General features: G+C 71.1%; 197 protein-coding genes, 1 tRNA gene, 1 rRNA gene and 3 pseudogenes (1 of these 202 running past the window's edge). 114 read left to right on the forward strand and 88 right to left on the reverse strand.

Features of this window, described 5'->3' with window-relative positions:
• The 3 genes and pseudogenes from rrf to ACZ7M3_RS18975 form a co-directional block, all read left to right on the forward strand.
• A 5S ribosomal RNA gene (gene rrf, locus ACZ7M3_RS18965) occupies positions 1–95 on the forward strand; the annotation flags it as partial.
• Positions 96–613: 518 nt separating this feature from the next.
• Positions 614–1,315, forward strand: a pseudogene (locus ACZ7M3_RS18970) (hypothetical protein); the annotation flags it as partial.
• Positions 1,316–1,609: 294 nt separating this feature from the next.
• The gene (locus ACZ7M3_RS18975; RefSeq protein WP_472065214.1) at positions 1,610–2,479 is read left to right on the forward strand and encodes a tetratricopeptide repeat protein; all 870 of its coding nucleotides are present in this window, start codon (positions 1,610–1,612) and stop codon (positions 2,477–2,479) included.
• A 106-nt stretch (positions 2,480–2,585) separates the two neighbouring features.
• On the opposite strand, the gene ACZ7M3_RS18980 is transcribed toward ACZ7M3_RS18975, so the two are convergent.
• The gene (locus ACZ7M3_RS18980) at positions 2,586–3,878 is read right to left on the reverse strand and encodes a DUF1015 domain-containing protein (RefSeq protein ID WP_472064596.1); all 1,293 of its coding nucleotides are present in this window, start codon (positions 3,876–3,878) and stop codon (positions 2,586–2,588) included.
• A 72-nt stretch (positions 3,879–3,950) separates the two neighbouring features.
• Between ACZ7M3_RS18980 and ACZ7M3_RS18985 the strand changes: the two genes are divergently transcribed.
• The 4 genes from ACZ7M3_RS18985 (at position 3,951) to ACZ7M3_RS19000 (ending at position 8,015) form a co-directional block, all read left to right on the forward strand.
• The gene (locus tag ACZ7M3_RS18985; protein WP_472064598.1) at positions 3,951–4,979 is read left to right on the forward strand and encodes an HAD hydrolase-like protein; all 1,029 of its coding nucleotides are present in this window, start codon (positions 3,951–3,953) and stop codon (positions 4,977–4,979) included.
• Between the two features lie 77 nt (positions 4,980–5,056).
• The gene (locus ACZ7M3_RS18990) at positions 5,057–6,100 is read left to right on the forward strand and encodes a FecCD family ABC transporter permease (RefSeq protein WP_472064600.1); all 1,044 of its coding nucleotides are present in this window, start codon (positions 5,057–5,059) and stop codon (positions 6,098–6,100) included.
• Positions 6,097–7,140: a FecCD family ABC transporter permease gene (locus tag ACZ7M3_RS18995; RefSeq protein WP_450427519.1), complete on the forward strand. Its 1,044-nt coding sequence runs from the start codon at positions 6,097–6,099 to the stop codon at positions 7,138–7,140. The genes ACZ7M3_RS18990 and ACZ7M3_RS18995 overlap by 4 nt, the downstream gene beginning before the upstream one ends.
• A complete protein-coding gene (locus ACZ7M3_RS19000) occupies positions 7,137–8,015 on the forward strand; it encodes an ABC transporter ATP-binding protein (protein ID WP_472064602.1) in 879 nt (292 codons plus the stop codon). Before ACZ7M3_RS18995 ends, ACZ7M3_RS19000 begins: the two co-directional genes overlap by 4 nt.
• Here ACZ7M3_RS19000 and ACZ7M3_RS19005 read toward each other — a convergent pair.
• Positions 7,999–8,346: an SCP2 sterol-binding domain-containing protein gene (locus tag ACZ7M3_RS19005; RefSeq protein WP_355489057.1), complete on the reverse strand. Its 348-nt coding sequence runs from the start codon at positions 8,344–8,346 to the stop codon at positions 7,999–8,001. The genes ACZ7M3_RS19000 and ACZ7M3_RS19005 overlap by 17 nt on opposite strands.
• 42 nt (positions 8,347–8,388) lie before the next feature.
• Between ACZ7M3_RS19005 and ACZ7M3_RS19010 the strand changes: the two genes are divergently transcribed.
• The 6 genes from ACZ7M3_RS19010 to ACZ7M3_RS19035 all read left to right on the forward strand — a co-directional run bounded on the left by ACZ7M3_RS19010 (position 8,389) and on the right by ACZ7M3_RS19035 (position 14,648).
• Positions 8,389–8,703 (forward strand): hypothetical protein, encoded by a 315-nt coding sequence (locus ACZ7M3_RS19010; protein ID WP_472064604.1) that lies wholly within the window; start codon positions 8,389–8,391, stop codon positions 8,701–8,703.
• A 55-nt stretch (positions 8,704–8,758) separates the two neighbouring features.
• Entirely contained in the window at positions 8,759–9,574 is an 816-nt protein-coding gene (locus ACZ7M3_RS19015; RefSeq protein ID WP_075027836.1) for a TlyA family RNA methyltransferase, read from the forward strand.
• Positions 9,571–10,476, forward strand: coding sequence for an NAD kinase (locus tag ACZ7M3_RS19020; RefSeq protein ID WP_067364895.1), 906 nt, complete (start codon positions 9,571–9,573; stop codon positions 10,474–10,476). Before ACZ7M3_RS19015 ends, ACZ7M3_RS19020 begins: the two co-directional genes overlap by 4 nt.
• Positions 10,477–10,614: 138 nt before the next feature.
• Positions 10,615–12,333 (forward strand): DNA repair protein RecN, encoded by a 1,719-nt coding sequence (gene recN, locus ACZ7M3_RS19025; protein WP_099925758.1) that lies wholly within the window; start codon positions 10,615–10,617, stop codon positions 12,331–12,333.
• 176 nt (positions 12,334–12,509) lie between these two features.
• On the forward strand, positions 12,510–13,253 hold the full coding sequence (locus tag ACZ7M3_RS19030; protein ID WP_472064606.1) for a hypothetical protein: 744 nt from the start codon (positions 12,510–12,512) through the stop codon (positions 13,251–13,253).
• Between the two features lie 258 nt (positions 13,254–13,511).
• Complete coding sequence (locus ACZ7M3_RS19035) at positions 13,512–14,648, forward strand: glycosyltransferase family 4 protein (protein ID WP_472064608.1); 1,137 nt, start codon at positions 13,512–13,514, stop codon at positions 14,646–14,648.
• Between the two features lie 15 nt (positions 14,649–14,663).
• On the opposite strand, the gene ACZ7M3_RS19040 is transcribed toward ACZ7M3_RS19035, so the two are convergent.
• The 3 genes from ACZ7M3_RS19040 to ACZ7M3_RS19050 all read right to left on the reverse strand — a co-directional run bounded on the left by ACZ7M3_RS19040 (position 14,664) and on the right by ACZ7M3_RS19050 (position 19,680).
• Positions 14,664–16,316: a PucR family transcriptional regulator gene (locus tag ACZ7M3_RS19040; protein ID WP_472064610.1), complete on the reverse strand. Its 1,653-nt coding sequence runs from the start codon at positions 16,314–16,316 to the stop codon at positions 14,664–14,666.
• A gap of 57 nt (positions 16,317–16,373) precedes the next feature.
• Entirely contained in the window at positions 16,374–17,711 is a 1,338-nt protein-coding gene (locus tag ACZ7M3_RS19045; protein WP_472064612.1) for an FAD-binding protein, read from the reverse strand.
• 166 nt (positions 17,712–17,877) lie between these two features.
• Positions 17,878–19,680 carry a glycoside hydrolase family 15 protein gene (locus tag ACZ7M3_RS19050; protein ID WP_168507782.1) on the reverse strand — a complete coding sequence of 601 codons (1,803 nt, stop codon included), beginning with the start codon at positions 19,678–19,680 and terminating at the stop codon, positions 17,878–17,880.
• A 496-nt stretch (positions 19,681–20,176) separates the two neighbouring features.
• On the opposite strand from ACZ7M3_RS19050, the gene ACZ7M3_RS19055 reads away from it, so the two are divergent.
• From ACZ7M3_RS19055 to ACZ7M3_RS19110, 12 genes are all read left to right on the forward strand, one after another.
• Positions 20,177–21,826, forward strand: a complete 1,650-nt coding sequence (locus ACZ7M3_RS19055) for a CTP synthase (protein ID WP_067364904.1) — start codon at positions 20,177–20,179, stop codon at positions 21,824–21,826.
• 86 nt (positions 21,827–21,912) lie between these two features.
• The gene (locus ACZ7M3_RS19060) at positions 21,913–22,539 is read left to right on the forward strand and encodes an NUDIX hydrolase (RefSeq protein ID WP_351303454.1); all 627 of its coding nucleotides are present in this window, start codon (positions 21,913–21,915) and stop codon (positions 22,537–22,539) included.
• Between the two features lie 220 nt (positions 22,540–22,759).
• Entirely contained in the window at positions 22,760–24,868 is a 2,109-nt protein-coding gene (locus ACZ7M3_RS19065; RefSeq protein WP_472064614.1) for a tetratricopeptide repeat protein, read from the forward strand.
• 165 nt (positions 24,869–25,033) lie between these two features.
• Positions 25,034–26,158, forward strand: coding sequence for an alanine dehydrogenase (gene ald, locus ACZ7M3_RS19070; protein WP_472064616.1), 1,125 nt, complete (start codon positions 25,034–25,036; stop codon positions 26,156–26,158).
• 423 nt (positions 26,159–26,581) lie between these two features.
• Positions 26,582–27,709, forward strand: a complete 1,128-nt coding sequence (locus tag ACZ7M3_RS19075) for a ParA family protein (RefSeq protein ID WP_472064618.1) — start codon at positions 26,582–26,584, stop codon at positions 27,707–27,709.
• Positions 27,694–28,260, forward strand: a complete 567-nt coding sequence (locus ACZ7M3_RS19080; protein ID WP_095855449.1) for a hypothetical protein — start codon at positions 27,694–27,696, stop codon at positions 28,258–28,260. Before ACZ7M3_RS19075 ends, ACZ7M3_RS19080 begins: the two co-directional genes overlap by 16 nt.
• Before the next feature lie 18 nt (positions 28,261–28,278).
• Positions 28,279–29,460: a segregation and condensation protein A gene (locus tag ACZ7M3_RS19085; RefSeq protein ID WP_472064620.1), complete on the forward strand. Its 1,182-nt coding sequence runs from the start codon at positions 28,279–28,281 to the stop codon at positions 29,458–29,460.
• Positions 29,457–30,113 carry an SMC-Scp complex subunit ScpB gene (gene scpB / locus ACZ7M3_RS19090; protein ID WP_472064622.1) on the forward strand — a complete coding sequence of 219 codons (657 nt, stop codon included), beginning with the start codon at positions 29,457–29,459 and terminating at the stop codon, positions 30,111–30,113. Before ACZ7M3_RS19085 ends, scpB begins: the two co-directional genes overlap by 4 nt.
• Positions 30,113–31,285: a pseudouridine synthase gene (locus tag ACZ7M3_RS19095; protein ID WP_472064624.1), complete on the forward strand. Its 1,173-nt coding sequence runs from the start codon at positions 30,113–30,115 to the stop codon at positions 31,283–31,285. Before scpB ends, ACZ7M3_RS19095 begins: the two co-directional genes overlap by 1 nt.
• 253 nt (positions 31,286–31,538) lie before the next feature.
• Complete coding sequence (locus ACZ7M3_RS19100) at positions 31,539–32,282, forward strand: NUDIX hydrolase (protein ID WP_472064626.1); 744 nt, start codon at positions 31,539–31,541, stop codon at positions 32,280–32,282.
• Positions 32,279–33,304, forward strand: coding sequence for an ADP-ribosylglycohydrolase family protein (locus ACZ7M3_RS19105; RefSeq protein ID WP_472064628.1), 1,026 nt, complete (start codon positions 32,279–32,281; stop codon positions 33,302–33,304). Before ACZ7M3_RS19100 ends, ACZ7M3_RS19105 begins: the two co-directional genes overlap by 4 nt.
• Before the next feature lie 25 nt (positions 33,305–33,329).
• Positions 33,330–34,115 (forward strand): nucleotidyltransferase domain-containing protein, encoded by a 786-nt coding sequence (locus ACZ7M3_RS19110; RefSeq protein ID WP_472064630.1) that lies wholly within the window; start codon positions 33,330–33,332, stop codon positions 34,113–34,115.
• Here the strand turns inward: ACZ7M3_RS19110 and ACZ7M3_RS19115 are convergent.
• The 4 genes and pseudogenes from ACZ7M3_RS19115 to ACZ7M3_RS19130 all read right to left on the reverse strand — a co-directional run.
• Positions 34,011–34,796: pseudogene (locus ACZ7M3_RS19115) on the reverse strand (nucleotidyltransferase domain-containing protein); the annotation flags it as partial. The gene ACZ7M3_RS19110 and the pseudogene ACZ7M3_RS19115 overlap by 105 nt on opposite strands.
• Before the next feature lie 19 nt (positions 34,797–34,815).
• Positions 34,816–35,247: a Rieske (2Fe-2S) protein gene (locus ACZ7M3_RS19120; RefSeq protein ID WP_472064632.1), complete on the reverse strand. Its 432-nt coding sequence runs from the start codon at positions 35,245–35,247 to the stop codon at positions 34,816–34,818.
• Positions 35,244–35,828, reverse strand: coding sequence for a DUF6529 family protein (locus ACZ7M3_RS19125; protein WP_472064634.1), 585 nt, complete (start codon positions 35,826–35,828; stop codon positions 35,244–35,246). The genes ACZ7M3_RS19120 and ACZ7M3_RS19125 overlap by 4 nt, the downstream gene beginning before the upstream one ends.
• Positions 35,829–35,904: 76 nt before the next feature.
• Entirely contained in the window at positions 35,905–36,573 is a 669-nt protein-coding gene (locus ACZ7M3_RS19130) for a hypothetical protein (RefSeq protein WP_472065217.1), read from the reverse strand.
• Positions 36,574–36,725: 152 nt separating this feature from the next.
• Here ACZ7M3_RS19130 and ACZ7M3_RS19135 point away from each other — a divergent pair, with 152 nt between their 5' ends.
• The 6 genes from ACZ7M3_RS19135 (at position 36,726) to der (ending at position 41,927) form a co-directional block, all read left to right on the forward strand.
• Complete coding sequence (locus ACZ7M3_RS19135; protein ID WP_472065219.1) at positions 36,726–37,229, forward strand: YidB family protein; 504 nt, start codon at positions 36,726–36,728, stop codon at positions 37,227–37,229.
• Positions 37,230–37,385: 156 nt separating this feature from the next.
• Entirely contained in the window at positions 37,386–37,748 is a 363-nt protein-coding gene (aroH, locus tag ACZ7M3_RS19140; protein ID WP_054234458.1) for a chorismate mutase, read from the forward strand.
• Positions 37,745–38,830, forward strand: coding sequence for a prephenate dehydrogenase (locus ACZ7M3_RS19145; protein WP_472064636.1), 1,086 nt, complete (start codon positions 37,745–37,747; stop codon positions 38,828–38,830). Before aroH ends, ACZ7M3_RS19145 begins: the two co-directional genes overlap by 4 nt.
• Positions 38,831–38,998: 168 nt before the next feature.
• Positions 38,999–39,694 carry a (d)CMP kinase gene (cmk, locus tag ACZ7M3_RS19150; RefSeq protein WP_472064638.1) on the forward strand — a complete coding sequence of 232 codons (696 nt, stop codon included), beginning with the start codon at positions 38,999–39,001 and terminating at the stop codon, positions 39,692–39,694.
• Positions 39,652–40,365 (forward strand): lysophospholipid acyltransferase family protein, encoded by a 714-nt coding sequence (locus tag ACZ7M3_RS19155; RefSeq protein WP_472064640.1) that lies wholly within the window; start codon positions 39,652–39,654, stop codon positions 40,363–40,365. The genes cmk and ACZ7M3_RS19155 overlap by 43 nt, the downstream gene beginning before the upstream one ends.
• Before the next feature lie 77 nt (positions 40,366–40,442).
• A complete protein-coding gene (gene der / locus ACZ7M3_RS19160; protein WP_095855461.1) occupies positions 40,443–41,927 on the forward strand; it encodes a ribosome biogenesis GTPase Der in 1,485 nt (494 codons plus the stop codon).
• 63 nt (positions 41,928–41,990) lie between these two features.
• Here the strand turns inward: der and ACZ7M3_RS19165 are convergent, their stop codons facing one another.
• Together ACZ7M3_RS19165 and ACZ7M3_RS19170 are read right to left on the reverse strand one after the other, a co-directional pair.
• The gene (locus ACZ7M3_RS19165) at positions 41,991–42,392 is read right to left on the reverse strand and encodes a hypothetical protein (protein ID WP_472064642.1); all 402 of its coding nucleotides are present in this window, start codon (positions 42,390–42,392) and stop codon (positions 41,991–41,993) included.
• 245 nt (positions 42,393–42,637) lie between these two features.
• Positions 42,638–43,411, reverse strand: a complete 774-nt coding sequence (locus ACZ7M3_RS19170; RefSeq protein ID WP_095855463.1) for a hypothetical protein — start codon at positions 43,409–43,411, stop codon at positions 42,638–42,640.
• A 539-nt stretch (positions 43,412–43,950) separates the two neighbouring features.
• Between ACZ7M3_RS19170 and ACZ7M3_RS19175 the strand changes: the two genes are divergently transcribed.
• Both ACZ7M3_RS19175 and ACZ7M3_RS19180 read left to right on the forward strand, forming a co-directional pair.
• The gene (locus ACZ7M3_RS19175; RefSeq protein WP_393016341.1) at positions 43,951–44,667 is read left to right on the forward strand and encodes a transglycosylase family protein; all 717 of its coding nucleotides are present in this window, start codon (positions 43,951–43,953) and stop codon (positions 44,665–44,667) included.
• Between the two features lie 100 nt (positions 44,668–44,767).
• Positions 44,768–45,223 carry a transglycosylase family protein gene (locus ACZ7M3_RS19180; RefSeq protein ID WP_472064644.1) on the forward strand — a complete coding sequence of 152 codons (456 nt, stop codon included), beginning with the start codon at positions 44,768–44,770 and terminating at the stop codon, positions 45,221–45,223.
• On the opposite strand, the gene ACZ7M3_RS19185 is transcribed toward ACZ7M3_RS19180, so the two are convergent.
• From ACZ7M3_RS19185 to ACZ7M3_RS19195, 3 genes are read right to left on the reverse strand one after another with little or no spacing between them, the layout of a single operon-like run.
• Entirely contained in the window at positions 45,220–45,876 is a 657-nt protein-coding gene (locus ACZ7M3_RS19185; protein ID WP_472064646.1) for an ATP-binding cassette domain-containing protein, read from the reverse strand. The genes ACZ7M3_RS19180 and ACZ7M3_RS19185 overlap by 4 nt on opposite strands.
• The gene (locus ACZ7M3_RS19190; RefSeq protein WP_472064648.1) at positions 45,873–48,608 is read right to left on the reverse strand and encodes an ABC transporter permease subunit; all 2,736 of its coding nucleotides are present in this window, start codon (positions 48,606–48,608) and stop codon (positions 45,873–45,875) included. Before ACZ7M3_RS19190 ends, ACZ7M3_RS19185 begins: the two co-directional genes overlap by 4 nt.
• Entirely contained in the window at positions 48,608–49,102 is a 495-nt protein-coding gene (locus ACZ7M3_RS19195) for a hypothetical protein (protein WP_472064649.1), read from the reverse strand. Before ACZ7M3_RS19195 ends, ACZ7M3_RS19190 begins: the two co-directional genes overlap by 1 nt.
• A 131-nt stretch (positions 49,103–49,233) precedes the next feature.
• Here ACZ7M3_RS19195 and ACZ7M3_RS19200 point away from each other — a divergent pair, with 131 nt between their 5' ends.
• From ACZ7M3_RS19200 to ACZ7M3_RS19215, 4 genes are all read left to right on the forward strand, one after another.
• Complete coding sequence (locus ACZ7M3_RS19200) at positions 49,234–49,776, forward strand: MTB12 C-terminal domain-containing protein (protein WP_095855469.1); 543 nt, start codon at positions 49,234–49,236, stop codon at positions 49,774–49,776.
• 48 nt (positions 49,777–49,824) lie between these two features.
• Positions 49,825–51,087 carry an ABC transporter substrate-binding protein gene (locus ACZ7M3_RS19205; protein WP_472065221.1) on the forward strand — a complete coding sequence of 421 codons (1,263 nt, stop codon included), beginning with the start codon at positions 49,825–49,827 and terminating at the stop codon, positions 51,085–51,087.
• A 137-nt stretch (positions 51,088–51,224) separates the two neighbouring features.
• Positions 51,225–52,052: a hypothetical protein gene (locus tag ACZ7M3_RS19210; protein WP_472065223.1), complete on the forward strand. Its 828-nt coding sequence runs from the start codon at positions 51,225–51,227 to the stop codon at positions 52,050–52,052.
• 67 nt (positions 52,053–52,119) lie between these two features.
• Positions 52,120–53,157 carry a helix-turn-helix transcriptional regulator gene (locus ACZ7M3_RS19215; RefSeq protein ID WP_472064651.1) on the forward strand — a complete coding sequence of 346 codons (1,038 nt, stop codon included), beginning with the start codon at positions 52,120–52,122 and terminating at the stop codon, positions 53,155–53,157.
• Here ACZ7M3_RS19215 and ctaD read toward each other — a convergent pair.
• Positions 53,039–54,733, reverse strand: a complete 1,695-nt coding sequence (gene ctaD / locus ACZ7M3_RS19220) for an aa3-type cytochrome oxidase subunit I (RefSeq protein ID WP_355309147.1) — start codon at positions 54,731–54,733, stop codon at positions 53,039–53,041. The two genes, ACZ7M3_RS19215 and ctaD, sit on opposite strands and share 119 nt — an antisense overlap.
• A gap of 414 nt (positions 54,734–55,147) precedes the next feature.
• Between ctaD and ACZ7M3_RS19225 the strand changes: the two genes are divergently transcribed.
• Complete coding sequence (locus tag ACZ7M3_RS19225) at positions 55,148–55,363, forward strand: I78 family peptidase inhibitor (protein ID WP_351303525.1); 216 nt, start codon at positions 55,148–55,150, stop codon at positions 55,361–55,363.
• 107 nt (positions 55,364–55,470) lie between these two features.
• On the opposite strand, the gene ACZ7M3_RS19230 is transcribed toward ACZ7M3_RS19225, so the two are convergent.
• Positions 55,471–56,499: a phosphatase PAP2 family protein gene (locus tag ACZ7M3_RS19230; RefSeq protein WP_452969565.1), complete on the reverse strand. Its 1,029-nt coding sequence runs from the start codon at positions 56,497–56,499 to the stop codon at positions 55,471–55,473.
• A gap of 239 nt (positions 56,500–56,738) precedes the next feature.
• On the reverse strand, positions 56,739–57,908 hold the full coding sequence (locus ACZ7M3_RS19235) for a glycosyltransferase family 39 protein (RefSeq protein ID WP_472064653.1): 1,170 nt from the start codon (positions 57,906–57,908) through the stop codon (positions 56,739–56,741).
• A gap of 259 nt (positions 57,909–58,167) precedes the next feature.
• Here ACZ7M3_RS19235 and ACZ7M3_RS19240 point away from each other — a divergent pair, with 259 nt between their 5' ends.
• The gene (locus ACZ7M3_RS19240; protein ID WP_351303534.1) at positions 58,168–59,775 is read left to right on the forward strand and encodes an MFS transporter; all 1,608 of its coding nucleotides are present in this window, start codon (positions 58,168–58,170) and stop codon (positions 59,773–59,775) included.
• Between the two features lie 340 nt (positions 59,776–60,115).
• Positions 60,116–61,306 (forward strand): acyl-CoA dehydrogenase family protein, encoded by a 1,191-nt coding sequence (locus ACZ7M3_RS19245; protein ID WP_054234441.1) that lies wholly within the window; start codon positions 60,116–60,118, stop codon positions 61,304–61,306.
• Positions 61,307–61,345: 39 nt separating this feature from the next.
• Here the strand turns inward: ACZ7M3_RS19245 and ACZ7M3_RS19250 are convergent, their stop codons facing one another.
• Complete coding sequence (locus tag ACZ7M3_RS19250) at positions 61,346–61,786, reverse strand: cell division protein SepF (RefSeq protein WP_355309143.1); 441 nt, start codon at positions 61,784–61,786, stop codon at positions 61,346–61,348.
• A 290-nt stretch (positions 61,787–62,076) separates the two neighbouring features.
• Here ACZ7M3_RS19250 and ACZ7M3_RS19255 point away from each other — a divergent pair, with 290 nt between their 5' ends.
• Positions 62,077–63,333 (forward strand): DUF5685 family protein, encoded by a 1,257-nt coding sequence (locus tag ACZ7M3_RS19255; protein ID WP_472064656.1) that lies wholly within the window; start codon positions 62,077–62,079, stop codon positions 63,331–63,333.
• A gap of 127 nt (positions 63,334–63,460) precedes the next feature.
• Here ACZ7M3_RS19255 and ACZ7M3_RS19260 read toward each other — a convergent pair whose 3' ends face one another.
• The gene (locus tag ACZ7M3_RS19260) at positions 63,461–64,414 is read right to left on the reverse strand and encodes an ABC transporter substrate-binding protein (protein ID WP_472064658.1); all 954 of its coding nucleotides are present in this window, start codon (positions 64,412–64,414) and stop codon (positions 63,461–63,463) included.
• A 432-nt stretch (positions 64,415–64,846) separates the two neighbouring features.
• Between ACZ7M3_RS19260 and ACZ7M3_RS19265 the strand changes: the two genes are divergently transcribed.
• The 11 genes from ACZ7M3_RS19265 (at position 64,847) to ACZ7M3_RS19315 (ending at position 79,879) form a co-directional block, all read left to right on the forward strand.
• The gene (locus ACZ7M3_RS19265; protein WP_067364988.1) at positions 64,847–65,704 is read left to right on the forward strand and encodes an amino acid ABC transporter permease; all 858 of its coding nucleotides are present in this window, start codon (positions 64,847–64,849) and stop codon (positions 65,702–65,704) included.
• Complete coding sequence (locus ACZ7M3_RS19270; protein ID WP_472064660.1) at positions 65,701–67,455, forward strand: FAD/NAD(P)-binding protein; 1,755 nt, start codon at positions 65,701–65,703, stop codon at positions 67,453–67,455. The genes ACZ7M3_RS19265 and ACZ7M3_RS19270 overlap by 4 nt, the downstream gene beginning before the upstream one ends.
• A gap of 45 nt (positions 67,456–67,500) precedes the next feature.
• Positions 67,501–68,262 carry an amino acid ABC transporter ATP-binding protein gene (locus ACZ7M3_RS19275; protein ID WP_452969542.1) on the forward strand — a complete coding sequence of 254 codons (762 nt, stop codon included), beginning with the start codon at positions 67,501–67,503 and terminating at the stop codon, positions 68,260–68,262.
• 51 nt (positions 68,263–68,313) lie between these two features.
• The gene (locus ACZ7M3_RS19280) at positions 68,314–69,393 is read left to right on the forward strand and encodes an LLM class flavin-dependent oxidoreductase (RefSeq protein ID WP_472064662.1); all 1,080 of its coding nucleotides are present in this window, start codon (positions 68,314–68,316) and stop codon (positions 69,391–69,393) included.
• Positions 69,390–70,688 (forward strand): NtaA/DmoA family FMN-dependent monooxygenase, encoded by a 1,299-nt coding sequence (locus tag ACZ7M3_RS19285; RefSeq protein ID WP_472064664.1) that lies wholly within the window; start codon positions 69,390–69,392, stop codon positions 70,686–70,688. The genes ACZ7M3_RS19280 and ACZ7M3_RS19285 overlap by 4 nt, the downstream gene beginning before the upstream one ends.
• A gap of 4 nt (positions 70,689–70,692) precedes the next feature.
• Complete coding sequence (locus ACZ7M3_RS19290) at positions 70,693–71,475, forward strand: DUF1684 domain-containing protein (protein ID WP_452969536.1); 783 nt, start codon at positions 70,693–70,695, stop codon at positions 71,473–71,475.
• Between the two features lie 303 nt (positions 71,476–71,778).
• Positions 71,779–72,675 (forward strand): S1 family peptidase, encoded by an 897-nt coding sequence (locus ACZ7M3_RS19295; RefSeq protein ID WP_095855482.1) that lies wholly within the window; start codon positions 71,779–71,781, stop codon positions 72,673–72,675.
• A 186-nt stretch (positions 72,676–72,861) separates the two neighbouring features.
• Positions 72,862–73,803 (forward strand): slipin family protein, encoded by a 942-nt coding sequence (locus ACZ7M3_RS19300; RefSeq protein ID WP_472065225.1) that lies wholly within the window; start codon positions 72,862–72,864, stop codon positions 73,801–73,803.
• Between the two features lie 246 nt (positions 73,804–74,049).
• Entirely contained in the window at positions 74,050–75,132 is a 1,083-nt protein-coding gene (locus ACZ7M3_RS19305) for a S1 family peptidase (protein ID WP_472064666.1), read from the forward strand.
• A gap of 191 nt (positions 75,133–75,323) precedes the next feature.
• The gene (locus ACZ7M3_RS19310; protein ID WP_472064668.1) at positions 75,324–78,908 is read left to right on the forward strand and encodes a DNA polymerase III subunit alpha; all 3,585 of its coding nucleotides are present in this window, start codon (positions 75,324–75,326) and stop codon (positions 78,906–78,908) included.
• Positions 78,905–79,879 (forward strand): DNA polymerase Y family protein, encoded by a 975-nt coding sequence (locus ACZ7M3_RS19315; RefSeq protein WP_472064670.1) that lies wholly within the window; start codon positions 78,905–78,907, stop codon positions 79,877–79,879. Before ACZ7M3_RS19310 ends, ACZ7M3_RS19315 begins: the two co-directional genes overlap by 4 nt.
• A 15-nt stretch (positions 79,880–79,894) precedes the next feature.
• On the opposite strand, the gene ACZ7M3_RS19320 is transcribed toward ACZ7M3_RS19315, so the two are convergent.
• Complete coding sequence (locus tag ACZ7M3_RS19320) at positions 79,895–80,269, reverse strand: cupin domain-containing protein (RefSeq protein WP_472064672.1); 375 nt, start codon at positions 80,267–80,269, stop codon at positions 79,895–79,897.
• 97 nt (positions 80,270–80,366) lie between these two features.
• On the opposite strand from ACZ7M3_RS19320, the gene ACZ7M3_RS19325 reads away from it, so the two are divergent.
• Both ACZ7M3_RS19325 and ACZ7M3_RS19330 read left to right on the forward strand, forming a co-directional pair.
• Positions 80,367–80,813, forward strand: a complete 447-nt coding sequence (locus tag ACZ7M3_RS19325; protein WP_472064674.1) for a MarR family winged helix-turn-helix transcriptional regulator — start codon at positions 80,367–80,369, stop codon at positions 80,811–80,813.
• 170 nt (positions 80,814–80,983) lie between these two features.
• Complete coding sequence (locus ACZ7M3_RS19330; RefSeq protein WP_472064676.1) at positions 80,984–81,841, forward strand: esterase/lipase family protein; 858 nt, start codon at positions 80,984–80,986, stop codon at positions 81,839–81,841.
• Positions 81,842–82,103: 262 nt separating this feature from the next.
• On the opposite strand, the gene ACZ7M3_RS19335 is transcribed toward ACZ7M3_RS19330, so the two are convergent.
• A complete protein-coding gene (locus ACZ7M3_RS19335) occupies positions 82,104–83,177 on the reverse strand; it encodes a lytic polysaccharide monooxygenase auxiliary activity family 9 protein (RefSeq protein WP_472064678.1) in 1,074 nt (357 codons plus the stop codon).
• 170 nt (positions 83,178–83,347) lie between these two features.
• Here ACZ7M3_RS19335 and ACZ7M3_RS19340 point away from each other — a divergent pair, with 170 nt between their 5' ends.
• Positions 83,348–83,809, forward strand: a complete 462-nt coding sequence (locus ACZ7M3_RS19340) for a GNAT family N-acetyltransferase (RefSeq protein ID WP_472064680.1) — start codon at positions 83,348–83,350, stop codon at positions 83,807–83,809.
• Between the two features lie 52 nt (positions 83,810–83,861).
• Here the strand turns inward: ACZ7M3_RS19340 and ACZ7M3_RS19345 are convergent, their stop codons facing one another.
• Positions 83,862–83,996 carry a hypothetical protein gene (locus tag ACZ7M3_RS19345; RefSeq protein WP_472064682.1) on the reverse strand — a complete coding sequence of 45 codons (135 nt, stop codon included), beginning with the start codon at positions 83,994–83,996 and terminating at the stop codon, positions 83,862–83,864.
• A 238-nt stretch (positions 83,997–84,234) separates the two neighbouring features.
• Here ACZ7M3_RS19345 and ACZ7M3_RS19350 point away from each other — a divergent pair, with 238 nt between their 5' ends.
• Complete coding sequence (locus ACZ7M3_RS19350) at positions 84,235–84,831, forward strand: class I SAM-dependent methyltransferase (RefSeq protein ID WP_472064684.1); 597 nt, start codon at positions 84,235–84,237, stop codon at positions 84,829–84,831.
• Positions 84,832–84,880: 49 nt separating this feature from the next.
• Here ACZ7M3_RS19350 and ACZ7M3_RS19355 read toward each other — a convergent pair whose 3' ends face one another.
• A complete protein-coding gene (locus ACZ7M3_RS19355) occupies positions 84,881–85,381 on the reverse strand; it encodes a ribonuclease FAU-1 family protein (RefSeq protein WP_472064686.1) in 501 nt (166 codons plus the stop codon).
• Positions 85,362–86,291, reverse strand: coding sequence for a GNAT family N-acetyltransferase (locus tag ACZ7M3_RS19360; protein ID WP_472064688.1), 930 nt, complete (start codon positions 86,289–86,291; stop codon positions 85,362–85,364). The genes ACZ7M3_RS19355 and ACZ7M3_RS19360 overlap by 20 nt, the downstream gene beginning before the upstream one ends.
• Before the next feature lie 71 nt (positions 86,292–86,362).
• On the opposite strand from ACZ7M3_RS19360, the gene ACZ7M3_RS19365 reads away from it, so the two are divergent.
• Positions 86,363–86,731: a GntR family transcriptional regulator gene (locus ACZ7M3_RS19365; protein ID WP_177324034.1), complete on the forward strand. Its 369-nt coding sequence runs from the start codon at positions 86,363–86,365 to the stop codon at positions 86,729–86,731.
• Here the strand turns inward: ACZ7M3_RS19365 and ACZ7M3_RS19370 are convergent.
• Both ACZ7M3_RS19370 and ACZ7M3_RS19375 read right to left on the reverse strand, forming a co-directional pair.
• Entirely contained in the window at positions 86,728–87,492 is a 765-nt protein-coding gene (locus ACZ7M3_RS19370) for a DUF72 domain-containing protein (protein ID WP_472064690.1), read from the reverse strand. The two genes, ACZ7M3_RS19365 and ACZ7M3_RS19370, sit on opposite strands and share 4 nt — an antisense overlap.
• Before the next feature lie 35 nt (positions 87,493–87,527).
• A complete protein-coding gene (locus ACZ7M3_RS19375) occupies positions 87,528–88,622 on the reverse strand; it encodes a DUF5925 domain-containing protein (protein WP_054231066.1) in 1,095 nt (364 codons plus the stop codon).
• Positions 88,623–88,780: 158 nt separating this feature from the next.
• Between ACZ7M3_RS19375 and ACZ7M3_RS19380 the strand changes: the two genes are divergently transcribed.
• On the forward strand, positions 88,781–90,202 hold the full coding sequence (locus tag ACZ7M3_RS19380; protein WP_472064692.1) for a GH39 family glycosyl hydrolase: 1,422 nt from the start codon (positions 88,781–88,783) through the stop codon (positions 90,200–90,202).
• 52 nt (positions 90,203–90,254) lie between these two features.
• On the opposite strand, the gene ACZ7M3_RS19385 is transcribed toward ACZ7M3_RS19380, so the two are convergent.
• From ACZ7M3_RS19385 to ACZ7M3_RS19405, 5 genes are all read right to left on the reverse strand, one after another.
• Complete coding sequence (locus ACZ7M3_RS19385) at positions 90,255–94,121, reverse strand: lipopolysaccharide biosynthesis protein (RefSeq protein ID WP_472064694.1); 3,867 nt, start codon at positions 94,119–94,121, stop codon at positions 90,255–90,257.
• The gene (locus ACZ7M3_RS19390) at positions 94,114–94,914 is read right to left on the reverse strand and encodes a polysaccharide deacetylase family protein (RefSeq protein WP_472064696.1); all 801 of its coding nucleotides are present in this window, start codon (positions 94,912–94,914) and stop codon (positions 94,114–94,116) included. Before ACZ7M3_RS19390 ends, ACZ7M3_RS19385 begins: the two co-directional genes overlap by 8 nt.
• On the reverse strand, positions 94,911–95,954 hold the full coding sequence (locus ACZ7M3_RS19395; protein ID WP_472064698.1) for a glycosyltransferase family 2 protein: 1,044 nt from the start codon (positions 95,952–95,954) through the stop codon (positions 94,911–94,913). Before ACZ7M3_RS19395 ends, ACZ7M3_RS19390 begins: the two co-directional genes overlap by 4 nt.
• Complete coding sequence (locus ACZ7M3_RS19400; protein ID WP_472064700.1) at positions 95,951–96,769, reverse strand: glycosyltransferase family 2 protein; 819 nt, start codon at positions 96,767–96,769, stop codon at positions 95,951–95,953. The genes ACZ7M3_RS19395 and ACZ7M3_RS19400 overlap by 4 nt, the downstream gene beginning before the upstream one ends.
• 412 nt (positions 96,770–97,181) lie before the next feature.
• Positions 97,182–97,517 (reverse strand): hypothetical protein, encoded by a 336-nt coding sequence (locus tag ACZ7M3_RS19405; protein ID WP_315904397.1) that lies wholly within the window; start codon positions 97,515–97,517, stop codon positions 97,182–97,184.
• 492 nt (positions 97,518–98,009) lie between these two features.
• Here ACZ7M3_RS19405 and ACZ7M3_RS19410 point away from each other — a divergent pair, with 492 nt between their 5' ends.
• Positions 98,010–98,816: an SGNH/GDSL hydrolase family protein gene (locus ACZ7M3_RS19410; RefSeq protein WP_472064702.1), complete on the forward strand. Its 807-nt coding sequence runs from the start codon at positions 98,010–98,012 to the stop codon at positions 98,814–98,816.
• A 7-nt stretch (positions 98,817–98,823) separates the two neighbouring features.
• Here the strand turns inward: ACZ7M3_RS19410 and ACZ7M3_RS19415 are convergent, their stop codons facing one another.
• From ACZ7M3_RS19415 to ACZ7M3_RS19430, 4 genes are all read right to left on the reverse strand, one after another.
• Complete coding sequence (locus ACZ7M3_RS19415; protein WP_472064704.1) at positions 98,824–100,482, reverse strand: serine/threonine-protein kinase; 1,659 nt, start codon at positions 100,480–100,482, stop codon at positions 98,824–98,826.
• An 84-nt stretch (positions 100,483–100,566) separates the two neighbouring features.
• A complete protein-coding gene (locus ACZ7M3_RS19420) occupies positions 100,567–102,399 on the reverse strand; it encodes an urease accessory protein UreH domain-containing protein (RefSeq protein ID WP_472064706.1) in 1,833 nt (610 codons plus the stop codon).
• Positions 102,396–103,979, reverse strand: coding sequence for a tetratricopeptide repeat protein (locus ACZ7M3_RS19425; RefSeq protein ID WP_472064708.1), 1,584 nt, complete (start codon positions 103,977–103,979; stop codon positions 102,396–102,398). The genes ACZ7M3_RS19420 and ACZ7M3_RS19425 overlap by 4 nt, the downstream gene beginning before the upstream one ends.
• Before the next feature lie 139 nt (positions 103,980–104,118).
• Positions 104,119–105,642, reverse strand: a complete 1,524-nt coding sequence (locus ACZ7M3_RS19430) for a DUF4331 domain-containing protein (RefSeq protein ID WP_388532255.1) — start codon at positions 105,640–105,642, stop codon at positions 104,119–104,121.
• Between the two features lie 275 nt (positions 105,643–105,917).
• Between ACZ7M3_RS19430 and ACZ7M3_RS19435 the strand changes: the two genes are divergently transcribed.
• The 3 genes from ACZ7M3_RS19435 to ACZ7M3_RS19445 all read left to right on the forward strand — a co-directional run bounded on the left by ACZ7M3_RS19435 (position 105,918) and on the right by ACZ7M3_RS19445 (position 107,920).
• A complete protein-coding gene (locus ACZ7M3_RS19435) occupies positions 105,918–106,460 on the forward strand; it encodes a sigma-70 family RNA polymerase sigma factor (protein WP_351303632.1) in 543 nt (180 codons plus the stop codon).
• Positions 106,461–106,710: 250 nt separating this feature from the next.
• Entirely contained in the window at positions 106,711–107,535 is an 825-nt protein-coding gene (locus tag ACZ7M3_RS19440) for an anti-sigma factor (RefSeq protein ID WP_472064710.1), read from the forward strand.
• A gap of 115 nt (positions 107,536–107,650) precedes the next feature.
• Complete coding sequence (locus ACZ7M3_RS19445; protein ID WP_095855504.1) at positions 107,651–107,920, forward strand: hypothetical protein; 270 nt, start codon at positions 107,651–107,653, stop codon at positions 107,918–107,920.
• A 248-nt stretch (positions 107,921–108,168) separates the two neighbouring features.
• Here ACZ7M3_RS19445 and ACZ7M3_RS19450 read toward each other — a convergent pair whose 3' ends face one another.
• The gene (locus ACZ7M3_RS19450; RefSeq protein WP_472064712.1) at positions 108,169–108,951 is read right to left on the reverse strand and encodes an ABC transporter permease; all 783 of its coding nucleotides are present in this window, start codon (positions 108,949–108,951) and stop codon (positions 108,169–108,171) included.
• Complete coding sequence (locus tag ACZ7M3_RS19455; RefSeq protein WP_472064714.1) at positions 108,948–109,916, reverse strand: ATP-binding cassette domain-containing protein; 969 nt, start codon at positions 109,914–109,916, stop codon at positions 108,948–108,950. Before ACZ7M3_RS19455 ends, ACZ7M3_RS19450 begins: the two co-directional genes overlap by 4 nt.
• A 64-nt stretch (positions 109,917–109,980) precedes the next feature.
• On the opposite strand from ACZ7M3_RS19455, the gene ACZ7M3_RS19460 reads away from it, so the two are divergent.
• Entirely contained in the window at positions 109,981–110,694 is a 714-nt protein-coding gene (locus ACZ7M3_RS19460) for a TetR/AcrR family transcriptional regulator (protein ID WP_472064716.1), read from the forward strand.
• Positions 110,695–110,721: 27 nt separating this feature from the next.
• On the opposite strand, the gene ACZ7M3_RS19465 is transcribed toward ACZ7M3_RS19460, so the two are convergent.
• From ACZ7M3_RS19465 to hmgA, 3 genes are read right to left on the reverse strand one after another with little or no spacing between them, the layout of a single operon-like run.
• Entirely contained in the window at positions 110,722–111,912 is a 1,191-nt protein-coding gene (locus ACZ7M3_RS19465) for a type ISP restriction/modification enzyme (protein WP_472065227.1), read from the reverse strand.
• 41 nt (positions 111,913–111,953) lie between these two features.
• A complete protein-coding gene (locus ACZ7M3_RS19470) occupies positions 111,954–112,703 on the reverse strand; it encodes a GntR family transcriptional regulator (protein ID WP_054231081.1) in 750 nt (249 codons plus the stop codon).
• Positions 112,704–112,731: 28 nt separating this feature from the next.
• Positions 112,732–114,072: a homogentisate 1,2-dioxygenase gene (gene hmgA, locus ACZ7M3_RS19475; RefSeq protein WP_472064718.1), complete on the reverse strand. Its 1,341-nt coding sequence runs from the start codon at positions 114,070–114,072 to the stop codon at positions 112,732–112,734.
• Positions 114,073–114,273: 201 nt separating this feature from the next.
• Between hmgA and ACZ7M3_RS19480 the strand changes: the two genes are divergently transcribed.
• The 8 genes from ACZ7M3_RS19480 to ACZ7M3_RS19515 all read left to right on the forward strand — a co-directional run bounded on the left by ACZ7M3_RS19480 (position 114,274) and on the right by ACZ7M3_RS19515 (position 125,148).
• A complete protein-coding gene (locus ACZ7M3_RS19480; RefSeq protein WP_472064720.1) occupies positions 114,274–114,921 on the forward strand; it encodes a nuclear transport factor 2 family protein in 648 nt (215 codons plus the stop codon).
• Positions 114,918–115,535, forward strand: a complete 618-nt coding sequence (locus ACZ7M3_RS19485) for a TetR/AcrR family transcriptional regulator (protein ID WP_351303655.1) — start codon at positions 114,918–114,920, stop codon at positions 115,533–115,535. Before ACZ7M3_RS19480 ends, ACZ7M3_RS19485 begins: the two co-directional genes overlap by 4 nt.
• Before the next feature lie 163 nt (positions 115,536–115,698).
• Positions 115,699–117,957 carry a molybdopterin oxidoreductase family protein gene (locus tag ACZ7M3_RS19490; protein WP_472064722.1) on the forward strand — a complete coding sequence of 753 codons (2,259 nt, stop codon included), beginning with the start codon at positions 115,699–115,701 and terminating at the stop codon, positions 117,955–117,957.
• 154 nt (positions 117,958–118,111) lie between these two features.
• Complete coding sequence (locus ACZ7M3_RS19495) at positions 118,112–119,542, forward strand: CitMHS family transporter (RefSeq protein ID WP_472064724.1); 1,431 nt, start codon at positions 118,112–118,114, stop codon at positions 119,540–119,542.
• Between the two features lie 120 nt (positions 119,543–119,662).
• Positions 119,663–120,892, forward strand: a complete 1,230-nt coding sequence (locus tag ACZ7M3_RS19500) for an MFS transporter (protein ID WP_472064726.1) — start codon at positions 119,663–119,665, stop codon at positions 120,890–120,892.
• A 247-nt stretch (positions 120,893–121,139) separates the two neighbouring features.
• Entirely contained in the window at positions 121,140–122,483 is a 1,344-nt protein-coding gene (locus ACZ7M3_RS19505) for an ABC transporter ATP-binding protein (RefSeq protein ID WP_472064728.1), read from the forward strand.
• A 114-nt stretch (positions 122,484–122,597) separates the two neighbouring features.
• Entirely contained in the window at positions 122,598–123,986 is a 1,389-nt protein-coding gene (locus ACZ7M3_RS19510) for an aldehyde dehydrogenase family protein (RefSeq protein WP_472064730.1), read from the forward strand.
• A gap of 79 nt (positions 123,987–124,065) precedes the next feature.
• Complete coding sequence (locus ACZ7M3_RS19515) at positions 124,066–125,148, forward strand: Zn-dependent alcohol dehydrogenase (RefSeq protein ID WP_472064732.1); 1,083 nt, start codon at positions 124,066–124,068, stop codon at positions 125,146–125,148.
• On the opposite strand, the gene ACZ7M3_RS19520 is transcribed toward ACZ7M3_RS19515, so the two are convergent.
• From ACZ7M3_RS19520 to ACZ7M3_RS19530, 3 genes are all read right to left on the reverse strand, one after another.
• Positions 125,145–126,113, reverse strand: a complete 969-nt coding sequence (locus ACZ7M3_RS19520; protein ID WP_472065229.1) for a DMT family transporter — start codon at positions 126,111–126,113, stop codon at positions 125,145–125,147. The genes ACZ7M3_RS19515 and ACZ7M3_RS19520 overlap by 4 nt on opposite strands.
• A 73-nt stretch (positions 126,114–126,186) precedes the next feature.
• Positions 126,187–126,912 (reverse strand): metalloregulator ArsR/SmtB family transcription factor, encoded by a 726-nt coding sequence (locus ACZ7M3_RS19525; protein WP_351303676.1) that lies wholly within the window; start codon positions 126,910–126,912, stop codon positions 126,187–126,189.
• A gap of 703 nt (positions 126,913–127,615) precedes the next feature.
• Positions 127,616–128,257: a TetR/AcrR family transcriptional regulator gene (locus ACZ7M3_RS19530; protein WP_472064734.1), complete on the reverse strand. Its 642-nt coding sequence runs from the start codon at positions 128,255–128,257 to the stop codon at positions 127,616–127,618.
• Positions 128,258–128,341: 84 nt separating this feature from the next.
• Between ACZ7M3_RS19530 and ACZ7M3_RS19535 the strand changes: the two genes are divergently transcribed.
• The 3 genes from ACZ7M3_RS19535 (at position 128,342) to ACZ7M3_RS19545 (ending at position 130,511) form a co-directional block, all read left to right on the forward strand.
• A complete protein-coding gene (locus ACZ7M3_RS19535; RefSeq protein WP_472064736.1) occupies positions 128,342–129,493 on the forward strand; it encodes an acyl-CoA dehydrogenase family protein in 1,152 nt (383 codons plus the stop codon).
• 100 nt (positions 129,494–129,593) lie between these two features.
• Positions 129,594–129,824, forward strand: a complete 231-nt coding sequence (locus ACZ7M3_RS19540; protein ID WP_067365118.1) for a YiaA/YiaB family inner membrane protein — start codon at positions 129,594–129,596, stop codon at positions 129,822–129,824.
• 60 nt (positions 129,825–129,884) lie between these two features.
• The gene (locus ACZ7M3_RS19545) at positions 129,885–130,511 is read left to right on the forward strand and encodes a TetR/AcrR family transcriptional regulator (protein WP_472064737.1); all 627 of its coding nucleotides are present in this window, start codon (positions 129,885–129,887) and stop codon (positions 130,509–130,511) included.
• A gap of 24 nt (positions 130,512–130,535) precedes the next feature.
• Here ACZ7M3_RS19545 and ACZ7M3_RS19550 read toward each other — a convergent pair whose 3' ends face one another.
• Entirely contained in the window at positions 130,536–130,997 is a 462-nt protein-coding gene (locus ACZ7M3_RS19550) for a MaoC family dehydratase (RefSeq protein WP_351427048.1), read from the reverse strand.
• A 128-nt stretch (positions 130,998–131,125) separates the two neighbouring features.
• Between ACZ7M3_RS19550 and soxR the strand changes: the two genes are divergently transcribed.
• Positions 131,126–131,653, forward strand: coding sequence for a redox-sensitive transcriptional activator SoxR (gene soxR / locus ACZ7M3_RS19555; RefSeq protein WP_472064739.1), 528 nt, complete (start codon positions 131,126–131,128; stop codon positions 131,651–131,653).
• A gap of 104 nt (positions 131,654–131,757) precedes the next feature.
• Here soxR and ACZ7M3_RS19560 read toward each other — a convergent pair whose 3' ends face one another.
• Positions 131,758–132,825: an RNA ligase (ATP) gene (locus tag ACZ7M3_RS19560; RefSeq protein ID WP_351303690.1), complete on the reverse strand. Its 1,068-nt coding sequence runs from the start codon at positions 132,823–132,825 to the stop codon at positions 131,758–131,760.
• A 295-nt stretch (positions 132,826–133,120) separates the two neighbouring features.
• Positions 133,121–133,723, reverse strand: coding sequence for a hypothetical protein (locus ACZ7M3_RS19565; RefSeq protein ID WP_472064741.1), 603 nt, complete (start codon positions 133,721–133,723; stop codon positions 133,121–133,123).
• 356 nt (positions 133,724–134,079) lie between these two features.
• On the opposite strand from ACZ7M3_RS19565, the gene ACZ7M3_RS19570 reads away from it, so the two are divergent.
• The gene (locus ACZ7M3_RS19570; RefSeq protein WP_472064743.1) at positions 134,080–136,872 is read left to right on the forward strand and encodes a penicillin acylase family protein; all 2,793 of its coding nucleotides are present in this window, start codon (positions 134,080–134,082) and stop codon (positions 136,870–136,872) included.
• Between the two features lie 33 nt (positions 136,873–136,905).
• On the opposite strand, the gene ACZ7M3_RS19575 is transcribed toward ACZ7M3_RS19570, so the two are convergent.
• Positions 136,906–138,240: a serine-threonine protein kinase gene (locus tag ACZ7M3_RS19575; protein WP_472064745.1), complete on the reverse strand. Its 1,335-nt coding sequence runs from the start codon at positions 138,238–138,240 to the stop codon at positions 136,906–136,908.
• Between the two features lie 110 nt (positions 138,241–138,350).
• Entirely contained in the window at positions 138,351–139,598 is a 1,248-nt protein-coding gene (locus ACZ7M3_RS19580; protein ID WP_472064747.1) for an exo-beta-N-acetylmuramidase NamZ family protein, read from the reverse strand.
• A 252-nt stretch (positions 139,599–139,850) separates the two neighbouring features.
• Between ACZ7M3_RS19580 and ACZ7M3_RS19585 the strand changes: the two genes are divergently transcribed.
• The 3 genes from ACZ7M3_RS19585 to ACZ7M3_RS19595 all read left to right on the forward strand — a co-directional run bounded on the left by ACZ7M3_RS19585 (position 139,851) and on the right by ACZ7M3_RS19595 (position 142,933).
• The gene (locus ACZ7M3_RS19585) at positions 139,851–140,615 is read left to right on the forward strand and encodes an SDR family oxidoreductase (RefSeq protein ID WP_472064749.1); all 765 of its coding nucleotides are present in this window, start codon (positions 139,851–139,853) and stop codon (positions 140,613–140,615) included.
• Positions 140,612–142,273, forward strand: coding sequence for a class I adenylate-forming enzyme family protein (locus ACZ7M3_RS19590; protein WP_472064751.1), 1,662 nt, complete (start codon positions 140,612–140,614; stop codon positions 142,271–142,273). Before ACZ7M3_RS19585 ends, ACZ7M3_RS19590 begins: the two co-directional genes overlap by 4 nt.
• 66 nt (positions 142,274–142,339) lie before the next feature.
• Positions 142,340–142,933 (forward strand): TetR/AcrR family transcriptional regulator, encoded by a 594-nt coding sequence (locus ACZ7M3_RS19595; RefSeq protein ID WP_054231210.1) that lies wholly within the window; start codon positions 142,340–142,342, stop codon positions 142,931–142,933.
• 172 nt (positions 142,934–143,105) lie between these two features.
• On the opposite strand, the gene ACZ7M3_RS19600 is transcribed toward ACZ7M3_RS19595, so the two are convergent.
• The 7 genes from ACZ7M3_RS19600 to ACZ7M3_RS19630 form a co-directional block, all read right to left on the reverse strand.
• Complete coding sequence (locus ACZ7M3_RS19600) at positions 143,106–144,320, reverse strand: acyl-CoA dehydrogenase family protein (protein WP_472064753.1); 1,215 nt, start codon at positions 144,318–144,320, stop codon at positions 143,106–143,108.
• A 6-nt stretch (positions 144,321–144,326) separates the two neighbouring features.
• Complete coding sequence (locus tag ACZ7M3_RS19605) at positions 144,327–145,349, reverse strand: phosphotransferase family protein (protein ID WP_472064755.1); 1,023 nt, start codon at positions 145,347–145,349, stop codon at positions 144,327–144,329.
• A gap of 356 nt (positions 145,350–145,705) precedes the next feature.
• Positions 145,706–146,002, reverse strand: coding sequence for a hypothetical protein (locus ACZ7M3_RS19610; protein ID WP_452976554.1), 297 nt, complete (start codon positions 146,000–146,002; stop codon positions 145,706–145,708).
• Between the two features lie 101 nt (positions 146,003–146,103).
• Complete coding sequence (locus ACZ7M3_RS19615; protein WP_472064757.1) at positions 146,104–146,442, reverse strand: DUF202 domain-containing protein; 339 nt, start codon at positions 146,440–146,442, stop codon at positions 146,104–146,106.
• Positions 146,439–146,831 carry a YidH family protein gene (locus tag ACZ7M3_RS19620; protein ID WP_054231108.1) on the reverse strand — a complete coding sequence of 131 codons (393 nt, stop codon included), beginning with the start codon at positions 146,829–146,831 and terminating at the stop codon, positions 146,439–146,441. Before ACZ7M3_RS19620 ends, ACZ7M3_RS19615 begins: the two co-directional genes overlap by 4 nt.
• Before the next feature lie 31 nt (positions 146,832–146,862).
• A complete protein-coding gene (locus ACZ7M3_RS19625) occupies positions 146,863–147,384 on the reverse strand; it encodes an NUDIX hydrolase (protein ID WP_472064759.1) in 522 nt (173 codons plus the stop codon).
• 78 nt (positions 147,385–147,462) lie between these two features.
• Positions 147,463–148,356: a DMT family transporter gene (locus tag ACZ7M3_RS19630; RefSeq protein WP_075027736.1), complete on the reverse strand. Its 894-nt coding sequence runs from the start codon at positions 148,354–148,356 to the stop codon at positions 147,463–147,465.
• Positions 148,357–148,666: 310 nt separating this feature from the next.
• On the opposite strand from ACZ7M3_RS19630, the gene ACZ7M3_RS19635 reads away from it, so the two are divergent.
• The 5 genes from ACZ7M3_RS19635 (at position 148,667) to ACZ7M3_RS19655 (ending at position 154,755) form a co-directional block, all read left to right on the forward strand.
• Positions 148,667–150,322 (forward strand): FAD-binding dehydrogenase, encoded by a 1,656-nt coding sequence (locus ACZ7M3_RS19635; RefSeq protein WP_095855531.1) that lies wholly within the window; start codon positions 148,667–148,669, stop codon positions 150,320–150,322.
• 359 nt (positions 150,323–150,681) lie between these two features.
• Positions 150,682–151,641, forward strand: coding sequence for a hypothetical protein (locus tag ACZ7M3_RS19640; protein ID WP_472064761.1), 960 nt, complete (start codon positions 150,682–150,684; stop codon positions 151,639–151,641).
• Positions 151,642–151,685: 44 nt separating this feature from the next.
• Positions 151,686–153,251, forward strand: coding sequence for an APC family permease (locus ACZ7M3_RS19645; RefSeq protein WP_472064763.1), 1,566 nt, complete (start codon positions 151,686–151,688; stop codon positions 153,249–153,251).
• Between the two features lie 123 nt (positions 153,252–153,374).
• A complete protein-coding gene (locus ACZ7M3_RS19650) occupies positions 153,375–154,136 on the forward strand; it encodes a molybdopterin-dependent oxidoreductase (RefSeq protein ID WP_472064765.1) in 762 nt (253 codons plus the stop codon).
• Complete coding sequence (locus ACZ7M3_RS19655; protein ID WP_472064767.1) at positions 154,120–154,755, forward strand: cytochrome b/b6 domain-containing protein; 636 nt, start codon at positions 154,120–154,122, stop codon at positions 154,753–154,755. The genes ACZ7M3_RS19650 and ACZ7M3_RS19655 overlap by 17 nt, the downstream gene beginning before the upstream one ends.
• 113 nt (positions 154,756–154,868) lie before the next feature.
• On the opposite strand, the gene ACZ7M3_RS19660 is transcribed toward ACZ7M3_RS19655, so the two are convergent.
• The 4 genes from ACZ7M3_RS19660 to ACZ7M3_RS19675 are packed head-to-tail and all read right to left on the reverse strand — an operon-like array spanning position 154,869 to position 158,696.
• A complete protein-coding gene (locus tag ACZ7M3_RS19660; protein ID WP_472064768.1) occupies positions 154,869–155,903 on the reverse strand; it encodes an L-idonate 5-dehydrogenase in 1,035 nt (344 codons plus the stop codon).
• A gap of 48 nt (positions 155,904–155,951) precedes the next feature.
• Positions 155,952–156,710 carry an SDR family oxidoreductase gene (locus ACZ7M3_RS19665; RefSeq protein ID WP_472064770.1) on the reverse strand — a complete coding sequence of 253 codons (759 nt, stop codon included), beginning with the start codon at positions 156,708–156,710 and terminating at the stop codon, positions 155,952–155,954.
• 31 nt (positions 156,711–156,741) lie between these two features.
• Positions 156,742–158,139, reverse strand: a complete 1,398-nt coding sequence (locus ACZ7M3_RS19670) for a GntT/GntP/DsdX family permease (protein ID WP_472064772.1) — start codon at positions 158,137–158,139, stop codon at positions 156,742–156,744.
• Positions 158,140–158,177: 38 nt separating this feature from the next.
• The gene (locus ACZ7M3_RS19675) at positions 158,178–158,696 is read right to left on the reverse strand and encodes a gluconokinase (protein WP_351527403.1); all 519 of its coding nucleotides are present in this window, start codon (positions 158,694–158,696) and stop codon (positions 158,178–158,180) included.
• A 142-nt stretch (positions 158,697–158,838) separates the two neighbouring features.
• On the opposite strand from ACZ7M3_RS19675, the gene ACZ7M3_RS19680 reads away from it, so the two are divergent.
• Complete coding sequence (locus ACZ7M3_RS19680) at positions 158,839–159,540, forward strand: FadR/GntR family transcriptional regulator (RefSeq protein WP_351303742.1); 702 nt, start codon at positions 158,839–158,841, stop codon at positions 159,538–159,540.
• A 5-nt stretch (positions 159,541–159,545) separates the two neighbouring features.
• Here the strand turns inward: ACZ7M3_RS19680 and ACZ7M3_RS19685 are convergent, their stop codons facing one another.
• The 4 genes from ACZ7M3_RS19685 to ACZ7M3_RS19700 all read right to left on the reverse strand — a co-directional run bounded on the left by ACZ7M3_RS19685 (position 159,546) and on the right by ACZ7M3_RS19700 (position 165,726).
• Positions 159,546–159,920, reverse strand: coding sequence for a YchJ family protein (locus tag ACZ7M3_RS19685; protein WP_159055199.1), 375 nt, complete (start codon positions 159,918–159,920; stop codon positions 159,546–159,548).
• Positions 159,921–159,972: 52 nt separating this feature from the next.
• Complete coding sequence (locus tag ACZ7M3_RS19690; protein WP_351303748.1) at positions 159,973–161,361, reverse strand: M1 family metallopeptidase; 1,389 nt, start codon at positions 161,359–161,361, stop codon at positions 159,973–159,975.
• A gap of 74 nt (positions 161,362–161,435) precedes the next feature.
• The gene (locus ACZ7M3_RS19695) at positions 161,436–165,311 is read right to left on the reverse strand and encodes a Pls/PosA family non-ribosomal peptide synthetase (RefSeq protein WP_472064775.1); all 3,876 of its coding nucleotides are present in this window, start codon (positions 165,309–165,311) and stop codon (positions 161,436–161,438) included.
• 330 nt (positions 165,312–165,641) lie between these two features.
• A tRNA-Leu gene (locus ACZ7M3_RS19700) sits at positions 165,642–165,726 on the reverse strand.
• A 187-nt stretch (positions 165,727–165,913) separates the two neighbouring features.
• On the opposite strand from ACZ7M3_RS19700, the gene ACZ7M3_RS19705 reads away from it, so the two are divergent.
• The 3 genes from ACZ7M3_RS19705 (at position 165,914) to ACZ7M3_RS19715 (ending at position 168,635) form a co-directional block, all read left to right on the forward strand.
• A complete protein-coding gene (locus ACZ7M3_RS19705) occupies positions 165,914–167,239 on the forward strand; it encodes a M20/M25/M40 family metallo-hydrolase (RefSeq protein ID WP_472064777.1) in 1,326 nt (441 codons plus the stop codon).
• Positions 167,240–167,386: 147 nt separating this feature from the next.
• Positions 167,387–167,620, forward strand: coding sequence for a chaplin ChpH (gene chpH / locus ACZ7M3_RS19710; RefSeq protein ID WP_054231124.1), 234 nt, complete (start codon positions 167,387–167,389; stop codon positions 167,618–167,620).
• Between the two features lie 151 nt (positions 167,621–167,771).
• Positions 167,772–168,635 (forward strand): chaplin family protein, encoded by an 864-nt coding sequence (locus ACZ7M3_RS19715; protein ID WP_472064779.1) that lies wholly within the window; start codon positions 167,772–167,774, stop codon positions 168,633–168,635.
• 140 nt (positions 168,636–168,775) lie between these two features.
• Here ACZ7M3_RS19715 and ACZ7M3_RS19720 read toward each other — a convergent pair whose 3' ends face one another.
• A complete protein-coding gene (locus ACZ7M3_RS19720) occupies positions 168,776–168,964 on the reverse strand; it encodes a DUF5703 family protein (RefSeq protein ID WP_054231126.1) in 189 nt (62 codons plus the stop codon).
• A 47-nt stretch (positions 168,965–169,011) separates the two neighbouring features.
• On the opposite strand from ACZ7M3_RS19720, the gene ACZ7M3_RS19725 reads away from it, so the two are divergent.
• On the forward strand, positions 169,012–169,719 hold the full coding sequence (locus ACZ7M3_RS19725; RefSeq protein ID WP_472064781.1) for a hypothetical protein: 708 nt from the start codon (positions 169,012–169,014) through the stop codon (positions 169,717–169,719).
• A 133-nt stretch (positions 169,720–169,852) separates the two neighbouring features.
• Here the strand turns inward: ACZ7M3_RS19725 and ACZ7M3_RS19730 are convergent, their stop codons facing one another.
• Both ACZ7M3_RS19730 and ACZ7M3_RS19735 read right to left on the reverse strand, forming a co-directional pair.
• Complete coding sequence (locus tag ACZ7M3_RS19730) at positions 169,853–172,081, reverse strand: helix-hairpin-helix domain-containing protein (protein ID WP_472064783.1); 2,229 nt, start codon at positions 172,079–172,081, stop codon at positions 169,853–169,855.
• On the reverse strand, positions 172,078–173,061 hold the full coding sequence (locus ACZ7M3_RS19735) for an aldo/keto reductase (protein ID WP_168507582.1): 984 nt from the start codon (positions 173,059–173,061) through the stop codon (positions 172,078–172,080). Before ACZ7M3_RS19735 ends, ACZ7M3_RS19730 begins: the two co-directional genes overlap by 4 nt.
• A gap of 150 nt (positions 173,062–173,211) precedes the next feature.
• Between ACZ7M3_RS19735 and ACZ7M3_RS19740 the strand changes: the two genes are divergently transcribed.
• The gene (locus ACZ7M3_RS19740; protein ID WP_095855548.1) at positions 173,212–174,267 is read left to right on the forward strand and encodes an LLM class F420-dependent oxidoreductase; all 1,056 of its coding nucleotides are present in this window, start codon (positions 173,212–173,214) and stop codon (positions 174,265–174,267) included.
• A 237-nt stretch (positions 174,268–174,504) separates the two neighbouring features.
• Complete coding sequence (locus ACZ7M3_RS19745) at positions 174,505–175,293, forward strand: ferritin-like domain-containing protein (protein ID WP_472064785.1); 789 nt, start codon at positions 174,505–174,507, stop codon at positions 175,291–175,293.
• Between the two features lie 48 nt (positions 175,294–175,341).
• Here ACZ7M3_RS19745 and corA read toward each other — a convergent pair whose 3' ends face one another.
• Positions 175,342–176,340 carry a magnesium/cobalt transporter CorA gene (gene corA / locus ACZ7M3_RS19750; RefSeq protein ID WP_472064787.1) on the reverse strand — a complete coding sequence of 333 codons (999 nt, stop codon included), beginning with the start codon at positions 176,338–176,340 and terminating at the stop codon, positions 175,342–175,344.
• 98 nt (positions 176,341–176,438) lie between these two features.
• Between corA and ACZ7M3_RS19755 the strand changes: the two genes are divergently transcribed.
• The 4 genes from ACZ7M3_RS19755 (at position 176,439) to mshC (ending at position 180,985) form a co-directional block, all read left to right on the forward strand.
• Positions 176,439–177,125, forward strand: a complete 687-nt coding sequence (locus tag ACZ7M3_RS19755) for a histidine phosphatase family protein (protein ID WP_067365234.1) — start codon at positions 176,439–176,441, stop codon at positions 177,123–177,125.
• A 121-nt stretch (positions 177,126–177,246) separates the two neighbouring features.
• Positions 177,247–177,837: a DUF3090 domain-containing protein gene (locus tag ACZ7M3_RS19760; protein WP_452966432.1), complete on the forward strand. Its 591-nt coding sequence runs from the start codon at positions 177,247–177,249 to the stop codon at positions 177,835–177,837.
• Positions 177,801–178,628, forward strand: a complete 828-nt coding sequence (locus ACZ7M3_RS19765) for an SCO1664 family protein (RefSeq protein ID WP_472064789.1) — start codon at positions 177,801–177,803, stop codon at positions 178,626–178,628. Before ACZ7M3_RS19760 ends, ACZ7M3_RS19765 begins: the two co-directional genes overlap by 37 nt.
• Before the next feature lie 1,127 nt (positions 178,629–179,755).
• Entirely contained in the window at positions 179,756–180,985 is a 1,230-nt protein-coding gene (mshC, locus tag ACZ7M3_RS19770) for a cysteine--1-D-myo-inosityl 2-amino-2-deoxy-alpha-D-glucopyranoside ligase (protein WP_095855552.1), read from the forward strand.
• A 99-nt stretch (positions 180,986–181,084) separates the two neighbouring features.
• Here the strand turns inward: mshC and ACZ7M3_RS19775 are convergent, their stop codons facing one another.
• Positions 181,085–181,612 carry a hypothetical protein gene (locus ACZ7M3_RS19775; RefSeq protein WP_472064791.1) on the reverse strand — a complete coding sequence of 176 codons (528 nt, stop codon included), beginning with the start codon at positions 181,610–181,612 and terminating at the stop codon, positions 181,085–181,087.
• A 60-nt stretch (positions 181,613–181,672) separates the two neighbouring features.
• Positions 181,673–183,430 carry a S8 family peptidase gene (locus tag ACZ7M3_RS19780; protein WP_472064793.1) on the reverse strand — a complete coding sequence of 586 codons (1,758 nt, stop codon included), beginning with the start codon at positions 183,428–183,430 and terminating at the stop codon, positions 181,673–181,675.
• Between the two features lie 285 nt (positions 183,431–183,715).
• Between ACZ7M3_RS19780 and ACZ7M3_RS19785 the strand changes: the two genes are divergently transcribed.
• Positions 183,716–184,690, forward strand: coding sequence for an SMP-30/gluconolactonase/LRE family protein (locus ACZ7M3_RS19785; RefSeq protein ID WP_472064795.1), 975 nt, complete (start codon positions 183,716–183,718; stop codon positions 184,688–184,690).
• A 100-nt stretch (positions 184,691–184,790) separates the two neighbouring features.
• Here the strand turns inward: ACZ7M3_RS19785 and ACZ7M3_RS19790 are convergent, their stop codons facing one another.
• The 8 genes from ACZ7M3_RS19790 to ACZ7M3_RS19825 form a co-directional block, all read right to left on the reverse strand.
• On the reverse strand, positions 184,791–185,786 hold the full coding sequence (locus ACZ7M3_RS19790; protein WP_095855555.1) for a PAC2 family protein: 996 nt from the start codon (positions 185,784–185,786) through the stop codon (positions 184,791–184,793).
• Between the two features lie 183 nt (positions 185,787–185,969).
• The gene (locus ACZ7M3_RS19795) at positions 185,970–186,641 is read right to left on the reverse strand and encodes a FadR/GntR family transcriptional regulator (protein ID WP_054231141.1); all 672 of its coding nucleotides are present in this window, start codon (positions 186,639–186,641) and stop codon (positions 185,970–185,972) included.
• A 100-nt stretch (positions 186,642–186,741) separates the two neighbouring features.
• Positions 186,742–188,043 (reverse strand): amidohydrolase, encoded by a 1,302-nt coding sequence (locus tag ACZ7M3_RS19800; protein WP_472064797.1) that lies wholly within the window; start codon positions 188,041–188,043, stop codon positions 186,742–186,744.
• A complete protein-coding gene (locus ACZ7M3_RS19805; RefSeq protein WP_472064799.1) occupies positions 188,040–188,798 on the reverse strand; it encodes a nucleoside phosphorylase in 759 nt (252 codons plus the stop codon). The genes ACZ7M3_RS19800 and ACZ7M3_RS19805 overlap by 4 nt, the downstream gene beginning before the upstream one ends.
• Positions 188,795–189,658 carry an ABC transporter permease gene (locus ACZ7M3_RS19810; RefSeq protein ID WP_472064801.1) on the reverse strand — a complete coding sequence of 288 codons (864 nt, stop codon included), beginning with the start codon at positions 189,656–189,658 and terminating at the stop codon, positions 188,795–188,797. Before ACZ7M3_RS19810 ends, ACZ7M3_RS19805 begins: the two co-directional genes overlap by 4 nt.
• A complete protein-coding gene (locus ACZ7M3_RS19815; RefSeq protein ID WP_472064803.1) occupies positions 189,658–190,692 on the reverse strand; it encodes an ABC transporter permease in 1,035 nt (344 codons plus the stop codon). Before ACZ7M3_RS19815 ends, ACZ7M3_RS19810 begins: the two co-directional genes overlap by 1 nt.
• Before the next feature lies 1 nt (position 190,693).
• Entirely contained in the window at positions 190,694–192,220 is a 1,527-nt protein-coding gene (locus ACZ7M3_RS19820) for an ABC transporter ATP-binding protein (protein WP_472064805.1), read from the reverse strand.
• The gene (locus ACZ7M3_RS19825) at positions 192,201–193,250 is read right to left on the reverse strand and encodes a BMP family ABC transporter substrate-binding protein (protein WP_472064807.1); all 1,050 of its coding nucleotides are present in this window, start codon (positions 193,248–193,250) and stop codon (positions 192,201–192,203) included. Before ACZ7M3_RS19825 ends, ACZ7M3_RS19820 begins: the two co-directional genes overlap by 20 nt.
• A 327-nt stretch (positions 193,251–193,577) precedes the next feature.
• Between ACZ7M3_RS19825 and mtnA the strand changes: the two genes are divergently transcribed.
• Positions 193,578–194,609, forward strand: coding sequence for an S-methyl-5-thioribose-1-phosphate isomerase (mtnA, locus tag ACZ7M3_RS19830; RefSeq protein WP_472064809.1), 1,032 nt, complete (start codon positions 193,578–193,580; stop codon positions 194,607–194,609).
• Positions 194,610–194,668: 59 nt separating this feature from the next.
• Here the strand turns inward: mtnA and mtnB are convergent, their stop codons facing one another.
• From mtnB to ACZ7M3_RS19845, 3 genes are read right to left on the reverse strand one after another with little or no spacing between them, the layout of a single operon-like run.
• Entirely contained in the window at positions 194,669–195,277 is a 609-nt protein-coding gene (gene mtnB, locus ACZ7M3_RS19835; RefSeq protein ID WP_472064811.1) for a methylthioribulose 1-phosphate dehydratase, read from the reverse strand.
• The gene (gene mtnC, locus ACZ7M3_RS19840) at positions 195,274–195,993 is read right to left on the reverse strand and encodes an acireductone synthase (protein ID WP_472064813.1); all 720 of its coding nucleotides are present in this window, start codon (positions 195,991–195,993) and stop codon (positions 195,274–195,276) included. Before mtnC ends, mtnB begins: the two co-directional genes overlap by 4 nt.
• Entirely contained in the window at positions 195,990–196,589 is a 600-nt protein-coding gene (locus ACZ7M3_RS19845; RefSeq protein WP_472064815.1) for a 1,2-dihydroxy-3-keto-5-methylthiopentene dioxygenase, read from the reverse strand. Before ACZ7M3_RS19845 ends, mtnC begins: the two co-directional genes overlap by 4 nt.
• 468 nt (positions 196,590–197,057) lie before the next feature.
• On the opposite strand from ACZ7M3_RS19845, the gene mtnK reads away from it, so the two are divergent.
• Positions 197,058–197,975, forward strand: coding sequence for an S-methyl-5-thioribose kinase (mtnK, locus tag ACZ7M3_RS19850; protein ID WP_472064817.1), 918 nt, complete (start codon positions 197,058–197,060; stop codon positions 197,973–197,975).
• 143 nt (positions 197,976–198,118) lie between these two features.
• On the opposite strand, the gene ACZ7M3_RS19855 is transcribed toward mtnK, so the two are convergent.
• From ACZ7M3_RS19855 to ACZ7M3_RS19870, 4 genes are all read right to left on the reverse strand, one after another.
• Complete coding sequence (locus ACZ7M3_RS19855; RefSeq protein ID WP_355431160.1) at positions 198,119–199,735, reverse strand: glycerol-3-phosphate dehydrogenase/oxidase; 1,617 nt, start codon at positions 199,733–199,735, stop codon at positions 198,119–198,121.
• A gap of 19 nt (positions 199,736–199,754) precedes the next feature.
• Positions 199,755–201,293, reverse strand: coding sequence for a glycerol kinase GlpK (gene glpK, locus ACZ7M3_RS19860; protein ID WP_095855569.1), 1,539 nt, complete (start codon positions 201,291–201,293; stop codon positions 199,755–199,757).
• Between the two features lie 132 nt (positions 201,294–201,425).
• On the reverse strand, positions 201,426–202,220 hold the full coding sequence (locus ACZ7M3_RS19865) for an MIP/aquaporin family protein (protein ID WP_355308387.1): 795 nt from the start codon (positions 202,218–202,220) through the stop codon (positions 201,426–201,428).
• A gap of 339 nt (positions 202,221–202,559) precedes the next feature.
• Complete coding sequence (locus ACZ7M3_RS19870) at positions 202,560–203,324, reverse strand: IclR family transcriptional regulator (protein WP_472064819.1); 765 nt, start codon at positions 203,322–203,324, stop codon at positions 202,560–202,562.
• Between the two features lie 269 nt (positions 203,325–203,593).
• Here ACZ7M3_RS19870 and metH point away from each other — a divergent pair, with 269 nt between their 5' ends.
• The 4 genes from metH to ACZ7M3_RS19890 all read left to right on the forward strand — a co-directional run bounded on the left by metH (position 203,594) and on the right by ACZ7M3_RS19890 (position 211,705).
• Entirely contained in the window at positions 203,594–207,121 is a 3,528-nt protein-coding gene (gene metH / locus ACZ7M3_RS19875) for a methionine synthase (RefSeq protein WP_472064820.1), read from the forward strand.
• 139 nt (positions 207,122–207,260) lie between these two features.
• Positions 207,261–207,962, forward strand: coding sequence for an HAD family hydrolase (locus tag ACZ7M3_RS19880; protein ID WP_472064822.1), 702 nt, complete (start codon positions 207,261–207,263; stop codon positions 207,960–207,962).
• A gap of 445 nt (positions 207,963–208,407) precedes the next feature.
• Positions 208,408–210,015, forward strand: coding sequence for an ABC transporter substrate-binding protein (locus ACZ7M3_RS19885; protein ID WP_472064824.1), 1,608 nt, complete (start codon positions 208,408–208,410; stop codon positions 210,013–210,015).
• A gap of 106 nt (positions 210,016–210,121) precedes the next feature.
• Complete coding sequence (locus ACZ7M3_RS19890) at positions 210,122–211,705, forward strand: ABC transporter substrate-binding protein (protein WP_472065231.1); 1,584 nt, start codon at positions 210,122–210,124, stop codon at positions 211,703–211,705.
• A 135-nt stretch (positions 211,706–211,840) separates the two neighbouring features.
• On the opposite strand, the gene ACZ7M3_RS19895 is transcribed toward ACZ7M3_RS19890, so the two are convergent.
• Together ACZ7M3_RS19895 and ACZ7M3_RS19900 are read right to left on the reverse strand one after the other, a co-directional pair.
• Entirely contained in the window at positions 211,841–212,515 is a 675-nt protein-coding gene (locus ACZ7M3_RS19895; protein WP_075027695.1) for a response regulator, read from the reverse strand.
• Positions 212,516–212,584: 69 nt separating this feature from the next.
• Positions 212,585–213,547: a RecB family exonuclease gene (locus tag ACZ7M3_RS19900; RefSeq protein ID WP_472064826.1), complete on the reverse strand. Its 963-nt coding sequence runs from the start codon at positions 213,545–213,547 to the stop codon at positions 212,585–212,587.
• Between the two features lie 187 nt (positions 213,548–213,734).
• On the opposite strand from ACZ7M3_RS19900, the gene ACZ7M3_RS19905 reads away from it, so the two are divergent.
• From ACZ7M3_RS19905 to ACZ7M3_RS19915, 3 genes are all read left to right on the forward strand, one after another.
• Complete coding sequence (locus ACZ7M3_RS19905) at positions 213,735–215,354, forward strand: site-2 protease family protein (RefSeq protein WP_472064828.1); 1,620 nt, start codon at positions 213,735–213,737, stop codon at positions 215,352–215,354.
• Positions 215,355–215,406: 52 nt separating this feature from the next.
• Entirely contained in the window at positions 215,407–216,309 is a 903-nt protein-coding gene (locus ACZ7M3_RS19910; RefSeq protein ID WP_095855576.1) for a tRNA (adenine-N1)-methyltransferase, read from the forward strand.
• 266 nt (positions 216,310–216,575) lie between these two features.
• The gene (locus ACZ7M3_RS19915; RefSeq protein ID WP_472064830.1) at positions 216,576–217,154 is read left to right on the forward strand and encodes a hypothetical protein; all 579 of its coding nucleotides are present in this window, start codon (positions 216,576–216,578) and stop codon (positions 217,152–217,154) included.
• Between the two features lie 48 nt (positions 217,155–217,202).
• Here the strand turns inward: ACZ7M3_RS19915 and ACZ7M3_RS19920 are convergent, their stop codons facing one another.
• On the reverse strand, positions 217,203–217,508 hold the full coding sequence (locus tag ACZ7M3_RS19920) for a ferredoxin (protein ID WP_054231162.1): 306 nt from the start codon (positions 217,506–217,508) through the stop codon (positions 217,203–217,205).
• A 253-nt stretch (positions 217,509–217,761) separates the two neighbouring features.
• Between ACZ7M3_RS19920 and arc the strand changes: the two genes are divergently transcribed.
• From arc to prcA, 6 genes and pseudogenes are all read left to right on the forward strand, one after another.
• Positions 217,762–219,528 carry a proteasome ATPase gene (arc, locus tag ACZ7M3_RS19925; RefSeq protein ID WP_067366395.1) on the forward strand — a complete coding sequence of 589 codons (1,767 nt, stop codon included), beginning with the start codon at positions 217,762–217,764 and terminating at the stop codon, positions 219,526–219,528.
• Positions 219,529–219,762: 234 nt separating this feature from the next.
• Entirely contained in the window at positions 219,763–221,274 is a 1,512-nt protein-coding gene (dop, locus tag ACZ7M3_RS19930; RefSeq protein ID WP_351527438.1) for a depupylase/deamidase Dop, read from the forward strand.
• A gap of 166 nt (positions 221,275–221,440) precedes the next feature.
• Complete coding sequence (locus ACZ7M3_RS19935; protein ID WP_060902297.1) at positions 221,441–221,659, forward strand: ubiquitin-like protein Pup; 219 nt, start codon at positions 221,441–221,443, stop codon at positions 221,657–221,659.
• Positions 221,660–221,875: 216 nt separating this feature from the next.
• Positions 221,876–222,103: pseudogene (locus ACZ7M3_RS19940) on the forward strand (endonuclease domain-containing protein); the annotation flags it as partial.
• On the forward strand, positions 222,055–222,900 hold the full coding sequence (gene prcB, locus ACZ7M3_RS19945) for a proteasome subunit beta (RefSeq protein WP_352052348.1): 846 nt from the start codon (positions 222,055–222,057) through the stop codon (positions 222,898–222,900). The pseudogene ACZ7M3_RS19940 and the gene prcB, both read left to right, overlap by 49 nt.
• Positions 222,901–222,958: 58 nt before the next feature.
• Positions 222,959–223,705, forward strand: a complete 747-nt coding sequence (gene prcA / locus ACZ7M3_RS19950; RefSeq protein ID WP_067365348.1) for a proteasome subunit alpha — start codon at positions 222,959–222,961, stop codon at positions 223,703–223,705.
• Positions 223,706–223,893: 188 nt separating this feature from the next.
• Here prcA and ACZ7M3_RS19955 read toward each other — a convergent pair whose 3' ends face one another.
• Positions 223,894–224,910 carry a LacI family DNA-binding transcriptional regulator gene (locus ACZ7M3_RS19955; RefSeq protein WP_472064833.1) on the reverse strand — a complete coding sequence of 339 codons (1,017 nt, stop codon included), beginning with the start codon at positions 224,908–224,910 and terminating at the stop codon, positions 223,894–223,896.
• Between the two features lie 123 nt (positions 224,911–225,033).
• Between ACZ7M3_RS19955 and ACZ7M3_RS19960 the strand changes: the two genes are divergently transcribed.
• From ACZ7M3_RS19960 to ACZ7M3_RS19970, 3 genes are all read left to right on the forward strand, one after another.
• Entirely contained in the window at positions 225,034–226,293 is a 1,260-nt protein-coding gene (locus tag ACZ7M3_RS19960; RefSeq protein WP_472064835.1) for an MFS transporter, read from the forward strand.
• A 9-nt stretch (positions 226,294–226,302) separates the two neighbouring features.
• Positions 226,303–227,664, forward strand: coding sequence for a Pup--protein ligase (gene pafA, locus ACZ7M3_RS19965; protein ID WP_054231169.1), 1,362 nt, complete (start codon positions 226,303–226,305; stop codon positions 227,662–227,664).
• Between the two features lie 129 nt (positions 227,665–227,793).
• Positions 227,794–228,416, forward strand: the 5' portion of a protein-coding gene (locus tag ACZ7M3_RS19970; protein ID WP_472064837.1) for an FKBP-type peptidyl-prolyl cis-trans isomerase. The gene runs 385 nt beyond the window's last position; only the first 623 of its 1,008 coding nucleotides appear in the window; it begins with the start codon at positions 227,794–227,796; its stop codon lies off the right edge, out of view.

Genomic DNA, 228,416 nt, shown 5'->3' on the forward strand with positions numbered 1-228,416 from the left:
AAACGCCCGGTTACATTCCGAACCCGGAAGCTAAGCCTCACAGCGCCGATGGTACTGCAGGGGGGACCCTGTGGGAGAGTAGGACGCCGCCGAACAATCTTTGGAGGACCTCTGGTCCCAGCGACTCGCTGGGACCAGAGGTCCTTTTTTGTTTTTCCGAAGCGCGCCGGGTACCCGGCTGCGCGAGAATGACTTGCGGTACCGATGACAGGAGTCACCCATGTCCACCAACTCTCCCGACGAGCGTCCGGAGCGCGATCAGCGCCGCCGGGACAGTGGTGACCGCGGCGGTTACCGCGGAGGTCCGCGCCGCGACAACGACCGTCGTGACGACCGCCCCAGCAGTGGTCCGCGTCGCGACGACGACCGCGGTGGGTTCCGTCGGGACGACAACCGCGGTGACCGAGGCGGCTTCCGCCGCGATGACAACCGTCGTGACGACAGCCGTCGTGACGACAGCCGTGGCGGCGGCGGTTTCCGTGGCCGTGACGACCGGCGTGAGGGCGATCGGGGCGGTCGCCCGCCGTTCCGCCGTGACGATCGACCCACAAGTGGTCCGCGACGCGACGACCGGGAACGTGGGGTCCGTCGGGACGGGGACCGTCCGGCGTTCCGCCGTGACGACCGACCCAGCAGCGGCCCGCGTCGCGACGACCGACCCAGCAGCGGTCCGCGCCGCGATGACCGCCCCAGCAGCGGTCCGCGTCGTGACGACGACCGTGGTGGGTTCCGTCGGGACGACAACCGTGGTGGCGGTGGCGGCGGTTTCCGGCGCGACGACCGCAGCGACTTCCGCCGTGATGACCGTCGGGACGACCGGCGCGACGACCGGCGCGACGACCGCCGGGGCGACGACCGCGGTGGTTTCCGTCGTGACGATCGCCGTGATGACCGTCGCGACAGCGGCGACCGCGGCGGGTTCCGCCGTGATGACCGCGGTGACTTCCGGCGTGACGACCGTCGGGGCGACGACCGTGGCGGGTTCCGTCGCGAAGGGGACCGTCCCGCGTTCCGCCGTGACGACCGACCCAGCAGCGGCCCGCGTCGCGACGACCGCCCCAGCAGTGGTCCCCGTCGTGACGACGACCGCGGTGGTTTCCGTCGCGATGACCGCCGTGATGACCGTCGTGACAGCGGCGACCGCGGTGGGTTCCGCCGTGACGACCGCCCCAGCAGCGGCCCGCGTCGCGACGACCGCCCCAGCAGTGGTCCCCGTCGTGACGACGACCGCGGTGGGTTCCGTCGGGACGACAACCGTGGTGGCGGTGGCGGCGGTTTCCGGCGCGACGACCGCAGCGACTTCCGCCGTGATGACCGTCGGGACGACCGCCGTGAGGGCGACCGTCCGGCCTTCCGCCGCGACGACAGGCGGGACGACCGGCGCGACGACCGTCGTGACGACAGCCGTGGCGGTGGCGGCTTCCGCGCCCGCGACGACCGGGGTCGCGACGACCGCGGACGTGGTGGCCCCCGTCGTGACGACCGGGGCGGCCGTCCCGGTGGCGCCGGTGGCTTCCGGGGCCGTGACGACCGTCGGGGCGACGACCGGCGCGGTGGCGGCTTCCGTGGCCGCGACGAGCGCGACCGGGACCGTGAGCCGATCAAGCGGCTGCCGATCCCCGATGACGTCACGGGCGAGGAGATCGACGCGGACGTACGGCAGGAACTGCTCAGCCTGCCGAAGGGGCTTGCGGAGGACGTCTCCAGGAACCTGGTGATGGTCGCCCGGCTCATCGACGAGGACCCCGAGGGCGCGTACGCGTACTCGAGGATCGCCCTGCGGCTGGCGTCGCGTGTGGCCGCCGTACGTGAGGCGGCCGGGTTCGCCGCGTACGCCAACCAGAAGTACAGCGAGGCGCTCGCCGAGTTCAGGGCGGCGCGCCGTATGACCGGGAACGTGGACCTGTGGCCCGTCATGGCGGACTGCGAGCGCGGCCTGGGCCGGCCCGAGAAGGCGCTGGACATGGCGGGTGCGCCCGAGGTGCACAAGCTGGACAAGGCCGGTCAGGTCGAGATGCGGCTCGTGGCGGCCGGCGCCCGGCGCGACATGGGGCAGCTCGACGCCGCCATCGTGACGCTCCAGAGCCCGGAGCTCGCCTCGAACTCCGTACAGCCCTGGACGGCCCGGCTGCGGTACGCCTACGCCGACGCGCTGCTGGCCGCCGGTCGTGAGGACGAGGCGCGCGAGTGGTTCGCGAAGGCCGTCGAGTCCGACAAGGACGGCAGCACGGACGCCTCCGACCGGCTTGCCGAGCTGGACGGCGTCGAGTTCGTCGACGCGCTCGTCGAGGACGAGGACGAGGACGAGGTCGAGGGCGAGGTCGCGACCGAAGCTGAGGCTGAGGACGAGATCGACGCTGAGGACGAGATCGAGACCGAGGACGACGATGAGGACGACGATGACTTCGACATCGTCGAGGCCGAGCAGACCAAGCCGGTCGTCGAGGCCGACGACGATGACGAAGCTCCGCGGGGCTGACGTACAGCGGTTGTCGTAGGACACGGGCGGCGGGATTCCGGAAGGGATCCCGCCGCCCGTGGCGTTTCAGCCCCTGTATTTCGCCTGGGCGCCTCGCCTGGGCGCTTCAGAGAGGCAGCGCCCGCAGTACCAGCCCCGACGCCGGCTTCGGGCCGAACGACGTCGACTTGCGGGGCATCGTGACGCCTTGACGGGCGAGGTCGCGTACGACCTCCTCGCGGACCGGGTGCATCAGGACGGCCGTGCCGCCGTCGCGCTCCGCCTTCTCCACCGTGGCGGCCGTGTCGTGGATGTACGCGATGTGGGCGGGCGAGTCCTCGGGGATGCCCCAGATGTGGGCCAGGAGTGTGGCGTGCAGGACGGTCGCGTCCAGGGTGCGCCAAGCCTCGGGGCGGTCCGCCGGGACCGTACGGGCGAGGAGCTCCGGGGAGGGGCGGTCGACCAGGTGGAACGAGCCGTCGCCCGCGAGGAGGAAGGCGTTGCCCTCGGCGGCGGCCGCGGCGAGGGCCTCCAGGGCCTCGGGGAGCGGAACGTCGAGGTGACGTACGCGGAACGAGTCCGCGAGGGCGGTCAGCGCCTCCGCGACCGGCAGATTGTGCAGCAGGCGGTGGATCGCGCGGACCCTGAGCGGGTAGCGCGCGGTGTCCACCAGGAGCACGAGGCCGTAGTCCCAGGGGCTGGGTGAGGGGTGCTCGGCGCGTAGCCGCAGGTATGTCGCCCAGCGGTGGTGGCCGTCCGCGATGAGAGCCTGGTGCCGGCCGAGATCCGTCTGGACCTCGGCCAGGTCCGCCGGGTCGGTGATCGCCCACAGACGGTGGCTGAAACCGTCCTCCGTGGTCGTCGAGAGCAGCGGGTCGCCCTCCGCGGCGCGTTCGATGACGGCGGCCGTGCCGACCCGGGAGCCGTTGCCGCGGTAGGTCAGCAGCAGCGGTTCGAGGTTGGCCGAGGTGGCACGCATCAGGGCCGCGCGGTCCGCGATGATGTGCGGCATGACGTCCTCGTGCGGGAGCACGACGCCGGCGGACGGCTCCGACAGGCGCAGGGCGCCGATGATGCCGCGTTGCAGCATCCCGCCGTCGTGCTGCTCGTAGACGTACAGGCCCGGCTCGGGGTCGGCGGCGAGGACGCCTTCGGACACCCAGTCGTGCAGGGTGTCCGCCGCCTGGCGGTTGCGGGCCGTCGGGGTCGTGTCCTGGGGGAGGATCAACCTGACGATGTTGTGCGGGTCGGCGGACTCGAGGTGGAGCAGACCGTCCGGCCGGACGATGACGTCGTACGGCGGAGATGTCACGGCGGCGAGGCTGCCGACCCGGTCGGGGTCGTAGCGCAGGCCCCGGAACGGGGTCAGTTCGAGGCCGCTGCGCGCCGGGGTTTCCTCCGCGGGACCTGCATAGTTCATTGAGGCATCGTAAGTGTGCAGACGCTGTGGGGGATGATCGGGGGAAAGAGATCGAACGAGGAGCGATGCGTAATGAGCCAGACCGCCAGGACCCGGCCCGAGGCCAGTGAACAGGCCCTGAGTGACGCCTACGACACGGCTCTGCTCGACCTCGACGGCGTGGTGTACGCGGGCGGCAACGCGATCGCGCACGCCGTGGCATCACTGGGCACGGCCCGTTCGGGAGGGCTGCACCTCGCGTATGTCACGAATAACGCGCTGCGTACGCCCGATGCGGTGGCGGAGCATCTGACCGAGCTCGGCATACCGACGGACGCCGATGACGTCATCACCTCGGCGCAGGCCGTGGCGCGGCTGATCAGCGAGCAGGTGCCCGCCGGTGCGCGCGTGCTGGTCATCGGCGGCGAGGGACTGCGGGTCGCGCTGCGCGAGCGCGGGCTCGAGCCGGTCGAGTCGGCGGACGACGACCCGGCGGCGGTCGTCCAGGGGTTCGGCGGTCCCGACCTGCCCTGGGGGCGCTTCGCGGAGGCGTCCTACGCCGTCGCGCGCGGGGTGCCGTGGTTCGCGTCCAACACCGACCTGACGATCCCGAGCGCGCGGGGGATCGCGCCCGGGAACGGGGCCGCGGTGGAGGTCGTACGCATCGCCACGGGCGCCGAGCCGCAGGTGGCGGGCAAGCCGTTGCCCCCGATGCACCGCGAGACGATCCTGCGGACCGGGGCGAAGCGGCCGCTGGTGGTCGGCGACCGGCTGGACACGGACATCGAGGGCGCGTTCAACGGCGAGGTGGACTCGCTGCTCGTGCTCACCGGGGTGACGGACGGCGCGCAGCTCCTCGCCGCGCCGCCGCAGCACCGGCCGACGTATGTGGACGCCGATCTGCGCGGGCTGCTCGCCGGGCAGCCGGAGGTCGTGGAGGAGGGCGACGCGTTTCGCTGCGGCGGGTGGACGGCGCAGGCGGGGAGTGAGCGTCTGGAGCTGGCGGGCGACGGTGAGGCGCTTGACGGGCTGCGGGCGCTGTGCGCGGCGGCGTGGACGGCCGCGGGGGACGGGGCGTGCGCGCTGGACGGGGGGAAGGCGCTCGCGCGGCTCGGGCTCTGAGGGCCCCAGGGCTCGTCGGTGGTGGGGCGTAGTCACCCGGGATCGAAGCGTGAGCGAGGGTAGGCTAACCTAACCACGTGTTGGTCGACAGCCCCCCTGAACAGCGCGCGGAGACCGCCCCCGCGCCCCCAAGCCGTCAGGCGATACGCGCCGTTGGGCTCCTCGCGTCCCTGGCCCTCCTGGTGCTCGTCGCGTTGGCGAGTATCGCGATCGGTGCGAAAGCGCTGCCGCTGGACCAGGTCTGGCACGGCCTGTTCCGCGGTACGGGGACGTACTCCGACGTCGTGGTGGACGACCGGATCTCGCGTACCGTCCTCGGGCTGCTCGTCGGCGCGGCGCTCGGACTGTCGGGTGCCGTCCTGCAGGCGCTCACCCGCAATCCGCTGGCCGACCCCGGACTGCTCGGCATCAACGCGGGCGCGTCCGCCGCGGTCGTCACCGCCATCACCTACTTCGGTGTCACGAGCCTGAGCGGCTATGTGTGGTTCGCCTTCTTCGGCGCGGCCGCGGTCGGGGCGCTGGTCTGGTTCCTGGGCGGCAGCCGCGGCGCCACCCCGGTGCGGCTCGCGCTCGCCGGCACGGCGATCAGTGCCGCGCTCTACGGCTATCTGCAGGCCGTGATGATCATGGACGACGCGGCGCTCGGCAAGATGCGCTTCTGGACGGTGGGTTCGCTGGCCTCGGCCACCGACTCGACCATCCGGCAGGTGCTGCCCTTCCTGGTGGTCGGCACGGTCGTCGCGCTGGCGCTCGCCCGGCCCCTGAACGCCATGGCCATGGGCGACGACACCGCCCGCGCGCTCGGCGCCAACCTGAACCGCACCCGGGCGCTGTCCATGGCCGCAGCCACCGCGCTGTGCGGCGCCGCGACCGCCGCCTGCGGGCCGATCGTCTTCGTCGGGCTCATGGTCCCGCACGTGGTCCGCTCCTTCACCGGGCCCGACCTGCGCTGGATCCTGCCGTACGCGACCGTGCTGTCGCCCGTGCTGCTCCTCGGCGCCGACGTCGTGGGGCGGATGGTCGCCCGGCCCGCGGAGCTGCAGGTCGGCATCGTCACCGCGGTCCTCGGCGGGCCGGTCTTCATCTATCTCGTACGACGGCGGAGGACGGCCCAGCTGTGACGATCACACGTACCCGAGCCGTGCGAACGCGCGGCGGTCTCTCCGTCCGGTTCGACGTCCGGGCGTTCACCGTCGTCGTACTGCTGCTGGTGGCCGCGCTCGCCGCGAGCGTGGTGCTGATCGGCACCGGCGACTTCCCGATCCCGGCCGTCGACGTCCTCAAGACGCTCGTCGGCAACGGGAACGCGGGCCAGGAGTTCATCGTCAACGACCTGCGGCTGCCGCGGGTGCTCGTCGGCCTGCTGGTCGGGGCCTCGCTCGGGCTCGGCGGGGCACTGTTCCAGTCCATCTCCCGCAACCCGCTGGGCAGCCCGGACGTCCTCGGCCTCGGCCAGGGATCGACGGCCGGGGCGCTCATCATGATCGTGCTGTTCTCGGGCAGCGCGAACCAGGTCGCACTGGGAGCGCTCGTCGGCGGCCTGGTGACCGGGCTCGCCATCTATCTGCTCGCCTGGAAGCGGGGCGTGCACGGATACCGACTGGTCCTGGTCGGTATCGGAGTCTCCGCGATCGTCACGGCGGTCAACGGCTATCTGCTGACCAAGGCGGACATCGTCGACGCGGCCCGCGCGGTCGTCTGGATGACCGGCTCCCTCAACGGCCGTGACTGGGCGCAGGTCTGGCCGCTGCTCGTCCTGTGCGGCGTCCTCGTCCCGCTCGTCCTCGGCAACGCCCGGGGGCTGCGCATGATGGAGATGGGCGACGACGTGTCGTACGCCCTCGGAGTGCGCGTCGAGCGCGTACGGCTGCTGCTGATGCTGGCCGCCGTGCTGCTCACCGCCGGCGCCACCGCCGCCGCGGGCCCGGTCGGCTTCGTGGCGCTCACCGCGCCGCAGCTCGCCCGGCGGCTGACCCGCTCGCCGGGACCGAACCTGGTGCCGTCGATGTGCATGGGCGCGACCCTGCTGATCGTCGCGGACTGGGCCTCGCAGCGGGCCTTCGGCGCCGACCAGCTGCCCGTCGGCGTCGTGACGGGGGTCCTGGGCGGGATCTATCTGCTGTGGCTGCTGGTCACCGAGCGCAAGGCGGGCCGGATATGAGCGCCGCAGCGAACAAGAACACTCAAAGGAGCACTGTGAACCGCCTGTCCGCCGACAACGTCACCCTCGGCTACGACCAGCGCGTCATCGCGGAGAAGCTGTCGGTGGAGATCCCCGACCACTCCTTCACCGTGATCGTCGGCCCGAACGCCTGCGGCAAGTCCACGCTGCTGCGCGCCCTGTCGCGGATGCTCAAGCCCTCCGAGGGACGCGTGCTGCTCGACGGGCAGGTCATCCAGTCGATGCCCGCGAAGAAGGTGGCCAGGACGCTCGGGCTGCTGCCGCAGTCGTCGATCGCGCCGGACGGGATCACGGTCGGCGACCTGGTCGGCCGGGGCCGCTACCCGCACCAGGGCCTGCTGCGCCAGTGGTCGACGGAGGACGAGCGGGTCGTACAGGAGTCGATGGCCTCGACCGGCGTCGCCGAACTGGCCGATCGCTATGTCGACGAACTGTCCGGCGGCCAGCGGCAGCGCGTGTGGATCGCGATGGCACTCGCCCAGCAGACCCCGTTGCTGCTGCTCGACGAGCCGACGACCTACCTCGACATCCAGCACCAGATCGACGTGCTCGATCTGTGCGCCGAACTCCACGAGGAGCAGGGGCGCACCCTGGTCGCCGTCCTGCACGACCTCAATCACGCGGCCCGCTACGCCACCCACCTCATCGCCCTGCGCGAGGGCCGGGTCATCGCCGAGGGCGCGCCGAACGACATCGTCACGGCCGAACTGGTCGAGGAGGTCTTCGGGCTGCGCTGCCAGGTCATCGACGACCCGGAGACCGGGACGCCGCTGGTGGTGCCTGCGGCGCGGAAGGCCCGCGTGAAGGTGGCCGCCGGAGCAGCTGCCGCCGAAGCCGCTACAGAAGCTTCCTGAGGCGGAACAGGTCGAGCAGGGCCGCCTCCAGCCGCACCCGGCCCGAGCCCCAGGCCTTCGCGAAGTTCAGCTGCCCGTCGACCATGGCGACCAGGTCGTCGCCGGACATGGCGAGTCTGATCTGGGCCTTCTCGACGGGTGGGCCCTGGAGGGTGTCGAGCACCTCGATCCGGCCGCCCTTGAGGCGACCGACGAAGGTGATGTCGAGGTCGGTGATACGGCAGCTGAGCGAGCGGTCCAGGGCCGCCGCCTCGCGTACGTTCCCGTCCGCGCCCGCCATGTTGTCCGAGAGCTTGTCGAGTGCGCTGCGGCACTCCTCAATCGTGGCCATCGCGGTCGACGGTACCGCAGGGCTTCGGGGTAGCGTCGGGGCATGAACGAGTCAGTGCCGGAGGTCGGGACTCCGCAGGGCCCGATGCCGGAGCCGGAGGTTCCGGTCGAGGTCGAACCCGAACTCGAGTACGACCCTGCCGCCCCGGCCCCGCTGGACGTGGACCGCACCCCCACCGGGAACGCCGAGGTCGACGCCCAGCTCGACCGGCTGAGCGACGCCGACCACCTCGCCACGGACGGACATGTCGAGGTGTACGAGGATGTACACCGGGGGCTGCGCGACGCGCTCACCGCGCTCGACGCCCGCCCGGGACCTCCGGTTCCCACCCGCCACCCGACCACCGTCCCTCAATGAGACCCTTCGGGTCACCCCTATCAATGGCCGTACGACCGCAGGAGCTGAACCCAACGTGGCAGGAGTGGCACGCCGCCGCCTCGACGCCGAGCTGGTCCGCCGGAAGCTCGCCCGCTCGCGCGAGCACGCCAGCCAGCTGATCGCCGCCGGCCGGGTGAGCGTCGGCAAGACCCTCGCGACCAAACCCGCCACCCAGGTGGAGACCGCGGCCGCGATCGTGGTCACCCAGGACGACAGCGACCCCGACTACGTCTCGCGCGGCGGGCACAAGCTCGCGGGCGCCCTGGCGGCCTTCGTACCCCAGGGACTGAAGGTCGAGGGGCGGCGGGCGCTGGACGCCGGAGCGTCCACCGGAGGCTTCACCGACGTACTGCTGCGCGCGGGCGCCTCCCACGTCGTCGCCGTCGACGTCGGCTACGGTCAACTCGCCTGGTCTCTGCAGAGCGATGAACGCGTCACCGTCAAGGACCGTACGAACGTACGCGAGTTGACGTTGGAGGCGATCGATGGGGAGCCCGTGGATCTTGTTGTCGGGGATCTGTCCTTCATCCCGCTCGGCCTGGTGCTGCCCGCCCTCGTGCGGTGCGCGGCGCCCGACGCCGATCTGGTGATGATGGTCAAGCCGCAGTTCGAGGTGGGGAAGGAACGACTGGGGAGTGGTGGAGTCGTACGCAGTCCGGAACTGCGCGCCGAGGCGGTGCGCGGAGTGGCCCGGCGGGCCGCGGAGCTGGGGCTCGGGGTGAAGGGCGTGACCGCGAGTCCGCTGCCCGGACCCTCGGGCAATGTCGAGTACTTTCTGTGGCTGCGTGCCGGGGCACCCGAACTCGACCCGGCCGACGTTGACCGTGCAGTGGCGGAGGGGCCGCGTTGACAGAGACCCGAGCTCGTACTGTTTTCCTGCTCGCCCACACCGGGCGGCCGGCCGCGATCCGCAGCGCCGAACTCGTGGTGCAGGGGTTGCTGCGCTCCGGGATCGGGGTGCGTGTGCTGGAGGCGGAGGCGGCCGATCTGCCGCTGCCGCCCGAGGTGGAGCTGGTGAAGGAAGCCACTCCGCAGTGCCTCGACGGATGCGAACTGCTGATCGTGCTCGGCGGTGACGGCACCCTGCTGCGCGGCGCCGAGTTCGCCCGCGCCTCCGGCGTGCCGATGCTCGGCGTCAACCTCGGCAGCGTCGGCTTCCTCGCGGAGGCCGAGCGTGACGACCTCGACAAGGTCGTCGACCGGGTGGTGACCAAGGCGTACGAGGTCGAGGAGCGCATGACCGTCGATGTCGTCGTCCACCAGAACGGCGACATCGTGCACACCGACTGGGCGCTCAACGAGGCCGCCGTGCAGAAGGTCTCCGCCGAGAAGCTCCTCGAGGTCATCCTGGAGATCGACGGGCGGCCGGTCACCGGCTTCGGCTGCGACGGCATCGTCTGCGCGACCCCGACCGGGTCCACGGCGTACGCCTTCTCCGCCGGCGGACCCGTCGTCTGGCCCGAGGTCGAGGCGCTGCTCATGGTGCCGATCAGCGCGCACGCGCTGTTCGCCAAGCCGATGGTGACCTCGCCGAACTCGGTGCTCGCGGTCGAGGTGCTGCCGCACATTCCGCCGGGTGTGCTGTGGTGCGACGGGCGGCGGACGGTGGAGCTGCCGCCGGGGGCCCGGGTGGAGGTACGGCGGGGGGCCGTGCCGGTGCGGCTCGCCCGGCTGCACCACGCCTCGTTCACCGACCGGCTGGTGGCCAAGTTCGCGCTGCCGGTCTCCGGCTGGCGCGGGGCGCCGCACTGACGCACCCGCCAGGTCCACTCCCGTGGGTGACAAGGCACCGTTTGTAGGTGCTTGTCACCTGCGGGTTCGCGGCCGTGGGGCGGGGGCCGTCGCACATCCGTTGCTGGACCTCGTAAGGTCGTGTCCGTGTTGGAGGAGATGCGGATACGGTCGCTCGGAGTCATCGACGACGCGGTCGTCGAGCTGTCGCCAGGCTTCACCGCCGTGACCGGTGAGACCGGCGCGGGCAAGACGATGGTGGTCACCAGCCTCGGGCTGCTGCTCGGCGGGCGCGCGGACCCCGCCCTCGTACGGATCGGCGCCAAGAACGCCGTCGTGGAGGGGCGGATCACCGTACCCACGGGCGGTACGGCGATCGTACGGGCCGAGGAGGCGGGCGCCGAGCTCGACGACGGCGCGCTGCTGATCAGCCGTACCGTTTCGGCCGAGGGGCGCTCACGGGCGCACCTGGGCGGCCGTTCCGTCCCGGTGGGCGTGCTCGCCGAGCTGGCCGACGAGCTGGTGGCCGTGCACGGGCAGACCGACCAGCAGGGGCTGCTCAAACTGTCCCGGCAGCGGCAGGCGCTCGACCGGTACGCCGGGGACGCGGTCGCCGTGCCGCTCGCCAAGTACGCGGGGGCCTACCGGCGACTGCGGGCCATCTCGGCCGAGCTGGACGAGATCACCACACGCGCGCGTGAGCGGGCCCAGGAAGCCGACCTGCTGCGCTTCGGACTCGAGGAGATCGCGGCGGTCGAGCCGCGCGCGGGCGAGGACGCGGAACTGTCGGCGGAGGCGGAGCGGCTCGGGCACGCGGAGGCGCTCGCGTCCGCCGCCACGGCCGCCCACGCCGCGCTCGCGGGCAATCCCGAGGACCCCGAGGGCATCGACGCGGCGACGCTCGTCGCGGGCGCGCACCGGGCCCTGGAGGCCGTACGGTCGCACGACGCCGCGCTCGCCGGGCTGTCCGGGCGGATCGGGGAGATCAACATCCTGCTGCGCGACGTGGCGGGGGAGCTGGCCGGGTACGCCGACGACCTCGACGCCGATCCCTTGCGGCTCGCGGCCGTGGAGGAGCGCCGCGCCGCGCTCACCCAGCTGACCCGGAAGTACGGCGAGGACATCGACGCCGTACTCGCGTGGGCCGAGCAGGGCGCCGCGCGGCTCCTCGAACTCGACGGCGACGACGAGCGGATCGACGAGCTGACCGGCGAGCGGGACGCGCTGCGGGCCGAACTCGGCGGCCTTGCCCAGGCGCTGACGGACGCCCGCACCGAGGCCGCCGAACGGTTCGCCGCCGCCGTGACCGCCGAGCTGGCCTCGCTCGCCATGCCGCACGCGCGTGTGTCGTTCGAGATCCGGCAGACCGACGACCCCGAGGGCGTGGAGCTCGGCGGGCGCACCGTCGCGTACGGGCCCGCGGGTGTGGACGAGGTCGAGCTGCTGCTCGCCCCGCATCCCGGGGCGCCGCCGCGGCCCATCGCCAAGGGGGCTTCCGGTGGTGAGCTCTCACGCGTGATGCTCGCGGTGGAGGTCGTCTTCGCGGGGACCGACCCTGTGCCGACGTATCTCTTCGACGAGGTCGACGCCGGTGTGGGCGGCAAGGCCGCGGTCGAGATCGGGCGGCGGTTGGCCAAGCTCGCCAAGAGCGCCCAGGTCGTCGTGGTGACTCATCTGCCGCAGGTCGCCGCGTTCGCCGACCGGCAGCTGCTGGTCGAGAAGACCAACGACGGGTCTGTGACGCGCTCCGGGGTGAAGGTGCTCGAGGGGGAGGAACGGATCCGGGAGCTGTCCCGGATGCTGGCGGGGCAGGAGGACTCGGAGACGGCCCGGGCGCATGCAGAGGAATTGTTGGCCACGGCTCGGGGCGACGTGTAGTTCCGTCTGCGGGCGGGGTCGGCTTTTTGCGTCGCTCCGCGACGGGCGCCTTGACCGCTCCGCGGTCTGCTCTTCTCTTCTCTTCGCCGCTCCGCGGCGGATTTCCCGCCCGCCCACCCCTTTTGCCGCTCCGCGGCCCCCGAACCGCCCGCTCCGCGGGCCCCTGGAGTTGTCGCATGATCACCAGCTTCGGTACCGCCGTCGCCGTCACCCGCGCCACCCTCGCAGGCCTGCGCACCAAGACCCCGGGCGGCCCGGAGCGCTGGCAGCGCACGAACTACGCCGGGCGCACCGTCGAGTTGTACGCCGGCCCCGCCACCACCCTCGGAGCGGCGCTCGCGGCCGCGCGCGTCCACCGGGGCGCCGGGGCCGCGGTCCTGGCCGCCGGGGCGTGCGGCGCGTACGACGACGTGGTCGGGGCGGGGGACCCCCGCCGGGGGTTCCGGGCGCATCTGGGGGCGCTGAAGGACGGGGAGGTGACCAGTGGGGCGGTCAAGCTGTTGGGTATCTCGGCCGCGGGGCTGGTGGCGGGGGCCCTGCTCAAGGAGCGGCCTGTGGACAAGCTGCTCGCGGGGGTCGTGATCGCCGGGAGCGCGCACTTCGTCAACCTCGTGGACGTCCGGCCGGGGCGGGCCGCCGGTGCGGTGCTCGCGCTGGGGGCCCCGGGGCTGCTGCGGGGCGGACCCGCCGGGCGGCTGTCGGCCGCGGCGATGGGTGCGGCGGCGGCCGTGTTCCCCGACGACCTCGGCGAGCGCGCGATGATCGGCGACACCGGGGCCCACGCGCTCGGCGCCGCGCTGGGCAGCGCGATCGTCGCGGGCAACGGGCGGGCCGGGCTCCTCGCCCATGCCGCGGCGCTGGTGGCCGCGGCCGTGTACGGGGACAAGCTCAGCGAGGCGGTCGCGCGACCGCTGGGGTGAGGGGCGGAAACTCCGACGGGCCTCCAGCGAGGGACAACCCGTCGCGAAGACACGCGACTTATCACTCTTGTGGGTGACAGCTGTCGTCGAGTTGGGCGCAGCGCCGCAAGGCTTGCTCCGATGGCGGTCCCGGAACACCCGTACGGCCTGGCATCCTTGGCGTAGTACGCGGAGCACGACGTGCGGTACACCCCCCTCTGCCTTTCCCCCTGTACGTTCCCCGTGCCCGTCCGACGCCGAACCAGGAGCCCCGGCCACGTGAGCCACGTGAGCAGCCACTCACCGCACGGTCAGTCGCCGTTGCGCACCGTGCAGGTGCTCGGCGGCGCAAGCGCGGGCAGCAGCGCGCATGTGCGGTCGCTGGCCTCGGGGCTCGTCGCCCGGGGTGTGCGGGTCACCGTGTGTGCACCTGCCGAGGCCGACCTCGCGTACGGGTTCAGTGGCGTCGGCGCCCAGCACGTTCCCGTGCCACGCAGCAGTGATCCGACCGCCGTGGCCGCGCTGCGGGTGGCCTGCGCGGACGCCGATCTCGTGCACGCGCACGGGCTGCACGCCGCGCTGCGGGCCGCGCTCGCGCTCAGCGGCCGACGCACCCCGCTCGTCGTCACCTGGCACACCCGTTCGCACGCGGAGGGGGCGCGGGCGCACCTGCTGCGGCTGCTGGAGCGGCGGGTCGCCAGGGCCGCGGCGGTGGTGCTGGGCTCCTCGCCCGACCTCGTGGACCGCGCCCGCAGGCGCGGAGCGCGGGACGCCCGGCTCGCGGCCGTCGCGTTCCCGACGCCACGCAAGGCCGTCGAGTACGGGGACCCCGACCGACTCCGCCACAAGGCGCGGGCCGAACTCGGCGCCACCGACCGCCCGTTGCTCATGGCCGTCGGCTCCCTCGACCGGCATCGCGGATACGACACCCTGCTGGACGCCTCGCGCGCGTGGCGCTCGCTCGACCCCGTGCCGCTCCTGGTGATCGCCGGGGAGGGGCCGCTGCGGGCGGTCCTCCAGCGGCGGATCGAGGACGAGGAGCTGCCGGTGCGGCTCGTCGGGCGGCGCGACGACGTCTCCGAGCTGCTCCTGGCCTCCGATCTCGCGGTGCTGCCGAGCGGTCGGGAGACCCGTTCCGTGCTCGCCCAGGAGGCCCTGCACGCGCGTGTGCCGCTCGTCGCGACCGCCGTCGCAGGTATCCCCGAACTGGTCGGCGACGCGGCCGAACTCGTCCCGTGCGCGGACGCCGACGCGCTCGCCGCGGCCGTCGTACGGCTGCTCGGGGACGACGATCGCCGGGAGTTGCTCAAGGAGCGGGGGGTGCGGCAGGCCACGACCTGGCCGACCGAGGACGAGACCGTCGCCCAAGTGCTCAGCGTCTACGACGAGTTGACCCAGACGAGGCCCCTTGCCTAAGTGCCGGCCGGTGGCTCAGGGCACGTGCCGTCGCGCTCGCAGTGCCAGGCTCAACGCCAGTACCGTCTGCGGGTCGTCCAGGTCCGTGCCCAGCAACTCCCCGATCCGGGCGAGCCGGTTGTAGAGGGTCTGCCGGTTCAGGTGCAGCTCGCGGGCCGTCTCCGCCTTGCGGCCCGCGTGCGCCAGGTACGTCTCCAGCGTGGGCAGCAGTGGCGGCTTGGAGCGGAGGTCGTGGTCGCGGAGGGGGCCGATGGCACGGTCCACGAAGGCCGCCAGGTCCGGATGGTCGCGCAGCCGCCACAGGAGCAGATCGGTGTCGAGGCGGCGGGCGTCGTACCAGGGGCGGTCCGTCAGGCCCTGCGCGGCCGTCGCCGTCTCCGCCGCGTGCCGCAGGCCCGCCGAGGCCGCCGCCCAGCCGCCCGCGACCCCGACCACCACCACGGGCGGCTGCGCCCCCGGTCGCTGCATGCCCGCGCGCTCCACGCCCGCCCTGAGGGCCGCCGCGACCCGGTCCGCGACCGCCGCGCGCTCGGATTCCGAACGCAGGCCCAGCAACAGGGGGACGCGGCCCTCCACCGGGCGTACGCCCAAAAGGACCGGCACACCCACCGAGGCCAGCTCCTCCGCGACCGCGCGCGCCAGGACGGCCCAGCCGCCACCGGGGGAGGGGCCGTCGGCGAGCCGCATCACGACCGGCAGGAGCGGGCTGTTGCCGGGCTTGAAGCCGAGCACGCGGGCCTGCGCGGGGGCGTCCTCGGCGGCGATACGGCCCTCCGCGAGGTCGGTGAGGAAGTCGCCGCGTCCGCGTGCCGCGAGCTCCTCCTCCTGGCGGGCCTGCATGAGGACGACGGCCAGGATGCCCGCGGCCCGCTCCGCCGCGATCCGGTGCACGGGGGCGACCGGGGCGCTGACGGGCAGCAGGACCAGCCGGGCGCGTACCGAACCGGTGCCGGGGCCGCCGCCCGGCACGTCCACGAGGGTCGTCCCGGTGGGCGGCTCCTCCTTGTGCTGGCCGCGCATCCCCTCCCACACCTGGAGCGGGTCGGCGCCGGCGGAGCCGGCCCCCGCGGCGTACAGGAGCTGTCCGTCCGCGGTCTCCAGGAAGACGGGGTTGCCGCTGAAGTCCGCGAGGATGCCGAGGACCTGGGGTATGCCCCCGCCGCCGAGCAGGGCCTCGGTACAGCGCCGGTGCACTTCCTCGGCCCGCTGCAGCAGCGCGTAGTGGCCGTTGACGATCTCGGTGTGGATCTCCTCCGTGACCGCCACGAAGGGCACCTCGCGGTGCAGCTGGACCAGCGGGAGACCGGCGGAGCGGGCCGTCTCCACGAGGGCTGAGGGCAGCCGGGTGAAGCGCGGGCCGAGCTCCACGACGAGCGCCGCGATACCGCGCTCCGCGAGGGTGCGGACGAACGCGCGCTGGTCGGCGGGGCGGGTGCCGAGGCCGTAGCCCGTGGTCAGGAGCAGTTCGCCGCCCTTGAGAAGCGAGGCGATGTTCGGGACCTCGCCCGCGTGCACCCAGCGCACGGTGCGGCCCAGCCGGTCGGCGCCCGCGAGGATCTCCGGCAGCCCGCTGCGCAGCCCGGGCAGCTCCAGTGCCCGCTGCACGGTGATTCCGGCGCCCTGGGTGTCGTATCGACTGTCCAAGTGGCTGTCCAAACGGCTGTCCATGCAGCGGACGGTACCCGGGGAGGCCTCCCGGAGGCATGTCCGTGGCCGGGCCGCTCACTACCGGGGCAGGATGTTGTGGTTGAATCGGAAGACGTTGTCCGGGTCGTACGCGGCTTTCACCGCGGCCAGCCGTCGGATGTTCCCGGCGCCGAGGCCGGCCACCACGCGGTCGACTCCCTCGTCGCCGACGAGGTTGAGGCAGACCGCGCCGGTGCTCCACGGCCGGAAGGCGGCGCGCACGTCCTCGACCCACTGGACGCAGCGCCAGTCGTCGGCCGGGTCCTCCCACATCCCGAACGGGTGCACGGTCCACCGGGCGTCCCGGAACGGCACCGGGAAGCGGTCCGGGCCTGAGGCGATCGCGCCGCCCTGCGGGAACAGCGAGCACCGGGTGGCCGTGGGCACGGGCATGGCCTTCCCCAGCTCGCAGAAGACGTCCACGGCGTCGTCCGGCAGGCCGGTCAGGGACTCCGCGGAAGAGTGGCTCCTCAGGCCCGGCGGGCTGTCCAGGATGCGCTGGAAGGCGGCGTAGGGGAGGGGCGTGAGGATCACGGCCTCGTGAGGCAGCGCCAGCAGCGGCCGGGCGAGCTTGCGGAGGTCCTGCTCGGGGCCCGGGTACGTCAGGAGTGCGTCGATCAGCTGTGTGCGGATGATGCCGCCGCCCGTCTCCGGTGGGGCGGCCTCGATGATCTCGCGGTAGGTGCGGACCACGTCCGGGCCGGACTCCGGGCGGTAGGTCAGCAGGGCGATCGAGAAGTCCGGCAGCGGGTGCGGTCTCAGGGTCAGTGAGGTGGCGACGCCGAAGTTGCCGCCACCGCCGTGCAGGGCCCAGAAGAGTTCCGGGTTCTCGTGATCGGTGGCCTGGATCTGCGAGCCGTCGGACGTGACCAGTTCGACGCCGAGCAGGTTGTCGACGGCGAGACCGAAGGCGCGGTCGAGCCAGCCGGTGCCGCCGCCGAGGGCGAAGCCGGCGACGCCGGTGGTCGAGTTCCGGGCGCCGGTGGTGGCCAGGCCGTGGGGCCGGGTGGCCTGGTCGAGGTGGCTCATGAGGGCGCCGCCCTCGACCCGTACCGTCCGGGAGCCGGGGTGGACGGTCACCGTGTGCATCCGGCGCAGGTCGATGACCAGGCCGTTGTCGTTGAGCGACATCCCGGCCGGGCTGTGGCCGCCGGCCCGGATCGCGATGTGGAGGTCCAGGTCCCGCGCGAAGCGGACGCAATGGACCACGTCCGCCGTGGTCTCGCACTGGGCGATCACTGCGGGGTGGCGGTCGATGCGGGTGTTGAAGAGCTTGCGGGCGTTGTCGTAGCCGGGGTCTTCCGGCCTGAAAGCGTCGCCGGTCAGGTCCGCGCGTAGGGCGGCGAGGCGGGTGTGGGCCTTCGCGAAGGGGGACATCGCAGTTGCCCCCTCTTTTTTCAGTAGGGGACGGGACTGCTTTCAGCCTAGGGGCTTGTTGTGAGGCTGCGGGTCGGTGGGGGCTGGTCGCGCAGTTCCCCGCGCCCCCAAGGGCCGCGGCCCACGCCCCCCGCAAGGGGAGCACGGGCCGCTGTCGCGGGCGTTGTCAGCCGCCGTACGCCCCGCTTGCCGTCAGCCTCAGGGCCGTGTCGATCAGGGGCACGTGGCTGAAGGCCTGGGGGAAGTTGCCCACCTGGCGCTGGAGGCGGGGGTCCCATTCCTCGGCCAGGAGGCCCAGGTCGTTGCGGAGGGCCAGGAGCCTTTCGAAGAGCTTGCGGGCCTCGTCGACGCGGCCGATCATCGCCAGGTCGTCCGCCATCCAGAAGGAGCAGGCCAGGAAGGCCCCCTCGTCGCCCTCGAGACCGTCCACGCCCGCGTCCTCGCCGGTGGTCGGGTAGCGCAGGATGAAGCCGTCCGAGGTGGACAGCTCGCGCTGGATCGCCTCGATGGTGCCGATCACGCGCTTGTCGTCCGGAGGGAGGAAGCCCATCTGCGGGATGAGGAGCAGCGAGGCGTCCAGTTCCTTGGAACCGTACGACTGCGTGAAGGTGTTGCGCTCCTTGTCGTAGCCCTTCTCGCACACGTCCCGGTGGATGTCGTCGCGCAGTTCGCGCCACTTCTCCAGCGGGCCGTCCGCGTCACCGGACTCGATGAGCTTGATCGTGCGGTCGACGGCGACCCAGGCCATCACCTTGGAGTGCACGAAGTGGCGGCGCGGGCCGCGGACCTCCCAGATGCCCTCGTCCGGCTGGTCCCAGTGGTCCTCCAGGTAGCGGATCAGCTTCAGCTGGAGGAGCGAGGCGTAGTCGTTGCGGGACAGGCCCGTCATGTGGGCCAGGTGCAGGGCCTCGATGACCTCGCCGTAGACGTCCAGCTGAAGCTGGTGCGCGGCGCCGTTGCCGACCCGTACGGGGCCCGAGTTCTCGTATCCGGGCAGCCAGTCGAGCTCCGCCTCGCCCAACTCCCGCTCGCCCGCGATGCCGTACATGATCTGCAGGTTCTCCGGGTCGCCGGCCACGGCGCGCAGCAGCCATTCACGCCAGGCGCGGGCCTCCTCGCGGTAGCCGGTGCGCAGGAGGGAGGAGAGGGTGATCGCCGCGTCGCGCAGCCAGGTGTAGCGGTAGTCCCAGTTGCGTACGCCGCCGATCTCCTCCGGGAGGGAGGTGGTGGGCGCGGCGACGATGCCGCCCGTGGGGGCGTACGTCAGGGCCTTGAGGGTGATCAGGGAGCGGACGACGGCCTCGCGGTAGGGGCCGTGGTACGTGCACTGGTCGACCCAGTCGCGCCAGAAGTCCTCGGTGGCCTCCAGGGCCTGCTCCGGCTCGGGCAGCGCGGGGGGCTTCTTGTGTGAGGGTTCCCACGAGATGGTGAACGCGATCCGGTCACCGGGTGCCACCGTGAAGTCCGCGTACGTGGTCAGCGCCTTGCCGTAGGTCTCGCAGGCGGTGTCGAACCACACCGAGTCGGGTCCGGCGACGGCAACCGTGCGCCCCTCGTGCTTGTGCACCCAGGGCACGACACGGCCGTACGAGAACCGCATCCGCAGCGCGGAGCGCATCGGGACCCGGCCCGTGACACCTTCCACGATCCGGATCAGCTGCGGCGCGCCGTCACGCGGCGGCATGAAGTCGGTCACTCGGACCGTGCCGCGTGGGGTGTCCCACTCGGATTCGAGGATCAGCGAGTCGCCGCGGTACGAGCGGCGCGCCGCCGTCGGCGGTTCGGCGTCGGCCGCGTGGGCGGGCCCGAGCCGCCAGAATCCGTGTTCCTCCGTGCCGAGCAGTCCCGCGAAGATGGCATGAGAGTCGAAGCGGGGCAGGCACAGCCAGTCCACTGTGCCGTCCCGGCAGACCAGTGCTGCGGTCTGCATGTCTCCGATGAGTGCGTAGTCCTCGATGCGCCCGGCCACGTGCATCTCCAGTCGAACGGCCACGTCGCCCCCGAGGGGCGGTCGCTCTGCGGTCAGGGAACAGGAACGTTAAAACGTTAGAAGAATGAACGTTAGAACGTTGGTAAAGCGTCGTTGCGGAACGTCAATTATCGGTGCGATTGTCGTTGCGAAACGAACTGACGAGCTCTCGTGGTTCCGGGATACGGGCGGGGATGGTGCCGCGTGCCGGCCGGACTCGGCAGCGAGTGTCCGAGCAGGATACGACGCACGTGGGTGATCCGCGTGCCGCTCCAGGCAACCCGCCTGGTCCGATCGAGTGAGTGCTGTGTGTGGTCTGTGCCGATGTGTGTGCGGAGCGTGGCCGGAAGCAGCCTCCTCGGGTCGCTGATACCCTGGTAGCCCGTGGACCGGTGGGCAAGAAACCCCCGAACCGCAGCGACGGCACCTCCGGAAATCTTCGGACACCACGCCGGTACGCACCCCAGACCGCGACCACGGGAGCCCCCTCTTGGCCATGCCGCCCAAATCCACGACGACCAAGCACATCTTCGTCACCGGGGGTGTCGCCTCCTCCCTCGGTAAGGGCCTGACCGCCTCCAGCCTGGGTGCGCTGCTCAAGGCGCGGGGCCTGCGCGTCACCATGCAGAAGCTCGACCCCTACCTGAACGTCGACCCGGGCACCATGAACCCGTTCCAGCACGGCGAGGTGTTCGTCACCAACGACGGCGCCGAGACCGACCTGGACATCGGACACTACGAGCGCTTCCTCGACGTTGACTTGGACGGCTCCGCCAATGTCACTACAGGACAGGTGTACTCGACGGTCATCGCCAAGGAGCGGCGCGGCGAGTACCTGGGCGACACCGTGCAGGTCATCCCGCACATCACCAACGAGATCAAGCACCGCATCCGGCGTATGGCGACCGACGACGTCGACGTCGTCATCACCGAGGTCGGCGGCACGGTCGGCGACATCGAGTCGCTGCCCTTCCTGGAGACCGTCCGCCAGGTCCGGCACGAGGTCGGCCGGGACAACGTGTTCGTGGTCCACATCTCGCTGCTGCCGTACATCGGCCCCTCCGGCGAGTTGAAGACCAAGCCGACCCAGCACTCGGTCGCGGCTCTCCGGAACATCGGTATCCAGCCGGACGCGATCGTGCTGCGCGCCGACCGCGAGGTGCCCACCGCCATCAAGCGCAAGATCTCGCTGATGTGCGATGTCGACGAGGCGGCCGTGGTCGCGGCCATCGACGCCAAGTCGATCTACGACATCCCGAAGGTGCTGCACACCGAGGGCCTGGACGCCTACGTCGTGCGCAAGCTGGACCTGCCCTTCCGTGACGTGGACTGGACGACCTGGGACGACCTGCTCGACCGCGTCCACAACCCGCTCCACGAGATCAACCTCGCGCTCGTCGGCAAGTACATCGACCTGCCCGACGCCTACCTCTCGGTCACCGAGGCGCTGCGCGCCGGCGGCTTCGCCAACAAGGCCCGCGTGAAGATCAAGTGGGTCACCTCGGACGACTGCAAGACCCCGGCGGGCGCCGCGAAGCAGCTCGGCGACGTCGACGCGATCTGCATCCCCGGCGGCTTCGGCGACCGTGGCGTGTCGGGCAAGGTCGGCGCGATCCAGTACGCCCGCGAGAACAAGATCCCGCTGCTCGGCCTCTGTCTCGGCCTGCAGTGCATCGTGATCGAGGCCGCGCGCAACCTGGCCGGCATCCCGGACGCCAACTCCACCGAGTTCGACTCCGCCACCGCCCACCCGGTCATCTCCACGATGGCCGAGCAGCTCGACATCGTGGCGGGCGAGGGCGACATGGGCGGAACGATGCGACTGGGCATGTATCCGGCCAAGCTCGCCGAGGGCTCCATCGCGCGCGAGGTGTACGACGGCAAGGAGTACGTCGAGGAGCGTCACCGCCACCGCTACGAGGTGAACAACGCCTACCGCGGCGAGCTGGAGAAGAAGGCCGGTCTGCAGTTCTCCGGCACCTCCCCGGACGGCAAGCTCGTGGAGTACGTCGAGTACCCGCGCGAGGTGCACCCCTACCTGGTCGCGACCCAGGCGCACCCCGAGCTGCGCTCCCGCCCGACCCGCCCGCACCCGCTCTTCGCGGGCCTGGTCAAGGCCGCCGTCGAGCGCAAGACGGGCAAGTAACACAAGGGCTGTACGGTGGCCGGGGTACGCGTCTTTTGGGACACGTGCCCCGGTTCTCGTTCGGTGCGTAGGAGGAACAGGGCGACATGACGATCAAGGACACCCCCGAGGAGTGGGAAGTCAGGGCCACCGCGACTCCCTTCGTCGGCAACAAGACGTCCGTCCGCGCCGACGACGTGGTCATGCCGGACGGATCGGTCGCCCGCCGCGACTACCAGGTCCACCCCGGCTCCGTGGCCGTCCTCGCCCTCGACGGCCAGGACCGCGCGGTGGTCCTGCGCCAGTACCGGCACCCCGTGCGCCACAAGCTGTGGGAGATCCCGGCCGGACTCCTCGACGTGCCCGGTGAGAACCCGCTGCACGCCGCCCAGCGCGAGCTGTACGAGGAGGCGCACGTCAAGGCCGAGGACTGGCGGGTGCTGACCGACGTCTACACCACTCCGGGAGGCTGTTCCGAGGCCGTGCGGATCTTCCTCGCCCGCGATCTCTCCGAGGCCGAGGGGGAGCGCTTCGAGGTCGAGGACGAAGAGGCCGACATGGAGCTGGCCCGGATCCCCGTCGGCGACCTCGTGCGCGGGGTGCTCGCCGGCGAGCTGCACAACAACTGTCTCGTCGTCGGCGTCCTCTCCCTGGTCGCCGCCCGCGGCGGCGACGGACTCGACGCGCTGCGCCCGGCCGAGGCGCCCTGGCCGGCCCGCCCGTTCGAGTCCTGACGCACCCCAGGCGCTCCTCTCCCACGACCGGATCCTCCGACCGGAACCCGTGACCGGATCCCGCGACCGGACACCATCAGTCCTACGATCGGCTGATCCGATCGGGGGACGTCCCCGCCGCGCTCCGCCCGGATCGTCGCAGAGCGTGAACTAGGCTCTGGAAACGCCCGAACCGGAGTCCCGGCGGGCTTGCGCGCGCAGTGGGACGGGAGCGTGGCCCGTGGCGGATCAGGCGGTGGACACAGACGGCACGAAGGTGTCGTCGGCGGGGCGGCGCCCGGCTGCCGGGTCCGCTCCTACGGAGGGTCAGTTCCTCGGCCGCACAAGAGAGTTGAAGGAACTCAGGGTCGACATCGAGCGCACGGGCCTGGACACCCTCGCGGGCCGCAAGGCACCCCGCGCGCGCGTACTGCTCATCGCCGGCAGGCCCGGATCAGGCCGCACCGCGCTCGCCGAGGAGCTCGTACGGCAGGTTGCGGGGAGTTACCCGGACGGGGTGCTGCGCGCCCGGCTCACCGAACCCGACGGCACCCCCGTGCCCACCGAGCGCACCGCGCGGGAACTGCTGAGGACCCTGGAGCTGCCCGCGCCGGCGGGGGCAGCCGCCGACGACCTGAGCGAGGCGGTGCGCGAGGCCCTCGCCACCCGCCGCGTGCTGCTGCTGCTCGACGACGCGGCCGACGCCGAGCAGGTCGACGCGCTGCTCCCGGACACCCCCGAGTGTCTGGTCGTCGCGGTCTCCGGCGGGCCGCTGACCGGCATCGCGGACGTCCGCCCCTGCACCCTGGGCGGCCTGGACACCAAGTCCGCGCTCGAACTGCTCGACCGCTTCACCGGCTCGGTGCGCATCACCGTCGACCCGCTCGCGGCCGAGGGACTCGTCGAGGAGTGCGCCGGTCAGCCCGCCGCCCTGCGCCTCGCGGGAGGCTGGCTCGCCGCCCGTCCCACCTCGGCCGTCGCCGACCTCGCCAAGCAACTGCGCACCGAGGGCGACGAGAGCACCCCGCTCGGCCGGGTCTTCCACCTCGTCTACACCGCGCTGTCCGCCACCGCCGCGCGGATACTGCGTCTGCTCTCGCTCGCCCCGGCCGGCCTCATCGACCCGCACACCGCGTCCGCGCTGGCCGGCTGCTCGGTGGAGACCGCACGGGCCGCGCTGGACGACTTCGTCGGCTTCGGCCTCGTACGGCCCGTCGAGTCGCGGCTGCCGCAGTACGAGGTGCCCGGCTGCCTGCTGCCGCTGCTGCGCTCCCTCGTCGAGAGCCAGGACCGCCCGGCCGAACTGCAGCTGGCCCGCGCCCGGATGCTGGAGCGGACCGTACGGCTGCTGGTGTCCTGCCGCGCCATCACCGAGACCGACAACGCGCCCGCCCGCGAGAAGCTCACCGCGCTGCCCCGCGAACTGCGCTTCCCGACCCCCAGGGCGGCCGAGGACTGGCTGCGCGTGCGGCAGCCCGCGCTGCTGGCCGCGGCCCGACTCGCGGTCGCGGACGGGGAGCTGGACACCCTGGCCAGGCGGCTGATGGCCGCGCTGGTGCGGGCGATGGTCGCCCACTTCGGCACCCGGGCCGCGGCGCCCGAGCTGTACGGCATCCACCGCCTCGTCCTCGACGTCGCCGAGCGCAGGGGCCTGCCCCGCGAGAAGGCCGCGGCCCTGCTGAACCTCGCCGACCTGGACGCCCAGACCGGCCGAACGGCCGACGCCCTGGCCCGCTACCGGGCCGCCCTGGACGCCGGACGCGAGGCGAACGACCCGTACGCGACCGGCCGCGCGATGGAATCCGTAGGCGGCGCCCACCAGGAGCTCGGGGACCACGACCGGGCCGCCGACTGGTACGGCAGGGCGCTCGCCCAGCGCCTGGCGCGGGACGAGCGGGTGGACGCCGCCCGGCTGTACGGCCGTATCGCCACCGCGTACACCTACGCGGGCCGCTACGGCGAGGCGCTGCGCAACTGGCGCGCCGCCGTCACCGGACACCGCAGGAACGGCGATGTGCCCGCTCAGGCACGGGCGTTGAGCGAGCTGGCGCGCGTCCAGGAGTACGCCGGGCGGCCCGAGGAGTCGCTGCGCACCTGCCACGAGGCGGTCGAGTGGGCGCGCCGCGCCGAGGACCACCGGCTGCAGGCCGCGCTGCAACTGCGGTTGGCCGACACCCTGGACCGGCTCGGCGACCCCGCCGCGGCGCGACTGCACCGCAAGGCGGCCGAGCGCATGCTGGGTGATGAGCTCCCGGAGAGCGCGACGGCCATGGAGGACCCTGAAGACACAGAAGGCACGGAACAAGACGCTGATGCCTGCGAAATCCGTAGTACATCCGTCGAAGATTGATGCATTGAAAGGCTAGACAGAGAGAACCCCTTCATTAGACTGGCTCCGCCGCGTTCTTTCGTGGTGTCTCCCGGTGCGCCCCCGTGTATCCGGGTATGACATGCATTGCCCCGGCTTGCATCGCCCCGGCTGTGCATAGCCCCAGAACCCTCTGAGCCAAGGACCGTGATCGACGTGAAGGTCGGCATCCCCCGCGAGGTCAAGAACAACGAGTTCCGGGTGGCCATCACCCCCGCCGGTGTGCACGAGCTGGTGCGCAACGGCCACCAGGTCGTCGTCGAGCGGAACGCCGGTGTCGGCTCCTCGATCACGGACGACGAGTACGTTTCCGCCGGTGCGCAGATCCTGGAGACCGCCGACGAGGTCTGGGCCACGGCCGACCTGCTGCTGAAGGTCAAGGAGCCCATCGCGGAGGAGTACCACCGCCTCCGCAAGGACCAGACCCTCTTCACCTACCTGCACCTGGCCGCGTCCAAGGAGTGCACCGACGCGCTCCTGGAGTCCGGCACCACGGCGATCGCGTACGAGACGGTCGAGCTGCCGAGCCGCGCGCTGCCGCTGCTCGCCCCGATGTCCGAGGTCGCGGGCCGCCTCGCCCCCCAGGTCGGCGCCTACCACCTGATGGCCGCCAACGGCGGCCGCGGTGTGCTGCCCGGCGGTGTCCCCGGTGTGCTGCCCGCCAAGGCGGTCGTCATCGGCGGCGGCGTCTCCGGCTGGAACGCCGCGCAGATCGCCATCGGCATGGGCTTCCAGGTGACCCTGCTCGACCGTGACATCAACAAGCTCAAGGAGGCGGACAAGATCTTCGGCACGAAGATCCAGACCGTCGTCTCCAACGCCTTCGAGCTCGAGAAGGCCTGCCTCGAGGCCGACCTCGTCATCGGCGCGGTCCTCATCCCCGGTGCCAAGGCCCCGAAGCTCGTCACCAACGAGCTGGTCTCCCGGATGAAGGCGGGAAGTGTTCTTGTCGACATCGCGATCGACCAGGGCGGCTGCTTCGAGGACTCCCGCCCGACCACGCACGCCGAGCCGACCTTCCCGGTCCACAACTCGGTCTTCTACTGCGTCGCCAACATGCCCGGCGCCGTGCCCAACACCTCCACGTACGCGCTGACCAACGCCACGCTGCCGTACATCGTGGAACTGGCCAACCGCGGCTGGGTCGAGGCGCTGCGCCGCGACCCCGCGCTGGCCAAGGGCCTCAACACGCACGACGGCAAGGTCGTGTACCGGGAGGTCGCGGAGGCGCACGGCCTGGAGCACGTCGAGCTGGAGTCCCTGCTCGGCTGAGACACCGAAGGGTGACCGGCCGCGTGGCCGGCTGACCCATCAATCGGCAAAAGGCGATACGTCAACACAGGTCGTCAACGCCCCGCACCCGACCGGACCTTGCCCAGCGAGGTCCGGCCGGGTGTGTGTCGGGTCACTTTGCGACACTCGTTCAACTCGCCACGAACGTAACCGTTTAACCGATTCGCACACCCGTGAATCCTGCTGTGCGACGGCCTTACGCCCTTGACAGAGGGGTGTTCGGTTGCCGACACATCGGGTCGGGTCCGGCGGATTGTGTTGCTGCGGACCGGTGACACGCCATAGAGTCGCCAACCGTCGGCATGGTGCCACGCTGACCTATCTAGAAGTTTCCTGGTCACCAAGGAGGTAAGACGACTTGTGAATGAGTCGACATTTACTCCCGGGGGTGGTCAACCAGGAATGCCGGCGCGGGGCCAGGGCCCCACGGGGCTCGAGGCTGTCGGCTCCGTCGCTGTCCGAACCTTCGCAGCGCAAAAGAGTCCCCGGATGACTCAGACAGCACACCAGAGCATGGATGGCCATCACGTGAACGCCATGGCCGGCAACGGAAGTGGCGGGAACCGCACCCACTTCGCCGACTACGACGAACTGCCCGAGGGGCACTTCTACGACCCCGACGCCGAGTACGAGCCCGATCCGGAGTACGCGGCCACGCTCGCGCCCGACGCGGCCCGTCAGCGCCGTGAGCGCGTCGGACCGACCGGACGCCCGCTGCCCTACTTCCCGATCCCGGGTCCGCTGACCAGCCACGGCCCCGCGACGATCATCGCGATGTGCAACCAGAAGGGCGGCGTCGGCAAGACGACGTCGACCATCAACCTGGGCGCCGCGCTCGCGGAGTACGGACGCCGGGTCCTGCTCGTCGACTTCGACCCGCAGGGCGCGCTCTCCGTGGGCCTCGGCGTCAACCCCATGGAGCTCGACCTCACCGTCTACAACCTGCTCATGGAGCGGGGCATGGCGGCCGACGAGGTGCTCCTGAAGACGGCGGTCCCGAACATGGACCTGCTGCCCAGCAACATCGACCTGTCCGCCGCCGAGGTGCAGTTGGTGTCCGAGGTCGCGCGTGAGTCCACGCTCCAGCGCGCGCTGAAGCCGCTGATGGCCGACTACGACTACATCGTGATCGACTGTCAGCCCTCGCTCGGCCTGCTCACCGTCAACGCCCTCACGGCGGCCCACAAGGTGATCGTGCCGCTCGAGTGCGAGTTCTTCGCCCTGCGCGGTGTCGCGCTGCTCACCGAGACCATCGAGAAGGTCCAGGAGCGGCTCAACCCCGAGCTGGAGCTCGACGGCATCCTCGCCACGATGTACGACTCCCGCACGGTGCACAGCCGTGAGGTGCTCGCGCGCGTGGTCGAGGCGTTCGACGATCACGTCTACCACACGGTGATCGGCCGGACCGTCCGCTTCCCGGAGACCACCGTCGCCGGTGAGCCGATCACCACGTACGCCTCCAACTCCGTCGGTGCCGCCGCCTATCGCCAGCTCGCCAGGGAGGTGCTCGCCCGGTGTCACGCCGAGTGAGTCTGCCGGGGGCCGACGAACTGTTCCGTACCACCGGGGGCATGGCGCTCCAGTCATCCACCCCCACCCGCCGGACCAACGGCGAGGCCCGGGTACCGGCTCCGGCCGGTGAGAGCGACCCGGCCGCCGCGGAGGACGCGCCGCAGTCGGTGCCGGTGCAGGGCGGTGACGGCGAGGGCGACGAACACGTCGCGGCGGACGCCGAGGCGGACGCGGGAGAGTCCCGCAGCCGGGGTACGGCTCCGGAGCGCTCGGCGCGGCGCCAGGCGACGCAGGAGGGCGCCGGCGGGCAGCCCGCCCGCGGCAGCAAGCGCTCCCGCGCCGCCAACCGGCGGCCCAGCGGGCGGGAGCGGCACGACGAGAAGATCACGGTGTACGTGTCCGCCGAGGAGCTCATGGACCTCGAGCACGCCCGGCTGGTGCTCCGCGGGGAGCACGGGCTCGCGGTCGACCGCGGCCGGATCGTCCGCGAGGCGGTCGCGGTCGTACTCGCCGATCTTGAGTCCCGCGGGGACGCGAGCATCCTCGTACGACGGCTTCGCGGGCGGTAGCGGTAGCCTGCGACGGCTATGACCTCGAACGACACCTCTGTCCCCGCCGGCTCCGGCGGCCGTCGCCGTGTCCTGGGCCGGGGCCCCGGCGCGACGCCGGTCCCGACGGAGGAGCGGGACGGGCGGCCCGAGGAGCGCGTCGAGTCGGCCGAGGGGCCGCCGATCGACGGGCGAGCCGAGTCGGTCGAGGAGTCCGTGGAGGAGCCCGTCGAGGCCACCGCGGAGACGGCGCCCGAGCCTCCGGCGGCGCACCCTCCGGTAGACACGGCGCCCGAGCCTCCGGCGGACACGGCGCTTGAGCCTTCGCCCGAACCTCCGGCACAGGCCGAGGCCGGTGACGGGGTCTTCAAGGTGCGGCTCGCGAACTTCGAGGGGCCGTTCGACCTGCTGCTTCAGTTGATCTCGAAGCACAAGCTCGATGTCACCGAAGTGGCGCTGTCCAAGGTCACCGACGAGTTCATGGCGCACATCAGAGCGATGGGACCCGACTGGGACCTCGACCAGACGACCGAGTTCCTGGTCGTCGCGGCGACGCTGCTCGATCTGAAGGCCGCCCGGCTGCTCCCGGCCGCCGAGGTCGAGGACGAGGCGGATCTGGCGCTGCTGGAGGCGCGGGACCTGCTGTTCGCGCGGCTGCTCCAGTACCGCGCCTACAAGCAGATCGCGGACATCTTCAACGCCCGGCTGGAGGAAGAGGGCCGCCGCTACCCGCGTACCGTCGGGCTCGAGGCCCACCACGCCGAGCTGCTGCCCGAGGTGGTCATCAGCATCGGGGCGGAAGGATTCGCCAGGCTCGCCGTGAAGGCGATGCAGCCCAAGCCCAAGCCGCAGGTGTACGTCGACCACATCCACGCCCCGCTGGTGAGCGTGCAGGAGCAGGCCGGGATCGTGGTGGCGCGGCTGCGGGAGCTCGGGGAGGCCAGTTTCCGCGCCCTCGTCGAGGACACCGAGGACACCCTCACCGTCGTGGCTCGTTTCCTGGCCCTGCTGGAGCTCTACCGGGAGAAGGCCGTCGCCCTCGACCAGGAGGAGGCCCTCGGGGAGCTCATGGTGCGCTGGACGGGCGGCGACGGCGACGGCCGGCCGAGGGTCACGGACGAGTTCGACCGCCCGCCGGAGGTGGCCAAGGACGACCGGGCCAAGGGCGGCGACACCAAGGGCGACAAGATCAAGGACGGCGCCAAGGAGGAGAAGGCGTGAACCAGGAGACCACCGACACCCCGGCGGGCCTGCGTACCGTCGCCGACCTCGACCTGAAGCCCGCCCTGGAGGCCGTCCTCATGGTCGTGGACGAGCCCGCGACCGAGGAGCACCTCGCGAAGATCCTGGAGCGGCCCAAACGGCAGATCAAGGACGCGCTGCGGGAGCTGGCCGACGAGTACACCGTCCAGGGCCGCGGTTTCGAGCTGCGGCTCATCGCGGGCGGCTGGCGGTTCTACACCCGGCCCGAGTACGCGGCGGCCGTCGAACGCTTCGTCCTCGACGGGCAGCAGGCCCGGCTCACCCAGGCCGCCCTTGAGGCCCTGGCGGTCGTCGCCTACCGCCAGCCGGTCAGCCGATCCCGGGTCTCGGCGGTCCGCGGAGTGAACTGCGACGGTGTGATGCGCACCCTGTTGCAGCGCGGTCTGGTCGAGGAGGCGGGCACGGAACCCGAAACAGGTGCGATCCTGTACGTGACGACGAACTACTTCCTGGAGCGAATGGGCCTGCGCGGTCTGGACGAGCTCCCGGAGCTCGCGCCCTTCCTCCCCGAGGCGGACGCGATCGAGGCCGAGACGCTGGAAGGGGTCCCGTCGTTCGATCCGGATGCACCGGATGCAGATGCAGACGACACGACGACGACGGAACTTTGATGCGAAGCAGTGGCAGTGGCAGTGGCAGGAACAGCGGGCGCGGCAACCCGCGCGGGACCGGTGGAGGCGGTAGTTCCCGCGGGACCGGCGGAGGCGGCAACCCCCGCGGGACCGGCGGGAGCGGCAACCCCCGGGGCGCCGGTGGGGGCGGCTCCCAGCCGAGGAGCGCGGGAGAGCGCGACGACAGGCCGAAGCGCGCCGGCAAGCCCCGCCCCGAGGAGCGCCGCTACGACGTAGGCCCCGCCGCGTCCCACGAAGGCCCGAAGTCCGGGCGCGGCAACGCGGCCCGCGGCGGCGCCAAGGGCGGCCCCAAGCAGGGCCAGCAGCGCGGTGGCCGTACGGAGCCCGCGCGTTCCCGCGAGTACGAGACGCGGGCCGAGGAGCGCAACCGGGACCGGTACGCGGGCAAGCCTGACGTCAAGCTGCCCAAGACCTTCCCGGGCGCCGAGGAGGAGGGCGAGCGCCTGCAGAAGGTGCTCGCGCGTGCGGGCTACGGCTCCCGCCGTTCCTGCGAGGAGCTGATCGAGCAGGCCAGGGTCGAGGTCAACGGCGAGATCGTCCTGGAGCAGGGGCTGCGCGTCGACCCGGAGCACGACGAGATCAGGGTCGACGGACTGACCGTGGCCACGCAGTCGTACCAGTTCTTCTCGCTGAACAAGCCCGCTGGTGTGGTCTCGACCATGGAGGACACGGAGGGCCGGCAGTGCCTCGGTGACTACGTGACGAACCGCGAGACGCGGCTCTTCCACGTCGGGCGGCTCGACACCGAGACCGAGGGCGTCATCCTGCTCACCAACCACGGCGAGCTGGCGCACCGGCTGACCCACCCCAAGTACGGCGTGAAGAAGGTCTACCTCGCGCACATCGTGGGTCCCATCCCCCGCGACCTGGGCAAGCGGCTCAAGGACGGCATCCAGCTGGAGGACGGGTACGCCAAGGCGGACCACTTCCGCGTCGTCGAGCAGACCGGCAAGAACTACCTCGTCGAGGTGACCCTGCACGAGGGCCGCAAGCACATCGTGCGCCGCATGCTCGCGGAGGCCGGCTTCCCGGTCGACAAGCTCGTGCGTGTGGCCTTCGGTCCGATCACCCTGGGCGACCAGAAGTCGGGCTGGCTGCGCCGCCTGTCGAACACCGAGGTCGGGATGCTCATGCAGGAGGTCGATCTCTAGACCCCGTCCGGCGGCCCTGGAGAGCGCTGTGCGCCCTCCGCCCGCCCTCGCCGCCCTCGGGGAGCGCGGCGGGCTCCGACGCGCTCCAGGGGCCGCTGAGGGCTTCTGCCACGGATGTGCCGAGAACACGGATGTGCCGAGAACCGCGCCCTAGGTCTTGTAGGGCGCGGTTCGGCTTTTTATAGTCGTACTGACTATTACTCGTTGCCGGCCGGTACCGGCCGCGACTCGTGCGGAACCGGGGGCGGGTGAATTGCGCGCAAAGGGAGGCCTCGCTCCCGAGGGCTACGACAAGTACGCCTTCGAACCCTTCGCCGTCACCGTCGACCTCGCCGTCCTGACCGTCCGCGCGGGCGAACTCGAGGTGCTGCTCGTCGAACGGGGGCAGGAACCGTACGCCGGCCGCTGGGCGCTGCCCGGCGGCTTCGTGCTGCCGAAGGAATCCGCGGAGACGGCCGCCCGGCGTGTACTCGCCGTGGAGACCGGCATCCCGGACCTCTCCCGCCTCCACCTGGAACAGCTGCGGACCTACAGCGAACCCGACCGCGACCCGAGGATGCGGGTCGTCTCCGTCGCGTTCGCCGCGCTGCTCCCCGACCCTCCCGAGCCGCACGGCGGCGGTGACGCGGCACAGGCCCGCTGGCTGCCGTACGGCTCGGTCGGCCCGCTCGCCTTCGACCACGTCCGCATCCTCGCCGACGCCCACGAACGCGTCGGCGCCAAGCTCGAGTACACCTGTCTCGCCACGTCCTTCTGCCCGCCCGAGTTCACCCTCGGTGAGCTGCAGCGGATCTACGAGACGGTGTGGGGCGCCGTCCTCGACCGGCCCAACTTCCGGCGCAAGGTCCTCGCCACGCCCGGGTTCGTCGCACCGGTCCCGGGGGCCGCGCGCCTCACCGGAGGCCGCGGCAAACCCGCCGCGCTCTACCGCGCGGGCGGCGCCACCGCCCTGCAGCCACCCCTGCTGCGCCCCCCTTCGGAAGGACGGCCCTCATGACCACCACCCCGACGCTCGCGAAGCACGCCGCCACCGGATCCCTGCTCGGCCTCGCCCTCGGCGACGCGCTGGGCTTCCCGACCGAGTTCAACGACGTCCCCTCGATCCAGGCCAAGTTCGGCCCCTGGCGGGAGATGAAGCTGCCGCGGCCCGCGATCGTCACGGACGACACGCAGATGACGCTGGCGCTGGGGCGGGGACTGCGTACGGCGATGGACCGCGGCCTGCTCACACCGCTGCGGATGGAACGGCCGGTGCGCGAGGAGTTCGTGGACTGGTACCAGTCGCCCGACAACAACCGCGCGCCCGGCCGCACCTGCCTCGTGGCCTGCAACCTCCTGAAGACCGAGGGCCGGCCCTGGCAGGAGGCCAGCCAGATCGGCTCCAAGGGGTGCGGGGCCAACATGCGGGTGGCGCCGGTCGGGCTCGTACGGGGGCTGAGCGACGAACAGCGTTCGGGCGCCGCGCAGTTGCAGGCCGCGCTCACCCACGGCCATCCCACCGCGCTCGCCGCCTCGGACCTCACCGCCCACGCCGTGTGGCTCCTCGCCGGGGGCGCCGAGCCGACCGAACTGATCGGCCTCCTGCGTTCGTACGCCCGGGAGAACCGCGGCCGCTACCTCTCCCGCTGGCTCGGCGACCTGTGGACCCGGAGCCAGGACCCCACACCGGAGCACTTCATCGAACGCGGCTGGGACGAGTGCCTGGAGGTCCTCGACCGCCTTCAGGACGCCGTGCGCACGGCGTCGCCCGAGAGCGACCCGTGCCTGGCCACCGGCGCGGGCTGGATCGCCGAGGAGGCGCTCGCCACCGGACTGCTCTGCTTCCTGCAGTTCGTCGACGAGCCCGTCACCGCGCTGCGCCGCGCGGCCTGCACCTCCGGCGACTCCGACTCCATCGCCTGTCTGACGGGTGCGTTCGCCGGCGCCCACCACGGCTCCGACGCCTGGCCGACGGAGTGGGCCGACCGCATCGAGTACCAGAGCGACCTCATGTCGCTGGGGGCGCTCTGGGATGCCTGAGAGACGGCTCTGGGATGCTGGGTCGATGATCGACGACGTCCTGGACATCGACCTCGCGGGTGTGGTGGCCGAGCAGCCCGACCCGGTGCTGTTCGCCACCGTCTCCGGGGCGCATCTGTACGGCTTCCCGTCACGCGACTCGGATGTCGACCTGCGCGGTGTGCACCTGTTGCCGACGGCCGAACTGGTCGGCCTGCGCGAGCCGGACGAGACCCGGTCGCGGATGTGGGACCGGGACGGCGTCGAGATGGACCTCGTCACCCACGACCTGCGCAAGTTCGTACGGCTGATGCTGCGGCGCAACGGCTATGTGCTGGAGCAGCTGCTCTCGCCCCTGGTCGTGCACACCGGGGAGGCGCACCGGGAGCTGGTCTCGCTCGCCCCCGGAGTCCTCACCTCCCACCACGCCCACCACTACCGGGGGTTCGCGGCGACCCAGTGGCGGCTTTTCGAGAAGACCGGTGAGCTCAAGCCGCTGCTCTACACGTTCCGGGTGCTGCTCACCGGCATTCATCTGATGCGCAGCGGTGAGGTGCAGGCCGATCTGCGCACGCTGGTCGCGCAGGTCGGGGAGGCTCCGGTGTATCTGCCCGACCTGATCGCGGCGAAGGCGGAGCGGGAGCACGGGGACGCGGACGTCGACGACGCGCGTGTGGCGGCCGACGTGGAGCGGCTGCACGGCGTGCTGGACCTGGCGCAGGACGCCTCAGCGCTGCCGGACGCTCCGTCCGCGTACGACGCCCTGCACGCGTTCGTCGTCCGGGTCCGGCTGGAGGGTCCGGGGGGCTTCGCAGTCCGCGCGGAGGGCTGAGGCGCGGCGCGTGCGCAGGAGGAAGTCCTCGACGTGGGCGTGGTCCGGTTCCGCGGGCAGGGGGCTGCGGGTGGCCGCCTCGTCCGCCTCGGTCGCCAGCCGGGACATCCAGGCCTCGGCCTTCGGCCATGGGACCTCGCCGCGCTTCACCGCGAGCAGCGCCTCGCGCTGCGGGCCGACGTCGATCGTCAGCGCGCCGGTGCGCAGCAGGTCACGGGAGCTGATGAGGAGGCGCAGGAGGTGCATGGCGTGCTTCCAGCGCGGGGCGCCGTGCTGCCGGACGTCGGCGTCCAGCTTCTTGCGCTGACCCAGCGCGTAGCGGGCGAACGTGTCGTGCGCCCGGCGGGAGAGGAACGCCTCGCGCAGGGCGAGGAGTTCGCGACCCGTGTCGTCGACGTACTCGACGAGAGGGGAGTGCAGGCACTCCAGGATGTTCGGGTTGGCGCGCAGCGCGAGGGTGCAGAAGCGCTCCAGTTCCCAGCTGAACTGTTCCTCGGCCGGCCCCTCGACGTGTGTCGGAGGCTTCTCGAAGCGCCAGAAGAGCGGGGTCGGCGCGAGGAAAACACCCCGGCGGTCCGTGTCGCTGCCGTCCGTGGCCAGCCCGAAGGCGCGCGAACCCATCACGCAGGAGTAGATCGTGTGGTCGCGCACCAGGGACACCGGGGTCTCGGAATGCATGTCCTGGAGCGTACGTGTCCGCTCACGCCAGGAAGATCGATTTTCCCTTCACCGTGATCTTCTTCGCGGGCAGGGGACGCGTGGCCGGGCCGTGGACCACCGAGGCGTCGGTGATGCGGTACTTGCTGCCGTGGCAGGGGCAGTCGATGGTGCCGTCGGCCACCTTGTTCACGGTGCAGCCCTGATGGGTGCAGATCGCCGAGAAGGCCTTGAACTCGCCCTTCTTCGGCTGGGTGACCACGACCTTCTCTTCCTTGAAGACCTTGCCGCCGCCGACCGGGATGTCACTCTTCTCGGCGAGTTCCTTGCCTGCTGAGGGCTTGGCGATCGGGGAGGTGGTCGCGGTCGGGGAGGAAGCCGACGAGCTGTTGCTGTCGCCGTACTTGCTGCACCCCGCGAGCAGGAAGGCCGCGCCCGTTCCGAGAACCGTGCGCCGGGCCGGGGGGTTCGTCATGTCGTCACTCCGAACGTACGGAAGAACCAGAGAGCCGACGTCAGCCAGATGGCCGTGAGGACGACGAAGACGAGTCCTCCGACCAGGGGCAGCAGCCAGCCGGGCAGTCGCTCCGAGCGGAGCAAGAGCATTTTGGCACTAAATGCACCGAAGAAGAAGCAACCCAGGAGCGAATGCCACATCACCCGCGGTTCGTACGTCTGATAGCCCAACGCGTACAGGCAGTGCACCGCGACCGGCACCGCCACCAGGAACGCGACCCGTCCCGACCAGCGGTGCAGCGTCGGCGCCCAGCTCGGCCCGGGCAGCTTTCCGTAGACCATGAACGCCGAGACCAACTGGACCAGCGCGAAGGCGAACGCCGCCGTCGCCAGCCACGACTTCACCGCGCTCGTGCTGCTGAAGCCCGCGAGGTTGAAGGCGGTCCCCGCCGGGTGGTGCGTCTTGCCGTAGGCGCCGAGGCCGATCGCGACCGCCGCGGCGACCAGGGCGGGGACGAGATAGCGGGCCGCGCCCGGGCGGCGGTGGGCGGGCGGGGGAGGGGGGAAGCCCTGGGTGGCGGCGTTCGGATCCACGGTCATATCGGCTCCCGATCAGGAGAGGGCCAGGAAAGGGTTCACGAACGGGTCTTGGAGTCGCGGGTCTTGAAGTGACGGGTCACGGAGTGACGGGCAAGGCGGTGAGTGTCTGTCCGTCGACCGTCACGGTGCCGGTCTCAGGGTCGATCGTCGGCGCCGCGGCGGGCTTGCCGTCCCGGTCGAGGATGCCGACCTGCTTGCCGCCGGGCAGCACGATCCAGCCGCCGTCGATCTTGGCGCCACGCACCGTGGCGGTCGCGCGGTAGAGCCCGGACGGCTTGACCGCCTTGTCGGCGGTGAACGCGTAGCGCTGCCCGCCGAGGTCGACGGTGCCGCGGATGCTCCTGCCGTTCTTGAGCGTGCCGGTCAGTTCGGCGCCGTTCTTGCCGGTGAGCTTCATGGTGCCGTCGTCGTCGACGTCGCCCTTCAACCACGACTCCTTGCTCCGGCCGTCGCAGAAGTACGCGATCGCCCTGCCGCCCCGCAGGGAGACCGCGACCGCGGAGGTGTTGTCGTCGGTGCGGCCCGCGTAGTCGGCGTTCGGTGGCGCGCTCTTCGAAGGGGGCGGGGGGCTCGACGACGGCGGCGTACTGGTGGGTGGCGGGCTCGCCTGCGGCGTGGCGCTCGGTGAGGCCTCCTGGGGCGAGGAGGACGCGTTCTTCGTCCCCGTCGTCGCGTTGAGCGTCAACATGAACACGGCGAGCAGGAGCCCCACCAGAAGGGTGAGCAGCGGTCCTGGGCGTTTCATACGGGCCATTCGGGCCTCCCCCGAGGCGAGTCTCCTGCCATGAGAGCGGACCCGTGCCCCGGCGTCCAGAGGCGCACGGGCGTGTTCTCACTACAAGTGGCGGAATAGGGCGATTCGGGTGACATTGGCGGAGGCCCGAGCCTGGCGGTGGCCTGCCTCGGTCGAACTCCCGAAAGACACCCCCAGACACTTCCCGAAACTCACTCTCGAAAGGCGTGACCATGGCGGGTAACGATCTCGGCGGCCTGCTCGGCGGTCTCCTCGGCGGAGGCGGCCAGGGCGGTACCGGCGGTTCCGGCGCGGGCAACATCCTCGGAGCGCTGCTCGGCGCCCTGGGCGGCGGCGGTGGCCAGGCGGCCGGCGGCAATCCCCTGGGCGGCCTGCTGGACATGCTCACCAAGTCAGGCCTGATGGATCAGGCCCAGTCGTGGATCGGCACGGGCGAGAACAAGCCCGTCAGCGGTGAGCAGATCGCCCAGGCGCTGCCCGACAACACCCTCCAGGAGGTCGCCGCACAGGCCGGCGTCAGCCCGCAGGAGGCCGCGGACCAGATCGCCCAGCACCTGCCCCGGGCGGTCGACAAACTGACTCCGAGCGGAGAGCTGCCACAGCCGGGCGCCTCCCTGGAGGACCTCATCAAGCAGCAGTCGCTCTGAGACGTGCTCCTTTCGCGTGCGCGGCGGCCGTCTCGTCAGGCGGGCGCCGCGCACTCGCGCGTTGCGGCCTGACTACGCTGGTGTGACAAGACGAGACACGACGACATACGACGAGATACGACAGGTACGTAGCTCGGCTCAGCGAGGAGTGACACCGTGGCGGTACGAGCGGTCCGGGGCGCCGTCCAACTGGAACGGGACGAGGCCGGCCACATGGACGAGCAGGTCAGCGAGCTGCTCACCGCGGTCCTGGAGCGCAACGGTCTCACCACCGACGACCTCATCAGCATCTGGTTCACCGCGACGCCCGACCTGCACAGCGACTTCCCGGCCGCCGCCGCCCGCAAGCTCGGCATCGTCGACGTACCGCTGATCTGCGCGCAGGAGCTGGACATCGAGGGCGCGATGCCCCGGGTCGTACGGGTCCTCGCGCACATCGAGTCCGACAAGCCCCGCGCCGACATCGCGCACGTCTACCTGGGTGCCGCAGGCGCGCTGCGCAAGGACATCGCCCAGTGAGAACCGCGCTCGTCATCGGAACCGGGCTGATCGGTACGTCGGCGGCCCTCGCGCTCTCCCAGCGGGGCGTCGTCGTCCACCTCACCGACCACGACCCGGAGCAGGCCCGTACGGCGGCCGCGCTCGGCGCCGGCACCGACGCGGCGCCCGGCGGGCCCGTGGACCTCGCGATCGTGGCGGCCCCGCCGGCGCACGTGGCGGCGACGCTCGCGGACGTCATGCGGCGCGGGGTCGCGCGCGGCTACCTCGACGTGGCGAGCGTCAAGGGCGGACCGCGCCGCGAGCTGGAGGCGCTCGGCCTCGACCTCTCCGCGTACATCGGTTCGCACCCCATGTCGGGCCGCGAGAAGTCGGGCCCGCTGGCCGCGACGGGCGACCTCTTCGAAGGCCGCCCCTGGGTCCTCACCCCCACCCGAGACACGGACACCGAGGTCCTGAACCTCGCCCTCGAGCTGGTCTCGCACTGCCGTGCCGTCCCGGTCGTCATGGACGCCGACGCCCACGACCGCGCGGTCGCGCTCGTCTCCCACATGCCGCACCTGGTGTCCAGCATGGTCGCCGCGCGCCTGGAGAACGCGGAGGAGGCGGCGGTACGGCTGTGTGGGCAGGGCATCCGTGACGTGACCCGGATCGCGGCCTCCGACCCCAGGATGTGGATCGACATCCTCTCCGCGAACCCGGGCCCGGTCGCCGACCTCCTCGCGGACGTCTCCGCCGACCTCGACGAGACCGTCCAGGCCCTGCGGGCCCTCCAGTCCTCCGACGAGGCCAAGCGGCGCGAGGGCGCGAGCGGCATCGAGGACGTCCTGCGCCGCGGCAACGCGGGCCAGGTCCGCGTCCCCGGCAAGCACGGTGCCGCGCCTCTGACGTACGAGACGGTGGCCGTCCTCATCGACGACCAGCCCGGCCAGCTGGCCCGCATCTTCGCCGACGCAGGGGCCGCCGGGGTCAACATCGAGGACGTACGCATCGAGCACGCGACCGGACAGCAGGCCGGCCTCGTCCAGCTGATGGTGGACCCGAAGGCGGCACCGGTCCTGAGCACGGCACTGCGGGAACGGGGCTGGGCGCTGCGGCAGTAGGGTCGCCGTTCGGCCCGGGGCGGTCTGCCCGGGGGTGGCGTCGGGCCTTCCCGTGCGGTGGGCCCGGGAAGGGCCAGTAATGCGGGGTCCGGGGAGACAGTAACCTTGTGCTGGGCGCGATCGTGCCCCGCACAGACCTCCACCCCGCACCAGGAAGGTGTTCCCACCGTGGAAAACGGCGCCGCCCGGCCCGCCCCGGCAGTGATTGTCGCCATCGACGGCCCCTCCGGCACGGGCAAGTCGAGCACATCCAAGGCCGTGGCCGCGAAGCTGGGCCTCAGCTACCTGGACACGGGCGCGCAGTACCGGGCGATCACCTGGTGGATGGTGACCAACGGCATCGACATCACGGACCCGACCGCGATCGCCGCCGTGGCCGGGAAGCCGGAGATCATCTCCGGGACCGACCCGTCCGCGTCGGCCATCACGGTCGACGGGACCGACGTCGCGGGCCCGATCCGCACCCAGGAGGTCACCTCCAAGGTCAGCGCGGTCAGCGCGGTGCCCGAGGTGCGCACCCGGATCACCGAGCTGCAGCGTTCGATCGCGGCCGCCGCCGAGCTGGGGATAGTCGTCGAGGGACGCGACATCGGCACCACCGTGCTGCCGGACGCCGATCTGAAGATCTTCCTCACCGCTTCCCCGGAGGCGCGTGCCTCCCGCCGCAGCGGTGAGCTGAAGGGCGCGGACGTCAACAGCACCCGCGAGGCCCTGCTCAAGCGGGACGCCGCCGACTCCAGCCGTAAGACCTCCCCCCTCGCCAAGGCGGACGACGCGGTCGAGGTGGACACCTCCGACCTCACGCTCCAGCAGGTCATCGAGTGCGTCGTCACCCTCGTCGAGGAGAAGCGGGCCGCCAAGTGACCGCATCCTCCGAGAGAGGCGCCGAGGTAGGGCGCCGTATCGGCGTCGGCCTGATGTACGGGCTGTGGAAGCCGCGCGTGCTCGGCGCCTGGAAGGTCCCCGCGACCGGCCCGGCGATCCTGGCGGTGAACCACTCGCATGCCATCGACGGCCCGATGGTCATGGGCGTGGCGCCCCGCCCCACCCACTTCCTGATCAAGAAGGAAGCATTCATCGGCCCGCTCGACCCCTTCCTGCTCGCCATCGGCCAGGTGAAGGTGGACCGTGCGACCACCGACCGCACCGCCATCACCGACGCCCTCGGCGTCCTGTCGTCCGGTGGCGTGCTCGGGATCTTCCCGGAGGGTACCCGCGGTGAGGGCGACTTCGCCTCGCTGCGTGCCGGACTCGCGTACTTCGCGGTCCGCTCCGGCGCGCCGATCGTCCCGGTGGCGGTCCTGGGAAGTTCGGAGAAGAGCAGCCGGTTGACAAAGGCGCTGCCCCCGCTGCGCAGCCGGGTCGACGTCGTCTTCGGAGACCCCTTCGAAGCGGGCGACGGCAGCGGACGGCGTACCCGCAAGGCGCTGGACGAGGCGACCGCCCGCATCCAGAAGCAGCTGAGCGCCCACCTGGACCACGCCAGGCGTCTGACAGGACGCCCGGAAAACGCCGGGCGCCCCACCGGGCACTAGGCGACACTTGAGTAGTGGATCACCCGATATGCGGGCGGTCCACCGATCACCACGATGAACGACGAGGTACGGACTTCATGAACGACCACATCCAGCCCGACGGCTCGGCCGGCCCGGCCGAGCACGAGCACGGGGCGCTTGGCGATGCCGAGTACGCGGAGTTCATGGAGCTCGCCGCGGAAGAGGGCTTCGACATCGAGGACGTCGAGGGCGCGATCGACGAGGCGGGCCACGGCCCGCTGCCCGTCCTCGCCGTCGTCGGCCGGCCCAACGTCGGCAAGTCGACCCTGGTGAACCGGATCATCGGCCGCCGCGAGGCGGTCGTCGAGGACAAGCCCGGCGTCACCCGCGACCGCGTCACCTACGAGGCCGAGTGGGCGGGCCGCCGCTTCAAGCTCGTCGACACCGGCGGCTGGGAGCAGGACGTCCTCGGCATCGACGCGTCCGTCGCCGCGCAGGCCGAGTACGCGATCGAGGCCGCCGACGCGGTCGTCTTCGTCGTCGACGCCAAGGTCGGCGCGACCGACACCGACGAGGCGGTCGTACGCCTTCTCCGCAAGGCCGGCAAGCCCGTCGTCCTGTGCGCCAACAAGGTCGACGGCATGAGCGGCGAGTCCGACGCCTCGTACCTCTGGGCCCTCGGTCTCGGCGAGCCGCACCCGGTCTCCGCGTTGCACGGCCGCGGCACCGGCGACATGCTCGACGCCGTCCTTGAGGCCCTGCCCGAGGCCCCGGCGCAGACCTTCGGCACCGCGGTGGGCGGCCCCCGCCGCATCGCCCTCATCGGCCGCCCGAACGTCGGCAAGTCCTCCCTGCTGAACAAGGTGGCGAACGAGGACCGTGTGGTCGTCAACGAGGTCGCGGGCACCACCCGTGACCCGGTCGACGAGCTCATCGAACTCGGCGGCATCACCTGGAAGTTCGTCGACACGGCGGGCATCCGCAAGCGCGTCCACCTCCAGCAGGGCGCGGACTACTACGCCTCGCTGCGCACGGCCGCCGCCGTCGAGAAGGCCGAGGTCGCGGTCATCCTGATCGACGCGTCCGAGACCATCTCCGTACAGGACCAGCGCATCGTGACGATGGCCGTCGATGCGGGCCGTGCGATCGTCCTCGCCTTCAACAAGTGGGACACCCTCGACGAGGAGCGCCGCTACTACCTGGAGCGGGAGATCGAGACCGAGCTCCTCCAGGTGGCGTGGGCGCCCCGGGTGAACGTCTCGGCGCGCACCGGACGGCACATGGAGAAGCTCGTCCCCGCGATCGAGGCGGCCCTGGACGGCTGGGAGACCCGTGTCCCGACCGGCCGTCTGAACGCCTTCCTCGGCGAGCTCGTCGCCGCCCACCCGCACCCGGTCCGCGGCGGCAAGCAGCCCCGCATCCTCTTCGGAACGCAGGCCGGCACCAAGCCCCCGCGGTTCGTGCTCTTCGCCTCCGGCTTCATCGAGCACGGCTACCGGCGCTTCATCGAGCGCCGACTGCGCGAGGAGTTCGGCTTCGAGGGGACGCCGATCCACATCTCCGTACGGGTGCGCGAGAAGCGCGGCACCAAGAAGAAGTGACGTAGCGACAGGTGAGGGGCGGCTCCCGTGGGAGCCGCCCCTCACCTGTTCCACCGTTTCCGCTCACAGCCCCCTGCGGGGCGCGGGGGGCAACGCGGCCGGGATGTGGTGCAGTTCCGTACCGTGCAGGCGCGCCACCGGCTGCCAGACGCCGGTCGTCGACGCGCCTTGCTGGGAGCCGCCGTTGCGCGCGGAGTACGCCCCCGCGCTGTAGGAGCTGTACGACGAGGGGTACGAGGATCCGCCGTACATGCTGGAACCCTGTGTCAGGATCCCGAAGGCCGTGAAGCCGAGCTGGTCCTCGCCGTTGCGGTCGCCGGGCAGGGCCTTGAACGATCTGACCCACTCGGCGTAGAGCGCGTCATAGATCGGCGTGGCCGAGGGGCCGCGCGGAGGATCCTGAGCCGATCGCGCGGCCGGGATCTGCTGGAAGGGCTGGCGGCGGGGGGCGTCGTAGGTGTGCACGTATGTGCCAACGACCCCACAGCCCAACAGATGCGGTCACACCTTTGCTTCAGCCCGCCCCGTCAGGAGGGCAAGCCCTTTAGGGGCGCGACGAACTGCGCGCTCAGCCACGACGGACCCGCGGCCGAACAACGCACCTGTCGCGCCCCGACAAGGGGCGTGGGGAACCGCGCGACCAGCCACGACGGACCCGCACAAGGCGACGCACCGCAGCTCCCCGGCTCAACCCAGTGGAACGCTCACGCTCACGTTCCGGCGAGCGGCATCGCGGCAGCCACCAACTTCCCGTTCGCCGCCGCCTTGTCCAGCGCGTCCCGCAGCAGATCCTCCCGCGGCTGCCGCCCGATCGACCCGACCGGCGCCGCGAACAGCAGCACCTGCTGGTGCTTGTTGGCGGCGGCCCGCCAGCTCTCCGCGACCTGGAGCGCCTGGTGCGCCTGCCACCAGGCGACGGGCGACCCGCCCCCGGTGCCCGGCTGGAGCACGGCGTGCAGCTGTCCCATGGCGAGCAGCACGGACCACCCGTGCAGCACCGGCGGCACCGAGCTCAGCTCGGTCACCGGCATGAACCCCTGTTCGATGAGGAGCGGCAGGAAGTCGTCACCGATGTCCGTCGAGCCGGGCCGCACGATGGGCCCCGTCGGCTCGACGACGAGCGCGGGGTGCAACTCGCCACTGATCAGGATGAGTCCGCTGGTCACGCCGAGCACGGCCTGCTCGGGCGCGGCCTGGCCGGGCACGCCGTCGGGGTTGATCGAGCGGACGGCGCCCTGGAGTTGCTCCTCGGTGACCTGGACGACCTGTGAGGGCAGACAGGTGGCGTGGGCGAAGGCGAGGACGGCGGTCTCGTCGCCGATGAACAGGACGGTGCTGGTGCGCTCCTGTTCCGAGTCGCCCGGGGTGCGGCAGGACGTGCAGTCGTAACTGCCCGGGGCGTTCTCTCCGGCGAGCAGCCGGTCGGCTTCTTCGTCGCCGATCTCGGCGCGTACGTCGTCGCTGACGTCGAGCATGCGCGGCACGGGTGGCTCCTCGGGATGCGGTACGTGGCGATGCCGGGTGGCTCCCGGCCCATGAATCCGGGGGTCCCGGCTCATGAAGATGACAACGGGCGATCTGTGGCCGGAGTCACGCCCGGGAGCGAACGGAATCGAACCATCCGACGCGCAGGGTGATCCCTTGTGCGGAATCTGTTACTCCAAGCCAACTTCGTGCGCATTCAAGGAAGTTGGTTCCGTGAAGTGGGTCACAGGTCACTTGAGCGGCTGGTCGACAAATCCTGAAATCAGCCTATGAAGTGGGTGGCCGAAAATCGCTGATACCCGCGGTAACTGTGAACTGGCCTCGAATGACATGGAGTTGGTTGATATCGGGGCGACCGTGTCCATAGATTTCTCGGCCGTGTGCACAGAGCACCGCTCGGGTACGTCCGCCGGCCGAACCGTACGACTGGTTCGCAGCACCACCTCCGGCGGACGGGGCGGAGCACGACGACCGCGTCCTACGCGCAGGAAGTCGCGCCCCGCCTTGGGGGATCCCGGGTGATTCGAGAGGGAACTACATGTCCGCATGTGCCGATAACACTCGTAAGGTTCGTACGACGCGTACGACGGCGGTCCTCACCGGGGCGGCCCTGCTCGCCCCGCTCGGACTGCTCGCCGCGACCGGCAACGCCGCCGCGGCCGACAGCGGAGTGTGGGACCGCATCGCCAAGTGCGAGAGCGGCGGAAACTGGCACATCAACACCGGCAACGGCTACTACGGAGGACTGCAGTTCTCCGCCGGCACCTGGCGGGCGTACGGCGGTACGGCCTACGCGTCGACCGCCGACAAGGCCTCCAAGGCCGCCCAGATAGCCGTTGCCACCAAGGTCCAGAACGCACAGGGATGGGGCGCCTGGCCCACCTGTTCGGCGCGGGCCGGGGCGTACGGCAACGCACCCGCGTCCTCGGGCGCCGCGTCGTCCGGAGGGTCGGCCACCACGAAGTCGGCCCCCAAGGCGGCACCCAAGTCGACGTCGAAGTCGGCCTCCAAGTCGGCTCCCACCAAGTCGACGACCCGGTCGGCCCCCGCACAGACGTCCGAGGCCCCGGCGCGCGCATCCGGCCACACGAACCGCGCGGCGTCCCGCGGCGACTACACCGTCCGCGGCGGCGACACCCTGAGTGGCATCGCGGAGCGGCACGGAACGACCTGGCGGAAGATCTACGCCGCCAACCGGGCGGTCATCGGCGGTGACCCCGACCTGATCATGCCCGGCCAGCGGCTCGACCTCTGAGCCCCGGCACCACCCCGCCGCCCCACCCCGGTCCGCCGACCGGGTGGAGTTCCGGGCGCGGCGGGGCGGATGTGCCCGGTGTGGTGTTTAGCGTGACCCGATGCACCTCGAGCCGACGCCATCGCCCCTGTTGAGCAAGCGCATGCGGTACGTGGCCGCGACCGTCGTCGCCGCCACCCTGGCCGTCCTCGTTCCCGCGAGGGCGGCCGTCGCGTCCCCGCCCCCGTTCTCCGGCCTGTCGGCGGGGCGGGTTTCGCACCACTGCGCGCGGGACCATTGGCCCTGGGGCTGCCTCGCCAAGTGCGAGAGCGGCGGGCGCTGGCACGCGAACACCGGAAACCACCACTACGGAGGACTGCAGTTCAGGCAGGCCACCTGGGTGGCGTTCGGCGGCCTGGCGTACGCCCCGCGCGCGGATCTGGCCCGGCGGAAGGAGCAGATCAAGGTCGCCAAGCGGGTGGTGGCCACCCAGGGGTGGGGCGCCTGGCCCGTCTGCGCCAAGAGGTACAAACTCCGGGGCAGTACACGTGTGGTGAACCCCGGTCGGACGTTCTAGGTCACCTGGCGGCGCACTTCGGCCGCCTCTCCGCTGAACGCGACCGAACCCCGGCGCAGTTCATGGACGTACGTCGTGCGGCCCGTCCGTTCGCGCAGACCGGGCGGCAGCCGCTGCTCGGCGACCACCACGCACGCGTCGAGGCCGCCGAGGAGTTCGTACGTGCGGGCCGCGACCGCAGGTGACATGCCCTGCGCGGGTTCGTCGACGAGCACCACACGCGCGTGTGCCAGCAGGGCGCGGGAGAGGGCGAGCATGCGCTGCTCGCCCCCGGAGAGGGTGCCGGCGCGGCGCGGAAGGAGGGGCTCCAACTGCGGGTACGCGTCGAGGACGGGAGCGAAGTCGGGCGCGGTCAGCTCCAGGTGCTCGCGGACCGTGAGCGAGCCGAAGACGGCCCGACGCTCCGGGACCAGGCACAACCCGCGCCGGGCCCGTTCGAAGGCGGGCAGCCGGGTCACGTCCACCCCGTCCCAGACGACGGCGCCGTCGGACAGCGGCACGGTACCCGCGAGGGCGCGCAGGGTGGTCGTGCGGCCCGAGCCGTTGCGGCCGAGCAGCACGGTGAGGCCGGGGCCGGGCGCGAGCAGGGTCACGCCGTGCAGGGCCTCCAGGGGGCCGTAGCGCACGCGCGCGCGGCGCAGGGAGATGCTCATCCGCGTCCCCGCTCCAGTACGTGGCCGGCGGGGCCGGAGGTGACGACGCGTCCGGCGGTCATGACATGGACGACGTCGGCGACCAGATCGAGGTCGTGCTCGACGACCAGCAGGGCCGTGCCGTCCGCGGCGAGTGCGCGCAGTACCCGGGCCAGCGCGGTCACTTCGGCGGTGTCCAGGCCCGCGGCGGGCTCGTCGAGCAGCAGCACGTGTGGACTGCCCGCGAGGGCCCGCGCCAGCTCGACGCGTCTGAGCGTCCCGGTCGGCAGTCCCTCGGCGGGCAGCGCGCGGACCGGCCCGTCGAGCCCGAACAGCCGCAACGCCCGTTCCGCCGCGGCGGGATCGGCGATCCGGCCCTGCTCCGCCCCCACCTGGACGTTCTCGGCCACCGTCAACGAGGGGAAGACGGCCAGCTGCTGGAAGGTCCGCGCGATGCCGAGCCGGGTCCGGGCGTGCGCCGCGAGCCGGGTGATGTCCCGTTCGCCGAACAGCACCTGGCCGTGCGAGGGTCGGAGCGTTCCGGCGAGGCAGTGGAACAGGGTGCTCTTGCCGGCCCCGTTGGGCCCCACGACAGCGGTGACCCACCCGGGGCGGACCTCGAGATCGACCCCGTCGAGCGCGGTGAACCCGTCGTAGGCGACCCGTATTCGTCGGGCGAACAGAGATCCGGGCGTCGGCACGGCCGGAGTGTGCGGGGCGCTCGGCCTGCGTGACGTCGTGTCCCGCCCGGATGTTGCGGCTTTTGGACCTCGGGGTGCCCTCGTGGGGCCGTCGGGACCTGGGCGGTCACCGGCGCCCGGTGGCGCGGCGGCGGGTTCCGGTTCGGTGCCGTCCGGCCGTCCGGCGGCGGGCGGCCGGACGGTGGGCCCCGTCTCCACCGCCCGCAGCCGCCGCCGCACCCGCGCCCCCAGCGGGGTCGGCGTCGCCCTGCGGCGCGGCCGGAGCCGGGACGTCGCCGAGCGCAGGGCCTCGTACGGGCCACCGGGGAACCGGCCGACGAACAGCGCGAGCACCCCGAACAGCGCGGCCGCCACCCCGCCGCGCGCCCCCGCGTCGAGCCCCACCAGCAACGCCGCCGCGGCCAGCGCGCCGAGGGCGCTGTCGGCACCGAGGACCACGACCGCCGCGAACCAGAGCAGCCCGCGCACCGGGTCGTACGCCGTCGCGTCGAAGGCGCGCAGACCCATGCCGAGCATCCCGCCACCCAGCGCGGCCAGGGCGGCGCCCGCCACGAAGGCCGTCAGCTTCAGCGCAGGGACCCGTACGCCCGCCGCGGAGGCGCCCGACGGGTGGTCGCGCATCGCGGCCAGGGCGCGGCCCGTACGGCCCCGGCGCAGCGCCCCCGTCGCCAGCAGCGCGGCCGCCAACAGCCCCAGTTCGAGCACGTAGTACGCGCGGTCGCCGTCGAAGCCCGCCGGGCGGTCCAGGGACAGCCCCGAGGTCGCGTAGGGCTGGGCGAAGACGAAACGGCTGACGCCCACTCCCACAGCGAACGTCGCCAGGGCCAGCGCCAGGCCGTGGCGGCGGATCGCCGGCCAGCCGGTCAGGACCCCGAGCGGGGCGACCAGCACCACCGCCACCGCCAGCGCGGCCAGTTCGGGCAGACGGGGCAGTCCGGGGAAGCGGCCGGCGGCCAGCAGCGCGGTGAAGAGGGCGCCCAGACCCGCGTACGCCGCCTGCCCGAGGGAGATCTGACCGCCGCGGCCGGTCACCACCACCAGGGACAGGAGCACCACACCCAGCGCGGGCACCTGCACCGACGTGTGCAGGTCCGAGCCCGCGAGGCCGAGCGGCAGCAGGAACAGCACGACCGCGACGATCCACGCGCCCGGGGGCGTCGCCACCCGGGCCGTCGCCGTACGCGGTAGGACATCCCGGTCGCCGATCCCCGGCAGGACGAGCGCCGCGACCAACAGGGCCACCACGAACAGGTTCGCCCCCACCGCCTGGAGCAGCGGCTCCGCCCAGCCCGCCGGGTGCAGCCGCGTCAGCTGACTCTGCGCGACCCCGAGACCCAGCGCCACCACGACGGCCACCGGCAGGCTGCGCATCCGGGCGGCGACGGCCACCGCCATCACCTCCATGACGAGCAACGGCATGCCGTACGGATCGAGTCGTACGTACGGCGCGAGGAGCACGCCCGTCAGGCCCGCCGTGAAGGAGCCGAACGCCCAGCCCGCGGCGGCCACCCGGTCCGCGTCGATGCCGCCGAGCACGGCGAGCGAGCGGTCGTCGACCACGGCCCGCAGCTCCGTGCCGAAGCGCGTCCAGCGCGTCGCGCCCCCCACCCCGACCGCCAGTGCGACGGCGACCGCCAACTGCCCCCACGGGTCCGCCGACACCAGCGTCGGCGCGTCCGCGCGCGCCCCGGTGCCCCACACCAACGCGGCCCCGCCGACCAGCAGCACGAAGACGCCGAGAGACGCGACCAGCGTCTGCGCCGGGTCGCCGCCGAGGACGGACAGGGGGCGGAAGACGAACCGTTCCAGGGCCATGCCGATCGCGGGGGCCACCAACAGCAGCGTCACCGCGGCACCGAGCGCGAGCGGCCAGCCCCACACCACCGTGAACTGCCGCAGCAGATACGCGCACACCATCGCGATCGTGCCGTGCGCGAAGTTCAGCACCCCGGTCGCCCGATGGGTGACGACCAGCCCGATCCCGGTGAGCGCCGCCGCGCCGCCGACCGAGAGCCCGGCCAGCGTGAGGTCGTACGTCAGGGAACCGCTCATCACCGCTCCGGCGCGGTCGACCGCTCGGCCGCGGGCGGCTCACAGATCGGGCACGGGCCCAACTCCCCGCTCGCCAGCACCCGCGAGTCCACCGGCACGGCGGCCGCCTTTCCCGCGACCAGCGGGCAGTCCGCACGGTGCCACAGCGTGCCCCCGGGGATCATCAGCAGCTCCCCGCTGACGGCGAGCGGCGCCACGGCGGCCTGTTCGGACCGCTCCGCGTCGGCGGGCTCGGCCGCCACCAGCAGCCCGTACAACTCCTCGACGCGCGCCGCCGCCAGGGCGTTCCTGCCGTGCGTGAGCAGCACCGCGCCCGCGACGATCAGCGCGGCCCCGGGAACCGTGCAGGACGCCAGGAAGGGCAACTGCCTCTCCGCGTACCGCTCGCCCGAGACGCCGTACCAGCCGATGACGCACAGCACCGCCCCGGCGGCGAGCGCGGCGCACCCGGCCCACAGGACGGGGTGCACGGTCCGCAGTCGAGATGTCCGCATCCTGGCTCCCAGACGTCGTGTGTCTGTCTGTCTTCCAAGTCCGCCAATGGACTTGCACTATGCCTTCTGGAAGCTGACCCTGAAAGCTCCGGGCGCGGTCGGCCCGGACCGACACCCGGTGGTGAGCCAGCATGGTTCTCGGGAGCGACCTCAGGCGGGACAACGGCCGGGGGGTGGCGGCGCTGGTCGCCCTCCTCCTCGCCGGGGCCCTCACGGCGTGCGGCGACAGCAGCGGCGGCGGGAGTTCGACCCCTCCGCCCACCCCCACCGTGGAGCGGCCCAGCAGCGCGTCACCCAGCCCGACCGGCCCGGACGACCCGGCGGCGGCCGAGAACCAGGTCAGGCGGAACTGGGAGAAGTTCTTCTCCCCGTCCGTCCCCGTCAAGGACAAACTGAACTACCTGGAGAACGGCGACCGGATGACCGCGGTCGTCCAGGGCTTCAGCGGCGACAAGCGTGGTCAGCAGGTCGCGGCCCAGGTCCAGAAGGTCGTGTTCACCGCACCGGCCGTCGCAGAGGTGACGTACGCGCTGACCCTGAAGGGCGCGACCGCCCTGCCGAACGCCTCCGGGACGGCCGTCTACGAGAACGGCACCTGGAAGGTCTCCGACAACACCCTCTGCGCCCTGGTCGCGCTGAGCGGCGACGGATCCGCGACCCCGGCCGGCTGCTGACCCGCCGTGCGCCCCAAGGGAGTTCCGGAAGGAGTCCTCGCCGCGGGCCTGCCGCTCCTGCTGGGCACGGCACTCGTCCTGGGCACGGCGGCCTGCGGCAGCCGCCTGCCCGAGAGTGACTTCGAGCACCGGACCATGCCCGCCCCGCAGAGCACCGCCCCGCTGCGTGTCGGCATCGTCACCAGCGCCACCAGCCCCGTCGGCGGCTCCGCCTTCACCGGCCCCCGCGACGGGGCCAAGGCCTACTTCGACCGCCTCAACGCGCGCGGGGGCATCGACGGCCGCCCGGTCGAGGTGCGCACCTGCGACGACGGCGGCAGCGGCGTGGGCGACAACGAGTGCGTGCACCGGCTCATCGACGAGGACAAGGTCGTCGCCCTCGTCGCCACCACCGCCCTCGACTACGCGGGCGCCTCCCGCGTGTCCGCCGCCGGGGTGCCCGACATCGGCGGACAGCCCATCGGCGCGGCCTACGACACCTATCCGCACCTCTACGGGATCTACGGCAGCCTCGCGCCCCGCGAGGGAACACCGGGCTGGGGCGGGAAGCTGTACGGCGGCACCGAGGTCTACCGCTACTTCAAGCGCGTCCACGGCGCCCGTACGGCCGCCGTGATCTCCTACAACCAGTCCGCGTCGGCCGCGTACGCCCGGCTCGTCACCCGGGGTCTGAAGGCCGAGGGCTACCAGGTGGTCACCGAACAGGTCGACTTCGCGCTGCCCAACTTCCGCGCGGCCGCGGCCGATCTGAAGGACCAGGGCGCCGACCTCGTCTTCGACGCCCTCGACACGCACGGCAACGCCCAGCTGTGCAAGGCGATGGACGACGTCGGCGCCAAGGTCATCGCCAAGGTCACCAACGTGCAGAACTGGACCTCCACCGTCCCCGAGGACTACAAGGACGCCCCGCGCTGCCGCAACGCCCTGTGGGCGACCGGATCCAGCCGGAACCACGAGGACACCGCCGACGCCGCCGTCCGCGCGTTCCGGGACGCCACCAAGGGCCTGCCCACGCACTCCCAGTGGCAGCTGGAGGGCTGGGCGGCCGCGATGTGGTTCACGGACGCCGCGAAGTCCTGCGCGAAAACGGGCGTCACACGCGCGTGTGTCGACCGCTTCATGAACCGCGAGGCCCCGTACAGCGCCGACGGCCTGCTGATCCCCGTCTCCTCCGAGCGCCTGCCCACGCCTCCGAAGACCCGCCGGACCTGCGTCTCGGTGGCCCGCTGGGAGGACGACGGCGGCTGGGTCTCCCAGGGCGACATGAACAGCGACTGCTTCGAGGTGCCGCAACTGTCGTACGAGCCCTGACGTGCCTCGACGGTCCTGCGCGCCCTGATGTGCACATGGGAAGCAACCATTCACCCGGGCCTGGGGTCTGTCCCGACAGGAGGCGGATCCGACGGAGGACCCGGTGGTGCCGCCCCGCACGAAAGGGCGTTCGCATGATGACGCCGGTCCCGCGGACCGCTCGGCACCGCGCCGACCCGGACGCCGCCGTGCCCCCGTGCGCCGACTGCATCGCCGACTCCGCGGGCGGACTGACCTTCGACGTCACCGAGACCGGCGAGCCGGGCGCCGCGCTCCTGGTGCTGCGCCACCGCGAGGGCCACGAGGAGGTCAGCCTGCCGCTGACGCCCACCGGGGACGGCCGGCTGCGCGCCGCGCTGCCCAGCGGCGTCGCCCTGCCCGAGGGCCGCTGGGATGCCTACGCCCAGGTCGCGGGAGGCGAGCCGCGACGGCTGGCCCCGGGCGTCGACGACCTGCGCTCGCTCGTCGCCCGGGTCCCCAGCGGCTCCCTCGGCCATGTCGCCGTCCGCATCCCGTACGGGACCCGGCACGGCAACCTCTCCGTGCGCAGCTGGCTGCGGGCCCCGCACGCGGAGGCCGTCGAGCTGTACCGGGCGGAGCGGGGACTGGGCGTACGAGGCCGGGTGTACGGCGTTCCCCTCGCGCCGGACGCGTATGCCGAGGTCTGCCACCGGGACGCGGCCGGTCCGCCGATCCGCGCGGAAGTGGCCGTGGAGCAGGCGGAGTTCGGCTTCACGGTGGCATACGGCGCCCTGCGGTCCGGCGTCTGGGACCTGTGGCTGCGCCCGGCGGGGGAGGGCGGGCCCCGGGTACGGATCGCGCGGTTGCTCGACGCCATCGCCGACAAGCGCCTCTTCCTCATCCACCCGAGGGTGCCGGTGAAGACCCTGTACGGCCCGGTGGAGGCCGGGCCCTCCTACACGCGGGACAACGACCTGTCCGTGACGGTCACCGCGGCCGGCTGACCGTGCCCGGCGCCCAGGAGCACCTTGCGGACAGCGGTTGTCCGCAAGGGCTGGCAGACTCGGCGGCATGTTGGAGACATCGGCACGGCTGCTGCGGTTGCTCTCACTGCTGCAGGCCCACCGCGACTGGTCCGGGGCCGATCTGGCGGACCGTCTGGGCGTGACGCCCCGCACGATCCGCCGCGATGTGGACCGGCTGCGCGAGCTGGGCTATCCCGTCAACGCCAGCCCGGGCACGGGAGGCGGCTACCAACTCGGCGCGGGCGCCGAGCTGCCGCCGCTGCTGCTGGACGACGACGAGGCGGTGGCCGTCGCGGTCGGGCTGCGCACGGCCGCCGGGCAGGGTATCGAGGGCATCGACGAGACCTCCGTACGCGCCCTCGCCAAGCTCGAACAAGTCCTGCCGAGCCGACTGCGCCGCCGCGTGAGCGCCCTCAACGCCTTCACCGTGCCGATGCTGCGCGGCCCCCAGCCCTCCGCCGTGGACCCGGGCGTGCTCACGGAACTCGCCCACGCCTGCCGCGACGGTGAGCGGCTGCGCTTCGAGTACCGCGACCACGGCGGCTCCTCGACCCGCCGGACCGTCGAACCGCACCGCCTGGTGTGCACCGAGCGCCGCTGGTACCTGGTCGCCTGGGACGTCGACCGCGACGACTGGCGCACGTTCCGGGCCGACCGCATCACCCCCAGGCCGCCGCACGGACCCCGCTTCACCCCCCGTACGCCACCGGCCGAGGATCTGGCGGCGTACGTCTCCGAAGGGGTCTCCACACGCGCCTACGCCTCGCAGGCGGTCGTCCGGCTCTTCGTGCCCCTGGAAGAGGCGGTCGAGCGGATCTCCCCCTCGGCGGGGACGCTGGAAGCCTCCGGGGAGGACAGCTGCGTCCTGCGCACCGGCGCCGCGAGCCTCGACGTGATGGTGATTCACGTGATGCTGACGGGCTTCGAGTTCGAGGTCCTGGAGCCGGCCGAACTCACCGAGGCGATCACGACGTCCCGGGACCGGCTGTCCCGGGCGCTGGAGCGGTCTCCTGACCGTTCGCCCCGTACTGGGGATGGTGCAGGTCGAACGCCGGGCTCTCGGAACGGATCCGGGGCAGCGTGACGAAGTTGTGCCGGGGCGGCGGACACGAGGTCGCCCACTCCAGGGAGCGGCCGAAGCCCCAGGGGTCGTCCACCTCGACCTTCGTGCCGTACCGGGACGTCTTCCAGACGTTGTAGAGGAACGGCAGCGTCGACATGCCCAGCAGGAACGCGCCGATCGTCGAGACGGTGTTGAGCGCCGTGAAGCCGTCGGCGGCCAGATAGTCCGCGTACCGGCGCGGCATGCCTTCGGCGCCCAGCCAGTGCTGCACCAGGAACGTCGTGTGGAAGCCGACGAAGAGCGTCCAGAAATGGATCTTGCCGAGCCGTTCGTCGAGCATCTTGCCGGTGAACTTGGGCCACCAGAAGTAGAAGCCGCCGAAAGTCGCGAAGACGACGGTGCCGAAGACGACGTAGTGGAAGTGCGCGACCACGAAGTACGAGTCGGTGACCTCGAAATCCATCGGCGGCGAGGCCAGGATCACTCCGGTCAGTCCGCCGAACAGGAACGACACCAGGAAACCGATGGCCCACAGCATGGGCGTCTCGAAGGAGAGCGAGCCATTGATCATCGTCCCGCTCCAGTTGAAGAACTTCACCCCCGTGGGCACCGCGATCATGAACGACATGAAGGAGAAGAACGGCAACAGCACCGCGCCCGTCGCGAACATGTGGTGTGCCCACACCACGATCGACAGACCGGTGATGGCCATCGTCGCGGCGACCAGCGTCAGATAACCGAAGACCGGCTTCCTGCTGAAGACCGGCAGGATCTCCGTGATGATCCCGAAGAACGGCAACGCGATGATGTAGACCTCGGGATGCCCGAAGAACCAGAACAGGTGCTGCCACAGCAGCGCGCCGCCGTTGGCCGCCTCGAACACCACCGACCCGAAGCGCCGGTCCGCCTCCAGGACCAGCAGCGCCGCCGCGAGCACCGGGAACGCGAAGAGGACGAGGATCGAGGTGAAGAGGATGTTCCAGGTGAAGATCGGCAGCCGGAACATCGTCATGCCGGGGGCCCGCATCCCGACGATGGTCGTGATGAAGTTCACCGCGCCGAGGATCGTGCCGAAGCCCGTCAGCGCCAGGCCCATGATCCACATGTCGGCGCCGATGGTCGGCGAGCGCTCCAGGCTGTTGAGCGGGGCATAGGCGAACCAGCCGAAGGAGGCGGGCCCGGCGGGCACCATGAGCGAGCCGAGGACGATCAGGCCGCCGAAGAGGAAGAACCAGTACGACAGCATGTTCAGGCGGGGGAACGCGACGTCCGGGGAGCCGATCTGCAGCGGCATGATCTCGTTGGCGAACCCGGCGAAGGTCGGGGTGGCGAACAGCAGCAGCATGATCGTGCCGTGCAGGGTGAACAGCTGGTTGAACTGGTTGTTGTCCACGATCTGCAGACCGGGCCGGGCGAGTTCGGCGCGCATCACCAACGCCATCAGACCGCCGATGAGAAAGAAGGCGAAGGACGTGATCAGGTAGAGGTGACCGATTTTCTTGTGGTCCGTCGTGGTGAGCCAGTCCACGGCGAGCCGCCCCGGTCGCTGCCTCCTGTATACGGGTGGCGCCGTCGCCTGCGCGGTCTCCGTGCCCATTGCTCGCCCCTTCGCCGTCGCGCCGTGGGCCTGCCTGAAGCTCACGCCGTGGTGCTCGCATCGCGCCGCGCTCCGACAGAGGGTGTGCGGGGGTTCTGTGCTGGAACCGTGCATTTCCTATGCGGTGTCAGCTTCCGCGACATGCCCCGGAATCGCAATGGAAAGACTTCCCCCACGGGATCTCGACGGGGGACTCCGCACTTTCCATTGGTTTATTCGGGACGGCGTCAAGGTAGTCCCGAATTACGTTCGAAGGAGTGCGGGACACGTACGGAACCCCTCGTACGTGTGACGGAGTTCGGCCGAAACGCGTGTAGCGATCCTGTGACAGAAGCGCGACCGGAGGGGCATGGGTGACGCAGGGTCTTGGGCCCGGACTTCCCCCGCCGCGGTCGGCCGCCTAACGTGGCGGTCATGGCATCCATTCCCACCCCGCCCGCAGAGCCCCAGGACAGTCCGCAGGCCTATGTCGGCCTGGAGGCGAGGAGCGCCGAGCACCGCGCCCGGGAGCACGGCTGGTCCACGGTGCGCTCGCTGCCGCCCGGCGCGATCATCACCATGGAGTACCGCACGGGACGGCTGAACTTCGAGGTCACCGACGGCCGGGTGACCCGCTGCTGGAAGGGCTGAGGCCACGGAATGCGCGAAGGCCCCCGGCTCACGAGCCGGGGGCCTTCGCTGTGCGGGGAGGTTGTGCGTACCGGCCCCGCTGTTCTCCATGATCGGTCCGTTGTGCCTCAGCCGCCTGTCAGCGGCCGGGCGGACGACGTCGTGGTGGTGCGCGCCACGCGGTCCGGGTGCGGTGGACGGCGGCTGCCGACCGGGGTGACCGGGGTGCGCTCCGAGCGGGTCGTGTGGGGTCCGGGCACCAGGTAGACCGGCGCCCGGGGCGGGCGGGCGGAGGGCACCGCCCCGCGCACCGGAGCCTCCTCGTTCACCGGGACCGACTGCTTGACCAGCACGGGCGCACCGACCGGGGAGCCGACCGGGGCGGGTACCGCACGGCCGCGGCGGGCGCGCCAGGCGTCGCGCAGGGTGAACAGACCGGCCTCGGCGCGGGCGATCAGCGGCTCGCACCACGGCAGCGCCAGCAGGATCAGCAGACCGGCGGCCCAGCCCAGCAGCACATCGCTCAGCCAGTGCGTACCGAGGTAGACGGTGGTGAGGCCGACGCCGAGCGAGGTCACGGCGGACAGCGCCGACAGCCAGCGCCTCGCCCGCGGGGTGGAGGCCAGATAGGCCAGGATTCCCCAGGTCACGACGGCGTTCGCGGTGTGGCCCGAAGGGAATATATCGCCGCCGAGACCCATCTCGTTCGAGCCGATCGTGATGGCGTAGTGCGGGCCGAGGCGGCCCATGCCGAGCTTCGCGGCGCCGACCGTGATGTTGAGCAGCAGCAGCGAGGCGCCCAGCGTGAGCATCGGGCGCAGGGTGTGCTGCCGCCAGGAGCGCCAGCCGAGCCACGCGGCGACCATCACGGCGGTGGGGCCGCGCTGGCCCAGCACCACGTAGTAGTCGAGGAACGCGTGGATCTCCGGCCACTGCTGATAGGGCCGGAAGAACATGACCTGCCAGTCGAACCGGACCAGCCACGATGTGATCGCAACGGCCCACACGATGGCCACGTAGAAGGCCAGGGTGGCTCCGAGGAGCACAACCCTGTGCCTGCTCATCTTCGGCACATCGATGTTCGCCGGCCGTTCCGGCTCACGGTCCAACCGGGCGAAGACCCGGTCCAGACGGGTGAGGTTTCGTTCGGTACGCACTCAATCGACGTTACAGCGAGTGAGCTGCGTTCCAGGCCGAATCACTCGCTTTGTGATGACGATGTGATGTGGGATTCCTCTCAGGGCGATGCTTAATTCCAATGATTCTCTAATCATCGGCGCCCCGATCCTTCAATTCCATTGATCGGCTCGGGCTTCTGTTTTATGTCACTTTTGAATTCGTTCACCGAATCCTGGGGTGGAATTCTCCAGCCGCTCACCGAGCGTCAACGGGTGGATCATGGCGGACCGGAGCCGTTCAGCCAGAACGCTCCGTAGAGCGCGGAGGCCATCGCCACGCCACCGAGAATCAGCGCTGACCTGGACGTACGCAGTCGGGCCAGGGCCAGCGCGAGGGGGAGCAAGAGGGGGAAAGCGGGCAGCAGGAGGCGCGGTTTCGAGCCGAAGTAACTCGACGCGCACAGGGCGAGCGCGACGACGATCCCCGCGTACACCAGCAGGGGCACCGGCTGGCCCTGTCGTACACACGTCACGTACAGCCAGACGATCAGTGCGACTCCGACGATCAGTCCGACGCCGGCCAGCGCTGACGGAAATGACGTGAACTTGTCGCCCACGAAGCGGGCGAACGCGTACCCGCCGTCGAATCCGTTGCGCCAGCCCGCCTGGACGTCGAGATAGCCGAGCGGCCCCTTGCCCGTGCGGTGGCCGACCCAGAGCACATATCCGGCGGCGCCGAGCGGCGCGAGGAGCATGCCGAGGGCGCGTCGGAGCACGGGCGCGCCGTGCGCGGGGTGCGCGCTCCGATCCCGCACGAACGAGGTGATGGCCGCCACCCACAGGGCCGCGACCACCGCGGCTCCCACCGGGCGGGTCAGCCCGGCGAAGGCGGCGAGCAGACCGGCCGTCACCCAGCGGTCGGTCAGCACCGCGTAGAGCGACCAGGCGGCGAGCGCCGTGAACAGGGACTCGCTGTACGCCATCGACTGCACGATGCCGACCGGCAGCACCGCCCAGACCAGCACCGCGCAGACGCCCACGCGGGGGCCGTACACGTGGTCCGCGACGGCGAAGATCCCCCAGGCCGCGGCGAGCGAGGCCAGCGTGCTGACCAGCAGCCCGGCATCCGCGTACGACAGAGGGGTGAGCGCCGAGACGAGCCGCTCCAGCCAGGGCAGCAGCGGGAAGAACGCGAGGTTCGAGTGCACGTCACCGCCTGGCAGCCGCACCTCGTAGCCGTAGCCCAGATCGGCGACACGGGTGTACCAGAGCGCGTCCCAGCGGGCCGTCAGCAGTGTGTGGGCGCTCTTGCCGTTCGCCGCGCTCCACAGCGCGAGCGTGAGGACGCCCAGGGCCCGTACCGCGGCGTACCCGAGGAGGGCGGGCGCGGCCCGGCGCGGCGCGCTCGCGCCGGGCGGCGTCGCGAGGGGCGTCTCAAGATCGGTCACGGGCTCGATTATCGACGGCGGGCGGAACCGGGCGGCCGTCCGGGGCGTGGTGCACCAGGGGGAGCGTGGCGTACGCCACATGCTCGGCAAGGAGAACGTGAGAGGTCCGCCACGTGTATGCGACAGGAACTCGCGTACGCTGGCCGCTCACTCGCCTTTGATGCGTGCGTCCGGGACCCCGCTCCTCCCGGACCGCAGCCGCAGGGAGTCCCCACCCAGCGGATCGCCGAACGCGAGGGAACATCTGGGAGGTACGTACATGTCCGGGACGACCACGGCCGCCGCGCGTCGCCGTCGGGAGGCCGGGGCCGGTGCCAACCGCTGGGTCGTCCTTGTGGTGCTGTGCGTCAGCCTGCTCCTCGTGGCCCTCGATGCCACCGTGCTGCACGTCGCCGTGCCCGCCGTCACCGAGGACCTCAAGCCCGGCGCGATAGAACTGCTCTGGATCGTCGACGTCTATCCGCTCGTCTGCGCCGCGCTGCTGATCCTCTTCGGCACGCTGGGTGACCGGGTGGGCCGCAGACGTGTGCTTCTCCTCGGATACGGGCTCTTCGGCATCGCCTCCGGGATCGCCGCGCTCGCCGACAGCGCCCAGGTCCTCATCGGCGCGCGTGCCCTGCTCGGCGTCGGCGGCGCGATGATCATGCCCGCGACCCTGTCGATCCTGCGCCAGGTCTTTCCCGACCGGCGGGAGCGGGCGCTCGCGATCGGCATCTGGAGCGCGGTCGCCGCGGTGGGCGCGGCGGTCGGGCCGCTGCTCGGCGGGTTCCTCCTCGAACACTTCTGGTGGGGATCGGTCTTCCTCGTCAACATCCCGCTGATGCTGATCAGCCTGCCGATCGGACGGCTGCTGCTGCCCGAGTCCTACGGCGACCGCGACGGTCCCTGGGACGTGGTGGGGGCCCTGATGGCCGCCGCCGGGCTCTTCGGACTCGTGCTCGGAGTCAAGCGGCTCGGCGGCGGTGAAGCGCCGTTCGGTCCGTTCACGCTGGCGCCGCTGCTCGTGGGCGGCGCGCTGATGTTCGCCTTCGTACGGCGCCAGCGACGGCGTGCGCATCCGCTGGTGGACCTGCGGATGTTCTCGCGGCCCGCGTTCAGTACATCCGTGTGCTGCATCGTCCTCGCCATGCTCGCGCTGGTCGGGCTCGAGTTGATCGCCGCGCAGTACCTGCAACTGGTCCTCGGGCTCTCGCCCCTGCAGACCGGGCTGCGGCTGCTGCCGCTCACCTTCGCGGCGATGGCCGCGGGGCTCGCGGGGGCGCGGCTGCTGAGGCGGTTCGGGCCGCGCGCGATGGTCTGTTTCGGGTTCTGTCTCACGGCGGTGGCCGTGATCACGCTCACCGCGATGGGCGGGGACGACAACACCGGGCTGCTGCTGTTCGGGTTCGTGCTGCTCGGGTTCGGGCTGGAGACCACGCTCTTCGGGGCGTACGAGTCGATGCTGAGCGAGGCGCCGCCGGCGCAGGCGGGTGGGGCGGCGGCGATCGGCGAGACCTCGTACCAACTGGGGGCGGGGATCGGGATCGCGCTTCTGGGGAGTGTGATGAACGCGGCGTACGCGCCCGGACTGTCGTCCGTGCCGGGGGTCTCGCCGGGGGACTCCGCTGCGGCGGGGCACTCGCTGGGAGAGGCGTACGACGTCGCTGCGCGGCTTGGTGGGGTGCGGGGGGCGGCCCTGCGTCATGCGGCTCGGGACTCCTTTGTGCACGGGCTGCATGTGACGTTGCTCGTCAGTGCGGGGTTGTTGTTGCTGGGGGCGGGGATGGCGTTGCGGCTGCCTCGGGTCATGGAGTGCGGGGTGTCTGCGGCGGGCTCGGCGGAGATTCCGGCGCCTCGGGGGGTTGCGGAGTCCCGCGTCTCGGCGTAGCCGAGGGTTCTCCCGCCCACGCACCACGCGTTTCCACCCTGTCGACACGTGCGGGTCCCCCGAGGGGGCTGCCCGTCGTCGGCGCCCGCCGGTTCGCTCGGAGAGAGGCCCGCCGGTGGCTGAGCACCGTCGCGGCGGGGAACCGCCACCCGAGCCCCCTCGAACGAACCGGAAGCCGCCGATGGCGCTTCACCCCCGCGGGGTACCCGCACTTGTCGGCGTACTGGAAACGGGTGGTGCGTGGGCGGGGGAGGTACTGGACGTGCGGGACGCTGGGTCGTACCGTCGGGGCGAGACCGTAACTAGCGGTGCTAGTTTTAGCGTGCCGGAGGCTGCCCCCATGTCCGCGTCCCCGAAGCTCCCGCCCTTCGACCCCACCGACCCCCTCGGCCTCGACGACCTCCTGGACCCGGAGGACCTGGCGATCCGGGACACCGTACGGACGTGGGCCGCGGACCGCGTGCTGCCGTACGTCGCCGAGTGGTACGAGAAGGGCGAGCTGCCCGGGATCCGGGAGCTGGCGCGCGAGCTGGGCGGGATCGGGGCGCTCGGGATGTCGTTGGAGGGGTACGGATGCGCGGGGGCGACCGCCGTGCAGTACGGGCTCGCCTGTCTGGAGCTGGAGGCCGCCGACTCGGGCATCCGGTCCCTCGTCTCCGTACAGGGCTCCCTCGCCATGTACGCCATTCATCGGTTCGGAAGCGAGGAGCAGAAGCAGCGGTGGCTGCCGGGCATGGCCGCCGGCGAGGTCATCGGGTGCTTCGGGCTGACCGAGCCCGACCACGGGTCGGACCCGGGCGCCATGCGGACGTACGCCAAGCGCGACGGCGGCGACTGGGTGCTCAACGGGCGGAAGATGTGGATCACGAACGGGTCCGTCGCCGGGGTCGCGGTCGTCTGGGCGCAGAGCGAGGACGGGATTCGGGGGTTCGTCGTGCCCACCGACGCCCCCGGGTTCTCCGCTCCTGAGATCAAGCACAAGTGGTCCCTGCGGGCGAGCGTGACCAGCGAGCTCGTACTCGACGACGTACGGCTGCCCGCCGACGCCGTACTGCCGGACGTGACCGGGCTCAAGGGCCCGCTCAGCTGTCTGTCGCACGCGCGGTACGGGATCGTGTGGGGCTCGATGGGCGCCGCGCGGGCCAGTTTCGAGGCCGCCGTCGAGTACGCCAAGACGCGCGAGCAGTTCGGGCGCCCCATCGGCGGCTTCCAGCTCACCCAGGCCAAGCTCGCCGACATGGCGGTGGAACTGCACAAGGGGATTCTGCTCGCCCACCATCTGGGGCGGCGCATGGACGCGGGACGGCTCCGTCCCGAGCAGGTCAGCTTCGGCAAGCTCAACAACGTACGGGAGGCGATCGAGATCTGCCGGACCGCCCGTACGATCCTCGGTGCCAACGGGATCTCGCTCGAATACCCCGTGATGCGGCACGCGACCAACCTCGAATCGGTGCTCACCTACGAGGGCACCGTCGAGATGCATCAACTCGTGCTGGGCAAGGCGCTCACCGGACTCGACGCCTTTCGGTGAGTCGAGCACCGGAGAGCAGGGCCGGTGAGCGGCCCTGCCTCAGCTCTGGTTGAAGAAGCCGTCCGTCTGGCGTCCCGGGGCCTCGCCGCTGACGATCTCGGTGTTGGCAGGGGTCAACAGGAAGACCCGGGTGGCGACCCGCTCGATGGTGCCGTGCAGGCCGAAGGTCAGGCCGGCCGCGAAGTCCACCACGCGCTTGGCGTCGGCGGCCTCCATGGCCGTGAGGTTGATGATGACCGGGACGCCTTCCCGGAAGAGTTCGCCGATGCCGCGTGCGTCCCGGAAGCTGTCCGGGGTGACCGTGCCGATCCGGCGGCCTGTCTCTTCCGCCGTCTCGGACGCGACCTTCACGCGCGGGTCCGTGACCCAGGCATCGCCGGAGTCCTGTCCTTCGGCGTAGTTGTCGTCGTCGTAGTAACGCTCGTCATCGTTGTCGTCGACGAGGCCAAGCCAGGCACTCGCCTTGCGCACCGATCCCATGGACGCCTCCTCTCACAGCGGTCTTTCTTGCTTTCCGCATCCCCATGGTCGTCCATGATGCGGATGTCGCGCCAAGTGGATAGACGCCGCGCGGGGGTTTCGTGACGGTACTGGTGCACAGCGAATTCGTCGAGAGCCCGCGTGCCCCAAGGGTCTTGCCGTGTACGGCTGCTGACTGTGAGTGAAATATGATTCTCGACGGCGTTCGGGTGACGGGCGGGGCGTACGGGTGAACGAAGGGGTCGGTACGATGCCGCAGCTCAACGTCGTACGAGGCACGGGGGAGTGTCATGTTCGGAATCGTGAGGCCCTGCAGTCACCGCCTCGGTGAGGGGCTCAAAACACAGTGGATGGCGCATCTGTGCGGACTCTGTCTCGCGTTGCGCGGAGACCACGGACAGTTCGCTCGGGTTGTCACCAATTACGATGGGCTGCTGATATCGGTTTTGACGGAGGCTCAGGCCGAGCGCACCACCGGGTGGCGGCGTACGGCGGGGCCGTGCCCGTTGCGCGGGATGCGGACCGCGTCCGTCGCGCAGGGTGAGGGAGCCCGCCTCGCAGCCGCCGTCTCGCTGGTGCTGGCCTCGGCCAAGGTGCGCGACCACGTGGCGGACAAGGACGGGCTGTTGGCGCGCAGGCCGGTGGCGCTCGCCGCTCGCCGGGTCGCCGCGAGCTGGGGGCGCGCCGGGGCCCGTACCGGATCCGACGTGGGCTTCGACACCGCCGTACTCGTCGACGCCGTCGACCGGCAGGTCGGCATCGAGGCGCTCGCCGGTCCCGGGACGCCGCTTCTGACCGTCACCGAGCCCACCGAGACCGCGACCGCCGCCGCCTTCGCGCACACGGCCGTCCTGGCCGGGCGGCCGGGCAACGCCGAGCCGCTCGCCGAGGCCGGCCGGCTCTTCGGGCGGCTCGCGCATCTGCTGGACGCCGTGGAGGACCGGGAAACTGACGCCGCGTCGGGAGCGTGGAACCCGCTCACGGCCACCGGCACCCCGCTCGTGGAGGCGCGCCGGCTCGCCGATGACGCTCTGCACGGGATACGGCTCGCGCTGCGCGAGGTGGCCTGGGGGTCCGGGGTCTCCCCGGAAAAGCACAGTACGGACGGCAAGCTGGCGCATCTGCTGCTCGCGCACGAGCTGGGGCGGTCGGTGGACCGCGCGTTCGGGACCTCGGGGTGCGGGCACCAGGACCACGCGGACGACGCGCGGGGGGCTTTCGGGCCGCCACAGCACGGTGGGCCGTACAACCCGCAGAGCCCACAGAGCCCGTACGACGGGCAGAATCCTTACGGCGGTGGCGGCAACCCCTTCGGCGGTGCTCCCTCCTTCCCGCCGCCCGGGCCCGGCAGGCGAGGCTTCTGGGCCGGGTGCGCGGCCGCGATCGGGGTGTGCTGCACCTGCAAGGTGTGCTGTGCCGACGAGTTCGAGGGGCCGTGGTCGCGAAGGAGGCGCGAGGGCTGCCTCGGCAACTGCGACTGTGACTGCAGCTGTTGTGAGGCCTGTGAGATCTGCGAGTGCTGCTCGTGCTGCGACTGCGGACTGTGACAGACCTCGTACACGCGGCGCGGCGAGGACTGCTTTCCGGCGCTCGACCACTTCGAGGCGCATGACGTCTCGGCCCCGCGCCCCTTCGGGGTGCTCCTGTGCGGGGCGCGGGGAATGCTCGGGTCCGTCAGTTCTTCAGCTCCGGCGGGGAGATTTCCGACTTCGCTATCGCCGAACCCGTCGTCCCCCACTTCTTGAGGATTTTGTCGTACGTGCCGTCCGTGATCAGCTTGTTCACCGCCGCCTGGACGGCCGGTGCCAGCTTCGTGTCCTTCTTGAAGGCGAAGCCGACGTCGAGGCGGTGGTACTCGTTGAGGAACTTGACGCCCTGCTGGTGGGCGACGGCGTAGCGCAGGCCGTTGATGGTGCTCATCACGAGGTCGCTGCGGCCCTGTTGGAGTGAGGACCAGATCGCGCCCTGCTCGCTGTAGGTCTGCACCCTGTACGCCTTCTTGCCGGCGTCGGTGCAGACCTTCTTGTTCTCCTCCAGCGTCGCCTCGAAGGTGGTGCCCGCTCCGGTCGCGACGTTCAGGCCGCACAGCTGCTTGAGGTCGGTGATCTCGGCCAGCTTGCTGTCGGAGCGCGTGGCGAAGCCCTGGCCGTCGTTGATGTAGGTGACGAAGTCGATCGTCTTGCGCCGCTCGTCGGTGACGCCGAAGTTGCTGGCCCCGAAGTCGTACTTGCCGCTGTCCAGGGCCGGCAGGATCGCCTCGAAACCGGCCTGTTCCGTCTTGAGCTCGATGCCGAGCACCTTGGCCACCGCGTCCGCGAAGTCGACGTCCTGGCCCGTCAGCGTCTTGCCGTCGTCCAGGTACGTCGTGCCGGGTGGCGTACCGCCGACGGCGACCGCCACGGTGAGGCCGGTGACACCGGACGGGAGCAGTGTGGCGGCGGCCTCGTCCTTCGGGATGTCCGAGACGACGTCCGTGGTGGGGATCTTGTCGGCCTTGGCCGCCGCGTTCGTCGCGGTGCCGGTCGCGCCGTCCGAGCCGGAGCCGCATGCCGTGAGGAGCAGGGCCGTCGAGGTGATGATGACAAAGGGCGCAAAATGCCGATAACGGGTACGCGTGGACGTACGCATGGTGTGCGGTCTCCTGAGAGCAAGAGTGAGCAGAACCCGAGGGGAGGGGTGCGCGTGTGAAGGCGAAGGGGGGAGAACGCGAAGGGCGCCCCGTCGACCAGGGGATCAGGCGATCGGATCGATCAAGGGATCAAGCGATCAGGGCGCGCAGTGGGTCAGCTCAACAGGAAGAGGACCACACTCGACCGAAGTCGATGTGGGAGCGCTTGACCAGCCACTGCTGTGGATGCATGGGCCAAGTGGAACAGGCATCCGGTTCTGCGTCAACCGACTTGAGACGTACGGCTCACAGTATGGACAGCCTTGACAGCGGGGGGAAACGGGCCCGTACTCTCGGTGGACGGCCCTGCTGAGGGGCTCGGCCGTACTGCGCCGCGAGGCGCTTCGTGTGAAGGCATCCACCCGTGTTCGACTACGTCACGGAGTCTTCGCATGTCTTCCGACACCCTCGCCAAAACATCCGCCGCACCGGACATACCGGAGCAGGCCGACTCCCTGCGGATCGTTCCGCAGCGCCGTCTGGGCCAGTGGACGGCCGCCGTCGCCGTACTCGTCCTGCTCGGGCTCGCCGTCACCTCCGTCGTCCGCAACAAGGCCTTCCAGTGGGGGGTGGTCGGTGACTACTTCACCTCGGACTCCGTGCTGCGCGGCCTGTGGCTCACCCTGTGGCTGACGGCTGTGGTGATGGTGCTCGGTTTCGCGCTGGGGACGCTGCTCGCGGCGGCCCGACTGTCCGCCAATCCCGTGCTGCGCAGCGTCAGTTGGGGTTACGTATGGCTGTTCCGGTCGATTCCGATCCTGGTGCAGTTGCTGCTGTGGTTCAACATCGGGGCGCTGTATCCCGAGCTCCTCGGCGTGAAGACGGTCAATCTGTTCACCCCGATCGCGGTCGCGATCATCGGGCTCACCCTGCACGAGGCCGCGTACGCCGCCGAGGTGGTGCGCGGTGGCATCCTCTCCGTCGACCGCGGGCAGATCGAGGCCGCGCAGGCGCTCGGTCTGAGCCGGTGGCGCCGCTGGTGGCGGATCGTGCTGCCGCAGGCGATGCGCTCCATCGTGCCGCCCGCCGGGAACATGCTGATCGGCACTCTCAAGGGCACCTCGATCATCAGCGTCATCGCCGTGCAGGACCTGCTCTTCTCGGTACAGCTGGTCTATCACCGCACCTACCAGGTCATCCCGCTGCTGATGGTCGCCACCCTCTGGTACACCGTCGTCACCTCGGTCCTCGGCCTCGGCCAGTACTACGTCGAGAAGCACTACGCGCGCGGCTCGGAGCGCACCCGATGAAGCCCTCTCTCGTGATCGTCGGGGCCGGGCCGCGGGGGACCGGTCTCATCGAGCGCATCGCCGCCAACGCGCCCGAGCTGTACGCCGGTTCGGGACTCGACATCCATCTCGTCGACCCCCATCCGCCGGGTGCCGGACGCATCTGGCGCGAGGCGCAGTCGCCGCTGTTGTGGATGAACTCGCACGCCGAGGACGTCACCATGTTCACCGACGAGACGGTGGTCATGGACGGGCCCGTGCGCCCCGGTCCCACGCTGCACGAATGGGCGGCCATCGACGGCCGTACCTTCGCCGACCGACAGCTGCAAGGGGCTTACCTGGGCTGGGTGCACGAGCAAGCCGTGGCCGGCCTGCCGCCGGACGTCACCGTCCACCATCACCCGTGCAGGGCCCTGCGCGTCAGCGGCCCGCGCGAGGGGCGCCAGCAGGTGTGGCTGGAGGGCCGTCCGCGTCCCCTCCTCGCCGACCTCGTCGTTCTCGCGATCGGCCACCTCGACGCCGAACTCGACCAGGAGCAACACGAGTTGGCGACGTACGCCCGCGCCCACGACCTGGTCCATCTGCCGCCCGACTTCACCGCCGACAGCGACCTGTCCTCGCTCGCGCCCGGCGAACCCGTCCTCGTGCGCGGCTTCGGGCTCGCCTTCGTCGACCTGATGGTGCTGCTCACGGAGGGGCGGGGCGGGCGGTACGACGGTGACACCTACCTTCCGTCGGGGCGGGAACCGGTGCTGTACGTCGGATCGCGGCGCGGAGTGCCGTACCACTCGAAGATCGGATACGACTGGACCGGTGAACGGCCGCCGCTGCCACGGTTCTTCGGGCCCGCCGAGGTCGACGCGCTGCTGGCGCGGCCGGAGGGCTTCGACTTCAGGCGGGACGTGTGGCCGTCGATCGAGAAGGAGCTGGGGTTCGCGCACTACCACCGGCTGTTCACCGTCCACCCCGAGCGGACGGCGATCGCCTGGACCGACTTCGAGGAGAAGTACGCGGCCGGGGAGGCGGTGGAGCGTGAGGCCCTCGTGGCATCCGCCGTGCCCGACCCCGCCGACCGGCTCGACCTCGCGGCGCTCGACCGTCCGCTGGACGGGGTGCGGTACGCGTCGCACGAGGAGTTCCAGGACGGGCTGCGGGCGTACGTCGAGGGAGATCTGCGGCGCCGTCATGATCCCGGAAACAGCCCTGACCTGGCCGTCTTTCTCGGACTGCTCTCCGTCTACGGGCAGTTGATCAGGCTCGGAGACGTCGGACCCTGGTGGCACGGCTTCTTCAGCTACCTCGCCTCAGGACCGCCCGGACCCCGGCTGCGGCAGATGCTCGCACTGTCCCGGGCCGGCGTCGTGCGGTTCGTGGGCGCGGACATGGCCGTGGTCGCCGAGGACGGGGTGTTCCGGGCGTCGAGCGCGACCGTGCCGGGCGAGACGGTCGAGGCGCGGGCGCTCGTCGAGGCGCGGCTGCCCGAGCCCACCGTCGGGCGCGCCCTCGACCCGCTGTTGCGTGAACTGCACGCCGACGGCGCCGTCGAGACCCCGGAGGGGCTGCTGCGGGTGGACCGCTCCGACGGGCGGATCCTCGACGGGGGCGGCCGGCCGCATCCCCGGCGCTTCGCACTGGGGCCCTACACCGACGTACGTACCCCCGGCGCCTTCACCCGGCCGCGCACCGGCGGGCCCGCGTTCCGGCAGAACGACGCCACCGCGCGAGCCGCGCTGGCGTTCCTGCGCGATCTTGCGTATCGGGCCGTCGCGTAACCCCCCCGACCATCAACTCCACTGCCAGCACAAGGGATTCACACGATGACCGTCATGGTCGACATCAGGTCCGTCCACAAGAGCTTCGGCCCACTGGAAGTGCTCAAGGGCATCGACCTCGCGGTGCGCACCGGCGAGGTCACCGTGATCCTCGGCCCGTCCGGCTCCGGCAAGTCCACGCTGCTGCGCACCATCAACCACCTGGAGAAGGTGGACCGGGGCCGCATCAGCGTCGACGGCTCGCTGGTCGGCTACCGGCGCTCCGGCGACAAGCTGTACGAGCTGCGCGAGCGCGAGATCCTGAGACAGCGCACCCGCATCGGGTTCGTCTTCCAGAACTTCAACCTCTTTCCGCACCTCACCGTGCTGGACAACATCGTCGAGGCCCCGGTCTCCGCGCTGAAGCGCCCGCACAAGGACGCCGTCGAGGCGGCGCGGGCGCTGCTCGACCGGGTGGGGCTCGCCGACAAGGCCGACGCCTACCCGAAGCAGCTCTCCGGCGGCCAGCAGCAACGCGTCGCCATCGCCCGCGCGCTCGCCCTGGAACCGAAGCTGCTGCTCTTCGACGAGCCGACCTCGGCGCTCGACCCCGAGCTGGTCGGCGAAGTCCTCGACGTCATCAAGGACCTGGCCCACCAGGGCACCACGATGATCGTCGTCACGCACGAGATCGGGTTCGCCCGGGAGGTCGCCGACACCGTCGTCTTCATGGACGACGGGCGGATCGTCGAACAGGGCGCCCCCGCCGACGTACTCGACCGGCCGCGGCACGAACGGACGCGGTCGTTCCTGTCCAAGGTTCTTTGATCCCTCTCCAGGGGGCTCTGATCGGATTACCGGAGAAAGGTTTCACCCGATATGACCGCACCGCACGGCCGGGGGCTGCTGCACCTGGCCGCCGCCCTCGATCAACAGGCGGCCTTCGACGCCGCCTCGTACGTCGGGCCGGCGCAGCTCGCGGAGCGCGGCGGGCTCGACTTCGTGACGCTCGGCGACACCTTCACGCGCCCCGGGCCCGACGCGCTCGCCGTGCTCTCCCGTGTCGCGCCCGTCACCCGCCGGATCGGTCTGGTGCCGACCGTGACCACCACCCACACCGAGCCCTTCCACGTCCAGGCGGCGGTGGCGACCCTCGACTGGGTCAGCCGCGGCCGGGCCGGCTGGCAGCTTGACGTGTCGACGACCGAGGGCGAGGCCCGCCTCTTCGGCCGCAGGCACGCGGCACCCGCCGACGCGCTGTGGCGGGAGGCCGGCGAGATCGCCGAGGTGGCTGCCCGGCTCTGGGACAGCTGGGAGGACGACGCCGAGATACGCGACGAGGCCACCGGCCGTTTCGTCGACCGCGACAAACTGCACCACGTCGACTTCCGGGGCGCCACCTTCTTCGTGAAGGGCCCCTCGATCGTGCCGCGGCCCCCGCAGGGCCACCCCGTCCGGGTCGTCGACGCCACCGAGGGGCCCGCCCGTCGGGTCGCCGCCCGGTACGCCGACGTGGCGCTCGTCCGGGGCGTGGGACCCGCGCAGGCCCGGGCCGTACGGGCCGAACTCCGGGAAGCGGCAGCACAGTTCGGCCGCAACCCCGACACCCTGCGGGTCCTCGGCTCGCTCGTCGTCGACCTCGGCGACGGGGAGCGCGCGGCCGAGCCGGGCCACGGGGGTGGCGGTCCCCGGCAGACCGCGCAGGGGCCGCTGTACCGGGGCGGCCCGGTCGACCTGGCCGAGCTGATCGCCGCCTGGCACGCGTCCGAGGCCGTCGACGGCTTCCACCTCACCCCGGTCGAGCCGCGCCGTGACCTGGAGCGGCTCGTGAACGGAACGGTGGCGCTGCTCCAGCACCGCGGTCTGTTCCGCACCTTCTATCCGGGCAGCACGCTCAGGGAGCACCTGGGACTGGCCCGGCCCGCCAACCAGTACGCCGTGACAGGGGGAGCGTCATGACCGTACGCAAGCGCATGCATCTGGCGGCGCACTTCCCGGGCGTCAACAGCACCACCGTCTGGACCGACCCGCGCTCGAAGTCCCAGATCGACTTCGCCTCCTTCGAACATCTCGCGCGCACCGCCGAACGCGGCCTGTTCGACTTCTTCTTCCTCGCCGAGGGGCTGCGGCTGCGCGAGCACAAGGGACGCGTCCACGACCTGGACGTCGTGGGGCGCCCGGAGTCGATCACCGTCCTGGGCGCGCTCGCCGCCGTCACCGAACGGCTCGGGCTCGCCTCCACGGTCAACACGACCTTCAACGAGCCCTACGAACTCGCCCGCAGACTGGCCACGCTGGACCACCTCAGCGGGGGCCGGGTCGGCTGGAACGTGGTCACCTCCTCCGACGCCTTCACCGGGGAGAACTTCCGCCGCGGCGGCTTCCTCGACCGCGCCGACCGGTATGCGCGCGCCGCCGAATTCGTCGCCACCGCACGAGAGCTGTGGGACTCCTGGACGCCGGAAGGCGTGGCGCGCCCCTTCGCCCACCACGGGCAGCACTTCGACATCGCGGGGGAGTTCGGGCTGCCGCGCTCACCGCAGGGGCAGCCCGTCGTCATCCAGGCCGGGGACTCGGACGAGGGCCGGGAGTTCGCCGCGGCCACGGCGGACGTGGTCTTCACCCGGCACGGGACCCTGGACGCCGGCCGGGAGTTCTACGCCGATGTGAAGGGGCGGCTCGCGACGTACGGGCGGTCGCCCGAGGACCTGAAGATCATGCCCGGTGTCACCGTCGTGCTCGGTGACACCGCGGCGGACGCGCGGGAGCGGGCCGCCGAGATCCGCCGCCGACAGGTCTCCCCGCAGAACGCGCTCCTCGCGCTGGAGCAGATCTGGGGCGTCGACCTCTCCTCGTACGACCCCGACGGGCCCCTGCCCGACATCGACCCGGAGCCGGAGCCGGCCCTCGCGCAGGGGCGGGTGCGCGTCGCCGACCCCCTCGCGGTGGCGGAGAAGTGGCGGGCCCTGTCACGGGCGAAGGGACTGTCCATCCGGCAGACCGTGATCGAGGCGTCCGGGCGGCAGTCCTTCGTCGGCACGCCGGAGACGGTCGCCGCCGAACTCGACGAGTTCGTGACGGCCGGCGCCGCCGACGGCTTCATCCTCGTCCCCCATCTGACCCCGGGCGGACTGGACGAGTTCGTGGACCGGGTGGTCCCGCTACTGCAGGAGCGGGGCGCCTTCCGCACGGAATACACGGGCACGACGCTGCGCTCACACCTCGGGTTGCCGGAACCCATATGGAAGGGTTGATCACATGACGAAAGACGCATCCGAGGACTGGGAGCGGTGGCACGAGCGCCGCGTCGAGACGGTGTCCGCCTCCTACGGCCCGTTGGCGCTCACCGGCACGCACTGGCTGGAGGACTATCCGGACGGGCGACTTCCGGACATCCCCGGGCTGTGGACCGGCCAGGAGGACGGGGTTTTGCTGACGGCCGTCCCCGAGGACGGTCTGAGCCTGGACGGAAAGCCCTTCACCGGCGAGGTCCGGCTCGACGCCGACGCCGGGTCGGCGGCCGAGTCCCGGGTCGGGCTCGGCGAGCGCCGGCTCGTCGTCCTGGTGCGCGAAGGGATCTGGGGCGTACGCGACTTCGACCCCGCCTCCGAGGCGCGCGCGGCCTTCAAGGGGGTCGAGGCGACGCCGTACGACCCGCGCTGGTCGGTGCCGGGGCACTTCACGCCGTACGGCGAGAGCCGGACCGTCCATGTGGAGAACGCGGACGGAGTCGCCCGCGGTCTGGGGCTCGGCGGCATCCTCGCCTTCACCCTGGACGGCGAGGACCTCACGCTCCAGGTGTCGGTGGAGAGCGACGGCTCGCTGTGGGCCGTGTTCGCCGACACCACCAGCGGGGACAGCAGCTACCGCTTCCGGTTCCTGCGCCCCGCGGCACCCGACGCCGAGGGGCGTACGACGGTGGACTTCAACCGGGCCGTGCTTCCGCCGTGCGCGTTCGCCGACCACTTCCTCTGCCCCTTCCCGCCGCCCGGGAACACCCTGGGCGTGGCCGTCCCGGCGGGGGAGCGCACGCTGCTCTGACGGTTCACTCCTCCGCGCCCTCCGCTCACTCCTCCAAGCCCTCCTGACACTTCGAGTGCCCCGACGATCCACACGCATTCCGCACACCCGAGTCTGGGAAGATCAACTACCGCTGGTGGTACGTCAGTTGAACGCTGCACGGCCGAAAGGCGCCCTTGCGCCGGTCGGCCGTGCGGCCGAATACTCCCCCACAGCGCTTGTCAGGAGCACGGCTTGTCCGGAATCCGGTCGGGCGGCTCCCGGCTGCGCCTCACGGGCCCCGACCCCACGCGGGCCCCCTACTTCCCTCGGGAGGAACGACAAGTGAGGATCAAGCGCACCACCCCCCGCAGCGGTATAGCGAGACGGACCCGGCTGATCGCCGTGACCACCGGACTCCTGGCCGCCGCAGCGTTCTCCGTCCCCACCGCGAACGCATCCGACGTCCATACGTTCAGCGCCACCCAGCTGAGCACGGTGAACAAGTCGGTACTCAAGTCCGACATCGCGGGAACCGCCTGGGCGGTCGACGCCAAGACGAACCGCGTCGTCGTCACCGTCGACAGCACGGTCTCCAAGGCCGAGATCGCGAAGATCAAGAAGGACGCGGGCGGCAACGCCGCGGCCCTCACGATCAAGCACACCCCGGGCAAGTTCAAGAAGCTGATCACCGGCGGCGACGCCATCTACGGCGGTGGCTACCGCTGTTCGCTCGGCTTCAACGTGCACAGCGGGAGCACCTACTACTTCCTGACCGCCGGCCACTGCGGTGAGGTCGCCTCCACCTGGTACTCCAACTCGGGCCAGTCCACCACGCTGGGTACGAACGTCAGCTACAGCTTCCCGACCAACGACTTCGCGCTGGTGCGCTACACCTCGTCGGTCGCCCACCCCAGCTCGGTCGGCAGCCAGACCATCAGCAGCGCCGCCACGCCCAGTGTGGGCACGACCGTCTACCGTCGCGGCTCGACCACCGGCACGCACAGCGGCCGGGTCACCGCGCTGAACGCCACGGTCAACTACGGCAGCGGCGACGTGGTCTACCAGATGATCCAGACCACCGTGTGCGCCGAGGGTGGCGACAGCGGCGGTCCGCTCTACGCGGGTACCGTCGCCTACGGTCTGACCTCCGGCGGCAGTGGCAACTGCACCTCCGGCGGTACGACCTTCTTCCAGCCGGTCACCGAGGCGCTGAGCTACTACGGCGTGAGCGTCGGCTGACCGACCGCACCCCGTAAGACCCGCACGACCGGATCTGCAGCCAGCAGCAGGCGAGCCCCCGTACGCAACTGTCGTGCGGGGGCTCGCCCTTGCTCGGGTGACGGAGTTACCGTCGAAGTACACGCCGGGTACGCGCCTGATGCGGTACTTGCCCGATGCGCCCACTTCGGACCCTGGGGGGCCGTGATGGTCGAGGAACTGGTGGCGGCGGGAGTCTCCGTCGTATCCGTGGGGATCGTCTACGCGATGGCCGGGGCCCGTGTCGTCAAACAGTACGAACGCGGTGTGGTGTTGCGCCTCGGACGGTTGCGCTCGGAGGTGCGCGGGCCCGGGTTCACCATGGTGGTGCCCTTCGTCGACAAGCTGCGTAAGGTCAACATGCAGATCGTGACGATGCCCGTCCCGGCGCAGGAGGGCATCACGCGGGACAACGTCACGGTCCGGGTCGACGCGGTCGTCTACTTCAAGGTGGTCGACGCGGCCGACGCGGTCATCCAGGTCGAGGACTACCAGTTCGCGGTCTCGCAGATGGCGCAGACCTCGCTGCGCTCGATCATCGGCAAGAGCGACCTGGACGATCTGCTCTCCAACCGGGAGAAGCTCAACCAGGGCCTGGAGCTGATGATCGACAGTCCGGCGATGGGCTGGGGTGTGCAGATCGACCGGGTCGAGATCAAGGACGTGTCGCTGCCGGAGACGATGAAACGGTCGATGGCCCGGCAGGCCGAGGCCGACCGTGAACGGCGCGCGCGGGTCATCAACGCGGACGCCGAGCTGCAGGCGTCGAAGAAGCTGGCGGAGGCCGCCGGGGTGATGTCCGAACAGCCCGCCGCGCTCCAACTGCGGCTGCTGCAGACCGTGGTGGCGGTCGCCGCGGAGAAGAACTCCACCCTCGTGCTCCCCTTCCCGGTGGAACTGCTTCGGTTCCTGGAACGGGCGCAGCAGCCGGCCGCTCCGGCGCCCGAGCAGACGCGGCCGTCGACCGAGCAGCCGGTGCGGGAATCGGTGGAGCAATCGGTGCGGGAATCGGTGGAGCAACCGGTCGAGCAATCGGTGCAGGAGCAACTGTCTTCCCTTGCGCCCCCGTTGGGATCGGACCCTGAAGAGTCGAAAACCAGACAGGACTAGACCTCACGGACTGCACATGCGTCACTCGCACGCAGTGTTTGCGCTGCGAACGCACAGGGTGCGATCACGCAGGGTCAAGGTGCCGGGGGCGTACACCCGTTGCTGTACGCGCGTCCTGAAGTCGACCTTGTGAGCCACCTGTGGGTCTCGGAATAGTGGGCGCCCGTACGCTTTTCGATTCCGTACGCCTTCCGGCCCCGGAGGTCCCCACGGCCTCCCGGGCCGCCCCCCACAGGAGGACGCGAAGTGAAGCACCGACGTATATCCGGGCGGCGCGCAGCCATGGCAGGCGCGAGTGTCGCCGCCCTGATCGCCGCGGGAGTCACCTTCCAGACTGCGAACGCGAGCGAGACGCGGAAGAGCGCGACGCCCCGGCCGCTCTCGATCACGGCGGCCGGAAAGCTCGCCTCGACACTCGGCAAGGACCTGGGTCCCGACGCGGCGGGAACGTATTACGACGCGAAGGCCGGGCACCTCGTCGTCAATGTGCTCGACCGGGCCGCGGCGCGCGTCGTCGAGGCGGCCGGCGCCCAGGCCAGAATCGTCGAGAACTCCCTCGCCGAACTGACGAGCGCCCGTACCACCCTCAAGGAGGACGCGACCATCCCCGGTACGTCCTGGGCGACCGACCCGGGGACCAACAAGGTCGTCGTCACCGCCGACCGCACGGTCGGGGGCGCGACCCTCGCCCGGCTGACCAAGGTCGTCGACGGTCTCGGCGCCAAGGCCGAACTCCAGCGCACGAAGGGGGAGTTCAAGCCCTTCATCGCGGGCGGCGACGCGATCACAGGCTCCGGCGGGCGCTGCTCGCTCGGCTTCAACGTGGTCAAGGGCGGACAGCCGTACTTCATCACCGCCGGGCACTGCACCCGGGAGATCTCCACCTGGTCGGACTCCAGCGGCAAGGAGATCGGCACGAACGAGCAGTCCAGCTTCCCCGGCAACGACTTCGGTCTGGTCAAGTACACCTCGACGGTCGACCACCCGAGCGAGGTCGATCTCTACAACGGCTCCGCGCAGCCCATCACCCAGGCGGGGGCGGCGACCGTCGGGCAGTCGGTGACGCGCAGCGGTTCGACGACCCAGGTGCACAGCGGCAAGGTCACCGGCCTGGACGCCACCGTGAACTACGGCAACGGCGACATCGTCGACGGACTCATCCAGACCGACGTCTGCGCCGAGCCCGGTGACAGCGGTGGCTCGCTCTTCTCGGGCTCCACGGCCATCGGCCTCACCTCGGGTGGTAGCGGCGACTGCACCTCGGGCGGCGAGACCTTCTTCCAGCCGGTCACCGAGGCGCTGTCGGCCTTCGGCGCCCAGATCGGCTGACGCGCTCCGTCCTGCCTGCTCAGGGCCGGGTGGACCGGTGTTTGCGCAGGTGGGACGGGCTCGAACGGATGTCGCACACTTGTTCGGAAATTGGTCTATGGTGGGGGTGAGGTCATTGGGAACGAATGTTCGAGAGCCTGGTGAGAGGGCCCTCGAACACGAACGGATACGGACGGGTGCGGGAGGTGCGTGTGCCGGGGTTCACGCATCTGCACACCGTCTCCGGGTTCTCCCTGCGGTACGGGGCCTCGCACCCGGAGCGGCTGGCCGAGCGTGCCTCGGAGCGGGGCATGGACGCCCTCGCGCTCACCGACCGGGACAGCCTCGCGGGCACGGTCCGGTTCGCCAAGGCCTGCGCGAAGGCGGGTGTCCGTCCACTGTTCGGGGCGGACCTCGCGGTTGAGGCTCCCGCCCGAGAGGCGAAGGCTTCCGCCCGGACGGCGGGGGCCTTCGCCCGGACGGGCGGGGCCTCAGCGCCGACGGGCTCGGCTTCCGCCCGAGCGGCCGGGGAGCCCGTACGAGGTACCGGGGAGGCCGTACGAGGGGAGCGGCGCCGCGCCCCGGTCCGTGGCGGTGCCTTCATCGACGAGTCGACTCCTCGGGTGACCTTCCTCGCCCGGGACGGCGCGGCCGGCTGGGCCGACCTCTGCAGAATCGTCACGGCGGCGCATGCGGGCGGCGGTCCCGACGGCGGCTCGGGGCGGCAGCCCCTGCTGCTCCGGCCGGACAACCACGCCGAGGGGCTGACCGTGCTGCTCGGACCCGCCTCCGACGTCGGCCGCGCACTCGCCGCGGGGCGCCCCGACCGCGCCGCGAAGCTGCTCGCGCCCTGGCGGGAGATCTACGGCGACGCCCTGCGTCTCGAAGCCGTCTGGCACGGCCGCGAGGGCACCGGGCCCGGGTCCCTGCGGCTCGCCGCCCGCACCGTCGGCTTCGCCGCCGAACAGCGGGTGCGCCCGGTGCTCAGCAACGCCGTCCGGTACGCCGACCCGGGCCTCGGTCCGGTCGCCGACGTCCTGGACGCCGCCCGCCGCCTCGTCCCCGTCGACCCCCGGCGCGAGCTGGACTCCGGCGAGGCCTGGCTCAAGGGCGAGGCCGCCATGCTGGGCGCCGCCGAACGGATCGTCGAGGCCGCGGGCTACCGCCGTGACACCGCGTACCGTCTGCTCGAACAGACCCAGGCCACCGCCGCCGAGTGCCTCGTCGATCCCGAGGACGACCTCGGCATCGGCACCGTCCACTTCCCCGAGCCGCATCTCGTCGGCGCGGGCCGGCGCACCGCCCAGCGCGTCCTGGCCTCCCGGGCGGCGGCGGGCATGGTGCTGCGCGGCTACGACCGCAGGCGGGACTACTGGGAACGCATGCACCGCGAGCTGGACATCATCGCCCACCACGACTTCGCCTCCTACTTCCTGACGGTCGCCCAGGTCGTGGACGACGTACGGAAGATGGGCATCCGGGTCGCCGCGCGCGGCTCCGGCGCGGGCTCCCTCGTCAACCATCTCCTCGGTATCGCGCACGCCGACCCGGTCGAGCACGGGCTGCTGATGGAGCGCTTCCTGTCCAAGCGCCGCTCGGTGCTGCCCGACATCGACATCGACGTGGAGTCCGCCCGCCGGCTGGAGGTCTACCGCGCGATCATCGACCGGTTCGGCACCGAGCGGGTCGCGACCGTCTCGATGCCCGAGACCTACCGGGTCCGGCACGCCGTCCGCGATGTGGGCGCCGCGCTCTCCATGGACCCGGCCGACATCGACCGGATCGCCAAGTCCTTCCCGCACATCCGCGCCCGCGACGCCCGAGCGGCGATGGACGAGCTGCCCGAACTGCGGGAGCTGGCGAGGGAGGTTCAGCGGGAAGGGGGGAAGTACGGACGGTTGTGGGAGCTGGTCGAGTCCCTCGACGCCCTCCCGCGCGGCATCGCCATGCACCCGTGCGGGGTGCTCCTCTCCGACGCCTCCCTGCTCGCCCGTACGCCGGTCGTGCCGACCAGCGGTGAGGGCTTCCCCATGTCGCAGTTCGACAAGGAGGACGTCGAGGACCTCGGGCTGCTCAAGCTCGATGTGCTGGGCGTGCGGATGCAGTCCGCGATGGCGCACGCGGTGGCCGAGGTGCAGCGGGCCACGGGGGACCGGCCGGACATCGACGCGGTGGCGCCGGGCGACCCGGCGACGTATCGGCTCATCCAGTCCGCCGAGACGCTGGGCTGCTTCCAGATCGAGTCGCCCGGCCAGCGCGACCTGGTCGGGCGGCTGCAGCCCGCGACCTTCCACGACCTCGTCGTCGACATCTCGCTCTTCCGGCCGGGACCGGTCGCCGCCGACATGGTGCGGCCGTTCATCGAGGCGCGGCACGGGCGGACGCCGATCCGCTATCCGCACCCGGACCTGGAGGGACCGCTGAAGGAGACGTACGGCGTCGTGGTCTTCCACGAGCAGATCATCGACATCGTCGACATCATGACCGGCTGCGGACGCGACGAGGCGGACCGGGTGCGGCGCGGGCTGTCCGACCCCGAGTCGCAGGGGCGGATCCGGTTCTGGTTCGCACAGAACGCGGCGGCCAAGGGGTACGACGCCGAGACCATCGCGCGGACCTGGGAGATCGTCGAGGCCTTCGGGTCGTACGGCTTCTGCAAGGCGCACGCGGTCGCCTTCGCCGTCCCGACGTACCAGTCGGCGTGGCTGAAGGCCCATCACCCGGCCGCTTTCTACGCCGGGTTGCTCACGCACGACCCCGGGATGTATCCGAAGCGGCTGCTGCTGGCGGACGCGCGGCGGCGGGGGGTGCCGATCCTGTCGTTGGACGTGAACCGGTCGGCGGTCGCCCACCGTATCGAACTGGTGTCTGAATCTACTGACCCTGCCGGCCGCTGGGGTGTCCGCCTCGCCCTCTCCGACGTGCACGGCATCAGCGAGGCCGAGGCGGCGCGGATCGCGGACGGACAGCCGTACGCCTCCCTGCTCGACTTCTGGGAGCGGGCCCGGCCGAGCAGGCCGCTCGCACAGCGGCTCGCGCAGGTCGGCGCGCTGGACGCGTTCGGCGCCAACCGACGTGATCTGCAACTGCACCTGACCGAGCTGCACCGGGGTTCCCGGGGTGCGGGCGGCGGCCAACTCCCCCTGTCCGGCGGACGGAAGACCGCCTCCGCCGGGCTGCCCGACCTCTCCTCGGCGGAGCGGCTCAGCGCCGAACTGGGCGTGCTGTCGATGGACGCCTCGCGCAACCTGATGGACGACCACCGGGAGTTCCTGGGGGAGCTGGGCGTGGTGACGGCACGCCGGCTGCGGGAGGCGCGGCACGGAGAGACGGTCCTGGTCGCGGGCGCCAAGGCGGCCACCCAGACCCCGCCGATCCGCTCCGGCAAACGCGTCATCTTCACCACCCTGGACGACGGCACCGGCCTGGTCGACCTCGCCTTCTTCGACGACTCGCACGACGCCTGCGCCCACACCGTCTTCCACTCCTGGCTGCTGCTGGTGCGCGGAGTGGTGCAGCGCCGGGGCCCGCGCAGCCTCAGCGTGGTGGGCGCGGCGGCCTGGAACCTCGCCGAACTGGTCGAGCTGCGCGCCGAGGGCGGCCTCGACGTGGTGGCGGCGCGGCTGGCGGAGCCCGTGCCGGAGCCCCTGCCGGAGGGGGACGGCGCGAAGGAGAGCCGGAAGATCCGGATGCCCACGGGGTACGAGATGCACCCCTGGGCCGATCTGCGTCCCGCGGGCGCAGGGCCCGCGGGAGGAAAGAAGTTGTGGCACCAGAGTCCGGGGAGTGCGGGATGACCATCCTCTGCGTACGTTTCCAGTTGCCTCCGATGTACGAGGCCGCCCTGCCGGGGCTCCTCGGACTGTTGGAGGAGTTCACCCCCGTCATCGAGGCGTTGCCGCCCGACCGCGCGCTGGTCGATCTGCGGGGCGCCGAACGGTACTTCGGGCGGACCGCCGTGGAGTTCGCCTCGTTGATCCGGGTGCGGGCACTCGCCCGGTACGGGATCGACTGCGCGATCGGCGCCGGACCCGGGCCGATGCTCGCGCGGATGGCACTGCGGGAGGCCGTGCCCGGAGTGACCCGGGTGGTGCCCGGGGAGCCGGACGCCGTCGCGGAGTTCCTCGCCGAGCGGCCCGTCGGCGCGCTGCCCGGGGTCGGCGGCGCCACCGCCCGCACCCTGTGCGAGTACGGCCTCGACACCATCGGCAAGGTCGCCGCCGCGCCCCTGTCCACGCTCCAGCGCCTGACCGGTGCCCGGACCGGCCGCGAACTGCACGAGAAGGCGTCCGGCATCGACCGCGGCCGGGTCGTCCCGAACGCCACCTCGCGCTCTCTCGCCACCGAACGCCCCTTCTCCCGCGACGAATTGGACCCCGCTCTGCACCGCCGCGCGCTGCTCTCCGCCACCGAGGACCTGGGCACCCGGCTGCGCGCCCTGGAGAAGGTCTGCCGCACCCTGACCCTCACCGTCCGCTACGCCGACCGCTCCTCGACCACCCGCAGTCGCACCCTCAAGGAGCCGACCGCCCACTCCTCGGCGCTCACCGCCACCGCGTACGCCCTGTACGAGGCGCTCGGCCTCCAGCGTGCCCGGGTCCGCGCGATCGGCCTGCGCGCCGAGGGCCTCACTCCCGCCGAACAGGCCTCCCACCAGCTGACCTTTGACCCCGTGGACGAGAAGGTCCGCCGCATCGAGGAGGTCGCGGACCGCGCGCGGGCGAAGTTCGGGCCGCGTGCGGTGATGCCGGGGACGCTGGCCGCGTAGATCCGGTACGGGGGATCAGTTCGCCCACGGGGGAGTGAGGACCGAGCCGTCGGCCAGTTCCGCCTGGAGGCCGATGGATGTGGTGACCCAGGCGGTGGCGGCCTCCTGGGTCGGGTTCTCGATGCCCAGGGGCACGCCGGGGTTGATGATCACCGTGTCGCCCGCGGTGATCCGCTCGGTGCGGCCATCGAGGGTGATCAGCAGTTCGCCGGTGAGGAGGTGGAAGATCTCCTCGCGGTTGACGGTGTGCACGGGGGCCTTGTGTCCCGCGGGTATCTCGCCGCGCCAGGCGCACAGCTCCTTGCTCCCGCTGAGGGGAGTGGCGTACGAGACGAAACGGGCGCCGTGGATCTCGTGGACGACGGCTTCGGACGAGCGGACGACGGGCATGGGTGCCTCCAGGGCAGATGGTCAAGGTGCTTGACTAAATGGCTGGTCTCATGGTCAAGCTGCTTGACCAATTCGTCAAGGGTGTTTCAATGCACGCGTGCACAACTCCGAGGCCATGGCCCTGTCCGCCGCCCTGCTCGCCGTCGCCGGTGAGCTGACGCAACGCATTCACGAGGGCGTCGTCGCCCGGGGGTTCGAGGGGATACGGCCCGCGCACGGCTTCGCGTTCACCCGGCTCGCCCCGGACGGCGCGACGGTCACCGACCTCGCCGCGCACCTCGGGGTCACCAAGCAGGCCGCGAGTCAGCTTGTCGACGAGTTGGTGCGTAAGGGGTACGTGCAGCGGCGGCCGCATCCCGACGACGCGCGCGCTCGGCTGATCGTGCTGACCGAACTCGGCTGGGCCTGTACGCGCGCGGCGGAGGAGGCGGCCGCCGAGGCGGTGCGGGCCTGGGGCGAGGTACTCGGGGAGAGTGAAATGCGCGCGTTGCGCGACCGTTTGCTGCGCATCGCGCCCTACGGTCCCATCAGGCCCTCCTGGTGACGGCGCATCGGCCGTGACCACCGCTCTGACCACCGCTGGAAGTTTTTACTGACGCGTAACTTCACACTTGAGCTACTCGCCCGTAACTTGACGAGTGAACAGCATCCTCGTGATCCGGATCACAGGGCGTACGTCGTCGCAACTCCCTTGAGCCGCAAGGAGATCACCCGATGCTGCCCTGGAAGCGCCTGCTCAGACCCCTCACCGCACTCCTGCTGACCGCCGTGGTCGCCGTGGTCCCCGCCGCCACCGCCCACGCCGCCGCGCCGAGCAGCGGATGGAACGACTACTCCTGCAAGCCCTCCGCCACCCATCCCCGCCCCGTCGTCCTCGTCCACGGCACCTTCGCCAACTCGATCGACAACTGGCTGGCCTTCGCGCCCTACCTGGTGAACCGCGGGTACTGCGTCTTCTCCCTCGACTACGGGCAACTGCCCGGCGTCCCCCTCTTCAACGCCCTCGGCCCCATCGACAAGTCGGCCGAACAGCTTCAGGTATTCGTCGACAAGGTGCTCACCGCGACCGGCGCGGCCAAGGCCGACCTCGTCGGCCACTCGCAGGGCGGCCTGATGCCCCGCTACTACCTCAAGTTCCTCGGCGGAGCCGCCAAGGTGAACACCTTCGTCGGCATCGCGCCCGACAACCACGGCACCAACCTCGACGGCCTCACCAACCTGCTGCCGTACTTCCCGGGCGCCGAGGACCTGCTGTCGGCGGCCACACCCGCGCTCGCCGACCAGATCGTCGGCTCCGCCTTCCTGACCAAGCTCAACGCCGGCGGCGACACCGTCCCGGGCGTGCACTACACGGTGATCGCCACCAAGTACGACGAGGTGGTCACGCCGTACCGCTCACAGTTCCTCACCGGATCCGACGTCCACAACGTGCTGCTGCAGGACCTGTGCCCGGTCGATCTGTCCGAGCACGCCGCGATCGGCCTCCTCGACCGGATCGCCTTCCACGAGGCGGCCAACGCCCTCGACCCGGCACACGCCACCACCACGAACTGCGCCTCCGTGTTCAGCTGACCGCCCCGGCCGGGGCCTGTCCGACCTGAGCCGCCGGACAGGCCCCGGAGTGCACCGGGAATGTGACGACAGGGCCTAGGGCCTGTCCGGCGGATCATGCCGCAGACGCGGGGCTTGGCACGCCCATCTGCGGCGTTGTCGTCGGTTGCCGACGCTCCGCGTCGTCGCCCTCCTCCGCCTTGCAGCTGGACGCACCAAGCCCCGCTCACCAGCGTCGATGAAGCACCGCCCGTTTCCTGCGACTTGATCCACCGGACAGGCCCTAGCGACCGCGTCGGCCGTCGCGCGGCGCGCGGCGGCGGACCGAGGAGAACAGCGCCGCCGCGCCCAGCGCCAGCGCGCTCGCCCCGCCGATCGCGAGATAGGGGCTGGAGGAGTCACCGCCGGTCTCGGCGAGGTGCCGCTCCGAGACACCCGCGGCCTCGGGCCGGTCGGCGGAGCCGCCGGGAGCGGCGTCGGAGGTGTTCGTGTCGGCCGCCGGAGTGGCCGTGCCGTCGTGGTGGTCGTGCCGCACCGTCGACTTGTCGGCACCGTCGGCCATCTGCTGCTCGGAGGGCGCGGAAGCGGTGGGTGCCGGGGTGGTCGGCGCGGGGGTGGTACCGCTTCCGGTACTCCCCGTGCCCGTATTACTTCCGCTGCCCGTACCGCTGTTGCCCGTACTGCCGCCACTGGCACCGGCGTTGCCGGAACCTCCGCCACCGAAGGTGACGTCCGAGCAGGAGTAGAACGCCTCCGGACTGTCCGAGCGCTGCCAGATCGCGTAGAGGAGCTGTCTGCCCGAGCGCTGCGGCAGGGTGCCGGAGAAGGTGTAGTAGCCGTTCGTCGCGGACGGGTCGGTCTTCGTGGCGACCGGGTGAGCCAGGTCCAGATCGGCCCAGGCCAACGGCTTGGACGGGTCGTAGCCAGCCTTGGTGATGTAGACGTCGAAGGTCCCCTTGTGCGGGGCCGTCACCCGGTACTTGAACGTGTACGCGCCGCCGCTCACGCGCGTCGTCGGCCAGTCGGCGCGGGCCAGGTCCAGGCCCTTGAACTCGTCGTTGCCCGCGCTGCACAGCTTCCCGTCGGGGATGAGCCGCTGATGTCCGCCGTTCGCGTCGCCGATCCGGATGCCGTTCCAGTCGTACAGCGCCTGGGTGCCGCCGGCCGCGACGGCCGCCTTGCAGGCGCCGGATTTCGGGCTCTCGGGATTCTCCGCGTAGCACTGCAAGACCCGGCTGACCGGGTCGCCCATCGTGCCGTGCGCGACGGCGGGCGCCGCGGCGAGCGCGGTCAGGGCGACCGGGGCGACACCGACACCGACGGCGACTGCGACGGCGGCCTTGCGGCGAGCGGGCATGGGGGACTCCTCGAAGCGGACCTTCGGGCGTACGGCGGACCCCGTGGGGGGTGATCAGCAAGCTAGCCCGAAGAAACCGCGGAATCGCCTGTTGGAGGCGGGTGAGGGAGATCCTTATGGTCGGCTTAAGGGAGTGCTGAGCCTGCGCTCAGGTAGCTACCGTTTCGGCCATGACAGATGCCCCGAACGAACCGGAGATCCGCCCGGCCGTCGCCGCCGACGTGGCCGCCGTGAAAGCGGTGACCGACGCCGCGTACCGCCACTACATCGAGCGCATCGGGGTGGTGCCGAAGCCCATGGAGGCGGACCACGCGGCGAACGTGGCCGCGGGGCGGGTGTTCGTCACAGGGGAACCCGTGAGGGGCCTCGTGGTGATCGAGGCGCGCGAGGACCATCTCTTCCTCGACAGCATCGCCGTCCACCCCGACGCCCATGGCGAGGGCGTCGGGCGACGGCTGCTGGCGTTCGTGGACGCACACGCGCGTGCGCTCGGGCTGTCCGAGGTCAGGCTCTACACGAACGCGATGATGTGGGAGAACCAGAAGATCTACCCGAAGTACGGGTACGAGGTCGTGGAGCGCCGCGTGGACGGCCGGTACGACCGGATCCACTACCGCAAGCGGCTCGACTGACACTTTCCGCGCTGGGGCGTGTCTCAGTGCCGGGGCGCGCGGCCCGGGCCGCTCACTCGTCCGGCCACCACGTGCGGTGGATGTCCTTGCGGACCTCCGGACGCTCGGCCGGGCGCTCGTCGGCCTCGTCCCGCACTCGGCGGGACTCCGACTTCCTCAGGGGCTTCTGCACGGTCACACGGCGCATGGCTGCCTCCTTTGCCTACCGGGATCCGCGGTTGTACGGAGGTAGACCCTTTCCGCGAGAGTTGCTCATCAGTCCGGATCTGTCTGTGGCGGCTGTCACGATTCGACTGTCAGTGGTGGGTGTCACCCTGGGGCACATGACGGGTTACAACGAAATGAATCCAGGTCAGAGCGGTGTCAAACCTTGTCCGAGCGAGGTGGGGCCGGAGCTCGGCGGCGCGGGCGGGGATGCGGAGGCGGTGGCCGACACGGACCGGGTGGACTGGGACGCCGAGGCCGACACCTTCGACGACGAACCGGACCACGGGCTGCGCGACGCCGTCGTGCGGGAGGCCTGGGCGGAGCGGCTGCGCGCCTGGCTGCCCGAGACCCCGTCCGACCTGCTCGACCTCGGCTGCGGCACCGGCAGCCTGGCGCTCCTCGCGGCCGAGCGGGGCCACCACGTCACCGGGATCGACCGCGCGCCACGCATGGTCGACCTGGCCCGCGCCAAGCTCGCCGGACGTGACGCGGTGTTCCTCGTCGGTGACGCGACGGCACCGCCCGTCGGCGAGCAGCGGTTCGACGTCGTGCTCGTGCGACACGTCCTGTGGGCGCTGCCCGACCCCGGGCGCGTCCTGCGGCACTGGCGCGGGCTGCTGCGCCCCGGAGGGCGGCTCGTCCTGGTCGAGGGGGTGTGGGGGACGCTGAGCCCCGCCGGCATACCCGCGGACCGACTGGCCGCCCTGCTGGAACCCCTGACCTCGGTCCTCCGGGTGGAGCGGCTGTCCGACGACCCGCGGCTGTGGGGGCGCGAGGTGGCGGACGAGCGGTACGCGGTGGTGGCCCACGTCTGACCACCGGGTGCTCGGCGGCCACCGAGCGGGTGTCCGCCGGGTACCGGCCCTAGCCGAGCAGGGCCTCGAAGTCGCCCTCTCGGGCCAGGAGTTCGAGTGTGTCGAGGGCGTTCTGCGCGGCGGTCGCGGCCCGCGGATCGGTCGTCGCGAGGCCGCTCGCCGCGAACTCGTCCTCGTCCAGGCGCAGTACGTCCGTGCCGTCCGCGGAGCGCCACAGGTCCAGGTCGAGGTCCTCGACGACCAGTTCGCCGCCGGAGAGGGTGGCCGGGCGGGTGATGTCGCAGTACCAGCCCTTCCGCACGCCCTCGGCGTCCCGGACCTCCTTGACCGCGTACCAGCGGTCCCGCCAGTAGTGCTCGGTGAAGACATCGCCCGGCTCGAACCGTACGAAGCCGAAGTCGCGGACGCCCTCGCCCGCCCACGGCGCGCGCACGGTGACGCGGTTGCCGTCGTCGGCGAGCAGTTCGGCAGGGTAACGGATCTTCGTACGACCGGACTTGACGAGGACGACCTCCACGGTGCGAGGTGCGTCAGGCGAGTTCGCGGACATACCGCACCTCCGTTCCGCAGATCTCGTAGCCGAACCACTTGTTGACCGCGATCATCGGTTCGTTGCCGGCGTCGTTGCCCGTGAACGCCTCCGTGTACCCGGCGGCGCGGGCACGGTGCAGCGAGTCGTTCTTCGCGAGCTTGGCGAGGCCGCGACCACGGAACGCGGCGGCGGTGCCCGTCATCACGGTGCCGTAGCGGGTGCCGCCGTCCGTGCGGGCCGCGCTGAACGCCACCGGGCGGCCGTCGACGAGCGCGACCGTGGTCAGCTCGGCGTTGAACAGGGGGTGGTGCCAGGTCTCCTGGAGCCAGGCCTGGTAGTCCGTGAACTCGTGGGGGATGTCGCTGGGTTCGTCCGCCATCGTCTCCGCGTCCAGGGCGAACAGGGGGCGCGGGTCGTCGGCGAAGTCCGAGCCCTTGCGCAGTTCGACGCCCGGCGGCGGGCTCTGGAGCGCCGGCAGGGTGCTGCCCGCCAGATCGAGGCGGAGGAAGTGGGCGGAGCGGCTCGCGTGGTAGCCGTGCTTCTCGGCGAACGCGCGGTTGCCCGGCTCGTCCAGGACCCAGGCGAAGAGCTTGGTCGCGCCCAGAGCCGCCAGGTGCCCCTCGGCGGTGCGCACCAGGAGGGAGCCCGCGCCCCGGCGGGTGCGGTCGGGGTCGACGTACACGTTGAGGTAGCCCTGATTCGGCTCCGCGCTGTCGTGCGCGATGCCGACCTGGGCCGTGCCGATCGGTTCGCCGTCCTGCTCCGCGAGCAGCGGGCGGTAGTGGGCGTCGGGGTGCGCGTGCGTGACGTCGTACGCGATGGATTCGGGGGTGTACAGCACGAAGGGGAGGGCGCGGTTTCGGATGTGGGCGAAGCCCTCGGTGTGCCGTCGGTCGTCCGGGCGGACGTCGCTGATGATCACAGTCATGGAGTCGAACGCTACGCGCGAGGTGTGTTCGAGTGCCTCTCATTTTCCGTTCCGTACGGGACAATCGCTGCGTGACGTTGAAGATCCACATCGATGAGGGGGCCGCGCCCTACGAACAGGTGCGTGCCCAGATCTCCGAGCAGGCGCGGTCCGGCGCGCTACCGGTCGGCTACAAGCTGCCCACCGTGCGGGGGCTGGCCGAGGAACTCGGCCTCGCCGCCAACACGGTCGCCAAGGCCTACCGGGCGCTGGAGTCGGACGGGGTGATCGAGACGCGCGGCCGCAACGGGACGTTCGTCGCCGCAGCGGGCTCGGCGGCGGAGCGCGAAGCGGCGTCGGCCGCACAGGCGTACGCCGAGCGCGTGCACCGCCTCGGCCTCTCCGAGTCCGCCGCGCTGGACGCCGTACGGGATGCCCTGCGGGCGGCCTACGGGGACTAGGACCTGTCGTCCGGTGTGCGGGTCACCGGCAGGCCTGTTGTTCTTGCCGCGTGGGCGAAGGCCACCGAGTCGTGGATCGCCGCCGCGTTCGGGTCGTTGTTGAAGTACGCGTACACGTCGTGGTCGTCGGGCCAGGTGTCCGTGACGCGCCGTACCCAGGTCGTCAGGGACTGCCGGCCGTAGCGCGGCCACGGCTGGGCGCGGCCCTCGTGGAAGCGGACGTAGCCCCAGTCGGTGGTCCGCCACAGGGGTGTCACGGGGCGGGCCAGCACATCGGCCCAGCAGAGGGCGGCGCCCCGTGACTCGAGCACCTTGCGCACCTCCGGTGTCCACCAGGAGTCGTGGCGCGGTTCGACCGCGACCCGGACGCCGGCGGGGAAGCGCCCCAGGCACTCGTCGAGAAGGGCGGGGTCGGCGTGCAGCGTGGGCGGGAGCTGGAGCAGGACCGGGCCCAGGCGGTCGCCGAGCCCGGCGGCGTGGCTCAGCAGCCGGTCGACCGGCTCCGCCGGGTCGCGCAGCCGTTTGATGTGCGTCAGATAGCGGCTCGCCTTGAGGGCGACGACGAAGTCGGGCGGGGTGCGCTCCCGCCAGCTCTCGAAGGTCTCCCGCGACGGAAGCCGATAGAACGCGTTGTTGATCTCGACCGTGGCGAACCGTGCCGCGTACTCCTCCAGCCACAGCCGCATCGGCACCCCGTCCGGGTACAGGACGCCGCGCCAGTCCTTGTACTGCCACCCCGACGTGCCGACGAACAGGGTCATACGACCATCAAAGCATCGGACGCAGTGCCGGGCAGCTACAGATACAGCCCCGCGTCCGCGCCCTCCCGCTGGTCCGGCACCGACGTCGGCGTCGTGCCCCGGCGCAGCGCGTACAGCTCGGCCAGGGTCGCGCCGTCGCGGCCGACGCCCTCCTCCGTGCCCAGCCAGCTCACCGCCTCCGGGCGGGTCAGCGCGCCGACCTCGATCCGGGCGAGGCAGCGGCCGGGGCGGACCACGGCGGGATGGAGGCGCTCGAGGTCCTCGTTGGTCGTGACGCCCACGAGCACGTTGCGGCCCTGGCCGAGGAGGCCGTCGGTGAGGTTGAGCAACCGCGAGAGCGCCTGGCCCGCGGTGTGCTTGGCCTCGCCGCGGATCAGCTCGTCGCAGTCCTCGAGCAGGAGCAGCCGCCAGCGGCCCTTGCCCGTGCCGTCCTCCTCGCCGATCGCGATGTCCATCAGATAGCCGACGTCGGAGAAGAGCCGCTCCGGGTCGAGGACACAGTCCACCTGGCACCAGTCGCGCCAGGAACGGGCCAGGGTGCGCAGGGCCGAGGTCTTGCCCGTGCCGGGCGGGCCGTGCAGCAGCAACAGCCGGCCCGCGATGTCCTCGGGCGTCGTCTTCATCAGCCGGTCCATGGCGTCCGCCACCGGTCCGGTGTAGTTCGACCGCACCTCCTCCCACGTACCCGCGGAGATCTGCCGGGTGGTGCGGTGCGGGCCGCGGCGCGGGGAGACGTACCAGAACCCCATCGTCACGTTCTCCGGCTGGGGTTCGGGTTCGTCCGCCGCGCCGTCCGTCGCCTGGTCGAGGATCTTGGCGGCCAGTTCGGTGCTGGTCGCGGTGACCGTGACGTCGGCGCCGCGGTTCCAGCGGGACACCAGCAGGGTCCAGCCGTCGCCCTCGGCGAGCGTGGCGCTGCGGTCGTCGTCGCGGGCCGAGCGCAGCACGCGGGCGCCCGGCGGGAGGAGCGTCGCCCCGGACCGTACGCGGTCGATGTTCGCCGCGTGCGAGTGCGGCTGCTCGCCCGTCGCGAAGCGGCCGAGGAACAGCGCGTCGACGACATCCGACGGCGAGTCGCTGTCGTCGACGTTGAGCCGGATCGGCAGTGCGTCGTGTGGGTTGGCAGACATGCCGCCATGATCCGTCACGCGGGCGCCCCGTGCACCCGGTTTCCGTGGTGCGTCCTGTGTGTCGGCTGTGTCTGCCCGTATCCCCTCCGTCCTGTTACACGGCTGTGGTCTTACAAGACCTGTCCCGCGGCCGATCCCCGCCGTTACTGTTGCCCTTGATGGGACGTCATGGGTGGAATTCGGGGGCACGGCGGTGGCGGCTCACCGCGCTGCTCGGCGTGGGAGTGGCCGCTCTGGCCCTGGTGGTGACCTTGCTCAACACCCTGCCCGGAGGCGGCGCGAGCACCGCGGGCACCACCCGCGACGGGGACAAGGTGCATGGCACCCCCGTCACCCCGCCCCCAACGCCGCGACCCGAGGTGGGCTGGGGCTTCACCCACACCCAGTACAGCGCCGACCAGGGCAGTGACACGGCCACCCGGCGCGTCGAGGGGCTGCTGGAGAAGCGGTCGGTGCCGCAGATCCAGCACATCATGGGCTGGGGGGCGGGCAACCCCGAACCCTCCAAGGGGCGCTACGACTTCTCCGAGATGGACCGCCGCATCGACTTCATGCGGAAGTCCGGCGGGACCCCGGTCGTCACCCTGTGCTGCTCCCCGGACTGGATGAAGGGCGGCAAGGCCGGCGCGAACAACACGAACTGGAGCCAGGCCGCCCTGGAGACCGCCCCGGACCGCGCCCACTACGCGGACTTCGCCGCGCTCGCCGCGACCGTCGCCAAGCGCTATCCGGACGTCCGTCACTTCATCGTCTGGAACGAGTTCAAGGGCTTCTGGAACGACGGCAAGGCACGCTGGGACTACGAGGGCTACACCGAGCTCTACAACCTCGTCTACAAGGCGCTGAAGAAGGTCAACAAGGACATCCTGGTCGGCGGGCCCTACCTCGTCATGGACAGCGTCGACCCGCGCCAGACGGAGGACGCGTCGACGACCCTGAAAGGCACCTGGGGCACCATGGACCAGCGGGTCCTCGACGCCTTCGACTACTGGAACAAGAACAAGGTGGGCGCCGACTTCGTCGTCGTCGACGGCTCCAGCTACACCAACGACGACGACCTGCTCCCGAACGAGTTCGCGGCCACCGACAAGTTCACCGCCGTCAGCCGGTGGGTGCGCGAGCAGACCCACGGACTGCCGCTGTGGTGGGCCGAGTACTACGTCGAGCCCGCCGACGGCAACGACGAGCGCACGGGCTGGTCCGAGGCCCACCGCGTCGCCGTCCAGGCCGCCGGACTGATCGGCATGGCCCGCGGCGGCGCAACCTCCGGCTTCTACTGGAACCCGGAGAAGGAGAAGGGCACCGACTGCGCGGGCTGCCTGTGGACGCCGACCGACCGTGCCGGCGGCGGCGCGGCCCTGCCCATGCTCGACCTCGTCTCCCGCTTCAGCCGGGCGTTCGCACCCGGCACCACGTACGCGACGGTGTCCGTGGCCCCCGACGACGTACCCAACGTCCGCGTCCTCGCCACCGACAAGGCCGTCCTGGTCGTGAACACCCTGAACCGGTCCATCAACGCGCAGGTGGACGGCAAGCGGTTCGACATGTCGGCCTACGAAGTGAAGTGGCTCACCCGCTGAACCCGTGATCCCGGGTCCGGGTGAGCCACTCCCCGTCTGGCTGGACCTCGTGCTACTTCATGCTCAGGAACCGCTGCACGAGCGAGGCCAGCAGCACCGCCAGCAGCGGCAGCGAGAACCAGAAGCTGCTCTGCAGCCACCGCAGCTGCCGCACGCTCGGCCGCACCGCGACCCGTACGACCTCCCGCGCCGCCAGCATGATGATGAGCGCCACCGCCGCCAGCGCGCCGACGACCGACCACGGTGTCCAGGTGACCAGCGGGCCGATCGGTCCCGGATCGGGCTCGGGCACCTTGCCCGCGGGCTGCTTGCGCAGCGCGTACATCGTCACGTCGTCGTTGACGAGGACCTTCTTCAGGTCCTGCCGGTCGTCGAGGTTGCGGACGAGCCGCGACTCCCAGGTCGCCGAGTAGCCCACGTCCATCTGGAGGTAGACCACCTGGCTGCGGTTGATCATCAGGTACGAGTTCGGGCCGGCGTCCTTGAGCGACTTGACCAGCCCGGACACCAGCACCGGGTCGCTCGGTGCCAGCGTCGGCACGTACTGCACCTTCTCCATGTCCCGGGTGCCCCACGGCATCGCGGGCGTCACGTTGTTGACCGTGTCGTTGCTCAGCCACAGCAGCCGTACGGTCGGCTTGTCATGCGCGTACACGTAGTTCATGGCCGTGACCTCGCCCGGCCGGATCCGCTCGAAGGACTCGTTGCCCCAACGCGCCACCAGGAAGCCGCCCATGAGCAGCAGACCCGCCATGACCGCGGCCAGCGGGGCGAGGCTCACCCGGTCCTTCTCCCGTTCCTTCGCGGTGACGCCGGTGCGCGGGAAGAGGGCGAGGCCGGCCAGCAGCGCCGCCCCCGGCAGGGCGAACATGAAGACCCGCAGGGCCATCTCGCCGCCGTACGACTGCATGCCGAAGCCCAGGAACGGGACGAAGGTCAGGACGATCAGTGACCGCTCGCGGTACTTGTGGTCGCGCCGCCGCCACCAGCCCCAGCAGGCGAAGGCCATCACACCGCCGGCGAGCAGCACACGCGCGTAGAGGACGAGTTTGTGCGTCGAACTGCCGCCCTGGATACGGCCGGAGACGGAGGTCGACACATTGCTGCCGACGCCGCCGACCCCGCCGAACAGGTCGTTGAAATGCCCCGACCAGTACGGCTCGGCCATGAAGCCGATCCAGACGCAGACCAGCACGGCGAACAGGATCGGCAGCCCGCGCAGTTCGCAGCGGCCCGCGAGGACGAGGACCGCGAGCACCCCGAGCATCACGAACGGGGTGAGCTGGTGTGCCGGGACGCTCGCCGCGAACAGGCCGATCAGCACCATGAGGAGCACGGCCCGCTGGCGCCGGTCGGTCGCCTCGACCTCCGCCTCGCCCGGGCGCACCTTCGCCCACAGCACACGCGGCGCCCGGAACCACACCAGGAGGATCGCCACGAAGACGAGGTAGAGGAGGTAGGTGAAGCCCTGTGGGGAGAAGTAGTCCTGGCCCACCCAGCCGCTCAGCACGAAGATCCAGATGCCGGTCCACTTGGCGCGCCAGCTCGCCCGCATCGAACGCACGAGCAGGAACATCGGGGCCAGGTAGAGCAGTTGCATGGTCAGCGGCCACCAGCGGATCACCTCGGTGAGGTCGCTGACACCGCAGGCCTTGGCGACGAACGCGGCCCCCGCGAAGAAGCCCGGCCAGCTCCAGCGGGCGTCCAGGTCGGGTACCGCGGATCCGGTGCGGTCGATGTAGTCGATGAAGCCGAGGTGCTGCCAGGCGGTGGCGAACCGCGGCTCGGTCTCGATGACCGCGGGGAGCGCGTGCAGGGAGATCACGGTGGCGAGCAGGGTGATGAGCAGCAGGCCCCTGTGTTCGCGGTTCATCCAGAGCAGCGAGGCGAAGACCGTGATCAGGAGGGCCGCGCCGATCAGGGTGGGCAGCGGCAGGACGGAGATGAGGCCGAGGCCGCCCATCGTGTCCAGGGAGGCGTCGTCGAGGCCCAGTACCGGGACCCAGTAGAGGAGCAGTGCGGAGATCAGCAGGAAGCCGAGGAGCACGCCGGGTTTGGAAGGGTGTCGTAGGCGTTCGCGGAGGGTTGGTGGGGGTGGGGTCGTGTCGTCTGCCGGCTGTGGGTCGGTGGTGGCTGATCGCGCCCACGCGGCGGAGCCGCTTGATGTCCCGCCCCGCGCCCCTGTCGGGGCGCTGTCCGAACCGTCCGTCTCGAAGGGAGCGTCGACTTCCGGGGCCTCCGCCGGGCCCAGGGAAGCCTCCGAGCCCGGCTCCCGCGCCTCCACCGGCAGACCCACTGAGGGAAGTTGCGGCTTGAGCGCCCAGGTCGGGCGGTGGTCCGGACGTGCCTTGGGTGTGCCCGTGGGTGGGGTGCCGGGGCCCGGGCGGACGTCCGGGCGGCGTTCCTGGTGGTCGAAGTCGACGTGCACGCCGAGGGCGAGGGTGTCGGAGTCGAGGGCCCAGGCGGGCCCCCGCTTCGCCTCGCGCGGCTTGGCCGCGGCCACGTCGCGCGCACCCAGGTCGGCGAGGTCCCCGTCCGGCGCCGCGCCCGCCGGGAGTTCGGCGGGCGGCGCGGACCGTACGATCTTGAACAGCTTGGGCGCGGCGATCGACACGATCACCGCGAGGCTGGAGATCTCCGCGACGCCCGCCCCGGTCAGGCCCATCCGGGGCAGCAGGATCACCGTCAGGCCGAGGACCAGGACGCACAGCAGGCCCTGCAGATAGGCGAGTCCGGACGTGCGGCTCTGGGCACGCAGCACCGCGAAGTACGTCTCCATGACGACCCGCAGCAGCGCGCCGACCGCGAACCAGCGCAGCAGCGGGGTCGCCGCGTGCGCGTAGCCGTCGCCGAAGACGTGCAGGATGAACGGCGCCCCGACGAACAGCAGTCCGCACACCGGCAGCATGATCCGCGCCATGCGCTTGATCGCGGCCCGGGTGTTCGCGGCGAGCCGCGCGGGGTCGTGCGAGCCCTCGACGGTCAGCGAGGCGCCCATGTTGATGGCGAGCAGGTTGACCGTGCCGCCGATCGTCGTGGTGATGTAGAAGTACGCGTTGTCGGAGGAGCTGACCTGCGAGGCGACGATCACCGGCACGAGATAGACCACGGCGAGCGAGAAGAGCGAGCCGGTGTAGTCGCCGGCGAGGAAGCGTCCGACCTCCTTGAGCGTGGGCGGGTTCGCGCGTTCCTCGGTCGCCTTGATGTGCCGGGGGACCAGCCGCCGGAAGACCAGCAGGCCGAGCGGTACCACCGACAGGGCGATCGCGGCGACCCAGGAGACGAAGACACCCGTCGTCGGGATCGCGGCGGCGAGCCCGATCAGCAGTGCCAGCTTCACCGCGGAGAACACGGTGTTGCCCACCGGCACCCAGAGCGCGCTGCGCAGTCCGGTCAGCACGCCGTCCTGCAGGGTCAGCAGCGACCAGGCGACGACCGCCAGGATGAAGCCGAGGCCGTTGAGCGGGCCGTGCAGGAAGCGGTACGAGGGTCCCCATGCGTTCAGCGTCAGCAGGAAGACCACGGCGGCCAGCGCCACGACCACCGAACTTCCCGCGTACGTACGGAAGATGAGGCGTCCGGTGGCGCGGCCCGCGACGGGGATGAAGCGGGCCAGGGCACCGGTCAGGGTCACCGCGGTCAGGCCCGCGAGGAGCTTCATCGCGGCGATCGCGGCGGAGCCCTGGCCGACCGCGGCGTCGGAGTAGTAGCGGGCGGCGACCAGCCAGTAGCCGAGCCCGAGCACCGCGGAGATCCCGGTGTTGAGCATCAGGGCGTAGGCGTTGCGGAAGAGTTGGTTGCCTCCGCCGCCGCCGTCCTTGCGGCCCCGGCCGGGCAGGCGGAGGCGGCGCCCGGTCCGCTGCTCGGGCGCCTCGGCGGTGGGCGATGAAGCCTGGGCTGTGGTCGTCGTGTCAGACACGGGAACGGATGGCCTTCCGGCGGACCTGTCGTGCTCTTCGGACCATGGCGTACCCCTTGGTGAGGGTGCGGTCCCGGACGAAATTGAGGGCGATCGCGCGGCCCTCGACGAGCCGCTCGAACTCCTCGATACCGGTGGTGCGGCGCACGGTCACGCGTTGCAGGGCGTACGGACCCTGGCGGCGGCGCGCCAGGCCGTTGCCGACGGCGAGCGACTGGGCGAAGCCCGTCTCCCGCACCACCTGGCGCACCCGGCGGCTGGAGTAGCCGTAGGGGTACGCGAACGAGGCCGGGCGGCTGCCCAGTTCGTCGGCGATGATCTCCTTGCAGCGCTGCACCTCGAACCGGAGCGCGTCGTCGGAGAGCTGGTCCAGCTGCGGGTGTGTGTGGCTGTGCCCGCCGATCTCGACCTGCTCGGCGGCGAGTTCGCGCACCTGGGCCCAGCTCAGCATGGCGTCGAGGCCGCCTCCGGTGTCGTACGCGCCCTTGATCCACCCCGTGGAGACGAACAGCGTGGCGGCGAAGCCGTGCTTGGCCAGCACGGGCAGCCCGTGCCGGTGCACGCCCTCGTAACCGTCGTCGAAGGTGATCAGCACGGGTCGCTCCGGCAGCGGTCCGCCGGACCGCCAACGCGCCGCCAGCGCCGCCGTGTCGACGGGGGTGAACCCCTGGTCCCCGAGCAGCGCCATCTGCTCGGCGAACGTCTCGGGTCCGACGGACAGTTCACGCGTCGCGTCACTGGGCGCGGCGGCGATGGAGTGGTACATGAGGATGGGTACGGGGGTGTCCTTCACCGGCTCGCACCTCCCTCGTGCACCCGGCCCGCCGCCCTCTCGCGTCCCGGACCGCTCTCGGTCCCGTTCTCGATCTCGGCCACGGTGAACGTGCCACCGCCCCTGCGGGCCCGGACGCTGCCGAGCACGTACCCGCCGGCCGCCGTCAGGACACCGGCCACGATGGCGCCCGCGCGGCCCGCGCCGCCCGGGCGGGCGAGCAGGGCGTCGCGCAGCCCGCGGGCCACCCCGGCGGGCAGGACGCGGGTCGTGTAGCGGCGCTCCGACTCGAGGCCCTTGTCGGCGCCGACGCTCCGGGCGACCAGGGCCTTGGAGAGGCCCTCGGCGTAGGCGCGGGTGCGGAAGTAGGCGAAGTGCTCGCGTGGTTCCGGTACTCGGTGGTGGATGACCGCGCGGTCGTCGATCAGCAGGATCGCGTCCGGGCGGGCGCGGGTGAGGCGGATGCACAGCTCCGTCTCCTCGCAGCCCAGCGGACGCTTGTCACCGTCGCGGCCGATGCCGGTCGCGAAGCCGCCCGCCGCGTCGAACGCCGTACGACGGAAAGAAGCGTTTCCGCCCAGGACGTTGCGGACCTGGACCCGGCCCGGCGGCAGCCCCTTGTACGTGCAGCCCACCACCCAGTCGAACTCCTCGGGGAACCAGGCGGGCCGGCGTCCCGACGCCCAGATCGGCATCGTACGGCCGCCGACGGCCATGACCCGTGGGTCGGCGTATCCCGAGGCGAAGTGGCGCAGCCAGTCGCGCTCGGCCACGGCGTCGTCGTCGAGAAACGCGATGATCGCGCCGTGCGCGACGGCGATCCCGGTGTTGCGGCCCGCGGACAGGCCGCGCGGGCCCGCGTTGGCGAGCACCCGTACCGCGGCGGTCTCCTTGTACTCCCTGCTCAGCCGGTCGAGCAGGGTGGCGTTGTGGTCCACGACGAGGAGCGTCTCCAGGGCGGGCAGCGACTGCGCCCGCACCGAGGAGACCGCCGCGAGGATGTCCTCCCAGCGGTCCTCGGTGTAGACGCAGATCACCACAGAGATGTCGGGACTGCTCAAGACACCTCTCCCTGGCCCGAGTCGAGCTGGGCGGCGTGCGGCCTGCGGCGCAGAGCACGCCGGTTGGAACGCTCACCCATGATCACCTTGAGCACCCGGAACCCGTCCCGCACGGCCCGCAGATTGCTCGTGCCGTGGATGCGGAGATACTCGTGGCTGGGTATCTCCTGCACCTTGAGCCCGGCCTTGACCACCCGGATGTTCATCAGGGTCTCGACCTCGAAGCCGGTGCAGTCGAGTTCGATCTTGTCCAGGCAGTGCCGCCAGAACGCGTTGTAGCCGTAGCAGAGATCGGTGTAGCGGGCGCCGAACTTGGCGTTGACGGCCGCGCACAGCACTCGGTTGCCCAATTTGCGGATCGGTGTCATGTCGGAGGTGCCGCCGCCGTTGGCGAACCGCGAGCCCTTGGCGAAGTCCGCCCCGGACACCAACGCGGACACATACGACACGATCTCGTGGCCGTCGGCCGAGCCGTCCGCGTCGACCATAACGATGATGTCGCCGGTGCACGCCTCGAATCCGGTGATCAGGGCGTCGCCCTTGCCCTTTCCCTGCTGCTCGACGACCTTGACCTCGGGCCACAGTTCACGGGCCACCTCGACGGTGTCGTCGGTGGAATTGCCGTCGACAAGAACCACTTCGTGTATCCAGGCGGGAAGGGTCTTGAAGACGTACGGGAGATTCTCCGCCTCATTCATGGCGGGAATCACGACACTCACCGGTGGCGCGATGGCCAGGTGAGAGGAGATCGGCCGATATTTGCCGGCCATTAACGGATCTTCGCCCGATACGGCTGGGCGCAGGACTGAGCTCATGAGTCTGGTCCCTCTCGTCCGGTGGACCGCCCGCCCCTGGGCGGTCCGGCTTTTAGTCCGGTTCGAAAGGGGGGTTCTCACTTACGGCATGACGAAATGGATCTCCGTGCATGCCGGGTGAGCTGGCAAAGCTGGCCGATTCCGAAGGCGGAAGTCCGAAGACGGAAGCCCGAGGACGGAATTCCGGATGCGGAAACCGGTCGCGCGGCACGACTCGGCACAAGTGTGGTCACCGAGCACGGCACCCCCCTACCGCGCCCCGCGCCGGACCCTCTTCGCGATCTTGAGCCCTCCCCTAGATCGCATGTGCGTGATGGTCCGATGCGGGTGAGTTGTATGACGGTATTGACGATTACGCCCATATGGCAAGTCCTGGAACGACGTCTCACGTTTTTGTTGGTTTGGCCGTTACCTAACGACTCGAACGGATTTTCCCCATCCGCTTGCGCAGTCGCCGTGCCACCACCAGAAGGAGAACAAGAGAGCTGATCGCCGTCACGGCAACGATTCCGCCACGGACCGACCACCGGTGCACCGCCAGCATGCCCTGGGCGACAAGGAGGTCGACGGCGATCGCTCCCGCGACGGACACCACCGTGCGGGCGAAGGGATCCAGCCCGCGCAGCGCGACCCCGATGGCGGCTCCCGGTGCGGCGAGCAGGAAGAAGAGCGTGAACGGGCCGCGCAGGGAAGAGTCCGCGTCGGCGAGCGCGAGTACCGCACCGACCCCCGCGACGGCTACCGCCATGCCCACGAGCAGTGGGACCAGGTCCCTCCCCGGATCCTGTCCCGACCGCTTGTCACTGTCTGATGAAGGTGACTTGATACCTATGGTCTGCATTGGCGACTTTGCCCCCCGAAGCGCCGGATGCCGGGCTTCAATGTCGCGCAGCGGGCTGGGGGCCGTCAAGATGCGGTAGGCGCCCATGGGGGCTTCTTGGCCGACTTCAAACATGTGACGCGAGTGTTCACCGCGTGTTCCCCGGAGACGCCGGTCGCCTCCGGGGAACCGCGCTGTGGGGCGGGCGAGTTGAGGGCCTCGCGGGGCGATCTCCGGCGCGACCCGTATCGGCACACGGCCGTTGGGCAGCCATCTGCGGGCGTGACTAAAGGAGTTGACGCCCCGTCAGCACGACGGGCGACGGCCGCGGGGGGCGAAAAGTCTTGGCATGGACACTTCCTGTCAACACGCGTAGCTGCTACGACAGTTGTGGCAGAGATCCTGCTAAAGGGAGGTTCCATGAGACGTTCCCGAATTACGGCATACGTGACCTCACTCCTCCTCGCCGTCGGCGTCGCCCTCACCGGGGCCGCGACGGCGCAGGCGTCCGGAACCGCCGCGGCCACCGGGTATGTGGCCCTCGGCGACTCCTATTCGTCCGGTGTCGGCGCGGGCAGCTACCTCAGCTCCAGCGGCGACTGCTTGCGCAGCACGAAGGCGTACCCCTACCTCTGGGCCGCCGCCCATTCACCCTCGTCGTTCGAATTCACGGCCTGCTCGGGCGCCCGTACGGGTGATGTCCTGGCGAACCAGTTGGGCCCGCTCAGTTCCTCCACCGGCCTCGTCTCCCTCAGCATCGGCGGCAACGACGCGGGCTTCGCGGACGTCATGACGACGTGCGTGCTCCAGTCCGACAGCGGCTGCCTGTCCCGCATCGCCACCGCCAAGGCATACGTCGACTCCACGCTCCCCGGCCAACTCGACTCCGTCTACTCCGCGATCAGCTCGAAGGCGCCCGCCGCCCATGTCGTCGTCCTCGGCTACCCCAGGTTCTACAAACTGGGCGCGACCTGCCTCGGCCTCTCCGACACCAAGCGCGCCGCGATCAACGGCGCCGCCGACTACCTGGACAGTGCCATCGCCAAGCGCGCCGCCGACCACGGCTTCACCTTCGGCGACGTCAGGAGCACGTTCACCGGTCACGAGCTCTGCTCCGGCAGCGCCTGGCTGCACAGCCTGAACCTGCTGAACATCACCGAGTCGTACCACCCCACCGCGGCCGGCCACTCCGGCGGCTATCTGCCGATCTTCACCTCGGCGGCCTGACCGCCCCTCACGGAGACGTGGAAGCGGAGGCCTCGTCCGACGGGGTCTCCGTCACACACGTCACCGAGAACGGCAGCGAGTTGGACGTCGTCCGGACGGGGCTGCGCACCTCCACGCTGATCTCGTTCTGGAAGATCCCGCTCGCGTTGTACGTCGTCAAGAAGATCGACTTCTGTTTGGTCCTGCCACCGTCCGACGAGAACGACAGGGTCTTCCAGCCCGGGTCGGACACCTCGCCCGTCCTCAACACCCAGCGGTACTGGACGTCCACCGGTACACGGCCCACCGTGAAGGTCGCCGTGAAGGTCGGCGCCTGGGCCTGGGGCGGCGGGCAGGAACCGGAGTAGTCGGTGTGCGCGCCCGCGACCGTCACCTGCACGGACTGGGCCGGCGGTGAACTCGCAGAAGCGCTGCTCGACGGACTGGCCGGGGGCGTGGAGCCGCCCGGTGCGGCCGTGTTGCCCTTGCTGCTGCTCGCGGACGGTGAACTCCCGCCGTCGGAACCGCTCTTGGTGCCACTTCCGCTGCTGCTGTCGTTGCTGCTCCCGCCGCCGTTGTCACGGTTCACCAAGGCGTACGTCAGTCCGCCCAGCGCGAGCGCGAGCGCGATCACGCCCGCGATCACGGCGGCGGCCGCGCGCCGGTTGCGTACGGGCTCCGTGGAGGTGGGGGTGTCGGTGTGCGGCGGATACGGCGTGTAACCCGGCCGCGGTCCCTGCGGAGAGGTCCGGGACGGCTGCAGGGGAGGTCCGAATCCCGGCGGCGGCTGCGCGGGCTGGGAGAACGAGGAGATCGTCGGCGACTGTGCGGTCGGCGACGGCGGTCCCGCGGCCGGGAAGCCGCCCGCGGCGACGAGCCGCAGATCGCTCTCCGCCTGTGCGGCGCTCAGCCGCTCGGCCGGGTCCTTCCTCAGCAGACCCTCGATCACGGGCGCGAGCGGCCCCGCGCGGCGCGGCGGCGGCAGCGGCTCGTCGACGATGGCCCGCAGCGTGCTCAGCGGGGTGTTGTGACGGAAGGGCGAGTTGCCCTCGACCGTCGCGTACAACAGGACGCCGAGCGACCACAGGTCGGACTCGGGCCCGGGCGTACGGCCGAGCGCCCGCTCGGGGGCGAGGAACTCGGGCGAACCGATGACCTCGCCCGTCATCGTCAGCGCCGAACTGCCCTCGACCGTCGCGATACCGAAGTCCGTGAGGACGACCCGGCCCTCGTTCGACAGCAGCACGTTCGCCGGCTTCACATCGCGGTGCAGCACCCCGGCCTCGTGCGCGGCCCGCAGGGCGGAGAGCACCTCGGCGCCGATGTCGGCGGCGCGCTGCGGCGACTGCGGGCCCTCGGAGTCCAGCAGGTCGGACAGGGCGATGCCACGGACGAGTTCCATGACGATCCAGGGGCGGCCGTCCTGCGTCGCCACGTCGTACACCGTCACCACATTGCGGTTCGCGACCCGGGCCGCGGCCCACGCCTCGCGCTCCAGCCGGGCGTACATCCGCTCCACGTCGTGCGCCGGGATCCCGGCGGGCGCACGGACCTCCTTGACGGCGACCTCGCGGTGCAGCACCTCGTCACGGGCGCGCCACACGGTCCCCATACCGCCCTCGCCCAAGGGGGAGAGGAGGCGGTAGCGGCCCGCGATCACACGTTCACTGCCCGGCTCTTCGGACACGGGTGTCCCCCATTCGTATCCGCTGTGCATCCGCGTGATGTCTCTTCGCGATGTCTCTTCGCGTGATTTCTCCCCAAAAGTAGCTCAGCCGAGTGCGGATGCCGCCCCCTTGAACACCAATCCAGCCCCCAGGGCGACGACGATCAACGCCGAACCCAGGGGAGCGGTCCTGCGGATCAGGGCCGCGGCCGGTCCCCCTGCCCACCGGGGACGCTTCGCCAGCGCCCGGTTCATCCCGTCGCCCAGCTTGACGACGGCGAACCCGGCCGCCGTGAGCGTCAGGGCGAGACCGACGCCGTACGCCAGGACGAGAAGGAGGCCGAACCACGCCTGTCCCAGCGCCGCCGCGCCCACCAGGACGACCACGGCGGAGGGGCTGGGCACGAGTCCGCCGGCGAATCCGAGCAGGATCGTCCCGCGGAGGGTGGGGGCCACCTCGTGGGTGTGGGTGAAGCCGCCGTGGGTGTGTTCGAGGGTGGGGGAGACGGCGGGGTCGTGCGCGTGGGGGTGAGGGTGCGCGTGGTCGTGGTGGTGGCCATGGGCGTGGTCGTGGTCGTGGCCGTGGTCGTGGTCGTGGGAATGTCCGCGCTCGTGCCCGTGTGGGTGCGGCTTGCTGTCCGTCGCCGTCGCCGTCGCCGTTGCCGTCGCGGCGGACGCGTGGGCGTGGGCGAGGACCAGGGGGCGTTCGCGCTCTTCGGCGTGCTCGTGGCCGTGCTCGTGCTCGTGGTCGTCAGCGTGGCTGTGCGCGTGGTGGTCATGGGCGTGAGCGTGGTCATGGGCGTGGTCGTGCGCGTGTCCGTGAGCGTGGTCGTGGGCGTGCTCAAGTCCGGGTCGCCGCGGCCGGTTGCGCCAGGCCCGGCGTACGAGCGTGGCACCCGCGAAGGTCACCAGGACGCCGCTGGCGATGCCGAGCCACGCGATCACGGAGGGCGCCGCGGCCGAACCGGCCGTCACCAGGAGGCCGAGGGCGACCACGCCCAGGGTGTGGGTGACCGTGACGGAGGCGGCCAGCGGCAGGACGTCCCGCAGTCCCGCCTTGCCGCCGCGCGCCGCGGCCGTCGCGGCCATCAGGGTCTTGCCGTGACCGGGCGCGAGCGCGTGCATGGCGCCCAGGAACACGGAGATGAGCAGGGCCAGCGCGGCGAAGCCGACGGTGAGGTGATGGCGGGCCACCAGGTTGTTCAGCGCCTCGGTCCAGCGGTCGGCGCCCCGGGGCAGTACGGAGGCGCCGGGGGCTTGCGTCCGCTCCTCGACGAGGGCGGGGCCGCCGGGGCGAATCCGCAGGGACGCGGTCGCGGTGTCGGCGGGGGAGGAGAGCAGTGCCTTGGGGTAACTGGTCAATTCGCGCGACACCGACTTGGTCGGTACGTCCGAGGCGGTGAGCGTCATCCGGTCGCCGCGCGCGGTGATCTCGCGCCAGCCGGGTCCCCGGTCGGCACCTGCGCTGTGGAAGCCGAGCGAGACCGTGCTCTGCTTGGGCAGCGCGGCCGTCAACCGGCACTCCACACGAAGGGTGTTGAGCCCGGCCTGTCCGGGGCGCAGCTTCGCTCGGCTCGTGGCGACGGAGAGCGTGGCCGGATGTCCGTCGACGGTGACCTTGCTGCCGTTCGCGGCCGTCTCGCAGCGCTGCCGGGCCCAGTCCGTCATACCGAGCTTCTCGAGGTCGGGCTTGGCCTGGGTGGCCGGGATCTCGGCGAGGTCCTCGACGTGGTCGACGCGCAGCTGCCCGGGGGCGGCGACGAGTCCGTCGTACCGGTTGACGGTGAAGTTGCCGAGCGGATGCGCGCTCGCGGCCCCGGTGGGGACGAGGACGAGGGCGCAGGCGGCGGTGAGGACGGCCGCGCAGGAGGCCAACAGCCGACGCGACCTCCCCCGCGGGGACTTCGCCCGCAGGCCGTGCGTTCGAGCGGGCCTCACTTGCCCTCCCCCAGAGCCTTGCGAGCCGCACGGGCACCCAGGGGTGAGAAGCCCGCGTTCAGGTCGAGGGCCGACTTCAGCGAGGCGCGGGCCTCCTTCTCATGACCGGTGGCGCGCTCGATCATGCCGCGGTGGTAGAGGAAGGACGCGTTGCGGTAGCCGGTGGCCGTGGCCTGGCGGGCGTACGGCAGAGCTTCCTTGTCGCGGCCGTTGACGTGCAGCGCCCAGGCGAGCGCGTCCGCCGTGTGCACGGTGTGGCGGCGGGCCCACTCGGCGCGGGCCGCCTTGAGCGCGTCGCCCCGGTTGCCGTGGTCGGCGGCGGCGAGGGCGGTGTCCAGGTCGGCGTTGACACCGTAGGAGTGGGCCAGCGAGACCCAGGCGGTCACCAGGGCGTACTGGTCACGGGCCTTCTGCGCGTCGCCGGCCCGGCCGCGCGCCTCGTACAACTCACCCAGTTCGACCAGCGGTTGGGGGAGCGGGTAGCGCTCCACGACCTGCTCCATCCCCTTGATCGCCGCCGCCTGGTCGCCCTTCGCGGCCTGGGCGCGGGCGCGGCCTTCGAGCGCGGGGAGGTAGCTGTCGTCGGCGGCCAGGGCTCGGGCGTAGTACTTCAGTGCGGAGTCGTAGTCGCCCTGGTTCCAGGCGAGTTGGCCGAGCGCCGCCGCCACGTACGAGACGTCGCCCCGGCTCGTCGCCGTGTCGAGCGCCTGCTGAAGGACGCGGCGGGCGGTCAACACATCGCCGCGCAGCTCGTGGACGTAGGCGTACCGGGTGAAGACGGGGACGCCCGGTCGGCGCGAGTCGGCCAGGTCGGCGGCCTTCGAGGCGTCGGCGTAGCGGCCGAGTTCGACGAGCGCGTCGATACGGGAGGAGAGGGCGCGCTCGCTGTACGGGTTCTCCTTGAGCACCTTGTCCGCGTAGGTCAGGGCGCCGGTGAAGTCGTGCCGCGCCGCGGCGAGGGCGGCGCGGCCGGCGAGCGCCGACTCGTTGTCGGGACGCAGCTTCAGGGAGTGGTCCAGTGCCTGCTGCGCCTGGGGGTAGCGGGAGGGGTCGCCCTTGGTGCGGGCCTGCTCGACGTACGCGAGTCCGAGGGTGGCCCAGCTGTCGAAGTCCTTGGGCTGGGTGCGGAGATGGGCCTGCAGCGAGGTGATGCTGGCGTCGAGGTCCCCGCCGGCCAGCAACTCCGGCGACACGGCGCCGGTCGCGGCGGCGACCGCGGTGCCCGAGCCGTCCCGCAGGGCCCCGACGATCACGGCCCCGGCGGTGAGAGCGAGAGCCAACGAGGCGGCGCAGAGGCCGAGTTGGACCGCCCGCCAGCGACGTGTCGAGGCGGACACCCGCCGGACGGCGGCGACGCGTTCATCGGCCACGGGCGGGTGGTCTTCCGCCACGGACAAGTGGTCTTCGGGCACGGGCGGCTCGGCTTCGGCTTCGGCTTCGGGCAAGTGATCCTCGGCCACCGGCAGCTCGGCTTCGGGCTCGGGCGCCGGCTCGGAAGCGTCGTGCGGAGGCTGTGGGTCGGCCGTCGTCACCTCGTCGGGCTCGCCCTCCGGCGCGCTCTCGTTCGTACGCGGGGACATGCCCTCTCCTCAAAGTCCTTGGGGTGAACGGTCGTCGTGGGGGTGGGGCGGCGCGGCCCGCGGTGTGGGGGGTGGTGGGGTGCGGGCCGCGCCAGTCGGTGGACCGGGCCCGGTCAACGGGCCCGGTCGCCAGGGCCGGTCAGTAGGCCCGGTTGTACATGCGGCGGCGCCACCACATGACGCCGGCGCCGATCAGCAGGACCCCGGCCACGCCCGCCGCCGCGGAACCCGCGATCAGCATGACGTCGGTGCTGCCGGAGCCCGTCTGCAGGGCGTCACCCAGCTGGTTCTTGACGTCGCTTCCGGCGCCCTTCGCCAGCGCTCCACGCGAACCCGAGGTGGGCTCGGCCACGTACGGGAACGACTTCTCGAAGCTCTTGTCGTTCTTGTCGACCGAGTCCGACAGACCGGTCTTCTGGCCCAGGAGTTCACCCTCGACGACCCGCAGCGAGGCGTCGATCACGTCGTCGGCGAGCCGACGTCCGTTCGGGAAGCCCGCCTTGTCGCCGTCGAGCACACCGAGCCGCTTGGGGTGCATGCTGGGCTTGATCGAGGTGTTGAGTCGCAGCTCCTCCGCCGGAGTCACCTTGGGCGGCTGGTTGAGACCCTTCACACCCTTCAGGAACACGTCGACCAGGTCGTTGCGCGGCTCGGCGGGCGCCTTGATCTTGTAGATCGCCTCGATGAGCTTGGGCAGCTCCGGGTTGGTGACGTTCTTCAGGAACTGCGCGTCCTCCCAGGGCGAGGACGCGTTGAACTTGTCCTTGTCCTTCTGCGGGTTGACGACCTCGTTGACCAGCGGGCTGCCCAGGCGCGAGACCTGGGTGTAGTAACCGCGGGCGTCCCTGCGCTGGACGGTCGACCAGATGCCGACGATCGGCTGGTGCGACGACTCCTGGATCATGTAGTTGGGCACCTGCAGGGCCAGCGTGTTGACGTTGTAGCCCTTGAGCGTGTCCCGCCCGACCTCGGACAGGTTGCCGCCGTACAGCAGGTCGAAGACCCGCAGATCGGCGAAGAAGGGGTCGTCCGCCTGGCCGGCGAAGGTCGTCGAGTCACCCGCGAGCTTGTACACGGCCTGGTTGCGCAGCTTCGTGTAGTCGGGCATCGACGCCTTGCCGACGTTCGACGGCGCGACCGGGATGTCGTCGGCGACCTTCGTCTTGGAGATCACCTTCTGCTTGTGCAGCCGCAGCAGATCGATGTCGTAGGTCTGCGTGATGTTCAGGTCCGGGTCGTCCAGGCTGTTGACCGGGCCCGTGTTGTAGAGGAACGTGTCGCCGTTCTTACGGTGCGTCTTGAAGGTGTACCGGTACACCAGCTCGCTCTGCGCGTCACCGTCGTTGTCGATGTGGATGTCGTACTGGGCGTCGTCGGCGAACGTGTAGAAGTTCGGCCCGCCGGCCGGCTCCTCGAAGGGTATGAAGTTCGCGATGACGGTCGTCGTGTCCGGCTTGTCCGGGCTGACGAATGCGTACAGGTCGGTGTTGTCGTACTGGGGAGTGCCCGAGATGAGCGGGGCCTCCCGGTGACTGGAGGCGGAGGCCGCCCCGGGGTCCAGCGCAGCTACGCCGGCGGCTACGAGCCCCCCGGCAGCCAGCGCACCGCAGACGAGGGTCGCGAGACTCCTGCGTCCCAAGCCACTCCTGGAGATAGGTGTCATGCCGTCCGTCCTCAGATCCCAATTGCCTGACGCACGCCATTCGGAGCGGTCGCCGGGGTGGATTGGTCGAATCCCAAACGTTCTTACGGCGGGTTTCGCGGCTCGTTTCATCGACGGGCCAGGTTTCTTTCACGGCACTCTCACTGACCTCTCATCACTCTTTGGCAACCGACCCGTTTTTTCCCCGTCCTGATCCGTAACCCATCCGAGTGAGCTCGCGCTGCGAAGATGTAGGTGCAGGGACAGGCCGCGCGCGGCCGGAGAGGGGGGAACGAGTGGAGGCGGACGAACTTCTGGTGCTCGTGGCCAGAGGCGACCAGAAGGCATTCGAGGAGCTGTACGGGCAGGTGTCCGGACCCGTGTTCGGACTCGTACGCCGTGTGGTGCGGGACGTGGCCCAGTCGGAGGAGGTGGCCCAGGAGGTGTTGCTCGAACTCTGGCGCTCCGCCGCGCGGTTCGACCCCGGCCGGGGCAGTGCCCTGTCCTGGATCCTCACCCTCGCGCACCGCCGCGCCGTCGACCGGGTTCGCAGCGCCCGCGCGGCCACCGAACGCGAGCAGCGTGAGGGGCAGCGCGCCCATCATCCCGCCTTCGATCAGGTCGCCGAGGAGGTGGAGGCCGGGCTCGAACGCGAGTGGGTGCGCCGCTGCCTGGAGCGGCTGACCACGCTGCAACGGCAGTCCGTCACTCTCGCCTACTACGACGGCTACACCTATCGCGAAGTCGCCGAACGCCTCTCCCTGCCGCTCGGCACGGTCAAGACACGTATGCGCGACGGACTGACACGCATGCGCCACTGCCTGGGAGGTGTGGCATGAGCGCGCGTCGGACACCGCGCCACGGGGACGGCGGGCCGGCCCGTCAGCCTGCCGCGCCCGATCAGGAGTTCGCCCGTCAGTCCGCCGCGCCGGATCAAGAGTTCATCCGCCGGCCTGCCGCGCCGGCCCCCGAGTTCGCCCACCAGGGCCGTGCTCCACACCACCGGCGCCTTCCCCCCGGCTCCCGACGCCCCCGTATCCGCGCCCTGGAACTGCCCAGCCGCGCCTCACACCCCCAGGGAGGCGTCGTATGAGCGTCCTCGACCGTCTGCTGCGCCGCGATCTGCACTCGCTCGCCGCCCCCTACGCCCTCGACGCGCTGGAACCCGACGAACGCCGCCGCTTCGAGCGCCATCTGCAGGGCTGCCCCCGGTGCGCGGCCGAGGTGCGGGAGCTGGGCGAGGACGCGGTGCGGCTCGCCTGGTCCACCACGGCACCCGCCCCGGCCGCCCTGCGCGAACGGGTCCTGACCGCCGTACGCACGACTCCTCAAGAGGCGCCGGACCCGTCGCACCCCGCCCACCCGTCGCAGGCGTTGCCGAACGGAGTGCCCCGCGGGCGCGCGGCGCACGGGCCCGCGCGCGGCCGGACCCCGCGCTTCCGGTCGCTGCTCGCCCCGCTCTCCACCGCCACCGCCGCCGCGGCGCTCGTCGTGGCGTCCCTCTTCGCCGTGCAGGCGACACAGACCCAGGACAAGCTGGACCAGGAGCGGGCCCAGGCGCGTGAGATCGCCCACGTTCTGGCGGCCCCCGACGCCCGGGCGACGAGTGATCGGGACGCACAGGGCCGCGGAATCGGAGTGGTCGCCTCCGCATCGGAGCGGCGCGCCGTCGTGACCTTGAGCGGTCTTGCCACTCCATCAGGGGGGCGCGTGCGCCAGTTGTGGCTCATGCGCCCCAACGTGCAACCGCGCTCCCTCGGGCTCTTCGAGGGCGACACGCCTTTGATAGCCGACGGACTGAGCACCAACGCCACGTCACTCGCTGTCACCGTCGAGCCGCAGGGGGGCTCTGTACAGCCCACCACCTCGCCTGTTGCACAACTCGCCCTGAAATCGGTCGGATTCGGAGAGTAACCGTCAACACCCTTACGGGGAAGGTGAATCCTGCCACCGCGATACACGAGTGCCACGAGGGAGCGATAGGGTTAGCCTGCCCGGGCCGGGTGGACTCGTACGGGTGGGGAGAGACATGGAACAGATAACAGTGCGCAGCAGGGCACGCGTCCCTGCGATCACCTGCGGGAGCAGCGCGACCAGCTCGCGCCTCGACCGCCATCTGGCGGTGCTGGGCGGCCCTGCCGTCCCGCAGCGCGAGACGGCCGAGGCGACCTCGCTGATGCGTGAGCTCACCGCGCGTGACACGACGCACGACAGCAGTGGGAGGGGCGCGCGCGTACGGCGGGTCTCGCTCTTCGCCCCTCTGAAGCGGCTGCGTCGTTCGCTGTTCGGCGGCCACTAGTACGGTCGTGCGTTACTCGAACCCGCGCTCGGGCGACCACACCGCCCTGGCGTAAGCGCTGCGTTCTCGCCGCCCGTCGTCCCCACGGCACGCAGCGCCGCCCCGGTGTGTTCCCGGAGCGCGGGTGTACCCCCGTTCGTCTTTTTGTGCGCCTCGCTCCCACCCGGCGGCGCGCGGCGGTTTCCGTCTCCCCTTCCTGCCGGCCCTCGGCCGTCGTCAACCCCGGGTGCCCGAGCCCCCGTTGGGGTTCATCGCTCCCCGGTCGCGTACCGGCGCACGGCGAGCGGCACGAACACCGCGAGCATGACGGCGCACCAGGTCAGCGCCCCGGCCACCGGATGGGTCACCGGCCAGGCCCCCTCGTCCGGCACCGGTGCGTTCCCGAAGAGGTCCCGCAGTGCCGTGGTCACCGCGCTGATCGGATTCCACTCGGCCACCGTGCGCAGCCAGCCGGGCAGGTTGTCGGTGGGGATGTACGCGTTCGAGAGCAGCGGCAGGATGAACGTCGCGCCGCCCAGTTGCCCGGCCGCCTCCTCGCTCCGTGAGGCGAGCCCCAGCACGATGCCGATCCAGGTCGTCGCGAACCGGAAGAGCAGCAGGAGTCCGACGCCGGCCACCGCCCGCAGCGCCGACCCCTCGATCCGCCAGCCCACGGCCAGCCCGACCAGCATCAGCGGCACCGTGCCCACGGCGGTGACCACGAGGTCCGCGAGCGCCTGTCCGAGCGGCACGGCGGCCCGGTTCATCGGCAGGGTACGGAAGCGGTCCATCACGCCCCGGTGCGAGTCCTGGGCGGCCTGGAACATGCCGGTCATGATCCCGTTCGCGGCGGTCGCCACCAGCAGTCCCGGCAGCAGGAAGGCGCGGTACTCCTGTCCGGGTGTCGCGAGGGCGCTGCCGAAGACATAGCCGAAGAACAGCAGCATCGTGATCGGCATGGACTGGGTGAGGATCAGCAGCCCGGGATTGTGCCGGATCCGCCGCAGGTGCCGCCCCAGCATCGCGGTCCCGCCGTACGCCAACGTGCTCATGTCACAAGCTCCTTGCGGTCGGTGCGGCCTCCGGTGAGGCGCAGGAAGACGTCGTCGAGCGTCGGCGGACGCAGGCTCGCGTCGAGCAGGGGCACCCCCGCGGCGTCGAGTTCACGGACGAGCCGGGGCAGGGTCAGTGTCGGATCGGTGGTCACCGCCCCGACCGCGTGCCGCTCCGGGGCGAACGCCGGTTCGGAGCCGGTGAGCCGGTCGAGGACGGCCGCCGCGCCGGGCATCGCGTCGGCGTGGGCGACGACGACCTCCGCGTACGAGCCGATGAGCGCCTTGAGTTCGGCGGGCGATCCGGTGTGCGCGACCCGGCCGTGGTCCACGAGCGCGATGTCGTCGGCGAGCCGGTCGGCCTCCTCCAGGTACTGCGTGGTCAGCACCACGGTCGTGCCCTCGCCCCGCAGGGCGCGCACGGCCTCCCAGATCTGGTTGCGGCTGGCCGGGTCGAGCCCGGTGGTGGGTTCGTCGAGGAAGAGCACCTCGGGGCGACGGATCAGGCTCGCCGCGAGGTCGAGGCGGCGCCGCATACCGCCCGAGTAGGTGGACGCGGGCCGGTCGGCGGCCTCGGCGAGCCCGAAGCGTTCGAGGAGTTCACCGGCGCGCGTGGGAGCGTCCCGCATCCGGTGCAGCCGCGCGAACAGCCGCAGGTTCTCCCGGCCGGTCAGGTCGCCGTCGACGGAGGCGTACTGCCCGGTGACCCCGATGGCGCCGCGCACCGCGGCCGCCTCCCGCACGAGGTCGTGCCCGGCGATCCGCGCGGACCCCGCGTCGGGCCGCAGCAGCGTGGTGAGCAGGCGCACCGCCGTGGTCTTGCCCGCGCCGTTCGGTCCGAGCACCCCGCAGACGGTGCCCGCGGCCACCGCGAGATCGAGCCCGCGCACCGCGTGGACGACCTCCCCCTTGGTTCCGAAGCTCTTCTCCAGACCTTCACTAAGTACGGTGTACGTAGTTGTCATGGGGTGACCATAGCTCACTACGTACGCTGTACGTAACTAGGATGGTGGCGAGGTGATCGACGACATGACAGGGCGCAGTGCCGTACCCGAAGTGATCTGGGCCCGCCCCGAGCGTGCGGGCCGTGGTCCGCGGGCGGCCTACAGCCGGACGGACATCGCGGCCGTCGCGGTGCGGATCGCGGACGCGGACGGGCTCGACGCGGTCTCGATGCGGCATGTGGCCACCGAGCTGGGCTGCGGCACGATGTCGCTGTACAACTACGTCCCGCGCAAGGAGGACCTGTACGAACTGATGGTTGACGCCATCAGCGGTGAGCACGAGCCCTGGGAGCCGACGGGCGACTGGCGCGCCGACATGCTCCGGGTCGCCCATCAGACCCGTGCCCTCATGCACCGCCACCCGTGGCTGCCGCGCCTGATGTCCCCGGTCTACGGCTTCAGCCCCAACGCCCTGCGCTACCTGGAGCACTGTCTCGTCTGCCTCGACCCGCTGGACGCGTCGTACGGCACGAAGATGGAGCTGATCGCGATGCTCAACGGCGTGGTGACGACGTACGTGGGCAACGAACTGGCCACCGCCGAGCGCACCCGCTCCCTGCCCTGGTCCGCGGAGCAGGAGCAGGCGATGCGGATCGCCTACCTCGGCAGCCGGATCGCGACCGGCGCGTATCCGCGGATGGCGGCCGCCTTCACGCAGGACGCGGGCCCGATCGACCTGGAGGCGGTGTTCGAGCGGGCGCTGGGGCGGGTGCTGGACGCGTTCGAACCGAAGGGTTAGATCTACGGGGCTGTCGGACCTATGGGGTCAGATGAGCGCGAACTGTCCTTCTGGGCCTTCTTCGTGATGATCGAGGACGGAAGCGGGCCGGTGCGCCGCCTCCGGAACCGGCAGCACACCCGCCTCGCGCAGCTCGGTCCGCGTGATCGGCTGACCGATCGTCAACTCGGCCAGCTGGGGGCGGAGTTCCGCGAGCAAGGTCAGCACCGTGACGAGTTCCAGCAGCTCGGACGTCCAGGTCTGCTGCCAGCCGGCGGGCCGGATCGCCTCCAGGGTGCCCGGCTCGGGTGGTTCCGCCGGCTCGGTCCTGGCCGCGAACCACTGCTCCAGGACGCGCACGCCGCCCACCTCGAAGTCCCAGGCCTGTGGCGGCACGGGCGAGATACGGCCCTCGTCGAGGAGGAGGGCCTCCTCGTCGCGGTCGTAGCGCACGTCGACGGGGCGTGACGGGAGCGGGGCGCGGACATAGGGGCGGCGGCCCCCGGGGAGCTTGGGGCGCTCGCCGTCGCGGCGCATCAGCCACAGCATCCGGCGTCCCAACCCGACGCCGTGCGCCCACGCCTGCGGGTCCGCGGTGAGCGGGACGGCGCATCCGTCACGGCCCGACCGTGCGACCGCGACCGCCCAGGCGAGCACGTCGACGGGGTCGGGGGAGTGGCCGAGGCGGGTGCCGAGGTGCTCCACCAGGCCGGGCGCCAGATTCGGTTCGCGGCCCCCGGGGCGCCGGTGGAGGGGGCGGACACGGCCGCCGCGACCGGCGCCCAGCGGCAGCACGGACGCGACGAGCAGCACCGGCCCCGACGTGTCCGACGCCGCCGTCTGCTCCATCACGAACATCTGCCGCTCGTCGGCCACCCGCCACAGCTCGGGGCGCGCCGCGTCGATCAGCCGGTGGTCCGGGATCAGCCACTGCTCGTCGAACGGGCCGTGCAGGACGCGGACCGGCTCCGGACAGGGCCCCGACTCGCGCTCCAGCCGGGCCGTCCCGCTGGACTGCCCCGGCAGCTGTCCGACGGCCGAGTGCGTGGTGCGCGAGCGCGTCGGGCCGAACAAGGCCTCGCGGCCCTGCCCCTCGGCCTTCATCAGCGTGTCCCAGCGCGCCTTCAGGGACGCCGCGTCGGGCGCCGTCGGCCACCCCCGGCCCAGCCTCGGCGGTGCGACGGACCACGGCATGAGGTCCGCGAGCAGCGGAGCGTCGTCGTGCGTCACGCCCGGCATCGTACGACGTGCGCGCTGCGCGCCGGTCTCGTACGCCATCGTCAGTGGGCGTCGAGGGTGACCGTGAAGGAGAAGCGGTCACCGCGGTAGTGGATGCGGGCCACGTCCAGGGCGCGGCCGTCCTCGCCGTGCACGATGCCCGTGTAGTGCAGGATCGGGCTGAGCAGCGGCACCTGGAGCAGCCGGGCCGTCTCCGGATCCGCGAGCCGCGCCTCCACCGTGTCGGTGATCCGGCTGATGCGGACGCCCACCACGTCCCGCAGCACCTTGGTCATGGGCCAGCGCACCAGGTCCTGCGGGTCGATCCGCGCGGCCAGTTCGGGACGGACGTAGTTGCGCGCGTGGTTCGTCGGCTCACCGGTCTTCTCGTCGCCGCGCAGCCGGTGGTACGTCCCCACCTCGGCCAGATCCGGGAAGTACTCGGCGAGTTCGGCCGGCACCGGCACGCTCCCGTGGTCCAGCAGCTCGGTCGTCATGCCCGACTGCTGTGCGACGATCGTGTCCACCGAGCCCAGCAGCCGCACCGGAGCGCCCCGTTGCGCGCTCGGTTCGATGAACGTGCCCCGCCGCCGATGGCGGGTGATCAGTCCCTCGTCCTCCAGTTCCTTGAGCGCCTGCCGCATGGTGAGCACACTCACCCCGTAGTGACCCGCCAACCGCTCCTCGGTCGGCAGGCGCAGCGGTTCCTGGGGCGAGCGCCCGAGTATCGAGGCACGCAGGGACTGCGACACCTGGTACCAGAGCGGGAGTTTGCGGTTCAGGACGATCGAGTCCGGGGCGAAGGAGGTCACGAGGGATATCCGTACCGGTCGCCGACGCTCAGTGCAACGGGCCGAAGTGCCGCTGGAGGCCCTGCCACACGCCGTCGTACCCGTGCTGCAGATGCTCCGCGTGCGCCGCCTGCGCCGTGGCGGTCACCGGCCACCGGGTCTCGAACATGAACGCCAGCCCGTCGTCGATCTTCTGCGGCCGCAGCTCGGCGGCGCCGGCCCGGTCGAAGGTCTCCCGGTCCGGCCCGTGCGCCGACATCATGTTGTGCAGCGAACCGCCCCCCGGAACAAAGCCCTCCGCCTTCGCGTCGTACGCCCCCTCGATGAGCCCCATGTACTCGCTCATCACGTTCCGGTGGAAGTACGGCGGCCGGAAGGTGTCCTCGCCCACCAGCCAGCGCGGCGCGAACACCACGAAGTCGACCCCGGCGAGGCCCGGGGTGTCGCTCGGCGAGGTCAGCACCGTGAAGATCGACGGGTCCGGGTGGTCGTAGCTGATCGTGCCGATCACATTGAAACGGCGCAGGTCGTAGACGTACGGCACATGGTTGCCGTGCCAGGCGACGACATCCAGCGGCGAGTGGTCGTACGTCGCCGTCCAGAGGTTGCCGCAGAACTTGTTGACCACCTCCACCGGGCCCTCGACATCCTCGTACGCGGCGACGGGGGCGAGGAAGTCCCGCGCGTTGGCGAGCCCGTTGGCGCCGATCGGGCCGAGGTCGGGCAGCTGGAAGGGCGCCCCGTAGTTCTCGCACACATAGCCGCGGGCCGTCGGGCTCTGCCCGCCGTCGGACGCGGCGTCCAGCAGCTCCACCCGGAAGCGGACCCCACGGGGAATCAGCGCCACCCCGCCCGGCTCCACGTGCAGCAGCCCGAACTCGGTCCGCAGCAGCAGCCCGCCGCGCTCCGGCACGATCAGCAGCTCCCCGTCGGCGTCACTGAAGACGCGGTCCATCGAGGAATCGGCGTGATACAGGTGCACGGCCATGCCGGTGCGCTGGGTCGCGTCGCCGTTGCCACCCAGCGTCCACAGGCCCGCGAGGAAGTCCGTGCCCCGCGCCGGCTCCGGCAGCGGGTTCCAGCGCAGCCGGTTCGGGTCGGGCTCGGTCTCCGTGAAGGGCGCCGAGCGCAGCGCGCCGTTGTCCGTGCGCGTGAACGCGGGGTGCGCGGCCGACGGACGGATCCGGTACAGCCACGAACGCCGGTTGTGCGCCCTCGGCTCCGTGAACGCCGTACCGCTCAGCTGCTCCGCGTACAGCCCGAGAGGGGCGCGCTGGGGCGCGTTGCGGCCGTGCGGCAGCGCTCCGGGGAGCGCCTCCGAGCTGTGTTCGTTGCCGAATCCGGTGAGGTAGGTCAGCCTCTCGGCCGTCTTCCTCGCGTCCCCGCTCATGATCGCTCCCTCGCGCCTGATTCCTATGCTTCACCGTAGGATTCAGTTTTTTCGCGCGCAAGAGGTACGCCGAGGTGCGTGGCCGACGAACGCGCGGCGCCGGGACCTCCGCGCGGAGTACGCCCCAGGGTCGGCGGCACGGCCCAAGAACCCGACTCCAGGGGGATCCGCCTGTCAGAGCGTTGTTCTAATGTCCCCGGCATGTCGTGGAAGCGTGGAGTGCTCGCCGCGCTCGCGGTCTGCGCCCTGCTCGGCGCGTCGGCGGGCTGCGGCACCGGCGCCGCACACGAGCGGAGGGACGCGGTGTCGCCCTCACCCGTGGGCAAAATCCTGGACGATACGGATAAAGAAGGACGGCACTACCGTGAGGTCGACAAGAAGAGCGCACCCGAGGTCGCCATCGAGGTCCAACCGGCCTCCGACGACGGCTGGGACGTCCGCCTGACCGTCCACCGCTTCCGCTTCTCGCCCGCCGCCGCCAAGGCGGAGGCCGTGGCCGGCCGCGGCGTCGCGCTGCTGTCCCTGGACGGCCGGAACCTCGCCACCCTGCGCACCGCCGAGTACCACCTCGCCGGCGGCCTGGTCCCACGCGGCACCCACCACGTCACCGCGCGCCTGTACGCCGACGACCGCACGGCGTGGGCCGTCCACGGCAAGCCCGTCGAGAGCACGGCGGACATCACCGCCTCCGGGGCCGCCGCCTCGACCCGGCCGTCGGCACCTGCCACGCCGCCCCCGTCGAGCCCGTCGGCCCCCGCGTCGACACCGACATCGACGGTGAGCGGGAGCGGCGTCGCGGGCCGTAACGACACGCGAGGTTCACCGGATCCCGGCGGAAAGGCATCATGAAGCCTGTGCCCCAAGCGACCTCGCTGCGCCGCGCGCCCGTTCAGCGGCGCAGCGCCGAACGACTGACCAGGATCCTCGACGCCTGTGCCGACCTTCTCGACGAGGTCGGCTACGACGCCCTGAGCACCCGGGCCGTGGCCCAGCGCGCGGGCGTCCCCATCGGCTCCGTCTACCGCTTCTTCGGCAACAAGCGCGCCATGGCCGACGCACTGGCCCAGCGCAACCTCGAGCGCTACACCGAACGCGTCACCGAACGCCTCCGGGCGACAGGCGCACAGGGCTGGCGCGCCGCCATGGACGCCGTGCTCGACGAGTACCTCGCCATGAAGCGCACCGCCCCCGGCTTCTCCCTCGTCGACTTCGGCAACCAGATACCCGTCGGCGTCCGCGACGCCGAGCCCAACACCCGCGTCGCCGACCGCCTCACCGACCTCCTCTCCGCCTTCCTCGACCGCACCCCCGACGAAGACCTCCGGCGCACCTTCCTGGTCGCTGTGGAGACCGCCGACAGCCTGGTCCACCTGGCCTTCCGTATCGCCCCGGAGGGGGACGAGCGGATCATCGGCGAGACGCGGGAGCTGCTGCGCGCGTATCTGGCCAGGGTTCTGGACTGAACCGCTGCACCGCCCTGCCGCTCCACCGCTGCAGCGCGCGGGCCGGGGGCAGGCTCGCGATTTCCCGACCTCACCCCCTTCAGGCCCTCCCTCCCATCCGTACCGGTCGGTATGCTCGGCCGAGTCCGTGTGCCACCGCCGCCACCGTCCTCCGGGAGGACCCGTGTCCCGCACCTCCGGCGCCACCCCCGACTCCCGCACCGCCCTGCGCGTCTGCCCCCTCTGCGAGGCCACCTGCGGGCTGACCCTCACCATCGAGGGCACCCGGGTCACCGGCGCCCGCGGCGACCGCGACGACGTCTTCAGCAAGGGGTTCATCTGCCCCAAAGGCGCCTCCTTCGGCGCCGCCGACGGCGACCCCGACCGGTTGCGCACCCCGCTCGTCCGCACGGACGGCGAACTGCGCGAGGCCACCTGGCAAGAGGCCTTCGACGCGATCGCGGCGGGCCTCGGCCCGATCGTCGAGCAGTACGGCCCGCACGCCCTCGGCATCGTCCTCGGCAACCCGAACGTGCACACCATGGCCGGCGCCCTCTACCCGCCCGTCCTGCTCACCGCGCTGCGCACCCACAACGTCTTCACCGCCTCCACGCTCGACCAGATGCCCAAACACGTCTCCAGCGGCCTGCTCTACGGCGACGCGGGCGCGATCCCGGTCCCGGACCTCGACCACACCGACCACCTCCTCCTGATCGGCGCCAACCCCCTGGAATCCAACGGGAGTCTGTGCACCGCCCCCGACTTCCCCGGCAAGCTCAAGGCACTGCGCGCCCGCGGCGGCACCCTGACGGTCATCGACCCGCGCACCACCCGTACCGCCAAACTCGCCGACCGCCACGTGACCGTCCGCCCCGGCACCGACGCCCTGCTGCTCGCCGCGATGACGCACGTCCTCTTCGAGGAGAAACTCGTCGACCTGCGCGACCTCGCCCCGCACGTCCAGGACGTCGAAGATCTCGCCACCGCCGTACGGGACTTCACCCCCGAGGCCGCGAGCGAGGCCTGCGACGTGGACGCCGACACCATCCGCGCGCTCGCCCGCGAACTCGCCGCCGCCCCCACCGCCGCCGTCTACGGCCGCATCGGCAGCTGCACCGTCCCGCACGGCACCCTCGCCAGCTGGCTCGTCGACGTCCTCAACATCCTCACCGGCAACCTCGACCGCCCCGGTGGTGCCCTCTTCCCGCAGGCCGCCACCGACAAGACCCCCCGCCCCGCCGGACCCGGCCGCGGCTTCGCGCTCGGCCGCTGGCACAGCCGGGTGAGCCGCCACCCCGAGGCCAAGGGCGAACTGCCGCTCGCCGCACTCGCCGAGGAGATCGACACCGCCACACCCGAGGGCAGCCCCGTCCGCGCCCTCATCGCCATCGCCGCCAACCCCGTCCTGTCGGCGCCCGACGGCAACCGCCTCGACAAGGCCCTCGACTCCCTCGACTTCATGGTCAGCGTCGACCCGTACCTGAACGAGACCGCACGCCACGCCGACGTCGTGCTGCCGCCGCCCCCGCCCTCCCAGAGCGCCCACCACGACTTCGCCTTCAACACCCTCGCCGTACGCAACCAGGTCCGCTACAACCGCCCCGCCGTCCCCCTCGAACCGGGCCGCATGGCCGAGACCGAGATCCTCGCCCGGCTGGTGCTCGCCGCGACCGGCATGCACGGCGCCGACCCGTCCGCCGTGGACGCCATGGTCATCGACTCCACCCTCGGCAAGGCCGTCCAGGACCCGCACGGACCCGTCCACGAACGCGACCCGAAGGAACTCGCCACACGGCTCACCGGCGAGAGCGGACCCGAACGCAGGCTCGACATGATGCTGCGCCTCGGCCCGTACGGCGAGGGCTTCGGCGCCCGGCCCGACGGCCTGAGCCTGGAGAAACTGCTCGCCCACCCGCACGGCATCGACCTCGGACCACTGCGCCCACGTCTGCCGCAGCCACTGAAGACGCGCAGCGGAAAGATCGAGCTGCTGCCGGCACCGATTGTCGACGATCTTCCCCGGCTGCGCGCCGCCCTGCGTGAGCGTCCGGCCGCGATCGTCCTCGTCGGCCGGCGCCATCTGCGCTCCAACAACAGCTGGATGCACAACGTCCCCGCCCTCACCGGCGGCACCAACCGCTGCACCCTGCACATCCACCCCGAGGACGCGGCACGCCTCGGCCTCGCCGACGGGGCGGCCGTGCGCGTCAAGGGCGCCGGGGGAGAAGTGGTCGCCCCGGCCGAGGTCACGAACACCGTACGACGCGGGGTGGTGAGCCTGCCGCACGGCTGGGGACACGACCGCCCCGGCACCCGGATGAGCCATGCGGCCCTCGAACCGGGCGTCAACGTCAACCAGCTCCTCGACGGCTCGCTCCTCGACCCGCTGTCGGGTACGGCGGTGCTCAACGGGGTACCGGTGGAGCTCGCAGCGTGCCCGTAGCGGGCCTCCGCTCACCGAGACAAGCCTGTGACCTGGAGTTTTGCGCTTATTGCTCGCGTGTCAACATCTTGTTAAGGCAATCTTGCCCGACCTAACGTCATCGCACCGCCGTCCCTGGTGGGAGTTCAAGGGCGAACGATAGGTAATCCAACTCATGCTGACCATCCTCGGCTTCACCATGATCGCGACCTTCCTGGTCCTGATCATGCTGAAGAAGATGTCGCCGATCGCGGCGCTCGTGCTGATCCCGGCACTCTTCTGTGTCTTCGTCGGAAAGGGCGCCAAGCTCGGTGACTACGTCATCGACGGCGTCACCAGCCTCGCCCCCACGGCGGCGATGCTGATGTTCGCGATCGTCTACTTCGGAGTGATGATCGACGTCGGCCTCTTCGACCCGATCGTGAGGGGGATCCTCAAGTTCTGCAAGGCCGACCCGCTGCGGATCGTGGTCGGCACGGCGGTCCTCGCCGCGATCGTCTCCCTGGACGGCGACGGCTCGACCACCTTCATGATCACGGTCTCGGCGATGTACCCGCTGTACAAGCGCCTCAAGATGAGCCTGGTCGTGATGACCGGCGTCGCCGCCATGGCCAACGGCGTCATGAACACGCTCCCCTGGGGCGGCCCCACGGCCCGTGCCGCGACCGCGCTGAAGCTCGACGCCAGCGACATCTTCGTCCCGATGATCCCGGCCCTCGCCGTCGGCCTGCTCGGCGTCCTCGCCCTCTCGTACGTCCTCGGACGCCGCGAGCGCAAGCGGCTCGGCGTGCTGACGCTGGACGAGGTCCTGGAGCCGGAGACCGAGACGGTGCTCGTCGGCGCGGGTGCGGGCGCCTCCGGCGACGGCGCCGCCGCCGTCGCGAAGAAGGCGGCACGCACGGGTGGTTCGGGCTCCGGCACCGGCTCCGGCACCGACGCCGATCTGCCCGAAGCGGACGACGACTTCCAGGGTCTCGACCCCCACCGCGCCACCCTGCGCCCCAAGCTCTACTGGTTCAACGCGCTCCTCACGGTCACGCTGCTCACCGCCATGATCATGGAATGGCTGCCGATCCCGGTCCTCTTCCTGCTCGGCGCCGCACTCGCGCTCACCGTCAACTTCCCCCACATGCCCGACCAGAAGGCCCGCCTCGGCGCCCACGCCGAGAACGTCCTCAACGTCTCCGGCATGGTCTTCGCCGCCGCCGTCTTCACCGGCGTCCTCCAGGGCACCGGCATGGTCGACCACATGTCCAAGTGGCTGGTCTCCAACATCCCCGACGGGATGGGCCCGCACATGGCCCTCGTCACCGGTGTCCTCAGCATCCCGCTCACCTACTTCATGTCGAACGACGGCTTCTACTTCGGTGTCCTCCCGGTCCTCGCCGAAGCGGGCCAGGCGCACGGAGTCTCGTCCCTGGAGATCGCCCGCGCCTCGCTCGTCGGCCAGCCGCTGCACATGTCCAGCCCGCTGGTGCCCGCCGTATACGTCCTTGTCGGCATGGCGAAGGTCGAGTTCGGAGACCACACGAGGTTCGTGGTGAAGTGGGCGGCGCTGACTTCGCTGGTGGTGTTGGGGGCGGGGATTCTGTTCGGCATCATCTGACGGACGGATGTCGACTGACAGTTTTCGTCATCTGTTACCTGTCATCTGAAATCCGTCATCTGTCACCTGTTCTCTGAAATCCGTCATCTGTTATCCGTCATCGGATGGAGGGGTGTCCCCGTGGGGCCCGGTCGGAACCGCGGCTGGCTGCTGCGTCTCGTCATCGCCTTCGGCTTCGCGCAGGGGGCGGTGTCGATGGCCCGGCCCGCCGTCTCCTATCGGGCCCTCGCCCTGGGCGCCGACGAACGCGCCATCGGTGTCATCGCCGGCGTGTACGCCCTGTTGCCCCTCTTCGCCGCCGTACCGCTGGGCCGCCGTACCGACCACGGACGTTGTGCCCCGCTGCTGCCCGTCGGAGTCGTCCTCATCGCCGGCGGTTGCGCGCTCAGCGGTACGGCGGACTCGCTGGGGGCGATGGCTGCCTGGAGCGGGGTGATGGGCCTGGGTCACCTCTGCTTCGTCATCGGTGCCCAGTCGATCGTGGCCCGGCAGTCCGCGCCGCACGAACAGGACCGCAACTTCGGCCATTTCACCATCGGCGCCTCCCTGGGCCAACTGGTCGGGCCGATCGTCGCGGGCCTTCTGATCGGGGGTCCGGACCGGGCGGGCAGCAGCGCGCAGGCCCTGCTCGTGGCGGGTGCGCTCGCCGCGGTGTCGTTCACCTCGCTCTGGCGCATCGAGCACCGTACGCCCGCCGAGTCCCGTACGGCTCAGGGCGAGCGTGTGCCCGTGCACCGCATTCTGCGTGCCCGGGGCGTACCCGCAGGCATCCTCATCAGCCTTTCCGTGCTGTCCGCGACGGACATCCTGACCGCGTATCTGCCCGTCGTCGGCGAGCACCGGGGCATCGCGCCGTCCGTGATCGGTCTGCTGCTCAGCCTGCGCGCGGCGGCGACCATCGCCTGCCGACTGGTCATGACGCCGATGCTGCGAGTGCTGGGCCGGGCGGCGCTGCTCACCGCGACCTGTCTGGTGGCCGGTGTGCTGTGCGCGGGCCTCGCGCTGCCCGTGCCGGTGTGGGCGCTGGCCGCGATGCTGCTGGTCCTCGGCTTCTGTCTGGGCGTCGGCCAGCCGCTGTCCATGACGACGGTCGTGCAGGCCGCCCCGGACGAGGCCCGCTCCACGGCCCTGGCCCTGCGGCTGACCGGCAACCGCCTGGGGCAGGTGGCCGCCCCGGCCGCGGCGGGACTGGTCGCCGGGGTCGCCGGTGTGGCCGCGCCGTTCGTGATGCTGGGCGCGCTGCTGGTGCTGTCGTCGGGGGTCGCGCTGCGCTCGCCGAGGAAGGCGCCCGCAGGCCGCACCGAGCCCGTACGGCCCGCAGTGCCCCTGCGCCGCAAGAGCGACATCTGACCTTCCCGACCGGCCCGACGAGGGTGCGGTGACGTGTCTGTCGGGCCGGTAGGCGATCGTCCGTTTCCGCCGCGCCCGAACAGGGACGGGAACCGAGGCGGGAACCGACACGCCGGATCCCGCCGGGTGTCTTCCCCCGGGTGGTCGCGGTCCGTTAACTTCCGTGACTCATACGTCCCTTGCGGCCCGCTCGGGGCGTCTCGACCGCGGAGCGACAGCGCCCTTTGAGCCCCCGGGGGCACCCTTCATGACACGCGCCATCTCCCTGCACCAGGTCAGCAAGTCGTATACGCGCGGTGTCCGCGTGGTGGAGCGGCTGTCGCTGGACATCCGGCCGGGCGAGTTCCTCGTCCTGCTCGGTCCCTCCGGCTGCGGCAAGTCGACCGTGCTCAGGATGATCGCCGGCCTGGAGAACGCCACCGAGGGCGAGGTACGCCTCGACGGTGAGGACGCGGGCGATCTGCCGCCGTCCGAGCGGGACATGGCGATGGTCTTCCAGAACTTCGCCCTCTATCCGAGCATGACGGGCCGCGACAACATCGGCTTCCCGTTGCGCATCGAGACCCCCGGCGAGGACCCGCGTCCGCGGGTCGACGCCACCGCCCGGATGCTCGGCATCGAGGACCTCCTCGACCGTTTCCCCCACCAGCTGTCGGGCGGCGAGCGCCAGCGCGTGGCGATGGGACGTGCGATCGCCCGCCACCCTTCCGCCTTCCTGATGGACGAGCCGCTCTCCAACCTCGACGCCAAGCTCCGCAACCACCTGCGCGCCGAGATCGCCTCGCTCACCAGGGAGTTGGGCGTCACCACGGTGTACGTCACCCACGACCAGGCCGAGGCGCTGTCGCTCGGCGACCGGGTCGCCATCCTGCGTGGCGGCGTCCTCCAGCAACTGGACACACCCCGTACGGTCTACGCGCTGCCCGCGAACGTCTTCGTCGCCGCCTTCATCGGCACCCCGCGCATCAATCTGCTGCGCGGCATGGTGCGGGCCCCGCTCGACGGGGCCATGTCGATCAGCCTCGGAAAGCAGTATCTGCCGTTGCGCGAGCCCTGGTCGGTGGATCAGCGGTTGCTGCGGGTGCAGCAGGGCCGCGAGGTCATCGTCGGGCTGCGTTCCGAGGCCGTCCGCCTGGCCGAGCCCTCGGAGGCCCGGCCGGGCGAGGTGGCGATCAGCGGTCTCGTCGAGCATGTGGAGTTCCAGGGGCACGAGGTGCTCGTCCACTTCAACACCGGCTCGCGGCCCGCGTTCGTCCCGGATCTGGAGGCACCGCGCCCGGTCCGCCCGGTCGGGCGCCGCCGTCGCCAGGGCTCGCTCCTCGACCGTCTCCGGGACCGCCGGGCCGGTCTGCGGGCCGGCCCGGTGGTCGACCTCGACGACCCCGCCGACGTGGGTCCCGCGCGCGACGACGAGATACCGCCGGAGGGCCGGCTCCCCGGCGACCTGGTGGTCCGCACCACCCCCGACTTCGACCTCCGTCACGGCATGCAGGTGCCCCTCCTCGTCGACCTCGCCCATCTGTTCGTCTTCGACCAGCACGGCGAACGCATCTGCCCCGCTCCGGCGCGGCTGCCGGACCTGGACGAGTGAGGTGAGCAGGGTGAGTCGCGGGAAGACGTCTGGCGCCTGAAAACTAACACCGCTAGTTTGTGGGTCGGACGACGCCGCGAGGCGGACGGTACGCCCCCGCCCGGGAGGAACACGATGAAGGCACATGACGGCATGTACATCGACGGTGCCTGGCGCCCCGCGGCAGGGACGGACACCATCGAGGTCGTGAACCCGGTGGACGAGCAGGTTCTCGGCCGGGTTCCGGCGGGCACGGCCCAGGACGTCGACGCCGCCGTACGGGCCGCCCGCACCGCCTTCCCGGCCTGGGCCGCGACCCCGCCCGCCGAGCGGGCCGCGCGGCTCGGTGCCCTGCGTGACGTCCTCACCGCACGCAAGGACGAGATCGCCGAGACGGTCACGGCGGAGCTCGGCTCCCCGCTGTCCTTCTCGCAGGCGGTCCACGCGGCCGTACCGATCCTGGTCGCGGGCTCGTACGCCGAACTGGCGGCCACCTACGCCTTCGAGGAGAAGGTCGGCAACTCGACCGTCTACCAGGAGCCGATCGGTGTGGTCGGCGCGATCACGCCCTGGAACTACCCGCTGCACCAGATCGTCGCCAAGGTCGCCCCCGCGCTCGCGGCGGGCTGCACGGTCGTCCTGAAGCCCGCCGAGGACACCCCGCTCACCGCCCAGCTGTTCGCCGAGGCGGTCGCGGAGGCGGGCGTCCCGGCGGGCGTCTTCAACCTCGTCACCGGCCTCGGCCCGGTCGCGGGCCAGGCCCTCGCCGAACACCCGGACGTGGACCTGGTCTCCTTCACGGGCTCCACGGCGGTGGGGCGGCGGATCGGAGCGACGGCCGGTGCGGCCATCAAGCGGGTCGCCCTCGAACTCGGCGGCAAGTCCGCCAACGTCATCCTGCCGAGCGCCGACCTCGCCAAGGCCGTCAACGTCGGCGTCGCCAACGTGATGTCCAACTCCGGCCAGACGTGCAGCGCCTGGACCCGCATGCTCGTGCCCGCCGCCCGGTACGAGGAGGCGGTCGAACTCGCCGCGACCGCCGCGGCGAAGTACGGAGACCGCATCGGCCCGGTCGTCAACGCCAAGCAGCAGGCGCGGGTGCGCGGATACATCGACAAGGGCGTCGCCGAGGGCGCCCGGCTCGTCGCGGGCGGCCCCGAATCCCCGCGCGAGCAGGGGTACTTCGTCCAGCCGACCGTCTTCGCGGACGTCACCCCGGAGATGACGATCGCGCAGGAGGAGATCTTCGGCCCGGTGCTGTCGGTGATCCCGTACGAGGACGAGGAGGACGCCGTCCGGATCGCCAACGGCACGGTGTACGGGCTCGCGGGCGCGGTGTGGGCGGGCGACGAGGCCGAGGCGGTCGCCTTCGCGCGACGGCTCGACACCGGGCAGGTCGACATCAACGGCGGCCGGTTCAACCCCAGTGCCCCGTTCGGCGGTTACAAGCAGTCGGGGGTCGGACGGGAGCTGGGCGCGCACGGCCTGTCCGAGTACCTCCAGACGAAGTCCCTCCAGTTCTGACCCGTTCCACTCCACTCCACTCCACTCCGTTCCACTCCATTCCAGTCAGTTCCAGAGTTCTGGGCCGAGGAGCTTCTACGTGGTTCGCGCTGCCGTACTTCCCGCCGTGGGCGCCGCCCTGGAGATCGTCGAGATCGACCTCCCGGCGCCCGGTCCCGGCCAGGTCCGCGTCCGGCTGGCCGCCGCCGGGGTCTGCCACTCCGACCTCTCGCTGTCCGACGGCACCATGCGGGTGCCCGTCCCCGCCGTCCTCGGCCACGAGGGTGCCGGGACCGTCGTCTCTGTCGGGGAGGGCGTGACGGGTGTCGCGCCCGGCGACGGAGTCGTCCTCAACTGGGCGCCCTCCTGCGGAAGTTGTCACGCCTGCTCGCTGGGGGAGGTGTGGCTGTGCGCCAACGCGCTGACCGGCGCGGGGGACGTGTACGCGCGGCGTGCCTCCGACGGGAGCGACCTCCATCCCGGCCTGAACGTCGCGGCGTTCGCCGAGGAGACCGTCGTGGCCGCCGGCTGCGTACTCCCCGTCCCGGACGGCATCCCCCTCACCGATGCCGCCCTCCTCGGCTGCGCCGTCCTCACTGGTTACGGCGCCGTCCACCACTCGGCGCGGGTCCGTGCCGGTGAGAGTGTCGCCGTGTTCGGGGTGGGCGGGGTCGGGCTCGCGGCGCTCCAGGCGGCGCGGATCGCGGGCGCGTCGCAGGTCATCGCGGTGGACATCTCCGCGGAGAAGGAGTCACTGGCACGCGAGGCCGGTGCCACGCACTACGTCGTCGCCTCCGACGCCACCGCCCGCGAGATCCGTTCCCTCACCGGCAAGCAAGGTGTCGACGTCGCCGTCGAGTGTGTGGGCCGTGCCGTGACCATTCGCGCGGCCTGGGACTCCACCCGCCGCGGCGGACGTACGACGGTCGTCGGCATCGGTGGCAAGGACCAGCAGATCACCTTCAACGCGTTGGAGATCTTCCACTGGGGCCGTACGCTGTCCGGCTGCGTGTACGGCAACTCCGACCCCGCGCGGGATCTGCCGGTGCTGGCGGAGCATGTGCGGGCGGGGCGTCTGGATCTGGGGATGCTGGTGACCGAGCGGATCGGGCTGGACGGGATCGCGGGGGCGTTCGAGAACATGGTGGCGGGTAAGGGCGGACGAGCGCTGGTGGTGTTCTAGCCCCGGGTGGCTTGGTTGTCCGCGGGTGTGCGGGGGCCGGTCGCGCGGTTCCCCGCGTCCCTGAAAGCCTTGGACCGGGGGCGGGAGCGGGACACCGCGACTCCGGCCAGGCACAGTGCGCCGCCCGCGAGCGTGAGCAGCGCCGGTACCTCGTCGAGGAACAGCCAGGACATCGCGACGACGAGCGCGGGCACCGCGTAGGTCGTCGCGCCCATCCGGCTCGCGGTGGTCCGGGCCAGCGCGTACGCCCAGGTCGTGAACGCCAGCGCGGTCGGGAAGACGCCCAGGTAGAGCACGTTGAGGGTGGCGGTGGCCGGCGCGTGGGCCACGTCGTGGACGAGTTGCCCCGCGAACGGCAGGCACGCCACCGTCCCGACCAGACAGCCGAACGTGGTCACCTGGAGGGCGCTCGCCCGCCCGAGCGCCGGCTTCTGCGCGACGACCCCCGCCGCGTAGCCGACGGCGGCGAGCAGACACAGGACCACCCCGAGCACCGAGGACCCGCCCTCGCCGGACATCGACAGCCCCACCGCGACCGCCCCCGCGAACGACACCGCCATGCCCGCGAGCAGCCGCGGCGGCATCGCGTCGCCGAGCAGCCGGGAGCCGAGCAGCGCGATGAGGATCGGGCCGATGTTCACGACCAGAGCCGCCGTGCCGGCGTCCACCTGCTGCTCACCCCAGTTGAGCACCACCATGTAGAAGCCGAACCAGAGCAGGCCGGATATCGCGATCCCGCGCCAGGCCGCGCGCGGCGGCCACCCCTCGCCGCGTACGAGACAGAAGGCGCCCAGCGCGACGGATCCCGCCAGCAGCCGCCCGAGTGCCAGTGCGCCCGGCGAGTACGCCGCGCCCGCGCTGCGGATCGACACGAAGGCGGAGGCCCACAGCACGACCGTGACGGTCGCGGCGCCCGCGGCGAGCAGGTCCGCGCGACGGGCGGACGCGGGGGAGGTGGCGTTCATCATGGTCCCGAGGCTAGGTGGGTACGGGGCAGGGGGCTCGCGGATTTCGGACGCCGCGGTGGGGCATGGCTGCTCAGCGGAGTGCCGTCGCCTCGATGCCCAGGAGTTCCGCGAAGGCGCGCTCGCCGTCGGGCGTGACCTTGACCGCGCGCTCCGAGCCGATGCGTACGCACCAGTGGGCGTCCAGGGCGTGCCGGCACAGGGCCGCGCCTGCGGTACCCGCGAGGTGGGGGCGGCGTTCGGTCCAGTCGAGGCAGCCGCGGGTGAGGGGGCGGCGGCCGGTGCGGTTCAGGTCGATGCCTGCCTCGTCGAACCATCGCAGGCCCGCGTCCGTGAGCGCGAACCCGGTGTCCTGGCGGAGCAGGCCGCGGTGGGTGAGGGCGTCGGTGAGGGTGATGCCGAGGCGGCCGGCGAGGTGGTCGTAGCACGTGCGGGCGCGGGCCATCGCGGAGCCCGTGCCGGCTTCCCGCAGGGTGCGGGGGCGGCGGGTGGTGTCGGGTGCGACCTGGGCGGCGAGGTCCTCGACGAGTTGGGCGACGTGGGGGTCCGCGAGCCGTACGTAGCGGTGTCGGCCCTGTCGTTCCTCGGTGAGCAGGCCGCCTGCGACGAGCTTGCCCAGGTGTTCGCTGGCCGTCGAGGGGGCGACGTGGGCGTGCCTGGCCAGTTCACCCGCGGTCCAGGCGCGGCCGTCGAGCAGGGTGAGCAGGAAGGTGGCGCGGGTCTCGTCCGCGAACATTGCCGCCAGCGCGGCGAGTCCCGGTGCGACCGGATCCGTCGACCTCGTCATGCCGCCCATCATCCGCCCTCGACCGTTCGGCCCCCGCCGAACGGTCTCCGGGCCGCGGGGGATTCTTCGGCCGCGGGAGGGTGGGGGCTGGCCGCGCAGTTCCCCGCGCCCCTGGGTCGGGGCTCCGCCCCGGATTTCCCGCCTGTTCCGGGTCGCTCGGCTGCGGGTGGGTGGGGGCTGGTCGCGCGGTTCCTCGCGCCCCTGGGTCGGGGCTCCGCCCCGGATTTCCCGCCTGTTCCGGGTCGCTCGGCTGCGGGAGGGTGGGGGCTGGTCGCGCAGTTCCTCGCGCCCCTGGGTCGGGGCTCCGCCCCGGATTTCCCGCCTGTTCCGGGTCGCTCGGCCGCGGGTGGGTGGGGGCTGGTCGCGCAGTTCCTCGCGCCCCTGGGTCGGGGCTCCGCCCCGGATTTCCCGCCTGTTCCGGGTCGCTCGGCTGCGGGAGGGTGGGGGCTGGTCGCGCGGTTCCTCGCGCCCCTGAGGCGGGGGCTTCGCCCCGCATCTCCCGCCCCCGACACTTTTCGGCTGACGGCCGGTGGGGGCTTGGCGCGCAGTTCCTCGCGCCCCTGAGGCGGGGCTTCGGCCCGCGTCTGCCGTGCGCCCGACGCTCTTCGGCCGGCGGCCGGCGGCCGGTGGGGCGCTGGGGCGTAGCCCCGTGGCTTAGGGGCGCGGGGAACTGCGCGGCCAGCCCCCACCCACCCGCAGCCGACGAACCCACCCGTCAGCCCTCGGCCGTCACCCTTGTGAACTGCTCCGTCAGCCCGTCCAGCAACGCCCCGAGCCCCACCTCGAAGGCCCGCTCGTCCACCTTCTCCTGCTGCTCGGCGAGCAGGTGGGCCTGCCCGAGGTGGGGATAGTCGGCGGGATCGTACGCGCTCTCGTCGTCGACGAAGCCTCCGGCGAAGGACCCGAGGGCGGAGCCCATGATGAAGTAGCGCATCAGGGCGCCGATCGACGTGGCCTGGGCCGGTGGCCAGCCGGCGTCGACCATCGCGCCGAAGACGGCGTCCGCGAGGCGCAGCCCGGCGGGTCGGCGCCCGGGACCGCGGGCGAGGACCGGGACGATGTTCGGGTGGTCGCGCAGCGCCGCCCGGTAGGACATGGCCCAGTCGTGCAGGGCGGTACGCCAGTCCCGCCCGTCCTCGAACATCGACAGGTCGACCTGCGCGCTCACGGAGTCCGCGACCGCTTCCAGGATCTGGTCCTTGGTGCGGAAGTGGTTGTAGAGGGAGGGCCCGCTCACGCCCAGTTCGGCGGCGAGCCGCCGTGTGGAGAGGGCGGCCAGACCCTCCGCGTCCACCAGGGCCCGTGCCGTGTCGACGATCCGGTCGGTGCTCAGGAGGGGCTTGCGCGGTCGGGCCATGGCGCACATAGTAGGGCTGCGGACTTAAACTAGCAGTGCTAATTTAGCTTTTCGAATGTACGGCTTTCAAATGGGGTGACCGTCATGAACCTGGAGCTCAGCGAGGAGCAGACCGCCGTCCGGCAACTCGCCAAGGACTTCGTGGACCGCGAGATCGCCCCTCATGTCGTCGAGTGGGACCGGGCGGAGGAGGTCGACCGCTCGCTCGTGAAGAAGCTCGGCGAGGTCGGCTTCCTCGGGCTCACCGTCGACGAGGAGTACGGCGGCAGCGGCGGCGACCACCTCGCGTACTGCCTCGTGACGGAGGAACTGGGCCGCGGCGACTCCTCCGTACGCGGCATCGTCTCCGTCTCGCTCGGTCTCGTCGCCAAGACGATCGCGTACTGGGGGAGCGAGGAGCAGAAGCGGCATTGGCTGCCGGGACTGACCTCCGGCGCGTACGTGGGCTGCTTCGGCCTCACCGAGCCCGGCACCGGCTCGGACGCGGGCAACCTGACGACGAAGGCCGTACGCGACGGCGACGACTACGTCATCAACGGCACCAAGATGTTCATCACCAACGGGACCTGGGCCGACGTCGTCCTGCTCTTCGCCCGCTCCACCGACGCGCCCGGCCACAAGGGCGTCTCCGCCTTCCTCGTGCCGACCGACACCCCCGGCCTGACCCGCCGCACCATCCACGGCAAGCTCGGCCTGCGCGGCCAGGCCACCGCCGAACTCGTCCTGGAAGACGTACGCGTACCCGCGAGCGCCATGCTGGCGCCCGAGGGCAAGGGGTTCTCCGTGGCCATGTCCGCCCTGGCCAAGGGGCGGATGTCGGTCGCCGCCGGGTGCGTCGGCATCGCCCAGGCGGCCCTGGACGTCGCCGTGCGGTACGCGACCGAGCGGGAGCAGTTCGGGAAGGCCATCGCGCACCACCAGCTCGTCCAGGAACTGATCAGCGACATCGCCGTCGACGTGGACGCGGCACGGCTGCTGACCTGGCGGGTCGCCGATCTCGTCGACCGCGGGCTGCCCTTCGCCACGGAGTCGTCGAAGGCCAAGCTCTTCGCCTCCGAGGCCGCCGTGCGCGCCGCGAACAACGCACTCCAGGTCTTCGGCGGCTACGGCTACATCGACGAGTACCCGGCGGGCAAGCTGCTGCGCGACGCCCGCGTGATGACCCTCTACGAAGGCACCAGTCAGATACAGAAGCTGGTCATCGGGCGTGCGCTGACCGGGGTTTCCGCCTTCTGAGGCCGGCCAGGGTCTCCGTCTTCTGTCTGAGTACGCCCGCACGCGGTGCTGAGTACGTGGGCGGATGCGGCGCCGGTCGCGTCCGCCGACCCTTGTCCCCATGAGTGAGACACCCGTCAAGCATCAGAACACGGCGGCCTTCTACGGGCAGGCCGTGGCCTCCTTCTCCGTCGCCATGGTGGCGACCGCCGTCGGTATCTACAAGCTGCACGCCGACGCCTGGGTGCGAGCCTTTCTGGCCATCGCCGTCCTCTATCTGGTGACGTCGTCCTTCACGCTGGCCAAGGTGATCCGGGACCGTCAGGACGCGGGCGCCGAGCGGGCACGCTAAGCGCCCGCTCAGCTTCGGCGGTATGGTGTACCTCCTGTCAGCGAGAGGGGCGAACCAGCGATGAGTACGGCGGAGGAGACGGCCGGCGGCGAGATGCAGCCGTGGGCCGAGGTCACCCCGGACGCGGCCCGGCGGCTGCTCGTCGCCGCCGTGGAGGCCTTCGCCGAGCGCGGATACCACGCGACGACGACCCGGGACATCGCGGGCCGCGCGGGCATGAGCCCCGCCGCGCTGTACATCCACTACAAGACCAAGGAAGAGCTGCTCCACCGCATCAGCCGGATCGGGCACGACAAGGCGCTCGACATCGTGCGCGGCGCGGCGCAGGGCGGCGGCAGCGCCGCCGAGCGGCTCACCGACGCCGTGCGGTCCTTCGTACGGTGGCACGCCGGGCAGCACACCACCGCGCGGGTCGTGCAGTACGAGCTGGAAGCCCTCGGACCCGAGGCCCGGGCGGAGATCGTCGCGTTGCGACGGCAGACCGACGCGGCCGTGCGCGGCATCATCGCCGACGGCGTGGCGGCGGGCGACTTCGACGTGCCGGACGTGCCGGGCACCACGCTCGCGGTGCTCTCCCTCTGCATCGACGTGGCCCGCTGGTTCAACGTCGACGGGCCCCGTACGCCCGACGAGGTCGGCGCGCTCTACGCCGACCTCGTGCTGCGCATGGTCGGGGCCAAGAAGTAGCGGCCCCGGGGCGGGTGGGGGCGCTCAGAGGTAGTAGCGCGACACCGACTCGGCCACGCACACCGGCTTGTCGCCGCCCTCGCGCTCCACGCTGAAGGCCACGGACACCTGGACACCGCCGGTCACGTCCTCGACGCCGGTGATCTGCGCGGTGGCGCGCAGCCGTGAGCCGACCGGTACGGGGGCGGGGAAACGGACCTTGTTCGTCCCGTAGTTGACGCCCATCTTCACGCCTTCGACCTTGATCAGCTGCGGGCCGAAGAGCGGGAGCAGCGACAGGGTGAGGTAGCCGTGCGCGATCGTCGTGCCGAAGGGGCCGGTCGCGGCCTTCTCGGGGTCGACGTGGATCCACTGGTGGTCGCCGGTCGCCTCCGCGAAGAGGTCGATCCGCTTCTGCTCGATCTCGACCCAGTCGCTGTACCCCAGCTGTTCGCCCACCGCGGCCCGCAGTTCGTCGACCGTCGCGAACGTCCTCGGCTCTGCCATCTTCCCGACCTCCCACGTCTCCATGTCTAAGCAACTGCTTAGCATGGTCGGGTACGGGGCGCATGTCAACGGACCGGACGTGTGACGAAGTAGGTGGGGCGGGTGACGAAGTAGGTAGGGTTGGAGGGGTGCCCCAGATCCCTGAGAAGATCCACGAGCTGACCGTCGGCCAGCTGTCGGCCCGTAGTGGCGCCGCCGTCTCCGCCCTGCACTTCTACGAGTCCAAGGGCCTGATCAGCAGCCGTCGCACCACCGGCAACCAGCGCCGCTACCACCGTGACGCGCTGCGTCGTGTCGCCTTCGTCCGGGCCGCCCAGCGCGTCGGCATCCCCCTCGCCACCATCCGCGAGGCGCTCGCCGAACTCCCCGAGGAGCGCACCCCGACGCGCGAGGACTGGGCCCGGCTGTCGGAGGCCTGGCGTTCCGAACTCGACGAGCGGATCAAGCAGTTGAGCCGACTCCGGGATCACCTGACCGACTGCATCGGGTGCGGTTGTCTGTCCTTGGAGAACTGCGTGCTGTCCAACCCGGACGACGTCTTCGGCGAGCGCCAGGCGGGCTCCCGCCTCATGGTGGAGCGTGTCACCGCGCGGCCGAGGCCGCAGCGGTCACAGGGGGCCCAGGAGTCGCAGCGCGCGGCCGAGGAGTGCTGCTGAGGGCACCCCTCGGCCCGCCCCGTGGCCGGGCCGAGGGGTGCCCTTCGGTCTGCCCCCGCGGTCGGGCGGAACCGCGGCTGCCGTGCCGCGACCGCCCGGACCCCTCACTCGTACTCCGTGCCGCCCTTGCGCGTCAGATACGCCGGGCTGACCGCCTTCGCGATGGCCCGGCCGCCGGTCACCGGGCTGTAGCGCTCGACGGCAGGGCGTATCACGACGCCCTCCCGCAGATGCAGCGCGCGCCCGGACACGGTCTCCCGGCCCGAGGCGACCTCCAGGACGCGGTCGATGTCGTACGGGCCCTCGTACAGCCGTGGCACCAGCGGCAGTTCGCCGTCGAGGAGCGCGGCCGCGTCCAGCCAGTGGACCTCGCCGGCGATCTCCGCGGACACGTCGAACACGGCGTAGCCGAGGGACTCGCGGCGGCCGTCGGCGCCGTACGACAGGTCCTGCACGCCCGCCCCGTACACCTCGCCGAAGATGCCGACCCGGCGGGCGCCGAGCCGTTCGGCGAGCCGGGCCGCGGCCGCCGCGACGCCGTGCGCGTGGACGGCACGCCAGTACAGATTGCGGGAATCCTCCTTGAGGGCGAGGGACTTGGCGCCGAAGCCCTTGGAGGAGACGTACACGCGGTCCTGGTCGGCGAGGTGGGTCAGCAGGCAGGCCGAGCCGTGCAGCTTCTCCGTCAGGACGACGTTCTCGCCCGGCGCGAAGATGTCCGGGTACCGCTGGATGTTCTCGATGTCGACCCAGGGCAGCAGATCGGGCGCGGACTCGACGTCGCCGTTCATGGTGGGCGGGATCGGCGGCACCCACTTGACGATGCCGAGCGCCTCGGCGAAGTCGGTACCGTCCGCGGCGGCCCGCGCCAGGTCGACGTCGGCCAGCGCCTTAGGGCGGCAGACGATGCCCTGCGACAGCTCACCGCGCAGGCGTACGGCCTTGACGCGGTCCGAGCCGGGGCCCGCGAGGCGTCCGGTCAGGCCCAGCTCCTCGATGAGCGTGGTGGGGAGCACGGACTGCTCGGGGATGTAGACGGCACTCTCGCCGGTGCGGTAGGCGCCCTTGGCGACGACGGCTCGGTACAGGCCCACCTGGGCCAGTTCGAGCGCGTCGGCGTTCGGATGCTCGTGGACGGTCAGCACTTCGGCGGTGACGCGCAGCGTCGACATCGGGACTCCTCGGATTCCGCGGGTACCTCAACGGGGTTTCATCGAGCCCAACTGTCCCGAGGGGAAAGCGGTGGAGCGAACGGATTTGCGCCTGCTAGCGTCGGCCCACCGGGTGTCTTCCGTCGCGCCCCCGTCGAGGTCGGCGCCCCGAAGGGGCGCGGGGAACTGCGCGCCCAGCCACGGACGATCCCGCAGCCGACGACTCACCCGCAGTTCCCGTAACCCGGCCGACCTCGAGCCCCACCCCGAGCACCGACCGGCGACCCCCGCCCCCCCGTTCAACCCGGCGGAGCGCTCACACGGAGACGAGCAACCGCCCGCGCCTGGCCTCCGCCAGCGCCTCGGGCGTGAGGACGGGCCGCGGTACGACGATTCCGCAACCCGTGCAGACGGGACCCGACGACGGTTCGTGGGCCAGGTCGTACTTCCAGGTGAGGCGCTCATCGGTGCAGACCGGGCAGACCGTGCCGGGCTCGCGCTCCAGCGCGTTGATCAGCCGGCGCAGCACCTCGGCCAGTGATTCGTGGGGGTGGATGCGCGGATCGTCGCACCACGCGACGCCGAATCCGCCCCAGGTCAGCCGATGCCAGTCGTCCACGCTGCCCGGTCGGCGCAGCCCGTCGTACTTCTCCTTCTTGCGGCGCTCGGCGAACTCGACCTCGTAGGCGAGCCAGACGGAGCGGGCCTCCTCCAACTCGTCCAGTGCGGCCACGAGCCGCGCTGGATCGGGGGACCGGTCCTCGGGGCCGAACCCGGCCCGGGAGCAGAGATGGTCCCAGGTCGCCCGATGCCCGTAAGGGGCAAACCTCTCCAGGCACTTGCGCAGTGAATAGCGTCGCAGTGCCAGATCATTCCTCGGATCTCGCACCTGTCTCGCCAGACTCCGAAAACCCGCCATCGCCCTGCACCTCCGTCACACCTGCACCTGTACTTCGGTCACTTCGGCGTTGCCGTCCCAGGGACGTCGCCGAGTAGACGTATCGACACGCGATTCGGCTCCATCCAATTTCCGACGAACGCCATAAGTCACCGGCCGAACTCCCTCCGGCCTACCTCCCCTCGCTGTCAGCCACCTGTTGAAAAGCCCGTGGGCCGGGATGAGCGGTGTCGCCGGATCCGCGTGGCCCGTCGATCTCTAAACGGCTCGTGACCTCTGAACAGCTCAGTGATCGTTGAAAAGTTGACGCATGTTCATCTTCCAACTCGGGGATACCGGCGGTAACGTCCGGCCCACCCCCGTCGGTAGGAGCAGCCATGCCACGACGCACCCCACGCACCGCACCCGACAGACAGAGAACTCCCCGCAGATTCCCCAAGTTCCTGGGGGCGGCATCCATCTGTGCTCTCATAGCCGCCCTGCTGTCCCCGCTGACCCAGGCGACGGCCGCCGACAGCACGACCGCGCTCGCCGCCAACGACTACTGCGGCGGCCAGTGTTCCGACATCCTCCCGCCCGGTCAGAACGGCAACGCCACCCTCGCCCAGATCCTCCTCAACCAGGCCTTCGGCATCCAGCCCGACCACGCCGAGGACCAGCTCGGCCCCTACAACAACCTGGCCTCGGGTGCCGCCACGCTCACCGACGCCAAGATCAACGACTTCTTCAACGACGCGTCCTTCGGGGTCGCCTCCGACCAGGTCGCCTCCACCACCGCGCCCGGCGGCCGCACCGACGTGACGATCGTCCGCGACAAGAAGACCGGTGTGCCGCACATCACCGGCACCACCCGCTACGGCACCGAGTACGGCGCCGGGTACGCCGCCGCCCAGGACCGGCTGTGGCTGATGGACGTCTTCCGGCACGTCGGCCGCGGCCAGCTGACCTCCTTCGCCGGCGGGGCCCCCTCCAACCAGGGTCTGGAGCAGGAGTTCTGGCGCAACGCGCCCTACACCGAGGCCGATCTGCAGACCCAGATCGACAACGCCATCGCGAACAACGGCGCCCGCGGCCAGCAGGCCCTCGCCGACGCCAACGCCTACATCGCCGGCATCAACGCCTACATCGACGCCTCCGACAGCGGCCGCTACTTCCCCGGTGAGTACGTCCTGACCGGCCACAAGGACTCCATCACCAACGCCGGCACCATCGACCACTTCAAGATCACCGACCTGGTCGCGCTGGCCTCCGTCATCGGCTCGCTCTTCGGCTCCGGAGGCGGCGGCGAGGTCAACAACGCCCTCTCGCTGCTGGCCGCCCAGTCCAAGTACGGCGTGACCGAGGGCACCAAGGTCTGGGAGTCCTTCCGCGAGCGCAACGATCCCGAGGCGGCGCTCACCGTCCACAACGGCGAGAGTTTCCCGTACGCCTCGAAGCCCGACACCGCGCAGGGCGAGGCCCTGCCGGACGCCGGCTCGGTGGCCCAGGAGCCACTGGTCTACGACCGCACCGGCAGCGCGGCGACCGCCACGGCCACCAGCGCCTCGGCGACGGCGGCAGCCACCACTCTCACCTCCGCGAAGCGCGGGATGTCCAACGCCCTCGTGGTGAGCGGGAAGTACACCGCCAGCGGCCACCCCATCGCCGTCTTCGGGCCGCAGACCGGCTACTTCGCGCCACAGCTCCTCATGCTCCAGGAGATCCAGGGGCCGGGCCTCAGCGCGCGCGGCGCCTCCTTCGCGGGCCTGAGCATGTACGTCGAACTCGGGCGCGGCCAGGACTACTCCTGGAGCGCGACGACCTCCGGCCAGGACATCATCGACACGTACGCCGTCGAGCTGTGCCAGGACGACAACCACTACCTGTACCACGGCACCTGCACCGCCATGGACAAGGTCGAGCGGACCAACTCCTGGAAGCCGACCACGGCCGACGGCACGGCGGCGGGCTCGTACCGCATGCAGGTCTACCGGACCAAGTACGGTCCCGTGGAGTACCGCGCGGCGGTCGGCGGCAAGAAGGTCGCCTACACGACCCTGCGCTCCTCCTACATGCACGAGGCCGACTCGATCATCGGCTTCCAGATGCTCAACGACCCGGACTACGTGAAGAGCCCGGGGACGTTCCAGAGCGCGGTGCAGCACATCAACTACACCTTCAACTGGTTCTACGCCGACTCCTCGCACACCGCGTACTACAACAGCGGTGACAACCCGGTGCGGGCGACCGGCGTCGACGCCGAGTTCCCGGTCTGGGCGCAGGCCGCGTACGAGTGGCAGAACTGGGACCCGACGACGAACACCGCCTCGTACACCCCGCCGTCCGCGCACCCCAACTCCATCGACCAGGACTACTACATCTCCTGGAACAACAAGCAGGCCAAGGACTACACCACGGCCCCCTGGGGAGACGGTTCCGTGCACCGCGGCAACCTCCTGGAGGACCGGGTGAAGAAGCTGGTCGCCGCGGGCGGGGTGACCAGGTCCTCGCTCACCAAGGCGATGGCCGACGCCGCGCTGGCCGATCTGCGGGCCGAGGACGTGCTGCCGAAGCTGCTGAAGGTCATCAACAGTTCGACGGTCACGGACACCACGGCCGCGGCGGCGGTGACCAAGCTGTCCGACTGGGTGACGGCCGGTGCCAAGCGCAAGGAGGCCTCGGCCGGTTCGAAGGCCTACGCCAACGCCGACGCGATCCGCATCCTGGACGCCTGGTGGCCGCTGCTGGTGAAGGCCGAGTTCCAACCCGGTCTCGGCACCGACCTGTACACGGCCTTCTCCAACAACCTGCCCATCGACGAGTCCCCGTCGGCCGCGCACGGCCCGACCGGCGCGCACGCCGGAAGCTCCTTCCAGTACGGCTGGTGGAGCTATGTCGACAAGGACATCCGGGCGGTCCTCGGTGAGTCGGTGCAGGGCGGACTGTCGCAGAAGTACTGCGGCGGCGGCAGCCTCAGCGACTGCCGGGACGCCCTGATCAGCACGCTCAAGACGGCGGCGGGCCTGACGGCCGCCCAGGTCTACCCGGGCGACGACCAGTGCTCGGCGGGCGACCAGTGGTGTGCCGACTCGATCGTCCAGCGGACGCTCGGCGGTATCAAGCACGGCAAGATCACCTGGCAGAACCGGCCGACCTACCAGCAGGTGGTGGAGTACACGTCGCACCGGTGACCCCGGAGCGCGTCGCGGACTCCCGGCGGCGGGTCATCGAACGCGGCCCGCCGCCAGCACCACCTGGGCCAGCTCCCGGTGGCAGATGTCGCTGTGGGCCCCGCTCGGGGGCCCGCCGCGGTTCACCACCGCGCACGCGTCGACGTTCACGCACCCCGACACCGGAAGCTGCGCGCGCAGCGCGTCGGCGAGCGTGAACGTCTTCGTGCCCTCCACCGCCTGCACCCCGTCGTGTCCCATCGCGCCCCAGCGGGCGCCCAGGAGGTGTCCGGGGTCGAGGTCGATCCCCAGCACCGAACGGTCGTCGCCCGCCATCCGGGAGGCCAGCGGGTAGATCGTGCCGAGCGCCGTGTCGAAGTGGGAGTAGCAGCACACCAGGGGGCCGTCGACGCGGCTCTGCAGGCCGTGCAGCGCGCCGCTCGCCCGTGGGTCGCCGGGCAGCGACGCCGCGAACGCGTAGTGCGAGAACGCCCCTTGGAGCAGCGTCACGGACTTCACCGTGCGCACGCCCTCGGGCAGTCCGCGCAGCGCGAAGGAGACCAGCCGTCCGCCGAAGCTGTGTCCGACCAGATGCACCCGCACCCCGGGCGCGGCGGTCGCGAGCTGCCCGAGCGCGCGCCCGAGCCCTCGCTCACCCACCGTGCCCGCGCGTCGCTTCATGGCGTAGTAGGTGGCCTGGCGCAGCAGTTCACGCGCCCCGTCCCAGGGCCGCGGCAGCGCGAAGGTCTCGCCGGGGGCGGTCATCCCGGCCAGCGCCTCGGCGAACTCGCCGCACACCGTGGCCGTGTCCCCGAAGAGCATCGTGGGGTCGCCCTGCGGCACGCCCTCCGCGAGCGTGTCCGCGGCGAAGGCGGCCTGCGGTCCCTGTGGTGGTACCTCCACGAGCAGCCGCACCAGGCGTCCGAACTCGTCCAACGAGGCTCTCTCGTCCGGCTGTTGGTCCAGCAGGCGCGCGATCTGCTCGACGACCGTCGCCCGGCCCGGGAACACCTCCAGGAGCGCGTGCCGGGTGTCCTTGTCGAGCGCGGCGCGGGCGGCGGCCGGCACGTCGGCGGGGACGGCGGCGGCCACCGACCGGGGAAAGTCGGGGATCGGTTCGTCCGAGAACCGCATCGAGGGCCACACCACACCGACGTAGCCCAGACGCGCGTGCGGCGCGAGACCCGGCACGGGCGCGAAGAACTGGCTGTAGAGGCGGGTCGCGCCGGAACGGTCGTTGTTCCAGCCGTGCGCGAAGACGATCAGATCGCGCACTCCGCGCCGGGGCACCTCCGCGAGCAGCCGGTCCCTTTCCCGGCCGTCCACGTCCCCGTCCGCGTCGAAGGTCAGCTCCCAGTAGGGAGAAACACTGACTGCCGGATCCGCCATGGCAAGTCCCCTCGTCCCCCGAAGGCGGTGCGATGTGGGCGCATCGTCCTACCGGGGGCGAAGATTGGCCATACGTCACGACTCAACCGCGGAAAAGAAGTTCTTTCCGCTCATCCGTAGAGAAGATATTCCTTCCGGATCTTTTGGAAGGCCTTCAGCTCGTCCTGCCAGGCGGCCACGACCTCGTCGGTCGTCGCCCCCGCGTCGATCATCGTGCGCACCTCGGCGGAGCCGGTCAGCTTGTCGATCCAGTGGTCCGAGCGCCAGGCGAAGCCGCTCCAGACCTTCTTGGCGGTCACCAGGAGGGCGATTCCGGTGCGGACGGGGTCGTACGCGGCCCGGTCGTGCACATGGATCTGCACGCCGCCGATCGTCTTTCCCTGGAACTTGGAGAAGGTCGGAGCGAAGTACGCCTCCCTGAAGCGCACGCCCGGGACCTTGAGCCGGTTCGCCTCCAGAGCCCATCGGCCGTCGATGCCCTCCGCGCCCAGCAGCTCGAACGGACGGGTCGTGCCGCGCCCCTCCGACAGGTTCGTCCCCTCGAAGAGACACGTTCCCGAGTACACCAGGGCGGTGTCGGCCGTCGGCATGTTCGGGCTCGGCGGCACCCAGGGCAGGCCGGAGGCGTCGTAGAAGTCGGACCGCTTCCAGCCCGACATCAGTACGGTGGTCAGCTCCACCGGCGCCGCCAGGAACTCCCCGTTGAACAGCCGCGCGAGCTCCGCCACCGTCATCCCGTGCGCCTGCGCGATGGGCTGCCGCCCGACGAACGTCGCGAACTCCTTGTGCAGCACCGGGCCCTGGGCGGCCCGTCCGGTCACCGGGTTCGGCCGGTCCAGCACCATGAAGCGCTTGCCCGCGAGCCGGGCCGCCTCCATGCAGTCGTACAGCGTCCAGATGTACGTGTAGAAACGCGCGCCCACGTCCTGGATGTCGAAGACGACGGTGTCCACGCCGGAGGCGGTGAAGACGTCGGCGAGAGGCTTGCCGCTCTTGAGGTACGTGTCGTAGACCGGGAGTCCGGTCGCCGGGTCGTCGTAGCGGCCCTCGGAGCCGCCGGCCTGCGCGGTGCCGCGGAAACCGTGTTCCGGGCCGAAGACGGCGGTCAGCTCGACGTGGGGGTCGGCGTGCATGACGTCGACGATGTGGCGAACGTCTCTGGTGACACCGGTGGGGTTCGTGACGACGCCGACACGCCGGCCGTGGAGGGCGGTGTAGCCGGACGCCTGGAGCTGCTCGAAGCCGGTGCGGAGGGGGTCGGTATGGGATGTCGTCGTGGTGCGGGTGGTGGGGGTCGCCGCGAAGGTGGCGGTGGCCGTGGCGGTGGCCGTGAGGAGGGCTCGGCGGGAAGGGCGCATGGGGGGACCTCCGTGATCGCGGAAGGCTGGCACCGGCACGTTAGGCGCTCCCGCGGATGGTTCGTAAGCGGCAGGCCGTGAGTGGCCGGTCGCGCCCATGCGGCGGAGCCGCATATGGCAGAGCCTCGCGCCCCTGAAGGGGCGCTCCTGCGGGTCGGAGCTGCCAAAGGGCCCTTCCCCTGCTACATACCGACTGGTTAGTCTGGGGTCGCAGCTGAGCCGTGTTGTGTCGCGTCGTGTCGAAGGAGACCGATGGTGGAAGCCGTGCAAGATGCGGGAGTGGTCGTCACCGGGGCCGGAGGCGGTATCGGGGCCGCGCTGGCCCGTCGTTTCGCCGCCGAGGGGGCCCGGGTCGTCGTCAACGACCTGGACGCCGCCAAGGCGAAGGCCGTGGCCGAGGAGATCGGGGCGATCGCGGTTCCCGGCGACGCGTCCGCGATCGTGGCCGAGGCCCGGGACGCCCTCGGGGGCACCATCGACGTCTACTGCGCCAACGCGGGCCTCCCCTCGGCGGGCAGTGAGTCGGCCGACGAGAAGGTCTGGGCGCTCGCCTGGGACGTCAACGTGATGTCGCACGTCCGGGCGGCCCAGGAGCTGCTCCCGGCCTGGCTGGAGCGCGGCAGCGGCCGGTTCGTCTCCACCGTCTCCGCCGCCGGACTGCTCACCATGATCGGCGCCGCGCCCTACAGCGTCACCAAGCACGGCGCGTACGCCTTCGCCGAGTGGCTGTCGCTGACGTACCGCCACCGCGGCGTGAAGGTGCACGCGATCTGTCCGCAGGGCGTGCGCACCGACATGCTCGACGCCACCGGCAGCGCGGGCGACCTGGTCCTGCAGCCCACCGCCATCGAGCCGGAGGCCGTCGCCGACGCGCTGTTCGCGGGGATCGAGGAGGACCGCTTCCTGATCCTGCCGCACCCCGAGGTCGCCGGGTACTACCAGGTGCGGGCCGCCGAACCGGACCGCTGGCTGACGAACATGAACCACATCCAGCAGAAGTGGGAGGCGACCCGGTGACCACCTACGCCGACCGGCCCTGGGTGGCCCTCCTCAATGACGCCCAGAGCGGCCCGGTGAGCCCGGCCGACTCTCTGGTGCACGCCCTGCGCGGCGCCGTGGCGGACGCTCCGGACCGCGCCGCGCTCGCCTACTTCGACGGGCGGCTGAGCTACCGCGAGGTGGACGAGCTGAGCGACTCGGTCGCCGGGCACCTCGCCGCCCGCGGTCTGGAGCGCGGCGACCGCGTCGCGATCCTGCTCCAGAACTCCCCGCACTTCGTGCTCGCGCTGCTCGGCGCCTGGAAGGCGGGCGCGACCGTCGTGCCGGTCAACCCGATGTACAAGTCGGGCGAGGTCCGCCACGTCCTGCACGACGCGGACGTACGCGCCCTGGTGTGCTCCGACCGCGCGTGGGAGTCGTATCTGCGCGAGACGGCCGCCGACTCGGCCGTGAGCGTCGTCCTCACGGCGTGTGAGTTGGATTTCCAGACTCGGGGCGACGCACGGGTGCTGACCTTCGAGCGGCTGCCGCAGGCCGCGGACGCCGACGATCTGGTGGCGGTCGCCCGGGCGGGCCACAAGGTCCCCGCGGGGCGTGACGCGGAGCCCTCCGACATCGCGCTGATCAGCTACACCTCGGGGACGAGCGGCACCCCCAAGGGGGCCACCAACACGCACGGCAACATCATGTACAACGCCGAGCGGCAGCGGACGGGCCTCGGGCTGCCGGAGGCGCCCGTCTACTTCGCGATGGCGCCCCTGTTCCACATCACCGGGATGGTCTGCCAGCTCGCCGCCTGCCTCGACAGCGTGGGCACGCTCGTCCTCGCCTACCGCTTCGAGGCGGGGGTCGTCCTCGACGCGTTCGCCGAGCACAGGCCGCTGTACACGGTCGGCCCGTCGACCGCCTTCATGGCACTCGCGGCGCATCCGGCGGTCACGCCGGACCACTTCGCCTCCTTCGTGAACATCTCCTCGGGCGGCGCGCCACTGCCGCCGGCCCTGGTGGAGAAGTTCCGGGCCGGCTTCGGGCCCTACATCCGCAACGGCTACGGACTCACCGAGTGCACCGCGCCCTGCGCCTCCGTACCGCCGGGCCGGGAGGCTCCCGTCGACCCGGTCTCGGGCACGCTGGCCGTCGGTGTGCCGGGCCCCGACACGGTCGTACGCATCGTCGACGACCAGGGCCAGGAGGTGCCCTTCGGCGAACAGGGCGAGATCCTCGTACGAGGCCCCCAGGTCGTGCCCGGCTACTGGCGCCGCCCCGAAGCCACCGCCGAGACCTTCCCGGACGGTGAGCTGCGCACCGGCGACATCGGATTCATGGACCCCGAGGGCTGGCTCTACGTTGTCGACCGCAAGAAGGACATGATCAACGCGTCCGGCTTCAAGGTGTGGCCCCGCGAGGTCGAGGACGTGCTCTACACGCACCCCTCGGTCCGGGAGGCGGCCGTCGTCGGCATCCCCGACGGCTACCGCGGCGAGACCGTGAAGGCCTACATCAGCCTGCGGCCCGGCGCGGAAGAGGACCCCGACGCGCTCGCCGCGTACTGCAAGGAGAGACTGGCCGCCTACAAATATCCGAGGCATGTGGAGATCCTGCCCGAGCTGCCGAAGACGGCGAGTGGCAAGATCCTCCGACGGGAACTGCGTTCCCGTCCCCAGGACTCCCAGTAGACGACCAGTAGACGTCCAGTAGACGAAGCGTTTCACCGGACAACGCTTGAAAGGCAGGTGGCGGCAGTGCCCAGGACGACGGACGGAGACGGTACGCCCGTCCCGCAGCGGCTCTTGGCCGCCGCCACCAGGCTCTTCGCCGAGCAGGGCTACGACCGCACATCCGTGCAGGAGATCGTGGAGGCGGCGGGCGTCACCAAGGGCGCCCTGTACCACTACTTCGGCTCCAAGGACGACCTCCTGCACGAGGTGTACGCGCGTGTGCTGCGGCTTCAGCAGGAGCGGCTGGACGCGTTCGCCGATGCCGACGCGCCGGTCGAGGAGCGCTTGCGGGGCGCCGCCGCCGACGTCGTCGTCACCACGATCGACAACCTCGACGACGCGGCGATCTTCTTCCGTTCCATGCACCACCTCAGCCCCGAGAAGGACAAGCAGGTGCGCGCCGAGCGCCGCCGCTACCACGAACGCTTCCGCGCGCTCGTGGAGGAGGGCCAGAAGAAGGGCGTCTTCTCCACCGCCACCCCGGCGGACCTGGTCGTCGACTACCACTTCGGCTCGGTGCACCACCTGTCGACCTGGTACCGCCCGGACGGCCCCCTCACCCCCCAGGAGGTCGCCGACCACCTGGCCGACCTGCTGCTGCGCGCGCTGCGGCCATAGCCCTTCGGCCGCGGGTGGGCGGGGCCTTGTCGCGCGGTTCCCCGCGTCCCTTCAGGGGCGCGGGGAACCGCGCGATCTTTCGCGGGGGTCTGGGGCGCGGCCCCCGGGGGACGGGAACGGGTAGGGGCGGCGGGGGCGAAGAAGCCCCACACCGCCCCACCGGACCGGACGGTCACACGTACTTCTTGATCTCCCGTCGCGCCAGCGACCGCTGGTGCACCTCGTCCGGGCCGTCCGCGAGCTTCAGCGTCCGCGCGCTCGCCCACAGCTCGGCCAGCGGGAAGTCCTGGCTGACACCGCCCGCGCCGTGCAGCTGGACCGCCTTGTCGAGGATGTCGACGACCGTGCGCGGAGTGGCGATCTTGATGGCCTGGATCTCGGTGTGGGCGCCCCTGTTGCCGACGGTGTCCATCATCCAGGCGGTCTTCAGGACCAGCAGACGCAGCTGTTCGACGGCGACGCGCGCGTCCGCGATCCAGTTCTGGACCACGCCCTGCTGAGCGAGCGGCTTGCCGAAGGCCGTACGGGACACGGCCCGGCGGCACATCAGCTCGATCGCCCGCTCGGCCATGCCGATCAGCCGCATGCAGTGGTGGATGCGGCCCGGGCCGAGCCGCGCCTGGGCGATGGCGAAACCGCCGCCCTCCTCGCCGACGAGGTTCCTCACCGGGACGCGGACATGGTCGAAGACGACCTCCGCGTGCCCGCCGTGGGAGTGGTCCTCGTAGCCGTACACCTGCATGGCGCGCCGGACTTCGAGCCCCGGGGTGTCGCGCGGGACCAGGACCATGGACTGCTGGCGGCGGATGTCCGGCCCGTCCGGGTCCGTCTTGCCCATCACGATGAAGATCTTGCAGTCGGGGTTCATCGCCCCGGAGATGTACCACTTGCGGCCGGTGATCACGTACTCGTCACCGTCGCGTTCGATGAGCGTGGTGATGTTGGTGGCGTCGGAGGAGGCCACCTCCGGCTCGGTCATCGCGAACGCCGAGCGGATGTCACCGGCGAGCAACGGCTCCAGCCACTGCTTCTTCTGCTGCTCGTCGCCGAACTGCGCGAGCACCTCCATGTTGCCGGTGTCCGGCGCGGCGCAGTTCAGCGCGGTGGGCGCCAGGTGCGGGCTGCGGCCGGTGATCTCGGCGAGCGGCGCGTACTGGAGGTTGGTCAGCCCGGCGCCGTACTCCGCGTCGGGCAGGAAGAGGTTCCACAGGCCCTGCCTGCGGGCCTCCGCCTTCAACTCCCCGACCACGGCGGGCGTGTCCCAAGGCGAGGCCAGCCGGGCGCGCTGCTCCTCCGCCACCGCCTCCGCCGGGTAGACGTACTCGTCCATGAAGGCGAGCAGCTTCCCGCGCAGTTCCTCGGTACGCGCGTCGAATGCGAAGTCCATCTCGGATCAGCCTTCCTGAAGAGTGGTCAGACCGTGCTCGATGAAGAACGGGACCAGTTCACCGATGCGGTCGAAGCCGGCGCCGACCGTCTGGCCGAGCGTGTAGCGGTAGTGGATGCCCTCCAGGATCACGGCGAGCTTGAACCAGGCGAACGCCGTGTACCAGGCGACGTCGGACACATCGCGCCCCGAGCGCGCGGCGTACCGTTCGACGATCTCCGCCGGGTCCGGGTGCCCGGCGGCCGAGGCGGTCGTGCTGATGGGGGAGTCGGGCAGGTCCAGCGGCGCGCTGTACATCACCAGCAGGCCCAGGTCGGTGAGCGGATCGCCGAGCGTGGACATCTCCCAGTCCAGGATCGCCTTGATCCGGTCGTCCTCGCCGATCAGCACGTTGTCGAGCCGGTAGTCGCCGTGCACGACGGAGGGCGCGGGGGAGCGCGGCAGCTCACGGCCGAGGGCGGCGTGCAGTTCGTCGATCCCGGCGAGCTCACGGTTCCTGGAGGCGTCCAGCTGCTTGCCCCAGCGGCGCAACTGCCGGTCGAGGAAGCCCTCGGGGCGCCCGAAGTCGGCGAGGCCCACGGCGGCGGGGTCGACGGCGTGCAGTTCGACGAGCGTGTCGACGAGCCCGAGCACCGCGTCCCGGGTGCGCTCCGGGCCGAGCGGGGCGAGCTGCTCGGCGGTGCGGTACGGGGTGCCGGCCACGAACTCCATGACGTAGAAGGGCGCGCCCAGTACCTCGTCGTCCTCGCACAGCAGGACCGGACGAGGTACGGGGACGGCGGTCGGGTGCAGCGCGCTGATGACGCGGTGCTCGCGCTTCATGTCGTGCGCGGTGGCCAGTACGTGCCCGAGCGGGGGCCGTCGGACGACCCAGCTCGTGGTGCCGTCCGTGACCGCGTACGTGAGGTTCGACCGTCCGCCCTCGATCAGCCGGCCGGTCAGCGGGCCGTGCACCAGACCGGGCCGCTCACCGTCGAGCAGGCCGCGCAGTCGGTCGAGGTCGAGACCTGGCGGGTGGTCGGGACTCATCATTTCTCCTGCAGCCGGGAAACGGGACGTGACCATGATGCCGACCAGTCGGTATGTCGTCCAGCGCCCGGGCGAAACGTGATCGGCGTCTCCCTCCGTGAGCCGGGGGAGACGCCGGGGCGTGCTTGCCTCTAGGGCCGGTCCGTCGGATCATGCCGCAGACGCGGGGCTTGGCACGCACATCTGCGGCGTTGTCGTCGCTCGCCGACTCCCCCGAACTCTCGGCTTCGCTCGAGCAGGGGGGACCCCCACCGTGTCGAATCCCTCCTCCGCCTTGCGGCTGCACGCACCAAGCCCCGCTCACCAGCCTTCGTGAGGCACCGCCCGTTTCTGCGACCTGATCCGCCGGACAGGCCCTAGTGGTCGTCCCAGTGGCCGTCGTGCTCGGCGTGGCGGTGGCCGTCGTGCAGGTAGTCGACGTGGTCGCCGTGCGCGACCGCGGGGTGCCCGCAGCCCTCGCCGTGCCGGTGGCCGTGCTCGCCGTGCGCCGTGTGACCGCTCGGCTCGCACTCGTCCCAGTGCCCGGAGTGCTCCCGGTGCAGATGTCCGTCGTGCGCGTAGTCGACGTGGTCCCCGTGCGGCACGGCGGCGTGCCCGCAGTCCGGGCCGTGGGTGTGCTCGTGGGTCGGATGCTCCAGGTGAAGGATGGTCATGGTGCTCACCTTCGCGAGTGGCGTGAAATGACGGCTCAGGCTAGCGCCAGAAAGAGCAGTATTCATCGCTATTTGCATCGTTACGCCCCATTTGATCTCGCTCAGAACACCAGTGCCACCGCGCACACGGCCAGGGCGACCGTGCACAGGGTCGCCGCCGTCGCGTGCCGCGGCGCGAGCGCGGGCGGACCGTCGGTGCCGGGCGTCGCGAGCACCCGGATGCGTCGGTGCGCGAGCGCCAGGAAGCCCAGCCACAGCGCGCAGCACAGGGCGCAGACCGCCACGTCGATCGCCGACGGGCCGCCGTGCAGCGCCGCCTTCGCCGCGAGGACCGCGGCGACGGTGCTCGACAGGGTCGTACGCCGCCACGCGAGCCGCGTACGCTCCGGCTGCAGCCCTGGGTCCCGCTCGGGACGGTGCCGGGGGCCGGGCACGGTCACCCTTCCCAGCCGACGAGGACGACGACGACCATCGCGACGGCCACGATCGCGACGGCGATGCTCAGCAGTGCCGGGAAGCGCGACACGGGAAGGTCCTCCCCGCGGCGCATCGCGCGCTCGCAGCGCACCCAGTGGTTGACGGCGCGCAGTGAGCAGAGCACGCCCGCCGCCAGCAGGGCCAGCGCGAGGCCGACCCGCCAGCCCCAGCGCAGGTCCGGCAGGAACTGATCCACGGCGAAGCCGCCGCCGATCAGCGCCAGCGCGGTGCGCAGCCAGGCGAGGAAGGTCCGCTCGTTCGCCAGCGAGAAGCGGTAGTCGGGCGTGACGCCCTCCTGCCGGACCTCCTCGGGTGCGAACCACAGCCGGACGTTCCGCACGAATTCGATCACGTCATCGACCCTACCGGGGCCCGGCGGGAGCTCAGTCGGTGCCCGTCGCCCGGTAGTCCTTCAGGCGCTCGTACGCCGCCAGGCCGTCCGGCACCCACGTCCAGTCCGTCAGGTGCCGCTCCACCTCCTCCTCGGTGAGGAAGTCGTGCCAGGCGACCTCCTCCGTCTGGGGGTTCACCGGGAGCGCGCAGCGGACCTCGTAGACGGCCGACCACCAGGTCTGGCCGGAGCCGTTGTCGTAGAGGAACGTGAAGAGGGGGACCGGCTGAGGGAGTCCGGAGACCCCGAGTTCCTCCTCGGCCTCGCGCAGGGCCGCGCAGTCGTAGGACTCGCCCGCGCCCACGACCCCGCCGACGAACATGTCGTACAGGGAGGGGAAGACGAGCTTGGTGGGCGTGCGGCGGTGGACGAAGAGGCGGCCCCGGGCGTCCCGGGCCTGGATGAACACGCAGCGGTGGCGAAGACCGCGCGCATACGCCTCGCCGCGCGGGGACTGCCCGATGACCACGTCGTTCTCGTCCACGATATCGAGGATCTCGTCAGCGGCGCTCATGGCCCCATCCAAGCAGCCGCCGGCACCGGGCGCGGTGCGCGCCGTCCGTGCGGCCCGACGCGGCGCCGTCGTACGCCCTCAATGCGGCTGGAGGTCCCGTACCGACTCGGTCTTGGTGGTGCCCGACGGCATCGCGGGGTGCATGCCCAGCAGGACGATTCCCGCCACGATCGCCGCGAGCCCCGCCGCTTCCCAGGTGAGTGCCCCCACGTCCGTGTGCAGCTTGTCCCCGAGGAAGCCCACGCCGCACACGATTCCGGCCAGCGGCTGGGCGGCGGTGAGCGCGGGCAGCGACATCCGCAGCTCCGCCGTCTCGAAGGCGCTCTGCACCAGCACGAGACCCGTCACCCCGAGCGCGAGCACCCCGTACGGCTGCCAGCCGGTCAGCAGCTCACTGAAGCCGCCGGCTCCGAACCGCTCCCCGCTGACCCGGGTGAGCGCGTCCTGCACGCCGTACAGCAGCCCCGCGGCCAGCGCGAGCAGGACGGGCGCCGCGGTCATCCGGGAGCGCTTGGCGTAGGTGGTGAGCAGCAGCGCGAGCCCGATCATGATCCCGATGATCAGCCAGTGCCGCAGCGGATCGGTCACCGAGTCGCCGCCCTTGGGCTTGCCCGCCACGATGAACGCCGTGACCCCGCCCGCGAGCAGGACGAGGCCCGCCCAGCCCTGGCGGCCCAGCGGGTGCTTGGTCTGGTGGCGGGTGAGCGCGAGCGCGAAGAGCAGATTGGTCGCGAGGAGGGGTTCCACCTGGGAGATCTCGCCCTTGCCCAGGGCGACCGCGCCGAGGACCATGCCGCACACCATGAGCCCGATGCCGCCCAGCCAGCGCGGCACCCGGATGAGGTCGAGCAGCAGCCGCCAGGACAGGAAGTCGCTCAGCGGGGCGTGCGAGGCGGCGTTCTGCTGGAGCACGAAACCGAAGCCCAGACAGCAGGCCGCGCTCACCGAGAGGATCAGAACGAGAACCGACACGCTGGGTACCTCGATACGTTCGGGTGAGCACGGGTCACGGGCGCGTATTCCCGCCGACTGTAGTGCCATCGACCGGGGCCTGCCCACGGGAGTACCTGGAACCGGGCAGTTGACTCGGTCACTCTTCTTGCCGAAGGATCTGACCGATCAGTAACAACGGCTGGTCGAGCGGCGGCCCTGCCTGTTCGACCGGCACCGACGCCTGATGTCTTCCGTACCACTGTCTCATCAACCCACGACGATGCCGCCGGCTCGTGACGAAGCCGACAGAAGCCGACCGGAAACGTCGGCAGGCCGAGAGGACGGGCCCATGGCCTACGACGCAGATGTGATCGTGATCGGAGCGGGCCTCGCGGGGCTCGCCGCGACCGCGGAGCTCGTCGACGCGGGCCGCAAGGTGATTCTCCTCGACCAGGAGCCGGAACAGTCGATCGGTGGCCAGGCCCACTGGTCCTTCGGCGGACTCTTCTTCGTGAACTCGCCCGAGCAGCGCCGGATGCGGATAAAGGACAGTCACGCGCTCGCCCTCCAGGACTGGATGGGCACGGCCGGCTTCGACCGGGCCGAGGACCACTGGCCGCGCCGCTGGGCCGAGGCGTACGTGGACTTCGCGGCCGGTGAGAAGCGGTCCTGGCTGCACCAGCAGGGGGTCCGCTTCTTCCCGGTGGTCGGCTGGGCGGAGCGCGGCGGCTACGACGCCAACGGTCACGGGAACTCCGTGCCGCGCTTCCACATCACGTGGGGGACCGGGCCCGGAGTGGTCGCGCCCTTCGAGCGGCGGGTACGCGCCGGGGTCGCCCGGGGGCTCGTCCAGCTCAAGTTCCGCCACCGGGTGACCGGGCTGTCCCGCAGCGCGGGGACCGTCGACACGGTCACCGGGGAGATCCTGGAGCCGTCCGGCATCGCGCGCGGGCAGGCCAGCAGCCGTACGGTCGCCGGGGCGTTCGAGCTCAAGGCGCAGGCGGTGATCGTCACCTCGGGCGGCATCGGCGGCAACCACGACCTGGTCCGCGCGAACTGGCCCGAGCGGCTCGGCACGCCGCCCGAGAAGATGGTCGCGGGCGTCCCCGCGCACGTCGACGGCAAGATGCTCGCGATAGCCGAGGAGACGGGCGCGCACCTCATCAATCGCGACCGCATGTGGCACTACACCGAGGGCATCCAGAACTGGAACCCCATCTGGGAGAACCACGGCATCCGCATCCTGCCGGGCCCCTCCTCCCTGTGGCTGGACGCCCGCGGGAACCGGCTCCCGGTGCCGCTCTTCCCGGGCTTCGACACCCTCGGCACGCTCGAGCACATCATGAAGACCGGATACGAGTACACGTGGTTCGTGCTCGACCAGAAGATCATCGGCAAGGAGTTCGCGCTCTCCGGCTCGGAACAGAACCCGGACCTGACCGGCAAGTCGATCAGGGACGTGATCGGCCGGGCGCGCGCCGACGTACCGGGCCCCGTCAAGGCGTTCATGGACAACGGCGCGGACTTCGTCGTCGAGAAGGATCTGGGTGCCCTGGTGCGCGGCATGAACGCCCTCACCAAGGAGCCGCTGATCGACGAGGCCGCGCTGCGCCGCGAGATCGTCGCGCGCGACCGGGAGATCGCGAACCCCTTCACCAAGGACCTTCAGGTGACGTCGATCCGCGGCGCCCGCAACTACCTCGGGGACAAGCTGATCCGTACGGCCACCCCGCACCGCATCCTGGACCCCAAGGCGGGTCCGCTCATCGCCGTCCGCCTCCACATCCTCACCCGCAAGAGCCTGGGCGGCCTGGAGACCGACCTCTCCTCGCGCGTACTGACCGAAGGCGGCGACCCGCTCTCCGGCGTGTACGCGGCAGGCGAGGCGGCCGGCTTCGGCGGGGGCGGAGTCCACGGCTACCGCTCCCTGGAGGGCACCTTCCTCGGGGGCTGCCTCTTCTCCGGCCGCACGGCGGGCCGAGCGGCAGCCGAGGCGGTGAGCTGACCCTCGCAGGAGTCCGGGCCCGTCGCCCCGGGCCCGCATCCCGCTGTGGCGGGCCCGGCTCCGCGGGGGACCGTTCCGTGGTCGGTTTTCAGCCGTGCCCCGGACTGCGGGGAGCCGGGGCACGGGTGCGGCCCGACCCCCGCGGGGAGTCGGGCTCGCCCGCGGAGAGAGCCGTCCCACCAGCCCGTTCCCGTCCCGAAGAGCGTGCGAGGCAACATCAACTCTGCGCCATTCAAGGGAAGTTGTAACGTGCAGCGGATCGATCGGGCCTTGACGTAAACCCTCAGCCAAGGGTTTGCTGTGCGTGATCACCACTTGACTAGCCGCTTGACCAGCCGCGTCTGTGAGGAAGCCCCGCGGTGTCGCCACCCCCGCCACCCCCTCCTCCCCTCGGCCGTGGCCGCAAACGCACGGTCCACGCCTTCGACGCCGCGCTCGACGACTCCGAACTCGTCGCCGCGCGCGCCTCGTTGGCCCAGGGGCGATGGACCGCGGTCCGCGCACTGCTCGCCGCCACCGGCGACGACTGGGACCGCCGCGGACACCGCGTCACCGTCCTCGCCCAGGAGCCCGCCACCCTCGCCTGGGCCCGTGACTGGCAGCTCGCGGAACCCGAGTCCGCCGACGCCGCCGTACTCCTCGCCTGCGCCACCGTCCAGCGCGCCCTGCACGGCAAGGACCGCCCGGAGCGGGCCCGCGAGGCCTGCGACGCCGCCGCCGCGCTCGCGCCCGCCGACCCGACCCCCTGGCTCGGCCTGCTGATCCTGGAGCGTGCGCGCGGCACCGAGGGCGACGTGGTCCGGCTCTTCGACGAGGTGCGCCACCGCTACCCCGAGCACCACCACGCCCACCACCTGATGGTCGCCCGGCTCGCCGAGCGCCGCGCCGAGGCCGGTCAGGACCCCCTCCACGAGGTCTACGACTTCGCGAACTGGGCGGCCGAACAGGCGCCCGCCGACTCTCCGCTCGCGATGCTGCCCGTCGTCGCGCACGCCGAGCGCTATCGCGTGCTGGCCGGCGCCGGCAGCGAGTCCACCGACCCCGCCGCCTCCGGGCACTGGGTCGGACGCCGGGCCCGCCAGGTGATGAAGGCCGCCTTCGACTGGTGGCTGGAGTGGGAGCGCGAGGACCACCCCCGCCGCCACCTCGACCTCAACTTCCTCGCCCACGCCAAGTTCTGCGAGGGCCGGGGCGCCGAGGCCGCCGCCCTGTTCCACCGCATCGGCCCGCACGCCACCCCGGAGCCGTGGTCGTACCCGGACCGCGACCCGTACCAAGCCTTCCGTGCCGCTCGCGACAGCGCCGTGGGCACGGTGTGACCCCACCCACAAGAAGTCGAGAAACCCGAAAGGACGGCCCCGCGATGACGACGGGCAGTTCGAGCACCTCGAGCAGTTCGCACACGGGTAGACCCGCCACGACCGGTGGCGCCATCAGCACCTTCAAGGGCCAGGACCGCGCCCTGCACGCGGGCCGGCTCGGCACGGGAGGTCTGCTGCTCTCGGTCCTCGCGGCGACCGCCCCCCTCATGGTGGTCGCGGGTGTCATGCCCACCACATTCGCGGTGATGGGCATCGTCGGACAGCCGCTGCTCTTCGTCATCCTCGGCGTGGTGCTGGTGCTCTTCAGCGTCGGGTACGCCGAGATGAGCCGCCACGTCCACAACGCGGGTGCCTTCTACGCCTACGTCGCCCGCGGTCTCGGCGGCACCGCGGGCGCCGGCGCCGCCGCGGTCGCGCTCGTCGCCTACAGCGCCCTGCAGTTCGGCATCTACGGCATCTTCGGCTTCGAGGTCTCCGGGCTGTTCGCCACCTACGCCCACGTGGAAGTCGCCTGGTGGATACCGGCGCTGATCGCCGTCCTCGCCGTCGGCGCGCTCTCCTGGCTGAAGATCGACGTCAACGCGCTTGTACTCGGCGTCCTCCTCGTCATCGAGGTGGCGCTCGTCGTCATCTTCGACATCGCGGCCGTCGCCGACCCCGCCAAGGAGGGCCTCTCCCTGCACGCCTTCAACCCGGACACGCTCACCGGGGCGGGCGTCGGCACCGCGCTGTGCTTCTGCATCGCCGCCTTCACCGGCTTCGAACAGGCACCGGTGTACGCCGAGGAGACGAGTCGCCCGCACATCCTCGTCCCGCGCGTGATGTTCCTGGCGATCGGCTTCGTCGCCGTCTTCTTCGCGCTCAGCTCCTGGGCGCTGACCGTCGCCGCGGGCCCCTCCGGGATCGTCGGGGCGGCGCAGAAGCAGAGCGCCGGACTGCTGTTCTTCCTCACCGAGTCGCGCCTCGGGGGCGCCTTCACCGACGTCCTGCACGTCCTCTTCGTGACCGGCATGTTCGCGGCGCTGCTCAGCTTCCACAACGTCGTCGCGCGGTACGCCTTCGCCATGGGCCGCGAAGGGCTGCTGCCCTCCGCCTTCGGCCGGACCACCGGCAGCAGCGGCGCGCCCGGCACCGGCTCGCTGCTGCAGACCGGCGTCTCCGCGATCGTGCTGATCGCGTTCGCCGTGACCGACGACAAGCCCACCGGCGACCCGACCGCGCCCGTGCTGCACCTGTTCACCTGGGCCGGCAACGTCGGCGCGCTCGGCGTCATCCTGCTGATGGCGGCGGCCTCGGTCTCGGTGATCGTCTTCTTCGCCCGCCGCGGCGCCGCCCGCGCCCAGGCCTGGCGCCTGGCCACCTCGGCGATCGCGGCCGTCGCCCTCCTCGTGATCGCGGGCTACACGGTCAAGGACTTCGACATCCTGGTCGGGGCCGGTCCGGACTCCGTGCTCAGCTGGCTGCTGCCCGCCCTGATCGCGGCCGCCCTGGTCGTCGGCCTGGTGCAGGGCCTGGTGCTGCGCTCCCGCAAACCCGAGGCGCACGCCCGTATCGGCCTGGGCAACGAGGCGTTCCAGCTGGACAAGGCGGCGGAGTCCACCCCCTGACCTTGATCCGGCGCCCCGATCCGGGGCTCCCGTTCTGAGAAGCGTGTGAGAAGTGGTTACGGAAGTCTGACGAGCACCCGCTGCCGCTGGCCTCAAGGGGGTCGCGGGTGCTCGTATAGGTGGGTGAACCCTGAACAGTCCCCACGGCGGGGACCGGACCGGCCCCGGGAACGCCCGCCGGAGGACCCGGAAGCCTCCGGCGCGCCCATCGGCCGCCGGCTCCTGCTCGGCACGCTCGGACTCGGCGCCTTCGGCGTGCTGGCCGCGCCCACCCTGCAGCGCGGCCTGGAGTCCCTCTTCGCCGACGACCCCACGGGGCTGACCGGCCTGCTCCCCAACGGCGGCGGTTTCCGCTACTACTCGGTGACCTCCTCCGTCCCGCACAAGGACGCGTCGAACTACCGCCTCACCATCGACGGCCTGGTCGACCACCCCCGCAGCTACACCCTGGCCGACCTCAAGGCCCTGCCGCAGACCCGGATCGTGCACGACGTCCAGTGCGTCACGGGCTGGCGGGTGCCCGGCACCCCCTTCGAAGGCGTACGGCTGTCCCATCTCCTGGACGCCGCCGGGGTCCAGACGAAGGGCCGCGCGATCCGCTTCTCCTGCTTCGACGGGGCGTACACCGAGAGCCTCACGCTCCAGCAGGCCCGGCGCCCCGACATCCTGGTGGCCCACCGCATGCAGGACAAGCCCCTCGGCCACAACCACGGCGGCCCGGTCCGCCTCTACGTCGCCCCCATGTACTTCTACAAGTCCGCCAAGTGGCTCTCCGGCATCACCGTCACCGAGGACGTCCGTCCCGGGTACTGGGAGGACCGTGGCTACGACGTGGACGCGTGGGTCGGCCGTTCGAACGGACGCGACGATGCACCCACGAGTTGACGACACCCCGGCCCGCGCCGCGCCCGCGTCGCGCGTACGGCGCTTCAGCCACGCCGAGCGCTGGGTGCACCGCGTGACCGCCCTGCTGATGGGGATCTGCGTGGCGACGGCGGCGTGCCTGTACCTCCCGATGTTCGCCGAGCTCGTCGGCCGCCGTGAGCTGGTGGTCAGGATCCACGAGTGGGCGGGCCTCATGCTCCCGGTACCGGTCCTGGCGGGCCTGGTCTCCCGCGCCTTCCGCGCGGACCTGGGCCGCCTCAACCGCTGGGGCCCGCACGACCGTACGTGGCTGCGCGCGGCGCTACGACGGGACCGGCGCCCTTCGTCCCGACCCGCGGCCAAGTTCAACGCGGGCCAGAAGACCTACGCCGCCTGGATCGCCGGCGCGACCCTGGTCATGCTCGCCACGGGGCTGCTGATGTGGTTCACCCACCTCGCCCCCCTGATGTGGCGCACCTCGGCGACCTTCGTCCACGACTGGCTGGCGCTCACGATCGGTGTCGTCCTCGCGGGCCACATCGGCATAGCCCTGGGCGACCCGGAGGCCCGCCGCGGCCTGCGCACGGGCTCGGTGAGCCAGGAGTGGGCGGAGCGCGAGCATCCCCTCTGGCGGCCCTAGGAGTTGTCGAGTGTGCCGGGGGCCTGCAGGCCCCCGGCACACCCCTAGGTCCTGTCGTCACATTCCTGTCGTCCGCCCGGAGGGTGGGGCAGACGGGAACGTGACGACAGGACCTAGTCCTGCGGGACCTCGAAGTCCAGCAGTACCTTGCAGGAGCGGCTGCGGTCCGCGGCCAGGGCGAACGCCGACTCCGCCGCACCGAGCGGGACCACCGCGCTGACCAGGGAGTCGAAGCGCGGCTCGGCCGCGAGCAGGACCAGCGCGTCGTCGAACTCCGCGTCGAAGCGGAACGCGCCCCGCAGCTCGATCTCCCGGCTCACCACCAGGTTCCCCGCGAACGGACTCTGTCCCGGCGGCAGCATGCCGAGCTGGACGACGACCCCGCCGCGCCGCACCAGGCGCAGGCAGGTGTCGAGGCCCGCGGCCACCCCGGACGCCTCGACGGCGACGTCGACCTCCGTCGGCCACCCAGGATCGGCGGGATCGTCGGCCCGTACCACCGCGTCCGCGCCCGCCGCGTCGGCGTACGACAACGCCTGCGGCAGCAGGTCCGTCACGGTCACCCGGGCCGCGCCCGCGGCCTTCGCGGCGGCCACCACGAGACAGCCGATGGGCCCGGCCCCGGTCACCAGGACATGCCGGTCCTTCACCGCACCGGCCCGTCGGACGGCGTGCAGCGCCACCGAGAGCGGCTCGGCGAGCGCCGCCCGCCGCAGCGGGAGCCCCGCGGGCAGCTCCCTCAACTGCCGGGCGGGCACCACCACTTGGGCGGCGAACCCGCCCTGCACATGCGGGGTGCGCGCCGCGCTGCCCAGATAGCGGGTGTCCCGACAGACGTTCGCCCGCCCGTCGGCGCACTCCGGGCACACCCGGCACGGGGTCGCCGGGTGCACCGCCACGGCCGTACCCGGCGCGGGACCGGTGGCCCCGTCGCCGTACGACAGCACCGTCCCCACGACCTCGTGGCCCAGCACCATCGGCTCGCGCAGCCGGAAGTCCCCGACGCCGCCGTGCCGCCAGTAGTGGAGGTCCGACCCGCACACCCCGCCGTACCGGACGGCGACGAGTGCCTCGCCGGGCCCGGCGGAGGGGACCGGCAGTTCGTCGACCCGCAGGTCACCCTGCCCGTGAATCACACAGCCGAGCATCGTCAGGCCCCTTTCGCCGCGTTCACCGCGTGCACCGGGCGGTCCGCTTCACAGCACACTCGTCATACCGCCGTCGACGTACAGCACCTGCCCGCTCACGAAGTCCGCCGCGGGCGAGGCGAGGAAGAGCACCCCGCCGACCAGGTCCTCCGTACGGCCCCACCGGCCGGCCGGGGTGCGCCGCCGCACCCAGGCGCTGAACTCCTCGTCCTCGACGAGGGGCTGGGTCAGCTCCGTCTCGATGTAGCCGGGGCCGAGCCCGTTCACCTGTACCCCGTACTGCCCCCAGTCCGCGCACATGCCCTTGGTGAGCATCTTCAGCGCGCCCTTGGTGGCCGCGTACGGGGCGATACCCGGACGGACGACCTCGCTCTGCAACGAGCAGATGTTGACGATCTTGCCGTGGCCGCGTTCCGTCATCCGTCGCGCCGCCTCGCGGCCGACCAGGAACGCGCTGGTCAGATTGGTGTTCAGGATCCGGTGCCAGTCGGTGTCCGTGAACTCCAGGAGCGGGGCCCGCAGTTGCATGCCCGCGTTGTTGACGAGGATGTCGAGCGGGCCCACCCGGTCCTCGACGTCGGCTATTCCGGCGGCCACCGAGGGGCCGTCCGTGACGTCGAAGACCGCGGTGTGGACGTCGCCGGACAGCTCCGACGCGGCCTGGGTCAGCCGGTCGGCGTCCCGCCCGTTGAGGACGACCGTGCAGCCCGCCTCCAGGAGCCCGCGGGCGAGCGCGAACCCGATGCCCCGGCTGGAGCCGGTGACCAGGGCCCTGCGACCACTGATGTCGAACAGGGGGTGGCTCATCCCCGTACTCCCGTCTCTCATCCTCGTACCCCTAGATGACCAGCGACAGCAGCAGGACCAGCCCGCCCGCCACCACCGAGATGATCGTCTCCATGACGGACCAGGTCTTGACGGTCTGGCCGACGCTGAGGCCGAAGTACTCCTTGACCAGCCAGAAGCCGGCGTCGTTGACGTGGCTGAAGAACAGCGAGCCGGCGCCGATCGCGAGGACCAGGAGCGAGGTGTGGGCGGTGGACATGTCGGCCGCGAGGGGCGCGACCAAGCCGGCGGCCGAGATGGTGGCGACGGTCGCGGAGCCGGTCGCGAGGCGGATGGCCACCGCGATCAGCCAGGCGAGCAGCAACGCGGGGATCGACCAGTCCTTGGAGATGTCCAGGATCATCTGGCCCACGCCGGATTCGATCAGGGTCTGCTTGAAGCCGCCGCCCGCGCCCACGATCAGCAGGATGCCCGCGATGGGGGCGAGGGACTTCTCGACGGTGGTGGAGATGCGGTCCTTGGTGAAGCCGGCCGCGCGGCCCAGCGTGAACATGCCCACGATCACGGCCGCGAGCAGGGCGATCAGCGGGGAGCCGACGACGTCGAACACGCGCTGCACCATGTGGGTGGGGTCGTCCACGATGATGTCGACCAGCGCCTTGGAGAGCATGAGGACGACCGGCAGCAGCATGGTGGCGAGGGTGGCGCCGAAGCCGGGACGCTTGTCGAGTTCCTCGGAGGCGCGGGTGGGGATCATGCGGTCGGGGGCCGGGACGTCGACCCAGCGAGCCGCGACCTTCGAGAAGAGCGGGCCCGCGATGATCACCGTCGGGATGGCGACCAGGACGCCCAGCGCGAGCGTGATGCCGAGGTTGGCCTTGACCGCGTCGATCGCGACCAGCGGGCCGGGGTGCGGCGGGATCAGGCCGTGCATCACGGACAGACCGGCCAGCGCCGGGATGCCGATGCGCATCAGGGAGTAGTTGCCGCGCTTGGCGACCATCAGTACGACCGGGATCAGCAGCACGATGCCGACCTCGAAGAACAGCGGCAGACCGATCACCGAGGCGATCAGGACCATCGCCCAGGGCATGGCGCGGCCGCCGGCCTTGGCGAGGATGGTGTCGACGATCTGGTCGGCGCCGCCGGAGTCGGCGAGGAGTTTGCCGAGGATCGCGCCGAGCGCGATCAGGACGCCGACCCCGGCGACGGTGGTGCCGAGGCCGGTGGTGAAGCTGGTGATGGTCTTGTCGAGCGGGGCCCCGGCGAAGGCGCCGAGGGCGAGCGAGCCGATGGTCAGGGCCAGGAATGCGTGCAGCTTGAACTGGGTGATGAGCAGGACGATGACGGCGATGCCCGCCAGCACGGCGATGCCCAGCTGAGCATGGCCCGCCGAGGTGATCGGCTCGACGGTGTCCGCTGCCAGCATCTCGACGCTGAGTCTGGTCACGGTGGTCCCTTGCTTGAGAAACGTACGTGGGGAAGGTGTTAGAGCGAGGGCTGGGCAAGCCCCTGGAGTGCGGTCACGGCCCGTTCGGTGATCTCCCCGGGGTCGCCTGAGACGTCCACGGAGACACCCGCCTCGTCCGCTTCCAGCGGCTGGAGGGTGGCGAACTGCGAGTCCAGCAGCGCCGTCGGCATGAAGTGCCCCTGACGGTGCGACATCCGGTCCTCGATGAGCGCGCGGTCACCGGTCAGATGGACGAAGACGACCCCGGGCGCCTCGGCCCGCAGTCGGTCGCGATAGCTGCGCTTGAGCGCCGAACTGCTGACCACCCCGCCGAGCCCGTGCCGGTCGTGCGCCCAACGGCCGATGGCGTCCAGCCACGGCCAGCGGTCGTCGTCCGTCAGCGGGGTCCCGGCCGACATCTTGGCGATGTTGGCCTGCGGGTGGAAGTCGTCGCCCTCGGCGTACGGAACGCCGAGCCGGGCCGCAAGCAGGGGACCGATGGTGGTCTTGCCGGTGCCTGCGACGCCCATGACCACGACGACATGGGGGGTGCTCATCGCTGCCTCACTGTCTACGTCACTGTCTTCGTCGACATCTGATGTCGACGACACTGAAACTCATTAGGTACGACGAATTCAAGAGTGTGTGACATATAAGTCTGACTTTTTGTTCCAGGGCCTCGCCTCGTACGCTGACCCCATGACCACACGGGGCCGGGGGCTGCACGGACAGGTATTGGAATCCCTCGGGCCGGCGATCACGGCGGGCGAGTACCCGCCGGGGAGCGTGCTGCGCACCGACGAACTCGCGCAGCGCTTCGAGGTGTCACGCTCCGTGATGCGCGAGGCGGTCAGGGTGCTGGAGTCCATGGACCTGGTCGAGTCCCGCCGCCGCGTCGGCGTCACGGTCCGCCCCAAGGCGGAATGGAACGTGTTCGACCCTCAGGTCATCCGCTGGCGGCTGGCCGGCGCCGACCGCCCCCACCAACTGCGTTCGCTCACCGTGCTGCGCTCCGCCGTCGAACCGATCGCCGCGGGCCTGTCCGCCCGGCACGCCACCGCCGCGCAGTGCGCGGAGCTCACCGAGTGCGCCCTCGGCATGGTGGCCAACTCACGGGGCCACAAGCTGGAGGAGTACCTCGTCCACGACATGGCCTTCCACCGGGTGATCCTCAACGCCTCCGGCAACGAGATGTTCGCCCGTCTCGGTGACGTGGTCGCCGAGGTCCTCGCGGGCCGCACCCACCACGAGGTGATGTTCGAGGACCCCGACCCGGCCGCCGTCACCCTGCACGTCCAGGTCGCGGAGGCGGTCCGCGCGGGCGACGCGTCCCGCGCCGAGGAACTCACCCGCAAGATCACCGTCGGCGCGCTCCAGGAACTGGACATCCTCGCGCCGTAGGCGTCCTACCCCAGGAAGTCGCCGTCGACGTACACCCAGGCCCCGTCGACCCGCTCGAACCGGCTTCGCTCGTGCAGCGAACCGCCCCGGTAGGAGGCCCGGAAGGTCACGGTCCCCACGGAGTGGAAGGCCGACCCCTGCCCCGTGTCGAGAATCTCCAGACCCGTCCACCGCATCCCCGGGTCGAAGTCGACCCGCGCCGGCCGTGTCCGCGGATGCCAGGTCCGCAACAGATACCCCTCGTCCTCCTTGACGAAGGCGCAGTACCGCGACCGCATCAGACGCTCCGCGGTCGGCGCGGGCGCCTCACCGCGGTGGAAGCGCCCACAGCACCGCGCGTACGGCTCGGGCAGCCCGCACGGGCAACTACGACTGGTCATGACCGCCATTCTCTCCCGGCCCGCAGGGGCCTCTCTCCCGGCCCGGAGGGCGCTACGCCGAGTCGGCGTTGGTCGGCGGGTACGTCGGGCGGGCCGGCATCGGCGCGACCGGTACGGCCAGGGTGGGCAGCGGCGGCAGCTTCGCCGTACGCAGCCAGGCCCCGAACAGGTCGTCCAGCGGCTCGGCCGAGTACCGGGCGGCATGCGCGGTGAACGCCGCCGTGGTGACCGCGCCGCCCCGGTGCAGGGCGGCCCAGCCGCGCAGCATACGGAAGAAGGCGTCGTCGCCCATCGCGCAGCGCAGCGCGTGCAGGGTGAGCCCGCCGCGCTCGTAGAGCCGGTCGTCGAACATCAGCTTGCGCCCCGGGTCGGACAGCACCAGGTCCTTCGGCTGCCCGGACAGCTTGCGGTGCGCGAGAGCGGCCAACTGCTGGGCCGTACGGCCTCCCGACCGCTCCGACCACAGCCACTCGGCGTACTTCGCGAAGCCCTCGTTCAGCCAGATGTGCCGCCAGTCCGCGATGGACACGCTGTTGCCGAACCACTGGTGCGCCAGCTCGTGCGCGACCAGCCGCTCCGAACCCCGCGCCCCGTCCACGTGGTTGGCGCCGAACAGCGACAACCCCTGTGCCTCGACGGGGACATCGAGCTCCTCCTCGGTCACCACGACGGCGTACTCGCCGAACGGATACGGCCCGAAGATCTGCTCGAACAGCTCCATCATCGCGGGCTGCCGCGCGAAGTCCCGGGAGAACGCGGCGAGCAGGTGCGCGGGCAGATGCCCCGTCTGCGGTACGCCGCCGAGCCCGGGGTCGCCGAGCAGCACCGTCTGGTACTTCCCGATCGACAGCCCGACCAGATAGCTGGAGGTCGGCGCCGCCTGCTCGTACACCCAGGTCGTCGTCGACGCCTTCGTCGTGCGGGTGAGCAGCCGGCCGCCCGCCACCACCGAGTACGCCGACGGCGTCGTGATCGAGATCTGGTACGAAGCCTTGTCGGCGGGGCGGTCGTTGCACGGGTACCAGGAGGGCGCGCCGATCGGCTGGCTCGCCACCAACGCCCCGTCCTCCAGCTCCTCCCAGCCGAGCTCGCCCCAGGGGCTGGGGACCGGCTTGGGGTTGCCCGACCAGTGCACCTCCACGGTGAACGCGGCCCCGGCCCGTATCGGCTTCGGCGGGCGGATGCGCAACCGGCCGCCCCGGTGCGTGTAGTGCGGTGCCTTGCCGTCGACCCGGACCCGGCCGATCCTGAAGTCGGCCAGGTTCAGCTGGAACTCGGCCAGTGGAGCCCGGCCCGCTATGGCGTTGAGCCGCGCGGTGCCGGACAGCCGGTTGGGGCCGGGGCGGTAGTCCAGCGCGAGCTCATACCGGTGCACCCGGTAACGGGGATCACCGTTGGCCGGGAAGTACGGGTCCGAACCCACTGTCTGCTGAACGCTCACGCTTGCGTCTGCTCCCTGCGCTGTGCTCGTACGACGTGCCGGTGCACCGTCCCCGGACGCCGTACGGGCCGCGCCTAGGAACGCCATGCCTCGATCGGGTTGCCCAGCCAGCGGGTGTCGTCGGGGACGGACTCCGCCGCCATGACGAGCGACGCGGGTCCCAGCGTGCTGCGCGCCCCGACTGTGCTGCCGGGAAGGACGATTCCGCCCGGGCCCAGAGTGGCGCCCTCACGGAGGACAACAGTATCCGTCCGCAAGATCCGGTCGTGGAAGAGGTGGGTCTGCAGGACACAGCCCCGGTTGACCGTGGTCGCGTCCTCCAGGGTCACCAGGTCCGTCTCGGGTAGCCAGTAACTCTCGATCCATGCGCCCTTGCCGATATGGGCGCCGAGGCCGCGCAGCCACGCCGTCATCAGCGGCGTACCGGGCACGGATCCGGCCAGCCACGGCACGGCGACGACCTCGACGAAGGTGTCCGCCAGCTCGTTGCGCCACACGAAACCGCTCCACAGCGGGTGCTCGCCCGCCCGGTGCCGGCCCACCAGCAGCCACTTCGCCACGATGGACGTCAGGCAGGCCAGCACACCGACGCCCAGGAACACGATTCCGGCCAGCAGCGGCGCCCAGACGCCCAGCGCGCTGAGCGCGGCGACGGTCAGCACCGCCAGCGCCGCCGAGCAGAACACCGGCACGATCCGGCACAGCTCCACGAGGGCCCGCGCCCACAGCAGCCGCGCGGGCGGGTCGTAGGTACGGCTCTGATCGCCGTCCTGCGTCGAGCGCGGCAGCTTCACCGGCGGCAGACCCAGGTACGAGCTGCCCTTCTTCGCCTTCTTCGGGGTCGCCGACAGCACCCCGACCAGCCCGCCGTCCGGCACGCTGCGGCCCGGCGCGGTCATCCCGGAGTTGCCCAGGAAGGCCCGGCGGCCGATCTCGGCACGCCCGATCCGCATCCAGCCGCCGCCCAGTTCGTACGGCGCGGTCAGGGTGTCGTCGGCGAGGAAGGCGCCCTCGCCCACGGTGGTGAGACTCGGCAGCGCGAGGACGGTGGAGACCTCGGCACCCCGGCCGATCTTCATGCCGAGCAGCCGCAGCCACACCGGCGTGATCAGCCCCGCGTACAGCGGGAACAGCGTGTCGCGCGAGCGGTCCATCAGCTGCGTAACGGTCCAGGCCTGCCAGCCGATCCGGCTGTGCGTCGGGTACGTGCCTTCGCGCAGGCCCAGGCTGAGCAGACGCACACCGATCAGGAGCAGCAGCGCGTACGCGAGCCCGAAGGTGAGCGTGGCCGGGACCAGCGCGAGCGCCGCGCCGCGCAGGGCCGCACCGAGCCCGGCGTCCGCGCTCACGAACAGATGAGCCACCAGGAGCGCGGCCACGGCGGAAAGAACGGGCAGCGCGGTCAGCGCGAAACCGGTCGCGCCGTACATCGCCCGCCAGTACGTGCCCCGGCGCGGACGCTCCTTGGGCCAGGCACGCTTCGCCTTGCCGAGCTTGCCGGCGGGCGCTCCGGCCCAGCGCTGCCCGGTGGGAATCTGCCCGGCGACCGCCGAGCCCGGCGCCACCTCGGCCCGCTTGCCGACGCGCGCGCCCGGGAAGAGGATGCTGCGCGTCCCGACCACCGCACCGGCGCCGACCTTGACCTGCCCGATCTCCAGCCGGTCACCGTCCAGCCAGTACCCCGACAGGTCCACCTCGGACTCGACGGCGGCACCCCGGCCCAGCTTGAGCATGCCGGTCACCGGCGGCAGCGAGTGCAGATCGACGTCCTTGCCGACCTTGGCGCCCAGGGCGCGCGCGTACCGCTCCAGCCAGGACCCGGTCAGCGAGGCCGCGCCACTGAACTCGGCCAGCCGCTCGGCGGTCCACAGCCGCAGATGCACGCTTCCGCCGCGCGGATGGCGCCCGGGCTTCACCCGGCGCAGCAACAGCCGCGCCCCGCCCGCCGCGATCGCGAGCCGCCCCGGCGGGCTGTAGAGCACGACCGCCCCGGCGCCGACGAGCCACCACGGGGCGCTCAGCGCCCAGGGGTAGGGACCGAACCAGTGCAGTACGTTCCCGAGCGCGGCCAGCGCCACGGTCCAGCGCAGCCCCATCAGCGTGAACAGGGGGATCAGCAGGAACAGCTGGGCCACCTTGGCGCGCAGCGGCACCGGGGCGATCACCCGATCGCCGCCGTCGTCCTGCGCGGACTTCTCCAGGTGCCGGGCCAGCTTGCGCAGGACGGGCTGCTGGTAGATGTCGAGCACGGCGGCGCTGGGATAGCGGGTGCGCAGCCGGGTGGTGAGCTGGGCGGCGGCGAGGCTGCCACCGCCGATCGCGAAGAAGTCGTCGGACCCGCTGCCGACCGGGATGCCGAGGACCTCGCTCCACTGCTCGGCGAGCCAGGCCTCGGTGCCGTAGAGCTGTTCCTTCGCACCGCCGGTCTCCAGGCCCTCCAGGGGCCAGGGAAGCGCGTTGCGGTCGACCTTGCCCGAAGTACGGGTCGGCAGGTCCGCGACCGGGGCGAGCAGCGGGACGAGGGCCGCGGGCAGTTCGGCGCGCAGCTTCTCGACGGCGGCTGCCTGGTCCCAGCCCTCCTGGGTGACGACATAGCCGACGAGCAGCTGGTTGCCGCTGCGGGCGGTCCGGACGGCGGCGGCGGCGCCCGCCACACCGGGGAGCGCCTGGAGCGCCGTGTCGACCTCGCCGAGTTCGATGCGGCGCCCGCCGAGCTTGATCTGCTCGTCGGCCCGCCCGAGGAAGATCAGCCCCTCCGGCTCGGCCTTGACGAGGTCACCACTGCGGTACGCCCGCTCCCAGCCGAGCGACTTGAGCGGCGCGTACTTCTCCGCGTCCTTCTCGGCGTCGAGATACCGGGCGAGACCGACCCCGCCGATCACCAGCTGGCCGCTGTCGCCCATGGCCACGGGCTCGCCGGCCTCGTCGACCACGGCCAGCTCCCAGCCGTTCAGCGGGAGCCCGATCCGGATCGGCTCCTCGCCGGTCATGAGGGAGGCACAGGCGACGACGGTCGCCTCGGTGGGCCCGTAGGTGTTCCACACCTCGCGGCCCTCGGTCACCAGCCGCTGGACCAGCTCGGGCGGGCAGGCCTCACCGCCGAAGATCAGCAGCCGTACGTCGGCCAGGGCCTCCGGCTCCCAGAGCGCGGCGAGCGTCGGCACGGTCGAGACGACGCTGATCTCCTGCTCGACCAGCCAGGGTCCCAGGTCGGCGCCGCTGCGCACCTGGGAGCGCGGCACGGGCACCAGGCAGGCGCCGTAGCGCCAGGCCAGCCACATCTCCTCGCAGGAGGCGTCGAAGGCGACGGACAGGCCCGCCATGACCCGGTCACCGGGCCCGATCGGGTCCTCGGTGAGGAACAGCTCCGCCTCGGCGTCGACGAACGCGGCGGCGCTGCGGTGACTGACGGCCACGCCCTTGGGCTTGCCCGTGGACCCGGAGGTGAAGATGATCCAGGCGTCGTGCTCGACATCGGGGCGCGCGGCGGGCACCTCGGAGGTGCCGTTGACGGTCAGCCGGTGCCCGGCCCCGATGACGGCCCGCACCTCCGCCTCGCCGAAGACCAGCTCGGCCCGCTCGTCGGGGTCCTCGGCGTCCACCGGCACATAGGCGGCGCCCGCGGCCAGTACGGCGAGGATGGCGACGTACAGCTCGTTGGTGCCGGAGGGGACGCGGACGCCGACCCGGTCGCCGAGGCCCACCCCGGCGTCGCTCAGCCGCCGCCGCAGGGCCTCGACCTCGACGGCCAGGGCGCGGTAGGTGAGGACCCGGTGGCCGTCGTCGAGGGCGGGCTCGTCGGGGTGGGCCCGGACGGAGGCGTCGAGGATGTCGACCAGCGTGCGCGGCGAGGCGGCGACGGAGGCGGAGAAGCGCGCCGGGTCGCCGAACTCCGCGCGCACCTCCTCGTCGAACAGCGCGAGTGCGGGGCCTTGCTCGAGGGCTGCCATCGGGTCCTCACGTGTCGTTCCCGGAGCGTCCGGGGAGCTGGTGGGCCCGCAGGTATGCCTGGGGATATTCCGGTCCAGCTCCAAACAAGCCTTGAATTTTAGTACGACGCTAGTCGCGTACCTGGTCATCAGCCATGTGAGGACGCCGTACGCGGGCACCGGAACCACTGATTCCGGTGGGGCGACGGGGCTCTGACATGGGGGTATGTCATCCTGACGAGATCTGCCCCACATCTGTCCGTGACGCGGCGAACACGACGAGTTGAGGCCTGCGATGCGTACCACGAGTGAGGGCCGCGACCTGATGGTCGCGGCCCTCACTCCTCTGTGTGTCCGAGGGGGGACTTGAACCCCCACGCCCGATAAAGGGCACTAGCACCTCAAGCTAGCGCGTCTGCCATTCCGCCACCCGGACAAGGTGTTTGTCGCGCGGGGTTTCCCTCGCGGCGACAGAGGAAACATTACCAGGCTTTCGAGGGCCCCCGGTCACACCCCGTCGCCGCGTGAACGGCGTGTGACGGGCCGGGTCCGGCCTTGGGGCGAGGAGGGGGTGGGGGGAGGATGAGAGGGGACCACCAGCAGTGACAGTGGGAGGAAACAGCGTGAGCGAGTCGAACACGGCCAGGAGCGTCTCTGGCGAGGACGAGGTCGTGGACCTCTGTCGCGAGCTGATCCAGATCGACACCAGCAACTACGGGGACCACTCCGGGCCGGGTGAGCGCAAGGCCGCGGAGTACGTGGCCGAGAAGCTCGCCGAGGTCGGGCTCGAGCCGCAGATCTTCGAGTCGCACAAGGGACGCGCGTCGACCGTGGCCCGTATCGAGGGCGAGGACCGCTCGCGTCCCGCGCTGCTCATCCACGGCCACACCGACGTCGTACCGGCCAACGCCGCGGACTGGACCCATCACCCCTTCTCCGGCGAGATCGCGGACGGGATGGTGTGGGGCCGCGGTGCGGTCGACATGAAGGACATGGACGCCATGACGCTGGCGGTCGTCCGGGACCGGCTGCGCAGCGGGCGCAAGCCGCCGCGTGACATCGTCCTCGCGTTCCTCGCCGACGAGGAGGCCGGCGGTACGTGGGGCGCGCGGCACCTCGTCGACAAGCACCCCGACCTCTTCGAGGGCGTGACCGAGGCGATCGGCGAGGTCGGCGGGTTCTCCTTCACGGTCAACGAGAAGCTGCGGCTGTACCTCGTCGAGACCGCCCAGAAGGGCATGCACTGGATGAAGCTCACCGTGGACGGCACCGCCGGGCACGGTTCGATGATCCACAAGGACAACGCGATCACCGAGCTGTCCGAGGCCGTCGGACGGCTCGGGCGGCACAAGTTCCCGGTCCGGGTGACGAAGACGCTGCGGCACTTCCTCGACGAGCTCGGCGACGCGCTCGGCACCGAGCTCGACCCGGAGAACATGGACGAGACGCTCGCCAAGCTCGGCGGCATCGCCAAGCTCATCGGCGCCTCGCTGCAGAACACCGCCAACCCGACCCAGCTCGGTGCCGGATACAAGGTCAACGTGATTCCGGGGCAGGCGACCGCGCATGTCGACGGGCGCTACCTGCCGGGGTACGAGGAGGAGTTCCTCGCCGACCTGGACCGGATTCTCGGACCGAGGGTCAACCGTGAGGACGTGCACGCGGACAAGGCGCTGGAGACCACCTTCGACGGGGCGCTGGTCGACGCCATGCAGACCGCGCTGTCCGCCGAGGACCCGATCGCGCGCGCCGTGCCCTACATGCTCTCGGCCGGCACCGACGCCAAGTCCTTCGCCGATCTCGGCATCCGCTGCTTCGGCTTCGCCCCGCTCAAGCTGCCGCCGGAGCTGGACTTCGCGGGCATGTTCCACGGGGTCGACGAGCGTGTGCCGGTGGATGCGCTGAAGTTCGGCGTCCGTGTACTCGACCGCTTCATCGACGCGTCATGACACGTTGACGCCCGCAATCGCCCGTACGTGCGGAGATCGCCCGGGACGGGTGAATGGGACCATAAGCTCGTAGCTCAAGTACTTCTTCCTCGTTACAGGTGATGTGATCCGCTACTTGGGGATCGCATTTGCCTACAAGGAGGAATAATGATCAAGAAGGTCGTCGCTGCTGCGGCTGCCACTGGTGGTCTGGTTCTCGCGGGTGCGGGCCTGGCTGTCGCCGACTCGGGTGCCCAGGGTGCCGCTGTGCACTCCCCGGGCGTCATCTCCGGCAACGTCATCCAGGTGCCGGTTCACGTCCCGGTGAACGTCTGCGGCAACACGGTCTCCGTGATCGGGCTGCTGAACCCCGCCTTCGGCAACACCTGCATCAACAAGTGACGTTGTGCCTCACCCCATGAGGGTCTGAGCCCGTCGGCCCCGGAGCGTGCGCCATGCGCTCCGGGGCCGACCGGCTTTCGGCGCACGCACGGGACGGATGCGTGCGCTTTCCGGAGGGTCCAAGTCAAGGACTAAGGCAGGGAATTCAGCTATGCGACAGGTCACCCGCAAGGGCCTGATGACCGTGGCGGCCGCGACCGGCGTACTCGCCGCGACCGGAGGCTACGCACACGCCGACTCGGGTGCGAGCGGCGCCAGTTCCAACTCGCCCGGCGTGCTGTCGGGCAACACGGTGCAGGCACCGGTGCACGTGCCGGTCAACGTCTGCGGCAACACCGTGAACGTCGTCGGGCTGCTCAACCCGGCGATGGGCAACAAGTGCGTCAACGACGGTGGTGGGTCGTCCGCCGGGGGGCACGGGGGCGGCGGTTCGCACTCGGGCGGCGGCTCCCACGCCGGCGGGCACGCGAGTGGCTCGCCGGGCGTCGGCTCCGGCAACCACGTCCAGGTGCCGGTCGACGTGCCGGTCAACGTGTGCGGCAACAGCGTGAACGTCGTCGGAGTCGGCAACCCGGCGATGGGCAACGACTGCGCGAACGGACACGGCGGCCACACCCACTATCCGCCCGGCGGCGGCCACCCGGGTCAGCCTGGTCACCCCGGTCACCCGGGACACCCTGGTCACCCCGGTTACCCGGGCCAGCCGGGTCAGCCCGGGAACCCGGGACAGCCGGGGCACCCTGGTCAGCCCGGACACCCCGGCCAGCCCGGGAACCCGGGTCAGCCCGGGAACCCCGGACACCCGGGTACGCCCGGGCACCCCGGAACCCCGGTCACCCCGCCCGCCTCGCACCCCCACCACCCGGGGACGCAGAACGTCTCCCAGCCGCAGAGTGCCGCGGCGCAGCTCGCCCACACCGGCAGTGACCTGCCGATCGGCGCGGTGATCCCGGCGGGCGCGGGCGCGCTGCTGGCGGGCGCCGTGCTCTACCGCCGGGCGCGCTCAGGCGCGTAGTCGGCAGGGCAGAGAGAAGTGTCCGGGCCTGGAACGGGGGCCGGGGCAGGCGCGATCGCTTCGCCACAGACATCCCCTGTGGCGAAGCGACCGGAGCGGGTCCGCACGGGCGGGGCCCGCTCCGTTTCAGCCGCTTTCGCTCACCACGTGGCACGCACCTGGCGGATGATCCGCCGGCGCAGCCGCACCTTGCGGCTGCCGTCGGGGTGCAGGCTGAGGCGGTCCAACTCCCAGTGTCCGTACTCCGCATGGTCCGTCAGCAGGCGTGTCGTCTCCTTGCGGGACACCCCGCGCGGCACGTACACGTCGACAAATTCGTATTCCGGCATCGCATCTATTGTGCGGGCAGAGGCCCGGTACGGATAGCGTCTGCACTATGTCTGATGCTGTGCAGCCCACCGCTGCCGAGGTACGCGCCGCCGCCGAGGCTGTCAAGACCGCACTCGACCGCCACCTGGCCGCGGTCGAGCGCAGGTCGGGCGATGACGACCCGGCCGTATACGAGGCGTTCAACGAGCTGGCCGCCGCGGCCGAAGAGTACGACGAGCTGCTCTACGACCGTTATGACGAGGTCACTCCCTTCGAGATCCCCGGCAGCGACGACACGCTGCCGCCGTACACGGGCCCCGAGGAGCCGAACGCGCTGAGCGTGCTGATCCGCCGGGACTACGCGGTGGTGGAGCCGCAGCGACTGCTGGCACAGGCCCAGCGGGTGGAGGCCGTGGAGGAGAACGGGGCCACCGCGGCCGCGGGCTTCGACGCGGCGTCCGGCACGGTGCACGGGGCGCTGGGCGTCCTGTTCGGCGAGTTCGAGCCGGACGAGATCGCCTCCCGGCACAAGGAGTTCGGCCTGGAGGAGGGCGACTCCACACTCTGGGTCACGGCCGCCGACGAACCGGCCGACCCCGGCGAGTGGCTGGAGACCCCCTTCGAGGCGATCGACCCGCAGCGCGTGGTCTGTCGCTTCGACGTCAGCGCGGTCTTCGACGACGAGTCGGACGACGACGAGCCGGAGGACGACCTCGCCCCGGACTCCGAACTGGACGAGGACGGGGATCTGGAGCCGCTGGACGCCGATCGCTGAGCACCACGTCGAAGAGATCCTGAACATGCCGTCGCGGGAGCGCTGAGCACCGTGTCACCGGAAGGCGGCGGTCACCGGAAGCCCGGTGGCCGCCACCTTCCCGCGTACGGGAGCCGTGTCCCTGGCCGGCGGCTCAGCCCGCCGCCGGGACCTGTGCCTTGAGCAGGGCGGGCAGGCGCGTGGTGCGCGGCTTCTGCGGGACCTCGGCCACCGCTCGCTGCAGGGCCTGCTCCACCCCGTGGACCACGGACAGATGGCGCTCGGCCCGGCCGAAGGCCGTGTAGACCCAAGGCCTGGTCAGGGCCGCCGCGGCGTCACCGGGGAGCACCACGACAGCGGCGGGCCAGCGCAGACCGACCGCCTGGTGCGCCGTGAGCGCCCAGCCGTGCCGTACGGACTGCTCCACCCGCTCCTTCGGTACGACGACGGGCAGACCCGAGCACTCCAGGTGCAGCCCGTCGGCATCGGCCTTCACCACGTGCCCCACCGTCGTACGACCCGGAGCGGGGGAGTGGGCGACGCGGTCCCCGGGGTCGAAGCCCCCGAAGCGGCCGGGGCCCGGGTTCAGCCGCTCCTTGAGCGCGCTGTTGAGTGCGCGGGTGCCGACGGCGCCGCCGTGCCCCGGGGTGATCACCTGCGTCTGCTCGGCCGGGATGCCGATGGCGCGCGGCACCGAGTCCGCGACCAGCTGCACGGTCCGGTGCACCGCCTCGCCGGCGTCCCGCACAGGGACGATCACGACTTCCTTGCCGGGCGCCTCGACCTGGTTCAGCTCGCCGATGCCGACCCCGGAGACCAGCTCCCCGACGGGGCCGGGATCCGGCGTCCGCGAGGCCACCTGCGGGCACACCCGGGCGGCGAGCAGATCGCCGAAGACCCGCCCCGGACCCGCCGACCACAGCACTCCCGGGTCCCCGCTCAGCACCAGCCGCGCACCGTCCGGCAGCGATTCGGCGAGCATCGCCGCCGTCTCGACGTCCAGCTGCGGTGCGTCCAGGACGACCAGGAGGTCCAGGTCGAAGGCGCCGTCCGTGTCCCGGCCCGGGCCCTCGGCGCCCGAGAGGAGCCCCGCGACGGTGGTGACCCCGGTGACCGGCCCGTCCCCGGCGTCGCCCGAGGGGCCATCCGGCAGGTCGTACCGCGCCACCTGGGCCGTGCAGTCGTCGCGGCCGCTCGGCGTGTGGGTGGCTGCCCAGCCGCGCAGGCCGAGGCCGCGCGCGGCGTGCAGCAGTGCCGCCGCCTCGGCCTGGGACGCGTGCCCGCCGGTGTGCAGGACCAGGCCGTGGCCCGCGACCGCCCGGATCAGCTCCGCGGCGGAGCGGGTGGCCGACGCGGCGGCCTGCTCCCATCCGTCGGCGGAGCCGTCCGTCTTCGGTACGGAGTTCATGACCCGGGCCAGTCCGTCGGCGAGGCTCTCCTCGGCCAGCGCGTACCGCTCCAGGCCGATGAGGACGCGGACCGGGCGCTCCTCCGACTCCTCGGCGCCCTCCTCCTGGGCCGGGGGCGCGATGTCGAGGGCGTCCTGGAAGACCAGCGCGTCGCCCTCCGCGAGGGCGCTCTGCACGGCCGCGTCCGGATCCGGCACCGCGCGCTGGGCGAGCGCGGCGGTGAGCGCCGGGGCATCGAGAGCGGTGTGCCCGGCGAGGGCCGCCTGCTCGAGGAGCCACACGGTGACCGCCCGCCCGCGCCGCTCGTCGTCCGGGCGGCACTCCGCGCCGAGCAGCGCGCGGGCGAACCCGTCGGCCTGCTCGGGCCGCACCCCGGCGACCCTCAGCAACTGCCAGGGGTCCTCGCGCAGCCGGCCGTCCGCGCCCTCGCCGAGTGCCGCGAGGGCACCCGGTGCGAGGGTGTCTGGTGCGCCGCCTTCGACCAGTACGGCGCGTACGGCGGCGGCGGCTTCCGGTGCGGGGGCCGCCGAGGTCTCGGCCGGGGCGGCCACCGGCTGGGGGCGCGGCACGGGCTGCGGGGCGACCGCCCTGCGCGGCGTCGGCTCGGGCTCACGGAAGGCGGTGGCCACGGGCTTCTCGCCGCTTTCCACGGCCCGCACCGCCGCGAGCAGATCGGCGGCCGTCCCGCTGAGCTTGGTCCCGGCCGCGATCGGCCCCTGCTTCTCGGCCTTCCGCCGCTCGATCCGCTCCCGCTCCAGTCGCTGCGCCGCCAACTCGGCCGCTGCCTCGGACAGCTTTGCGGCGTCCGCCGCGCCTTCGGTTTCCGCGCCGCCCTCGACCGCCTCCGCGTCCGTGACCGCGGCCGTATCCGTGTCCGCGTCTGTATCCGTGTCCACGTCCTGCGGGTCGGCGGTCGCTCCCGCGCCCGGCGTCCCCGGCTCCACTTCCTCCGTGGTCTCGGGCTCCGTGCTCACAGCGTGCTCCAGTCGTGATCGGGATAGTGGTGCACCGGTGCCGACACGTCGTCGAGCGCCCGGCAGATCTCGTCAGGAAGACTAAGGCTCTCCACTGACAACGCGGCCGTGAGCTGCTGCGCGTTGCGCGCGCCGACGATCGGGGCGGCGACACCGGGCCGGTCGCGGACCCAGGCGAGGGCGACCTGCAACGGCGTGACCGCGAGGCCGTCCGCCGCCGTCGTCACCGCGTCCACGATGCCGCTCGCCGTGTCGTCCAGGTAGGGCGCGACGAACGGCGCGAGGTGCTCCGAGCCGCCCCGGGAGTCCGACGGTGTGCCGCCCCGGTACTTCCCGGTGAGCACACCCCGCCCGAGCGGGGAGGACGGCAGCAGGCCCACGCCCAGGTCGAGCGCCGCGGGCAGCACTTCCCGCTCCACGCCGCGCTGGAGCAGGGAGTACTCCATCTGCGTACTCGCGATCCGCGTCCGTGTCCCGGGCGCCGCCAGCTGCCAGGTCGCCGCCTTGGCGAGCTGCCAGCCGCAGAAGTTGGACACCCCCGCGTACCGCGCGCGACCGCTGCTGACCGCGAGGTCGAGCGCCTGGAGGGTCTCGTCCAGCGGGGTGTCCGGGTCGAAGGCGTGGACGTGCCACAGATCCACGTAGTCCGTGCCGAGGCGCTGAAGCGAGGCGTCGAGTGCCGACAGGAGATGCCCGCGCGAGCCGTCGAACCGCCGGTCCGGGTCGGGCACACTGCCCGCCTTCGTGGAAATGACCAGGTCGCGACGCGGCACGAGCCCCTCTATGAGTTGTCCGAGCAGGTACTCCGACTCCCCGTCCCCGTACACATCCGCGGTGTCGACGAGGTTCCCGCCCGCTTCCCAGAACACCTTCAACAGCTCCGCGGCGTCGTGCTCGTCGGTGTCCCGCCCCCACGTGAGGGTGCCGAGTCCGATCCGGGACACACGCAGGCCGGTACGGCCGAGATGCCTCTGCTCCATGGACGCCGAGATTACTGGCCAGAACTCGCGTCGTGGGGGCCCTGTGGACAACCTGGATGATCAGACCTGAAGCCGTTCCTGTCACCGCGCCCACCAGCGCGCTAGGGTCTGCGGCACAAGGGACGTTACTGATCGGTAAGGGGATCGGCCATGCAGCTCGGGATCAACCTCGGCTACTGGGGCGGCGGAATGGACGCGGACAATCTCGCCGTCGCCCAGGAGGCCGACCGACTGGGATACGCGGTGTGCTGGGCCGCCGAGGCCTACGGCTCGGACGCGGCCACCGTGCTCACCTGGGTCGCCGCCAAGACCGAGCGCATCGACGTCGGCTCGGCGATCTTCCAGATCCCGGCCCGTCAGCCCGCGATGACCGCGATGACCGCCGCGACGCTCGACTCGCTCTCCGGCGGGCGCTTCCGCCTCGGCCTCGGCGTCTCCGGGCCGCAGGTCTCCGAGGGCTGGTACGGCGTCAAGTTCGACAAGCCGCTGGCCCGCACCCGCGAGTACGTCGAGATCGTACGCAAGGCGATGACCCGCGAGCGGCTGTCGTACGAGGGCGAGCACTGGACGCTGCCGTTGCCGGACGGTCCGGGCAAGCCGATCAAGCTGACCGTGCACCCGCAGCGAGAGCACATCCCGCTGTACATCGCCGCGATCGGGCCGAAGAACCTGGAGCAGACCGGCGAGATCGCCGACGGCGCCCTGCTGATCTTCCCCTCGGCCGAGCACCTCGAGGACACCGCGCTCCGCCATCTGCGCGCGGGTCGCGAGAAGGCCGGCAAGACCATGGAGGGCTTCGACGTCTGTCCGACGCTGCCGCTCGCCGTCGGCGCCGACAAGGACGTGACGGCGCTCGCCGACATGTTCCGTCCCTACACCGCGCTGTACGTCGGCGGCATGGGCAGCCGTAAGCAGAACTTCTACAACCAGCTCGCCCAGCGCATGGGGTACGAGAAGGAGGCCGCCGAGATCCAGGACAAGTACCTGTCCGGCGACAAGGAGGGCGCGGCCGCCGCCGTTCCGCACGCGCTGATCGACCAGACCACCCTGCTCGGCTCCGTGGACCGCATCGCCGAGCGGATGAAGGCCTACGCGGAGGCGGGTGTCACCACGCTCACGCTGTCGCCGGCCGGCTTCACGCTGGAGGACCGGATCGCCTCGCTCCGCGCCGGCTCGGACGCGCTGGAGCGGGCCGGTCTGGCGTAACGCGTCGCAACTCTTCCCCCGGAAGGACGGAAGAAGTTCCGCGGCCGTGGTGGGGGCTCGGGGGGTCTTCCCCGCCACGGCCGTCACGGGGAACAACGCGCGGGCGTGCCTTGGGTTACGCGCTCGAGCCCGCCCCGTCATCCTTCGTTCGGCGCATTTGTCCGACACATCGGTTGCCGCGCCCTCGGCATCCCATTTGACTCGTTTTCTGCGGACCCTGCAGAAAGGGTGTCATCGATGCTTTCGGCCAAGAGTCTGTTCCAGGAGATCCTCGACAACGACGAGTCGTTCCGGCTCTTCTGCTCCATCGCCGCAAGCGGGGAGTCGCAGGGTGGCTGGGAGAACGCGCGCATCGCCGCCCTCGTTCCGCCGAGCGCACGCGAACTCGCCCCGAAGATCACCCGGCACGGCGCCGACGAGGACAAGCACGGGCGGATCTTCAACGCCCTGATGCACAAGCGCGGCCTCAGGCCGGTCGAGGTCCCGGCCGACACCGACTACACGATGCTCCTGGAACGGCACGGGATCGGCCTCGCCCACGACAAGCTGAAGAGCCGGCAGCCACTCACCGTACGGGACATCGTCACCTACCTCGCCCACAGCAGGGTCACCGAGCAGCGTGCCTCCGAGCAGATGGTGCTGCTGCTCAGGCACTTCGCCGACCATCCCGACATCGGTCGCGCGGTCCGGATGATCTCCGAGGACGAGGACCGGCACCTCGCCTACTGCCACGAGGAGCTGCTCCGCTTCGCGTCCGCCGGACACGGCCCGGCCATCCGGCGGACGCTGCGGGCGTGTGCGCTCGCCGAGATCCGCGTCTACCGGGACGTCAGTCTCGCCGTGATGGCCCACATGGGAGGCATTCTCGGCTGGTCGAGGCCCAGGGCGGCGACGCTCGCCGTGGCCATCCACACCGTCTACGCCTACGAGCGCGCCGCGGGCTGGCGCCGCATGGTCTCCCTGAAGATGCCGGAACACCGCGACGCCCTGGGCGGCCCCGCGCCCCCCGCACCGGAGGCGGTGTGACCCGCGGTCGCGAGCCCTCCGTACGTCGCCCACCCGGTCGCACGCCGGTCACAGCCAGCCTCGCCGCTTGAAGAGGTGGTACAGCAGGAATTCCAGCGCCACCATCGCCAGGATCACCACCGGGTACGACCAGAGCCAGTGCAACTCGGGCATGTGGTCGAAGTTCATGCCGTAGATGCCGGCGATCAACGTGGGGACCGCGGCCATGGCCGCCCACGCCGAGATCTTCCGCATGTCGTCGTTCTGGCGCACGCCCATCTGCGCGAGATGCGCCGCGAGGATGTCCGAGACCAGGCGGTCCAGGCTGTCCACCGACTCGTTCACACGGGCCAGATGGTCGTTGACGTCGCGGAAGAAGGGCTGCGCCTTCTCCTTCACGAACGGCACCGGGGTGCCGGCGGTGCCCGAGCCCGAGAGCCGGGTCAGCGGAACGGTCAGTGGGACCGTGGCCCGCCGGAACTCCAGGATCTGCCGCTTGAACGTGTAGATCCTGGACGCGGTGTGCCGTGAACCGCCGCCACTCGGCGAGAAGACCTCCGCCTCCAGCTCCTCCAGGTCCGTCTGGAGCTCGGTCGCCACTTCCAGGTAGTGGTCGACCGTGGCGTCGGCGATCGAGTAGAGCACCGCCGTCGGTCCGTTCCGCAGCATCGCGGGGTCCTCCTCCAGCCGGCGGCGCACCTGCGCGAGAGGCGAGCACTCGCCGTGCCGGACGGTCACCACGAAGGCGTCCCCGATGAACACCATCACCTCACCGGTGGTGACGACATCGCTCTCCGCCTCGTACGCGACCGGCTTCAGGACCACGAACAGCGAATCGTCGTACATCTCCAGCTTGGGCCGCTGATGCGCATTGAGGGCGTCCTCGACCGCCAACGGGTGCAGCCCGAACTCCTCGGTGACGAGGTCGAACTCCTGCTCCGTCGGCTCGTACAGCCCGATCCAGATGAACGCGTCGCCCTCGGCGCGTGCCAGATCCAGGGCGTCGGAGAGGTCCTCGGGGCCCTCCGTCCGGCGCCCGTGATGGTAAATGGCGCAGTCGACGATCACGGAGCGTATTCTCCCGCCGCCCGGTCGCCACCGCACTCCGGCCGTCGTTGTCCACAGGCCCCTCCGGGTCCCCGAGCCACCCGTTTACGCTGGGCCGCATGCCCACCCTGATTCTCGTACGGCACGGACGTTCGACCGCCAACACCGCTGGGCTGCTCGCCGGCTGGACGCCCGGCGTCGCCCTCGACGAGCGTGGCGCCCAGCAGGCCGCGGCGCTGCCCGGGCGGCTCGCGGCGCTGCCGATCTCCGAAGTCGTCACCAGCCCCCTGCAGCGCTGCCAGGAGACCGTGCAGCCGCTGCTCGACGCCCGCCCCGAGCTGCGTGTGCACACCGACGAGCGGATCGGGGAGGCGCACTACGGCGACTGGTCCGGCCGCAAGCTCGCCGAGCTGAAGGACGAGCCGCTGATGGAGGTCGTACAGGCGCATCCGTCCGCGGCCGCGTTCCCCGGCGGAGAGTCGATGCGGGCCATGCAGACGCGGGCGGCCGAAGCGGTGCGCGAGTGGAACGCGCGCGTGGAGCGCGACCACGGCGGCGACGCCGTCTACGTCATGTGCTCGCACGGCGACATCATCAAATCCCTTGTCGCGGACGCACTCGGACTTCATCTCGACCTCTTCCAGCGGATCTCTGTAGAACCGTGTTCCATCACCGCGATCCGTTACACACGACTGCGTCCCTTCCTCGTGCGCCTCGGGGACACCGGCGACCTCGCCTCCCTGGCGCCGCGCGAGGAGCCCCCCAGCGGGGACGCCCCGGTCGGTGGCGGTGCGGGCGCACCGTGATCGTCGGCCGCAGTAGGGTGAAGCGGTTGAAGCAGCGCAGTAGTTGTCAGCAAGTTGTCAGCAGCCGATGAGGGCCGAGTCAGTCAGCCGGTCCACATGCCGATTCCAATGGAGACAGGACGTGTCCCGTCAGGTGTTCCTCTACGACCCCCCGGACCGTTTCGTGGCCGGTACGGTCGGGTTGCCCGGGCGCCGTACCTTCTTCCTGCAGGCCTCCTCAGGCCCCAGGGTGACCAGCGTCGCCCTGGAGAAGACCCAGGTCGCCGCGCTCGCCGAACGTATGGACGAGCTCCTCGACGAGGTCGTACGGCGCACCGGCGGCAGCGCACCCGTCCCGGCCATGGCCCCCTCCGAGGTGTCCGACACCGCCCCTCTCGACACCCCGGTGGAGGAGGAGTTCCGGGTCGGCACGATGGCGCTGGCCTGGGACGGTGACGAACAACGCATGATCGTCGAGGCGCAGGCCCTCGTGGAGCTCGACGCCGACACCGACGAGGATCTCGCCGAGGCCGAGGAAAGGTTGCTCCAGGACGAGGAGAACGGCCCGCCGATGCTCCGCGTCCGGCTCACCGGCGCGCAGGCCAGGGCCTTCGCCAAGCGCGCCCTCGACGTCGTCAACGCGGGCCGACCGCCCTGCCCGCTGTGCAGCCTCCCGCTCGACCCGGAAGGACACGTATGTCCGCGCCAGAACGGATACCGCCGCGGAGCGTGACCACGGCCGAGCTGCTCGCCCTGGGCGAGCTGAAGGTGCGCGGACGGATCCGTGAGGCCTCGAACGCGGTGCTGTACTGCTCCGTTTCGTACGAGGGCAGGGACGCGTTCTGCGTCTACAAACCGATCGCCGGGGAGCGGCCCCTGTGGGACTTCCCCGACGGGACCCTCGCCCAGCGTGAGGTGGCCGCGTACGAGGTCTCCGAGGCCACGGGCTGGGGGCTGGTCCCCACCACCGTGTTGCGCGACGGGCCCTACGGCGAGGGCATGTGCCAGCTGTGGATCGAGGCCCTGCCGGAGGTCGACGGGGACGGGCTGCTGGCCCTGGTGGAGGCCGAGGAGCCCGCGGCGGGCTGGAAGGCGATCGGCTTCGCCGAGGTCGGCGAGGGAGAGACGGCGCTGCTCGTGCACGCCGACGACGTGCGGCTGCGGCGGCTCGCCGTGCTCGACGCCGTGATCAACAACGCCGACCGCAAGGGAGGGCATCTGCTGCCCGCCGGCGAGGGGCGGTTGTACGGCATCGACCACGGGGTCACCTTCAACGCCGAGAACAAGCTGCGCACGCTGCTGTGGGGCTGGGCGGGGGAGTCGCTGACGCCGGAGGCGATCGCGGTCCTCACCTCCCTGCGGGAAGGCCTGGCGCTCGGCGCGCCGCTCGCCACCCGGTTGGCCGAACTCATCACCACCACCGAAATCGACGCCACGCGCGCGCGTGTCGAGGCGATGCTCGCCTCGGGGAAACACCCGGAGCCGAGCGGGGAGTGGCCGGCGATCCCCTGGCCACCCGTGTAAACCCCCTCGACCGTCCGGGGGCGCACCGAGTACGCCAACCGGGTCTCACGGAATACGCCTCCCCCCCCGGGACGTGCTCCGCCGCCCCAGCAGCAGACGGCGCCATTCCGGGACGACCCGCGTCCGGGCGGGGCCGCGTCCGGCGGGCCCACTCCCGGGCGGGGCCACTCCTGGGCGGGGCCACTCCTGGGCGGGGCCACTCCCGGGCGGGGCCACTCCTGGGCGGGGCCACTCCCGGGCAGGCCCGCTTCCTGGCGGGTCCACATCCGGCGCTGCGGCTATCCGGCGGGCCCGCTCCCGGACGGGGCATCCGGACGAGGCCACTCCCTGGCGGGGCCAGTCTTGGGAAGGCCCGCTTCCTGGCGGGTCCGCATTTGGTGGGGCCGCATTCGGGTAGGCCCGCTCCCCGGCGGGGCCACTCCTGCTTCCGGGTGGGGCCACTCCCGGGCAGGCCCAATCCCTGGCGGGGCCAGTCTTGGGAAGGCCCGCTTCCTGGCGGGTCCGCATTTGGTGGGGCCGCATTCGGGCAGGCCCGCTCCCCGGCGGGGCCACTCCTGCTTCCGGGTGGGGCCACTCCGGGGCAGGGCCGCATCCGGCGGGCCCGCTCCCGGGCGGATCCACATCCGTGCGGGGTCATTTTCGTGCGGAGCCACATCCGGACGTGGCCACGCCCGGGCGCGCAGCCGCCCGTGGCGGTGCCTTGCCTGGCGGTGCCTTGTCCGCGGTGCCGCCATCCCCCGGTGCGTAGGCCTGCGGGGCCGAGCCCCGCGGTGTTCGCGGCGCTGGGGGCAGCAGTCGTGGGTGTGGTGCGGGGCGGGGGGGCGCCGGTTGCAGTGGTGGGTGCCCGCGGTGGGATTCGGGTGCGGGCGGTTCTGGCTGGCGGGTGGCGTTCGGTCCGCGGCCCGTGACATGCGACACTCACCGCCTCGCGCTCGCGCCCACGGCGCATGTGAGGGCGCGGACCGCCGTCCTGGGTGGTGCGCGCGGTGGGTTGGGCCGTCGTACGGCGGCCGCACCCCCGTAGAACCGGATGACGCACACCGTCGGGCGTCGCGCAAGAGGGCCTTACGAGCCATCAGGGCTGGTCCGGTTCGTATACGGAAGTTCCGTCCGGTTAGGCTCATGACATGCATGCCTGGCCCGCTTCTGAGGTCCCCGCCCTGCCTGGTGAGGGCCGCGACCTCCGGATCCACGACACCGCGACCGGCGGCCTCGTCACACTCGACCCCGGTCCCGTCGCCCGTATCTACGTCTGCGGCATCACGCCGTACGACGCGACCCACATGGGTCACGCGGCGACCTACAACGCGTTCGACCTCGTTCAGCGCGTGTGGCTCGACACCAAGCGGCAGGTTCACTACGTCCAGAACGTGACCGACGTCGACGACCCGCTCCTGGAGCGGGCGGAGCGCGACGGCGTCGACTGGGTAGGACTCGCCGAGAAGGAGACCGCCCTCTTCCGTGAGGACATGACCGCCCTGCGGATGCTGCCGCCGCGGCACTACATAGGAGCCGTCGAGGCGATACCCGGCATCGTGCCGCTCGTCGAGCGGCTGCGGGACGCGGGCGCGGCGTACGAACTCGAAGGGGACGTCTACTTCTCCGTCGAGTCCGACCCCAACTTCGGCAAGGTCTCCAACCTGGACGCCGCGGCCATGCGTCTGCTCTCCGCCGAGCGGGGCGGCGACCCGGACCGTCCGGGCAAGAAGAACCCGCTCGACCCGATGCTCTGGATGGCGGCGCGGGAGGGGGAGCCCAGCTGGGACGGCGGCTCGCTCGGCCGCGGCCGGCCCGGCTGGCACATCGAGTGCGTCGCCATCGCCCTCGACCACCTCGGGATGGGCTTCGACGTCCAGGGCGGCGGCTCCGACCTCGCCTTCCCGCACCACGAGATGGGCGCCTCGCACGCCCAGGTGCTCACCGGCGAGTTCCCGATGGCCAAGGCGTACGTGCACGCCGGCATGGTCGCCCTTGACGGCGAGAAGATGTCGAAGTCCAAGGGCAACCTCGTTTTCGTGTCGAAGCTCCGGCGCGACGGCGTCGACCCGGCCGCCATCCGCCTCGCCCTCCTCGCGCACCACTACCGCGCCGACTGGGAATGGACGGATACCGTCCTCGCGGACGCGGTCGCCCGTCTGGAGAACTGGCGGGCGGCGGTGTCGCGTCCCGACGGGCCGTCCGCCGAGGCGCTGGTCGAGGAGATCCGCGAGGCCCTCGCGAACGACCTGGACGCACCGGCCGCGCTCGCCGCGGTCGACCGCTGGGCGGCGCTCCAGCGCGAGACGGGCGGCACCGACGAGGGCGCCCCCGGCGTCGTCTCGCGTGCCGTGGACGCCCTCCTGGGCGTGGCCCTGTAGTTCCCTCTCGTACGTGTGGGGCGCCGGGCGGTCGTACCGCCCGGCGCCCCTTCTCTCTTTCTCTCCCAGATCTCGCTCTCTCAGATCTCGCTCAGAGCGTCACTTGTTCACGATGACGGCCTGTACGGCGTTGCTGTTGGCGTCGTAGACGCCGATGACCTGCTGCCCGTAGGCGAAGGCCTGCTGGACCTCGTCGTGGGTGACCTGGTTGGGGTTCACCAGGGGGCGCCAGGCGTTGTCGATGAACAGGTAGAGGATCGACGGCTGGCCCGGGAGCGGGGTGACCACGTCCCAGAAGTGCTGGGCGATCCCGCTCGTGAGGACCTGCGCCTGCTGCTGTTGCTGCTGCCCGCCGAGCTGCTGGAGCAGCTGCTGGAACGGCTGCTGCTGCCCCATCTGCTGGAGCTGCTGCTGGAGGTGCTGCGGAATCTGCTGCTGCGGAATCTGCGGTTGCGGGTTCTGCAGCTGGCCGAACGGCTGCTGCGTCTGCTGTCCGAACGCCATGGGCTGCTGCTGTCCGAACTGCTGGGGCGGCGCCGTGCTCGGTCCCTGCTGCCCCAGCTGGATGCCTTGCTGGATGCCCTGCTGGTGTCCTTGCTGCTGACTCATCTGCGGGGTGGTGCTCATACGGGTGCCACCTTCCGTGAATCATCGAATCGTTGACTTGCGGCTACGCCCTCCGACACGTCAGCCCGTGACCACCAGGCCGACGATCTCGTCGTCCGAGAACCAGACACGTACGTCGGGCCGTCCGCCCGCGAAGGCGGAGTGCACCGCCTGACGGATCTCGGGGGAGGGGTTGGCGAGGTTGCGCCAGTCACCGGCCACGAACAGCCGGAGCCTGGGCGGGAGTTCGCGCGGGTACGGCAGCAGCTCGTCCCAGTACCGTTCGGCCTGGCCCGAGCCGACCGCCTCCGGCAGCAGACGGGTGACCGCCGCCTTGATGTCCGGCCGGTTGCCGATCCGCTGGGAGGCGGGCCGGCCCGGCGCGTCCTGCTGCGGGGAGCCGGTGGCCCGCAGCACCGCGCGGGCACGCTCCGGGGACATCGGTTCCTGGGCCGCCGCCTTGAGCATGCCCTGCAGCGCGGCCAGGGCGCCGACCACCACCGGGGAGGCGGAGGAGGTCCCGGAGAACGTGTCCGTGTACCAGCCGATCTCCTCGGCGCCGCCCTGCAGGTCGCCGGGCCGGTCCCAGAAGCCGCCGGTGGTCGTGACCTCGCGCCCCCAGCCCTGCGCGTCCACCCGCGCCCCGTAGTTGGAGAAGCCGAGGCGGGAGCGGTCCGGGCCGTGGTCGCGGCCGTGCGTGCCGGGCGGCGGTGCGCCCGCGCCGACCAGCACCGCGCCCGAGGACGGGTTGGCGGGGTTGAAGGGGTTGCGCCACCACGCGGGGAACTCGGCGGGGCGCCGCTCGTACACCGCGTCGTCGAGCGACTCGGCGCCGTTGCCCGCGGCCGCCACGACGAGCACCCCCTTGGCGGTCGCGTACCGGATGGCCGCGAAGTTGTCCGGCCACCACTCGATCGCGATGTAACCCTGCTGGTCGTCGCGCTCCTCGAAGTCGAACCGCGGCCCTGGAGCGTGCAGTTCGACCAGAATGATGTCACCGGGTCCCAGCCGGTCGGCCGCCGCGTGGATCGCGGCCGCCGTGCCCATGCCCTGGAAGGACGCGGCCGCGGTCACCGCGTCCGGCGCGATACCGGTGATCCCGCGCTCGTCGCGGTCGCCGCCGATCACCCCGATGACGGCGGTGCCGTGGTTGCGCCAGGCGAGGTCCGTCAGCGGGGTGCCGACGACCACGCCCGCGAGCTTCGCGGTCAGGTCCTCGTGGCCCAGCTGCCACGCACCCTCCACATCGATCACCGTCACGCCCTGGCCCGTACCGCCCGGCCGCTGCCAGGCCCAGTGGGCGTCGATGCCCTCGGGCGCCGGCCGCAGATAGCCCTGGCGGCTGGTGAAGTCCGGGGTGACCGGCGCCCCTTCCTTCGTCCGCCGGCCGTCGTCCGCGCTCGCCGAGCCGTTCGTGCTCCGCCCGACCGACCCCACCGAGGCAGGGACGGCCCCGGGCTTCACGTACGCCGTGTCGATCCCCGGCAGCGCGGCGATCCGTGAACGCAGCTCCTGGGCGCGGCTCTCGACGCCGCGCACCCGGTAGAAGAGCGCGAGGTCGCTTCCGCCCCCGCCGTCCGCCACCTCGGACTGCCGCAGTCGTTCCTCGTTGCCGAACAGCGGCTCCAGGGCGAGCTGTTCGTCACTGAGGAACATGTTGAGGGCCGACACGTCCGAGCCCGCCGCCGAACGGACGCCCTCGGCCCCGGCGCGCAGCCGGGCCTCGGGGCGTGCGACGACGATCAGCTCCTGCTCGGCTCCCCGGTAGGTGAACCCCGCTCCGTCGGGTCCCGGCCCGGCCGTTCCCGGGCCCTGCGTCGGCTGTACCTGGTCGGTCATCGCGTACCGCTCCTCTCGGTTCGGTTCTGCGGGTGCTGCCATGTCCCGTCCCCGGGCCGCGCCTTCGGGGCACAACCTGGCACGCCCACGGCGACTCGTCCACCCCGGCGTCGCCAACTCGGTTTGAAAACAAGTTGAATGGGGAAACCTGTGCAATCCGTCCTGAAACAGATGTCACGTAGCAATCCGGCCAAAGGCTGCGGAGTCGGGGGTCATGTGGTGGGGTGGCAGGGACAGTTGATCGCTGGACCGGTCAACTCCCGGTCCCGCCCGGAAGGACGCACCGTGACATCCACGCACCGTTCGTTCCCAGACCGTCTCAGCCGCCGAAGACTGCTCACCGCCGGTGCCGCGGCCGCCGGCGCCGCGCTCGCCGGGTCCTTGGCCGGCCCGGCCTGGGCAGCGGGGAAGTCGTTACCCACCGTCATCCATCTGCCGAACGGCATCCGCCCGGAGGGCATCACCGTCGGGGGCGGCCCGTACGCCTACCTCGGATCCATCGCCGACGGTTCGGTCTACCGCGCCGATCTGCGCACCGGACAGGGCCGGACCATCGCCCCGGGTCCGGGTACGGCGGCGGCCGGGCTCAAACTCGACGGCAGGGGACGGCTGTTCATCGCCACGGTCGGTACGGGCGCCCGCGTGGTGGACGTCCGTACCGGCGCCGAACTCGCGTCGTACGTCCTCGCCACGGAGCCCGAGACCTTCGCCAACGACGTGGTCCTGACCCCCCGCGCGGTCTGGTTCACGGACTCCTACCAGCCCACGCTGTACGCGCTGCCGCTCGGCCCGGGCGGCGCCCTGCCGGACGCGGCCGACGTCGTACGGCTCCCCCTGAGCGGCGACTGGAGCCAGGTGCCCGGCGCCACGATCAACGCCAACGGGATCACACGGACCCCGGACGGTGCCGCCCTGCTCGTCGTGCAGACCGGGGCCGGCGGCCTGCACCGGATCGACCCGAGGACCGGAGTCACCCGGCTCGTGGACCTCGGCGACGCGGCGCCCCTCGTCAACGGCGACGGCCTGCTGCTCACCGGCCGGACGCTGTACGTGGTGCAGAACATGCAGAACGCGATCGACGTCTTCCGGCTCTCGCCCGACGGGCGCAGCGGCGTCTTCCAGCGCCGCCTCACCGACCCGGACCTCGACGTGCCGACCACCGTGGCCGCGTACGGGGACCGCCTGTACCTGCCCAACGCCCGGTTCACGACCACGCCGACGCCGGACACCCCGTACGACGTGATCGCCGTCGCACGCTGACGCGAGCGGAACCGCGGGGTGCTGAACGCGGAGGGGCGGTGCGTCCGGTGCGCACCGCCCCTTCCGTCAGCCCGGCTTCCGCCCGGCCCGATCCGTCCGCTCAGTCCTCCGGGGAGTCCTCGTCCTCGGTGCCGGTCTCCGGCCGCGGGGACTTCGGAGGCTTCGGACGACCGCCAGGGTTGTCCCGCAGATACGAGGAACTGTCGCTGCCGTCGGCCGTGGCGTGTCCGCCGGGGGCCGGGCCCGCCGGACCGCCGCCGTCCCGCCGCCGCAGATAGCGCTCGAACTCGCGTGCGATCGCCTCGCCCGAGGCCTCCGGCAGCTCCGCGGTGTCCCGGGCCTCCTCCAGCGTCTGCACGTACTCGGCGACCTCGCTGTCCTCGGCGGCCAGCTGGTCCACGCCCAGCTGCCAGGCCCGCGCGTCCTCGGGCAGCTCGCCCAGCGGGATCCGCAGGTCGATCAGGTCCTCCAGGCGGTTGAGGAGGGCCAGCGTCGCCTTCGGGTTCGGCGGCTGCGACACATAGTGCGGTACGGCCGCCCACAGTGACACCGCTGGTACGCCCGCGTGCGTGCACGCCTCCTGGAGGATGCCGACGATGCCCGTGGGGCCCTCGTACTTGGTCTCCTCCAGGTCCATCGTGCGGGCCAGGTCCGGGTCCGAGGTGACCCCGCTCACCGGCACCGGACGTGTGTGCGGGGTGTCACCGAGCAGTGCGCCCAGGATCACCACCAGCTCCACACCCAGCTCGTGCGCGAAGCCGAGCAGCTCGTTGCAGAACGAGCGCCATCGCATCGACGGCTCGATCCCCCGGACCAGCACGAGGTCGCGCGGCTTCTCGCCGCCGACCCGGACCACCGACAGGCGCGTGGTCGGCCAGGTGATCTTGCGGACCCCACCGTCCAGCCACACCGTGGGGCGGTTCACCTGGAAGTCGTAGTAGTCCTCGGCGTCCAGCGCCGCGAACACCTCGCCCTTCCACTCCCTGTCGAGATGCGCGACCGCGGTGGAGGCGGCGTCGCCGGCGTCGTTCCAGCCCTCGAACGCGGCCACCATGACCGGGTCGATCAGCTCGGGAACCCCCTCGAGCTCGATCACCCAGCGCCTCCTTCCGACGTGCCCCTTACGTACGCCCCAACCTTACGGCGTGCCCAGGGGGCCTCCGCAGCCCCCTTGCACGGGGGAGTGAACGGATCACTGCCCCACCGAGGGGCCGGAAACACGCGTGATCGCCGGCATGAACCACCGGCGTGAACCACCCCCGAGTCATCCGAGCTGTCCCTACAGGGTGCTGCGCAGCCACTGCTCCACGCTCGCGATGTGCACCGTCGCCCACGAGCGGGCCGCCTCCGCGTCCCGGTCCCGCAGAGCGGACAGGATCGCCCGGTGCTCGTGCAGGGTGCGGCTGACCGCGTCCTCCTGGGTGAGGCCGCGCCAGATCCGGGCCCGGGTGGTGGGCCCCGAGAGGCCGTCCAGCAGCGAGCACAGGACCGAGTTCCCGGAACTTTGCACGATGCCCCGGTGGAACTCCAGGTCGCAGGCGACGAGTTCCTCCACCGAGGGGGCGGCGCCCAGCGCGTCCAACTGGGAGGTCAGGGCGTGCAGTTGCTGCTCGCTGATCCGCGATGCGGCCATCGCCGTCGCGGCGGGCTCCAGGATCCGGCGCACGGCGAGGAACTCGAGCACCGTGTCGTCCCGGTGGAAGTCGACGACGAAGCTCAGCGCCTCCAGGAGGAGCTGGGGATCCAGGCTGGTGACGTACGTGCCGTCGCCCTGCCGTACGTCCAGGATGCGGATCAGCGAGAGCGCGCGCACCGCCTCCCGCAGGGAGTTCCGGGACAGCCCGAGGTCGGCCGCGAGCTCGCTCTCCTTGGGAAGCCGGTCGCCGGGGCGCAGCGTGCCGGAGACGATCATGCCCTTGATCTTCTCGATCGCCTCATCGGTGACTGCCATGGCCGACCTCCCTGTCACTCCGGATGTCGCTGAGTCATCCGATGTCTTGGGCCATTATGTGGGGTCACCAGGCCGAACGGACACACAATCCACGGTCGGATCAGGCGAGGGCCTCCAGATCGGCGAGGGTGGTGGCCTCGTCGAGCGTCGTGAGCACGCGGTCCCGCATCAGGATCCTGCCGTCGACGACGGTGTCCCTCACGTCCGCCGAGTGCGCGGCGTAGGCGAGCGTGGACCACGGGTTGTGCACCGGCCGCACCTGGGGCGCGTTCAGGTCGAGCACGATCAGGTCGGCGCGCTTGCCCGGCTCCAGGGAGCCGAGGTGGTCGCCGAGGCCCAGCGCGCGGGCACCCTCGAGGGTCGCCATCCGGACCGCCTGTTCGGCGCCCACCGCCGTGGGATCGCCGGCCGCCTTGTGGATCAGGGCCGCCTGCCGCACCGCCCCCAGCACGTCCAGCGTGTTCGAGCTGACCGCGCCGTCCGTGCCGAGTCCGACCGTCACACCCGCGCTCAGCAGGCGCGGCACCGGAGCGATGCCGCAGCCGAGTTTCAGATTCGAGACCGGACAGTGCGCGACGGAGGTGCCGGTGCGGGCCAGGGCCGCGATCTCGGGACCCGTCAGGTCCACGGCGTGCGCGATCAGCAGATCGGGTCCGAGCAGCCCGAGCGAGTCGAGCAGTTCCACGGGCCGCCTGCCGTGGCGGACCTCGACGGTGGCGACCTCGGTCGCGTTCTCCGCCGCGTGGAGGTGCAGCAGCGCGCCGAACTCCCGTGCCAGCGCGGCGATGTCGGTGAGCTGATCGGGCGAGAGCGTGTAGGTCGAGTGCGCGAAGAGGACGGGACGGGTGCCGGGCCGAGCCGTCGCGCGAGCGACCAGGTCACGGCGGGCCCACGCCATCCGGTCCTCGTACGCGATGCCGTCCGCGGGGTCGGGTACGTCCATGAAGGTCGGCCCGGTGTGCAGCCGCCAGCCCGCCTCCCGGGCGACCCGCTCGGCCGCCTCGTGGAACCAGTACATGTCGAGTGCCGAAGTGACCCCCGCCCGCACGCTCTCGGCGATCGCGGCCCGCACCCCCGCGGCGACGCTCTTCGGCGACAACAACGCCGCTTCCCAGCGCAGCACCCGCTCCAGGAAGCCCTGGAGCGTGACGTCGTCGGCGCGGCCGCGCAGCAGCGTCATCGCCAGGTGCGTGTGGGTGTTGACGAGGCCGGGCAGGACGAGACAGCCCGTCGCGTCGAGGGTCTCGGCGGCCTCGTACCGCGTGCGCAGCTCCTCGGCGGGGCCGACTTCACGGATCTCGCCGTCGCGGACCGCGACCGCGCCGGAGCGTACGAAGGTGCCCGCCTCGTCGACGGTGAGGACGTCCCCGCCGTGGACCAGCAGGTCGGCGTGCTCGCTCATGCGGCGCACGCCCTCTCTTCCGCCAGCAGACGCAGTGCTTCCAGCGCGACCACCGCACCGCGCTCCACGCCCGCCGCGACGACGTCGCGGTGCGGGTTGTAGCCGCCGGTGTTCTCCTCGTCGACCAGTTCGTCCGCGTTCGCGCCGTCGATCACGAGCACGCCGCCCGCGACGAGACCGCGCAGCGACGCGGTGACCAGCAGCGCGGACAGCTCCATCTCGATCGCCGCGAGGCCCGCGTGGTCGTAGGCGGTCAGCGGAATCAGGCCGGGCTGGAAGGCCGCCCGGGTCCACACGAGGCCCCGGTGGTGAGGTGCGTCCGCGGCGCGGGCCGCGCGCTGGAGCGCGAACACCGCTTCGGGGGACGAGACCGCCGGGTACTCCGGCGGCAGCAGTTGCTGGGTCACCCCGTCGTCCCGTACGGCCCCCTCCGCGACGACGAGATCGCCGTCCCCGATGCCCGGGCGCATCGCCCCGGCCGTACCGAACCGCAGGAAGGTCGTGACGCCCGCGTCGGCCAGCTCCTGGAAGAGCAGGATCGCGCCGGGCGCGCCGACTCCGTGCGAGGCGACGGTGACCGGCAGTCCCTTCCAACTTCCGCTGAACACACGGTACTCACGGTGGTAGGAGACCTCTTCGGCGCCGTCGAGCAGGGCGGCGACGGCCGCGGCGCGCGCCGGGTCGCCGACGACCACGGCGGACGGCGGCAGACCGGTGCGGGGTATCCGGGTGATGGGCAGCAGGTCCTGAGTCATGAGACGGCTCCAGCGGGGGTGGTGCGGCGACGGCGGGCCGTCGTGAGGAAGAGGGCGCCGAGCGTGACGACGTACGGCGCGGCGTCGGTCGCCTGCTGAGGCAGGCCGAGGCCCTGCAGACGGAAGCCGGCCGCCTCGGCGAGGCCGAAGAGCAGCGCGGCGAGCAGGACGCCCAGGGGCAGGGCGCGGCCGAGCATGACCGCGACGACGGCGATCCAGCCGCGCCCCGCCGTCATGTTCTCGGAGAACAACGTGACGTTGCCGAGGGCGAGTTGGGCCCCCGCGAGCCCGCACAGGACACCCGAGACGAGGACGGCCGCGTACTGGTACTTGGCTGGACTGACACCGAGGGTCGCCGCGGCCCGAGGTGCCTCGCCGACCCCGCGCAGGCGCAGTCCCCACACGTGCCGCGAGAGCATCAGCGTGGCCACCGCGACCGCGGCCCACGCCAGATAGGCGAGCGGGGAGAAGCCACCGACCAACGGCAGCCCGGCCAGTGACGGATCGTCGAAGGTGCCCTGTACACCGAAGACCGTACGCAGCAGGAAGCTGGTCAGGCCGACGGAGAGGAGGTTCATGGCGATGCCCAGCACCACCGCGTCCCCGCGCAGGGTCACCGCGCCGACGGCGAGGATCAGGGAGTACGCGGCGGCGGCGAGCGCGGCCGCGAGGACGCCGAGCCAGGGGCTGCCGGTGAACCAGCTCGTGGTCACGGCCGTGAAGCAGCCCATCAGCATCATGCCTTCGAGGCCGATGTTGAAGACGCCCGCCCGTTCGCAGAGCGCGCCGCCGAGCGCGGCCAGCAGGATGGGGGTGAGCGCGCGCAATGCCGACATGAGGAGATCGGAGTCGAAGAACATCAGACAGCAGCCTTCTTCCGGAGCCGGCCGCGCGGGAAGCGCAGCCGGGCCGCCAGGAACACGATGACGATGGCCTGCAGCACCTGCGTCAGTTCGCGCGGCACCTCGGTCGTGCGCTCCATCGAGAGCCCGCCGACCTGGAGCACGGCGAAGAAGAACGACGCCAGCACCGTGCCCAGCGGGGCCGCGCCCGCCAGCAGCGCGGCGGTCAGGCCCGTCCAGGTGTAGCCGGGGGCGGTGAGAGCCCCGTCGAGGAAGCGGTACGGGAAGCTCAGGACGCCGATCGCACCGACCAGCCCGGCCAGCGCGCCCGAGGCGGCCATCAGCCGCAGCGTCAGCCCCCTGCGCTCGACGCCCGCGTACGCGGCGAAACGGGAGTTGAGCCCGGTCATCCGGATCTCGTAGCCGATCGCCGTGTGCCGGTCGGTGAACCAGTACGTGGCCGCCGCCAGCGCGACCAGCAGCAGCCCGACCGTCACGGTCGACGAGCCGAAGGCCGGCAGCGCGACCCCGTCCGGCAGTTGCCGTGTCTGCGGGAGGCTGGAGCCGGGCTCCTTGAGCGGATAGCGGGCCAGGTAGGAGGCGAGCGACGACGCCGGATAGCTGAGCAGCAGGCTGCTCACCAGGAGCGGAACCCCGAAGTGGTTCTCGCACAGAGCGGCCAGGGCGGCATACCCGGCGCCCGCCGCCATGCCCGCGAGGAGCGCGAGAAGGACGGTGAGTGGTGCGGGCAGTGGCGCGTACAGCCCGGTGACGGCCGCGGCCATCCCGCCCAGCACCAGTTGGCCGTCCCCGCCGAGGTTGATGAGCCCGGCGCGCAGCGGGATCGCCAGCGCCAGGGCCAGGCCGAGGACGTTGGTGACGGTGGTCAGGGTCGATCCGATGCCATCGGCGCCGAGCGAGCCGCTCAGGACGGCGCCGTACGCGGTGAAGGGATCGGCGCCGGTGCCCACGAGGAAGACCGCGCCGATGACCACACCGGCGAGGACGGAGAAGGTGACGGGGGAGCGGAGGGCTCCCGCTATTCGGTTCATGTCAGTCTCCGACCTCCACCGGAGCCGCGCCGCCGGCCATGGCCAGCCCCAGCGTCCGTTCGTCCGCCTCGTCCTTCGGGTACGTCGCCGTCACGCGGCCCTCGTACATCACCAGCACCCGGTCCGCGAGCCCGCGGATCTCGCTGAGCTCGGCCGAGACCAGCAGGACGGCGTGGCCCGCGTCGCGGTAGGCGATCAACTCGTCGTGGATGTTCTGGATGGCGCCGATGTCGACCCCGCGCGTCGGCTGCTCCACCAGCAACAGCGGTGACTCGTGGGCGAGTTCGCGGCCGATCAGCAGCTTCTGGAGGTTGCCGCCGGACAGCGCGGAAGCGGGCACCTCGGGCGTGGCCGCCTTGACGCCGAAGCGTTCGACGAGCCGCCGCGCGTGGGCGCGTACGGCCGCGGGCGGCAACAGCCCGCGGGACGAGAGGGACGTACGGTGGTGGCCCATCGCGAGGTTGTCCGCGACCGACGCGGCGGGCGCCGTGCCCACCGCGTGCCGGTCCTCGGGTACGTAGGCGAGGCCTCGTGCCCGCCGTTCGGTCGCGGAGGCGTGCGTGATGTCCCGGCCCCGCAGGGTGACCCGCCCGGCCGTGACCCGCCGCAGTCCGGCCAGCGCCTCGATCAGCTCGCTCTGGCCGTTGCCCGCGACGCCGGCGATGCCGACGATCTCGCCCGCGCGGACGGTGAGCCCGATCTCGCGCACCGCGTCCGTGGTGAGATCCTCCACGTCCAGCACCACGTCGCCCGGGGTGCCCGGGGCGTGCACGCGGTCCAGCTCGACCGCGCGGCCCGTCATCGCGGCGGCGATCTCGTCGGCGGTCGTCTCGGCGGTGCGCAGCCGGGCGACGACGCGTCCGTCGCGCAGCACCGTGACGTTGTCGCTGCCCTCGAGGACCTCACGCAGCTTGTGCGTGACAAGGATCACCGTACGGCCCTGCGCGGCCAGCGACTTGAGCACCGCGAACAGGGCGTCGGCCTCCGCGGGGGTGAGCACCGCGGTCGGCTCGTCGAGGATGAGCGTACGGGCGCCGCGGTGCAACAGCTTCAGGATCTCCACGCGCTGGCGCAGCCCGACCGGCAGGTCGCCGACCCGGGCGTCCGGATCGACGGAGAGGCCGTGCTCCGCGGCGAGTTCGCGCACCCGGCGCCTGGCCGCCGCCCGGTCGACCAGACCGAAGCGGCGCGGCTCGGCCGCGAAGACGACGTTCTCGGCGACCGTCAGCGAGTCGAACAGCTGGAAGCTCTGGTGGACCATGCCGAGCCCGGCGGCCATGGCGGCACCGGGGTCCGCGAAGGTCACCGTACGACCGTCGATCCGTATCTCACCGGCATCCGGCCGCTCCATGCCGTACAGGACCGACATGAGCGTGGACTTGCCCGCGCCGTTCTCGCCCATCAGCGCGTGGATCTCGCCGCGCCGGACGGTCAGGTCGACGGCGTCGTTGGCGAGCGTGCCGGGGAACCGCTTGGTGATTCCCCGGAGTTCGACGGCGACCTCGGCGTCAGCTCGCTGCGGGGTCATCGACCTTCAGCTCCCCGGCGACGATCTGGTCGCGCAGCGCCTCGACCTTCGTCAGGACGTCCTTGTGCTGGGCGATGACGCACTTGGAGGAGTCGACGCCGGCCTCGAGACCGGTCAGGCTGATGCCACCCTCCTTCAGGCCGTACGACACGGTCGTGCCCGCCTTGCCGCCGAGGACCTGGTCGATGCCCTTCTCCACGGCGACGTCCGTGCGCTTGATCACATTGTCGACGACCGTGCCGGGCGAGGAGACGCACTGGTTGACGTCGACGCCGTACGCGAACGCGCCCTTGGCCTTCGCGGCCTCGAAGACGCCGTAGTTGCCGGCCGCGGCCGCCGCCATGATCTGGTCGGTGCCCTTGGACAGGAGGGAGTTCGCCTGCTCCTTCGCGCGCGCCGAGTCGTCGAACGGCGACTGGCCGCCGACGAAGCGCGTCGAGGTGGACGTCTTGGCGGCCACCTTCTTGGCACCGGCCGCGAACGGGTCGCTGTAGCGCCGGAACTGGGGCGTGTCGAGGACGTCCACCGCGCCGACCTTGCCGCTCTTGCTGAGCAGCCCGGCCTCGGCGCCCGCGAGGTACACGCCCTCGTGCTCGCGGAAGACCGCGCACCCGACGTTCTTGAACGTCTTCGTCGTGCACGCGTCGATCATCAGGAACTGCTGGTCGGCGTGGGCCTTGGCCTGCTGCGCGACCAGGTCGGCGAACTCGAAGCCGACCAGCACGATGACGTCGGGCTTGGTCTCCACCGCGGCCTGCACGTTCTGCTGCTGCGAGGCGGTGTCGGAGGACTCGTAGACCTTCTGCGTCCCGTCGTGCGCCTTGGCCGCGGCCTTCACTCCGTCGACCGCGAGCTTCAGGAACTCGTTCTGCCCGACGGCGTCGGGCGTGACCAGAGTGAAGGACTTGCCGCTGCTCTTGGCGCCTTCGGAGGAACTGTCCTTGGCGGCGGCGTTGCAGGCGGTGGCGAGCAGCGCGGTGCCCGCCGCGAGGGCGGCGAACTGGAGGGGGCGGCGACTTCTGCGGGACACGGGGGACATGGGGACGACCTTCCAGTGGGTGCGGCGGGGCACGCTGGGGCGGCAGCGCGAAGAGGGTGGAGCGGTGGGGGGTGGAGCTCGGGGTGAACGGCGGGAGCTGAACTGCGGTCAGCTACGACAGCCGTCGGCGGCGCACCGGCCGAAGTCGAGGAAGCGGCGCATCGTGAGCAGCACACGTCCTCCTTCACGTCGGCCTGGGGGCTGCGGGTGCTGGAGAGTAACACCGGTTTCAGGCCACGCGTCCGGCTGTCTCGAACTGTGGTTCGCAGAGGTCATGTACGGTGTCGCGCATCTTCGGAACATCAGGAGTGCCCCCCCATGCCCCAGGAACTGCGCGCCGTCGACTGGACCGGAAGCAGCCTCGCGCTCATCGACCAGACGGCCCTGCCGCACCGCACCGAGACCCGCGAGATCCGTGACGTGGACGGACTGGTGGACGCCATCCAGCGGCTCGTCGTGCGCGGCGCGCCGGCGATCGGGGCGGCGGGGGCGTACGGGGTGGCGCTCGCGCTGTTGCAGGGCGAGCGCGAGGGCTGGTCGGCCGAGGAGACGCGGGCGGCCGTGGCCCGCGTCCGTGCGGCGCGCCCGACCGCGGTGAACCTCATGGTGTGCGTCGACCGGGTGATGGCCCGCTTCGACGAGGGACTGGACGCGGTGCTCGCGGAGGCCGCGGCCGTCCAGCGCGAGGACGTCGAGGCGAACCGGGCGATGGGGGCGTACGGCGCGGACTGGCTGGTCAAGAAGGTCGGGGTGGACCGGCCGCTGCGGGTGCTCACGCACTGCAACACCGGTGCGCTCGCCACCGCCGGCTGGGGCACGGCGCTCGGCGTCATCCGTGAACTGCACGCGCGCGGCCTGGTCGAGGTCGTGTACGCCGACGAGACGCGTCCCCTCCTCCAGGGCTCCCGCCTCACCGCCTGGGAACTCGTCCAGGAGGGCATCGCGCACTACGTCCAGGCGGACGGCGCCGCCGCGGGCACGATTCTGAGGGGCGAGGTCGACGCGGCGATCGTCGGCGCGGACCGCATCGCCGCCAACGGCGACACGGCCAACAAGGTGGGCACGGTCGGGGTCGCCCTCGCCTGCGCGGACGCCGGAATCCCGTTCCTGGTGGCCGCCCCCACCACGACGGTCGACCTGGCCACGGCCACGGGTACCGACATCCACATCGAACTCCGCGGCGAGGACGAGGTACTGGAGTGGTCGGGCGTACGAACGGCGCCGGCGGAGTCCCGAGGCCACAACCCGGCCTTCGACGTCACCCCGGGCCGCCTGGTGACGGGCCTGGTGACCGAACGCGGGGTACTGGAGATATCGGCGGGCGAACTCCCGGCCCACCACCTGCGCTAGCTGCGGGAGCGGACTCACTCGGTGCTTTCCTCCCGGGTGAGTCCACCCGCCGCGGTGACTCAGCGGCTCGTCAGCTCCAACTCCAGCAGCCACTCCACCACTTCGGTGTGATGGCGGGCCCTGCGTGGGTCCGTGCCCCAGACGTACAGCCCGTGGCCTGCCACGACGACCGCCGGCATGCGGGGGTCGCGGGCCGCTTCCAGGCGGTCGCCCAGGACCGACATGTCCTGGCTGTTGGCGATGACGGGGAGGGTGACCTCGACGTCGTGGGCGGGCAGGCCGACGCCCTTGAGCATCTCCAGGTCCCGGAACACGATGCCCCCGGGCTCCCGGCGCCCCATGGCCACGGACGCGACCGTGTGGACGTGGACGACGGCTCCCGCACCCGTGAGCGCGGCCACGCGCGCGTGCAATTCGGCCTCCGCCGACGGCTTCCCGCCCGCGACCGCCGCACCCGAACCGTCCACCAGCACCACGTCGTCGGAGGTGAGTTCGCCCTTGTCGTGCCCGCTCGCGGTGACGGCGAGCCGCAGCGGGTCCCGGCTCAGGACGACGGACAGGTTGCCGGACGTGCCGCGCATCCAGCCGAAGGAGGCGAAGCGGGCCGACTCGGCGGCCAGGACCGCGCCCGCCTCCTTGAGGTCGAGGGCCGGTGTCTCGGCGGTCATGTGGTGCTCCTCGTGATGGTGATCTCGTCGAACGTCCCCGCCTGCGGGTGATCGCCGACGCCCTGCTCGTAGTACGGCTCCCCGGGGCGGCGTACCCCCACGGTCCGCCATCCGGCCGTCCGCGCCGCGTCCAGCTCGCCCGGCCGGTCGGAGAGGAAGAGCAGCCGGTCGGGCGCGGTGCCCAGCGCCGCCGCGATCGTCTCGTACGACGCCGGCTCCTGCTTGGGCCCCGCGTTCTCCGTGTCGTACAACCCCTCGACGAGCGGCAGCAGATCGCCCTCGGGGCTGGACCGGAACCACGCCCGCTGCGCCGCCACGGACCCCGACGAGTACACGTGCAGCCGTACGCCCGCCGCGTGCCAGGCCCGCAGCGCCGGGACGACGTCCTCGTAGAAGTGCGAGACGAGGTCGCCGCGCGCGAAGCCCTCGGACCAGATGATGCCCTGGAGCGTCTTGAGCGGGGTGGCCTTGCGATCCTCGTCGAGCCAGCCGTTCAGGGCCTTCTCGACACGGGCGGCGTCCGCGTCGGGCTCCGCGATCAGCTCCCGCACCTGCGCGGTCGCCCGCGCCACCGCCGGATCACCGCTCCGCTCCGAGAGCAGTGCTCCGAATCGGGAGCGGGAGTACGGGTACAGCACGTCCACGACGAACCCCGTGGCGCTCGTGGTGCCCTCGATGTCGAGCACCACGGCGTCCACGTCGAACCGGAGCGTCACGCCGTGGCCCGGTCCCGCTGGTACCCCGCGTCGATCGTGTCGAAGTCCGGGAAGCGGTCCGCGATCCGGTCACCGGTGAAGTTCCCGACCCAGCCGTCCTCCTCGTGGAAGAACCGGATCGCGGTGAACGACGGCGACGTACCCATGTCGAACCAGTGCGTCGTACCGCGCGGCACGCCCAGCAGGTCGCCCTTCTCGCACAGCACGGCATGCACCTCGCCGCCGACGTGGAGGTAGAAGATCCCGGACCCGGAGACGAAGAAACGCACCTCGTCATCGTCGTCGTGCGTGTGCTCCTGGAGGAACTTCGCGCGCGCGGCCTTCGCCTTGGCCGGGTACTCGGGGTCGTCGCTCGGGTGCAGCCCGAGGACGTCGACCGTCGTGAAGCCCTCCTCCGCGTTCAGCTTCTCGATCTCGGCACCGTAGGCGGCGAACACCGTGTCGCTGTCCGCGTCCGCGGGCACGTCCTCGCGGACCGGCCACTGCTCGAAGCGCACACCGATCGGCGCGAGCGCGGCGGCGATCTCGGCCGGGTCGGAGGTACGGCGCACCAGCGTCTCGGGTCCGGACTCGGGCCACGTCGTCAGCAGGGTCATGGGAGAAACTCCAAGGAGTGGATGGGGTGTCCGGATACCGAGACTGGCATCGGTGCCCGGCTCAGAGATGGTGCCCGGCTCAGAGATGAGGAGGGCGGCGTGCGGGAGGCGGGAGAGCCGGTGGTCAGCCGCGACATGTCGCGCCGGTGCAGCGGTGTGTCGCTGTCGCGCATGGTGTCGTCATCGGAAGCCTCACTGTCCAACGTCGTCCGGCGATGGTAACTCCCGCCCGGTGATCGGCCGAGTGTGACCAAGCGGTTGTTCCACATGCTGAGAAATGACGTCCAATACTTTGACGGCTGGCTGGAAACGTTCACATGATCTGCCTATGAAGACGCTGCTGCTCGTGCGGCGGCTGTACGTGGACTTGCTCCGGTCGACCACAGCCCGCTGTCGCTGACCTCCCCCCGGAGCGCTCAACCACGCCCCGCCCTTGGTGCGTTCCCCGTGAACCCGAGGCGCCCGCCCGTGTACGAGACGTATGCCGCCCCGGACAAGATCCCGGCGATCCACGGCTACGACTCCGACAACTACGCCCTCGTCATGGAGGACATGTCCGACCTGGAGGTGCTGCGCACGATCCTCAACGAGGGCGGCGCCTACGGCCCGGACACCTCCCGCTGTATCGGCGAGTTCGTCGCCCAGCTCTCCTTCGCCACCAGCGACTTCGGTATGCCCTCCGCCGAACGCAAGGCGCTGATCGCGGCCTCCGTCAGCCCCGAGCTGTGCAAGATCACCGAGGACGTCGTGCTCGGCGAGCCGTCCCTCGAGCACGAGCACAACCACTGGCACCCCGGCCTCGACGACCTCGCCGCCGCCTTCCGCTCCGACCCGCGGCTGCGCACCGAGGTCGCCGAGCTGCGCCACCTCTTCATGACCGGCGCGCAGGCCCTGCTCCACGGCGACCTGCACACCGGCAGCATCATGGTCGGTACGCGCGAGGGCGCCCCGGTGGTACGGGTCTTCGACCCCGAGTTCTCCTTCGTCGGCCCGATCGGCTTCGACCTCGGCCTGTACTGGGCGAACACGCTCGTCTCCGCGGCCCGCGCGGACGCGCTCGGCGTCGAGGGCGACCACGGCGACCAACTCCGTCTCTCCTGGGACGCGTTCAGGACGGAGTTCCGCCGCCTGTGGCCGACCCGCGTCGACACCTTCTTCGACGACGCCTTCCTCGACCGCTTCCTGGACCGCGTCTGGACGGAGTCCCTGGGCTTCGCCGGCGCGGAGATCGTCCGCCGGATCATCGGCTTCGCCCACCTCACCGACCTCACCACCCTGCCGGACCCGGTGCCCGCCTCCCGGCGCGCGCTGCTCCTCGGGCGCGAACTGATCGTGCGCCGCGCGGAGTTGACGTCACCCGAGGGCGTCGAGGCACTCCTGCGCTGACGGGCCGTCGGCCGACGGTCTGCGAGCCGTCGGTCGGTGGGGGCGTCCGTGGCCCGGTGGCGCACGCAGAGGGGCGGCTCCCCCCGTGGGAGCCGCCCCTCAAGTCGATCGGATCCTCCGCTCAGGATCTGATCACTTCTTGGTCACTTCTTGTCGAGCAGGTCCTGCACCTTGCCGCGGACCTCGTCCGTGGCGAGCCCGCGGATCGTCAGCGTCGTACGGCGGCGCAGCACGTCGTCCGTCGTCTCCGCCCACTCGTGGTCGCGGGCCCACACGACCTGCGCCCAGATCTCCGGGGCGTCCGGGTGGACGCGCTCGCCGAGCTCCGGGTTCTCGTTGGCCAGGCGCGCGATGTCGAAGGCCAGCGAACCGTAGTGCGTCGCCAGGTGCTTGGCGGTGTCGGCGCCCATACGGGGGCCGGGCGCCGGGCCGTCGACGAGCAGCCGGTGGGCGACCGCGCGCGGGTTGGCGACACCCGGCAGCGGCATCTTCTTCGGCAGCTCGGAGATCGGCTCGAAGTCCTCGCCCAGCGGGCGCCCCGGCAGCGACTCCAGCTTCTTCATGACCGTACGGCCGATGTGCCGGAAGGTGGTCCACTTGCCGCCCGCGACGGACAGCATCCCGCCACGGCCCTCCGTGACGACCGTCTCGCGCTTGGCCTTCGAGGTGTCGCCGGGGCCACCGGGCAGCACCCGCAGACCGGCGAAGGAGTACGTGATCAGATCACGGGAGAGCTGCTGGTCGCGGATGGAGAACGCGGCCTCGTCCAGGATCTGGGCTATGTCCTTCTCGTTGACCGCGACGTCCGCCGGGTCGCCCTCGTACTCCTCGTCGGTCGTACCGAGCAGCAGCATGTCCTCCCAGGGGAGGGCGAAGGTGATGCGGTACTTGTCGATCGGGGTGGCGAGCGCGGCCTTCCAGGGGGAGGTGCGCTTGAGGACCAGGTGCGCGCCCTTGGACAGGCGGATGGACGGCGCCGCGTTCGGGTCCTCCATCTTGCGCAGGTGGTCGACCCAGGGTCCGGTGGCGTTGAGGACGAGGTGCGCGTTGACGCCGAACTCCGCGCCGTTCGTACCGTCCTTGAGGTCCGCGCCCGTGACCCGGCCCTTGGTGAACCGCAGGCCGGTCACCTGCGCGTGGTTGAGCACGACCGCGCCCGCCTCGACGGCCGCGCGGACCGTCATCAGCGCCATGCGCGCGTCGTTCATCTGGTCGTCGCCGTAGACGGCCACGGCCTTGAGGTTCTCGGTGCGCAGCTCCGGCACGTCCTGCTGCGCCTTGGCCGGCGAGAGCAGGTGGCCGACGCCGTCACCGAACGCCGACAGCGCGGAGTAGGCGAAGACGCCCGCCCCGAGCTTCGCCGCGCCGTGCGGCCCGCCCTTGTACACGGGGAGGTAGAACGTGAGCGGGTTCGCGAGGTGGGGGGCCACCTGACGGGAGACCGCACGGCGCTCGAAGTGGTTCTCCGCCACCAGCTTCACCGCGCCGGTCTGCAGGTAGCGCAGACCGCCGTGGAGCAGCTTGGAGGAGGCGGAGGAGGTGGCGCCGGCGAAGTCGCCGGCGTCGACCAGAGCCACCCGCAGACCGGACTGCGCGGCGTGCCAGGCCGTGGAGATGCCCAGGATGCCGCCGCCGATCACGAGAAGGTCGTACGTCGCCTTGGAGAGCTGCTCCCGGGTCTCGGCGCGGCTCGGGTTGGAGCCGGAGGCCGGGTGCGTACCGAGGGCAGGCACGGACTGCAGGGTGGACTGACTGGTCATTGCGGGGTGTTACTCCTTGTCAGTTCTCGTCTTCGATCCAGCCCATGGTCCGCTCCACGGCCTTGAGCCAGCTCTTGTACTCACGGTCACGGATCTCCGCGTCCATGTTGGGGGTCCATTCCGCGGCCCGGCGCCAGTTGGCGCGCAGGTCCTCGGTGTTGGTCCAGAAGCCGACGGCGAGACCGGCGGCGTAGGCAGCGCCGAGGCAGGTGGTCTCGGCGACCATCGGGCGCACCACGGGGGCGTCCAGGACGTCGGCCAGGGTCTGCATCAGCAGGTTGTTGGAGGTCATGCCGCCGTCGACCTTGAGGGCCGTGAGCTCGACGCCGGAGTCCTTCGTCATGGCGTCGGTGATCTCACGGGTCTGCCAGGCGGTGGCCTCCAGGACGGCGCGCGCGATGTGCGCCTTGGTGACGTACCGGGTCAGACCGGCGATCACGCCGCGGGCGTCGGAGCGCCAGTACGGGGCGAACAGACCGGAGAAGGCCGGCACGAAGTAGGCACCGCCGTTGTCCTCGACCGAGGACGCGAGGGTCTCGATCTCGGCGGCGGACTTGATCAGGCCCATCTGGTCGCGCATCCACTGCACCAGCGAACCGGTGACGGCGATCGAGCCCTCGAGGGCGTAGACCGGAGCCTGGTCGCCGATGCGGTAGCCGACCGTGGTGAGCAGGCCCGAGTACGAGTTGATGATCTTGTCACCGGTGTTCATCAGCATGAACGTGCCGGTGCCGTACGTGGACTTGGCCTCGCCCTCGGAGAAGCAGGTCTGGCCGAACAGAGCCGCCTGCTGGTCGCCGAGCGCGGAGGCGACCGGGATGCCGCCGAGCAGCTCGCCGAGCCGACCGCCGGTCACCTCGCCGTACACCTCGGCGGAGGAGCGGATCTCCGGGAGCATGGCCAGCGGCACGCCGATGGACTCGGCGATCTTGTCGTCCCAGGCCAGGGTGTGCAGGTTCATCAGCATGGTGCGGGAGGCGTTGGTGACGTCGGTGACGTGGTGGCCGCCGTTCGCACCGCCCGTCAGGTTCCAGATGACCCAGGTGTCCATGGTGCCGAAGAGGATGTCCCCGGCCTCGGCGCGCTCGCGCAGGCCCTCGACGTTGTCGAGCAGCCAGCGGGCCTTGGGACCGGCGAAGTAGGACGCGAGCGGCAGACCGGTCTCGCGGCGGAAGCGGTCCTGGCCGACATTGCGGCCGAGCTCCTTGCAGAGCGCGTCGGTGCGGGTGTCCTGCCAGACGATGGCGTTGTGGACGGGCTCACCGGTGTTCTTGTCCCACAGCACGGTGGTCTCGCGCTGGTTGGTGATGCCGATGGCCTTGATGTCGTCGCGGGTGATGCCCGCCTTCTCGATGGCCCCGGCCACGACTTCCTGGACGTTGGTCCAGATCTCGGCGGCGTTGTGCTCGACCCAGCCCGGCTTCGGGAAGATCTGCTCGTGCTCCTTCTGGTCGACGGAGACGATGCGTCCGTCGCGGTCGAAGACGATGCAGCGGCTGGACGTGGTGCCCTGGTCGATCGCGGCGATGAAGGGGCCGGCGGTGTGTGCGTCGGTCACGGTGTGCTCCTGAAGGTTCCGTATGAAAGGGGCTGGCTCACGGCGTACTGCTCACGGCCTGACGGCGTATTGCTTACGGCTCGGAAAACCTTGCGGTTCAAGGAGGGCCCGAGGCCCGAAGGCCTCGGGTCTCTAAGCAAAGGCGACGTTGTAAAGGCCTGCAGCGATCGCGCCGCCGATCAGCGGACCGACGACCGGAACCCAGGCGTAGCTCCAGTCGGAGCCGCCCTTGTTCGGCAGGGGGAGCAGCGCGTGCACGATGCGCGGGCCGAGGTCACGGGCCGGGTTGATCGCGTAGCCGGTGGGTCCACCGAGGGAGAGGCCGATGGAGACGACCACCAGCGCGGTGATCAGGGCGCCCAGCGGGCCGAGGCCGTTGCCCTTGTCGTTGAGACCCTGCGTGAGGACCGCGAGCACCAGCACGACGGTCGCGATGATCTCCGTGGCGAGGTTCTGCACCGCGTTGCGGATCTCCGGGCCGGTGGAGAAGATACCGAGTACGGGACCCGCGCCCTTCTCCTCCGCCTCGACGGCCTTGGAACCAGAGGCCTGCGCGTCCGCAGCCCCCACGATGTCGGGGTCGGTCAGGTGCGCGTGGAACTGTCCGTAGTACACGACCCAGACCAGCGTGGCGCCGATCATCGCGCCGAGCAGCTGGCCGCCCCAGTACACCGGCAGGTTGTTCCAGCCGCCGTCCTTGATGGTCAGCGCCAGCGTCACGGCCGGGTTCAGGTGTGCGCCGGACAGCGGCGCGGAGGTGTAGACCGCCGTGAGGACCGCGAAGCCCCACCCGAAGGCGATGGCGAGCCAGCCGGCGTTTCTGGCCTTGGAGGCCTTCAGCGTGACGGCGGCACAGACGCCACCGCCGAGCAGGATGAGTATGGCGGTACCTATGGTCTCGCCGATGAAGATGTCGGAGCTGGACACCCGCGACTCCTTTGTCCTTCGTCCAGGGGAAGGCGAACCCCGGGTCCCTCCGGTGGTTCGCGCCCTCGGGGGTGAGGGCGATGCCGGCCCATGGCACTGTCACACTCTAACGCGTATTGCCGGTAGGTGTTCGACAATGCCGACCGATGGACGGGAGTCTTGCCCTGGGGTTACCAGCTCGTCAAGAGTTCCGTTATCGAAAACACGATCGTTATTGATCGCCGTGAGTTATCGATCTTGAGAGGCCTGGCCGGCTCCCGCGTACATGCCAAAAGGGGCCGGTACGTAGGACACGTACCGGCCTGTTGTCGTACGGGGTTCAGCTCGTCGTTCGGGGCGTCAGAACCGCCCGGCTCCCAGGTCCCGCGAGACCGCGCGGGCGCAGTCCCGCACCGCCGCGATCAGCTCGGGGCGCACCTCGCCGTCCCGGCAGATCCGCTCCACGGCTCCCGTGATGCCCACCGCGCCCACCGGCATGCGCCGCCGGTTGTGGATGGGGGCCGCGACCGAGGCGACGCCCGTCCATGTCTCCTCGACGTCGTCGGCGTACCCGCGCGCGCGGGTCAGGTCGAGGACCCCCTCGAACTGCTCCGGTTCGACCGTGGTGCGAGGTGTGAACGTCTTCCGCTCGGCCTCCAGGACCTCGCTGTGCGCCACCGGGTCGTAGGCCGACAGGACCTTGCCCAGGGCCGTGGAGTGCAGCGGCTGCATGGCCCCGACCTCCAGCACCTGACGGCTGTCGTCGGGCCGGAACACATGGTGCACGATCAGTACGCCATGTTGGTGCAGCACGCCCAGGTAGACGCTCTCGCCGCTGGAGCGGGCCAGGTCGTCGGTCCACACCAGCGCCCGCGCGCGCAGCTCGTGCACGTCGAGATAGGTGGTGCCGAGCCGCAGCAGCTCGGCGCCCAGCTGGTAGCGCCCCGAGACGCTGTCCTGTTCGACGAAGCCCTCCTGCTGGAGGGTGCGCAGTATGCCGTGGGCCGTGCCCTTGGCCAGGCCCAGCGAGGAGGCGATGTCGGACAGGCCGAGCTGCCGCTCGCCGCCCGCGAGGAGCCGCAGCATCGCCGCCGCCCGTTCGAGCGACTGGATGTTCCGTGCCATCGCCGTGCTGCCTCCGTCCCCTTCGACCGACAGCGGCGCCTCCGCTACCACCGTTCGGCAATGTCGAACACTACCGTTCGTTGCCGAGCTCCCGCTAATGGGTCGTCGCAACATGTTCGGTCTGTCTTAACACCCCGGCCGCACCCGCCACGCCCGTCCGGCCCGTGGACGGCCCCTGACCCTGTGCCGGTGCTCGGGCTACCCTGACGGCGTGCGCCTTCCATGGGAAGCGCAAAGCCGACAGCCGTCGCACTTCAGGGAGCACCTTCATGGCTTCGTTGCCGAACCCGTCCCTTTCGTCCGAGCTCGCCGAGAACCGGACCCGCATCGCAGCCCTCCGCGAGGCGCTCGCCGAGCGTGTCGTGGTGGCCGACGGCGCGATGGGCACGATGCTGCAGGCGCAGGATCCGACGCTGGAGGACTTCGAGAACCTCGAGGGCTGCAACGAGATTCTGAACATCACGCGCCCCGACATCGTCCGTTCCGTCCACGAGGCCTACTTCGAGGTGGGCGTGGACTGCGTGGAGACGAACACCTTCGGCGCCAACCACTCGGCCATGGCCGAGTACGAGATCTCCGACCGTGTGCACGAGCTGTCCGAGGCGGGCGCCCGCATCGCCCGCGAGGTGGCCGACGAGTTCGCCGGCCGCGACGGCCGTCGGCGGTGGGTGCTGGGCTCCATCGGCCCCGGTACGAAGCTGCCGACCCTCGGCCACATCGGCTTCCACGCGCTGCGCGACGGCTTCCAGGCGAACGCCGAGGGCCTGATCACCGGCGGCGCGGACGCCCTGATCGTCGAGACCACCCAGGACCTCCTCCAGACCAAGTCGTCCATCCTCGGCGCCCGCCGGGCCCTGGACGCGCTCGGGGCCGACCTGCCGCTGCTCGTCTCCCTCGCCTTCGAGACGACCGGCACGATGCTGCTGGGCTCGGAGATCGGCGCCGCGCTGACGGCGCTGGAGCCGCTGGGCATCGACATGATCGGCCTGAACTGCTCCACCGGCCCCGCCGAGATGAGCGAGCACCTGCGCTACCTCGCCCGCCACTCCCGCATCCCGCTGCTGTGCATGCCGAACGCCGGGCTGCCCATCCTCACCAAGGACGGGGCCTACTTCCCGCTGACCCCGCCCGAGATGGCGGACGCGCAGGAGACCTTCGTCCAGCAGTACGGCCTGTCCCTGGTCGGCGGCTGCTGCGGCAGCACCCCCGAGCACCTGCGCCAGGTCGTCGAGCGCGTGCGCGGGATGGCACCGGCGCAGCGGCGCCCCCAGCCGGAGCCGGGCGCCGCCTCCCTCTACCAGACCGTCCCGTTCCGCCAGGACACCGCGTACATGGCGATCGGCGAGCGCACCAACGCCAACGGCTCGAAGAAGTTCCGCGAGGCCATGCTGGAGGCCCGCTGGGACGACTGTGTGGAGATGGCCCGCGACCAGATCCGCGAGGGCGCCCACATGCTCGACCTGTGCGTCGACTACGTCGGCCGGGACGGCGTCGCGGACATGCGGGAGCTCGCCGGACGCTTCGCCACCGCCTCCACGCTGCCCATCGTCCTGGACTCCACCGAGGTCGACGTCCTGCGCGCCGGCCTGGAGAAGCTCGGCGGCCGTGCCGTCATCAACTCCGTCAACTACGAGGACGGCGACGGCCCCGAGTCCCGCTTCGCCAAGGTCACCCGGCTGGCGCAGGAGCACGGCGCCGCGCTGATCGCGCTGACCATCGACGAGGAGGGCCAGGCCCGTACCGTCGAGACCAAGACCGCCATCGCCGAACGGCTCATCGAGGACCTGACGACGAACTGGGGCATCCACGAGTCGGACATCCTCATCGACGCCCTGACCTTCACCATCTGCACCGGCCAGGAGGAGTCCCGAAAGGACGGCATCGCCACCATCGAGGCGATCCGCGAGCTCAAGCGCCGCCGCCCCGACGTGCAGACCACGCTGGGCCTGTCGAACATCTCCTTCGGTCTCAACCCGGCCGCCCGTATCCTGCTCAACTCGGTCTTCCTCGACGAGTGCGTCAAGGCGGGCCTGGACTCGGCGATCGTGCACGCGTCGAAGATCCTGCCGATCGCCCGCTTCACCGAGGAAGAGGTCCAGACAGCCCTGGACCTGATCCACGATCGCCGCGCCGAGGGCTACGACCCCCTCCAGAAGCTGATGGCGCTGTTCGAGGGCGCCACCACCAAGTCGCTGAAGGCGGGCAAGGCCGAGGAGCTGGCCGCGCTGCCCCTGGACGAGCGACTCAAGCGGCGCATCATCGACGGCGAGAAGAACGGCCTCGAGGCCGACCTCGCCGAGGCCCTCCAGACCCGCCCCGCCCTCGACATCGTCAACGAGACGCTGCTCGACGGCATGAAGGTGGTCGGCGAGCTGTTCGGTTCCGGCCAGATGCAGTTGCCGTTCGTGCTCCAGTCCGCCGAGGTCATGAAGTCCGCGGTCGCCTACCTCGAACCGCACATGGAGAAGTCGGACGCCGAGGGCAAGGGCACCATCGTGCTGGCGACCGTGCGCGGCGACGTGCACGACATCGGCAAGAACCTCGTCGACATCATCCTGTCCAACAACGGCTACAACGTCGTCAACCTCGGCATCAAGCAGCCGGTCTCCGCGATCCTGGACGCGGCCGAGGAACACCGGGCCGACGTCATCGGCATGTCGGGCCTGCTGGTCAAGTCCACGGTGATCATGAAGGAGAACCTGGAGGAGCTCAACCAGCGCGGTCTGTCCGCCGACTACCCGGTCATCCTCGGCGGCGCCGCCCTGACGCGGGCGTACGTCGAGCAGGACCTGTACGAGATCTACGAGGGCGAAGTCCGCTACGCCCGGGACGCGTTCGAGGGCCTGCGCCTGATGGACGCGCTCATCGGGGTCAAGCGGGGCGTGCCGGGCGCCGTGCTGCCGGAGCTCAAGCAGCGCCGGGTGCGGGCCACCGCTCCGACGGTCGTCGAGGAGCGCCCGGAGGAGGGCCACGTCCGCTCGGACGTCGCCGTCGACAACCCGGTGCCCACCCCGCCCTTCTGGGGCACCCGTGTCATCAAGGGCATCCAGCTCAAGGAGTACGCCTCCTGGCTGGACGAGGGCGCGCTCTTCAAGGGCCAGTGGGGTCTGAAGCAGGCCCGTGCGGGCGACGGACCGACGTACGAGGAACTCGTCGAGACCGAGGGCCGGCCCCGGCTGCGCGGACTGCTGGACAAGCTCCAGACCGACAACCTGCTCGAAGCGGCCGTCGTCTACGGCTACTTCCCCTGTGTGTCCAAGGACGACGACCTGATCATCCTGGACGAACAGGGCAACGAGCGCACCCGCTTCACCTTCCCGCGCCAGCGCCGCGGACGGCGGTTGTGCCTGGCCGACTTCTTCCGGCCCGAGGAGTCCGGTGAGCGGGACGTCGTCGGCCTCCAGGTCGTCACGGTCGGCTCCCGCATCGGCGAGGAGACAGCCAAGCTCTTCGAGGCGAACTCCTACCGCGACTACCTCGAACTGCACGGCCTGTCCGTGCAGCTGGCCGAGGCCCTCGCCGAGTACTGGCACGCCCGCGTCCGCTCCGAGCTCGGCTTCGCCGGTGAGGACCCCTCGGCCATCGAGGACATGTTCGACCTCAAGTACCGCGGTGCCCGTTTCTCCCTCGGCTACGGCGCCTGCCCCGACCTGGAGGACCGCGCCAAGATCGCCCGACTCCTGGAACCCGAGCGCATCGGCGTCCACCTCTCGGAGGAGTTCCAGCTGCACCCCGAGCAGTCCACGGACGCGATCGTGATCCACCACCCGGAGGCGAAGTACTTCAACGCGAGGTGACTCGGCGCGAGGCGCGTCAGAGGGCCCCCTCATAACCAACAGGCGTTTCACCTGACGCCGTCGTACACTGGACGGTCCACAGCAGGCCGGTTCCCCCTGAGGGAACCGGCCTTCTCGTCCCTCAAGGAGGTGCGCCAGGATGACCACTACGGTTCCCGCGCTCGGTACCCGTACGGCCGAAGGCTCAGCGCTGCAGGCCGTGCTCCTGGACATGGACGGCACCCTGGTGGACACCGAGGGGTTCTGGTGGGATGTCGAGGTCGAGATCTTCCGGACGCTCGGGCACACCCTCGACGACTCCTGGCGCCATGTGGTGGTCGGCGGACCCATGACCCGCAGCGCGGGCTTCCTGATCGAGGCCACCGGGGCCGACATCACGCTCGGCGAGCTCACGGTGCTGCTCAACGACGGTTTCGAGGACCGTATCGACCGGGCGCTGCCGCTGATGCCGGGGGCGGCCAGACTCCTCGCGGAGCTCGCCGCGCACGAGATCCCCACCGCCCTGGTCTCCGCCTCGCACCGGCGCATCATCGACCGTGTTCTGGCCTCCCTGGGCCCCCAGTACTTCGCGCTGACCGTCGCGGGCGACGAGGTGGAGCGGACCAAGCCCTTCCCCGACCCGTATCTGCTGGCGGCGTCCGGACTCGGCGCCGAACCGGCCCGGTGCGCCGTCATCGAGGACACCGCCACGGGTGTCGCCGCCGCGGAGGCCGCGGGCTGCCAGGTAGTCGCCGTCCCCTCCGTCGCACCGATCGCCCCCGCCGTCCGGCGCACGGTCGTGACCTCCCTGGAAGAGGTCGACCTGCCCTTTCTCCGCGGTCTGATGACGGAAATGCGCTAGGCGTTCACCCAGCGTGCATAACCGAATGTGCCGATAACCCCTGCGTATCCGCAGGTAAGGGCCCCGGGCCTGGCGCGGGAAATTGATTCCGGGGCCGGATGGCCGAATTCCGGTACTCTCCCACCGAGTTGGCGGTGTGAGGTTCGTCACCTGGCGAGGGGTCGACATTCGGCCTGCCATGTGCAGTAACCCCCCTTTCGGGGGTGGTCGACGTGCCCTTGTGTCCCGATTGGTAGAACGCTGCACGAATCCTTCCGCTGTCGGGTTATCGGTGCGTCCGCGCCCGGTTTCGCAGCGTGATGGGAACTCAACTCCGGTCTCTGCGGGCCGTCCTGGTGGTGCGGACTAATGTCGTCGCGAGAACCTCGCCATAACCCCGGTGACTCGCCCGCACCACCCCTGCATGGCGGGTACACGGACACGACAGCTCTGGAGAAACTCGAGCATGAACCGCAAGACTTTGGTGCTGCCGGCCGTTGTCGGCTTGCTCGCCCCGGTGCTCGCCGCGTGTGGCGGTTCCGACAGCGGGGGAAGCGGCGGCGACGCGATCGTCGTGGGCACCACGGACCGGTTCACCGCATCGAAGGATGCCCCGGCTCCTCTCGACCCGGCGTACGCGTACGACGTCGGCACCTGGAACATCCTGCGCCAGACCGTGCAGACGCTGATGGTCCAGCCCCGCGGTGACGGCGACCCCCAGCCCGAGGCCGCCGAGAGCTGCGGATTCACCGACTCCGGCAACGAGCGCTACGCCTGCACGCTGCGCGACGGACTGAAGTTCGCGAGCGGTGACCCGATCACCGCCAAGGACGTGAAGTTCTCGATCGACCGCGCGATGTCGCTCAAGGCCGACAGCGGTGTGTTCGCGCTGCTGTCCACCGTCGACACCGTGGAGACGCAGGGCGACCGCCAGGTGATCTTCCACCTGAAGACCGCGGACGCCACCTTCCCGTTCAAGCTGTCGACCCCGGTCGCCGGCATCGTGAACCCGAAGGACTACGAGAAGGGCAAGCTGCGCGACGGCTTCACCGTCGACGGCTCCGGCCCGTACACCCTCCAGGCCGACGTCAAGAACGACGAGGCCGTCAAGATCACCTTCAGCAAGAACCCGAACTACAAGGGTCTGTTGAAGCCGAAGAACGACAAGGTCGAGATGCGCTCCTTCGAGAGCGCCGACGCCATGGGCGACGCGCTCAACAAGGGCGACATCGACCTCATGACCCGCGCGATGACGCCGGAGCAGATCAACAAGCTCGGCGCCGCCGGTGCGACCGGCAAGATCGACCTGGTCGAGATGCCCGGCCTCGAGATCCGCTACCTCGGCTTCAACACCAACGACCCGTCGGTGAAGAGCAAGGCCGTCCGCCAGGCCATGGCCGAGGTGATCAACCGCGGCGAGCTCGTCTCCAAGGTGTACGGCTCCCAGGCCGAGCCGCTGTTCTCGATGGTCCCGGCCACCATCACGGGTCACTCCAACTCGTTCTTCAACAAGTACGGCGACCCGAGCGTCTCCAAGGCCACCGCGACGCTGAACAAGGCGAGCATCACCACCCCGGTGAAGCTCACCCTGCACTACACGACCGACCACTACGGCTCGGCCACCGCGAAGGAGTTCGAGGTGCTGAAGCAGCAGCTCGACTCCAGCGGCCTGTTCAGTGTCGAGATCAAGGGCGAGCCCTGGACGACGTTCCGCCCGGCCGAGAAGAAGAACGAGTACCAGGTCTACGGCATGGGATGGTTCCCCGACTTCCCGGACGCCGACAACTACCTGGCGCCGTTCCTCGACAAGGACAACACCCTCGGCTCCCCGTACGTGAACTCCACGATCCGCGGCACGCTGATCCCGGAGTCCCGCCGCGAGGCCGACCGTCTCACCGCGTCGAGGAGCCTCACCGAGATCCAGGACAAGGTGGCCGACGACGTGCCGCTCCTGCCCCTGTGGCAGGGCAAGCAGTACATCGCCGCGCGGGACGACATCACGGGCACCGAGTGGGCGCTCAACTCCTCCTCCACGCTGCAGCTGTGGGAGCTCGGCCGCGGCGTGGGCGGCTGACCGGTCCTTCTCAGGGCGCCGGGTCCCGTGGGCCCGGCGCCCGACCGCACGACCCGGCGCCCGCTCCATGCGGCGTTCCAGAGAAACAATGACAAGGCACCTCCTCGTGAACATGCGCAACCAGTGGCCAGTCCTGTCCGTCGCGACGGGGCTGGCCGCCGGTCTGCTCGTCGGCTGCGGCTCGCAGACGGGCGACACCGGCAGCACCGGCTCCTCCCTGGTGATGGGGATGTCCGACGACGTCCTGGCCATCGACCCGGCTTCCGGCTACGACCCGGGATCGTGGCTGTTGTTCAACAACGTCTTCCAGTCGTTGCTGAGCTTCCCCAACGGCGGTACGGAGCCGGTTCCCGAGGCGGCCAAGGAGTGCGCGTTCTCGGACGCCACGACCAAGGTCTACAAGTGCACGCTCCAGGACGGCCTGAAGTTCAGCAACGGTGACGCCCTCACCTCCGAGGACGTCAAGTTCTCCTTCGACCGCATTCTGAAGATCGACGACGCCTCCGGTCCGGCCGTCATGTTCCCCATGCTCGACACGGTCCAGACCCCGGACGCGAAGACCGTCGTCTTCCGGCTGAAGTACGCCGACGCCACCTTCCCCAGCAAGATCGCCTCCGGCGCCGGCTCGATCGTGGACCACCAGCAGTACGCGGACAACGGGCTGCGCAGGGACAACCAGGCGGTCGGCTCGGGCCCGTACAAGCTGGACTCCTTCGGCAAGGACCAGGCCGTCTTCTCGGTCAACGACAGCTACAAGGGCACCGCCAAGGTGAAGAACTCCGGCATCACGCTGAAGTTCTTCCACGGTGACCAGACCGCCCTGAAGAAGGCGCTGCTGAACCACCAGGTCGACATCGCCTACCGAGGTCTCGCCGCCGACGACATCGCGGACATCAGCAACGACACCTCCACCGGCAGGGGCGTCAACGTCGTCGAGGGCACCAGCGCCGAGGTCCAGCACATGGTCTTCAACATGGACGACCCGGTCGCCGGCAAGCTCGGCGTGCGCAAGGCCATCGCCTATCTGCTCGACCGCGAGGCCCTGGTCGACAAGGTCTACGAGGACACCGCGACGCCGCTGTACTCGATCGTCCCGGCCGGTGTCACCGGCCACAACACGGCCTTCTTCGACCGCTACGGAGCCCGCCCCTCGAGGACGAAGGCCGCCGCCGCGCTCCGGGCCGAGGGCATCACAGGCAAGGTCAGGCTCACCCTCTGGTCGACCCCCTCGCGCTACGGCCCCGCCACCGACCAGGAGTTCAGGGCGATCGCCCAGCAGCTCAACGCCAGCGGGCTGTTCGACGCGACCGTGAAGTCCGTCGCGTACGACCAGTACGAGAAGGACATCGCCAAGGGCAAGTACGGCGTGTACGTGAAGGGCTGGGTGCCCGACTACCCGGACCCCGACAACTTCACGGCCCCCTTCTTCGGCAAGGGCAACGTGCTGAGCAACCACTACACGAACAGCACGATCACCGGGCGGCTCATCCCGAAGACGGCCGCCCAGAGCGACCGCTCCTCGACCGACATCGAGTACGGCAAGATCCAGGACATCGTGGCCGAGGATCTCCCGGTCCTCCCGATCTGGCAGGCCAAGCAGTACGCGATCGTGCGGGACAACGTCTACGGCCTCGAGAACTGCCTCGACGCCTCGACGGTGTTCCGCTTCTGGGAGATCAGCAAGGACTGACTCCACCACCGCCGGTACCGACGCCGAGGGCGCCCTCTTCGTGGAAGGGGGCGCCCTCGGTCGTGTTCCTGGGCCCCCGGTCGAGCTCCGGGGACCCGCTGCCGAGCTCCTGGGGGAGTGGACGGCGTTCGGGGGTTACTGCTGTGCGCCCGGGCGCACCAACCCGCTCTCGTACGCGTACACCGCGGCCTGCACCCGGTCGCGCAGCCCCAACTTGGTGAGCACGTGGCCCACATGCGTCTTGACGGTGGTCTCGCTGACGAACAGGTCGGCGGCGATCTCCGCGTTCGACAGGCCGCGCGCCACCAGCTTCAGCACCTCGACCTCCCGCTCGGTCAGGGTGTGCAGCGTGTCGGGCACCGGCTCGTCGCCGGACGGCAGATGACCCGCGTACTTGTCGAGAAGCCGACGGGTGATGCTCGGCGCGAGCATCGCCTCGCCCGCGGCGACCACCCGGATCGCCTGCACCAGTTCATTGGCCGGCGCGTCCTTGAGGAGGAAGCCGCTGGCCCCGGCGCGCAGCGCCTCCACCACGTACTCGTCGAGGTCGAAGGTCGTCAGGACCAGCACCTTGGCCGGTCCGTCCCGCCCCGGCCCGGTGATCTGCCGGGTCGCCTCCACCCCGTCCATCCTCGGCATACGGATGTCCATCAGAACCACATCGGGCTGCAGCGCACGTACCTGATCCAGTGCCTGCAGACCGTCACCGGCCTCGCCGACGACCGCGATGTCCTGCTCCGCCTCCAGAATCATCCGGAAGCCGGTACGCAGCAGCGGCTGGTCGTCGACCAGTAGGACGCGGATGGCCACGCAAGTCTCCTTGGGTCTGTCCGGCGGACCAGGCCGGAGCTGAAAAACGTGCCGGACAAGCCACAGGGCCTAGTCCCGCCCCATTCTGCCCTGCTCGGTGACGGCGGAATCCGGCGCCCTGACCGGCAGCGGGTAGGGCGGGGGAGTACCACCGAATTCCGGACATACCGCTTGGTGGTCGCACCAGCCGCAGAGCTTGGTGGGCCTCGGTCGCCAGTCGCCCGTCTCGGTAGCCTGCCGGATCGCCTCCCACAAGGCGAGCAGTTTGCGCTCGACCCGCTCCAGGTCCTCGATCATCGGGTCGTACGTCACCACGTCGCCGCTGCCGAGGTAGACGAGCTGGAGCCGGCGCGGGACCACCTGCTTCAGCCGCCACACCACCAGGGCGTAGAACTTCATCTGGAACAGCGCACCCTCGGCGTACTCCGGCCGCGGCGCCTTGCCCGTCTTGTAGTCGACGATCCGGACCTCGCCCGTCGGGGCCACGTCGACGCGGTCGATGATGCCGCGCAGCTTCAGCCCGGAGTCGAGTCGCGCCTCGACGGACAGCTCACGCTCGGCGGGCTCCAGCCGCGTCGGGTCCTCAAGACTGAACCAGCGCTCCACCAACTGCTCGGCCTCGCCGAGCCAGCGCGTCAACCGCTCGCCCTCGGGATCGTCGGCGAACAGCTCCACGACCTCCGGCCGCGTCTCGCGCAGCCGGTCCCACTGCCCCGGAATGAGTGACTTGGCGCGCGGAGCCGTCCGCTCCGCCGCCGGGGCGTCGAAAAGGCGCTCCAGCACCGCGTGGACCAGCGTGCCGCGGGTGGCCGCCTCGCTCGGCTTCTCGGGGAGTCTGTCGATCACCCGGAACCGGTAGAGCAACGGGCACTGCATGAAGTCGCTCGCCCGTGAGGGCGACAGTGAGCTCGGAGGCAGGGCCGGGCGGGCCGCGGGAACCGCCGGCGCGTCCGTCGCTTCGGCCACGGCGGCTTCGGCCGTGACGGCTTCGCTCGGCTCGGGCGGCACAGCGCCCCCGGTGCTGGTTTCCATGTCCACAGACCTTACGGCCCGCCACTGACAGTGAGTGCACGGTCGGGGCTCGTGCGCGCTTGTGCGACGGAGCGGAAAACAGAGGGGGTGCCGGGGCGGAACGCGTCGCGACGGACGCATACCATCGACCCAGACCCTCCTGCTTCGCATGATCGGGAGCGGGAGACGCTTCGAACGAGGGGACATCGTGGACGAGAGCGGCGGGAGCGGGCAGCCGCGGTCCGGCACCGACGAAGCGACCGAGCGCCACGGGGAGCAGCGGGCCCCCTCGGCCCCGGCCGCGGATGCCACGCGCCCCGGACCGGAGCGCCCCGAGCACCCCACCGGGCCGACACCACCCACGGCCCCGGGCACCTCCGAGGCCGCCCCGTCCCCCGACCGACCCCACGACCCCACCGACCCCGCACGCGGGACCGCGACGCACAGCGACCCTTCGAGCGGGGCCGAGGACGAGGCCGACGCACTCCACGGTTCTTCGGACGAGCCCGGCAGCAAGTCCACGGGCGAGCCCGGAACTGAGCCGTCCGCCCAGGACGCGCCCCACCGCTCCACCGCCGGAGGCCACCCGCACCCCGACCCCGAACACCCCCGGACCCTCGCCCACTCCGGAACCGGCACCGGTACCGGCAAGGCGCAGCCCCCGCGACGCGGCCGGGAGCCCGGTGGCGGCCTGCTGATGGGGCGGCCGTTCGGCGTGCCCGTGTACGTGGCGCCCAGCTGGTTCCTCGTGGCCGCGCTGATCACCTGGGTGTTCGGCGGCCAGCTCGACCGCGTGCTGCCCGAACTCGGCGCCCTGCGCTACCTCGTGTCCCTCTTCTTCGCGGTCGCCTTCTACGCCTCCGTGCTCGTCCACGAGCTGGCCCACACGGTCGCCGCCCTGCGCTTCAAACTGCCGGTGCGCCGGATCCAGCTGCAGTTCTTCGGCGGCGTCTCGGAGATCGAGAAGGAGGCCGAGACCCCGGGCCGTGAGTTCGTGCTGTCCTTCGTCGGACCACTGCTCTCCCTCGTCCTCTCGGGCCTCTTCTACCTCGCCATGCTGGCCGTCGAGCCCGGCACGGTCCCCGGCGTGCTGCTGGCCGGCCTGATGATCTCCAACCTGATCGTGGCCGCCTTCAACCTGCTCCCCGGCCTGCCCCTGGACGGCGGCCGCATGCTCCGCGCCGTCGTCTGGAAGATCACCGGCAGGCCGATGAGCGGCACGATCGCCGCCGCCTGGGTCGGCCGCGCCCTCGCCGTCTCCGTACTGATCGGGCTGCCCCTGCTCACCCAGTCCGGAGCGCTCGGCGCCAGCCAGGACAACATCGGCGGCATGGACACGGTCACCGACGCCCTGCTCGCCGCGATCCTCGCCGCGATCATCTGGACCGGCGCCGGCAACAGCCTCCGCATGGCCCGTCTGCGCGAACACCTGCCCGAGCTGCGCGCCCGCTCACTCACCCGACGCGCGGTCCCGGTCGAGACCAGCACCCCGCTCTCGGAGGCGCTGCGCCGTGCCAACGAAGCCGGCGCCCGCGCCCTGGTCGTCGTCGACGCCGACGGCGAACCGCTCGCCCTCGTCCGCGAGGCCGCCATCGTCGGCGTACCGGAGCACCGCCGCCCCTGGGTCGCAGTCAGCGGCCTCGCCCAGGACCTCACCGACGGCATGCGCGTCTCCGCGGAGCTCGCCGGTGAGGCCCTCCTGGACACCCTCCGCGCCACCCCGGCGACCGAGTACCTGGTGGTGGAGGATTCGGGCGAGATCTACGGAGTCCTCTCGGCGGCAGACGTCGAGCGAGCCTTCGTCAAGGCGATGGCCCGCCCGTCCTGAGCGCGGCCCGAACGTGGTCGGCGCCCCGCGCAGGGACCGGTAGGCTGGTCACATGTCCGAACCGACCGGTGCCGCCCGCAGGCGCGGGCCCTTCAAGGTCGGGGACCAGGTTCAGCTGACCGACCCCAAGGGCCGCCACTACACGTTCACGCTCGAGGCCGGGAAGAACTTCCACACCCACAAGGGTTCCTTCCCCCACGACGAGCTGATCGGTGCTCCCGAGGGCAGCGTTGTCCGCACCACGGGGAACGTCGCCTATCTCGCGCTGCGCCCCCTGCTCCCCGACTACGTCCTGTCCATGCCCCGCGGCGCCGCCGTGGTCTACCCCAAGGACGCGGGGCAGATCCTGGCCTTCGCCGACATCTTCCCCGGCGCGCGCGTCGTGGAAGCGGGCGTGGGCTCCGGCTCGCTCAGCAGCTTCCTGCTGCGCGCCATCGGCGACCAGGGCATGCTCCACTCCTACGAGCGCCGCGAGGACTTCGCGGAGATCGCCCAGCAGAACGTGGAGCGGTACTTCGGCGGCCCGCACCCCGCCTGGCAGCTCACCGTCGGCGACCTCCAGGACAACCTGTCCGACACCGATGTCGACCGCGTCATCCTCGACATGCTCGCCCCCTGGGAGTGCCTGGAGGCCGTCTCCAAGGCGCTGGTCCCCGGCGGCATCCTGTGCTGCTACGTCGCCACCACCACCCAGCTCGCGCGGACCGTCGAGTCCATCCGCGAGATCGGTTCCTTCAACGAGCCGACCGCGTGGGAGTCGATGATCCGCAACTGGCACGTCGAGGGCCTGGCGGTCCGTCCGGACCACCGGATGATCGGCCACACCGGCTTCCTGCTCACCGCCCGCCGCCTCGCGGACGGCGTCGAGCCGCCCATGCGCCGCCGCCGCCCGGCCAAGGGCGCGTACGGCGACGACTACACCGGGCCGAACGCCGACGGCGGCTCAGGCCGCTGACCCGATCGGCGCCCACGCCGTCGACGCACTCAACGCACCACACCTGTGGCCGAGTTCCCGGAAGCACTCCGGAGCTCGGCCGCGGTGCGTTCCCGCACGGGGGCCCCGGAACAGGTGGGCAACTCCGCCGCAAGCCCTTTCCGTTGACGTGCCGCGTTGACGCGCCGCCAGAAGTCCGGACCCCGCCGTTCCACCGCACTGTGACGTGTGGCACCATGCTGGCCACCCCACCCCCACCGTCACGGCCCTCCCAGGAGACGCTCCTAGTGCAGCAATCCGTCGTCCCTGAACTGGCACACACCCACACCCGCCCCATCCACTGGCTCGCCACGGCCACCGCCCTGGCCGGAGTCGTCGCCCTCTCCTCGGTCCTCCAGCCCGGCTCCGCGACGGCGGCCCAGCCCGGTCCCGGGGCCAAGTCCGCCCCGGCCGCGACGGCGCCCCCGGACCCCGCGGGCGTCACGTTCCCGATCGAGTGCGGGCCCGTCAAGGTCCTCGTGCAGAAGAAGGCGTCCGGAGACCTCGACGGCGACGGCAGCCCGGAGACGGTGGCCGTCGTCCGCTGCGACGCGGGCATCGGCACCCCGCCCAACGGCGTCTACGTCCTCACCCAGGGCGGGTCGGGAGTCAAGAAGCCCCGCGTCGTGGCCACCCTGATCGACCCGAAGGACCGCCTCAACGTCACCGACTTCGCGGTGCGTGACGGCGCCGTCACGGCGACCCTGCTCGGCTACTCCTCTGCCGACGTGCCGAGTTGCTGCCCGGACGTGAAGGAGCAGGCCAAGTGGCAGTGGAAGAACGGCACGTTCATCCGCTCGACACCCTCCGGGGCCCAGAACGCATGAGAAGTGTGTGAGAAAAGAGACATGTCGTGACGCGGGGTGCCCTTCGGGTCACTCCGCGTCGGGACCGTAGACCTCGACCCTGTCCGAAACTCGACGTACGTGGATGCAGTCGCCGGGGCACTCCTTCGCGGAGTCGGCGACATCCCGCAGAAGCGTCAGCGGTACGGGCGTTGTGGCGCCCGGGGCCTGCAGGAGCTCGTCCTCGGCGCTCTTCACATAGGCCAGACCGTCGATGTCCAGCTCGAAGACCTCCGGCGCGTACTGGGCGCAGATACCGTCTCCGGTACAGAGATCCTGGTCGATCCAGACCTCGAGAGCCTCGCTGTCGCCTGGGGCCTCCTGCTGCACGGTCATTTCTCCTGCCGTTTCCTGCGTCGAGTGATCCGAAGACTGGGGAATCGGGCCAGCTCTGACGGGTGTTGAACACGTCGACCCTACCTCCGCCCGCTTCCCGACCGTGTTCGGTGGGTATTCCCCTGGCGTGAGGGAGAGCGCAAGGGTGAAGATCGGACACACCTCGACAGTCTTTGTGATCTAGGGGTTTCAATCGACACCCACCCAGGTAGGGTCTGGAAGCGTCCAGCTCCCCTTGGAGGAGGTGAGGACCGTGGCAGCCCACGACGACGACATGAACCGCGGCATCCGCCCGGGACGAGGGTCCGATGACCCTGCCGGGCAGGTTGCCTACCTTGAGCAGGAGATCGCCGTCCTGCGACGCAAGCTCGCCGACTCTCCGCGGCACACGAGGATTCTCGAAGAGCGGATCGTCGAGCTGCAGACCAACCTGGCCGGCGTGTCCGCACAGAACGAGCGGCTCGCCAACACGCTCCGTGAGGCCCGCGACCAGATCGTGGCCCTCAAGGAAGAGGTCGACCGGCTGGCGCAGCCACCGGCAGGCTTCGGTGTCTTCCTCGTGGCGAACGAGGACGGCACGGCGGACATCTTCACCGGGGGCCGCAAGCTCCGGGTGAACGTCAGCCCCAGCGTGGAGCTCGAAGAGCTCAGGCGCGGCCAGGAAGTGATGCTCAACGAGGCCCTCAACGTGGTCGAGGCCATGGAGTACGAGAGCGTCGGCGACATCGTCACCCTCAAGGAGATCCTCGAGGACGGCGAACGCGCCCTGGTGCAGGGACACACCGACGAGGAACGGGTGGTACGGCTCGCCGAGCCGCTCCTGGACGTCGTCATCCGTCCCGGAGACGCCCTGCTTCTCGAACCCCGTTCCGGCTATGTCTACGAAGTTGTCCCCAAGAGCGAGGTCGAGGAGCTCGTCCTCGAAGAGGTCCCGGACATCGGCTACGAGCAGATCGGCGGCCTGGGAAACCAGATCGAACTGATCCGCGACGCGGTCGAGCTCCCCTACCTCTACCCCGACCTCTTCAAGGAGCACGAACTGCGGCCGCCCAAGGGTGTGCTGCTCTACGGGCCTCCCGGATGCGGCAAGACGCTCATCGCCAAGGCGGTCGCCAACTCGCTGGCCAAGAAGGTCGCCGAGGTCACCGGCCAGGCCACCGGAAAGAGCTTCTTCCTCAACATCAAGGGCCCCGAGCTCCTGAACAAGTACGTCGGCGAGACCGAGCGGCAGATCCGCCTCGTCTTCCAGCGTGCTCGTGAGAAGGCCAGCGAGGGCACCCCCGTCATCGTCTTCTTCGACGAGATGGAGTCCCTCTTCCGCACCCGTGGATCGGGCGTCAGCTCGGACGTGGAGAACACCATCGTCCCCCAGCTGCTCGCCGAGATCGACGGCGTGGAAGGCCTGGAGAACGTGGTCGTGATCGGCGCCTCGAACCGCGAGGACATGATCGACCCCGCGATCCTGCGCCCCGGACGACTCGATGTGAAGATCAAGATCGAGCGCCCGGACGCCGAGGCCGCCAAGGACATCTTCGCCAAGTACCTCACACAACGCCTCCCGCTGCACTCCGACGACCTCGGAGAGCACGGCGGGGACCGGGCGGCCACCGTCCACGGCATGATCCAGACCGCTGTGGAACAGATGTACGCCGAGTCCGAGGAAAACCGCTTCCTCGAGGTCACCTACGCCAACGGCGACAAGGAAGTCCTGTACTTCAAGGACTTCAACTCGGGCGCCATGATCGAGAACATCGTCGGCCGCGCCAAGAAGGCAGCGATCAAGGCCTTCCTCGAGCAGAACCAGAAGGGCCTTCGGGTCTCCCACCTCCTCCAGGCGTGCGTGGACGAGTTCAAGGAGAACGAGGACCTGCCGAACACCACCAACCCGGACGACTGGGCCCGAATCTCCGGAAAGAAGGGCGAACGGATCGTTTACATCCGTACGCTCGTCACCGGAAAGCAGGGTGCGGACACCGGACGCTCCATCGACACGGTGGCGAACACCGGGCAGTACCTGTAAAAGACAGGGCGGCTGCGGGTGCCCTCCACGGGTACCCGCAGCCGACTGCTTTCCGGGGCACGGCTGGAGCAGAGCAATGACGCAAATGATCTCCCCACCAGCGCAGAGGCGTTCTAGGCTCTTTCGTACCGCCGAGTCGCGCGTTGCGGGGACGGGCACCGCACACGCACCGGAGCACCAGCGGTACTTGAGCAGCGCCCCCGACCGAGGGCGCCGCCGGGCAAGGAGGGCCGCATGACCGTACGGCGAGTAATGGGCATCGAGACGGAGTACGGGATCTCCGTCCCCGGCCACCCCAACGCCAATGCCATGCTCACCTCGTCCCAGATCGTCAACGCGTACGCGGCGGCGATGCACCGGGCGCGCCGCGCCCGCTGGGATTTCGAGGAGGAGAACCCGCTGCGGGACGCGCGAGGCTTCGACCTCGCCCGCGAGGCCGCCGACTCCAGCCAGCTCACCGACGAGGACATCGGCCTGGCCAATGTCATCCTCACCAATGGCGCACGGCTGTACGTGGACCACGCGCACCCGGAGTACAGCGCTCCCGAGGTCACCAACCCGTGGGACGCCGTCCTGTGGGACAAGGCCGGCGAGCGCATCATGGCGGAGGCCGCGGAGCGCGCGGCCCAGCTCCCCGGCGCCCAGCCGATCCACCTCTACAAGAACAACACCGACAACAAGGGCGCCTCGTACGGCACGCACGAGAACTACCTGATGAAGCGGGAGACCCCCTTCTCGGACATCGTGCGCCACCTCACGCCGTTCTTCGTCTCACGCCAGGTCGTCACCGGAGCGGGCCGCGTCGGTATCGGCCAGGACGGGCACGAGCACGGCTTCCAGCTCAGTCAGCGCGCGGACTACTTCGAGGTCGAGGTGGGCCTCGAGACCACGCTCAAGCGCCCCATCATCAACACCCGCGACGAGCCGCACGCGGACGCCGAGAAGTACCGCAGGCTGCACGTGATCATCGGTGACGCGAACCTGTCGGAGATCTCGACCTATCTCAAGCTGGGCACGACCGCCCTGGTCCTGTCCATGATCGAGGACGGCTTCATCGCCGTCGACCTGGCCGTCGACCAGCCCGTGCGCACGCTGCACCAGGTCTCCCACGACCCCACGCTGAAGCGGCTCGTCACGCTGCGCAGCGGTCGCACGCTGACCGCGGTGCAGCTCCAGATGGAGTACTTCGAGCTGTCGCGCAAATACGTGGAGGAACGCTTCGGGGCGGACGCCGACGACCAGACCAAGGACGTCCTGGTCCGCTGGGAGGACACGCTCAACCGCCTGGAGAACGACCCGATGAGCCTCTCGGGGGAGCTCGACTGGGTCGCCAAGCGGGAGCTCATGGAGGGCTACCGGCGCCGTGACGGCCTCGACTGGGACGCGGCACGGCTGCACCTGGTCGACCTCCAGTACGCCGACGTACGGGCCGAGAAGGGCCTGTACAACCGTCTGGCGGCGCGCGGCAAGATGAAGCGGCTCCTGGACGAGCGGGACGTCGAGCGGGCCCGTACGAAGCCGCCCGAGGACACCCGTGCGTACTTCCGCGGGCGCTGTCTGGAGCAGTACGCGGACGATGTGGCGGCGGCCTCCTGGGACTCGGTGATCTTCGATCTGCCGGGCCGGGACTCGCTCCAGCGCGTCCCAACCCTGGAGCCGCTTCGCGGAACGCGTAATCACGTCAAGGAGCTCCTCGACCGCTGCCGTACGGCGGAAGACCTGGTCAGGGTCCTGTCGGGCGGCTGACCGGGCCGCCAGGGGCGTAGGAGCCCGGGCGGCACAACGGGGTGGAAAGACGCGACGTCCGGGAATCATCGAGGTGGCTCCCGGACGTTGTAGCAACTGCGGGGCCGATGTCGGACCCTGCTTGTAGGGTCTGATCAAGAACGTCGAACCGAGCGGGGTGAGGGTTATGGCGACCAAGGACACCGGCGGCGGACAGCAGAAGGCGACGCGTTCCACCGAGGAGGTCGAGGAGCAGGCGCAGGACGCGCAGGTATCGGACGACCTCAAGGAACGCCAGGAGAAGCTGAGCGACGACGTCGACTCGGTTCTGGACGAGATCGACGACGTACTCGAGGAAAATGCCGAGGACTTCGTGCGAAGCTTCGTTCAGAAGGGTGGCCAGTAGGCCACTTTCCCCTTCGATTCGAAGGCCTTACTCGGGGGCGACTGAGCGCCGGAAGGGCTGGGCGTGAAGTGCTGCTCGCGGTGACGGGAGACCGGGCCGCGGGCAGTCTTCGTCGGCGATGCCCTGCGTTCGAAAGGGTGTCGCCTCCTCCATGGGGTTGTGCGTGATCAAAGGGCTCTGTGAGATCAAAGGGCCCCGTGAGATCAAGGCGGCTCCTCGTCATCGATGGGGCTCTGCGGGATCGGTTTGAAAGGTCCCGCAGTTCATGTGGATCAACGCCACGAGACGGGTAGGGTCCGTGGCGTACCGTGCTTCAACTGCAATTCGGCCATCGGCAAGTTGGGAGATGATCCCGACGCTGTTCGTCGGGCTGCCGCCTACTTGGAAGGATCCCCGTGGAAGCCAACACTCGTAGCACCGGGCGTCTACCGGCTGCCTTCCTGACGCCCGGGTCGTCGTCCTTCATGGACTTCCTGTCCGAGCACCAGCCGGAGATGCTGCCGGGCAAGCGGCAGCTGCCGCCCGTCCAGGGCGTGATCGAGGCCCCGCACGGCACGACCATCGTCGCCGTCACGTTCCCCGGCGGGGTCGTCCTCGCCGGCGACCGCCGGGCCACCATGGGCAACATGATCGCCCAGCGCGACATCGAGAAGGTCTTCCCGGCCGACGAGTACTCGGCGGTGGGCATCGCCGGTACGGCCGGTCTGGCCGTCGAGATGGTCAAGCTGTTCCAGCTGGAGCTGGAGCACTTCGAGAAGGTGGAGGGCACCACACTCTCCCTGGAGGGCAAGGCGAACCGGCTCTCCACCATGATCCGTTCCAACCTCGGCATGGCCATGCAGGGCCTCGCCGTGGTCCCCCTCTTCGCGGGTTATGACGTGGACCGCGACAAGGGCCGCATCTTCTCCTACGACGTCACAGGCGGCCGCTCCGAGGAGCAGGGCTACGCCTCCACCGGCTCCGGCTCGATCTTCGCGCGCGGTGCCATGAAGAAGCTCTACCGCGACGACCTGACCGAAGAGCAGGCCACGACCCTCGTCATCCAGGCGCTGTACGACGCGGCCGACGACGACTCGGCGACCGGTGGTCCCGACGTCGCCCGCCGGATCTACCCGATCGTCACCGTGATCACCGAGGACGGCTTCCGCAGGCTCACCGACGACGAGTCCTCCGACATCGCCCGCGCGATTCTGGAGCGGCGTCTGGAGCAGCCGGACGGTCCGCGGGCCGCGCTGCTCTGAGCTCGGCTCCTTTTGCCAAGGTGACCCAGTGACTTCGACAGAAAGGGACGGATAACCGGTGTCGACGCCGTTCTATGTCTCACCCCAGCAGGCCATGGCCGACCGGGCGGAATACGCCCGTAAGGGCATCGCCCGCGGTCGCAGCCTCGTTGTGCTGCAGTACGCCGACGGCATTGTGTTCGTCGGCGAGAACCCGTCCCGTGCGCTGCACAAGTTCAGCGAGATCTACGACCGGATCGGCTTCGCGGCCGCCGGCAAGTACAACGAATACGAGAACCTGCGGATCGGCGGCGTGCGCTATGCCGATCTGCGGGGTTACACCTATGACCGTGATGATGTGACCGCCCGGGGTCTGGCGAATGTGTACGCACAGACGCTGGGCACGATCTTCTCCTCGGCCGCCGAGAAGCCGTACGAGGTGGAGCTCGTTGTCGCCGAGGTGGGGGAGACCCCCGAAGGCGACCAGATCTATCGGCTGCCGCACGACGGGTCCATCGTGGACGAGCACGGATCCGTCGCGGTGGGTGGCAATGCCGAGCAGATCAGCAGTTACCTGGACCAGCGCCACCAGGACGGGATGTCGCTGGCGGAGGCGCTGAAGCTGGCCGTGCAGTCGCTGTCGCGGGAACCGAACGGGGGCGAGCGGGAGATCCCCGCGGAGCGCCTGGAGGTCGCGGTCCTGGACCGTACGCGTCCACAGCAGCGCAAGTTCAGGCGGATCGTCGGGCGTCAGCTGGACCGGCTGCTGGAGGAGGGCGGCGCGGAGACCGCCACGGAGGCCGAGGACGCCGAAGACGAGGAGTGACCGTTCGTCTTCGCCCTGCCCGCCGGGTGCCGGTGGGTGGGGCGGGGCCGTGCCGGTACATCAGCCCGTCGCCGCCGGATCAGACGTTGCCCTGTAGGGAGCCGGATCCGGACGTGAGCGACGGGCTTTGACGTACCGGCACGGCCCCTTTCGTGCGTCGGCGGGCGCGGGTGTGTGGGGCGAGTGGTCTATGGGGCGCTCGGCGGGGCCGTGGAGCCTCGTACGACCAGCTGCACCGGGATGTCGCCCACGGGGGGTGTTCGGCCGTCCAGGACGGCCAGGAGGGCTTCCATGCCGCGTTCGCCGAAGCGTTCCGCGTCCAGGCGGACGGTGGTGAGCTCCGGGTCGATGGCCTGGGCCAGGGCCAGGTCGTCCAGGCCCGTGACGGAGAGGTCCTCGGGGATGCGCAGGCCCAGGCGGCGGGCCGCCTTGTAGGCGCCTGCCGCCAGTTTGTCGTCGTCGCAGACCAGGGCGGTGGGGCGGGGGCCGGGGGCGGCCAGGGCCGATCCCGCGGCGGCCACCGCGTCCTCGATCGAGATCGGGGCCCGGGTCGTGCGGAGGTCCGTGCCGGGGACCTCGGACAGGCGTTTGGCCAGTTCCCGGGCGCGTACCTCGAAGGTCCAGGACGGGATGTCCGCCGCCAGATGGAGGAAACGGCGGTGGCCCAGGGACAGGAGGTGCTCGGCCACCTGTCGTACGCCGTCCTTGATGTCGAGGTTGACGGTCGCCGCGCCCAGGCTGCCCGCAGGGTCGCTGTCGAGCATCACCAGGGGGAGCTGGTCGCCCCGGATGGCGGTCAGGGCGTCCGCGGCCATGGAGGAGGCGATGACGCCGTCCAGGGCGGCCGCCGCGGAGCCGAACGGGTCACGGGCGGGGCCGATGCCCTCGGGGGAGGGGTACAGGACCACGCCGAAGCCGTGTTCCGCCGCGACGCGGGCCGCGCCGGTGTAGACCCCGGCGAAGAACTCGGTGGTCAGCGCCGGGACCACCAGGAGGACCGTACGGGTGCGGCCCAGGCGGAGGTTGCGGGCGGCCAGGTTCGGGCGGTAGCCGAGCTCCTGGGCGGCCTCGCGGACGCGTCCCGCGGTCGTCTCGGAGACCCGGCCGCGCCACTTGTCGCCCAGCACCAGGGAGACCGCGGCCTGGGACACCCCGGCGGCCTGGGCGACGTCACGGCTCGTCGGGCGGGTGTTACCTCGTGCCACCGGCGACCTGCTCCTTCGTCTGGACTCGCGGACTGGGCACATGGTACGTATGACACAGGGAGTTATACGTAAAACCTCGTGTGCATGACCATCGGGCGTCACGCGTTACCGGAAGGGCATGACATGGCCGCGGGATACCTGGAGATCCTCAGGGCGAGGCACGCCGCACGCCTGCTCGCCGGCACGCTCACCGGGCGGCTGCCGAACGCCACCGCCGCCCTCGCCGTCGTGCTCTTCGTCCGGGCGGAGGGCGGGACGTACAGCCTGGCCGGTGCGCTCGCGGCCGTGTACGGGGTGGGCAATGCCGTGGGGCAGCCGCTGCTCGGGCGGCTCGTGGATCTGCACGGGCAGCCGCGCGTCCAGTTGCCGGCCGCGCTCGTCTCGGCCCTCGGGATGGGCGTCTTCGCCTTCTCGGGCACCGACCCGCTGCCGGTGGCGTATCTGGCGATGGTCGTCGCCGGGCTCTTCACGCCGCCCCTGGAGGGCGGTCTGCGGGCGTTGTGGCCCTCCGTGCTGCGCCGGGAGGAGCAGGTGCACACCGCGTACGCGATGGACGCCGTGGCGCAGGAAGTCATGTTCACCGTCGGACCGTTGCTGCTGACCCTGTGTGCCTCGCTCTGGTCCGCCCGGGCGGCGCTGCTGATCCTGAACGTCATCGGGGTGCTGGGCGCCCTCTCCGTGGTCCTCTCGCCACCCTCGCGCGCGTGGCGTTCGGCACCGCGCGAGGCGCACTGGCTCGGCGCGTTGCGCTCACCCGGGCTGCTGGCGCTGCTCGGCGCGTTCCTGTTCGTGGGGATCGCGCTCGGCTCGATCACGGTCGCCGCGCTGTCGTACGCCGACGACCACGGCGGCGACGCGGTGTACGGCTGGCTGATGGCGGCCGTGGGGCTCGGGGCCCTCGTCGGTGGCACGGCGTACGGGGCGCGGCGGTGGAGCAGCGCGCCCGAGCGGCGACTGCGGGTGCTGGTCGCCCTTCTGGCGGTGTGTTATCTGCCCCTCGTGCTGATGCCGGGCGCGGTCGCCATGACGGCCCTCGCGGCGCTCGCCGGGGTCTTCCTGGCGCCCTGCATCGCCTGCGCCTTCATCATCGTCGACCGGCACGCGCCGAGGGGCACCGTCACCGAGGCGTTCTCCTGGCTTGTGACGACGTTCACCGTGGGCGCGTCGGTCGGAACGGGCCTCGCGGGCCCGGTCGTCGAGTGGGGCGGGGCCGTGTGGGGCTTCGCCCTGCCGGGTGCCGCGGGTGCCGCCGCGCTGGTGGTTCTGCTCGCCACGGGGCGGGTCCTCGCAGCTACCGGGGACGGTGCGGTCGTTGCGGTCTCATCGGAAAATGATCCAAACCGTGCCGTCGAACCCCGTTTCAGCTCGGGGGATCGGGCGTAATGTTCAGTCATGGACCGCCGCATTTTCGGGCTGGAGAACGAGTACGGCGTCACGTGTACGTTCAGGGGACAGCGCCGCCTGTCTCCCGACGAGGTGGCGCGGTACCTCTTCCGCCGTGTCGTGTCATGGGGCCGCAGCAGCAATGTCTTTCTGCGGAACGGTGCCCGCCTCTATCTCGACGTGGGATCACATCCGGAATACGCGACACCCGAATGTGACAACGTGACGGAACTCGTCACCCACGACAAGGCCGGCGAGCGCATTCTCGAAGGACTCCTGGTCGACGCCGAACGACGCCTGCACGAGGAAGGAATCGCGGGCGACGTCTATCTGTTCAAGAACAACACCGACTCGGCGGGCAACTCCTACGGGTGCCACGAGAACTATCTGGTGGCCCGGCACGGGGAGTTCTCCCGGCTCGCGGACATTCTCATTCCCTTCCTGGTCACCCGGCAGCTGCTGTGCGGTGCCGGCAAGGTGCTGCAGACTCCGCGCGGCGCCGTGTACTGCGTGAGCCAGCGCGCCGAGCACATCTGGGAGGGCGTCAGCTCGGCGACGACCCGCTCCCGGCCGATCATCAACACCCGCGACGAACCGCACGCCGACGCCGAGCGCTACCGGCGGCTGCACGTCATCGTCGGTGACTCGAACATGTCCGAAACGACGATGCTCCTGAAGGTCGGCGCCACCGACCTGGTACTGCGCATGATCGAGGCCGGTACGGTCATGCGCGACCTCACCCTGGAGAACCCCATTCGGGCGATCCGCGAGGTCAGTCACGACATCACGGGCCGGCGCAAGGTGCGTCTGGCCAGCGGCCGGGAGGCCTCCGCGCTGGAAGTGCAGCGGGAGTACTTCGAGAAGGCCGTGGACTTCTGCGAGCGCCGCGGCATCCGCACCGGCACGGTCGAGCAGGTGCTCGAACTGTGGGGCCGCACGCTCGACGCGATCGAGGCCGAGGACCTCGACCGGATCGGTACCGAAATCGACTGGGTGATGAAGTACAAGCTCATCGAGCGGTACCGGGCCAAGCACAACATGACGATGTCGCATCCCCGGGTCGCGCAGATAGACCTCGCATATCACGACATCCACCGGCGTCGTGGTCTGTACTACCTGCTGGAGAGGAAGGGACAAGCCACCCGGATCTGCAACGATTTGAAGATCTTCGAAGGCAAGTCCGTGCCGCCGCAGACCACTCGGGCCCGGCTGCGCGGCGACTTCATCCGGCGCGCTCAGGAGCAGCGCCGCGATTTCACCGTCGACTGGGTCCACCTCAAGCTCAACGACCAGGCACAACGCACGGTGTTGTGCAAGGACCCGTTCCGTTCGGTCGACGACCGGGTGGAGAAGCTGATCGCGGGAATGTGAGCGCTGAGTTCCGGGTGTGAGGGCGGAACGCAACGCGGGGCGCCGTACGTTTTCCGTACGGCGCCCTTCTCACGTCGTAGAGTTGCGCGCACGCCATCAACCAAGATCGATCGATACGAGGCCCTCACCGTGCGCCGACGCTCCCTCATGATTGCCGTACCCGCCGGACTGGTCACGCTCGCCGGATGCGGTGACGACAAGTCGGACAAGGCCAAGTCCAGCACCAGTAGCCCGTCCCCGTCGGCCGCCGCGTCCGCCTCGGCGGCGCCGCCGCCGAAGATCGTCGACGGTCCGCTGCCGGCGATCACGGCCGGGACGAAGTTCGGTGAGAAGCCGACCGTGGCCAAGGGCAGCGGCTCCCCGTCGAAGGATCTGGCGGTCAAGACGGTCATCGCGGGCGGCGGCAAGACGGTCGCGGAGAACGACTACATCCAGGCCAACTACCTCGGCCAGATCTGGGACACCGCCAAGGTCTTCGACAACTCCTACGACCGTAAGACGCCGCTGATCATCCAGCTCGCGCAGGGCGGCATCATCGACGGCTGGCGTTATGGCCTGGTGGGCAAGAAGGTCGGCAGCCGCGTCGAGATGTCCGTGCCGCCCACCTGGGGCTACGGCACGCAGGGCAACACGCAGGCGGGCATCAAGGGCACCGACACGCTGGTGTTCGTCGTCGACATCGAGAACACCTTCAACGCGCAGAGCTCCGCCCAGGGCAAGGAGGTCGCGCAGAGCGACGCCGCACTCCCGAA

Source organism: Streptomyces sp. NPDC111656 (assembly GCF_055656965.1).

Coding starts and splice junctions, on each gene's coding strand:
- ACZ7M3_RS19580 (WP_472064747.1), bottom strand. CDS start 139,598: ATGCGCCCTTCCCGCCGAGCCCTCCTCACGGCCACCGCCACGGCCACC.
- ACZ7M3_RS19360 (WP_472064688.1), bottom strand. CDS start 86,291: ATGACTGTGATCATCAGCGACGTCCGCCCGGACGACCGACGGCACACC.
- ACZ7M3_RS19880 (WP_472064822.1), top strand. CDS start 207,261: ATGACCACTACGGTTCCCGCGCTCGGTACCCGTACGGCCGAAGGCTCA.
- ACZ7M3_RS19550 (WP_351427048.1), bottom strand. CDS start 130,997: ATGGCAGAGCCGAGGACGTTCGCGACGGTCGACGAACTGCGGGCCGCG.
- dop (WP_351527438.1), top strand. CDS start 219,763: ATGACCGTACGGCGAGTAATGGGCATCGAGACGGAGTACGGGATCTCC.
- ACZ7M3_RS19125 (WP_472064634.1), bottom strand. CDS start 35,828: ATGACCGTGGATCCGAACGCCGCCACCCAGGGCTTCCCCCCTCCCCCG.
- ACZ7M3_RS19260 (WP_472064658.1), bottom strand. CDS start 64,414: ATGCGTACGTCCACGCGTACCCGTTATCGGCATTTTGCGCCCTTTGTC.
- ACZ7M3_RS19040 (WP_472064610.1), bottom strand. CDS start 16,316: ATGGACAGCCGTTTGGACAGCCACTTGGACAGTCGATACGACACCCAG.
- ACZ7M3_RS19485 (WP_351303655.1), top strand. CDS start 114,918: ATGAAGCCTGTGCCCCAAGCGACCTCGCTGCGCCGCGCGCCCGTTCAG.
- ACZ7M3_RS19340 (WP_472064680.1), top strand. CDS start 83,348: ATGACAGATGCCCCGAACGAACCGGAGATCCGCCCGGCCGTCGCCGCC.
- ACZ7M3_RS19440 (WP_472064710.1), top strand. CDS start 106,711: ATGAGCGTCCTCGACCGTCTGCTGCGCCGCGATCTGCACTCGCTCGCC.
- ACZ7M3_RS19535 (WP_472064736.1), top strand. CDS start 128,342: ATGAACCTGGAGCTCAGCGAGGAGCAGACCGCCGTCCGGCAACTCGCC.
- ACZ7M3_RS19185 (WP_472064646.1), bottom strand. CDS start 45,876: ATGAGCATCTCCCTGCGCCGCGCGCGCGTGCGCTACGGCCCCCTGGAG.
- ACZ7M3_RS19815 (WP_472064803.1), bottom strand. CDS start 190,692: ATGAACCGAATAGCGGGAGCCCTCCGCTCCCCCGTCACCTTCTCCGTC.
- ctaD (WP_355309147.1), bottom strand. CDS start 54,733: ATGGGCACGGAGACCGCGCAGGCGACGGCGCCACCCGTATACAGGAGG.
- ACZ7M3_RS19055 (WP_067364904.1), top strand. CDS start 20,177: ATGCCGCCCAAATCCACGACGACCAAGCACATCTTCGTCACCGGGGGT.
- ACZ7M3_RS19375 (WP_054231066.1), bottom strand. CDS start 88,622: ATGTCTGCCAACCCACACGACGCACTGCCGATCCGGCTCAACGTCGAC.
- ACZ7M3_RS19625 (WP_472064759.1), bottom strand. CDS start 147,384: ATGAGCGCCGCTGACGAGATCCTCGATATCGTGGACGAGAACGACGTG.
- ACZ7M3_RS19885 (WP_472064824.1), top strand. CDS start 208,408: ATGAACCGCAAGACTTTGGTGCTGCCGGCCGTTGTCGGCTTGCTCGCC.
- ACZ7M3_RS19430 (WP_388532255.1), bottom strand. CDS start 105,642: ATGACACCTATCTCCAGGAGTGGCTTGGGACGCAGGAGTCTCGCGACC.
- pafA (WP_054231169.1), top strand. CDS start 226,303: ATGGACCGCCGCATTTTCGGGCTGGAGAACGAGTACGGCGTCACGTGT.
- ACZ7M3_RS19460 (WP_472064716.1), top strand. CDS start 109,981: ATGACAGGGCGCAGTGCCGTACCCGAAGTGATCTGGGCCCGCCCCGAG.
- ACZ7M3_RS19290 (WP_452969536.1), top strand. CDS start 70,693: ATGACGAAAGACGCATCCGAGGACTGGGAGCGGTGGCACGAGCGCCGC.
- ACZ7M3_RS19215 (WP_472064651.1), top strand. CDS start 52,120: ATGTTGGAGACATCGGCACGGCTGCTGCGGTTGCTCTCACTGCTGCAG.
- ACZ7M3_RS19715 (WP_472064779.1), top strand. CDS start 167,772: ATGCGACAGGTCACCCGCAAGGGCCTGATGACCGTGGCGGCCGCGACC.
- ACZ7M3_RS19855 (WP_355431160.1), bottom strand. CDS start 199,735: ATGACCAGTCAGTCCACCCTGCAGTCCGTGCCTGCCCTCGGTACGCAC.
- ACZ7M3_RS19565 (WP_472064741.1), bottom strand. CDS start 133,723: ATGGCGGGTTTTCGGAGTCTGGCGAGACAGGTGCGAGATCCGAGGAAT.
- ACZ7M3_RS19180 (WP_472064644.1), top strand. CDS start 44,768: ATGCACCTCGAGCCGACGCCATCGCCCCTGTTGAGCAAGCGCATGCGG.
- ACZ7M3_RS19675 (WP_351527403.1), bottom strand. CDS start 158,696: ATGAGCACCCCCCATGTCGTCGTGGTCATGGGCGTCGCAGGCACCGGC.
- ACZ7M3_RS19775 (WP_472064791.1), bottom strand. CDS start 181,612: ATGAGCACCACCCCGCAGATGAGTCAGCAGCAAGGACACCAGCAGGGC.
- ACZ7M3_RS19600 (WP_472064753.1), bottom strand. CDS start 144,320: ATGGACTTCGCATTCGACGCGCGTACCGAGGAACTGCGCGGGAAGCTG.
- ACZ7M3_RS19195 (WP_472064649.1), bottom strand. CDS start 49,102: ATGCGGACATCTCGACTGCGGACCGTGCACCCCGTCCTGTGGGCCGGG.
- ACZ7M3_RS19685 (WP_159055199.1), bottom strand. CDS start 159,920: ATGACCAGTCGTAGTTGCCCGTGCGGGCTGCCCGAGCCGTACGCGCGG.
- ACZ7M3_RS19225 (WP_351303525.1), top strand. CDS start 55,148: ATGGCATCCATTCCCACCCCGCCCGCAGAGCCCCAGGACAGTCCGCAG.
- ACZ7M3_RS19005 (WP_355489057.1), bottom strand. CDS start 8,346: ATGGCCACGATTGAGGAGTGCCGCAGCGCACTCGACAAGCTCTCGGAC.
- mtnB (WP_472064811.1), bottom strand. CDS start 195,277: ATGACCGCCGAGACACCGGCCCTCGACCTCAAGGAGGCGGGCGCGGTC.
- ACZ7M3_RS19370 (WP_472064690.1), bottom strand. CDS start 87,492: ATGACCCTGTTCGTCGGCACGTCGGGGTGGCAGTACAAGGACTGGCGC.
- ACZ7M3_RS19735 (WP_168507582.1), bottom strand. CDS start 173,061: ATGGAGCAGAGGCATCTCGGCCGTACCGGCCTGCGTGTGTCCCGGATC.
- ACZ7M3_RS19175 (WP_393016341.1), top strand. CDS start 43,951: ATGTCCGCATGTGCCGATAACACTCGTAAGGTTCGTACGACGCGTACG.
- ACZ7M3_RS19660 (WP_472064768.1), bottom strand. CDS start 155,903: ATGCTCGGCTGTGTGATTCACGGGCAGGGTGACCTGCGGGTCGACGAA.
- ACZ7M3_RS19935 (WP_060902297.1), top strand. CDS start 221,441: ATGGCGACCAAGGACACCGGCGGCGGACAGCAGAAGGCGACGCGTTCC.
- ACZ7M3_RS19575 (WP_472064745.1), bottom strand. CDS start 138,240: ATGGCGGATCCGGCAGTCAGTGTTTCTCCCTACTGGGAGCTGACCTTC.
- ACZ7M3_RS19605 (WP_472064755.1), bottom strand. CDS start 145,349: ATGAGTCCCGACCACCCGCCAGGTCTCGACCTCGACCGACTGCGCGGC.
- ACZ7M3_RS19680 (WP_351303742.1), top strand. CDS start 158,839: ATGACCACACGGGGCCGGGGGCTGCACGGACAGGTATTGGAATCCCTC.
- ACZ7M3_RS19085 (WP_472064620.1), top strand. CDS start 28,279: ATGACCTCGAACGACACCTCTGTCCCCGCCGGCTCCGGCGGCCGTCGC.
- ACZ7M3_RS19755 (WP_067365234.1), top strand. CDS start 176,439: ATGCCCACCCTGATTCTCGTACGGCACGGACGTTCGACCGCCAACACC.
- recN (WP_099925758.1), top strand. CDS start 10,615: ATGCGGATACGGTCGCTCGGAGTCATCGACGACGCGGTCGTCGAGCTG.
- ACZ7M3_RS19300 (WP_472065225.1), top strand. CDS start 72,862: ATGGTCGAGGAACTGGTGGCGGCGGGAGTCTCCGTCGTATCCGTGGGG.
- ACZ7M3_RS19745 (WP_472064785.1), top strand. CDS start 174,505: ATGCTTTCGGCCAAGAGTCTGTTCCAGGAGATCCTCGACAACGACGAG.
- ACZ7M3_RS19655 (WP_472064767.1), top strand. CDS start 154,120: ATGCACCCACGAGTTGACGACACCCCGGCCCGCGCCGCGCCCGCGTCG.
- ACZ7M3_RS19800 (WP_472064797.1), bottom strand. CDS start 188,043: ATGAGCGAGCACGCCGACCTGCTGGTCCACGGCGGGGACGTCCTCACC.
- ACZ7M3_RS19695 (WP_472064775.1), bottom strand. CDS start 165,311: ATGGCAGCCCTCGAGCAAGGCCCCGCACTCGCGCTGTTCGACGAGGAG.
- ACZ7M3_RS19255 (WP_472064656.1), top strand. CDS start 62,077: ATGTTCGGAATCGTGAGGCCCTGCAGTCACCGCCTCGGTGAGGGGCTC.
- ACZ7M3_RS19450 (WP_472064712.1), bottom strand. CDS start 108,951: ATGAGCACGTTGGCGTACGGCGGGACCGCGATGCTGGGGCGGCACCTG.
- ACZ7M3_RS19320 (WP_472064672.1), bottom strand. CDS start 80,269: ATGCCCGTCGTCCGCTCGTCCGAAGCCGTCGTCCACGAGATCCACGGC.
- ACZ7M3_RS19210 (WP_472065223.1), top strand. CDS start 51,225: ATGACGCCGGTCCCGCGGACCGCTCGGCACCGCGCCGACCCGGACGCC.
- ACZ7M3_RS19380 (WP_472064692.1), top strand. CDS start 88,781: ATGGGACGTCATGGGTGGAATTCGGGGGCACGGCGGTGGCGGCTCACC.
- ACZ7M3_RS19635 (WP_095855531.1), top strand. CDS start 148,667: ATGGCCTACGACGCAGATGTGATCGTGATCGGAGCGGGCCTCGCGGGG.
- ACZ7M3_RS19060 (WP_351303454.1), top strand. CDS start 21,913: ATGACGATCAAGGACACCCCCGAGGAGTGGGAAGTCAGGGCCACCGCG.
- ACZ7M3_RS19725 (WP_472064781.1), top strand. CDS start 169,012: ATGTCTGATGCTGTGCAGCCCACCGCTGCCGAGGTACGCGCCGCCGCC.
- ACZ7M3_RS19000 (WP_472064602.1), top strand. CDS start 7,137: ATGAGCGCCGCAGCGAACAAGAACACTCAAAGGAGCACTGTGAACCGC.
- ACZ7M3_RS19960 (WP_472064835.1), top strand. CDS start 225,034: ATGGCCGCGGGATACCTGGAGATCCTCAGGGCGAGGCACGCCGCACGC.
- ACZ7M3_RS19610 (WP_452976554.1), bottom strand. CDS start 146,002: ATGACCATCCTTCACCTGGAGCATCCGACCCACGAGCACACCCACGGC.
- ACZ7M3_RS19570 (WP_472064743.1), top strand. CDS start 134,080: ATGCCACGACGCACCCCACGCACCGCACCCGACAGACAGAGAACTCCC.
- ACZ7M3_RS19765 (WP_472064789.1), top strand. CDS start 177,801: ATGTCCGCGCCAGAACGGATACCGCCGCGGAGCGTGACCACGGCCGAG.
- ACZ7M3_RS19920 (WP_054231162.1), bottom strand. CDS start 217,508: ATGACCGTGCAGCAGGAGGCCCCAGGCGACAGCGAGGCTCTCGAGGTC.
- ACZ7M3_RS19265 (WP_067364988.1), top strand. CDS start 64,847: ATGTCTTCCGACACCCTCGCCAAAACATCCGCCGCACCGGACATACCG.
- hmgA (WP_472064718.1), bottom strand. CDS start 114,072: ATGAGCGGGGACGCGAGGAAGACGGCCGAGAGGCTGACCTACCTCACC.
- ACZ7M3_RS19870 (WP_472064819.1), bottom strand. CDS start 203,324: ATGGCACGGAACATCCAGTCGCTCGAACGGGCGGCGGCGATGCTGCGG.
- ACZ7M3_RS19315 (WP_472064670.1), top strand. CDS start 78,905: ATGACCATCCTCTGCGTACGTTTCCAGTTGCCTCCGATGTACGAGGCC.
- ACZ7M3_RS19095 (WP_472064624.1), top strand. CDS start 30,113: ATGCGAAGCAGTGGCAGTGGCAGTGGCAGGAACAGCGGGCGCGGCAAC.
- ACZ7M3_RS19405 (WP_315904397.1), bottom strand. CDS start 97,517: ATGGCGGTAGCCGTCGCGGGGGTCGGTGCGGTACTCGCGCTCGCCGAC.
- ACZ7M3_RS19045 (WP_472064612.1), bottom strand. CDS start 17,711: ATGTCCCCCTTCGCGAAGGCCCACACCCGCCTCGCCGCCCTACGCGCG.
- ACZ7M3_RS19010 (WP_472064604.1), top strand. CDS start 8,389: ATGAACGAGTCAGTGCCGGAGGTCGGGACTCCGCAGGGCCCGATGCCG.
- ACZ7M3_RS19645 (WP_472064763.1), top strand. CDS start 151,686: ATGACGACGGGCAGTTCGAGCACCTCGAGCAGTTCGCACACGGGTAGA.
- metH (WP_472064820.1), top strand. CDS start 203,594: ATGGCTTCGTTGCCGAACCCGTCCCTTTCGTCCGAGCTCGCCGAGAAC.
- mtnA (WP_472064809.1), top strand. CDS start 193,578: ATGCCCCAGGAACTGCGCGCCGTCGACTGGACCGGAAGCAGCCTCGCG.
- ACZ7M3_RS19425 (WP_472064708.1), bottom strand. CDS start 103,979: ATGTCCCCGCGTACGAACGAGAGCGCGCCGGAGGGCGAGCCCGACGAG.
- ACZ7M3_RS19560 (WP_351303690.1), bottom strand. CDS start 132,825: ATGTCGACGCTGCGCGTCACCGCCGAAGTGCTGACCGTCCACGAGCAT.
- ACZ7M3_RS19240 (WP_351303534.1), top strand. CDS start 58,168: ATGTCCGGGACGACCACGGCCGCCGCGCGTCGCCGTCGGGAGGCCGGG.
- ACZ7M3_RS19190 (WP_472064648.1), bottom strand. CDS start 48,608: ATGAGCGGTTCCCTGACGTACGACCTCACGCTGGCCGGGCTCTCGGTC.
- ACZ7M3_RS19780 (WP_472064793.1), bottom strand. CDS start 183,430: ATGACCGACCAGGTACAGCCGACGCAGGGCCCGGGAACGGCCGGGCCG.
- ACZ7M3_RS19545 (WP_472064737.1), top strand. CDS start 129,885: ATGAGTACGGCGGAGGAGACGGCCGGCGGCGAGATGCAGCCGTGGGCC.
- ACZ7M3_RS18985 (WP_472064598.1), top strand. CDS start 3,951: ATGAGCCAGACCGCCAGGACCCGGCCCGAGGCCAGTGAACAGGCCCTG.
- ACZ7M3_RS19910 (WP_095855576.1), top strand. CDS start 215,407: ATGTCCGAACCGACCGGTGCCGCCCGCAGGCGCGGGCCCTTCAAGGTC.
- ACZ7M3_RS19200 (WP_095855469.1), top strand. CDS start 49,234: ATGGTTCTCGGGAGCGACCTCAGGCGGGACAACGGCCGGGGGGTGGCG.
- ACZ7M3_RS19740 (WP_095855548.1), top strand. CDS start 173,212: ATGCAGCTCGGGATCAACCTCGGCTACTGGGGCGGCGGAATGGACGCG.
- ACZ7M3_RS19410 (WP_472064702.1), top strand. CDS start 98,010: ATGAGACGTTCCCGAATTACGGCATACGTGACCTCACTCCTCCTCGCC.
- ACZ7M3_RS19465 (WP_472065227.1), bottom strand. CDS start 111,912: ATGCCGGGCGTGACGCACGACGACGCTCCGCTGCTCGCGGACCTCATG.
- ACZ7M3_RS19805 (WP_472064799.1), bottom strand. CDS start 188,798: ATGACTCAGGACCTGCTGCCCATCACCCGGATACCCCGCACCGGTCTG.
- ACZ7M3_RS19245 (WP_054234441.1), top strand. CDS start 60,116: ATGTCCGCGTCCCCGAAGCTCCCGCCCTTCGACCCCACCGACCCCCTC.
- ACZ7M3_RS19400 (WP_472064700.1), bottom strand. CDS start 96,769: ATGAGCTCAGTCCTGCGCCCAGCCGTATCGGGCGAAGATCCGTTAATG.
- ACZ7M3_RS19130 (WP_472065217.1), bottom strand. CDS start 36,573: ATGAAACGCCCAGGACCGCTGCTCACCCTTCTGGTGGGGCTCCTGCTC.
- ACZ7M3_RS19330 (WP_472064676.1), top strand. CDS start 80,984: ATGCTGCCCTGGAAGCGCCTGCTCAGACCCCTCACCGCACTCCTGCTG.
- ACZ7M3_RS19845 (WP_472064815.1), bottom strand. CDS start 196,589: ATGACCCTGCTGACGACGTGGCCCGAGTCCGGACCCGAGACGCTGGTG.
- ACZ7M3_RS19720 (WP_054231126.1), bottom strand. CDS start 168,964: ATGCCGGAATACGAATTTGTCGACGTGTACGTGCCGCGCGGGGTGTCC.
- ACZ7M3_RS19505 (WP_472064728.1), top strand. CDS start 121,140: ATGACACGCGCCATCTCCCTGCACCAGGTCAGCAAGTCGTATACGCGC.
- ACZ7M3_RS19820 (WP_472064805.1), bottom strand. CDS start 192,220: ATGACCCCGCAGCGAGCTGACGCCGAGGTCGCCGTCGAACTCCGGGGA.
- der (WP_095855461.1), top strand. CDS start 40,443: ATGAACGACCACATCCAGCCCGACGGCTCGGCCGGCCCGGCCGAGCAC.
- ACZ7M3_RS19455 (WP_472064714.1), bottom strand. CDS start 109,916: ATGACAACTACGTACACCGTACTTAGTGAAGGTCTGGAGAAGAGCTTC.
- ACZ7M3_RS18980 (WP_472064596.1), bottom strand. CDS start 3,878: ATGAACTATGCAGGTCCCGCGGAGGAAACCCCGGCGCGCAGCGGCCTC.
- ACZ7M3_RS19795 (WP_054231141.1), bottom strand. CDS start 186,641: ATGGCAGTCACCGATGAGGCGATCGAGAAGATCAAGGGCATGATCGTC.
- ACZ7M3_RS19110 (WP_472064630.1), top strand. CDS start 33,330: ATGATCGACGACGTCCTGGACATCGACCTCGCGGGTGTGGTGGCCGAG.
- ACZ7M3_RS19510 (WP_472064730.1), top strand. CDS start 122,598: ATGAAGGCACATGACGGCATGTACATCGACGGTGCCTGGCGCCCCGCG.
- ACZ7M3_RS19585 (WP_472064749.1), top strand. CDS start 139,851: ATGGTGGAAGCCGTGCAAGATGCGGGAGTGGTCGTCACCGGGGCCGGA.
- ACZ7M3_RS19335 (WP_472064678.1), bottom strand. CDS start 83,177: ATGCCCGCTCGCCGCAAGGCCGCCGTCGCAGTCGCCGTCGGTGTCGGT.
- ACZ7M3_RS19120 (WP_472064632.1), bottom strand. CDS start 35,247: ATGACGAACCCCCCGGCCCGGCGCACGGTTCTCGGAACGGGCGCGGCC.
- ACZ7M3_RS19285 (WP_472064664.1), top strand. CDS start 69,390: ATGACCGTACGCAAGCGCATGCATCTGGCGGCGCACTTCCCGGGCGTC.
- ACZ7M3_RS19250 (WP_355309143.1), bottom strand. CDS start 61,786: ATGGGATCGGTGCGCAAGGCGAGTGCCTGGCTTGGCCTCGTCGACGAC.
- ACZ7M3_RS19030 (WP_472064606.1), top strand. CDS start 12,510: ATGATCACCAGCTTCGGTACCGCCGTCGCCGTCACCCGCGCCACCCTC.
- ACZ7M3_RS19445 (WP_095855504.1), top strand. CDS start 107,651: ATGGAACAGATAACAGTGCGCAGCAGGGCACGCGTCCCTGCGATCACC.
- ACZ7M3_RS19275 (WP_452969542.1), top strand. CDS start 67,501: ATGACCGTCATGGTCGACATCAGGTCCGTCCACAAGAGCTTCGGCCCA.
- ACZ7M3_RS19355 (WP_472064686.1), bottom strand. CDS start 85,381: ATGTCCGCGAACTCGCCTGACGCACCTCGCACCGTGGAGGTCGTCCTC.
- ACZ7M3_RS19540 (WP_067365118.1), top strand. CDS start 129,594: ATGAGTGAGACACCCGTCAAGCATCAGAACACGGCGGCCTTCTACGGG.
- ACZ7M3_RS19345 (WP_472064682.1), bottom strand. CDS start 83,996: ATGCGCCGTGTGACCGTGCAGAAGCCCCTGAGGAAGTCGGAGTCCCGC.
- mshC (WP_095855552.1), top strand. CDS start 179,756: ATGCATGCCTGGCCCGCTTCTGAGGTCCCCGCCCTGCCTGGTGAGGGC.
- ACZ7M3_RS19900 (WP_472064826.1), bottom strand. CDS start 213,547: ATGGAAACCAGCACCGGGGGCGCTGTGCCGCCCGAGCCGAGCGAAGCC.
- ACZ7M3_RS19105 (WP_472064628.1), top strand. CDS start 32,279: ATGACCACCACCCCGACGCTCGCGAAGCACGCCGCCACCGGATCCCTG.
- ACZ7M3_RS19280 (WP_472064662.1), top strand. CDS start 68,314: ATGACCGCACCGCACGGCCGGGGGCTGCTGCACCTGGCCGCCGCCCTC.
- ACZ7M3_RS19520 (WP_472065229.1), bottom strand. CDS start 126,113: ATGAACGCCACCTCCCCCGCGTCCGCCCGTCGCGCGGACCTGCTCGCC.
- ACZ7M3_RS19480 (WP_472064720.1), top strand. CDS start 114,274: ATGTCGTGGAAGCGTGGAGTGCTCGCCGCGCTCGCGGTCTGCGCCCTG.
- ACZ7M3_RS19270 (WP_472064660.1), top strand. CDS start 65,701: ATGAAGCCCTCTCTCGTGATCGTCGGGGCCGGGCCGCGGGGGACCGGT.
- ACZ7M3_RS19075 (WP_472064618.1), top strand. CDS start 26,582: ATGCCGGCGCGGGGCCAGGGCCCCACGGGGCTCGAGGCTGTCGGCTCC.
- ACZ7M3_RS19530 (WP_472064734.1), bottom strand. CDS start 128,257: ATGGCCCGACCGCGCAAGCCCCTCCTGAGCACCGACCGGATCGTCGAC.
- ACZ7M3_RS19665 (WP_472064770.1), bottom strand. CDS start 156,710: ATGAGCCACCCCCTGTTCGACATCAGTGGTCGCAGGGCCCTGGTCACC.
- ACZ7M3_RS19525 (WP_351303676.1), bottom strand. CDS start 126,912: ATGATGGGCGGCATGACGAGGTCGACGGATCCGGTCGCACCGGGACTC.
- chpH (WP_054231124.1), top strand. CDS start 167,387: ATGATCAAGAAGGTCGTCGCTGCTGCGGCTGCCACTGGTGGTCTGGTT.
- ACZ7M3_RS19810 (WP_472064801.1), bottom strand. CDS start 189,658: ATGTTCTTCGACTCCGATCTCCTCATGTCGGCATTGCGCGCGCTCACC.
- ACZ7M3_RS19495 (WP_472064724.1), top strand. CDS start 118,112: ATGCTGACCATCCTCGGCTTCACCATGATCGCGACCTTCCTGGTCCTG.